Here is a 230686-nt window from a genome sequence, read left to right on the forward strand (position 1 = left end):
GTTTAATGAATGAAGTTTTTCTTGTAGAGAAACATTTACATGGCGACAACAAGCGCTGTGTTCCATAGCAGTGAGGATGTGGCTTACGCTTTAAAAAGAAGTTGTAATCTTTAAAATCTTATAATATGCACACATTATGCAAAAAAATGGATGCTTATTGCAAATCGAAAAGCTTTAATTTTGCCTCCAAAGTTTTGCTTTATTATGCGGCTTCAATCTATTTAATTAAGGGGTAATCCAATCTATCAGAGCAAGTACTGTTTGGTGTGAAAAACTGGATAGGTTAGGTCAGCATAAAACAAACTATGTATTGAATTTTAAACAATTATTTAAATGATATTACCTTTTGAACCCTATGATCCAAAATGGAAAAAACAATTTGAATCCATTAAACTAGAGCTACAATTTCTATTGAAACCGTTAAACCCTCAAATTGATCATATCGGCAGTACTGCGGTGGAAGGTCTTTCAGCGAAACCAATTATTGATATACAGATCGGGGTGGAAAACGAAACTGATTTAGACTGGTTACCGGGTTTATTGAAACTACCGAATATTGTTTACTATGAAAAATATAATCAGGACTGGCCAGAACGCCGATTTTTTATATTACTGAAAGAACCTATATATAAAATTGGCGTTTCGGATGTCGTAAAAATTGGGGATGATATACCGGCGATCTTGCATGATCAAGACCTTCGTATCGCACATTTGCATGCATTTGTAAAGGGTTCGTCCGATTGGAAAAGACACCTCGCATTACGCGACTATCTAATCGCACACCCAACGATCCGGGAAAGCTATCAGGAGCTCAAAGAAAAATTAACTCAACTCGATTGGAAGGATGGAAATGATTATAATATGGGGAAAAATCTATTTTTAAAAGCACAGGAAAAAATCGCTTTGGCCTGGTACAAGGAGAGGATCCAATGATCACGGAAAACATACTGATTAAGGATAAGAACTATACGCTGTACATTGGTTATCAGGACAACGAAACATTACGATTGGAATTTAATCGAATGACACAACATTTTTGGGAGTTTGATTTTGAAAATTATTATCAATCTGGTTTTTGGGATGATAATTGTATCTTGTATTCTCTATTTGATGAGGATAAAATAGTAGCACACGCCACAGTAAGTCTGTTTGAACAAGAAGGGAAAAAATTACTCCAACTAGGAACAGTAATGACTGATGAAAATTACCAGCGTCAAGGCTTGAGCAGTTTTCTGTTACGACGGATTAGTAACGATTTTGTGCATCAAACTAAAGGTATGTTTTTGTTTGCGAATAATAAGGTGCTGGATTTTTATCCAAAATTTGACTTTTTCCCAGTCCCGGAATATACCGTATTTCAAACCGTTAAAAATACGAATATGACCACAGTATTGACCAAACGTAAGCTGAACCTCGACAATGCAGAGGATCTGAAGCTATTTGAAAACTTGGTGGAACAGGCTGTTTCTAATACACAATTTCAAACTAGAAGTAAAGGTCTAGCCCTTTTCTATTGCTATGCTTATCCCACAATGGGATTTAAAGAATCAATTTATTATATTGAAGAGTTAAACTGTGCTGTTGTGGTACAAGTGGAAAATAATATTTTGTATATGATAGAACTGTTTTCCACGAATGAAGTTGATCTGAACGCAGTGATCAGTTCTTTTGCTGATTTTTCGTTTACAGAGGTTGTTTTCGGATTCACACCGAAGCATACAGAAGGTCTCGAATGGCGAATATGGAAAGAAGACGATCTGCAACTATTTGTTACGCAAGAGCTATTGTCGTTTTTTGAAGAAGAGCGCATGAAAGTGGCGACCTTATCGCATACCTAGAATCGGATAGGAGGAAGATATGACAAACAAATTAAAAGAAATAGCAAGCGGGCTTGCCGGTACAAAAAAATTAAATGACTTTGTTGAATATGCTGGTGTGGCAGCTGCAATAGAAACAGTGGCAGGTAATATTTATACTGGAATCAGCATTGATACGGCTTGCTCCATGGGATTTTGCGCTGAGCATAGCGCTGTTGCCGAAATGCTGAAACACCATGAATTTCAAGTCAGGGCATTTGTTGCGGTGGATGCTACCGGAAATGCCGTTCCTCCCTGTGGGCGTTGTAGAGAATTGATAAGCCAGCTTACCAAGACTAATCTTGATGCAATCGTGGAAGTGAAAAATGGAGTATTCAAATCCTTAAAGGAATTATTGCCTTTTGACTGGAAAGATGATCTCGACAGGAATTGGTGATTTTCAGAATGGGACCAATTCGTATAAATTAAATAATTAGTGGAATAAAATGGAAAAAATAGAATCAGCTTATAAGAAAATAAATTTAGCGGACTGGAAACGAAAAGAGCACTTTTCGGTCTATCGTAGCCAGATGAAATGCGGCTTTAGCCTTACAACAAAAATTAATATCACTAACCTGCTTCCTTTTATAAAGGAAAATGGCTATAAATTTTATCCTGTCATGATTTACCTAATTACAAGGGCCGTAAACAATCATGACGCTTTTAAGATGGCAATGAAGGAAGAAGAACTCATCGTTTGGGACCATGTAAATCCGATATATACTGTGCTACATCCAGAAACGGAAACTTTTTCAGCGCTATCGACTGTATACGATAAGGATTTTGCAGCGTTTATGGCCAATTACAATCGTGTAGCCGAAAGACATGCCAATGATTTACGTTTTTTTCCGGAGGCACCTCCAGAGAATCATTTTAATATTTCAGCAATTCCATGGATCAATTTTGATAGCTTTAACCTTCATATTGCCGACTTTACAGATTATTTTGCACCTTCCTTTACAATTGGAAAATATCAGCAACAAGCTGATGAAATCTTAATGCCTATAGCAATTCAGGTGCATCATGCTGTCTGTGATGGAATACATGTCGCTAAATTGATTGCGACATTGGAGGCATATTGTTGGGATATCGGGACAGTTCTTAAATCTCAGGTATAATTCTAAGAAATCGCCTTGTTCAGAACAGTCCTATTGTCTGGATTCTGTCTGTACTCCGAACTGTTTTGTTTTTTGGTAATAAACAAATGATATCTCAATGAAAATACGACAATTAACACAATCAGATATTGCTGAGCTGCTGCAAACTATTAATGAAGCTTTTAAGGATTATATTGTTCCATTTCAGCTAGATATAGAACAATTGCGACAGAAAATCAGAACGGAAGATATTCAGTTAACTTGGTCTGTTGCTGTGTTTGCGGAGAACAAACTTGTCGCATTTATGATACATGGTCTGCGGGAAATAGATCGTCAATTTGTGGTCTACAATGGTGGAACGGGTGTACTGCCTGAATTTCGGGGGCATGGGTTAGTGGGAAAAATGTATCGTTATCTAATCCCGTTTTTTAATGAGAACAAGGTCAAGCGGATTCTTTTGGAAGCAATAGAAAGTAACGGAGCGGCCATCCGTGCCTATGAGAAAAGTGGTTTTTCGATCAACAGACAATTGCTATGTTTCAGTGGTGCCATTCAGCCGGCTACGGTGAGCAATGTGGCGAGAATCCAGCCGCTGTCTGATTTCTCTTGGCAGGAATTTCAATCGTTTTGGGATATTTTACCAAGTTGGCAAAGCGCAGCACAGAGTATGGATAGTTTGCAACCTAGTGCGTTAGGAGCATATATCGACGAAAAACTTGTGGGGTATATTCTTTTTAATCCTGGAAACAAGCGGATATACCAAGTCGCTGTGGCACCCGAATATAGGCGGAAAGGAATTGGAACGCAGCTTTTTCAGGCCCTTAAAAAAGAAATGCCAGCGGAAAAAATAAGTTTCAACAACGTTGATGCGAAAGCAAAAAATGTGAAATTATTTTTGGAAAAACAGGGACTGGTCAATGGCATCAATCAAGTTGAAATGATAAAGTTGCTATAAAACATGGGTTTGCATGACAAAAGTGAATTTTCTTGGCATTTGACCAAACAATAGCATAAAGTTGGGGGGATATAAGAGACAATCGGCATGATATTATACGACAAGTTAGCGAACGAACTGCTTCGATTAGCAGAGGATGATCTCCTATTACGGCATGAACTGGCCGGGAAGGGGGAACTTCAAAAGGGCTATCATCCCGCAATGGAGGCTGTTCACCGTGATAACGCGAAGCGATTACGCGGAATAATTACCGAGATAGGTTATCCAGGTATTTCAAAAGTAGGAACAAAGGCCAGTGAGGCGGCATGGTTAATTGTCCAACATGCTATCTCAGAACCCGATTTCATGCAACACTGCTATCAACTGATGATCAATGAAAAAGAGGACATCAACCCTGCTCATATAGCCTATTTATACGATAGAATACATTATTTTAAGAGCAAACCACAGCGTTTTGGAACACAACTGACCACTGATGGCAGAATCTATCCAGTCGAGGACAAAGAGAACCTCAATAAACAGCGTTTGCAGATGAATCTACCCGAGCTTTCACAGGTAAAACTTGATACAGTGTATGATTTAGATCAGCTGACGACTTTGGATCAGCAGGATATGGATTATACGATCTGGCGAAAGGAAGTAGGCTGGATATAGTTCTTTTTAAGCAAGGCAAATATCTCACCATCTACGAAACGCCCCTTCTCAAAGAAATAGTCATGGAGAATTCCTTCGGAAACAAGATTCATTTTTTCAAGCAACCTACGGGAAGCTAAGTTGTCCGGGTCAATAAAAGCCTCTATACGATTGAGTTTATAACTGTCGAAACCAAAAGAAATAATAGTGGAAATAGCTTCTGTCATAATGCCCTGTTGCCAGAAGTCAGGATGAAGTTCATAGCCGATCTCTGCACGGAAATGCTCGTTGGAAAAATTATGAAAACCACAAGAACCAATGAGCTGATCCGGATTGTCCTTTAAACAAATCGCCCAACGGATGGCCTCTTTTTGTATAAAATTTTTCTGCCAGGTTTTTACAAGCTCATAAGCCTCGTCCATATGCCGGAAGGTTGGTAAATCGAAATATAATGTTACCTCATCTTTTGAAAAATAAGAAAATAGAGCAGGAGCATCCGAATGTTGGATTTGACGTAAATAAAGACGTTCTGTTGTTAAAATTGGGAAAGTATCCAATATCATAACAGTAAAAATAATAAAATATGTTCAAAAGCAGAATGATGATTTGAATTTTCGACATTTTTTGTATGTTTGTCTAGTAATGACAATGCAACAGGAAAATATTAGGGAAGAAATTATTCTTTCGTCGATGAAAGTGTTTGAAAATTATGGTTTTACGCGGGTTTCTATGCAGGATATTTCTAAAGCCTGTGGTAAGGGACGTAGTACACTGTATTACTATTTTACGAGCAAGATGGACGTTTTTGACGCGATAGCCGAATGTTTATGTCAGCAAGTGTTTACAATAGCCAAAGAAAGTTATAGCCGGGAAGCTTCTCTAGAGGAGAATCTGGTTGGTTTTCTAAGGGCTAAATTGCGTGAGATCAATTTGATTACCAAACGTTTTCACTTGGCTTTTGAGGATATGAAATCCGATCCGGCTTTGATGGTCTCCAAGACACGTTATATGTTGGATGATGAAATTGAATTGATTCGTAATATGATCAGGGTCGCTATTGCCAAAGGGGAAATCCAGTTTCTTGAAGAAAAGGATATTCTGTTTCTCTCAGAGATGTTGGTAACGACATCCCGTTGTTTTGAGCAGGAAGTATTGCTTTTTGATCGGTTTCCTGACTTTGAGGCGCGGCTTGCCTGGTTGACTAGTATATGTGTAAAGGGGTTAAAATAAGCTGATTTTAGACGTTTTCACACCCTAGTAAATAGATGAGCATTTGCTCGTTTTTTTAGCGATAGATTTCGACATAAATACAAAATATGTCTATCTGAATAGGTATTTGTTTGATGTGGCAATTGGAATGTCTAACAAAAATAGGAAATAACATGATATTAAATGCAAAAATAGGAAGGGTACGAAGGACGTTAACTGCGCAAAAATATGTGCTCGTATTGGTTGAAACGGATGAGAATATACGTCCGGAGTCTACCGGGTTGTTGAATTCGGAGTTTGATTGTTATCTACTGGTGCATCAAGAAATTGAACGACTGGATGAATTGGCGCTTGCATTAGAAAATACAGATAAAGAAGTTCGATTGGCTCGCAATTTTAATGAATTGAAGGACAAAGGAATTTTGATTGATCAGTTAAATCAAATTACTGTTAAGATATTGAAATAAGTCTATTATGTATAAAGTTGTTTACTCCCTATCGCGCAAATTGAAATGGAAGGCAAGTGAGCTATATCATTTCCTATATCAGAGTTTTCCAGAGATCAAGAATATTGATTTATTGTTGGATGACCGACAGTTTTTACTTGTTGTTAAAATTAATAGCCGTTTAGAATTTTCAATTTTAAATATTTGTCAGCAGCGGGGAATTACCATGCAGTTTGTCCAGGTGGAAGATGTAGACTGAAGATCTGCGGCCATCCTGTTCAACGCATTGTTATAACTCATAAATTCACACGTCCTAGTTTTCGATTCGGTCGATGAAGAAGTATAAATATAAGGTGTTCACTTCCAAAATCGAAGAAAAACATCAAAAACGGAACATTAAAAGCAGCTGACAGGTTACCTTATATTCGGCAGGTAAAACAAGAATATGGTTTAAGTACAAGTTCAGTTCAAAGTGGATACGATGGTTCCTCTTTTTTGAATATTCTGGGTTTAGCATCGCGCAGCAATCTCTTAGGAGACCTTTGGGAAAGAAATCCTATATGATGATATGGAGGCGGAACTGACAAAAAAATCATGATGAACTCAGTTCATCATGATTTTTTGCATATTACCTATAAATAGTTGAATTTTACTTCAGGATATGGAAGAACGTCTCGTGACAAACAAAGGTCGGTGGTATTCAAAGCGGTATTTACAGGAGTTTATACTGTTTACCGCCATGTTTTTGCTGACCATGCTCCATGAATGGATGAAAATTGACACCATTATTGATTTTATCAAAGGCTTAGTATTTTTTAGCCTATTGTATATGCAGGCACAGTTGCACCGTCACTTCTTTTTCTCATTCTTCATTAAGAAAAAGTATTTTATCTATGTGATCGGTGCTGTTTTTTCGACTTTAACTGGAGCAGCCCTCTTGGTTGTTGTTAATTATTTTTGGATAGATACTGCCTATTATGAAAGAGGGGAGATATCCGTATTCCAGGATTTTGCCTACCAAATTATGCTATGTGTGATAAGTACATTTACAATGCTATCTTTTTTCCTCTTACGTCAATACGCCAATGAGGTTGAGAAAAGAAATGAAGCACAACTGATGTTAAGTGAGATCAATGTGAAATATTTACATGCACAGCTAAATCCACATTTTTTCTTTAATATGTTCAACAACCTTTATGGGGTGAGCTTAACTGAGCCGTCCCGTACACCTGAATTGATCTTGAAACTATCGCAATTGATGCGATATCAGTTGGAAAATGCCAATAGAGATACAATTAGTTTAAAGGAGGAAGTTGCTTTTATCGCTAATTACGTTGCTATGGAGAAAGAACGTATTGGCAAACGCTGTGCGATAAGGTATACAGTAGCGGGGGAGGATGATGAATTTCACTATCGGATTGCACCATTACTTTTGATCACATTGATTGAAAATGCCTTTAAACATAGTCTTACAAACGAAAGGAAATGGTACGTAGATATCCTAATTACTTTTATCAACGGTTCATTGACAGTGGATATCAAAAATTCGTTGGCGGACAAACTGCTAAAGAATAATTCCACAGGTCTCGGTTTAGTGAATACGCACCAACGTTTGGCATTGCTTTATCCTGCGCAATACAAATTGCATTGTGTTGAAATAGCGCATGATTACCATACTGTTTTAACATTAAATTTAAAATCTTCAGCATATGAATGAGCGTTTGAGCTGCATTGTGGTTGATGATGAAGAAGGGGCACATCTAGTCCTTCATCATTATATCAAGGATATCAAAAAATTGGATCTAAAAGCTTCATTCTATCATCCAGTTGAAGCAATGGATTATATGTATGATCATGAAGTTGATCTTATTTTTCTGGATATCAATATGCCCGGATTGAATGGCTTGGAGATGTTAAGAGCGCTGTCTAATCCTCCCTTGGTAATTTTAACAACAGCTTATAAAGAATATGCTTTGGAAAGTTACGAATATAGAGTGGTCGATTACCTGGTGAAACCCTTTGATATCAGGCGGTTTATGTCAGCGATTGATAACGTTTTCTCCAGATATCCCTCAGTCAAACCTACGGTATTGGATCATCCTGTAGTGCTTGCCACTACGGCAACTTCCTCTGTTGTAGTCAAAGTGGATGGCGACTTTGTTAGGATTATGTGTAAAGACATCATATATATCCAAAGCTGGGGCAATTATGTTAAGATTTTCACCGCATCAGGATCCTTTGTGAGTTCGCTAACAACAGCTGAAATGGAACAAAAGTTAGACAAAGATCTTTTTATGCGAATACATAAATCATATATTGTCTCACTGGAGCGTGTCAGTAAAATTTCAGGTGGTGCGGCCGAGCTAGATTCTGGGGAGAAATTGCCGATTGGATCGACTTACCGGCGGGAGCTTCTGCTGTATTTTCAAAAGTAGTATTTGGACTCCAATATATTGTGTACTGATACTGAGTCTAATCAGATTATTTTTCAAACATTACTGTTCTAAACTAAACTTTTTTGATCACCAAGGGTTATTTTTAACGAAACAATTCATCATAGATCATTTATTTTAATATGAGTACATTTTCAATAAAAGCTTTCGGAATCGAGGCTCCGACGGCAGACTTAAAACAACTGGAGGTACAACGTCGTGCGGTCACGGCAAAAGATGTAGAAATTGATATTCTATACTGTGGCGTTTGTCACTCTGACTTACATACGGCACGTAATGAATGGGGGGGGACAATTTACCCCAATGTTCCCGGTCATGAGATCGTGGGACGGATTACAAAAGTAGGATCCGATGTATCGAAATTTAAAGTCGGCGATCTTGCCGGTGTTGGCTGCATGGTTGACAGTTGTCGTGAATGTGAGAGTTGTAAAGAGGGATTGGAGCAATATTGCGAGAATGGAAATATCCAAACATACAATGGCCATGATAAGCATTTGGACAAACAGACCTTTGGCGGATATTCGGAGCGTGTCGTGGTGGATCAGGATTTTGTATTACATATTCCCGAAAACTTGGATTTAGCAGCGACTGCGCCTCTACTTTGTGCAGGTATCACAACATATTCGCCATTACGGCATTGGAAGGTTGGTCCCGGACAAAAAGTAGGCATCGTGGGCATTGGTGGTTTGGGACATATGGGCGTGAAAATAGCCAAAGCAATGGGGGCGCATGTCGTCGTGATCACAACTTCTGCAAGTAAAGTAGAAGATGCCAAACGCCTGGGTGCGGATGAAGTCATCTTGTCTACCGATCAGGAACAGATGAAAAAGAATGCTGGTACTTTGCATTTTATTTTGGATTGTGTCTCCGCGCAACACGATATCAACGCCTACTTGAGCCTATTGAAACGCGACGGCTCACTGACACTTGTCGGTGCTCCTGAACATCCACTGCCGGTAGCTCCATTTAGCTTAATCCCTACACGTAAAAGTTTTTCCGGATCGATGATCGGCGGTATTGCCGAAACGCAAGAAATGCTGGATTTCTGCGGAAAGCATAATATCACTTCAGATATAGAATTAATACGTATGCAGGATATCAATCAGGCTTATGAAAGATTGTTAAAGAGCGATGTGAAATATCGTTTTGTTATCGATATGGATAGTTTAAAAAACAATTAAAGTCAGCTGGGACAAAGCTAAACCAAGAAAAAATGTTTCCCAGTCTAGTATAGGCTTAGCTTTGTCCGATCAATCAGCGTTTTTTTTGGATTTATTTTTTTGTTATCAAATTAAACAGATGGGGCTCGCCGGTAGTTGATCGAGTTACCTCTATTTTTATGGAGAAAAGTAAAGTTGTGGTGTTTTGGTTCCGTCGGGACCTTCGTTTGGAAGACAATGTAGGGTTATCTCAGGCATTGGGGAAGGGGTTTCCTGTGTTGCCGATATTTATATTCGATGAAGATATTTTAGGCCGATTGGAAGATAAGTTGGACCGACGTGTGGATTATATCCATCAAGCTCTTGATGGAATAAATAAAAAACTAAGGGAATATGGGGCTACTTTAACGACCTTTCATGGTAGTCCTTTGGCAATTTTTAAAACATTGCATGAGCAATACAATATTCAGGAAGTCTATTGTAATAGCGATTACGAACCTAAAGCGATCCGACGGGATCGAACGATCGTTGAATTTTTCAATGCTGCTGGAATTCCATTTAATGCTGTAAAAGATCAGGTTATTTTTGATAAACATGAGCTATTGAAAAATGATGGTACACCCTACACCGTTTATACACCTTATGCAAAAAGATGGCGGGAGAAATTAACGGTAGAAGATTATCAATCCACAGATCAAAAAGATGGGCATTTTTTTCGGCAGACGTACGCGCCGATAATTCCCTTGGAAAAAATAGGGTTTAAAAAGACGGATTTGACTTTTGAACCGCCACATCTGAATGCAGCTGTTATTGATACCTACGATAGGTATCGTGATTATCCTGCCTTAGAGGGGACGACCAACTTGGGTATTGCGCTTCGTTTCGGAACAATTAGTATTCGTCGCTGTGTGGCTTTTGCAAAACAGCATAATGAGGTCTGGCTGTCTGAATTGATCTGGCGGGAGTTTTTTATGCAGATCTTATTTCATTTTCCGAATGTGGTCAACGAATCCTTTAAAAAGAAATATGACGATATCCAGTGGCGCAACGATGAAACGGATTTTGAACGCTGGTGTCAAGGAAAAACAGGCTACCCTTTGGTCGATGCGGGTATGCGGCAATTGAACAGTACCGGTTGTATGCATAATCGTGTACGTATGGTTGCTGCTAGTTTTCTATGCAAGCATTTATTGATTGATTGGCGATGGGGAGAGGCCTATTTTGCGCAAAAGCTCAATGATTATGATTTATCTGCGAATAACGGGAACTGGCAATGGGCAGCAGGGAGTGGTTGCGATGCCGCTCCATATTTTAGGGTGTTTAACCCAATCATTCAAGCCGAAAAATTTGATAAAAAACAAGAATATAGTAGACAATGGATTCCAGAACTTGGGACAATAGATTATCCCGAACCTATTATAGCACATCCGATCGCTAGAGAACGTGCGCTAAAAACTTATGCAGCAGCATTGAAGTAAACGATGAATTAGGATAGATCAATCCCACCATATCTGATCGGCTTAGATGGGATTGGTCTATCTAATAGTGGATTTTTTATTGATCCAAAAAAGCAGCAACAAAAGCGTCGAATGCTTGTGGGTTTTCAGCTTGTACCCAGTGTCCCGCATTTGGTATTGTTTCAAAGCTGACATCTGGAAATTGCTCCTTGATTTTGACTTTATCTTCAGGAAGAATGTAGCGCGATTTTTCGCCTGCTAGAAAAAGGGTAGGGCCAGCATAAATTCCAGCTTTTACACCTATTGTAATGAAATCTGCATATTTCCGCTGTAGAACATCCAGGTTGAAACGCCAACCCAATTTACGGTCTTCTTTAATAAAGACGTTTTTTAACAAAAATTGAATTACTCCAGGATCATCAAGGTAGCTTTCGAGTTTTGTCTGTACATCTTTTCGGTTGTCCATACTATTGATATCAACCGCACAAAGAGCGTTAAAAATATCTTCATGATGTGGTGGATAAGCCTTGGGAGCTATATCAGCAATAATCAATTTTTCAACCTGTTCCGGATGCTCAATGGCAAATTGCATGGCAACTTTACCGCCGAGAGAATGGCCCAATAATAAGACTTTTTCTGCACCGATCGAAGCGATATAAGCGTCTAGGTCCTCGACCATCTCCTCAACGGACATGCCGTCACTGTGAAAACTTCGACCATGATTGCGCAGGTCAAGTAAATGTATCTGTCTTTTTTCTCCAAAACTACGGCCAAAAGATCCCCAGTTGTCCGCCATACCAAAAAGGCCATGCAGAACAACAAGCGGTGTCCCACCATTTTCTGCGCCGTATATTTTGCTGTGTAGTAATTCTTTCACGATATTTCTCTCCTTTAAACGAATTGAAGTGGCTTTACAAAGGCCATTCTCGATGGCTAAGATAGCTAAAACATCCCTTCTTATCAAAATGGTAGGGTCGATGATTTATTTGGTAGTGGCTTCCGTGGTTGACAAGCTAATTTTGTAGTAACGAAAACATAATAATAGATAACAAATGAATACTACAGCGTTAATTGTCATAGACATTCAAAATGAATATTTTGAAAATGGCGGAATGGAACTTGTAAATCCAATTGCCGCAAGCGTAAATGCCGGAAAAATAATTGGCCATTTTAGAGAAATAAAAGCACCGATTATACATATTCAGCATATTTCTCCCGATCCAACGAAAATGCCATTTTTTATAGCGGGTACGGTTGCTGCTGATATCCATGCAAACGTTAAACCACTATTGGGAGAGAAAGTGATCCAAAAACACTTTCCAAATAGTTTTAGGGAAACCGAACTTTTTGCTTATCTGAAAGCCAATCAAATTACTGAATTTGTTGTTGTTGGCATGATGACGCACATGTGCATAGATGCTACGACGCGGGCTGCGGTTGATTTTGGCTTCCCATGTACAGTAATAGGGGATGCCTGTGCAACACGTGACCTGGAAATTAACGGTGTTATGTTGAAAGCTGACGATGTACATCATGCTTTTCTTGCAGCATTGGAATTCTTCTACGCGCAGATTCAGACGACAGAAACCTACCTCGCACAAAACTAAATGATCTAGGCTGACAGTGTATAACAATGTTGCTATACACTGTCAGCTTTTCTTGTAATTACCGTGGGTAACCGGTTCGAGACACCCCGTAATAGGCCTTTTACCGTAATTCTTGGATAAATGCACTGATGGTCTTACCTGTCTGCGCCTTAAAAAAACGCATCAGGTGGTTAGGTTCGGAAAAATTCAGTTCAAAAGCAATTTCACTGATAGATTTGTCTGAATGTATCAGTAACTCCTGCACTTCAAATAATAATCGCTGTTTGAGCAATTGTGTTGCTGTGGTATTGAACTGTGCTTTAACGGCATGATTCAGTGTGATGCGACTAATGCCCATCAGTACCGTATATTCGTTGATCCGTTGTTTCTGTTGAATATGCTGTTCGAGTAGCATCCTGAACTGATAAGCAAAATTATTCTCAGGTTTTTGCAAAGAAAGTCCATTCAACCGAGCATATTTTCGATTCAAGGTCTGTAGCAAATAATAGAGCAAAGAGCGGATAATATGCGCACTGTCTGCCTCTGTCTGAATAAGTTCTGACTTTATTTCCGCAAGCAGTGTGTAAAATTTAGATAGATGTACATCATCTGCAGCTATTTTTACCGTATGGTGCAACTGATAGAAATACAGCAGTCGATACGTAAAAAGCTTATCTGCGAAAAACTCATTGAGAAAATCTTCCTGAAAAATCAATGTGGTGAATTCAAGATAGGTGGGGTCCAGTTCCCAGGTATGCTTCTGAAAGGCAGAAATAAAGATAATGTTGTTGTCCGTTAATTCGATGACTTCCTGCCCCAATCGCAAAAGCCCTTTAGCCTTTTTGAAAAACAAAATTTCAAAAAAGTCTTTATGATAGGTCTCGCGATGGGTATAGTCCGTTTCTTGTTGATTTAGTACGTTTAATAGAAATTCAACACCGCATTCACCTTTATGGAATTTTATCGTTCTCAATAGCAGTATACTTTATCAGTCAAAAGTACTAATCTTAAAGCTAAATATAGAGCTATATGTACAATCTTGCATCAACATAATGGAGCAATTGGATTCCTTATCATTCATTTAACAGTTCGGATAAAAATATTTTTTAAAATAATTTAGAGTTTTATGTGAAATGTGATTTTCGTCACTTTTTTATTTAAAGAATTGATTTACCTTTATGTCATAATCAAATAGGCAAAACTTAAATATTGATATTCATCCCACTTGAATACTTATTAAAAATTACATTACATTTCTTGTCCTTAAAAAAGGAACTATTTGATTGATATAGGAAAGATTGAATAGCCATATTAAAATATATTATTTGGGGGTTTTCTCGTCAAGAGAGGCCCCTTATATTTTTTATAGTCTTCAATTTAGCATCTGGTATACTTCTGAAAGATGCTGAAAGCAGCGCTTGTTGGGCGCGATGCGATTGAACAAATCTTTTATTTCTTTTTTGTCAAATTCCAAATCAGGACTGTGATATGATTTTTTACACTTGTTAATCGACTATTTTTGATTGCTTCAATAGAAGTTATTTTAAGGTCAACGCAACATAATGAAAAAAAAGGAGTACGTCATTTCTTTAAAAATGGAGGATATGACACGTGAGCTGCTGTTTCCACAGCGTAGCAAGGAATACATGGTGCTAGAGTCTACAAGTGACAATATGCAAATACAGCGCAATTGCCATTATCGTGCTTCTTTTTTTGGAGTGCTGTTGGCTGAGGAGGGTATTTCCTATTATCGGGTGGGGGACTTTGAGTATGAGCTTCAAAAAGGTGACATTCTTTTTTGTGTCCCACAGGAGGTGTTCAAAATCATTTACTTTTCCGCGGATATCAAGCAAAAGCAAATTTTCTTTTCCATAGATATGCTATCAGATGCCGGCTTTAATTATCGCTCAAACGATATGTTAAAGAACTTCTCCAATAACCCTTCTTATATCATTCGTGGTGAGCAACACCTCTACAAACGATTGGCATTTTATATAAAAGAACTTGCTTATCTCAACGATTTTAAGAATCCGGTCTATTATAGTAATGAGATGATCTGGCATTACTTTTCCTTATTGATGTATGATATCGAAAATTATTCCAAAAATTTTCGGCAGCAGGCCAGTTTTTCTTCCCGTGAAGAAGAGATTACAAGCGCTTTTTTTGCGCTTGTACGGGAATATTATGTCGAACATCACGATGTTCAGTTTTACGCCGATCGCCTATTTGTCAGTAGAAAATATCTCACGAAGGTTGTTAAGAAAGCGATGTTGCGTACACCCAAAGAGATTATCAACCAGATCCTACTTATTGAAGCAAAGATTCTCTTAAAGAATTCGGCGAATAACGTTAATCAGGTGGCCTGTTTGCTGAACTTTTCAGATCAAACCGTCTTCAGCAAGTTCTTCAAAAAACATACTGAAAGAAATCCCAGTGACTACAAAATGGATGACCTTTTCTAGGTCATTTTTATCATTTCAATCTTTGCTCAGATGAAGGTGCTTTTCCTGTTATAGATAGGGAAAGCACCTTTATTTTTGGCATTCGGTTTATATGCTTTTGGCGTCTTTTAAACAAATTTTGGCGTCTTTGCACCGAATTCAGACATCGGTTTTTTTGGACTTTTGCTACACATAAAAATAAAAGCAAAATCCATTATGAAGCAAAACGTTGTTAAAAAGCGCGCCACGAACTTGTTTATTGCGCTGGTATTGTTATCCAGTTGTACAGGTAAACAACAGGATGGTGGATATCAGCAAGGGCCTGCAGAGGTCCTTTTCGGCACTGTAACAACAGGCGTTGCAACGATCCGAAATGAGTATGCAAGTGCCATAGAAGGCGTGTCCAATATAGAAATACGACCACAGGTGACCGGTTATCTCCAAAAGATATTTGTGGATGAAGGGGACTACGTCCGTGCCGGACAGGCTCTATTTAAAATTGAAGATCGGATCTTTCAGGAGCAGTTAACCAATGCGCGGGCGGCCTTGTCTGTTGCCGAATCGAATTTATTGACCGCCAAAATTGAGCTGGATCGAAAAACTGAGCTGACCAAAAACCGTATCGTTTCCGATATTCAGATGCAGGAAGCTCAAGCAAGTTATGCAGCCGCAAAAGCATCTGTAGCGCAAGCGAGATCAGCTATTGCCTCAGCACAGATCAATCTGGATTTTTCAGTCATCAAGTCACCAGTGAATGGGTATATCGGACGCTTCAACTACCGCTTGGGAAGTTTGCTGTCTGCCTCAAATCAAGATGCCATTACAGTTGTTTCTGATAACCATCAAGTGTATGTCTATTTTAGCTTGAGTGAGAACGATTTTGTGCGATTTCAGCGCGAACATACAGGAAATACGGTTGCGGAGAAATTGAAAAATGCAGCACCCGTTGCACTGTTACTCTCGGATGGACAGGAGTATCATACCAAAGGGAGAATAGATGCCGTTGAAGGTCAGTTCAATAAAAATACGGGCTCCATTACTTTGCGTGCAAAATTTGATAACCCTCGCGCAGAGCTGCGAAGTGGTAATACAGGCAAAATTGTGATGTATCAACAATTGAAAGAAATGCCCTTATTACCTATTGCATCGACAGTGTCCTACCAAGACAAGGTCTTTGCCTATGCTGTCGATAAGGAAAATAAAGTCGTACAGATACCTGTAGCTATTTCCGGGAAATCTGAAGATAATTTTATCATTCGCGAAGGATTAAAACAGGGTGACCGTTATATCGCTCAAGGATTCGAACGCTTGCAGCCCGGAATGCCGGTTGTTGCGCAAAAGCAAACTCAAAACAAAAAATAAAACAGCAATTCATGTTAAAAAAAATAATTAAACGACCAGTATTGGCCACCGTGATTTCTGTCTTATTGGTCATTCTTGGTGTGGTCGGTATGCTCAGCTTACCCATTACCAAATTTCCGGATATTGCACCACCTACTGTTATGGTGACAGCTGTGTATCCGGGAGCAAATGCCGAAACAATTGCACGGTCAGTCGCACCACCCATTGAAAATGCTATCAATGGTGTCGAGAATATGGATTATATTTCATCGACAGCAAGTAATGATGGTACATTAAATATTACCGTAATCTTCAAATTGGGAACAGATCCGGATCAGGCCGCCATCAATGTCCAGAACCGCGTAGCCCAGGTTACCAACCAGTTGCCTGCAGAAGTTACTCAAAGCGGGATCACGACCTTAAAACGTCAAAATAGTATGATCGCGATGGTCACCTTAACCAGCAAAGATGGTACAATGGATGACCTTTTCCTGGAAAACTACAGTAAGATCAACGTAGTACCCGAACTTAAGCGTATCAAAGGAGTAGGGGACGCGATGGTATATGGCAATAAAGATTACGCGATGCGTGTATGGTTGGACCCCAGCAAACTCAATACATATAACTTGACACCTGGTGATGTATCACGTGCCATACAGTCCCAAAACCTGGAAGCCGCTCCCGGTCGGTTCGGTGAACAGAGTACCGAGGTAAAGGAATATGTGATGCGTTATAAAGGGAAATTCACCGAACCTCAGCAATACGAAAATATTGTTATCAGGGCCCAAAATGATGGTTCGGTATTACGTCTGAAAGATGTTGCCAAGGTTGAATTTGCGGCTTATAGCTATACCGTAGCATCCAACTATAATAAGAAACCTGCCGTTACCATGGCCATTTTTCAGATGAGTGGATCGAATGCCAATGAGGTGCAAATTGCATTACAAAAGCGAATGGAAGAATTGGAAAAGTCTTTCCCGGGAACCATGGAATATAAGATACCTTATGCAACCAAGGAATCGCTGGATCAGTCAATTGACCAGGTCATCAAAACCTTGATTGAAGCTTTTATTTTGGTATTTATCGTCGTCTTTATCTTTTTACAAGATTTCCGTTCTACCTTAATTCCGGCCATTGCTGTACCTGTATCAATTGTAGGGACATTTTTCTTCATGAAAATATTTGGGTTTTCGATCAATATACTGACGCTTTTCGCCCTTGTCCTCGCAATTGGTATAGTCGTGGATGACGCCATTGTTGTTGTAGAGGCCGTACACGCCAAAATGGAACGACGGAAACTAAATGCCAAAGCGGCTACGATGTCAGCTATGGGGGAAATATCGGGTGCTATTGTTTCGATTACCTTGGTGATGTCTGCTGTGTTTGTACCGGTCGCATTTATGGACGGTTCTACAGGTTTATTTTATCAACAATTTGCGCTGACATTGGCTATCGCGATTGTCATCTCAGCGGTGAATGCCTTGACACTTAGCCCAGCTTTATGTGCAATCCTTTTGAAATCTCATGCAGCCCATTCCGACGAAAATCATAAGGCTACATTCAAGCAGCGCTTTTTCACCGGATTTAATGCCGCTTTTGATAAACTTACGTTTCGCTATGGAAAGGCAATTCTAATCATGATCAAACGCAAGTGGATCGCATTTTCGCTTTTGGCAGTGTTTGGCGGATTGTTTGCCTGGTACACGATGAATACACCAAAAGGCTTTATCCCTGATGAGGATCAGTCATTTATCATTGTTACCGCCAATTTGGCCGCTGGAACATCAAAAGACCGGACAACAGTATTGATGTCAGATACTGAAAACAAGTTAATGGCTCATCCTGCTGTTCGCGAAGTAATCTCCGTGAATGGGTTAAGCCTGTTCACTGGAGCAATGTCATCTGCTGCCGGTACGTTCTTTATTCGCCTGAAAGCTGAAAAAGAAAGAGGCAAAGTGAGTAATCTTGGGGCCGTTATGGGAGAGTTACAGGGGATACTAGGACAAGATAAGCGAGCCAACTTTCTAGTTTTAAATACACCTACGGTAGATGGGTTTGGTAATTCGAGTGGAATGGAACTGGTCCTACAGGACCGAACGAATGCGGAATTACAGAAGCTAGGCAATATATCTTATGGCATGATGGGCGCTTTGATGCAGCGGCCGGAGATTGCTATGGCCTTTACCACATTTGATGTTTCCTACCCCCAATATGAGGTAGTGGTAGATGAAGCGAAGGCAGCACAGCTTGGCGTAGCCGTTAGTGATGTACTCGGCGTTATGCAGGGATACTATGGCAGTATACAGGCTTCGGACTTCAATCGTTTTGGCAAATATTATCGCGTACTGGTTCAGGCTACGGCAGAAACCAGAACCAACGAACAGTCCTTACAAGGGGTTTTCGTGAAAAATAGCCGACAAGAAATGATTCCGATCAGTACGTTGGTGCGGGTTCAACCTATTACCGGACCCGAGGTTGTAGAGCGGTTCAACCTATTCAACGCGTCAAACCTTACTGTAATGCCGGCTCCGGGGTATAGTACCGGGCAAGCCATGTCAGCCATACAGGAGGTGGCCAAACAGCTGCTTCCACCAGGATATACCTTCGATTATAAGGGCATGAGTCGTGAAGAAAGCATGGCGACATCGCAAACGACAGTCATTTTTGTGCTCTGTATTGTATTTGTTTACTTCTTGTTATCTGCTCAATATGAAAGCTACATATTACCATTCTCCGTATTGCTGTCCATTCCGGTGGGACTTTCGGGGGTATTTATGGGAATTGGTATGGCTGGGATAGCAAACAATATTTATATACAGATCGCAATGGTGATGCTCATTGGGCTATTGGCAAAAAATGGGATATTGATTGTAGAATTTTCGAGTCAGCGTCGGAAAGCGGGGAAAAGTTTGATTGCTGCCGCGGTAGAAGGTGCAAAAGCACGGCTAAGACCTATTTTAATGACTTCATTGGCTTTTATTACGGGGATCGTGCCACTCGTTTTTGTCGTGGGACCTTCGGCAATGGGGAATCATTCCATTGGTTATGCCGCTATTTTCGGCATGCTGGTGGGTACGGTATTGGGGATATTCCTTACACCTGTACTCTTTGTGGTATTTCAGTACTTCCACGAACGATTGAATGGACGCGAGTTGGATGAAAGCGAGTGGGACTACTAATTAATGATCAGATAAAATGAAACAGATAAAAAGAAATTGCTGGTATAGTGTAGTCTTTCTGACAACGGTAATAGGAGTGAATGCCTGCCGTGTACCACATTATACCGGAACGGAAATTAAACCGATTGATCATTTCCGAAATCAGGACGAGCATGAAGCTGATAGTAGTATCGCGAAGATCTCCTATCGTGATTTTTTTAAAGATGAGATGCTCGTTGCGCTACTGGATAGCGCATTAAAGAAAAATAATGATTTGAAAGTTGCCCTAAAGCAGATTGAATTTGCTTCAGAAGGGTATAAGCAATCCAAGTGGCTGAATGTGCCACTTGTGAATGCGAATCTTGCTAATGTGGGAATTAACCGTCCTTCGGGCAACAGTATGAACGGTATGATGGCCAGTCAATTTATGGGTCAAAAATATACCATGGATTATACCTCCTCAATTCAGATTTCTTGGGAGGCTGATATTTGGGGTAAATTGAATGGACAAAAGCAGGAGAGTTTGGTGGATCTTCTCAAAACTCAGGAAGCTGTCCGCGCGATCAAAACACGTTTGGTCGCTGAGGTTGTTCAAGGCTACTACAACCTGCTGCTGTTGGATCGGCAGCTGGAAATATCGCAGCGCAATTTAGCATTTGCAGATAGCACCTTATTTATCCTTAATAAACAGGTCGAATTGGGGTTGGCAAATATCTTGTCAGTACAACAGCAGGAAGTGACACGGGATCAGATTGCCAAACGGATTCCAGCCTTAGAGGCTGGGATTCAGGTGCAGGAAAATGCTTTAAGTATTTTGGTTGGGGAAGTGCCGGGGCCAGTAAAAAGGATCATGCGATTGGATCAGGTGGAGTCGTCGGCAAATCTCTCACTGGGTGTCCCTGCAAACCTGTTGAGCTATCGGCCGGATCTGCGCAGTAGCGAATTGGATATCCGGCGGAGCCTGGCAACGATACACGTGGCACGAGCAAGTATGTATCCAAATTTAAATATCACTGCACAGGGAGGGTTAAATGCATTTAAAGCAAATAATTGGTTCAATCTACCGGGGTCACTGTTTGCCACTGCAACCGGGACAATTGTACAGCCCATTCTGAACGGCAGACAATTAAAGACACGTTTGGAGCAGTCAAAAATTGCAAAGGACCAAATGGAATTGAATTTCAAACAGACCATGTTAAAAGCCGTTGGTGAAGTGTCTGATGCACTGATTCAGATTGATAAACTGGGGGAACAACTGGAGACATCCAACTTGCAGGTAGAGCGTTCGGACAAGCTGGTTCAAAATGCAATGCTGCTTTATAAATTTAATGAGGCAACTTATCTGGAAGTGATCGTCGCACAGACCAATAGGCTGCAGGCCGAATTGGATCAGGCTACAGTGAAAGCACAAAAAATTAATGCCATAACATCCCTTTACCGTGCCTTGGGAGGCGGATGGCTCTAATCTCACGATCTTAATACTCGAAATGAAAACAACAAACATGCTGATTCTGATCAATCCAAGTCACAGCAGCGAGAAAATAGAAAAGATGGCTGCCGCGCTTAGCGCCGATCGGTTTATACTTATTGATGATGATCTGGATTTTGCAGATCATCTGGCACTAATACTCGAAAAAAGAAAGCAAAAAGTGATCATCATGCAGCACTTGGAGGGATTGAATCAGCTGTTTTGTAATGTACATTCATCTTATCGCATTGCTGTTGAATGCTATGGGGTAAAATTAGGAATAGCTAGGTAATCAAGGTAGGATTTATATTGAATAATTATGATGCGTTATATACAATTATTTGCAGTAGGAAGAGGAGTGCTACTACGCAGGAAAGAACTGGAAACATATATTTTTTTGCTCGTTCCGACAGTGATATCCATCTCCTTTGATCTCGATGATAAGTTATTTACCATGGTGGTCAAATCGACAAAAAAGGTGGATGAATTGATTCTTCGTTTGATGGAGCAAAAACAGTTGAAGATAAGTCTTTTAGATTTTATGGAGAGACCAGTGTAAAAAGAGTTCCCTATAAAGGTAATTTATCCCGAAGAGGTATCGTCTGAGACAGTAAAAGACAATAGCTCTTCGGGTATAATTTCCTAACAGAAAATACCATTTTCTGCCGTTAAAATAATTGGGTCACCATCGGTAATCATGATGGTATGTTCGTGTTGCGCCATGTATCCACCTTTGTCACCGACCATCGTCCAGCCATCATTTAATTCCGTTGCATAGGTAGATGTTGTCGAGATAAATGTTTCGATCGCAACAATTGAATTTTTTCTAAACCGCCTTTGATCAAATTTGTTCCTATAATTGAGCAGCTCATCTGGATCTTCGTGTAAACTGCGTCCGATACCATGACCACCGAGATTCTTGATCACTTTATAGCCTCTCTTTTTTGCTTCCGTTTCCATCAGTTGGCCAATGTCCGCAATTTTAACACCACCACGTATATTTTTTATCGTTTTTTGAAGTATTTCCTTTGAAGCGTCCACCAATTTTTGATGATGATGAATATCCTCACCAACCACAAAAGAAGCCCCATTATCAGCCCAAAAACCATCTAGTTCCGCTGATACATCGATATTGATAAGTTCTCCTTCCTGTAATAAGCGATCCGCAGACGGAACGCCGTGGCAAAACTCGTTGTCTACACTGATACATGTCCAACCCGGAAAGTTATAGGTCAGCGCTGGTGCTGACTTTGCACCAAATTGTTCTAATATCTTCGCCCCGTACTCATCCAATTCTTTGGTTGACATGCCCACCTTAGCATAGTCGCACATCGCTTTAAGCGTCTGGGCAACTGCCGCACTCGCTTTTTGCATTCCGGTCAATTCGTTCTCGTTGGTAATAGACATCCTGCTTTTTGTATTTGCTTGTTCAATTAAAGATATACAAAGGTCTTAAAAAAAATAGATAATCAGATAAAGAAAAGTAGGGGGGCGATCTGGCTCAGACCTTTGGTATAATAAACGCCTGCTTTCGTATAAAATCCCAACCAGTGAAAGCCTGAAATAATAGATTTGTGAAAATCCCGGATAAATATAAACCGAGAAGAAGGTGGATACAATTTTAAATTTACAAAATGAAAGCAAAGCAGATATTAATTTTTAAAAGCTCTGTGCGAACAAAAGAGAAGAAGACGTTCCTGATGCAGTTGTTAAAGCTCCACCTGCCACAGATACAGTCGGCGACCTTGGATCTGGATGACGAAGACGCTATATTTCGGGTAGAAACAGAAGAATGTTCCGTTGATCTACTGACAGCTTTGCTGCATAAGCATGGTATAAAAGTAGATTTTCTAGATCGCTTTGTATTGGCCTAATGCTATTCAAAGCACAGTACAGACGATCTTACAATAGCCCGCCTGTATATTGCTTAAAAAACGGCTCGCGATAAATCTCGCCAATCGGGATCTCGAACTTGTCAATGTATATCGTATGGTTGTCAAAAGAATCAATAAAAGACAAATTGATCAAATAGGATTTGCTAACCCGAACAAATATATGGGCTGGTAGTTTTTGATGCATTGTTTTTAGATTCATTGCCGTAATAAGTTTATTAGTGCGCGTATAAATAACAACATAATCTTTGAGTGCCTCAATAAATCGAATATCGCCAAATAAGATCTTGTAGTATTTTCGATCCGATTTGATAAATACAGCATCTTCATTCGCATCTTCAAAGGTGCTTTGATTTTCCTTTAAATTGAGCAGATTTTTATAGGTCAGCGCTTTATCGATTGCCTTGGCCAAGCGATCTTTTTTGATAGGTTTAAGGAGGTAGTCGAGTGCATCCAGTTCAAAACCCCTCAAGGCATATTGTGTATAGGCTGTCGTCAGTATCACCAGCACATCCTTAGGTAAGGATTGTGCAAAATCCAATCCATTGACAGTAGGCATCTCGATATCGAGAAAAATGAGATCAACAGATGTGGTCGCAAGATATTCCATAGCAGATAGGGCATTGGAAAACTCACCCATAATTTCTATAGCTGAAATTTCTTCGACCAGATTTCTCATTTCTTCCCTTGCTAAGGGTTCATCATCTACAATGATACAATTCATAATGGAATTTTTAATTTTACCTGATACAGCAGGTCATTTTTTGATATTGTAAGTTCGTAATTATCACCATACAGCAAATCCAGCCGTCGTTTGGCATTGACTAATCCCAGTCCACCATACTTAGAACGGGTATTCGAAAGATCTGGATCGATCGAATTTTCACATTCGAAACAAAGTTGTTCATCTGTCTGCGTAAAATGAATGGCAATAAACGTATGCTCGTCACGTAAGTTCACGCTATGTTTGATCGCGTTCTCGATAAAGGCAGTAAAAAGATGTGGCGGCAGAAAAATACTTTGCCTTTCTAATTCCGCCGTGCAGGACAATGACGTTCTCAAGTTATCCCGACGTATTTCCTCAAGTTTTAGAAAATTGAAAATAAAGTTTATTTCGGATTTTAAAAGCGTTTTATCTGTATCGTTTTCATAGAGCTGATAGCGCAAAAAATCGGAAAGTTTGATAATAACCTCGGTGGCCATACTGGGGTCTTTCCGAATTAATGCCTTCACATTGTTGAGCATATTAAACAAAAAATGTGGCTGAATCTGATTCTTTAACGCATTTAACTCCGTTGTCAACGCCAGGTTTTTTAGATCTGAAATACGTTTATTATCCTCGATCCAACGCTTAAAGAGCTTAAAAGTGGTGGTGGTCAAGATAATGGGAATACAGATAAATAAACCGCTGACAAAACCCATTGTATTGGTTCGTTGTCTTTCGATCGTCGGGATATGGATACTAAAAATATATATCGCAATTTGCATGACCACGAGTAGGCTCGCTGTCACCAGCAGAATAAGCAAGATGGTATAGATTTCATATTTTCCCTTGAAAAAATACTGCGGGATCAACACATACATATTGATATAAAACATGGCCACGAAAACCGTCCAGAGTGCCAAAGAGAAGTAGGTTTTATAGTTACCCAGAAATTGGTTATTTGTATTGGCATTGGCAAAAAGAATAAGCAGGCCAACCAAAAACAGGCCATGTCGTAAAAGCCGGAACTTCTTTTCCGTTAAGTAGCGTAAAATAATACGATTGTTGCAGTCTTGCATATTGATCTGGATTACTGACCCTAATTCAGCAAAAGTAATTTTTTTTGTTTCAAAATGGCTTTCTTTTATACGAAGACCGCTTTTTTTTATACTAAAGTAAATTCAGTAATTAGGCTGGGGAGGAACCGTTTTAACAGCGCTTGTTTTTGTATAAAATATTGACCCTTTTGTATAAAAAAATAAATGGGCGTACCCAATTGATCTATTCTTGTAACAAGCTAAAGCTCAGCTCGGATTTCCAAAAGAGCAGTTTTCGCGGAGTATTTAATTGAAAAAGAATAGATAGACAAAAACAAATATCCAAATGAAAAAGAGTTTCGTGTTGTTTGGGAGCTTTGCCCTGATATGCAGTGCTTCCGCACAGACAAAAGACAGTATTCCCCAAAAAGTACAGGCCATTGTTGCTGACAAATTTCCCGCAGCGAGAGTACTGAATCTAAGTTATGAATACAATGGCGGCTACAAATATTCAGCTAACGCTAAGGGGGCTGCCAGCACCCGAGGTAGGGTGGAATCATTCCATCAGGCTGGGGGGAGTTTAAATGTCAATTTTTTAAACCGGCGTAACTGGGCTTTGGGGACTAGCCTTGGATATCAGTATACCACATTGAATCTACAAGAATCGGATTTAAGCGCACAACCTTTAAAAATGCGTTCACAGGATTTCCATTACCATTATGAATCGCTTAATTTCTCTTACTTCTCAAAGTTATTTGGTAAAATGGCTATTTATTCGGCCAGTATCATGACGGATGGAAGTGAAAAGGGGATTGAACGGGTGCGGGGCATGTTGACTGGAACTTTAGTATTAAAGGCGTCGAAGGATGTACAAATGACAATCGGATTGTTGGGTTTTGTGGATCCGGGGGCTATTGTTCCTGTTATTCCCACCTTTACCTATAAGCAACAGTATGCTGATGGTTGGATGGTAGATGTGTTATTACCAAAAGGCGCTTTTGTACGTAAAACGATGTTGCGGAATGGTCGACTTTCACTGGGCACGGACCTCAATACTACGATATTTTATCTCTATGACTTTTTGGGGTCAGATAAGGTTTATACCCTTAATCAGATGGAGATTAATTCAGGATTGACCTACGAACATAATTTGGGAAGATCATTTATTGCAACAGTCAAATCAGGTATGAAGACCATTCCAAGGTCAAGAGTATTTGAAAAAAGTGAACGTCAAAATAATTATGTTTGGGAAGCTTCTGCAGATCCATCTTTTTATGTGAACGTCGGACTTTCTTTTAATCCTTTTGCGAAAAAAAGGCGTTAGTATAATGAGCCACTAATCATCAGAAATGTGTGAAAGATCAACTTTACTAGAATCCAAACACAATTTTGTCATTAAATTCTTTTAAATGTTTGAACATCTAAATATTTACTATATTTATGATATAAATAAAAATTTAAAAATATGGACAATCGTTCGAACACTATTTCCAGATCTAATTTTTTTTATCAAATTTATAATAGATAACAACCTAATATTAGGACGTTGAAAAATAAAATAGACAGTAAATAAACAAAAGAAAATGGCATTATTAGAAACACTTGAATGGCGTTATGCAACCAAAAAATACGATTCAACAAAGAAAGTTGATCAGAATGACGTAGACAAAATTATCGAAGCAGCGCGTATGGCACCGAGTTCCTCTGGTTTGCAACCGTTTCGTGTTGTGCTGATCACGGATCAACAGTTGAAAGAGCAGATTGTACCTGTTGCTTGGGGGCAGCAAATAATTGCAGAAAGCTCACATCTCCTGATTTTTGCGGCATGGGATAAATACACAGACGAACGCATTGATGCGACTTTTGATCATATGAACAACCATAGAGGCCTCCCGTTGGATACAACCGACGAATATAAAAATAGGTTGAAAGAGATGTTCGCTGCACTTACTGAAGAACAGCAGGCTGCACATGCAGCTAAACAAGCTTATATTTCTTTTGGAATGGCTATTGCTCAAGCCGCAGAATTGAAAGTAGACGCTACACCGATGGAAGGATTTTCTAACGTCGAATTGGATAAATTACTGGGCTTGGATAAAAAAGGCTTAAAAAGTGTTGTTTTGCTACCTTTAGGTTATCGCCTGGGTGAGGAGGATTGGTTATTGAAATTGAAAAAATTTAGATTGCCGAAAGACGAGTTTTTGATTCAACTACCATAACAGTCGTGGTTATAAATCATACTGTGTAGAAGTAAGTTGGAATGCAATAAGAGCTAAAGACACAGAAAAGGGACGATATATCGCCCCTTTTCTGTGTCTTTAGCTCTTGTTCCTTTCATTAAAATTGATAGGCTACACTACCTAGAATATTTCTCGGCATTTGAGGATTTACAGTGGTCCAACCTTTGAAATAGGTTTGATTGGTCAGGTTATTCCCCTTTACAGCAAATTCAAATTGCTTATAACCGTAGGAAAGGCTTGCATTGAATAGCATATAGGAGGGTAAAGTAAAAATGCCAGTAGGTACACTGTTTGTAATTAGATTCTCACTTGCGTAATTGAGTCCTGCTCCGATACCGAAACCCTTTAATGTTCCTTTTTGTACAATATAGTTGGCCCATAAATTCGAAAGATGTTTTGGTCCAGCTTCTGTTGGTCGCAAATTATTCACACTTGCAGCCGCTTTTGTTGTTTTGCTGTCGTTAAAGCTATAACTGAATATAACATTCAAACCTTGGATAGGGGCGGCTGTTAAATCAAAATCTATACCGCGGCTCAGACGGGTTCCATCTTGAACAGTAATATTGTAGGTCTGTCCATCAATAACCCTTGATTCAGTACGCAGCATATTATCAACAGTGATGTCATAGTAACTTGCCGTTAGACCAAGTTTATTGTTGAGTAGGTTAAATTTAACCCCGGCTTCCCATTGTGAGGCCTGTTGCGGTTTAAAGTCTCCCGATACACTTGGATGTGGTGGCGGGATTGGGGCTACATTCTTAAATCCATTTTGATAATTGGCAAAAAATGACACTTTATCTTTGACAAATTCATACACTAAACCCGCACGAGGAGAAAAAGCAGTTTGATTATAAGCCCCCATCGTGGTGTCTTTATCAAAATTATAAGTTCCCTTATTGTCAAAGTAATCCACGCGTAAAGCAACATTCAGATGTAACTGCGGTGTAAGATCCAATATATCGGAGACATAGGCGCCCAAAACCTGATTGCGGCTTCTTGTGTTTGTCTTGACCCCAGTTGAAGCTGCTATGGCAGCTTCAATATTTGCGGCATTGAATCTGGTATATCTAGGATCATCAATTGAGGTGTTGAGCTGATCAAATAAAATATAAGGTGAATTATGACTTTCAGCTTGTTGGTAAAGATAGTCAACGCCGACAAGCAATCTGTTTCGAAGTTCACCAATATGAAAGTCTCCCACAAAATTTTGCTGTGCATTGAAGTTATTGGCAGTATAATTCTGATCTGCAACATAGCGGTCGATCAATGTATCATTTTTTTCCTGAAGGTACATGATATATTGAAAATAGCCATCTGACTTGCGTCGATTATAGTTTACTGTGGTATTCGATGTCCACTGTTCGTTGAAGCGGTAGGTCACATTACCTCGTACATTCGTGGTTGGATTTTTAAAGGTCACATCGTCGTTGGTATACGATTTATTGAAATCAAATTGTAGTTCATCAGGTGTTCTGGCAAAAAGCTGGCGAGAACGATTGAGAAATACCATTAAAGGATTGGTTGCCTTACTTTGAAAAAGATCGACATCTAATTGAATGTCCAGTTTTTCATTTGGTCGGTAAAGTAACGACGGTGCGATAAAAAAGGATCTGTTAAAACCAGCATCCTGATAATTACCAACATTTGAGAAAGCTGTATTCACACGACCTAAAAGTTTTTTGTCCGTTGTCAGCGGTCCATATACATCCGCTGTGACACGATGCTGTGCATAGCTGCCGAATAGATAATTGACACGGCCGCCGACAGTATCCAGAGGCTTCTTGGTAATATTATTGATGAGTCCACCAAAGCCAACAGCTGCACCGCCATAAAGCGAACCTGATGGCCCTTTGATAACTTCGATAGACTCGAGATTGGCTGGGTCGGGGCTGGTACTGGCGATGCCAACTACACCATCGACCATTGCGACCTGTGTGCTAAAGCCCCGTAGTGTATAATAGGTGACTCCATCACCGGGTCTGCCTGTTGAAGCCCATAATTTGTCTATACCTGAAACATTTGCCAAAGCATCATCGTAATTGGTATTAAGCTGGCTTTTTAATAATTCTTTAGTAATGACGGTATAGGACTGGGAGTTTTCGAGATTGTTAAGTGGCATTTTCGATACATAGAGGCTCTGTTTTTTTGTGTATTTATTAGCTCCATTCCCATTAATGACAATCTCCTGTAGGGTAGATTGGTTCTCGTTGAGGTAAATATCTGAAATCCTATTTTTGTCGTCTGCAATCTGAATTTCTCGAACTAAAGATTGTAGGCCTACGGCCGATATTTCAAGCCGTGCAGGTCCGGGTTTTAAAGATTTAAATTGATAAGAGCCATTGGTTCGGGAGGATACTGTGATGTCCTGAGGAAGCAATTTCACTGTTATTCCCGGGATGGGTTTGCCATCTGAAGAGAAAATTTTGCCGTAAACTTCGGCTTTGTGCTGTCCTTGGGCTAGGAGGGTGCCCGGAATGAACAACAGGAGGTAGATGATAATTTTATTCATGCTGGTTTGCATTCTTAATTAGATTAATTATAAACAACACAAAGGTATTACTCCTATTATATTTTTCAAAACTTTATTTATTCATTTTTTAAGTTGTATTATCCAGCGAATATGCGGTTTGCGGGGTTATAATAAGAATGGCCAAAAAGATGGTAAGCACTCTTTTTGACCATTACATTACCACACTAGCGATAGATTGCGGTTAGTACCGCAGGTGCCTGTCATCGATCTTTGAACTGATGGGATATACATCTTTGTGGATATCTATACCTACCTGAGACAAAGGGATTCCGGCCATTGTGGTTTCAGTTCCTTGGATATGGATATTTTTTTTATGATCTATGCTAACAGTTGCCCAGATAGGATCTTGATAGACCAATGTCCGTCTTAGAATGTTATGCTTTTTGTAGAACTCCCCATCGAATGCTTTGCTTTCAAATGTATCACCGGCCCAGTAATACGAGGCGCTATTGATTTGTACATAGTGAATTCCATTGATCTCATTATGATAGTTGAGATGGTGGTGGCCAGTCAGGACAAGTAAAATCTTATTGAATCCGGCTTCGATATTCAGCTGCTCTAACAGGTATCTTACGGCCATTCCATTTTCCAATCCACCATCGTCATTGTCCAACCCTTGATGGCAAAAGATGATCACCCGGTTTTTGGTACTTCCGATATCTTTTTTTAACCATTCCAATTGCTGCTGACTGATACTGCGGGGGTAACCTTCAATTTTCTTGGTTTGGCTTTTTTCATTACCATCTAGGATAACAAAATGAAATCCCTGTTTGTCAAACGAATAGTATGGAGCAGGGCTATTCCAGAAATCGGTTACCTGTTTTTTTGTGAATCCGCCATCAGTATCATGATTGCCGATGACAAAGTGCCTTTCTCCTGTAAAACCACTCCAGATATCCATTAATTCTTTATTTTCGGCTTTTGGGAAACAAAAGTCACCTAAGGAAATAATAAAGTCGGGATTTTCACGCTTCATCGCGTCAATAAAGAGTTTGGCCCGACGCGCACCATCGTGCATGAGATCATGATGGAGATCTGCGATAACGCCAAATTTAACTTTGTCAGTTTTGAGTACAGTGCTTTTTGTCGAGGTTATAGGCGCACTGGCAAGGCTCTTGTTGACCAAGAGACCGCCTATGCCTAGACCTCCTAACTGGATGAATTTTTTTCGGTTGATCATAACGAATTGATAATACGGATTTTATTAGATGCTACTTAGATGAACTGTTTGACCTTTTTTCAGTTTAATATATTGCAAATTCTTATCTTTTGAAAGCCGCTTTTTAGTTGAGATATCCTGAAGGTCTGTATTTTCAAAAATGCGGAAGATACCATCTTGGCTAGCGGTTACTTTTAATAACGTGATCTTGTTGTTGTTCTTGTTAGCGCTGACAATAAATCCGCCCGTTGTTCTCAGGTTTTTAAAAGATATATCTTTCCATTCCTCAGGAGTGGCCGGAAAAACTTCGATATAATCATTTTTGCTCTGAATTAACAATTCATGAACCCCCTGTGCAAAGGCAAAATTTCCCTCCAATGTAAAAGGGCGATAAGTAAAATCAGAATATTGACCACCGTTTTGGTCGCCGTTGAGGTGAAATGAATTGATGGAACAAAAGTTATGGGCAAACTTCTGTAGGTTGCTGACAGCTTGTTTGCTTTGTTTCGCCCGCGCATGGAGACAGGCCATCCATGAGAACGAATATCCTACCCAGGCTCTGGTGCCCAATTGCTCTAAATGTGACAGCGATTTTTCAATCAACGATTTGTCTTGCGTATTATTGATGTCAAGTATTCCTAAGGGATAAATAGCCATATAGGGTGACATATGCCGATGTGAATGCTTCATGCTCAGATCCTCTGCAACGCGGAGACCAGTTTCATCTGTGGCAAAATTGGGCAATTCGGCGCCATATCGTGTCCATTCTTTTGCTGCTTCAGTTTTGCCGTTAGCTGTACTGACCTCGGCTGCTATAGCGAATAAATAATGTGCCAGGCTGAGATCAAAATTGGTCCAACTATTAAACCAGGCGGCAGTGCTGTTATCATTATATTCTGGACTGCTGCTCAGGGGTAGATAGCGTTTCCCATCTTTGAGATAGGTAATATTTTTTAGATAGGTCGCTGCTTCTATAATATAAGGATAGGCCTGTTTTTTTAAGAAATTGGGATCCATACTGTATTTCCATTGCCAATAAAAATGTTGGGCGGTCCAGGCACTGACCGTAGGCGAAAGGGAATATTGGATCCAACCTCCCATAGGGTAGCCGTTCAAGGTCAGCACACCCGGGATATTCAATCCGTCAACACCAAAATACTGTTGAGTGTAAGCAAGGTTTTTCGGTCTGATTTTCCATAACCAATCCGTATAACTTTGTGCTTCATTCATTCGGTTGGCGGTATAAGCCGGCCAATAACTCAGTTGGGTATTGAGATCATTGTGGAAGTCGCCTTTCCAAGGCGGTAGTCCACCATTATCTGCTGTCCAAACAGCCTGCAAGGTTATTGCCGGAGCTCCTTGGCGTGCTGTGGCCCCTAATTTATAAAGCTCCAGATAGTATTGTTTTTCGAGATCTTTTTCAGGGATGGAAATGTTAGATTTAGACCAATAGCTTGTCCACCATGCGAGATGGCTTCGCTTTGCTTTTTCAAATTGTTCGAGTGATAGCGGTTGTTTCTTGACCTTTTCATCATTACTGATTGTCCAATAGCCGATCAATTTGGTCGATGAGACTTTTTCCCAACATAACATGACCTCAAAAAAGTGATGATCATAAGTTTCCTGATGTAATAGCTGCGCATTCCCCATTTTAACAATATTTCCCTGTTTATAGCCCAACCTGGCTAAACTTTGACCATCGACAACACTTTTTTGCTCATCCGTATTGGTCTTGGTTTCATATTCATGTGGAATAAGCTCTGGACCAAGGTCGCTAATGTTCTTCGCTGTGATTTCAAAATAGCCCATTGGACTGGTCGCATGGACAAAAGAGGTAAGTATTTTTCCGTCGTCGAATTTCAGTGTATGTACAGCAGTTTGTATATCTAGTACATTGGATACGACCTTTCCGAATTTAGCTAAGTTTAAGGTCATCGCCGCCGCAGGAAGTTTGGTAGGATAGGGAGAACGGTCATAGGGTGAATCGCCCCATTGTTGGGCCGCCTGATAGCTGTTGTTTTTCAATTGCTGCTGTACCCATTTAAAATCATGTTTTTCTATCTCAAAAGCTTTTCGTTCATCCCAAAGATCAGCACGGTCCAAGGATAGCCGGATGGCATTTTCCTTTTTCCAGATCAATGCACCCAGCTGACCATTACCCAAAGGGATGGCTTCATCCCATCGTGTTGCAAGATCTTTGAAATGGAGATTATAAGCAGGGGACGGTTGGGCGATAACCAGACGCGCTGCGAAAAATAGTAATATAAGAAAGACGTATTTCATAATTTATGTGGATATGGTTTTACAAATTTAGTGGTCACTACAATCAAAGGCTGACACTATTTAGGCTTTTTTATAGCTTATTTTACCTTTGTTGCATCTCATTTTCCACTTGCTGTATCCAATAGCAAATTGCATGCTTCCAAGCTGTGACTCGTCAACAGTAGCCAGCCTTATCAACTATCGCTTAGAAAGACAGAATAAATAGATCATAAGATAGAAAGAATATCAGTTTAGCACCAGATTAAAAATATAAAAAGCAATGCTGACTACGATATCGTAACCAAATTGTTATAGGATGCTGATGGGAACCGCATCGCACGAATGGGGGTAAAAACGAAGATTAGCCTATGTGAGGGTAATATAGATTATATTTCTGTTAATCTAGTTCTAGTATATCCCATTGTTCTTCTTTATTTTTATAACCATAAATAAATATCCATTCTGATGTTGATTTACTTGTAGCTATCCCATTAACTGATACTGGAATAGTGAAATAAAAATTATAAATAAACCTAATAACTGACTAATATAGAATAGACCTTATTGCTATGAATAGAAAATTAATGGTGTTAGCATCATTGGCCGTAGTTGTCGCCTGCATTGCAATATTTACATTTCGCAAAGAAGAAACAATAGATTTTAGTGCAGATGTCAAACCGATATTAAATAAACACTGTATTACCTGTCATGGTGGCGTGAAGAAAAATGGAGGGCTTAGTTTTCTTTTCGAAAATGAAGCTTTTGCCAAAGCTGAGTCTGGCAAATCGGCGATTATTCCGGGGGATGCGGAACATAGCGAGTTTATGAAAAGATTGCTGTCGGATGATCCCGAACTACGTATGCCTTACAATGCACCCAAACTGAATGATGATGAGATCGCCATCTTAAAAAAATGGATTGATCAAGGTGCGAAGTGGGGTGAACATTGGGCCTACACATTACCTAAAGACGTTGAAGTACCCAAAACCTTTTCGTTTGCGGGACTATTTGGAATAAAACCCAAAGGGGTGAATAATGACATTGACTATTTTGTTCAGGATAAGTTGAAGTCCAAAGATCTGACATTTGCCGATGAAGCCGACCGAGCTACTTTATTAAGGAGACTTTATCTGGATCTCATCGGTATACCACCCACATTAGCCGAAACCCGTGCTTTTATCGAAGATGAGAGCGACGATGCATATTCCCGTAGAGTTGATAGCTTATTAGCCTCCTCCAAATATGGTGAAAAATGGGCCAGTTGGTGGTTGGATATGGCACGGTATGCAGATACCAAAGGTTATGAAAAAGACGGATCCCGTAGTATTTGGCCTTATCGGGACTGGGTGATCAAAGCCTTAAATAACGATATGCCTTACGACGAATTTACAGTTGAGCAGCTCGCAGGAGATCTTCTGCCACAACCAACCAAAGATCAGCTTATCGCAACTGCTTTTCACCGCAATACGATGAATAACGATGAGGGGGGAACCGATAGTGAGGAGTTTCGGATGGCGGCCGTGCTGGACCGTTTAAATACCAGTTATCAGGTATGGTTGAGTACAACATTTGAATGCGTACAATGCCATAGCCATACCTATGACCCGTTTAAATTTGAAGAATACTATAAATCGCTGGCATTTTTCAATAATACAAGGGATGAAGATACACAGGGAGATCATCCGAAGTTACGTTTTTACGCTGCACAGGACGAAAAACGTATCGATAGCATTAAGCATTGGCTGGCAGCAAATGGAAATGTAAACGAGGTGAAATCAGCAGACCTGTTTCTGCATACGCTAGAACCCAAGATTCATGCGCATTATAGTGATCAGATTGTGGATGGTGCATTGTACGATACAAAATGGCTTGGTGTGCGCAATAGCGGATCGGCTCGTTTGAAAGCAATTACATTGGATGGCAAAAAACAACTCTTCATGAATTTCTGGACCGATGCGGTCGGAGGGAAAATGGAGGTGCACCTCAATAACCCTCATGGTCCCCTGTTAACCAATGTGGATTTACCGAAAACTTCGGGAAGACAGGTTATTCAAGCACCGATCGTACCAACTACAGGTGTACATGATCTCTACCTGGTCTTTAAAAATGCAGCAGTTGCAGCTGGTCAGCCAATATGTATGATTGAATGGTTTGCTTTTCGCGAAGATTTTCCTCTCGGGAAACCAATGGAAAATCAGCATCTGCAACGTACCTTTTTGCAGCTCGTCAATCTACAGCCCGAAGGAGTGCCTGTTATGATCGAAAACCCGAAGGATATGCAGCGGAAAACCAATGTATTTATCCGCGGAAATCGTTTGTCTTTGGGTGCGGAAGTACAGCCTATGGTTCCGGAGTCACTGAATGATTTTCCAAAGGGAGCCCCTCGAAATCGTATGGGCTTCGCACAGTGGATTGTTAGTAAAGAAAATCCATTGACTGCCCGCACTTTGGTTAACCGTGTCTGGGCGCAGCTCTTCGGCCGGGGACTGGTTGAACCATTAGGTGATATGGGTACACAGAGTACACCACCGATTCATCGTGAATTATTGGATTATCTGGCCCTAGATCTTATGAATGGAAAAAAATGGAGCATGAAAAAATTGGTTCGTGAGATCGTCCTATCGGGCACCTATAGGCAGTCGTCAACATTAAATAGTGACAATGTACAAAAAGATCCCCAAAATTATTATCTCGCAAGGGGACCACGATTCCGACTTTCCGCAGAGCAGATCCGCGATCAGGCTTTGGCCGTCAGTGGGTTGTTAAGCAATAAAATGTATGGGCCGAGTGTCATGCCTTATCAACCGGATGGTGTCTGGATGACAGTGTATAGTGGTGAGTCCTGGGTGAAAAGTGAGGGTGAAGATCAGTTTAGACGCGGTGTCTATACCTTCCTAAAACGTACCAGTCCTTATCCATCCTTTGTTTCCTTTGATGCATCCAGTAGGGAGGTCTGTCTGGTTGATCGTATACGGACTAATACACCATTGCAGGCTTTGGCGACGCTCAATGATCCAGTATATCTCGAAGCTGCAAAACATTTGGGCGAAATCATGGAGCGGGAAGGCAAAGGAAATACAAAAAATAGTATCGGTGCAGGCTATCGAAGGGCAATGCTTCGGGAGGCTGATCCCAAGAAGATTGCTGATCTCGAATTGCTCTACCAAAAAGCGCTTGCCGAATTTAACAAAACACCAGCTTCAGCCGCGAAATACCTGGGCGGTGATTTGGCAAAGGACAATAGCAAAAAACTGTCCTCCAAAGCCGCTTACATGTTGGTGGCAAATGCCTTATTGAATTTAGATGAGTTTTTGACAAAATCATAAAGAATAGACGCAAAGATAATTGATGTGAGTGAGTGAGTGAGTGAGTGAGTGAGTGAGTGAGTGAGTGAGTGAGTGAGTACGATTGACGGAAGCTTAAAATAATAGATAAACTAAGATAATAGCAGGTTCTTGATAGAATGATGCTGTTACAAAAGATTTACTTGAATGAAAGATCTGAATAAACTAATTGAAGAGGCACAGCAATCTGAATTGAAGGCTGTGACAAGAAGACATTTCCTGAAAGATTGCGTTGCTGGTATCGGTGGAATTGCACTTGGAGGCCTATTGGCTGGTTGCGGCGGATGGGATTCATCTAAATCTAAAGGGAGTCTGGATCTCAATGCCCTAAATCCATTGATCCCTAAATCGCCACATTTCCCTGGCAAGGCCAAAAGTGTCATCTATCTACATATGGCGGGAGCCCCTTCACAGCTTGAACTATTTGATTATAAGCCTGCATTGCAGAAACTGCATAATCAACCCTGTCCACAATCGCTTTTGGCAGGTAAGAAGTTCGCCTTTATTCGAGGGGTACCTAAAATGCTGGGACCACAGGCTACCTTCAAGCAATATGGTCAAAGTGGCGCTTGGGTATCCGATCATTTACCACATTTCAGTAAGGTAGTTGATGATGTTAGTTTTTTGAAAGCTGTTCATACCGATCAGTTTAATCATGGACCGGCACAGCTGTTTATGCATACCGGGAGTGCCCGTCTGGGACGTCCGAGTATCGGTTCATGGGTGACCTATGGTCTAGGTTCTGAAAACAGCAATTTACCAGGGTTTGTGGTGTTAACTTCTGGTGGTAAAACACCGGATGCGGGAAAGAGCGTCTGGGGAAGTGGCTTTCTACCGTCGGTTTATCAAGGAGTTCAATGTCGTTCAAAGGGAGATCCCGTTCTGTATATTGCTGACCCCGAGGGCATGGATCGGGACATGAAGCGAAATCTTATTGATGCGATCAATAATGTGAATAAAACAGAGTATGACACATTTAAAGATCCAGAGACACTGTCCCGGATTGCGCAATATGAAATGGCCTATAAAATGCAGGTTGCAGTACCTGAGGTGATGAATATCAATAATGAACCAGCTTATATCCATGAGTTATATGGTACCGAACCCGGAAAGGAGTCTTTTGCAAATAATTGTCTATTGGCCCGCAAGCTCGTTGAGCAGGGGGTACGTTTTGTACAGTTATTTGATTGGGGCTGGGATAGCCATGGTACCAATGCATCGGACTCGATAGATCTTGGGTTTAGAAATAAATGTCGGGAGATTGATCGTCCGATGACGGCATTGATTTTGGATCTGAAGCAACGTGGTCTACTCGAAGATACATTGGTGGTCTGGGGAGGCGAGTTTGGACGCACGCCGATGCAGGAGAACCGGGATAATAGTGATATGCCATTTCTGGGTAGAGACCATCATACCGATGCCTATACCATTTGGATGGCGGGCGGCGGAGTGCGCAATGGCATCAGTTATGGACAAACTGACGATATCGGTTTTGCGGGTGTTGAAGGAAGGGCTTCCGTACACGATGTCCACGCAACCATGCTCCATCTCCTTGGCTTTGACCACGAAAAATTTACTTATGAATTTCAGGGCCGACCATTCCGTTTGACGGATGTGGAAGGCGAACTTATACAAGCGATTATTTAAATAATGAAACGATTCCTATTACTAATACTTCTGATGGCCAATTTTTTTACACTTTTAGCTCAGAAGCAAGAGAAACTACATATCAAATATTATTGTACCAATTGGGGAAATACCGATTCCTGGGATCGATTCTGTGAACGTGTTAAGAAAGCAGGTTATCAAGGTGTCGAAGCCTGGCTACCCGGAGATCTGAAAGAACGGAAGGAAATGATCGATGCCCTACAAAAATACGGTCTGAGCTTAGGTTTGCTTTCCGGTGGTTCTGGAGCTTCCTTCGAACAGTATCGTGAAAGCTTTAAACGTAATCTGGAAGAAGCTGCAGGTATGAAACCTGATTATATCAACTGCCATACAGGTAAGGAGTATTATTCCTTTGAACAAAATAAACAATTGATTGATATTGGCCAGGTCGTCGTGGAAAAACAGCATGTTCCGGTATACCATGAAACGCATCGTGGTAGATTTAGCTTTGCGGCGCACCTGACCAAAGATTACTTAGCAAAGATTCCTTCCTTAAGGCTTGCTTTGGATATTTCACATTGGTGCAATGTACATGAGTCCCTGCTCGGTGACCAGCAAGAAGCGGTAGCTTTGGCGCTTGCCCGGACAGAACATATCCATGCTCGGATCGGACACCCTGAAGGACCACAGGTCAATGATCCTGCGGCACCAGAATGGAAAAATACTGTAGATCAACATTTGGCCTGGTGGGATGAGATCGTTAAGAAGCATAAGCAAAATGGAGCTAAGGTGTTGACCATCACCACAGAGTTTGGTCCGGCGGGCTATCTGCCAACACTACCTTTTACGCAGCAACCCGTAGCTGACCAATGGTCGGTAAATGTATATATGTTGAACTTACTCAAAGACAGGTATAAAGAATGATGGTTTTCCTTGAAGAATTGATGGCCTTTTTGGGACGGTTTCATCCCATCTTAGTGCATTTACCCATCGGAATTTTATTGATCGCATTTGTGATGGCATTTTTGGAGCTATTCAAGAAGGAAAATCCATACCGGCCTGCGATTAGGTTATCCTTGTTATTAGGTAGTATAGCAGCTGTATTTGCGGCGTTCTCAGGATTTCTGCTATCACGCAATGGTGGTTATGAAATACAGGTGCTCAATTACCACCAATGGTTGGGCATTGTGGTGGCGGGGTGCAGCATATTACTCTATGTGCTCTATCGTGAAAAAAGTGAAACGTTGCAATGGTCAAAAAAGATCATTAGGTTCCGCTTTTGGTTATTTTTGATCCTGGTCGTATTGCTGGGAATTACAGGACACTACGGTGGCACCCTGACACATGGCAAGGGTTACTTTATTGAAGCGATGCCGCAAGCAATGAAAAAGACTTTTGGAGTGAAGGAGAGCAGCGAAGAGGTATTAATCGTTGAGAATGTACAAGAGGCTGCCGTGTATGATGGTATTATTCAGCCCATACTCAAGCAGCGTTGTCAAAGCTGTCATGGTGATCGTAAACAGGAGGGAGGATTGGCCTTACATACTAAGGAAAGCCTGCTAAAAGGAGGAGAGAATGGTAAAGTACTGGTCGATAACAAGTCCAAAGAAAGTGAGCTGTATGCACGATTGATCTTACCGGAAGGGCACAAAAAAAGAATGCCACCAAAAGGGCGCACACCAATCAGTCCTGATCAGATCAAATTGATCGCCTGGTGGATTGAACAAGGAGCGAACTTCGATAAAAAAGTGAACCAACTCACACAGACCAAAGAAATAGCAGCAATATTGAAAAAGTTAGAAACAGGGGAGCAGGAAGCTTCCCCGGTATTGTATGCAGATTTTCCCAAAGCACCCGATTTACCAAAGGATAAAGTCGATGCCTGGCAGGCAAAAGGTATTAAAATTATTCCTGTGGCTAAAGAAAATAATCTCGTGCTGGTCAATGCCATCAACTATCCACAGTTTAATGATAAGGATCTACAAGATCTATTGGCCATTAAAGAGAATATCGTTCAGCTGAAACTAGGGCATACCGCAATTACCGATCAGGCTTTTTCTACAATAAAATCCATGCCTGTCATCTCGCGTTTGCATCTCGAGAATACAAAAGTGTCCGATGGAGGTTTGTCACAATTGAAAGGACTGCAAAAGTTGATCTATCTCAATCTGGTGGGAACAAAAGTAACCGCAAAGGGTTTGTCAAATTTGAAGGATATTCCTAATCTGAAAAATGTATATATCTACCAAACGGGAAGCCAGGACAGTACGGCCTTAAAAGCATTACATGGTAAGGTTCGTATCGACACAGGTAATTACCGATTGCCATTTATCGCTACGGATACAGTCAGGTTCTAGCAATGATAAAGTACAGCGCAAGTAGTTTTATCCATTGACGATAATACAACTGAATAGATACTCAGGCTATACTGAAGCAATACTCAGTCAATACTTATAGGATATTGGAAACCTGACTTTTGGATATTGGAAAGATGCGATTGGAGGATGATTGCGCTTATAGAATATTTGGAAAGAAGCTGTAGGGAATGTGAACAAAAATTGAATAAAGAAAAAGGGTGTCCGATCTTTTCGGACACCCTTTTTTATTTGTCGTGTATAAATACTGTGGGTTATTTCCCGGCATTTTCCAATAGGCTGATCGCATCGTAAAGTACACCAGCCTCGCCTCTGAAAGTTCCTGAGCCTTCAGGTTTATTGTCTTTGGTATACCATTCGTAGAAACCTTTATTTTTAATAACACGAGCCAACATGGGCTTGATCTGCTCGTAGGCTTCCTGTTGGAAACCATTTTTAACTAATTGTTGGATCATTCTTCCCCCAAACCAGGTCCAGTCTCCACCATTTTGGTAACCATAGGGATACATGCCTTTGTTTTTGAAGAAACCTGCCGGATAGGTCGGGTATACCGTTAGACCAATGGTGGCAGCACCTGCATCCTTTACATTTTTGATCATCTTGTCCAAAGACGTTTTGATCTGCTCTTTGCTGAGCAGGTTTGCTTCAATAGCAATCGCAGTTCCACCATGGTAATAGATCTGGTTTTCATCAAAATCCTTCGGAAATGGCGAACCTTTAATATAAATATGCGGAATGAATTTTTCATTTTTATCATCCCAAAGATGTTTCATCGTATTGTTTGCGATCATCTCCCGAACCTTACCCCATTTTTCCTTTTTTTCAGGAAAAAGGTCAATGTAATTGTCCAGTGCAATTAAAAACATAGCGTTATCGTATATGTCCAGTGCAATATGTGAACTTTCATCTAAATGTACTCCCCAATCATGTTCGGGTTGAACATCACCCCAATCAACCGTTGTGGCCCCCCATAATAATCCGTAGGTGCTATTGTAGCGTTTATCCATTAGGAATTGCAAAGCCTGTTCCATACGATCTTTTACACTCGTTTCGCCGATTTTCTGTGCCAGAAAGGAACTGTCCTTAGTTGCTATGATATATTTGTGTACCGCCTGGATCAGGGATGTTTCCTGATCGGTTTCAACCGTGTTTTTATGCCCAGCATATTCCGGTGCCAAGGGATTGGTGATTGTATAATAGTCGGAAACGCCATTCTTTAGGCTGGATTTTTTGACAAAACCATCAGCGATATTGCCATCGGCACCCTGTAATTTGAAAAATATACCCAACTGATCTTTGATCTGGGCATGGGGATGTACTTTGGTCGCCAACGTAATAAAGGTATTATAATCTCTGATCCACACCTCACTATAGCCGTCCCCGGCATTGAAGCCAGCTTTGATAACATTGGTCGCCATATCTTTAACGAGCTGGAAACTACTATCCTGTGGAGTGCTCTGCTGTGTGTTGCTACCTGTAGATTTATTTCCTCCGCCATTGCAGGATAAGATTAACAATGAAGTAGATAGCGCGAAATATAAATTTCTCATGATGCTGTTTTTTATCGTTAGTATACTTAAATTAACATTTAGAGTCTTTGACAAAAGACTGTATGACCTTCGCTTGGCTAGCTCCCAGATTACGGAGTGAATAAGATTTCGCAGCGGCGGGAACAGCAAATGTCTCCGCATAATGGAAGATTTTTTTCATCCCATTGGCAGTCGTCAGTTCTACGGCTTCCCCCTCAACGAGCATCATAATATGGCATTGCCCCTTTGTTTCAATGTGCACTTCATCTTCAAATTCGTAGCTGAAAACATCATAGAAATGATCTTCATGTGTCGGTAAATGTACTTTTATCGACTGTGTATCGAGCACATCAATCTGAGGCTGTGACAAGAGCGTGTTTTTTACAACATCACCTTTCCGGTTAAAGTTGAGATTGGAGAAAGCTCTGTCAATATTCAATGGACGTGGTTTACCATCTAAGTCTGGACGTACCCAGTCGTACATCTTAAAGGTGTAGTTATAAGGGGTGGCACTGATTTCTAGCACGAGGTTATTTGTACCTGAAGAATGTACAGTACCATGTGGAATCAGATACAACTGATGCTTTTGTGAGTCAAATTTTTGGACGTACTTGTCAATCGCAATGGGCTCACCCGTATGGAAGCTCTGTTCAAGCACAGTACGGAATTGGTCGGCATCAATATCTTCTTGGAATCCCAGATAAACCTGAGCATCTCCTTTTCTGTCAACGATGTAATAGGATTCGTCCTGTGTGAAATTTTCTCCAAACTCAGTTTTGGCATAACTTGGACTGGGGTGGCACTGAATCGAAAGATTGCCGCCATCAAAAGTGTCAAGAAAGTTGAACCGGATTGGGAACTCAACATCAAAACGTGGCTGTGCAGTGCCCAATATATTTGAACTCTCCTGAAACATCAGTTGGTCAAATGAAATTTCGAGCACCTGTCCATTGCTTTCAAGTAATATACCATTTTCGGGGACGATCATCTCAAAAGACCAAGCATAGTTTTTTGCCTGTTGATCGATACCCGTTAAATGTTCCTTCATCCATTGTCCGCCCCAGACTCCGGGCTCAAATGTTGGTCTTACCCGAAAATAGTTTTCGGACATGGCATGTAAGGTTTCTTTTAAATCGTTTCCTGAAATCCAGGGTAGATTTCCCAGGGATAGCTGATCGGCCAGGATCTCCACCCGGGATAATATCGTTCGTTTGTGTCGGTTGAGGAGCTCCCAGTCGACAAAATAGTAACGTTTGTAAAGTTCTTTTTGATTCGTTTGCTTAGCACAAGCCAAATTCCAGGCCTGTCCGGCACGCATCCGTTGGATAAGTACATTTTTGGGCAGATCGATGTACATTACTTTACCGGAGTTATCCAAAAGTGCTGCTCCCGGACCGTAAAAAAAGATGTATTCATTGGCAGCTGCATTATTCAGGATTTCCTCAAAAGCGGCCAACTTTACGCCATCAAAGTATGCTGCCAGTTGAAGGGACGCTTTTTTTCCGAATAATGGATCATCGCCACCCAGATAGGGGGCAACCTTCTCCTGAATGCTTGATTCGGGCAGGAATGCTGTTTCCATAGAAACAAACCTTACCTTTAATCCCCGTTTAACAAATTCCTGCTCAATCTGTGCCACTGGTATTTCCCAATTTACGCCGACAAATCCATCTATGCAGTGTATATTATGTTCGATCAGGTGATCGACCAACTCATAATATGAGTTTGACAATTTGCCCTGAACTGGAAATGTCGGTAAGATGTCGTATTGAAAAGATGTCGTTTGAGTATTGGAATACATAAGATGTTATTTATTGCGTATGTAAAAATTGACTTAATTGATATGATGTTTTTAAGATGATATTATGCGTTTTGATTGCTGGAATTTTTCTTAGATTTTTCAATCCAATATTTTTCAATATCTTCCAAAGGTTTTCCTTTTGTTTCAGGTAGATAGCCCAATACAACGATAAAAGCTATTGCGCAGAAGAAAGCGAATAACCAAAAGGTATAATGAGCACCCCAGGATGCCAGCAAAATCGGAGTCAGCTGTCCAACGATAGCATCGGAAATCCACATGACCATAATGCTTATCCCCATTGCTCGGGCCCGTATGGCATTGGGAAAAATTTCAGCTGCCACCACAAATTTCAATGGACCGATAGAAAAAGCAAAGAAAAACAAGAATGAGAGGATGGAAACAATCAATGCGACATTATTTGTCTGTTCCAGACTGAAAAGATAGCCTGTCGCGATCAAACTGATGGTTGCACCCAATGTACCTAAAATATATAAAGGTCTTCTTCCCCAATTATCTACCTTCCAAATAGCAAAGCAGGTAAATAAGACATTTGCAGCGCCGAAAAACAATTGCGCGTGATAGGAATTAGCTAAAGAAATACCCGATTCAAGGAGGATGCTAGGTCCGTAATAGACGATCGCGTTGATCCCACTGAGTTGAGAAAACAAGGGTAAGAACAAGCCCAAGAGAAAAGCCCTGCGGTAAATAGGTGAAAACAAATCTCTTATATTTCCTTTGGCTGGACTTGGCGAATCATGTAAGTCTGTCAGACCAAGTTTGGCACTGATGACAGCAACCTCTTCGCTGCGCCCATTTTTTGCAAGCCAACGGGGACTTTCTGGAATAAAATAAACGCCCAAGCAGAGTAGGATAGCAGGGATTGCACCAACTAAAAACATACCCCGCCAAAGTTCTGTCTGCGGCAATGAATGCAATTGAAGAATAAAGTAATTGCTAATATAAGCGATGAGGATACCAAAGGTGATTGCCAGCTGATAACAGGTAACCGATCTACCTCTGAATTTACTGGGTGATATTTCGGCAAGATAAAGTGGCACAACGATAGAAGCGATGCCCACGCCTAGTCCACCAATACCTCTGCTGAGAATCAATAAAGTATAGTTGGGACTGAATCCACAGCCGATCGCAGATAATAAGAAAAGTAAGGACGCAACAATGAAGGCTTGTTTACGACCATATTTGTCTGTAAAAGATCCTGTAAAAAATACACCTATAATGCATCCGATCAGTGCTGAACTAACAAAAACACCTTCCTGTGCTGGTGACAGTCCGAAAAACTGCTTGACCAACGGTAAAGCTCCGGCTATAACAGCCATATCGAACCCGAAAAGCAGTCCCCCCAGTGAAACGATGCATAAAATAATGATAAAATTCTTAGACATACCTGGTTTATAAGTTTTATATGTATATACATACAAACATATATCTATTTTTTTAATTATGCAAAAAATCTTATTTTAGCTAAGTAATATTATGTAATGAATTTAAAAATAGATCACAAAAGTCCAGTTCCGCTGCATATACAAGCAGAAAATCTATTGCGGGAGTTGATAAAACAGCCGGAATATATTGAGGGGAAGATGTTGCCTAATGAAATAGAGCTAGCCAAACGCTTGGCTATTTCCCGCTCCACTTTGCGTCTGGCGATTAATAAGCTGGTATATGAAGAGCTACTGATCAGAAAGAAAGGGATCGGCACCAAAGTTGCCAGTTCGAAATTCAGTTCGAAATCCAAAAATTGGTTGAGCTTCTCGCAGGAGATGAAGAATCGCGGGATCGAGGTGAAGAATTTCGAATTACACGTGAGCTGGGTGGTACCAGATAAAGCTGTTACACAATTTTTTGCTGTCGATGAGGATCAAAAGCTGTTGAAACTGGAGCGGCTGCGGGGCAAGAAAGATGATCCATTCGTCTATTTCATATCTTATTTCCATCCACGTATCGGCTTGACAGGTGACGAAGATTTTAAACGTCCTTTATATGAAATATTGGAAGCTGACTATCATGTGGTGGCTGATCTTTCGCAAGAGGAAATTGATGCCATTGCAGCAAATAAATTTATCGCAGATAAACTCGAAATTAATATTGGGGATCCTATTTTGTCACGGAAGCGATTTGTTTTTGATCAATCTGGAAAGCCAATTGAATATAATCTGGGTTTCTATCGTGCAGAAAGCTTTACCTACACGGTTGAAAGCCGAAGAGATTATTAAAACATAAAATGATCCAGTAGCGGCAAGCTATTGGATCATTTCATGTATAGTATTATTGCTGTTGAGTAGCCGTTTCCGATGCCCATTGATTGATCATCGCGATGGCTTTACTCAATACACCAGCCGAACCTTTGAATTTTCCGGATCCACTTGGGACGTCATTTTTTCCATACCATTCATAAAAACCTTTATTCTTGACCACACGATCAATCATTGGCTGTAGTTCATCGTAGGCTTCCTGATAGAATCCGTGTTGGATAAGCTGCTGAATCATTCTTCCACCAAACCAGGTCCAGTCACCACCATTTTGATAGTGATAAGGCTCAGCCATCCAGCCTTTAAAAAATCCAACGGGATAGGTCGGGTAAAGCGTAAGACCAATACTTGGCATCCCTGAGAGACGTACATTTTCGAGCATCTGCTTATTGACAGTTGCTATTTCGCTCCGTTTGAGTAAGCCAGCTTCAATCGCAATTGCTGTTCCGCCATGGTAATGAATCTTATTTTCATCGAAACCTTTAGGGAGGGGAGATGACTTTGGATAGATATGGGGGATAAATTTCTGCCTTTTTTGATCCCAAAGATAGCGTCTGCTGTTTGTTTCAAGCTCTTTTTTAAAGTCCTTCCAGTCAGCGGTCTTCGCAGCATTGGGTTGTATTTCAATCAATAGCTGTAGGGCAATGATGAGCATAGCATTGTCGTATACGTCAATGGCCTCATTTGAAAGTTCGTTCCAATCGCAGCCAAAATCGTCATGTGGCTGTACGTCACCCCAATCTGCTGTCATTGCACCCCATAGTAGATTATATTTTGTATTGTACCGCTCTCGTTTAAGGTAGTCCAGCATGAGTTGTATACGTTCTTTGACGGAAAGTCCACCGATGGATTCGTCAAGGATACTGTAATCATTGGTTTTTTGTACGTATTTGCCCAGTAACTGAATTAAAGAACTCTCCTGGTCAGTCTCGACTGTATTTTTAAATCCAACATGATCGGGTGCATTATTAGAATAATAAGGCGTATCGTCATGCCAGGTAAAATCTTTCTTGAGCACATAACCATCTACCATCTCGCCGTTAGGCTGTTGCATTTGGAAAAATAAGAGAATCGCACCCCGGACATCGGCAGGCGACCTTTCCTCCAATGCAGTTTCAATAAATGTATTGAGATCCCGTGCCCAGATCTGTGAATAACCACTTCCAGCATTAAAACCTTCTTTGATGACCTGTCGGGCCAAACTGTCAACATATTTTAACTTTTGATCTGCTAAAATGGTTTGTGCGAGCTTAAGTTCTGTCCCTTTTGATGCTGCTTTTTGTTGAGCGGACAGGCTGCTTCCGAATAAAATAAATGTAAGACTAAAAAATGTCAGTTTTCTTTTCATGAGAACTATTGTTATTGGTTGAATTGTTGAGGCATTTCAGAGCCTTTACGTATTATATTGTTAAATAAGAGTGATGATCACTGATTTTAGATCGAACTTTCTGAATTAAAAGTTCTTGGTTATTTATTATTATGTATGTACAAGCAAAAATATAAAAATAACCATTGTTTTAAGCTTTTTATAGGATATAATTGGTGCGGTATTTAAATTTTTACAATCTGATGGTGTTTTTTAGTGCTAGCCGTTATCTGCTTTTTTTAATAAACTTTACCTTCATGTTTATACATAGTTTATTTTTCGTAGATTTGTTTTTGAACCTAATTGATAACAATGGTAAAGCAGCTCATATTTTATTTTTTTTGCATACTCTTCAGTGTGAACTGTGCGCAAGGACAACAGCAGATTGATTTAACTACATTGGTAAAGCCGAATATTGGATCTGTCCATAGTAGATATTTTTTTTACACGCCAGCAGCAGTCCCCTTTGGGATGGCAAAATTGGCACCAAGTACTGATGGAAGTTATGGTAATAAGTCCGGTTGGGAGGCGGTGGGCTATGATGATAGACACAACTCGATCGAAGGTTTCGCAAATTTTCACGAGTTTCAAGTCGGCGGGATTACCTTTGCACCTTCGGTAGGACAGCTTAAAACAGTTCCAGGTAAACTGGACCAGCCACAAAGCGGTTACCGATCATCATTTGACAAGAGAGACGAATTTGCTACCTCAGGCTATTATCGGGTGAAATTGAAAGATTATGCAGTCCTGGCGGAGCTGACTGCTACAAAAAGGGTCGGCTTCCATCGTTATACCTTCCCAAAAACAGATGCTGCTAATATTATATTTGATATTGGACATGTCATGGGAGAAAGCGGTCCTGTGGTGGATGCTGAGGTCAATTATGATCATCAGTCTGTATGGGGGTATGTGGTCACTAATCCGGTCTATGTGCAGAAATACCAACAGGGAGCCACTGTAAAGATGTATTTCTTTGCCGAGCTCAACAAGTTGCCCAAATCCTATGGTACATTTAAAGATTCGGTGATTTTTAAAGAAAAGAAAACGATACAAGGGAAGGGTGCCGGGATATTTCTTCAGTTTGATACGGAATCCGATGAATCCATTACAATCAAGACGGGCTTGTCCTATACCTCTGTAGATAATGCACGACTAAACTTGCAGCAAGAGGCCAAGGAGCTGACATTTGATCAGGCGAAGATGGAAGCGCTCAAGACCTGGAACAACGAACTGGGAAGGATATTGGTGGAAGGTGGTAAAGAAGCAGACCGCGTAAAATTTTATACAGGACTATACCATGCCCTGCTTGGACGGGGACTTGCCAGTGATATCAATGGGGCTTATCCCAAAAATGATGGTTCAGTTGGCCAGATCGCTTTAAATGCGCAAGGAAAACCTATACATCAACACTATAATACAGATGCGATCTGGGGGGCATTTTGGAATCTGACACAACTCTGGTCGATTGCTTATCCTGATTATTACAACGATTGGGTACAGAGCCAACTCTTGGTTTACCGCGATGCGGGCTGGCTTGGTGATGGTATTGCCAATAGTAAATATGTCTCCGGTGTGGGGACTAACTTTACAGGATTGGCGATTGCTGCGGCCTATAACGTTGGGATCCGGGATTACGACACGAATTTCGCCTATGAAGCTGTACGAAAAAATGAACTTGAATCGCGCGGGCGAATTCCGGGAGCTGGTAAGCTCGATGTGGGGGTATTTGTCGATAAAGGTTATTCTCCCTATATTCAGGACAATACCGGGAGTCCCGAATTATTGACCACTGGATCACCTTTTGGCGCTTCTCATACGTTAGAATATGCATTTTCGGCAGCCGCAGCAGCGCAATATGCAAAATCACTCGGCCGTGATGCAGACTACAGAAAACTTCATGAACTTTCAACTGCTTGGAAAGGATTATACGATCCATCGACTAAATTCATGCGACCAAAAGACAGTTTAGGGAAATTTATTCCAAATTTTAATCCTTATCAACCTTGGCGTGGTTTTCAGGAAGGAAATGCCTGGCAGTATACGTTTTATGTGCCACACGTTCCGCAGGAATTGGTTAAGCTCGTGGGAAAGGATCTATTCAATCAACGCTTGGACAGTATATTTACAGTATCACAAAAGAACGTTTTTGGAGGAGGAACCCACATTGATGCCTTCGCAGGAATTGAAAGCTTGTATAACCATGGAAATCAGCCCAACTTACATATCTCCTGGTTGTTTTATTTCTCAGGAAGACCTGACCTCAGTCAAAAATGGGTACGGGCTATTTCAAACGAATTTTATGGTAACGATCCTATACACGGTTATGGCTATGGACAGGATGAAGATCAAGGCCAATTGGGCGCTTGGTACGTACTGTCAGGTATCGGTTTATTCGATGTGAGAAGCTTAACATCTGAAAATCCTGCCTTTCAGATAGGAGCTCCTCTGTTTGATAAAGTTACGATACAACTACCCAAAACTTTACGAAAAAACAAATTTACAATTCAGGTTAAAAAGACGGATCCGGATAGTTTTTATGTTGGTCAGATTCGATTGAATAATAAACCTTGGAAAGGTTGGCAGCTTCCTTTTGAACAATTAGTGAAAGGCGGGGTAATGACCGTGCATTTAAAAAGCAACACTAGTACAAACTAAGGTTTGTTCATAGATGTAGTTGCTAATTAATAGCAGTAGGTACCCAAAAAGTAAAAGCTAACTTGCCCGGGATCGAATAATTAAAAAAGAGACTGCCGGGAATGTGTTCCAAAAAAATAGGGGTGTCCAAATTCTTTGGAACACCCCTTAATGGTAGGTTGGTTTGTTGATTGCCTACGCGATCTCAGCAATGAAATTGCCCTCTTGGTCCAAATCCGCCTTGTGAGCTGCAATTTGTTGAAGATTAATATAGCCAATAACATATTTGAAATCTGCTGCGTAATATCTTTCTGTGATCTCACTGAAATTTAATTTTTCAATCAGTTGATCGTCAGTGTATCTTAAATAGACCTTGAGCAGATAATCTTGGCTATAGTTTAAGGCACTGGATTCTAAATGCTTTTTATATTCATAACGGTAACCGTAGCGTAATGCGGCAATATCCGACAATACTGCCGAGCCAGTAGGGTGACCGCCCGCACCTTTGCCATAGAAGAATTGCTCATCCGCAAAGGCAGCTTTGACCAATACACCGTTATTTTCATTTTCTACATTGTATAACATGCTTTCTTTACCTACCAAACGAGGAAGTACATAAAGCACGACCTTATTACCGTCGATCTCTTTGGCTGTAGGGATCAACTTGATTTTTAAGTTCTTTTCCTTTGCAAAGCGAATATCCTGTTGACCCAATTTGTCAATACCGATGTTGAAGACATCATTTGGTTTGACATAGATACCATAAGCATGTGAAGCGACGATACAGACTTTAAATTTAGGGTCATATCCGCCAACATCAAGAGTAGGATCTGTTTCAGCAAAACCCAGTTCCTGCGCTTTTTTTAGCGCATCTGCATACTGTTGGTTTTCATTAAAGACTTTCGAAAGAATGTAGTTGGAAGATCCGTTGAATATACCGCTGACCGAATGCAAAAGCTCGTTATCATAGTATTCTTCCAAGTTACGGATAATAGGAATACTTCCACAGACAGCGCCTTCATAAAGTAGGCTGGTACCATATTCATGTTGAATATCTACCAACTCTTCGAGGTGACTGGCAATCATCTTTTTATTTGCAGATACCACATTTTTGCCTGATTTCAATGCGCGTACAGTCAGTTTGTATGCAGCTTCGGCATCATCGATCAGTTCGACAACAGTGTTGATTTCTGGATCCGCCAGGATTGCCTCAGCATCTGTTGAAAACAGATCCGCTGGTAACGTACGTTTTTTGTCCGCATTTTTGATGACAAATTTCTTGATTTCCAGATTCAGATTTTTGGTTTTGATAATGTCGTAGAGACCTTGGCCTACCACGCCAAACCCAAACATCCCTATCGTTAATTTATTACTCATATCTCTTCTTAAATTCTCTTATATAATTGTTTACTTCTCTTAGACTAATTCGTTGATATACGCTTTCTTATTCTTTAAAAAATTATGGATAATAGCAGTCAGTTTTTTTGTCTCTATCAAAAATCCATCATGGCCATAGCTTGATTCGATCTCCTGATAAGTTGCATTTGGAATATGCTGCGCTATAAATCGCTGTTCGGCTGGCGGGAACAATACATCGGTATTGACAGCTAATACCAATGTCGGACAGCTGATCCCGGACAATGCTGCCTCCAAAGAAGTCCTTCCTCGGGCTAAATTGTGACTGTCCATGGCCTTTGTCAGGTAGAAATAACTATATGCATTATAGCGTTTGACAAGTTTTTCGCCTTGATAATTTTGATAAGAGGCAGCTTTATACTCATTCACTATACTGTCATCCTCATCCCGTTGTGTATGGTCATAGGTGATATAATTGCGATAGGATAACAGCGCAATCGAGCGAGCAACTTTAAGCCCTTTTTTACCACCATCGGGATGGTTGGCATAGAAGGTCCGGTCTGCTGTAATTGCTAAACGTTGGCTTTCATTAAAAGCGATTCCCCAGGGGGAATGTACCGCATTGGTGCCGACAACAATGAGTTGATTGATTGCGATCCTGTTGGAAGCGGCCCATTCTAGGGCCTGTTGGCCACCTAGCGAGCCGCCAATTAGAACCTCAAGTTTATTGATATCCAAATGAGCTGCGAGCAATTGATGTGCATTGACCAGATCTTTTACCGTAAACTCCGGAAAGGATAGGTAATAAGGCTGACCTGTTGCCGGGTTGATGGATAGGGGATTGCTACTACCGTAGGCGGATCCTATTACATTGGCACATACGATGTAGTAATCATTCGGATTAAATAGATCGTTAGCACCAAATAGGCCCGGCCACCAGTCCAATACATTCGCATTTGCCGTCAGGGCATGACAGACCCAGATTACGTTGCTGCGATCAGCATTGAGTTCACCAAATACCTCGTAGCTAATCTGTAAATCGACAAGTTCCTTCCCGTTTTCAAATACAAAGGGCTCGGGATGTTGATAAATATGCCTGCTCATTACGTTTAAATTAATGGATGTACCTGATTATTTGATCTTATCGAATGCTTGTTGTAGATCGGCTTTGATATCATCAATATGTTCGATCCCTACAGAAAGGCGCAATAACCCCGGAAATACACCCGCATTTGCCTGATCTTCATCACTTAACTGTTGGTGTGTTGTTGCAGCAGGATGGATGATCAATGATTTTGTGTCGCCTACATTGGCCAAATGGCTGATGAGCTCTAGGCTGTCGATAAAAGCATTAGCTTTTTGAGCAGCATCACCCTTCAACTGGAAGGAAAGGACAGCACCATAACCGTTTTTAAGATATTTTTGCGCATTGGCAAAACTCGGTGAACTTTTTAATCCTGGATAATTTACCTTCTCTACCTGTGGATGGGCTTCAAGCCATTTGGCAACCTCTAAGGTGTTGTCCACATGGCGTTGGACGCGCAATGACAGTGTTTCAAGTCCTTGTAACAATAAGAATGAATTGAATGGAGAAAGTGCCGGACCAAAATCACGTAGACCTTCAACACGGGCGCGGATAGCAAATTGAATATTGCCAAAAGGCCCTTTTTCACCGAATACTTCAGAGAATACCAAGCCGTGATAGCCCTCGGATGGTTCGGAAAATTGTGGGTATTTTCCATTGCCCCAATTGTAATTCCCGCCATCAACGATGACACCACCGATACTTGTGCCATGACCGCCGATCCATTTTGTTGCAGATTCAACGACGACATGTGCACCATATTCCAATGGTTTGAACAGATAACCTCCGGCACCAAACGTATTATCAACAATTAAAGGTAAATCATATTTTTTAGCAACAGCAGCAATTTTTTCAAAGTCAGGAATGTTGAAACTAGGATTTCCGATGGTCTCCACATAGATAGCTTTTGTTTTATCGTCAATAAGAGCTTCAATTTTGTCTGCTTCGGCATCGGTCGCAAAACGAGCTTCGATACCCAAGCGTTTGAAAGCAACTTTAAACTGGTTAAATGTACCACCGTATAAATTAGAACCTGCCACAAAGTTATCTCCCTTTTCAAGAATATTGTTTAAGGCGATAAATTGTGCCGCTTGACCCGAAGCAACAGCTAAAGCCGCAACCCCACCTTCCAACGCTGCAATACGTTGTTCAAAAACATCCGTCGTAGGATTCATTATCCGTGTATAGATATTGCCAAATTGTTTCAGCGCAAATAGATTGGCTCCATGTTCAGCATTCTCAAATACAAATGAAGATGTTTGGTATATAGGTACCGCTCTGGATCCAGTGGTTGGATCTGCCACTTGGCCAGCGTGAACTTGTAGCGTTTCGAATTTTAGATTTTTGTTGGAAGACATAATATATCAGATTTTAAGGGTTCAAAAAAATGTTAACAAGGAAAAAAAGGAAGCATACACACCTGCTGAAAAGGTCTATTAATATCGTTATCCGGGAAAAAGGAGAATGATGCTTAACAAGTTGGGAGGTGCATATGCATGCGCATTCGCATAGACATGGCAATGCTATGTGTTGCTCCTTTACCTATTAGTTGGTTCGTCTGAAATGAACCTAAATTGTTGATGGTTTTGTGTAATGTAATAATCATTGTCTTATTTCATTTATATGCTCCAAAACGATATTGCTTTGGACAGGATTTGGCACCTTTTCAACCAAATTGAAGGTTGCCAGTGGGTCATAGAGCCAGTCTCTCGCCACTTCTTTATAAATCAAGACCTGCTGATTAAGGAAGGTGTTGATTAGAAATCTTCATCTGAAGACACTGCAAATATAAACTTCTTTTCTATTAATGCAAAAGAAAAACAATTTTTTAATTAAAACTATTTTGTAAATACATGTTCCCAATAACCTACAGAAATATAGGCTGAGTTGAAAATCACGTGGTTATTTACTTTTTAAGGACGGAATTTCACCTTATTTTTTACTAGGTGAGATATGTTCCGCTATTTGATCCAAATCTGTCAATAACGATTTTAACTCATCTATTCTGACATAGATGTCTTTGTGCAGGACTTCCGGATTCTTTTTACTGATGGAAATGGAAAGTCCGACTAGATGCGAATTGACGCGATAGGAGAGTGCTTGAAAATGGTGGATATGGGACCAATCTATCCATTTGTGCTCAGGTTCTTTCTTCATTTGGTTGATGGAGTCTGAAAATAGTGCCATCGCTGTTTGCGCCTTTTTACGTGCTAACCGGATGTCAAAGGAGCTCTGTAGATTGTCTGATAGCCGTTGGTTGATAATCTGGAAGTAATGTTGGTTGTAGCTTGCAACCTCCTTTGCTAAATGGACCAAGCTTGAGCTTTGGCGTACTGGAATCAAGAAGTATCCTGCGATGGTCAGAAATGCACCTATCAATGTAAAAGCCATACGACTGCCCAAAATAAGATCGATATTGCCTTCAAATAGGTTTAGCGCAATGACAACGCCCAATGTAATAAAAATAACACTGACCATATAATTGGATCGGTTGAATAGAAAGAAGCCAAAAAGACCGATTGCCGATAGGCTCAGTAATAAGGGGAGACTTTGGAAGAATGCTAGACAGAAGATGCCGATCAAAATACCTGAAAATGTACCTACAATCCGTTCGATGTTGCGTGTTTTGGTCATCGAAAATGCCGGTCTCGCTACGATAGCGATGGTCAGCAAAATCCAATACGTATATTTGAAGTCTAGGAACAGAATGCCGATCAATGCGCCAACACCAAAAAGTAGGGCCATACGTAGCGCAAAACGAAATAACGGATTTTTAAGGTGAAGTTTATTTTTGATTTCACTCAGACTGCCTAGGGGGCGATTGATAAATTGTTGATATTCCGCTGTATCTATTTTGTCCTGAATTTCCTGATTCTGATAAAAAGCAACCTGAATCCGACGGAGTACCTCAAGAATAGACTCCATATTGGTGATAATCGACCTTAGGATAGGGCCGGCTGGACCAGCTTGTTGTTGCTGAATGTTTTTAAGCTCGGTCAAGAGCTCATTCAGTTTAATTGTATTGTAATACAATTGCTGTGCATATCGGAATCTTATATGTGGCTGTGAGAAGCTATCAATTTCTAAGGCCAACAATTTTATTGCACGACGGATCACAGGAAGGCTACCCGTATCTGCAAGATTCTTGCGGATTGCATCATAGTCATGATCGAGGGCGATGATGAGTTCATGTAGATCAATCAGGCCATAAACCTGACTAAGCCAATAATTACTTTTGGGCCATTGATGACCAATAATTTTTTTCTCGCGGAACAACAATGAACGGATCTGTTCCTGCTGCTCACTGATCTGACCGTGAATTTTGCCCACGCGACTGTAGGTAATGTCCAGTGGAATGCTGGGGTCATAGGACTGGGCACGGATCAGCAAGAATTTAGATAAACCCTGAAAACCATTTGCCATCGCATGCTTCAATGAACGATAGGGTCTTATATAAGCCTGTAGCAAGCTGAATAAATAATAAATAGCTGCTCCTGTTGTGATTTGCAGGCCGATCGCCAAGGGATGTTTTGGTGCCAGGCCAATGACAAAACTCATTAAGATCAAAGTCATATTGCCGATAGCAGCATAACGCGGACCGAACAGGCCATACAAGGTAAAGGTAAATCCGGCTAAACCAAGGAGAATAACCAAGGGCCAGTGAAAAGGAAATAAGTAAGCTGTAAGAAACGAGGCAACAAAGAATGTCGGAATGCACACCAATGCAGAGGATAGTTTATCCTTGCGGTTACCGGGAGGGTCAGTCAAGGTCGTCAACAAAGAGCCTACACCAATTCCTATGGCGGTACTCGCCGGAGTTCCTAATAAATAGATTGCTAAACTCGGTAAAATACTGATGGATACATTTCGCAAAGCGTCACCACTGTGCTCGCCTTGGATAAATCGAATAACTCGGCTATAAATACGGTTGAATCTTTTCTTTAATGACACGATGCCCATCAATCAGTTTACTAATTTTCGTTGCAAAAATACGAATATTATGCTTAATATTTTATATATACATTTTATTTATTTTGAATATAGTTGTTTTTTTGAATTTTTATTTTGGAGCAAGTGATCTGTGTCGTTCTATTTCTTTCTTGTACTGATTGAGGGTGCTGGTTGGTCATATTTATAGGTAGAGCAGCCTATTTTTGAATTATTACAGTAAGGGCATCTCATTGTATGGATGAAATGCGGTTTACCGAAGTTATTTGGCTTTCTACCGACTGTTTTTGGTTGTCTATCTATTTCTGCTGGTTAGCGTGTAATGAAAATCCGAGGTTTGTTGTCATCAATATATAAAAATGAGCATTGCTGCCCTAATTGATGATATAAAGATTTACATGATGAAACCACAGAAAAATAAATCGTTGCTATTTTCCATTATTATAATTCTCGTCTTTGCTTGGGGAACTGTTTCTGCACAATCTGGAGAGGGAAAGCTACACGCCGTTGTTGTTGGTCCGGATGATGGGCCGCTTGGTGCGGCCAGTATCTCACTGTTGCGGAGTCCGGGGGATATTCCGTTGAAAGGGACATTGTCGAAAGAGAATGGAGGAATTGAGTTCGTGGAGGTACCTAGTGGTAAATATATGATACAAGTTTCAGCAGTAGGTTATACAACCTATCGCTCTACCGAAATCGCATTGAAGTCGGGGGCCATTATGTCTTTGGATACCATTCGCCTACAGGCGGAAACACGAGTTTTGGGCGAGGCTCAGGTCGTTGGTCGGAAGCCGTTAATTGAAAGTCAAATTGACAAGATTGTACTCAATGTAGAGAATAGTGTACTGGCAACCGGAAACAACGCATTGGAACTCCTGCAAAAAGTTCCCGGTGTGACTTTGGATAATAAAAAAATTAACCTGCGCGGTAAAAGTAATGTAATTATTATGATCGACGGAAAGCCTACTTACCTCTCTGCGGATGAAGTTTCCAGACTGTTGGAGAATACGGCGTCAAATTCAATCGCTTCGATTGAAGTCCTTACCAATCCGCCGGCGAAATATGACGCCGCCGGAAACGCTGGTATTATCAATATCAAAACCAAAAAAAATACACAATTCGGCAGTAACGTTAGCTTGAACCTCAATCTGGGACAGGGAAAATACACGAAAGGTGATGGCGGTTTTCTGCTCAACCATCGCAACAGTTGGGTAAATCTGTTTGCTTCATATAATTACCAGAATAGTTTAGGTTTTAATGATTTAACGATCGATCGTTCTGTCAGGGATTCAATCGGGACAACCTATTTCAATTCGGATTCCTATTCGAAATTTCGTTATCGCGGACATAACTTTAAATTCGCAGCGGATTTTAACCTTGGTAAACAAGAAGTGCTTGGCTTTGTCGTCAACGGTAATGTGAGCAATGGTAATTCTACACGACAGGGAGATAATTTAATCGCTTCGGAAAAAGGTAAATTGGATTCAGTCGTACAGGGAAGCAACTTTTCGGATTTCACCTATCACTACTTGGCTTACAACCTCAATTACAAAAAGACATTCGATACATTGGGAACTGAACTGACAGCGAATGCAGATTATTCTTATTCCAAAAATAACGATAACAGCACAGTGAAAAACCGTTTCTTAGATCCAAATTGGACGGAATTTAAAATGCCAAAGATTTTTCGAAATGACATGTTGTCCAATACCAAAATTTTAGTTTTCAAAACAGATTTTGTTCATCCCTTTGACAAAACAACAAAACTCGAAGCGGGTCTGAAATATAGTCGTGTGAAAACAGATAATATTTTGATCTATGAGGATCAAAATACTGCAGGGGAATTTGTGCGAAACGAAAAGCAGAGCAATCAGTTTTTGTATAACGAAGATATCGCAGCAGCATATTTTACGCTGAATAAATCCTTTGGAAAGTTTTCTGTGCAAGCCGGACTCCGTGTTGAAAATACCAGCTCATTGGGCAATTCAGTAACCTTAGGACAGCAGACAGAACGTAATTATACTGATTTCTTTCCAACGGTATTTATACAACAACAGATCAATGATAATCACAAACTTGGTCTAAGCTATAGCCGAAGAATAGACCGTCCGGATTATGGTGCGTTGAATCCTTTTATCTACTACCTAGATCAATATACCTATCAATATGGTAATCCCTATTTAAATCCACAATATACCAACTCCTATGAGCTGAATTACACCTTTAAGGAACGTTATTTGTTGAGTCTTGGCTATAAGAGAACCAATGATGCGATCACGCAGGTAATAGAGAGCAATTCTGAAACCAAGGCCATCGCACAGACAGACCGGAATCTGACCTATTTCGATTATTATAATATGAATATCAATATACCGGTTAAAGTGCTTAAATGGTGGACTACTTCCAACAACTTGACTGCATTTTATAGCAAATATAATTTTGACGAGCGCTCAGGTGCCCAGCGTCAGCTGGAAAAGTTATCTTTTCAGGTGAGCTCCAATCATGATGTCCGTATCGGTGAGACAACCAATGTGGAGCTGACCGCTAATTATTTCTCACCGGCTGTCTATGGTGTCTTTAGTTTTAAATCTTACTATGGAATCGATCTCGGAGCAGGGAAAACTTTTCTTGATAAAAAACTGAATGTGAAGCTAGCGGTGAATGATATATTGAATACAAGAGGACAACGGAGATTAACCAGTTCGCAGGAAAATGGGTATTATCGCATTCGTAATGGACACGATAGTAGAGTGGTGAGGTTGTCTCTTTCTTACCGTTTTGGAAACGTCAATATTAAGTCGGTGAATAAGCAGGCTGGAGATAATGATGAGGATAACCGTTTGAAAAAATAGCAGCTTGGTCGGGTATTTGTTTAGCTCAACTGGCGATATATAAAAACAAGAAGAGCATTCCATCAGGAATGCTCTTCTTGTTTTTATATATTAAGCAATATTAGCTTAAGAATAGGATCTCTCTCAATTTTGGAAGAGGCCATTTTTTATCGTCAACGATTTTTTCCAATTTGTTTACATGGTAACGGATCACATCAAAATATGGTTTTACCGATTCATCATAAGCGATTGATCGCTCACGTATATCTTCGATCTGATTTGCTTTTTTACGCTCTTGACGCATAGCTTCTGCTTGTTCCAAGATTGTGTTTACATGTGTCGAGATACGTTCTACGAAATTCAATTGTGAGCTAAATGCTGCTTGAGCCAGACCTAAGTCTTTCAGGCCTTTTACATTTTCGATCAATTCGTTTTGATAGATGAAACATGCAGGGGCAATTTGGTTATTGACCATCTCTTCGATAACACGAGCCTCGATTTGAAGTTTCTTGTAGAAATTTTCCAACAAGATCTCATGGCGAGCTTCTGATTCACGTCTTGTGTAGATACCCATTGCTTCAAACAAAGCCAATGATTCTTCTTTTACATAGACATCCAATGCCTTAGGAGTAGATTTGATGTTTGAAAGACCGCGTGCTTCCGCTTCTTTTTCCCACTCTTCGCTGTATCCATTTCCTTCAAAACGGATCGCTTTAGAATCTTTAATATATTTGCGGACAACATTTAAGATCGCAAGATCTTTCTTCGTGCCTTTTTTGATCTGTTTGTCTACTTCTATTTTGAACTCATTTAATTGTGCAGCAACGATGGCATTTAATACCGTCATTGGAAGGGCAGAGTTGGCAGAAGAACCTACAGCGCGGAACTCGAACTTATTACCTGTAAATGCGAAAGGTGAAGTACGGTTACGGTCCGTGTTATCCAATTTCAATTCTGGAACTTTAGGGATACCGTGCCACAAGTTCGCTTCAGCTTTTACTTTCTTGGCTACACGAGCTGATTCTACTTCTTCCAATAATTCGTCTAATTGAGAACCTAAGAAGATCGAGATAATTGCTGGTGGCGCTTCGTTAGCACCTAAACGGTGGTCGTTGCTTGCACTTGCAATAGATGCACGCATTAAATCTGCATTCTCAAATACAGCTTTGATGGTATTGACAAAGAATGTCAAGAACATCAGGTTATTTTTAGGTGTTTTGCCTGGAGACAATAGATTAACACCAGTATTGGTAATCAAAGACCAGTTGTTGTGTTTTCCAGAACCGTTTACACCAGAGTATGGTTTTTCATGTAACAATACTTTGAAATTATGTCTCAAAGCAACTTGCTCCATCACATTCATCAACAATTGATTGTGGTCAATTGCCAAGTTGATCTCTTCGTACATTGGCGCGCACTCAAACTGCGATGGTGCCACCTCATTGTGACGCGTTTTTAATGGAATGCCTAATTTTAATGCTTCGTTTTCTAAGTCAACCATATACGCTAATACACGCTCTGGAATCGCACCGAAATAATGGTCTTCTAATTGTTGGCCTTTAGCAGACATGTGACCGAATAAAGTACGTCCAGTCAATTGAAGGTCAGGACGTGCATTGTATAAAGAAAGGTCAACTAAAAAATACTCTTGCTCAATACCAAGAGAAGCGTTTACTTTCGTGATTGATTTATCAAAATATTGTGCAACTTCAGTTGCTGCTTTATCAACAGCATTGATTGCTTTTAATAAAGGTGCTTTATAATCTAATGATTCACCAGTATAGGAAACAAATACAGTAGGGATACAAAGTGTTTTACCTGCACCAGTTTCGTAGATAAATGCTGGCGAAGATGGATCCCATGCCGTATATCCTCTCGCTTCGAATGTATTACGGATACCACCATTAGGGAAAGATGAAGCATCTGGCTCTTGTTGAACTAAAGCATCTGCCGTGAATTTTTCGATTGCTTCGCCATTTTCATCAGGCTCGAAAAATGCATCGTGTTTTTCAGCTGTCGAACCTGTTAAAGGTTGAAACCAGTGTGTGTAGTGGGAAACGCCATGATTAAGGGCCCAAGTTTTCATCGCTTGCGAAATGTGCTCAGCTAAATCTCTTGAAATAATCTGTCCCTCTTCTATGGATGCAACTAACTCCTTGTATGAGTTTTTAGGAAGGTAGTCTTTCATTTTGTTTACGGAAAAAACGTTCTTTCCGTAGATGTCAGTTGCTTTTTTAGTTTCAACTTTTTCAAATTGTGCAATCTGGCGTGAGCCCGCTGCCTCTACTGCTTTGAATCTTAGGTTCGACATTTGTATTTTATAATTAAATTACAGTTTTGTTGATTTTGTTTTTCAAAAATATTGTGTTTTTGCGGAAAACTGAAATTTTTTTTGATTTTTTTTTACAAAATGCATCTTTGAAACTAGTTTTTGGTTAAAAAAATAGGTCGATTTGGGTAAATCGACCTATTTTGAGTGTTTTTAGTTGTAATCAAGTCCCCAGTCTATTCCTTTTAAGGTAGCCGGTACTCCTTTCTTCAACCAATTTGCCGCAGGGGCTCCTTTTAGGTAGTGATCGAAGAACTGCTGTTCACGAATCTGTATATCTTTTCTGTTTTGTCGTTGAATCAAATTATGTTCATCGCCATTATAGTTCAACATCCAGACCGGTTTGTTTAACCGACGCAATGCTGTAAACATTTCGATACCTTGGTACCATGGCACAGCACCATCATTATCGTTGGCCATAATAACAACAGGCGTATTTACCTTGTTCATGTGAAACAGGGGCGAATTCTCCAAATAGAGTTCGGGCGCCTCCCATAAGGTTTTTCCGATTCGGCTTTGCGTATGCTCGTACTGGAATTGACGTGACATACCCGACTGCCAACGTATTCCCCCATAAGCGGAAGTCATATTGACTACTGGTGCTCCGGTCCATGCTGCAGCATACATATTGGTGCGTGTGATCAGGTGGGCTACCTGATAGCCGCCCCAGCTTTGCCCCTGAATGCCCATTTTGGTGCTGTCTACCCAGGAGTTTTGTGCTAAATGACGCATTCCCGAATTGATATATTCCTCTGCTGACTTTCCGGGGTGTCCGGTTTCATAACTGATATTTGGTGCAAATACCAAATACTCGTTGCTTACGAAATAGGGTATATTTAATCGCGAAGGGGTAGGAGCAGGTGGTTGGTAGGTATAAAGACCATCCGACAGTTTCTCGTAGAAATAAGCAATGATCGGATATTTTTTTGCAGGGTCAAAATTTTCAGGTTTGTAAAGAATACCTTCCGCCTGATGACCTGCTGGTGTGGTCCAATGCACAAGTTCGGCGGTGCCCCAGTTATAATTTGCCTGTTGTTTGTTAATATCGGAAAGTTGCAGTTCATCTTTGAACTTGATACTATTGATATAAACGTTAGGCGAATTGCTATAGTCTTCCTTGCTATAAAGGATCGTTTGTTGATCAGCAGAAGCATTTATATTTCTAAATGTTTTTGGTTCAACAAAAAGGCTTTTGGGATCATTATGCTGTCCTTTAAATTGATAAAAACCAGATTCTTTGGTTTTATTGTCAAATGATGTCAGGAAGCCTCCTTTTTTGTAGTCCAGTGTCAATGGCAGATCACGGTCTTCATCACGCCGTAAAGGGAGGTAACGGAATGTCGTTTGGGAGGCAGCACCATAACCGTTAGTGAGAATGGATTTATTGGATCCATCCAGATTAAAATACCAGATGTCATAACGTGAGTTGAGGTATACGCCTTTGTAGTCAGCGCTCCAGGCTGCCATACCATATCCCTGTGCTGCGGTAGGCATATCGTTCTCCTCATCAGCAAAGGATGCCGGAATACCTTCGTTTAATACGACCTTTCTTTTAGAGCTAATCTGATAAGAATTCCAGGTTCCTTTCTCTTCATCGAAATAAACGACATATTTTGCATCCGGACTCAGCGCCACATTTCCCGAGAAGTTGGAAAGAATTAATTCCCGTTGTCCAGTTCTTGTTGAGACCAGGTAGATATCTTCTTTTGTGCCACCTTTCCATTGACTTTCGATCCGTTTACCAAAATCTGTACGCGCCAATACATACTCTGCGTTTCCATCAGCTGTAAGGGTCGTGGAATTGAAGGTCTCATCTGTCAGTGGGATAACCGTACGATTGTTTTTGGGGTAGGTAACCGCTAAGAAATTTTTGGACAGATCTTTTTTTAGGTTGACCAGTTGCATGGGTTGTAAGTAGTCATCCTGCCAGCCCCACACATCGACTTTGGCATGTTCAAAATCAACTAATGCCGTGTCTTTGACACGCGGGATAGGTGCGATACCAAAGAAAAGCTTTTCACCATTTTTACTGAATCGGATATTTCCATCTCCGCTGACTGCCCAGTTTTTGGGAATACCCGAGCTATTTTTGGTAGCTAGGTACTGTGCGGTATCGATGCCATTGGTATAATAATAGAGGTTATAGTTTTTAACCAGTGCTTTTTCTTTGGAGAGATCACCTAAATAAGCCAGTTGATTGCCCGTTTCATCAAAACTGAAATTTTTATATTCACCTTTGCCTGTTGATATTTTTTTTAAGTTTTTGGTTGCTATATCATATAAATAGACTCCAGATTCTCTAGAAAGACTGTCTTTTGCGTCAGTTTTCTTAGAAAAGACAAGTTTTGTTCCATTTTTGTTCCATTCATATTGATCTACTAGCGAGAATTGGACTGAATCTCCAGAATTAAGATCATACAAAGCTAATGTAGTGACAGCTTTCTTCTTTTTGTCGTTGCTATTTTTCTTGTTTTGAGTAGTGTCAGCCGGATTTTTGGATGAGCCTGTTTTTTCGTCCGCTTGTTTATCAAATAGGAAGGAAACAAAATTGTTATTTTGTTCTGCAACTTTATAGGATTTCACCTGTGCAAATTTAACAAGCGAAGAGCTGGTTAAATTATAGATTACCAGGGAGTCTTTAGGTAAATCCTCCGTTTTTTTCTTTTTGATTTTTGCCTCACGTGTTACGGCAAAGGGTGCTTTGATTAAGCTGATCAAATGATTTTCTGTATCGGTCAGTTTTCCAGTATAGCCCCGCGGAATCTGAATCAATTCTTTGTTTTCTTTTGTTTTCAGGAACAGTTGGCTATCTCCTTCTTGTGGAGCAACCTGAAAGAGTACAAATTTACCGGATTTACTGATATAGGGAGATGATATGCTTTGCCAGCTATCATATACCGTATGGTCCACTGGTTTCTTTTGTGCGTGCACAGCTAAGGTCGCGAGAAAACAGAGTGGGATACAGATATTTTTCTTATTCATGTTTAAATTCTTTTGCTGCAATTTATCTATAAAAAATAAAAAATCGTTGATTTTTTGGTATATTCATTGTTACGTAAATATAAAAAACTGATTATGAAATCATCATCTATTATTGTTTCTGTTATCGTGAGCGTCGCCGTGTTGCTTACTGCATGGATCCTGGGCAATGCATATCGGTATAAATATAAATCTACACAGACAATTACCGTCAACGGCAATGCAAAGAAAGATTTTGAATCTGATTTGGTAAAATGGAACGCAACTTTCAGTAGAAAGAACTTCGAATTAAGTGCGGCATCGGCACAATTGGCAACAGATCGTGATCTGGTACGTGACTTTTTAGTTCAACAAGGGATTAAAGTAGATGAAATTCGTTTTGAGGCCGTGAATATCGCTAAAGATTTTGAATACCATACCGATGGAAAGGGGAACGGTTATAATACATTTTCGGGTTATACCCTGTCACAGACAGTAAGTGTGGAATCCAGAGATCTGAATAAGGTGGACAACGCTTCAAGGGAAATATCAACATTGATCTCGAAAGGAATAGAGCTGAGTTCGAGTACTCCAAATTATTATTACTCAAAATTGGAGGATCTGAAATTAGAACTGATCTCCCAAGCTTCAAAAAATGCACACCAACGTGCCGACAATATTGCCAAGGAATCGAATGCAGGATTAGGTAGTCTGGTGAAAGCCGATCTGGGAATTTTTCAGATAACTGGTCAAAATGATAATGAAGAGTACTCTTCGGGAGGGGCTTTTAATACAACTTCACGTAAGAAAACAGCGAATATAACGGTTAGAGCAAGTTTTTTGAGTAATTAACGAAAAATTATTTGACTGTATTTCAGTGTACTATTGAATTTGAGTAGAAATTTGTTCAAAAAGTTTTCTCTTTTTCAATAAAAAACCTACTTTTGCATCATCCCAAACGGATATGCCCGGATGGCGGAATTGGTAGACGCGCTGGTCTCAAACACCAGTGGGAAACCGTGCCGGTTCGACTCCGGCTCCGGGTACAAAATCCCTCTTTACGCAAGTAGAGAGGGATTTTTTTGTACTTTATTGGAACAATAGATCGAGAGAGGTAGATCGGGGATCAGATGCAAAAGCTGTGAACTGAACAAATCTTGTATTCGTTCAGTTCACAGTAGGGTACAATTTTAGAAAGCCCTTACCCTGGTTTTAGGGACAGGTCATATTCATGCGAACCTCTTCTTAAGCGCTAATTTCAAGCTTATAGCCTTTACCACGTATAACAACAATATTGATCTTCGGATCATGCTCCAATTTTTTTCTCAGTTTTGATATAAACATATCCAGACTGCGCCCCACAATAACACCTTCATCTTCCCAGATCTCTTTTTGCAAGCGGCTTCTCATGATCGTTTCGTTTGGTGAGGATGCAAAAATGAGCAGCAGACGGGCTTCGGTTCCGGTCAGGTCTATCGTTCTGTCATGGATAATCAGTTTTCGTTCTTTTGCGTTGTACAACACTGATCCCAGGGTGAACAGGGTGGTCGACTGATCTTTAGCTGTGGTTTTTCGCGACTTTACAGATCTCAAAAAAATAAATCCAACAATAGCTAAGATCGGGAGACTGCCCAGCAGATAGCTGTTTTTTGTTGTATGTATTCCTGTCGGTTTGAATGTAATATTGATCATGTAACAGGCACTAGGTTGTATTCTTCCTATACATGCGATAATATCATCTTTTTTATTTTTAGATATGGAATAGCTGTAGGCCACATTGGAACTTCCGCATTTTAGAACACGAACAATATAATCGACAGCGAAGGGGCCTTTTGCTAATAGACGTCGGGTCGTATTCACCAAAGAATCCGGCTGAAAACTGAAGTCATGCTCAAACCTGATCTGATATTCATTTTCTGCAACCTTTTCTATGGGGAGCACCCTTGACGTACTGTCACCAGTCTGTAAGAGTAATTCGTGTCCGACTCTACGAAGCAAAACTTCCCTTTTTGCGAAATCAAAGTCGTCGGTATTGTTGATGCTAAAAGAACCGAAGACGATACAAATAGACAGGATCAGCAAGGATCCATATACATATCTACTTCTCATTTTGAACAGTTTTTCCCTATATAACATGCTATTTACGATTTATTTACAAAGTTTACATTTTTATTTACAATCCAAATTCCCCGGACTGAAAAATACCAAAGTAATTTCGCTGTATCAACTTTGATACGGGATGAAAACTAAAAAAACTGTGTTATGGCTTGTGCTGATCTGGCTATTGGGAATACTTGATTTTCAACGATTGCCCCGGCCGAAAAACGATACCCGAGCTGTCGTATGTCAGCCCAATATTGAAAAAGACGAATTGTTTTGGAAAGCACCGACTTAGCTCCGCTTTGGTACGATGACTAATATGCCCATTGAAAGAAATAAATTATAAAAATAAAAGAGCAGATTGATCCAAGGTGGTTCTGCTCATTAGATAAAAAAAATTATGCAATACATACTTATACATACGTTACTCTCGCTATTTGTCGCTAGTCATTGTAGCGCACAGCGCAAAAAGACAGCTGAACAACTAGGCAATATGCAGTCTGAAGTAGACCGTATGCCAACTGGAACTAATACTGCTTCTTCGCTGCATGGCCCAAACAGTATCGTACGTACAATCACACAAGATCGAAAAGGGAATATCTGGATGGCCTCATGGGAGGGTGTTTTTCGATATGATGGAAAATCGTTTACCAATGTAACCAATCAAGTGAGTTCAACACGTTTTTTTTCTGTGTTAGAAGATAAAAAGGGAAACTTTTGGTTTGCTTCTATCGGTTCGGGTGTCTATTATTACGATGGAAAATCCTTTCTGAATTTTACAAGTAAGGATGGTCTTTCCAGTGACCGGGTAACGACTATTTATGAAGATAGGTCTGGTCATATATGGTTTGGCTCCGATAATGGGGTAAGCCGCTACGATGGGAAATCTTTTCAAAATTTTAAAATGAATAAAGGGATAGTTCCAGTTACGGCTGATTCTGTTCATATATCGGTTTACCAACAGCAGCTTCCGGAAAATCATCCCATGCACAATGATGTGAATGCTATCGTTGAAGATAATACAGGAAAACTTTGGTTCGGTACCAGGGGATATGCTTGCATTTATGATGGAAAGACATTTACGGTTGTAGTCAATAAAGAAGGAAAACCATTTGCAAATGTCAGGTCAATAATCAAGGATAGAAAAGGTAATATTTGGCTAGGAGGTTATGATGGTCTTTGGCGTTATGATGGCCGCACATTTACCAATTTTACAAAGAATTTTGTTGGATATATCTACGAAGACAAAGGAGGCAATATTTTGACCAGTTCAGAAAGCGCTCATAACAAAAGTTGGATCCTTTCTCGTTATGCAGAGAAATCCTTGTCGAATGGGAATACAATGGTAACTGAAATCGCAAATAAACCAATGATCTTTGGGATTTTAGAAGATGATAAACGCAATATTTGGTTTGGCTCACTAGATGGCGTGTATGTTTATGATGGAAAAATCATCACAAACTTTAAAGGGAAATAGAGTATTTTTTCTTTGCTTATCCTTTGTTATTTTATTGCTATTTCTCTGCTTATTTGTTGCTGTTTCTTTGGTTATTTATTGCCATTTCTTTGGGTATTCATGGGTTGTTCTAGGCCATTTCTAGGCTAGTTCTTCGAGACTTCTTCGTACTTTCTAGGGGCCTTCCTTGGGACTGCTTTGCTATTTCTTTGCTGTTTCTTTGGTATAATGGCAATAAAATAGCCTTCAAACGGCAGAGAAATGGCAAAGCAAGTGGTATGTTGTCCCAAGTAAAGTGATAAGAATGTTCGAATAAATGCTCGTAAAGTTGATGGAAAGATATATACAGCCTTTTTTTGTAGAAACCTTTTTTATTATGAGAATTCTTGTTTAAATTGGAAATACCAAATATAAACTTGGATGAAAGCAGTATTTTTATCTTTTGCATTATTCTGTTCCTTTTTTGCCTTGGGGCAAGATCGCTTTGTTTTGAAAGAAAAAAAGAAGGTTAGATTCCCGTTTCTATTTGTTCATAATCTGGTTATTATCCCCGTTCAGGTAAATGGGTATACGATGAATTTCTTGCTGGATACAGGAGTCAAGGAGACCATGATATTCGGAGAAACCCTGAAATCGATTGATAGTGCAGTCTTCGTTAATAAGTTTCAGGGCTTGGGCAAGGACGAGGGGTTGGATGGTTATCTATCTGTCAATAATAAGGTTAGCGTTGCTAATGTATATGAGGATATGGATCAACCCATCTATATCCTTAAAAATGCACATATTGACATTTCTACCCGTATCGGGGTGGAGGTAAATGGCATTATGGGGAGCCGTTTTTTTAGTGATCACGTTGTTGAGATGGATTTTTTGAAACACCGGATTACCCTTTACCAAAAGGGTGAGTATCCCAAAGGACTCGCAAAGATGCAACGTCTCCCGCTCGATATTTTAAATAGCAGACCGTATATCTCAGTTGCTTTTAATCAGGATTCCGCAGATATTGAAGGCCGTGTATTGATTGACATGGGTAATAGTGATGCGTTGATGCTTATTCCGTCCAAATTGACTGATTTTGCAATCAAACCTCCTTTTATTGACGACTACATCGGCCAGGGATTCAATGGCGAAATCTATGGGAAAAGAAATCGGATCAAATCCTTGGAACTGGGACCATTTAAGATGAATTATCCTTTGGTAGCCTATCCAGAATTGAGCTCTACACAACATGCAACTTTTGTGAATGAACGAATAGGTTCCGTTGGAAACGAACTCCTGCGTAGGTTTAAGGTGATTTTCGATTATCCCAATAATGTAGTTTATCTCCAAAAAAACAGAAACTTTGATAAATTCTATTACTTAAACATGAGCGGCCTCGAAATCATACATGATGGTATTAAATATGAGAAAGAGGAGGTACCTGTCTATTTAAAGAAAGATGGCGGGACAGAGATTCGTATGGACAATAGTGTACAGTATCGCTTTGTACTGAAAAATATGTATAAAATTGCAACTGTTCGGGCAGGTTCACCAGCAGCAATTGCCGGATTAAAACCGGATGATAAGGTGTTGAAAATCAATGGGCGTTCGGCTTCTTCCTATTCTTTGGAAACTATTCATACGCTTTTCAAATCAGAGGAGGGTAAAGAAATTCGATTTAAGATCGAAAGAGATGGACAAATGATGGAATATACTTTCTTTTTAAAGGATCCATTACCTTTTAATGCAAATTAAATTTTGTAAAATTTGGAAAAGTGAACGAAACTTATTTACCTTTGCTGTCGATATTAATTTTTAAACAATTTAAAGACGAAGAACTATGTTGGTCTCCAAGATTAAAACAAAAAGCGCTTTTGCAGCAAATGGATTTGCTGAAAGCATTCTTCGTGCTTTTCTTCACATATAACGTACTCGTTACGACATGAAAAAAAGCCCGAGGATCATTCGGGTTTTTTATTGCCTTCTATTTTCTCTTTAGCCAGCTTATGCGAGACACATTGTGACCGGCCTATGGCATATCGTATGGACCATTATGTGCATCAATGAAGATGGTTCGTAACCTTTTTGTTCATTATACAAAATACAAAGCTCTGGCAGCTGGCAAATAGCTATTCAAGAAAAAGAAAACCCGAATATTTAAATGGTCTATCCCTGAGATGGATAGGACAGTATATTAAGTTTTTTTTAAAAAAGAATATGGGAAGTAAATTATCGGGGAAAGACCTTATTAAAATCGGTTTTCCACAGAATAATATAATGAATGTAGCCTTAGGGCTAATCACACGTTACCGAAGAGGAGAAAAGAAAGAAAACATCCTTTTGGAAGCAAAGAAGGTGCTCGAAGCGCCTGAAAAATTTAGAGAAGATGCTGTTTGGGCCAAGCTTGCTGAAGGTTTGATTCAACCGGTTGAGGCGCGCAAGCAACAGCTCAGTAAGCAAATGGCGCCATTTACCATCTTTGGTGAAAATGAAATTGATGAGCAAGCCAAAAGGCAGTTGTATGAGGCCTTGAAGCTGCCTATAGCGTGTCAAGGAGCATTGATGCCAGACGCACACATGGGGTATGGTTTGCCTATTGGCGGGGTGCTAGCAACTGATAATGCCGTAATACCTTATGGAGTAGGTGTGGATATTGGCTGTCGAATGAGTCTGTCTATCTTTGACCTACCTGCGAGTTATTTCAAAGGGCGAGAATTCCAGTTGCGCAATATACTGAAGGAGAATACCCGATTCGGTATGTACGATACACATCGTGAGAAACAGGACCATGCTATTTTTAGCAGATCGGAATTTAAAGATATTCCTTTGTTGAAATCACTGTTGGATAAGGCTTATAGACAGCTTGGAACTTCGGGTGGTGGAAATCACTTTGTAGAATTCGGTGTGGTTGAATTACATCAGGTTCGTTCCGAGTGGGGGATTAACTCTGGGGCTTATCTGGCGGTCCTGTCACACAGCGGATCCCGTGGTTTGGGAGCCAATATCGCTAAACAATACACAAATTTAGCCGCAAAACAATGCCCTCTACCACGTCATGTACAACATTTAGCCTGGTTGAATCTGGATACCCAGGAAGGTCAGGAGTATTGGCTAGCAATGAACCTAGCCGGTGATTATGCTCAAGCCTGCCATGAGGATATCCATAGGCGCTTGGCAAAAGCTTTGGGTGAACGCCCTGTGTTGACAATTGAAAACGACCATAATTTTGCGTGGCGGGAAATGGTCGATGGAAAGGAATGTATTGTGCATCGCAAAGGAGCAACCCCGGCAGGACAGGGAGAATTGGGAATTATTCCGGGATCTATGACCGCACCGGGTTTTATTGTTGAGGGGCGAGGGAATCCTTTGAGTATCCAATCGGCTTCACATGGTGCTGGACGTATAATGTCCCGCGCTGCCTGTAAAAGTAGCCTCACCAAAAGTGCCATGCTCAAAGAATTGGAAAAGCATGGTGTGGAGTTAATTGGTGGGGCGCTGGATGAAGCTCCACATGCCTATAAAGATATACATCGTGTAATGGGCTTGCAAAATGAGTTGGTTAATGTACTTGGGACATTCAGACCGAAGATTGTTCGTATGGATAAATAAGGCGGGATGGAAAAGTATATTTTAATTAGTTCAGGACGAGGTCCTAGAGAGTGTAATTTAGCCGTTCAACTGGTTTTGGAAAGAATACTGGCAGAAGCGGATCAATATGCCGTACAGATCGAGACAGTGGAAGTGGAGAAAATAGATGGGCTGCCATGCTCGTTTGTATTAAAATTGAGCGGTAGAGAAATCGCCGTGTTCATGGAACGTTGGATAGGTACAATCTGCTGGATTTGCCAAAGTCCTTTTCGACCGAACCATCGGCGTAAAAATTGGTTTGTGGAGTTGAAGGACTGGTATCCGGCAAAAAGTGCCGCGCAAATGAATCTAAAAGATGTGCAATTCAAAACAATGCGGAGCAGTGGTGCTGGCGGGCAGCATGTGAATAAAGTGAGCTCGGCTGTCCGTGCGACCCATCTTCCCACAGGATTGATGGTGCAGGTAATGGATACCCGTTCCCAATTGCAAAATAGAGAAATTGCTGTTTTGCGTTTGGAGGAACAGCTGATGGCGCTTGAACGATTACAAAAGGCCGCATCGGAAAATCAGCGCTGGAAAGAGCAGATTGCTATTGAAAGAGGCAATTCAAAGCGCATTTTCTTTGGGCCTAAATTTAAAGAACAGTAATCATTTCTCCATAGACTAGAGATAGTGGCAATCTGAATTTCTTTGTATCGGTAAATAATCTGTTTAAGCCCTGTTCATTTGTAATCAGGGCTTAATTTTTACCCAGACGTAGTGATTTCAGTCTATTAAGGGGTACAATAAGGGAGCATTTGATGCTTGTTGGATAGCCTATTTTTCAATTAGCCAAGTCTGGCGGAAATAATTTAACATTTGATGTTAAGATGTGGGCAATACTGGGTAATATACTCCTGTGTTCTACTTTGATATTTATATAAATTGGTTGTTGTAAAAACATTTTAAAACTAACTAAACTTATGAACAAAAGAAGTATTGCGATACTAGCATCCAATATACTAGTATGTTCTGCGCTCTACGCTCAAACAGCAGTCAAAGGAAAGATAGTGGATCAGGATGGCAAACCCATTCCGGGCGTATCCGTATCTATTAAGGACGGACCAGGCACACAGACAGGTGCTGATGGCGGTTTTTCGCTGACCTATACAAACGGAACGGTCTTAAATATCAGCGTAATCGGCTATAAGCCCAAACAAGTACAAATCAATAATCAAACTGTTGTCAATGTCACGCTAGAATCCATGATGGAAAATCTGGATGAGGTCGTAGTGACTGCCCTTGGGATTACACGGGAAAAAAAATCCTTGGGTTATGCAATGCAGGAAGTAAAAGCAAAGGAATTGACTGATGCAGGGCAACATAGTCTTACAGGTGCATTGGCGGGTAAAGTGGCCGGTGTTCAGGTGAATCAATTTGGTGGTGCTATAGGATCTTCAGCGAGGATCTCTATCCGCGGTAATACTTCCTTGCAAAAAGATCAACAGCCACTAGTCGTCATTGACGGTATTCCAGTGACAAATAATGCGCAACGTAGCGGTGATAACACTTACTCAGGCGTAGACTACGGTTCTGGACTCAATGATATTAATCCAGATGATATTGAAAGCATCAACGTCTTAAAAGGTGGCGCAGCCGCACTTTACGGTATGCGTGCCGGTACCGGTGTTATTATGATCACGACCAAATCTGGTAAACGGGCCGAAAATGGTGTGCAGATATCGTATGACGGAAATTTTTCTATTGATAGAGCCGCTAATTTGCCAAAATACCAGAATTTATATGGTCAAGGATCTAGAGGTGATGAATATAGCTATAAAACCAATGGTGGTGGTCTTTCGTACCAAGATTATGTTTTAAAAAATTCATTTAGTTATGTTGATGGAACTGGATCTAATGGTGTTAACGATGGAATTGATGAGTCATGGGGGCCTCGAATGGATATGGGATTATTAATTCCGCAATTCAATAGTCCTGTTGTGAATGGTGTGCGTCAAGCTACACCATGGAATTCCCATAAAAATAATGTCAAAGAATTCTTCCAAACTGGTTTCTCTCAAAACCACAACCTGTCACTGCTTTCTAAGAGTGATCGCTCTTCGACACGGGCCTCAATATCATTTAGGGATCAGAGAGGAACGGTCCCTAATACAGATCAGAAGAAATATACCGCGCAACTCAATAATGATTATAAGATCAGCGATAAAGTTTCCTATGATATCATGGCCAACTTTACGCGTACAGAAAGTAATAATTTAGTAACCCAAGGTTATGATTCTGCTAACCCGATGAATGGCTTGATCTGGTTTGGTCGACAAGTGGACATGCAGGATCTGAAAAAGAACTGGGATCAGCGTGACGCACAGGGTAATTATACCTACTACAATTGGAATTCAGCTTATCATATGAATCCGTTTTATACAATGCACGAATCTCGGAATGCGCTTAAAATGAATCGTATTTTTGGAAAGACATCCTTGTTTTATCAACCCTTTGATTTCCTGAAATTTGAAGGCAGAGTCGGGTTGGATTACTATAATACACATATGTTTGAAACGACCTATTATAACTATGATAATAAAGATGGCAAATTCAATGATATAAAAAATAGTAATTCTGATTTTAATGCAGATTTTATTGCAAATTTCAACAAACAATTTGGGGATCTTAGTTTATCGGGGATTGTAGGTGCAAATTACCGGGATTATCAGTTTGAAACAAATACCCTTGGTGCTAAAGGATTAAATGTATTGGGTGTATATACTATTGCTAATAAGATTGGTGACGCCTATACCGTGATGGATCATGCAAAAGGTCGTTCCAATTCGATATACGCCCAAGCTAATCTAGGCTGGAAAGACCAATTGTATTTGGATTTAACGGCGCGTAACGATTGGTCTTCCACCTTGAAGAAATCTTTCTTTTATCCATCGGCAAGTTTAAGTTGGCTTCCAACGACTACTTTTGAGGGGCTAAAAAGCGACTACCTAAATTTTTGGAAACTACGATTTAATGTGGTGGGCGTCGGTAATGCAACAACTCCTTATTCGAATGGAAATTATTATTATGCACAGACAGATGCTTATAATAATTTGTCGCAAATGTATAAAAGTATGACCTACGCCATTGAAGGCCTAGAGCCGGAGGCAATTACATCCTATGAAATCGGAACGGAGCTGGGGATGTTTAAAGATCGTCTTCATTTGGATCTGACCTATTACCAAAAAATAAATAAGAATCAATTGCTTTCCGTACCAACCTCCAACGTTGTAGGATTTAGTAACATCTTCTTGAATGCTGGAGAAATAAGAAGTAAGGGCGTAGAAATCCAATTGAGGGGTGATATCCTCAGAAATGAAAATGGGCTAAATTGGACAACAACGGTCAATTTCTCAAAGGATAAAAATAAGGTGGTTGAACTCTATCCGCAATTGGATTTGAACGATCTTAGATTAGGCTGGACATGGGGTATTTCCAATATGGCCTCAATAGGGCAACCCTGGGGTACACTAGTCGGGCCAGGTTATGATCGAGTAGAAGATGGACCAATGAAAGGGGCGATAAAAGTAGCGGATAACGGGCTGATAGATAAGCCTCTTAGTGCTCAAGTGCTCGGAAATGTTGTTCCTGATTTTCTAGCTTCCATGCGAAATGATTTTACCATAAAAGATTTCAGATTTGGCTTTATGCTTGATTTCAGAAAAGGTGGCGATATTTGGTCGCAAACAATGTCGCATGGATACACAACCGGGATTGCAGAAATTACTGCTGCCGACGGCATTCGTGAACGCGCTATCGTTGCAGGTAAAGATGTGATGAAAAATGAACGATTCGCTATGAAGGTAGGGGATAATTGGGTTGAAAATACACTGGAAACCAGTGCACAGAGTTGGTATGAATTGGGGGGTGTTGCAGAAATGTATGTTTTTGATGGTTCGTTTCTGAAATTGAGAGAGGCTTATATTTCTTATAATTTACCAAAAGCTCTTTATAGTAGAATAAAAGGAATAAAACGTGCGAATGTCTCTATCACTGGAACCAATTTAGCGCTGCTTTGGGTACATAAATCCAATACCATGCGCTTGGATCCAGAGAGTGGAGGGGTGTCAAGTGATTCGCGTGGCGTAGGCTTTGAGCAGGCTTCTGTCCCTAATTCAAGAAGTATAGGTCTTAAACTTGGTTTTACATTTTAATCCATACAAAAGTTTGAAATTTAAAATCCAACAAAAACAAATTTATAGTTATGAACACTTTTATTAAAAAACTAAAATATACGCCCCTTTTAGCAATGCTTTTGGTCTCAGGATGTACCAAAAATTTTGAGGAAATTAATACGGATCCCGATGCGTTGAAAGATGTCCCACCACAAAATATGCTGGTCAATGTACTACGAAATGCAGGTGAGCAATTTGGTGGGGATGTGGATGGCTATGGCACCTTTGCGGGCTATATTGTCAAAATTCAATACCCAGACAACTTAAGCGGATTGATTCCAACAGATAATACTTACGGAAATCGTTGGGCAGCCTGTTATTACAATATTACGCAAATGAACGATTTGTTGAAAAAAACAGACGATAAGGCAGCAGGTTTTAAAAACATTCGGATTGTCGCACGGATATGGAACAATTATATGTGGTCTTATTTGTTGGATGGCTGGGGTGATATTCCCTATTCGGAGGCTTTTAAAGGTAGGCCCGAAGATGGTTCGGTTTTGAAAGCCAAATATGACAAACAGGAAGATGTTTTCCCGGCGGTATTGGCAGATCTTAAAGCATTGGCAGATGAACTTGCTGCCGGGATTGGCACAGACGAACTTGGAGAATATGATATTATATACGGGTCAAAAGAGACTGGAGCTGCAGCTTTAAAGGCTCAGATGTTGAACTGGCAAAAGTTCTGTAATTCACTTCGTTTGCGTATGGCTACACGTATTTCTGCGGTTGCTCCAGCTTTGGCAAAATCTACTATTGAGGAAATCGCTGGAAATAAACTGAAATATCCAGTTATTGAAACAAATGCTGAAAATTGTCGCATGGTGTATCCTGGTACTTTGCCTTATATGGAGCCTTGGTATGAATCTGGAATATATGGCAATCGTCTCAATAACTGGGGGATGTTTGATATTTTCATTGATCATTTGAATACAACGAAAGATCCGAGAATAGCGTCGATAGCACGAAAAAATAATGCAGGTAAGTATGTCGGCTTTATAAATGGTTCCGAAAATAATCCAAATCCGTTTACTTCCATTTCCTGGATTGGTGAGCATTATGTCAATGACCCCGCGGGAGCTACACCATTTTATCGAGCCTGTGAAACTTATTACATGTTGGCAGAAGCAGCTTTATCCGGATATAACGTGGGAATAGCAGCAAAAGATGCCTACGAAAAAGCGGTGACATTATCTATGCAAGACAATAAAATTGAGACGTCAGCCATTACCACCTATCTTGCGGGAGCAGGTAAGTTTAATGGAACCAAAGAACGTGTTTATTGGGATATGTGGGTAGCCCTATTTAAAGAAAACTATGAAGCTTGGAGTTTATATAGACGAACAGGAATTCCAACGACAAACTATCCTTCTAAACTTCAGAAAAAACATACTGACCAACCATGGCGTTTACCTTATCCGAATAATGAATATTTATATAATGCGGATAACGTCAAAGCTGCTGCTACAGGGACAGTGGATTACAACTGGGGAAAACGCTTATGGTGGGCAAAAGATAATGGAAAAGAATAGGTGTTGCCGTAAGGAAACAAAAAATATATTTAAGGCTTATTGAAAAATGTCGTTTTTCTTTTAATCTAAATCGAACTGAAAAGCCCTGATCACACTGATCAGGGCTTTTCTGATTTTTGAAATCCAAAGTCCAATGTAATTTAGCCATAAGCAGCTTGTCGAATGGTCAGTAGACTATTGGTTGATCGTTAGTGTTAGTCTGAATCGCGAATTGCAACCAAATAACTTAGATGCTGTTTGAAAATTATATTGCTTGCTTATCTGCTAGGTTTTGAAACTGTTTATTTCCATATTTTCTTCTGTTAAAAGCTTGAAATGTAGAAAATAATTTGTTGAAATGCCATGATAATTAGTATCTTTAGAATGAACGATTGAATTATATATTGTTCAAACTAAAATAAACTTAGATACTGTTTGTGGGCTCTGGAAGGATTTTTTCTTGCAGAACTTATGGACTGTGGAATTTCAAATTTCAATGATATGATAGATTCTCCAGGCTTCCTTTTTCAGGAAGCAATTAAGCAAGAAAAGCCCTTACAGGTTGTTGGAACCATTAATGCAAACCATGCGCTTTTGGCTGAACAAGCTGGTTTTAAAGCTATCTACCTCTCCGGAGGCGGTGTTGCTGCGGGATCGCTCGGTATACCTGATTTGGGTATCACAACGCTTCAAGATGTATTAATTGACGTGGAGCGCATTACGAATGTCTGTAAGCTCCCTTTAATGGTCGATATTGACACCGGTTTTGGACCTTCGGCCTTTAATGTTGCACGTACCATAAAAAGCTTGATTAAAGCCGGGGCTGCGGCCGTACATATGGAAGATCAGGTGGGAGCCAAGCGCTGTGGTCACCGGCCAGGGAAGGAGCTGGTTTCAAAAGATGAGATGGTCGATCGCCTGAAAGCTGCTGTGGATGCCCGGACGGATCCTCATTTTGTCATTGGCGCACGTACCGATGCGCTTGCTTCAGAAGGACTTGATCGGGCTCTAGAACGTGCTGTCGCCTACAAAGAAGCTGGTGCTGATTTTATTTTTGCAGAAGCCGTACACAATCTGGATCAATATATGCAGTTCAGCAGAATAACCGGGCTTCCGATACTTGCCAACATTACGGAGTTTGGACAGACACCTTTGTTTAATCTTGATGAACTTCGGCATGCAGATGTGTCCATTGTGCTTTACCCCTTATCGGCATTTCGTGCAGCCAATAAGGCCGCAACTGATGTGTATCAGCATATCCGGAAAGATGGTGGTCAGGCCGCTGTCATCGATCGCATGCAGACACGCGATGAGTTGTATCGGAGCATAGATTACTATGCTTACGAAGATCGCCTGGATCAACTGTTCAATACTAAATCATAAGAATTTCAAACCGAATGCAGGCGCGTACTTTACTGTTTAAGATACACGCCAATAAATAATATATTCCGATGAAAGAGACAAACGATACTGGTTTTAAACCCAAAAAAAGCGTAGCACTTTCTGGTGTTCCTGCCGGAAATACAGCCTTGAGTACTGTTGGAAAAAGTGGTAATGACCTCCATTATCGAGGCTATGATATTTTAGATCTGGCACATCAGGCCTCCTTTGAAGAAGTCGCCTATCTGTTGATTTACGGCAGCCTGCCTACACAGGCACAACTAACGACTTATCAAAGCCAGTTACTGAGCCAGCGAGGGTTGCCCATTACGGTACAGCAGGTGCTGAAACAGTTGCCATCTACTGCCCATGCGATGGATGTCTTGCGTACTTATGTGTCCTTTTTTGGGAGTGTGAATCCGGAAAAAGAAAATCATGCTTTGGCTGGTGCCAGAGATATCGCTAATCGCCTGATGGCCTCTATGGCCTCGGCTTTACTGTATTGGTTTCATTTCAGTCAAAATGGACGCGAAATTCAGGTCGAAACGGATGACACTACCCTGGGCGGGCATTTTCTGCATCTGCTACACGGCAAAGCGCCTTCCGAATCCTGGATTCGGGCTATGCAGATTTCGCTTAATTTATATGCTGAACATGAGTTTAATGCTTCCACGTTTACTGCGAGAGTGATTGCAGGGACTGGATCCGATATGTATTCTTGCATTGCTGGTGCAATCGGCGCATTACGTGGTCCCAAACATGGTGGTGCCAATGAAGTTGCTTTCGAGATCCAGAGCCGCTACGCCAATGCTGATGAGGCCGAAGCCGATATTCGGAAGCGGCTGGAAAATAAAGAAGTTATTATCGGTTTCGGACATCCTGTCTATACCATTTCGGATCCAAGGAATCAGGTGATTAAACAGGTCGCCAAGGAATTATCAGAAGAGGCTGGCGATATGACGCTTTACCTGATCGCCGAGCGCCTAGAAAAGGTGATGTGGGAAGAAAAAAGGATGTTCCCCAATTTAGATTGGTACTCAGCAGTATCTTATCACCTGATGGGGATTCCAACCGAAATGTTCACGCCGCTGTTTGTACTTTCGCGTATCACGGGCTGGTCCGCTCACGTCTTTGAACAACGTCAAGATGGAAAAATCATTCGGCCAAGTGCAAATTATATCGGTCCCGATGACAGACCTTTCGTGCCCATCTCTGCGAGATAGTGCAATAGAATGTTTAGTGTGAAAAATAAAACGGAAAGAAATCGTTTGCATCTCGCATTGAAGAAACAGTGCCGTGTTTTTTCTGATCATTGATGCAGATGCTTCCTGGAAAAATAAATTGAAAAGAACAACAGCCTTATAAGAAAAAAAATAATGAGTTCAACGATATCAAATGAAAGACCACAGCCAGATCAGGTTCTGGTGTCTATTGTGGATTATGTGTTAAATTACAAGATAGAAAGTAAAGTTGCATGGAATACAGCTTTTTACTGTTTTATGGATACCATAGGCTGTGGGTTGGAAGCGCTGACCTATCCAGCCTGTACCAAATTATTGGGACCTGTTGTGCCCGGTACGATTGTTCCCAATGGGGCAAAGGTACCGGGAACGAATTATCAACTGGATCCCATACAGGCTGCATTTAATATTGGTACCATCGTTCGTTGGTTGGATTTTAATGATACCTGGTTGGCTGCGGAGTGGGGGCACCCATCGGACAATCTTGGAGGTATTCTGGCTACCGCGGACTGGCTGAGCAGAACACAGATTGCGAAAGGAGAGAAATCCCTAAAGGCAAAACAGGTGCTTGAAGCGATGATTATGGCACATGAGGTTCAAGGCGTATTAGCACTTGAAAATTCCTTTAATAAAGTGGGATTAGATCATGTAATTTTGGTAAAGGTTGCTTCGACAGCCGTTGTTGGTAAACTTTTGGGCCTCAGTCGAGACGAATTGCTGAATGCGGTTTCATTGGCCTTCGTCGACGGACAGGCTTTGCGGACGTATCGCCATGCACCTAATACAGGAAGCCGTAAATCTTGGGCTGCAGGAGATGCAACTTCGCGTGCAGTACGCCTTGCATTAATTGCACAAACGGGTGAAATGGGGTATCCATCTGTGTTAACAGCACCCGTATGGGGTTTCTATGACGTTTCATTTAAAGGCAACCCATTTAAATTTCAGCGCGATTATGGATCTTATGTGATGGAGAATATTCTATTTAAGATTTCTTTCCCGGCTGAATTTCATGCGCAGACCGCTGCCGAAGCAGCAATGCAATTGCACCAGCAGTTAAAAGAGTTTGGGAAAAGCAGTAATGATATTGAGCGTGTTACCATTCGTACACATGAGGCCGCAATTCGAATCATCGACAAGAAGGGACCGTTGCATAATCCGGCCGATCGGGATCACTGTATCCAATATATGGTTGCCGTACCTTTAATCTTTGGACGTTTGACAGCGGAGGATTACGAAAACCATATTGCACTGGACCCACGTATTGATGCACTGCGGGACAAAATTTTCTGTGTTGAAGATCCTCAGTTTACAATTGATTATCATGATCCACAAAAACGGGCGATCTCAAATGCCCTGACGGTGGTATTAAAGGATGGAACAGTATTGCCGGAGCTAGTGGTGGAATATCCGATTGGACATCCGAGACGTCGGCAAGAGGGGATTCCTAAATTGATCGAAAAGTATAAAACGAATCTTGCTCGTGTATTTTCTGAAAAACAGCAAAAACAATTGCTCGAGGCGACTTTGGATTACGATACCTTCATTGATCTGGATGTATCCGAACTGATGGATCTCCTTGCCCGCTAAATAAAAATGTCATTGATCGATAGCAGGCATTACTATCGATCAATGACTTTCTTAGAAATCTTATTTAATGGATGAGTTTTAGCCTAATACAAACAACTTGTTTGCTCTAGATGGTTCGTGCTAAAGTGCTTCCGCTCAATTTAGAAATTGTTTCCTGGTTATTCGAGTACCGTTTCTGATATACACTTGTTTCTTAGCAAACATATAATTGTTTCAATTTAAGATTCCTTTTCCGACCAATTTGAACTAAAACCTGTATAAAATTTAAAATTCCTGTCCGCACGTTCTATTAACGAACGGGGGACTTCCCATTGTTCACCCAAGTGTAGAAACGACTGACATTCCTGTACAAAGACAGGAAGGGTTGTAAGGTCGATATGTCCAAATACACCACCGGTATGTGCTGCGTAGCCTACACCGAGGATGGAGCCGATATCACCATCAATAGGTTTTTCCAATACACCTTCTTCGAGACAACGGTAGCTATCAAGGGCCATGACATGAAGGAGCCTCTTTTGTATTATACCAGAGGAAGGAGATTCGCCTGATGCGGGTAGTGCGGGGTTCTGCCAGACTTTTTTCGTTCTGGAGACAGGATCATAATCGTAGAATCCATGGCCGGATTTTCTGCCTTTTCTACCATTTTTAATCATCTTGTTTAAATGGGCATACGCACGTCGCTGACTGTTATGCAAAGTTGGAAACTGATCGTAGACATGCAGCATCAGTTCTAATGAAATTTCATCGAGTACCGCTAATGGTCCAACAGCAAATCCAGCCTGTATTGCCTCTTCTTCAATCTGACTTGCAGGAATACCTTCCAGCAACATGGTGATCGCCTCCAGTAGGTAGTTGAAGAAAATACGGGATGTAAAGAATCCGGGACCGTCATGTACAACAATGGGAATCTTACCGAGGCGTAAAGCGATTGCGATTGCTTTTTGCATTGTTACCTGATCGGTTTGTGTGCCGCATATAATTTCGACCAATGGCATCCGATCCACTGGGGAGAAGAAATGCATGCCGATAAAACGCGCTGGCCGATCCGTTGCGGCAGCCAATGCTGTAATGGGCAATGACGTTGTATTGGATGCGAAAAAACCATTTTCGGCAAGATAGGGAAGGCTTTCTCGGGTTACTTCAGCTTTTAACTCCAGGTCTTCAAATACCGCTTCAATAATAAGGTCAGCATCGACAAGATCAGCAACTTGGTCGCTGGGTTGAATATTGGTTAAAAGCGTCTGTTGTTGCAAGCTGTTTATTTGGCCCTGTGCAAGTAATTTATCGCAAAGTTTGGTAGAATAAGCTTTTCCTTGCTCTGCCTGAGGTCTGTTTACATCTTTTAAAACAACGGAAATGCCTGCTTTGGCTGCTTCATACGCGATGCCGGATCCCATCATACCTGCACCCAGAATTCCTATTTTTTTGATCGTATAGTTACCGAGTGATTTGATACGGTCAAGATGTTGTGCCTGTAGAATTCCTTCATACAGTGTTCTGACCATGTGGAGCGGCTCAGGGGCACTTAATACCTCATGATATAGCATTGTTTCGGATTCCACAGCTTCAGTAAAAGATAGCAATTGGCTTGTTTTTAATAACTGTACAATAGCATTAGTACCGGGTAACAATCCTCTTGTTTTCTTTAAAGCAGCAGCGCAAGCTTCTTCAAATGCAGCGGAGACTGCTACTGGGCCAGGGATGGAAATGGTGGTTTTTGAATTTTCAAGAATCCAGTTCTTTGCCAGCATTAGGCTCTGCTCGATATCCGTTGTTATCTCATTCACTAAGCCCAGTTCCAGAGCCTCTTTGTTTGAGATGAGTTTCGCTTGGGTCAACAGGTTCAACGCAGCAGTAGAACCTATGAGTTGAGGTAAGTTAATAGTCGTCGCAAAGCCGGTAAATAGGCCAAATTTACTCTCAGGAAAGCCCATTTTGACCTGTGGACCTGCAATACGGTAGTCTGACCAGAGCATCGTTGCTAAACCGATGCCCGTGCAATTGCTATCCAAGATCGATACAATAGGTTTGCCCAAGGCTTTCAATTGCAATGCCTTCCATGTGGTTTTCCGTATGCTCTCGGGATCGAGTTGACCATTGGAAACCTGATCAAATAATCGGACGTAATCGGTCTGCTTGGTATTTATTGGACAGGTATAGATCAATCCGCGGACTTCTTTTTCATTTAGTACACGAGCCACCAGGTCGACAAACTCTTGTATACGATCAAGAATTGTTGACTCCTCGGTTGCTATGTCTGCCAATGGTTTTATGGTGACAATATCTTGATTGTCCTGTTCGATATGAAAAAATGGGTGTACCTGATAACTCATTATGCTGAACTGCTTTTTGTATTGAAAATGTTTATGTTAAGCTGGGTTTGTTTGATTGATAGTTAACCTTGTCAATCGTCATCTTGGCAATGATTTCCAGCATAATCTCGGATGTTCCGCCAATGATCGTCCCGACCCGTACATCCCGATATAGACGGGCGATTTTGTAATCTTCGGTGAATCCATAGCCGCCAAATAACTGGAGGCATTGGCTTACGACCTCTACGGCAAGTTCGCTGGCTTGCAGTTTGGCTATGGAACAATCCTGAACGGCATATTCACCTTGGTTTTGGAGATCGCAGCACTGATAGACAAAAGCCCTTGTAGTTGCGATATCGGCGGCCATCTGGGCAATGCGGTGGCGAATGGCCTGAAACTCTTGGATCTTTTTACCGAATGCCTCCCGTTGACCAATATAATCCAGGGTGTACTGTAATGCGGAATCAGCTGTAGCTAGACTATGTATGGCGGCAGTCAAACGTTCCAATTGCAATCCGGCCATTAAATAAAGAAAACCATCACCTTCTTTTCCAATCAGGTTGGAAGCAGGGACTTTGACCTGATCAAAACCCAATTCGGCTGTATCCGAGGCATGCCAGCCTAATTTGTTGATTTTATTTGCCGAAACACCTTCGGCGTGCCTTTCTATCAGTAACAGGCTGATGCCTTTTGTTCCTTTTTCCGGATCGGTTTTAACCGCAGTAATAAAAAAATCGCCGTAGTAGCCATTGGTGATAAACGTTTTGGAGCCATTAACAATGTAGTGGTCGCCCGATCGGAGGGCAGTCGTTTTGATCTGTTTGACATCAGACCCTGCCCCAGGTTCGGTGATAGCAACAGCACTCACCATATCACCAGCGATCACAGGTCTGAGGTAATGTTGCTTGAGCTCCTCAGATGCATATTTTAATAGATAAGGAGCTGACATGTATTGGGTGACCAGAGCAGATATCGTGAATCCCCCCGAAAAACAATAGGATAGTTCTTCGCACAAAATCATCGAATAGTAAAAATCTAGGCCCAGGCCACCATATTCTTCCGGGAAGTTGAGTCCCATAAAACCCATATCACCCATTTTCTTCCAAATACTTCGATCTATTTCACCCTGCTGTTCCCATTGATCTACATGAGGGATGATTTCTTTGTGAATAAATGCCCGAATGGTCTCGCGAAAAATCTGATGTTCGGCTGTGAGTTTGCTTGCCTGCATAATTGTTTATTTTACTTTTGGTTATTGGTTTCAGTTACATGATTGCGGACTGAAAACGATTTGTCTTTTGCTTTATCTTGGCATAACATCACCCTCGTTATAAAGAGCGGAATGTCTAATCGAATTTAGCGAAAAGCGTTGGCTTTTCTACAAATATTTATTGTTTATTTTTTGTTAAATAGATTATGTAGGGAACTTTTTGCTCTGTTTTTTTTCTATTTATTTTGTTTTGGCCTAAAAAATAAAATAAGAGGGCTCGCTTGTTTGTGTTATATTTTTTATCTTTAGGAAAGGAATGATACCAGTTTTGGCTGATAAATCCTCAGGTGAATCGGGTAGCATGCCTATTGAATTCAAGGAAAAACAATTATAAACAGAATAACATGTCAAAAAGTGTATTTATCGTTGCGGCAAAGCGTACACCAATAGGAAGTTTTGGAGGTGGATTATCATCGGTTGCGGCGACAGCGCTGGGCGCTCATGCTGTCCGTGCTGTATTGGATGAGACTGGGATTGCTGCAGATCAAGTAGATGAAATTCTGATCGGTAGCGTTCTGCAAGCCGATTTGGGCCAAGCTCCCGCCCGTCAGGTTGCACGGCTTGCCGGCTTACCTGATCAAGTAACAGCGACTACAATAAATAAGGTCTGTGCCAGTGGAATGAAAGCTATCGCTTTGGCTGCACAATCTATTTTGTTGGGGGATGCCGATGTGATCATTGCCGGAGGTATGGAAAACATGAGTAGGGTTCCGTATTATGCGAACACAATGCGTTGGGGTGCCAAGTTCGGTGGACAGAGTTTCGTCGATGGCTTGCAACGGGACGGTTTAAGTGATGCCTATTCAAATGAACCAATGGGTAATTTTGCTGAATTATGTGCCGAGAAATATGGTGTTGGTCGGGCCGAACAGGATGATTATGCCATTAATTCCTATAAACGAAGCTTGGAAGCTTGGCAGAAGAATAAATTCATCAAGGAGGTCAGTCCCGTCGCTATCCAAGGACGCAAGGGCGAGCAGATAATCTCCAGGGATGAGGAATTTTCACAGGTCAATTTTGATAAAATCCCCGAATTAAAACCCGCTTTTAAGAAAGATGGAACAGTAACGGCTGCAAATGCATCGACATTAAGCGATGGGGCGGCTGCGCTATTATTAATGAGTGCTGAGAAGGTGAAGGAACTGGGGTTACAACCATTAGCTGAAATCATAGCCTACGCTGATGCAGAACAAGCGCCAGAATGGTTTACGACAAGTCCCGCTATTGTAACGGAAAAGGTCTTGAAAAAGGCTGGACTAACGAAAGATGATATTGACTATTTTGAATTTAACGAAGCTTTCTCTGTTGTAGCACTCGCAAACGCGAAAATTTTAGATATTCCAATGCGTAAGGTGAATATTTATGGGGGAGCAGTTTCGCTCGGTCATCCATTGGGTTGTTCTGGAGCGAGAATAGTTGTCACCTTGACGAGCATTTTACAACAGGAAGGCGGGACAATAGGACTTGCTGCAATTTGCAACGGTGGTGGTGGTGCTTCGGGAATGATTATAAAAAAACTATAATGCTTTGTCCAGATAAGTATTTATCTAAAAGTAAGTACTTATCTGGACGAAGCCTATTGTTTGGTTGATGACAATGTGCCAGAACATTGATTGAGGTTATTCCTCATAAAGGCGACTTGCCTCAACGCCATGAAGTGCAAGTTCAGACTCTATCTCAGTCGGATTGAGTCGGATGCCTTCAATGGTTAACAGGTTGTAAATAGAATCCAGATCTATTTTCCATTCATGGATACCATTTAATTTTTCAACAGCTTGTTTGATCTTGTCTACAAGACTGGGATGTTGTGCATTAGTTTCGAAAATGAGCTTTTCCATCGTGTTTCATATTAGGCCCGATTAGAACAAATCAGGCAGGTTTAACCAAAATAGCGTAGACAATCATTTGATCGGCTAATTACAATACTCTCAATATAAGAAGAATAATCTGAAATTAATAGTTTAAAGTGACTAAATTGTAATGAAACTGTTAATTTTTGTAATCAATACCTGCAAATTTTGTAGTTAATGAATAGCATTTTTTGTTCTGCGTTTTGAGCGGTATTGTCGCGTGAAAGGCGGGTTTAAGCCAGTCTCGAATAAGCGAATCTTCTTAACGGATTTAAGCAGAACTTGCGTGAAAAAAGCCAGCAGTTAATAGAGCGAAGATCACTTAGATCTTGTTTCATTTTTCATTACTAATGAAATTTTAATTAAGTTTGAGCGGAATCATGACTACTGAACTTTCCAATATAATTATCGTATTGCTGCTTGTAGCAGTCGTTGCCTTGTTGATTTCGTATGTATTATTAATACGGAAATACAAAAAGCTCAGGGTGGAAGAACGACGACATCAGGAACTTTTTAAACGGATGGATAACGAGCAGATGGATCATGTGCATCGCAATCGATTAAACCCACATTTGCTGAAAAATTCGCTCAATGGTATCCTTTCTCACGCCTATCAAACCTACTATACGATGGATAAGCTGGCTATGGTATTGGATTACGTATTATATGAAAGTGAGGAGGAGATGGTATCTCCAAAAGCGGAGATCGAGTTTGCCCGTAATTTAATTGAAGTTAATAAGGTTAAGTTGAGTCCCTTGTTTGACATGCGGGTTAAATTTGATATTGATGAATTGAACGAATCATTATTGGAACGCCCTTCACTGGTGCCATTGATGACTGTAGACCTCATCGAAAATGCATTTAAGCATGCGGATTTTCACCATCCTGACTCCTTTATTTCAATTGTACTTACCCTTCGCAATGGTCTGCTGGAATTGACTGTCAGCAATAAAATATCAAAGCGCTCACCCTTGTATAAAACCAAAGGTGGAATAGGAAGTAAGACTTTGGAGGAACGGCTGATGCTATATTATCCAGATAGACATGAATTAAAACGCTTTGTAGAACATGATGTCTATAACGCTTACCTTCAGATCCGATTGTATGAGAATTGAAAAAACGCTGAAATGCATTTTACTGGATGATGAGCTGCCGAGCTTACGGTTTTTGAAGATGCTTTGTGAACAAATTCCGGATCTGGAAGTGGTTAAAGCATTTAATGATCCAGTCGTTTTACTTAAAGAGTATAAAAGTTTAAACTTTGATTTCTGTATTTTGGATATTGAAATGCCTCAGTTTAATGGCTTTGATGTTGCTAAGGAATTGGAAGACTATCCCATCGTTTTCTCCACGGCCTATAAACAATATGCCAGCGATGCTTTTGATATCAATGCGGTGGATTACATGCGTAAGCCAATATCGCTGTCACGTTTACAGCAAGCGGTATTGAAAGTAGCACAGGTCATCAATAGCCGGCCAGCGGAGTCTTCTCCCTTTGCTCAATTCAATACCAATAAGGGTAAGGCAATACTTTACTTCAGTCAGATTGACTACATCCAGATCGCAGAAGTCGATAGCCGTGACAAGACGGTATTCCTCGGGGATGGATCTACCATTTTATTGAAAAATATCAGCTTCGATAGGTTACTCACGCTGTTGCCGGAACAGGATTTTATCCGTATCAACAAAAAGGAAATTATCGCGCTGAAAATTGTGAAATTCTTTTCAGCTGATGTGATCACCAGCAGTCTGGTCGATGAGCAGGATGCAGCTATTCTTTTTAGCTTGGGGGAGTCTTATAAAAAATCATTCCTCGAAAAATTTGCTTGATTACAAAATTAGAGGAGTTCATTACATATTTTCCTGTTCTTCCTGCCTGCTAAGGTTTAAAACTCATGTAGAATTCTATTTTTGTTGTAGTTATCTTCCCAAAAGTGATGCATTGACGACTTTGGGATAGACTTTTACATGCTGTTATCACCTGATGTTATTTAAAGCGAAAAAAGATGAAGAAATACAAGAATACGATTTTTTATGTGACCTTAATTGGTACGCTGCTGGTAGTGATGTACTGGGTTGTCCATTTGGGAGCACAATTGCAAAGCCAGGAGATGCTCCGTGGCGATAAGATAAGTCAGGGTGCTTGGCAGGATTTTAAATCGACCTTATTACATAGTCTTCAACATCCATTGGCTATATTGCTAGCACAGATTTTGACGATCATTATTGCTGCCCGGGTAATGGGGTGGATATGCATCAAGATTAAGCAACCCGTTGTGATAGGTGAAATGCTTGCCGGTATTATATTGGGGCCTTCTTTATTGGGACTTTATTTTCCTGAATTCTCCCATACGCTGTTTCCTGTTGAATCCCTGAGCAACCTACAGTTTCTGAGCCAGATCGGCTTAATCTTATTTATGTTTATCATCGGAATGGAGCTGGACCTTAATGTGCTGCGAAATAAAGCACACGATGCTGTGGTGATTTCACACGCGAGTATCGTTATACCGTTTACATTGGGAATTTCCTTAGCTTACTTCTTATACTCGTACCATCCACCAGCAAATGTGGAGTTTTTGTCCTATAGTTTGTTTATCGGTATTTCGATGAGCATTACTGCTTTTCCGGTCCTGGCAAGGATCGTACAGGAGCGCGGACTGCAGAAAAGTAAACTTGGGTCGATGGTCATTACCTGCGCTGCAGCCGATGATATTACAGCCTGGTGTATTTTGGCTGTGGTGATTGCGATTGTGAAGGCCGGCGATTTTGCGAGTGCTTTGTATACGATCGCGCTTGCTATTGCTTATGTACTGCTGATGATCAAAATTGTACGGCCCTTTCTGATGCGCGTGGGGGAGGTGAAGGGAACACGTGAGGGACTGAACAAACCTGTTGTTGCGATATTTTTTATCGTCCTTTTATTGTCTGCTTACGCAACCGAAGTAATCGGCATACATGCTTTGTTTGGTGCTTTTATGGCCGGAGCGATTATGCCCGAAAGCAGCCGTTTCCGTACAGCATTTATCGAAAAAATCGAAGATGTATCCACCTTATTATTATTACCGTTATTTTTCGTGTACACAGGGTTGCGTACACAGATCGGTCTATTGAATGATCCACAACTATGGATGATCACCATTGCGATTATTTTGGTTGCCGTAATCGGGAAGTTTGTCGGTAGCGCATTGGCCGCCCGCTTTGTTGGACAAAGCTGGAAGGATAGCTTGAGTATAGGTGCATTGATGAATACCAGGGGACTGATGGAACTGATTGTATTGAACATCGGTTACGATCTAGGTGTATTAAGTGCTGAGTTATTCTCTATGATGGTTGTGATGGCATTGATCACCACCTTTATGACCGGTCCTTCGTTGGACTTGATCAATTATCTATACCGTCCCAAGAAACGTTCGTTACAGGAAGAAATCCAGAATAAATCGAAATTTAAAATCCTCCTGTCATTTGCCAAAAGCAATACCGGGATTTCATTACTTCATCTCGCAGATGCGCTTACATTAAAATCAAAAAATACGGCGGAAATTACGGCATTGCATATCGAACCGTCCAATGAGCTTCATCATTATGAAGTAGAAACCCAGGAGCAGGATAGTTTTCGGGAAATAAAGCGGGTTGCACAGGATTTGGAGCAACCTATTCAGACGATTTTCAAAATTTCCAGCGACATTGACAGTGAAATTGTGCAGACCTCAAATGAACAAAGTCAAGATCTGCTGTTGTTAGGTGTCAGTGAATCCATCTATGAAGGTAGTCTTTTGGGACGCTTCCTGGATTTCACCTCACGCATTATCAATCCAGAGAAATTGTTTCATACGGTCACAAATGCCGAATCACCGTTTGCTACCTTTGACAGAAATCAACAGATCAATGCCAAAGTCAACGCGATGGTGGGAATTTTGATTGACAAAAACTTTGTCAAGGCCCGTCGTATTATTGTTCCGATACTATTGAAAAATGATGAATTCCTCTGCGCAGTCATACAGCGATTAATTCATCATTCGGACGCCCAGGTGATGGTATGGGATTTTGATCACATCTTACGTACACATGAAAGCTTTCGGGAGAAATTAAGACACCTGGAGCAACTTGTACCCAATCATTTGACGATAATGGAGGAGAAGAATCTTGATGGTGACTTATGGGCGCAGCAAGATCTGATGCTCATTAGTTTGCCTTGCTGGCATAAAATTGTCAATAAAAAGATGGACTGGCTCCATCTTACACCATCCACTTTGCTGCTTGCAGACCGAAAAAAATAAGGGATTATACAAAACGCGCCGCAACTATTTAGTTGCGGCGCGTTTTGTATATAATAAGGCTGGAAGTTATTTCCCTACCTTATTCACTTTGATTTTTAATCCGATCAATTTTTCAATATCACTTAAATAAGGTCTTTCTTCCACATCACAGAAGGAGATGGCATTACCCTCTAAACCCGCTCTACCTGTCCGACCAATGCGGTGTACGTAAGTTTCTGGTACATTCGGTAAGTCGTAATTGATGACCATAGGTAACTGTTCAATATCTATTCCGCGTGCGGCGATATCGGTAGCGATCAGAATTTTTAGACGGTTTTCTTTAAATTCACCCAATGCCTTTTGTCTTGCATTTTGTGATTTATTACCGTGAATTGCTGCAGCACGAAGGCCATTCTTTGCCAATAATTTAACAATTTTATCCGCCCCATGTTTTGTACGGGAAAATACAATCGTACGGTCTTGCTTAAATTGCTTAAGCAGGTTTGTGAGTAGTTTTATTTTCTCTTTTTTCTCTATAAAATAAACCGATTGATTTACTTTTTCAGCAGTTGAACTCACTGGAGTTACGTCTACTTCAACAGGCTTGTGGAGTATACCATGCGCAAATTTGCGGATATTGGGCGGCATCGTTGCTGAGAAAAACAGGGTCTGTCTTTTCTCTGGTACTTTCGCCAAGATCTTTTTGATATCGTGGATGAAGCCCATGTCGAGCATATTGTCAGCTTCATCAAGGATCAAGACTTCAATTTTATCCAGAAAAACCAATTTCTGATTCATCAGGTCCAATAGACGACCCGGTGTAGCAACTAAAATATCCACACCTTTTTTTATTTCTTTGACTTGTCTGTCTTGATTGACGCCGCCAAAAATGGTGCAATAATTTAGTTTAAGATGTTTGCGATATAAATTTATATTCTCACCGATCTGTATCGCAAGTTCACGTGTTGGTGTGAGGATTAAGGCGCGGATAGGCATCGTTTTACCATGTCCATTGTGCTCAGACAAACGCTGTAGCAAAGGTAAAGCGAAGGCTGCCGTCTTTCCGGTACCCGTTTGTGCGCAACCAATAAGATCCTGACCGCTTAATATAACGGGGATAGCTTTTTGTTGGATTGCAGTGGGTGTTGTATATCCTGTTTCTGAGATTGCTTTGAGAAGAGGAGAAATTAAATTGAGTTGTTTGAATTCCATTAAAATATAACTAGGAAAATAAGCTTAAACTAAAACCCTTTATGTTGTCTCAATCCTATTCAATGATTGATTAGGGGTATCGTTGTGTCGCCTGAATATGAATAAGTGTATTGAAAATAACAAGGGAAGAATACGAAAAAGAAATGGGATAAATCATTATGAATTACCCCATTAACAAGAAAGTGTATTTTTTGGATTACGCCAATTTTACGTTTGTAGCGTTGATTCCTTTTGGAGTTCTTTCTACATCATAAGTTACAACGTCGCCTTCAGATACTTGGTTCTTAAGAGCAGAAACGTGTACGAAAACGTCTGCGCTACCATCCTCTGGTGTAATAAAACCAAAACCTTTAGTTTCATTGAAAAATTTAATTTTACCTGTATTCATTATTTTTAATTAAGTCCTGCAAGGTAGGGATAATAAATGATTAATCTTTTATTTTTCGTTGAAATAACAAAGTTTTTTTTCTTTCTTAACATTTATTTAATGATAATCAACCCTCAAAGCGTATAGGGTCTGTTTTTCTATCATGTTGAAAGCCAGTTAGTGAAGTGTCTTTAATGTGGCTCTGTAACAGATGAATCTGGATGCGTATCAGGAATCAATAGAAATACGAACGAGTAGCAGATCCTCTGCTGTGATGAACATCTTGATTGGTGTTTATGTCGATATATATTTTACAATGATTTTGGTAAGGGCTTAAATTGAATTTTGTATTTTCATCGAAAACTTAAACCAAAAGCATATAAACCAACATATGATGAATAGAAAAGACTTTATCCGGACTTCCAGTATTTTAGCCGCAGCATCATTCATAGGTAAAAGTCAGGCATCCGGTCTGTTTGAGCAGCCAATTCGAGTAGGGGTGATCGGTGTTAATGGTATGGGCTGGTCTGACCTGAATGCTTTGTTAAAGCAACAAGGGGTAATCTGTACTGCACTTTGTGATGTTGATGAAAATATCTTGAACAAAAGGGTGAAAGAACTTCAGGAGAGAAATATCAAAGTGTCCAGCTATGTTGACTATAAAAAGATGTTGAGCAGTTCGGATGTGGATGCGGTGATTATCGGAACCCCTGATCATTGGCATTGCCTACAAATGATAGATGCAGTGAAGGCGAGGAAGCACGTTTATATCGAAAAGCCTATCGGTAATTCTATTCAGGAATGCCAGTTCATGCTAGCGGCTGCAAAGAAAAGTAATGCAATAGTTCAGGTAGGTCAATGGCAGCGGAGCCAACAGCATTTTAAAGATGCGATTGATTTTGTACATTCAGGTAAGCTTGGGAAAATACGTTTGGTAAAGGCCTGGTCCTACCTGGGCTGGAAAAACAGTATTCCTATTCAACCGGATGAACCTATTCCTGCGGGAGTACATTACATGGACTGGTTGGGTCCAGCTACAAAAAGACCTTTTAATAGCAATCATTTTCATTTTAATTTCAGGTGGTTTTGGGATTATGCAGGCGGTCTGATGACAGACTGGGGCGTACATATGCTCGATTATGCTTTGCTGGGTATGAAAGTCTCTGATCCAAAATCCGTTATGGCTTCGGGTGGAAAATTTGCCTTCCCGGATGATGCGGGGGAAACACCGGATACCATGACTGCTGTCTACGAGTTTGACAACTTCAATATCCAGTGGGAACATGCCAAAGGAATAGATTTAGGACCTTACAATCGTAACCATGGTGTTGCCTTTATTGGAAATAATGGAACCTTAGTCTTAAACCGTAATGGTTGGGAAGTCATACCCGAGAAGGGAAGGATGGAGGCCGTTGCATTGCGACCATCCGTCGACAATGGACTGGAGAAACATATGGCAAACTTCGTAGATGCTATTCGACAAAAAAATCCACAGCTGCTGCATGCCCCGCTAGAAGCCGGTGCACATATTGCTATTTTTTCGCAGATGGGGAATATTGCCTATAGAACCGGGCAGAAGCTGTACTGGAATAAGGAAAAACAGCATTTTAATGACGAAAAAGCAAATAAATATCTAGCCTCAGTATATCATAATGGGTATAAATACCCCAAGGTTTGATAGCTGGTGATAAGACCTGCTATCGAGGCCGCAACCAATCGAGATCCGATGGCTTTAAAAAAAATATGCTGACTTTGAGCTGTCAAAATTAACGCAGCTCAAAGTCAGCATATACATCGCTTTTACGTCAAGGGGCTAACTGATAGCCTTACTATTGATTGTGCAGCTTTTGCGGACGCCTAACGAAAGATAAACTGGTTGGCAATCGTAATCTCTTCCTGATTAATGGAATGACCGAAATTTGGATAAACGGCTAGTTTAACATTCGCATTTTGGGCCTCCAAAATTTTCACCGTAGCATTGACGCGTTCCAGCGGAACATGAAAATCTGGATCACTTGTACCGATAAATATCGGTGTTTGCATAAAATCTCCGCTATACTTGCTTAAATCTATCTCTTCGCCAATAAGTCCGCCAATAATAGCGACAGCGCCACCATAACGTTTGGCATGTTGTGCCAGAAATTCAAGTGTAAGGCAAGCTCCTTGAGAGAATCCGAAGAAATAGAGGTTTTCAGCCTTGATCCCCTTATCCAAAGCAAGTTGTATCGTATTTTCAATGACTTGAATTGCCGAACTTAACCAGGGTTCATTACTTTGCTCAGGTGCCATAAATGAATGTGGATACCAGGTGTAATTGTCGGCCTGCGGTGCCAATAGTGCGTAATCCCCCACATTCAGATAAGCAGACATGCTCAGGATATCCGTTGCATTCCCGCCACGGCCATGAATCATGATCAATGCTTTTTCTGTGTTTTCTAAACTGTGTCCAGCTGTTTTAATATTACTTGAGTGACTCATTATAGTTTTTCCTATACTGTTTTCTTAAACCATACATCGTCATAGATGTCGGGATGACGATGGAATTGCGCATTTACATAAGGACATAGTGGGACAATCTTCATGGTATTTTCCCGAGCATAAGAGACCAGTTTTTCCAACAGTATTTTTGCGAATCCTCTGCCTTCAAAGGCTTCGTCAACTTCTGTGTGGTAAACAACCAATTTTCCATCAATGATGGCTATACTCATTAGGCCAGCTTTTGTCTCATCGGAGAACAATTGAAGTTCGCCACGCTGATTCTTATCCAGTACAATTTCTGTTCTTTCCATAGTTTTACTATATTTAATAGTACTTAATTACTTACGTTGATCCTAATCTATTTTTGGTAACGATGCTTCGATCTCTGACCGATGGTTCTCGTATTGTTTTGGCAGCTTGAGTGCTGTCCCTAGACTTTCCAAAGGTTCGTCTATGGTAAATCCGGGATTGTCTGTTGCGATCTCAAACAAGACACCGCCCGGTTCACGGAAGTAAAGTGAGAAAAAGTAGTCCCGATTAATCTTTGGTGTAATATCCAAACCTGCCGACAGTACTTTTTCGCGGTAGTCCATCAGGATACTATCATCTTTTACACGAAACGCGACATGATGATTGGTGCCAGCGGCATTGCGACCAAAGGACAAATTGGGATCTGCAAGAATGTCTACGAATTTAGCGGTCTCGATACTGTCAGTAGACAATCTATAACGTCCGTTTTCTTGTCCCTGTATAGCGTAGCCCAAGATATCTGTCAAAACTCTTAGTGTGGGATCAGCTTCCTTTAGAGAAAGTGTAATATTATGGAAACCCTTTAATGCGTTTTCGTCCTTTATTTCCGCTGTAGTCCATACACTTCTATTATCCTTGGCCGAGGGCTCAATAAATTGTATTTGTAATCCATCAGGATCTGTGAATGAAATCAATTTCTCACCAAAAATTTCGTCTTCCTGAAACGCCACCTGGTGTTCTTTTAACCTGTTTTTCCAGAAGCCCAGACTTCCTTCAGGGACAGCGTAACCAATATGTGTAGCCATACCTGCGCCCTGTGTACCTTTACCAATTCCTTCCCAAGGGAAAAAGGTAAGTATAGTGCCTGGATCTCCCTGCTCATTACCGAAGTAAAAATGATAGGTGCCGGGGTCGTCAAAATTAACGGTTTTCTTTACCAAACGAAGCCCCAGTACCCCGGTGTAAAAATCAAGATTCCGTTTTGCGTTATCAGCTATCGCTGTGATATGATGCAGTCCTAATATGTTATTGTTCATGGTTGTTGTTTTTTATTTTCTTAACTGATGTAAAATTACGGCAGCTAACAAAAAAAATCATTGAACTAGATTAATAAAAACAGGAAATGAACTTTTTGTTTTAGTTTGTTGGTAACTTTTAAAAAGGAGAGGTCTTTAGGCAAAAAAAACACCTGAAGTTGGGGACTTCAGGTGTTTTTAACCTAACCAATTATTAACCTAAATTTATGAAATGTATATTTCTGAATATTATACTATTGAGGTATTTTCAATTATCATGCCATCTTTTTTATTTTTAAGAATTCATGAAGGTTGTAATTAAAACAAAATACTGCGCTAAATGTTGTTTACCTATTAACTCATAAAGGAGGGGAGAGTTGGTCATAAGTTCTTTTTTATACAAAATAGCGGTTTGAAAGCAATGAAAAAAAACATGAATTTTACTATACTGGCGGCACTACTATGTCTCCTATTTACTGGATGCCAACAAAAAAGTCAGCATGATAAATCCGGGGAAAAGGATCAGACCCAGTTAGACATCAATAAAGAGAATAAGCGGATCGTATTGGACTTCTATCAGCAGATGTTCGGTGACAAGGATCTGTCGGCAGTGGACAGATATATTGCGCCGGAATATATTCAACACAACCCTGAAGTAGCCGATGGCGCAGCCGCATTTAAAGCCGCAGCTGCAAAGTGGTTTGAGGGGCTGCCGAAAACCACAATCGATGTGCAGCGTATTGCCTCGGATGGTGATCTGGTATTTATCCATATTAAGAATAAAAAGCCTGATGGGAGTCTCAAGTCTACAATAGATATCTTCCGGTTGGAAAATGGAAAGATTGTTGAACATTGGGATGCACAACAAGATGTACCAAAAGAGTCTGCAAATGAACATCCGATGTTTTAACCAAGACTATTTTTTTATTAATTCTAGTTCCTTTTTAAAAAAGGGCTTATATTTAATACGCTATCAATAAATTGGGTAGTTTTGTAGTGACTATAGAAAATAATTAATCTAAATGAAGCGAATCTTAGGCGCAGGCCTGTTTTATATCCTTATATCAGCTTGTAGTGTTCATCACAATCCAAAGGAAAATCCACAGGTATACCTACAGAATCCAGGACGAGAAACGAAGAAATGGAAACTCGTGTGGGAAGAGAATTTTAATTCACCCAAGTTGGATACGACCAAGTGGACCCGGATTCCTGCTGGCGGGGCAGACTGGAACCGGCACATGAGTTTGGATGATGCCTGTTTTGGTTGGGAGAAAGGGGAATTGATTTTGAAAGGTATCAATAACACTGATCGGCAGAAGAACGATAAACCCTTCCTGACCGGAGGAATATGGAGTAAAGGGAAATTTGCCTTTCAATACGGGCGTATTGAAATAAGGGCGAAGTTGGGGAGTGCTCAAGGATCCTGGCCGGCAATATGGATGCTTGCGGAGTTGGATAAATATGGTCAATACCCTCGAAATGGTGAAATTGATATCATGGAGCACCTCAATTTTGATGATATTATTTATCAGACAACCCATTCGCATTACACCTTGAATTTGGGACAAAAGGATAATCCCAAGCATTCAGGCACGGCAAAAGTCAATGCTGGAGCATATAATGTCTATGGCATTAGCTGGTATCCAGATCGAATTGTATTTCAGCTCAATGGCGAGGATACATTCACTTATCCGCGAATAAGTGGTGTTGATGCATCCCAGTGGCCTTATGATCAACCTTTTTACCTGTTGATAGACCAACAGCTTGGTGGCAGTTGGGTGGGAAAAGTGGATCCAAAACAATTACCTGTCGAAATGCGGGTGGACTGGGTTAAAGTTTATCAATAACCAAACTGTGGTTACCACCTATTAATATAGCGTGTGCGCTATTTACCATTGGATTAGTGATTCAATGGTAACGAATGGATTAATTAAGTGACAAAAACTTAACATACCAACCGGGAAAATAATGTTTATTTTTGACCCCAATTATGGAAGATAATACAATATTTAAGATAAGTTATAAAATAAAAGAAATCCGCAAGGAGAAGGGGATAACGATACAGGAGGTTGCTGATAAAGCTGGTGTAAGTAAAGGGCTGATATCACAGATTGAAAACAATCGAACAATACCTTCGTTACTGGTATTGATTAATATCATTAATGCACTGGATGTCGACCTGAATGAATTCTTCAAAGACTTTAATTCCGACCTCGATGCGGGGCCAGTAGTTGTTCGAAAAAAAGATAGCTATACATCCTTTGAAAAAGAACATGCTGTTGGATTTAACTATAAACGTATTTATACCTCTGCAATGGATAGTTCTACCATGGATATTGTGCTGCTGGAATTGCTTCCTGATGCGCAGCGCCCGATGGTAGAAACAGAAGCCTATGAATATAAATATATCATCAGTGGACAAGTGGAATATGTATTTCAGGATCAAAAGATTAGATTGGAAGAAGGTGATTCCATTTTCTTTAATGGGCGATTGTCGCATACACCACGTAATGTAGGAAAGGAGAAAGCCCTTATGCTAATTGTATATTTTTTTGACAATAAACGCTAACAGCACTCCAACAGAGCATCATAGAAGCATCATTGATATAGTCAATGATGCTTTTTTTTCTACCCCCAAATATCGGTTTGATTATTTATATTTGTTTATAAATACTTAACAAAAGTTTAGTATTGTGTTAATTTCCAGAATTTACTTTTGATTGCGGACAATGAGGTCCGTCAACAACTCTAAATCATGGATTTGAACCAGCGAATAAAAAGACGTATAGCAGGATTAGATGAGCGTTCGGTGGCCATTCTACTGGCTATTACAGCATTTTTATGTTATACAAGTATGTATTCATTCCGGAAATCATTTACCGCTTCGGCTTTTGCGAATGAATCTATTTTAGGTATAGATTATAAAGTCTGTATGGTTATTATTCAGATGTTGGGTTATTTGGTTTCAAAATTCTATGGAATTAAATTTATCTCCGAAAGCAAGCAACGTCATAGAGGGCGTTACCTGATCGCATTGATCTGTATTTCATGGGCCGGTTTGTTGGCTTTTGCGCTTGTGCCTAAACCATGGAATGTGATTTTTCTTTTTATCAATGGTTTTCCGTTGGGAATGGTCTGGGGCTTGGTGTTCAGTTACCTCGAAGGACGTCGGTATACAGAAATCATGGGGGCAGTCATGTCTGTGAGTCTAATTTTTGCCTCCGGTTTTATCAAGACAGTCGGTCGTTGGTTAATGGCTACATTTCAGGTTGATGAGTTTTGGATGCCTTTTTTGACAGGAATGCTTTTTTTCTTACCCTTTATGCTTTGTGTTTGGATTTTAGAAAACGCACCGGGACCAACAGCACAAGATAAGCGTTTGCGGACCGAACGTGTGGCAATGGATGCAACGATGCGCAAACATTTTTTTAAAGTATTTATGCCGGGCATTATTTTAACCATTATTATCTATACGATGTTGACGATCTTACGTGATGTGCGGGATAATTTCGAGATAGAAATCTGGCAAATGCTGCATCTGAAAGGGGCTGGAATTTTTGCTAAAGTTGATGGAACAATAGCATTAATTGTCTTAATTTTAATAGGTTGCCTGATTATGGTAAAAGACAATCTGAAAGCATTTAAACTGATTCATTATATGATTATTTTGGGGTTTCTTACGGCTGGGATTTCCACCTATTTATTTACTATGCACTGGATCGGCGGTCTCAGTTGGATGTTATTGGTAGGTTTGGGACTTTACATGGCCTATATTCCTTATAACGCCATATTTTTTGAACGGATGATCGCAACCTATCGCATGAAAAGCAATATCGGTTTTGTCATGTATATGGCCGACTCAGTTGGCTATTTAGGAAGCTTTTTGATTTTAATGAATAAAGAATTTTTACCAAATTCAGTCACCTGGGGAGCCTATTTTATCCAGCTGGTCTATCTTGCTTCTATTATAGGCGCTATTCTGGCGATCTTTTCGCTCGTTTATTTCGTTCGTAAGAAAGAGCAGATGAAAACGAAAAAAGGTGATGAATTGGTTCAGCCCTGGCAGGCATCCAGTGGCGAAGTACAAATAAGTTAACGCTAATATTTTTAAGAATGAAAACAAATACATACGATTTAATTATTGTTGGAGGGGGTATCCTGGGAACTTTTCATGCGTATCACGCATTGAAAAAAGGATTGCGTGTACTCCAGCTTGAAAAAGATAATTTTCCTGTAGGATCTACTGTACGCAACTTTGGTCAGGTTGTTCCATCAGGAATGGCGGGCGAGTGGTTTGATTATGGTGTAAGGGGATTGGAAATATATCAATCCATTCAGCAGGAAATGAATATTTCCATTCGGAAGAATGGCAGTATTTATATCGCTTCGGATGCAGACGAGGTACAGGTTATTCACGAACTGTCAGCACATTATCAGACGAAAGGTTATGATCATGCGCTCTGGTCCCAAGAACAAGTTCTGGCAAAATATCCTGCCTTGAATGCTGATTACGTCAAAGAGGCTATTGTTTTTGAGCAGGAACTGAGTGCTGAGCCCGAAACAATGATTCGTCAGCTGCATATTTTTATGCAAGCAAAATTTGAAAAGTATACGCTGAAATATGACACAACAGTTATCGCTTGTGAAGATGACAATGCACTGGCACGTTTAACGACAAGCAGTCTGGATGTATTCGAGGGAGCGAAAATCATTATTTGTAATGGTTACGAATTTAAGATACTGTATCGCTCTTTGTTTGATGATAGTGGTTTAGAAATCAGTAAACTGCAAATGATGCGTACCAAGCCTTTGCATCAGATCCAGTTGCCAGGAAATATCCTGACGGGATTAACGATTCGCCGTTATGAAAGTTTTGAAGAATACTGTCCATCATTCGGCGCTATTCCTGTACCCGAGCATTATGATGAATTGCGGAAATATGGAATACATATTTTATTTAAACAGGCTACTGATGGTAGTATTATTGTCGGAGATTCCCATGAATATGCTGCTGGCAATCGATTAGATGAATTGGGCTTTGCGGTTGATACCTATATCAATGAACTCATGATTGCCGAAGCAAACCGTATTATTCCGATGCAAAAAGATTGGATTGCCTCTTCCTGGTCGGGCTTCTATTCACAACATAAAGATCATATCCTTGAAGTTGATATCAGTCCACGTATCCATGTGCGCACTGGTATAGGCGGTAAAGGAATGACTGCGAGTGCTGGATATGCTGAGCAAAGTATTGAGAAGCTGTTTTAAGAATATCATTTTTTGAATAAAAGAGGTCTGCTAGAAATAGTAGACCTCTTGTCTTTATACAGGTCTTGTGTTTCTATCTGAAGTTCATATAGGACGAAAAAATAGTTAGACAGAAGCATGGATTGATATTTTTAGAAAATTAATTATTAAGAATTTTTAATAGCAGTTTACAGTTGTTTTTAGCAGATTTTCTATAATCTAAGCCAACAACTTGGGGATATTATTGTTGTTTAAGATAGCGTAATTCAATGATATTTCTTTATTGGTTATGTGTTCAACAATGTTTTTATTAACTTCACAGGCATAATAAACCAGAAATAACGAACAGCAGTATATGGCAAACCAAAATTTCCCTGAAAATGAATGGCGAAGGATTGAGAAATTAAAATCCTATGAGTTAATGGGGTTAGGGAAAGACCCTGAACTGGATGTATTTGCGCAGGCAGCTTGTCTGATTACCGATTGTCCCGCTGCTTTGATTGCTATGATGGAAGAGAAAACACAACGTATACAAAGTTGTGTAGGCATGGAACTGGATACCGTCGAAAGAAAAAATACGGTTTGCCAATATACGATCTCGAGTAAGGAGCTGCTTGTCATTGAGGATACCTTTGAAGATCCGCGTTCATCCTCTAATCCGTTGATTCGGGAGGGTAATATTCGTTTTTATGCGGGAGTACCATTGATGGATGACGATGGAGATGTATTGGGAACCATTTGTGTGATAGATTTTCAACCCAAGTCACTTTCTGAAAAGCAGCGACATTTATTGGAAGAGCTGGGAAGGGGCGTGACCAAAATTCTCCTTGGAAAGAAAAGAAAGCGACAGGCTGGATATTTCTCTGAAATCTTCCAATTGACAAATAACGTCATTTGTGTATTGGATGAAAGTTGTCAAATCAAAGATGTCAACCCTGCTTTTACCAGCGTATTGGAGGTCTCAAGGTTAGATAGTATTGGAAAATCCCTTTTTAAATTATTGCGGGATGACACAAAGACCTTAGCTTCTGATTTAAAACAGCTAGTGGGTGCGGACTATGGGATTCAATCCACATCATCGACACCTATCGCAGATGGAAGTGAGGTGATTATAGAATGGCATTTTAAATATGATGCTATCAATCATGAAATTCTAGCCTTTGGTCGAAATGTCACAAAAGAAAGGCAGGAAAAATTAAAGCTAGAAAATTCAGAGCGTCGTTTCCGTAGCTTTTTTGAAAATGCAATTGGCTTGATGAGCATGCATGATATGGATGGTAATATTCTCGCTGTCAATGAAAAAGGTAGGTCCGTGTTGAAGTATGAACAACGGGAGGTCAAATCACTCAATCTAAAGAGATTGGTCCCACCACATCATGTGGGATTGGTGGAGGACTACCTAAAACGTATCGCTCAAAATAAAGAGGATTCCGCCATGATGGTGCTGCAAACAAAAGATGGTGAAAATATTTCCTGGCTTTATCATAATATGGTCGAATTGGATGAAGAGGGCAAACCCTATGTGGTCAGTACAGCATTGAATATGACCGATCGCATGCGTCTGGAGAACGATCTACTGCATACCAAACAGATCCTCGAACAGACCAATGCTGTTGCTCAAGTCGGCGGGTGGGAAGTAAACCTCGCGGAAAATAAGGTATATTGGTCCGATTCAACGAAATTAATCCATGGTGTTGATCCACATTTTACACCGGATTTTGAACATGCCATTGGTTTTTATGAGCCCGAAAGCCAAATAGCGCTGCGACATATATTCGAAGAATCGATCCGTAGCAGAAAACCTTATGATACCGAACTGCGCCTGTTAAAACAGAATGGAGAAACAATCTGGGTCAGGGTAAAAGGAATTCCGGAATTTGAGAATGATGTCTGTAAACGGGTATTTGGCATTATCCAGGATATTGATAAGAGTAAATCGCTGTATCTGGAATTGGAACGTAAAGAATCTATGTTGCGTGCCTTTGTAAATTATGTGCCTGCTTCGGTGGCAATGTTTGATCTAGATTTCAATTATGTATCGTTGAGCAACCAATGGATTGAAGACTTTCATAAAGATGAAAGTCAACTGCTCCATAAGAACCTGTTTGAACTTTTTCCGGATATTCCGGACCAACGGAAAAAAATCTATCAGGATGCATTGCAAGGAATCCCTTATAAGAATATAGACGAAGTCATCCAGGTTGGCGGAATAGCCGAACCACAGCACTTCAACTGGGAAGTACGGCCTTGGCATCTAACAGATGGTAGCATTGGCGGGATTATTATTTTCACGCAAAATATCACAGAATCTGTCCAAATAAATGAGGAATTAAAACATGCAAAAAAAATGGCGGATTTGGCAAGTAAAGCCAAGTCGGAGTTCTTAGCCAATATGAGTCACGAAATCCGGACACCATTAAATGGTGTGATCGGGTTCTCAGATTTATTATTGAAAACTCCGCTGAATGATACGCAAATGCAATATTTGGGCTATATCAATGAATCTGGTAACAGTCTATTAAATATCATCAACGACATTCTGGATTTTTCGAAGATAGAGTCTGGAAAACTGGAGCTGTTTGTCGATAAATATAATGTATATGATATTGCGAATCAGGTGATCAATGTCGTATTATACCAAGCTCAGCGAAAAGAAGTTGAATTGCTTTTGAATATCGAGCAAGGATTGCCGGCTTTTATATGGGTTGACGAAGCGCGTATTAAACAAGTTCTTATTAATTTATTGGGCAACGCCGTTAAGTTTACCGAAAAAGGGGAGATCGAGTTTAAAATAAGCCAGCTTCATCATCATAGCGATAAGTTAAACCTACGTTTTGAAGTTCGCGATACCGGAATTGGAATTCCTTTGGAAAAACAGCAACGTATTTTCGATGCTTTTACGCAGGAGGACAGTTCTGTCAGCAAGCGATATGGCGGCACTGGGCTTGGACTGACCATCTCCAATAATTTATTAAAGTATATGGGAAGCAAACTGAATTTGACCAGCCAACTGGGAGAAGGATCTACGTTCTACTTTGATATTGAAGTCTCCTGTGAAGCGATGGAGCAGGAAGATGGTGATCTACCCTTAAATCGAGTGCTTGTGGTGGATGATAATGCCAACAACCGTGTCATCCTGCAACACATGCTGGCTTATAAACAGGTTGAGTCTGTGTTGGCGGAAAATGGTATGGAGGCATTGCAGTTACTGATGAAAGGGGAGCGCTTCGATGTGATCTTGATGGATTATCATATGCCTATTTTATCCGGGCTTGAAACCATTGAAAAGATTAAAGAACTGTTTCGGCAACAGGGAGAGGGGATCCCGTTGATTGTCTTACATACATCCTCTGAAGAGCACGAAGTAATTTCCGCGTTTAGACAGGAAGAACGTTCTTTTTGCCTACTAAAGCCGATTAAATCGGATGAGCTGTATCAAACCTTGCGCAGAGCAATCCAACAAAATAAAGAAGAAACAGGACAAGCAAAGTCAAATCTATCCCTGCCCACAGATGTCTATGGTAAAGGAATTCAGGTTTTGTTGGCCGATGACAATGCGGTCAACATGGCATTGAATGTAAGAATGATGGCCAGTATTATGCCGGACGCAATTTTAACAGAAGTGTCAAATGGTGCCGAGGCAATTCAGGCATGTGAGAAAGTAAATTTTGATCTTATTCTGCTGGATGTGCAGATGCCAGAGGTTGACGGTATCGAAGCGACGAAACAGATCCGTCAGATGAAACACTATCAAAATACGCCAATTATCGGTATCACTGCTGGTAATGTTTCGGGTGAAAAAGAACGCTGTTTAGGTGCTGGAATGTCTGACTTTTTAGCTAAACCTATCCGCCAACAGGATTTGTTTAATGCCTTGCATCAGGCTATGTTATCTATGGATTCTTCTGAACAATCGGAGACCGAGGCGACAGATTTGGTGACACACTTAGATGTACAGCGTCTGCATGAACAGGCGGGTGATGATCCCGCATTTTTATCCTTTTTCCTCGACTTGGTCATCAAAGAAATTTCAGCATCGAGGGCGCAGATTGCAGATGCAAAAAAAGAAAACGATCTGAAGCTTATCAAGGAGCTATTGCATAAATTGAAAGGAACTTCATCGACTGCTGGACTTATTAAGCTGGCTCAACTAACAAAAGAGCTGGAGGCCAGCATTTCCGTTGATACCGATCTGTCAAAAGCCTTTACTACTATCGAAGCAGAAATGGAGATCGGCTTGGATTTGATTACAAAAATTTTAAATAAATAAGAGTATGTTGATTTTAATTGCCGAAGACGACGAGTTAATTTTGCGCACCGTAGAACACAAATTAGTAAAGGAAGGACACGAAGTTGTTTTGACCAGAAATGGTCAGGAAGCTATTGAAAAGATCGAAGAATCGGAATTTGATCTGGTCGTGACCGATATTATGATGCCATTTGCTTCAGGGATCGAAATTCTTTCTGCGATAAAACGTATTGGAAAGAAAGTTCCAGTCATTGTGCTGTCAAGCATGGGGCAGGAGGAAGTTGTTGTAGAGGCCTTCGACCTTGGTGCTTCAGATTTTATGGTTAAACCATTTAGTCCAAACGAGCTTATCCTGAGAATAAAACGCTTAACAAATAAATAGACTTAGATCATGTCCCAGCATATCGTCCTACATGAGCTTATCCTAGCAATAATCGCCATCCTAGTTCTAGTGCTATTGCTGATTATTGCTGTTTTGGGCTACAGTTTTTACAGTTATAGGATCTTACATAATCGACATTCCTGGAGACAGATTATCGAGTATAAAATTATAGAGACGATTGTGGGAAATGATAAGAATACAGAACACGATCAGGAATTTGGCAAACATCTCAAGGAACCGTCATTTCGTGCGCTTTTCTTGGATGTATTGGTTGCTTCGGACCGAAAATTTTCCGGCGCGGCAAAAAAATCCATCAATGGCCTGTTTTATGAATTTAAATTGGAAGATGAGGCCTGGCGAAAGCTACGCCAAAGAAAAGCCTATCTCGTTGCAGGTGGTATACAGGAGCTGGCTGCGATGAATGTTGAAGCGGCAATTCCGGAGATAAAGGCTAAGCTGAATGATGATCGTACGGCGGTTTATCAGGAAGCACAGTATGCTATGGTAAGTTTTCAGGGCTATGAAGGTCTGGGATTTTTGGAGCATTTTGATAAACCGCTATCAGACTGGCAGCAATTGCGACTTCTGTACTCTATTCATCATATACCTGAACTTTCTGATGTGCAGGTTTACAGTTGGTTAAAGAGTACAAATGATTCTGTCGTTATATTTACCTTGCGCCTGATCCGAAAATTTAGATTGATGCCAATGTACGCTGCAGTCCATGACTTGCTTGATCATCCAGCCATACCTGTTCGTGTGCAAGCTATACGGACGATGCAAGCCATAGAAAACAACACGACGATTAGACAGTTTATTACCTGCTTCGATCAACAGCCAATTGAAGTGCAGCTTGAAATTCTTAAATCCATGAAAGTAGCCCGGAGCAGGGAAAGTGAAGACTTTTTGAAGGAACAATTGTGGAATCATGCTGAGGTATCGATTAAAATCTCGACGGCAGAAGTACTTGTTGTTCTAGGTGAAGCAGATTATTTGCACGAAATTTCGCGAACAACGGATACTTACGACCAACTCATACAGATTATTAAACACGCTTTGCAAGAGAAAAAATGTTAGAATTTTCCCATATTGTATATGAAATTGTAGTTTGGCTATTTTTACTGTATTCTGCTACCGTATTTATTATCTATACGTGGATTGGACTATATGCTTATGGAGCAGTCTTTCGTTACAAACATAAAAACGCATTTACCGATTATAGTATTATTGCTACAAATTCAAATGCTCCCACCTTCAGCCTGATTGCTCCAGCTTACAACGAGGGAATGACCATTATCGAGAATGTACGCTCTTTATTATCTCTTTATTACCATAATTTGGAAATTATTATTGTGAATGATGGCAGTAAGGATGATTCTATGGAAAAGTTGATCGTGGCTTATGAACTCGAACTTACTTCTTTTTTTGTCCAGGGGAATATTGAAACCAAGGAAATTCGGGGAATCTATAAAAGTAAAAAACCAGCCTTTAAAAAACTCATTGTTGTCGATAAAGAGAATGGTGGTAAAGCAGATGCACTTAATGTTGGGGTTAACATTTCTGCTGGTGACTATATCGTTTGTATCGATGTGGATTGTATTCTGGAACAGGATGCAATCTTAAAATTGGCAAAGCCTTTTTTGGAACAAACAGAGAAACGTGTTATTGCTTGTGGAGGTGTCATACGTTTGGCCAATAACTGCAATGTGGTTAACGGATCTGTGACAGATGTAAATCTTCCGAAGTCCTGGTTAGGCCGCACGCAGGCGCTGGAATATATTCGTGCCTTTATTTTGGGGCGAATGGCTTGGTCCAGGGCTTCTGGATTGATTTTGATTTCTGGTGCGTTTGGTGCTTTTGATCGTCAGATCGTTCTGGCCTGTGGTGGTTATGACAGAAATACGGTGGGTGAGGATATGGAGCTCGTAGTGCGTATGCGGCGTTATATGGAAGAGCAAAAGCAAGCCTATGAAGTCGTTAATATTCCGGATCCCCTGTGTTGGACGGAAGTGCCGGAGTCAAAAGAGGTACTGCGCAAACAGCGCAATCGTTGGATGAGAGGCACCATGGAGACCTTATGGAAGCATCGAAAACTGATGTTTAATCCCAAATACGGTCGTTTTGGTATGATCAGTATGCCTTACTGGTTTTTCTTTGAGTTTTTAGGACCTATCGTCGAATTTACAGGATACATTGTCTTTGTGATCTTTTTTATTTTAGGAATTATTAACTGGCCCTTCTTCTTTGCCTTATTTGCGCTGGTCATGGCTTCTGGAATTTTATATTCAATCTATGCCATCTTGGTTGATCTTGTCAGCCATCAGGTCTATACAAAAAAACGGGATCTCTCGACCTTGCTCACAACGGCCATTCTTGAACCTTTATATTTTCATCCCATTGTTGTCAAAGCTGGTGTACAGGGGGTAGTTGATTACTTTCGTAAACAGCATGGCTGGGGTGAAATGACAAGACAAGGTTTTCAGCAAAAAGAGGCGAATGAGTCCGTTTGGAAATACCTGGGTAAGCGATTAAACTTAGCATTGCAAGGCATAGGTCCGGTCATGGCTGTTTTCTTTGTGTTGTACATATTGTCCATCGGGGTAGAATGGTGGTGGTATGACCGACGTTTTGCTCAGCTTGCAGATGTGGGTGCAGTGAAATACTTTCTTGGAGACAACCTGCTCTTTGCCTTTCAGGTGCTAGGTGGTGTGGGTGTAGTTTATTTATTGCTTCAGTTCCTCAGTAGCTTTTGGTCGAAGTTTCTGCTGGTCGTATCATTAGTAGCAATCGTTGTCATTCAGTTTATCCTGTTTTTGTATTTTGCGGAATCGCGAAATCTGCTTGGCGCGGACCTATTTTATTATAGTTCCGAAGAGATGAAACAGATTTTGGAAGCCAGCGGTATGCTGAGTTTTACGAATATCGCTTTGCTTTTATTACTGATTGTGATCGCTTGGGTTCCGCTCTGGATAGCCAATAAACAGACTTTTAAAAAGGCTTATGTGGGGATTGCGTTCTTGTCAATAGGTCTTGTGTCTTGTTTTATTTCTTCAGCTTCGATCTTGGGAAGCGCTTCGGCAAAGGATGAATTTGTGGCCAATGCAAGTCGAAGTAAATGGCGTTATTTTTTTGAATCCAATTTATCCAATTATGTGGCGGAGCACCCCGGAATGTTGGCGGTACTCGATCAAGATGATACGGATCCGAAGGAACTGGATAGTAAATTTCCTTTTCTGAAAACTGAAGATACCAAGGATTTTCTGGGTGCCTATTTAAACAAAACAACGAAGACACCGAATTTGGTCATTCTTGTTATTGAAGGTTTGGGACACGCCTATAGTTCGGAAAATGGTTATATCGGCAACTTTACACCATTTATAGGTAAGTTAAAAAAACAATCCTTGTATTGGGATAATAATATGAGCTCCTCGGGAAGGACATTTTCAGTATTGCCTACATTAACTGGCTCATTGCCTTTCGCTATGCATGGTTTCCTTGAGCAGGATACCTTGCCGGATAACTTTAATCTGTTCAACATTCTAAAGCATAACGGGTTCAATACAGGATTTTTCTATGGTGGGCATTCTAATTTCGATTTCATGAAAAAATTCATGGACTATAACAAAATTGATAGGCTCATTGACCAGGAGGCTTTTGATCCACCATATAAGAAGTTACCGGAAAAAGGAGGTGAAAGTTGGGGATATGAAGACCAAGCCGTATTTAGCAAATTACTTGAAGTACAGAAAGTGCAGGAGAATCCCTATTTCCATGTCCTGCTGACGCTATCGACACACAATCCTTTTTTAATTAATAATGTAGCCCATTATGAGCAGTTATTTGATCAACGAATCGCATCTATGGAGCTGTCGCCGACACAAAAAAAGTTGGCCATGGAGAACCGGACACAGCTTGTTTCAATTTTAAATTTGGACGATGCGATGGCACAGTTTTTTAAGGAATATGAAAAAAGGCCGGATTTTGCGAATACCATTTTTATTATCACTGGGGATCACGCCATGCCAGAGATACCTTTACAAAGCAAAATCGACCGTTATCATGTGCCACTATTGATTTATTCGCCACTGCTAAAAGAAACAAAGACCTTTCACAATTTTGTGAGCCATTTTGACATTGCCCCTTCATTACTGGCCTATTATAGAGAAAATTTTGCATTAAAAACTCCAGCTCAAGTAACTTGGATCGGTCAGGGACTTGATAAAGGTGCATCAGCAAAAGGAGCGGGGATTGCCATGATGCAGAGCAAGAATCAACTGATTGACTTTGTGCGTGGTAATTATCATCTTTCTGAGGGCCAATTATATCAACTGGATGGCACACTCAATGAAGATATCGCCCCGGATAATGCAAAAGAAGAATTGTCCAAGCGCTTTGAATTGTTTAAGCGCAAGAACAAATTGTTTTATACCCAAAAGAGTTTGCTTCCCGACAGTGTTTATGCCAATTATTTCGGTTCTTTGAGGAAAGACTAAAATTTGCGGATATAACCTAGGATGATATCCAGTTGATTTCCTTTTTCTTTTGGTCGGAATTCTTGGTTATAATAGGTGCCTGAGATCGAAAATAGATTACTTTGTTTGACAGAAAAATTGTACTCAGCACCTACTTTGAATGTCTTTAATTTGTATGGTGCATTATCCAATAGATTATTTCGGTTTTCCTCGGGGCTCAAACCTGTTCCCGCGCTAAACCCGAAATAGTCGTTCGCACCCTTTGTATAGTAACGCACAGTTCCGGTATAAGATTGGGAAATGTTCTCTTCACCGGGTGTGAGGTATGTCCTGAGATTGAACCAGAAGTTTTGGTAATACTTTCCGACAGAAGCCGTATACATCCAGATATTGTCACTGAAATAAAGCTGTCGGTATCCGATTTCCCCTTCAAAACTATGTGGTAAGTTGGCGTATAAGGAGACACCTGTACGATATTTGGCAAATATGCCTACATTATTGGAGTAACCTGCTCCAACATAGAGGTAAAATATTTTGGATAGACGTGGATAAGCTTCCATTTCAAACTGTACACCGTTCTCCGCAAACTTATTTGCATAATTTGTCCGAAAGATCACAGATCCGATGGGAGTAGCACGTTTATAGCTTAAGCCAACGATATGCCAGTTATTGTCAAACTGTTTGTCAAAATAGACGAAATTATAGGTTAAACCGATGGCATTTTTAGCGGTATATTCCTCAATGTTTTTGGCCAAAGATCGCGCTTCCGCATTTTTTTGGTCGATCTTGAGGAGTTGATGCACCGCATTTTCGGCGATCTCGTAGTGATTGGCGCTGTAGTTGATCTTGGCTTTCAACAACAGGAGATCTTGCGATTGGGGGTGAAAACCCAATCCCTTGTCGGTTAGCTGGCTTGCTTTTTCGGCCTGGTCATTCCAGTATTCCAGCGCTGCATAGGCGAGAAAAAAGTCTTCATCTTTTGTGTTCTTCTTATCTAGCTCATTAAAGAGCGTCCGGGCTGAATCAATCTTATCTGACCAGGTATAGAGGCGTCCCAGAAAGATGCTGATGTCGGTATATTCTGGTGCCTGTAGAAGCGCCTGTTTCGATAATTGAATGGCCTGCGGGTAGTCTTTTGAATCAAAAGCGACCTTACGTGCTTTGGCAAAGAGATCATCAGCGGTGATTTTTGTCTCTTGGGCAATTGAAAATAAAGGTAATAAAGCGAGTGATAGTAATGGATAAATTACTTTTTTCATTCCAGATTGTATAGTTGACATTTAGCTTGCTAATATAAACTAAAATTAGAAAATATTGTTTGCAGATACCTGTTTTAAATGAATTTTAATTTTAAGGAGAAGCTCCCCGCAGGTGGGAGAGCCCGTGAAGCAATGTTTTAAAAAGAAAGCTTTGTAAAGCGCCAATGCAATGTATCTACAATAGTTAATTGATTACAGTCTACCGGTAACCCGGCAGCCATTTTGAGCACCTGCATAGCCATCATGCTCCCTATTATACCTGGTAGTGGCCCCAATACGCCATTCTTATCACAGTTGGGTACTTGTTCGGGAGGAGGAACTGTCGGAAAGAGGTCTAGGAGATGTTTACTGCCCTTATAATTAAATACAGCCAATTGCCCCTCGAATCCATATATACTTCCATATACCAATGGCTTGTTCAGCCTGATGCAGGTTTCATTGAGCAGATAACGCGTCTTAAAGTTGTCGCAGCAATCCACAACGATGTCATAGGGTGCTAAGACTTCTGTTGCATTGCCAGCCTCGAGCTTCAGCTGCATCGGTTGAAAGTCAATGGTACTATTATGTTGCTCGATGTAATCGGCTGCACTTTTTGTTTTACTGACATGTAACTGCTTTTCGCTATGGATCACCTGCCTATTGAGGTTATGTAGTTCTACCTTGTCGAAGTCAACTAAGGCAAGCCTACCGATGCCAGCAGCAGCTAAATATTGTAAAACGGGGCTTCCCAATCCACCAGCACCTACAATAAGCACCTTGGAATTCATGATTTTTCGTTGCCCCTCGACACCGATTTCCTCTATAAAAATCTGTCGGCTATACCGTTCAAAAATAAGATCCTCTTTCATCGATCTAACGTACTAACCCTGAGTAATTGCTTTCCCAGTCTTTCATCACGGGATCATATCCCATTTTTCGGATTTGATTTTTTATGGTTTCCATATCCCGTTCGTCGCTGACCTCAAATTGCTCTAAGGCCTGTGGATCTACAACATAGCCCCCGGGGTTTGTTTTGGAAGCTGCACTCATTGTTGTAACCCCGATAGGAATGATATGATCCCTGAAGCTTTCATTTTCCCGGGTGGAAATGGAAATCTCCAAATTTTCGTTCCATAAGCGGTAAGCACAGATCAATTGCAGCAGGTGCCTGTCCGAGAGGTGGAAATTAGGGGCTACAGAGCCTTCGGCCGGTCGCAGCCTTGGAAAGGAAATAGAATACCGGGTTTGCCAATACTGTTTTTGCAAATAAGCGATATGGGTAGCTGTAAAGAAGCTGTCTACGCGCCAGTCCTCCAACCCAAGCAATACCCCCAATCCAATTTTATGAATGCCTGCCTGCCCGATGCGGTCGGGAGTGTCAAGACGATAATCGAAATTGGATTTCTTCCCTTTCGGGTGGTATTTCTTATACACGTCCCGATGATAAGTTTCTTGATAGACTAAAATAGCATATACCCCTGCGGTCTGTAATAATTGATACTCTTCCTGTTCTAGGGGCTGGACTTCGATCGATATTTGGGAGAAATGAGGTTTCAGCAGTTCAATTGCATTTAAGAAATAATTGATTTCCACAGTTTTGTTTGCTTCCCCACTGACCAGCAATACATGGTTGACACCCATGGATTTGAGAGCCATCGCTTCCAGTAGTAATTCTGTGTTGTTCAGTGTTTTCCGTCTAATCTTATTGTCCATGCTAAACCCACAGTAGGTGCAGATATTCTGACATTCATTACTGAGATACAGTGGCGCATAAAGCTGGATGGTCTTGCCAAATCGCCGTTGCGTGATCTGTTGCGCTTTGAGTGCCATTTGCTCCAGATAAGGTATTGCAGCAGGAGAAATAAGTGCCATGAAATCGTTGAGTGTCAAATTCACCCGGTTTAATGCACGACGTACATCTTGATCGGAGGCTCCATAGATCTTTGTTTGGACTTCTTCCCAGCTATATTGGTCAAGTATCTCTTTAAAATCGTTCATAGCTCTATATCAATCGAATAAAAATGAGGTTAACGGACTCGAACTGACCGCCCGGGAACTGATAGGACCCAAACCAGCTTCATAAGCCTTACGTCCTGCAATGACGGCCTCTTTAAAAGCTTCTGCCATGTATAGCGGATTATTGGAAACGGCAATTGCGGTATTGACCAATACGGCATCAGCACCGATTTCCATAGCCTTAGCTGCGTCGGAAGGAGCGCCAATTCCAGCGTCGACAACTACAGGTACATTGCTTTCTTCGATAATGATCTCCAAGAAGTCCAATGTACGGAGCCCTTTGTTACTACCAATGGGAGCACCCAAGGGCATGACAACAGCAGTGCCCGCATTTTCCAGTCGTTTGCAGAGCACAGGATCTGCATGGATATAAGGCATGACAACAAAACCCAATTTTGCCAGCGCTTCTGTTGCCCGTAATGTTTCAATCGGATCAGGTAATAGGTAGCGTGGATCAGGATGGATTTCCAATTTGATCCAGTTTGTTTCAAGGGCCTCTCGGGCCAGTTGGGCTGCCAAAACGGCTTCCTCCGCCGTTCTGGCCCCCGAAGTATTGGGAAGCAAATCTATTTTTGTTAGATCAATTGCAGCGATTAATTCGTCATGCACAGCAAGTTGGTCAATCCGTTTGAGTGCAACGGTAAAAAGCTGCGACCCGGAAGCCTGAATGGCCGCACTCATTTCGTTTAGATTGCCAAATTTGCCCGTCCCCATAAATAATCTGGATGCAAAGCTGCGATCGGCTATTTGTAATGTGCTCATGGTAAGAGATTTTTAATAGATGAAATAATGTTTGGTGTTTGGGTCACCAGTCCAGATACAGCTATGCCATAAACTCCTGTCTGTAACAGATTTTGGATGTCTTCAAGACTGCTGATCCCGCCGATGGCGAAAATCGGAACAGCCGGGAGTTCCTGCTGCCTGATTTGGTTGATGATATTTTCATACCCCGCTTGGCCTAATAATGGACTGAGCTTTTGTTTTGTATCGGTATGTTTAAATGGCCCCAGTCCGATGTAGTCACATTTTTCCGCTATTCGGCTTTGCACATCTTCCAGGCTATTTGCGGTACCGCCAATGATTTTTTTTGACCCCAATAGCCGACGTGCATCTGAGATACGGCAATCCGTTAGTCCAAGATGTACACCATCGACATCCAGTTCCTTGGCGAGCTTCACATGGTCATTGATGATACATTTGGCTCCGAATTGTTCGCAGACCTGTTTTATCTCCTGTGCAAGCCGAAAGAAATCCTGTTCGTCAGCCTGTTTCCATCGGATTTGGATCCAGGTGGCGCCTGCATCCAATGCCTTTAGGATGTTGTTCTTCTGTTCTGCCTGGGTTAGTCCCTGCGAGATATACTGTAGTCTTTCGAGCATAGTTGTTGTTTACATGTAATAAAATGTTGAATAGGGTCGGGGGCTTGCCATAAAGCGCCAAGTAAAGCTATTCCATCTGCTCCAGCCTTTATTGAAAGCAGACAGTTTTCAGCTTTTATCCCACCCAGACCGATTAAATGAACATCAAAATTGGTGCGTGACTGTAATTGATCCAGGACAGCATCGTGATGCCCATAACCTGCTTTGGAAATGCTCGGAAATAACGGGCTTAAAAAGGCATAATTCCAGCATTTGTCCAGCGTATTGAACTGATTGATATGATGGACCGAAGTCGAGCAGATAGAGTTGGTCAGCTGCGGATCAAAAAAGCCGCTTCGCCGATGATGTTCATTAAAATGAATTCTGTTAATATGAAGTGCATTTGACAGCTGCGGATGAGAATGGAGGACCAGTCTATCGTGATATGTTGCATCTATTGATGCTACATATCGCTGCATTTGTTCATCTGTAAAATGATATTTTCGCAAGTGCAAAAGATCAAGTCCCTGTTCAAACAGTGCATGTATGGTCTGAAATTCTGAAGCGAATTCCTCCTCAGCTGTCAACGCAATGATCATAAATAGATTTCCTTTCCTTGGGCGATGAATTCCTGCGATTTTTCAAGCATACCCTGTGCTGCGCTATCCCTGATTTCCTGCGTAATTTTCATGGAGCAGAATTTTGGGCCACACATCGAACAGAAATGCGCTACTTTGGCGGCGTCTGCAGGTAAAGTTTCGTCATGATATTCCCGCGCAGTGTCGGGATCCAATGATAAGTTGAACTGATCCTCCCATCGGAATTCAAATCTCGCCTTACTCAAGGCGTTGTCGCGGTACTGTGCCCCAGGATGTCCCTTGGCTAGGTCTGCAGCATGCGCAGCTAATTTGTAGGTGATGACACCATCTTTCACATCTTTTTTATTGGGCAGTCCGAGGTGTTCTTTTGGTGTCACATAACAGAGCATAGCACAGCCATACCAACCAATCATTGCGGCACCAATAGCGGAAGTAATGTGATCATAACCTGGTGCGATATCGGTTGTCAGAGGACCAAGGGTATAAAATGGCGCTTCATCGCAACATTCCAGTTGTTTTTCCATGTTTTCTTTGATAAGCTGCATCGGAACGTGGCCAGGTCCCTCGATCATCACCTGTACATCATGCTGCCAGGCAATCTTTGTTAACTCACCTAAAGTTTCCAGCTCAGCAAATTGTGCCGCGTCATTGGCATCTGCAATTGCACCGGGGCGTAGACCATCACCCAGAGAAAAAGCAACATCATACTGTTTCATGATTTGACAGATTTCTTCAAAATGGGTATAAAGGAAGTTTTCCTGATGATGGAAAAGACACCATTTAGCCATAATGGATCCACCTCTTGACACGATCCCCGTCACCCGCTGTGCTGTTAAATGGATATAACGCAAGAGAACCCCTGCATGTATTGTGAAGTATGACACACCCTGTTCGGCCTGCTCGATCAGTGTATCCCGAAATATTTCCCAGGTGAGATCTTCGGCAACACCTTTGACCTTTTCCAGCGCTTGATAGATCGGAACTGTACCTATTGGAACAGGTGAGTTGCGGATAATCCATTCGCGGGTTTCGTGGATATTTTTGCCTGTAGAAAGGTCCATGATCGTGTCAGCACCCCAGCGGCAGGCCCAAACAGCCTTTTCAACCTCTTCTTCGATACTTGAACTAACTGCACTATTACCAATATTGGCATTGATCTTTACCAAAAAATTGCGACCGATAATCATCGGTTCACTTTCCGGATGATTAATATTATTGGGGATAATTGCTCTACCAGCAGCGATCTCCTCACGCACAAACTCTGGCGTAATATATTTTCCGGCAGTTCTGGCACCGAAATTTTCGCCCGGATGCTGATGATCCATGCCTGGTGTGCTATCAGCAAGCTGCTCTATCCGTTGGTTTTCACGAATGGCAACATACTCCATCTCTGGTGTAATGATACCCTTTCTGGCATAATGTAATTGCGTCACATTTTTACCTGGCGCAGCAACTTTAGGTTTATGGCTGTAAGCAAACCGAAATTCGTCCAATGTGGTATCTGCCAGACGTTTTTGACCATATTGTGAACTGATGCCTTCAAGTTGTATGACATCCTCGCGGTCAAGGATCCACTGGTCACGAAGACGGGGAAGTCCTTTGCGGATGTCAATCTCTTGTGTCCCATCTGTATAGGGGCCGGAAGTGTCATAAATGCTGATTGGCGGGTTGATTTCGACCTGTCCGTTGCTCAATTTGGTCGGACTCAATGAAATCTGACGCATGGCCACCTGGATAGGGAAGAGTGTACCGGGAACAAAGACTTTGGTTGAATTTGGAAAAGGGGTTTGTGTGATTTTTTCTGGTGTCATGTTAATGGGGAATTAGGTATATTGAATTAAATCTGCTCCATACGATATTATCCGCCTTGTGTAGCAGTTATGAGTAGGATATGATCATTGGGTTGTAAAACTGTTGTGGTCCAGTTGTCTTTGGGAACAACGCAGTTGTTGAGAGCCACGGCAATACCTTGGGTTCTACCGGATAGCTCCGTCTGTAAAAGTTCGGCTAAAGAGCCCGGCGCAGGGGCGAAAAATCGGATTTGATGATTGATTGTTAGTTCCATTCCTTTTATTTTTTTGGTAAAACTTTAGGAATGGCCACAACAAGATACAGTAATGTATTTGGAAGATAGCTTACTTTTCCCTACGCCAGTATGATCTGGATCAGGTTATAAGGGTAAAATCTCAGCCCGCATATGCAGACACCCCTAAAGTCGATACTAATATAGGATTATTTTGATGAATAATCCAAAATATTGCTGTTAATTTTCAGTAACTAGATAGCAGGACAGTACAGTTTAATTATCTTGATAATAATTGATATATTCGTTTTTGAATCAACTAAAACAATTTAATACTTTTTGTATTCCTGTTGAATGTGTGCATTGTCACCCAGGATATAACCTAAATGCTATGCTGGGAAATGCAAAAAGCTGAACGAAGTATAAACTAAACATGCGAAAAATTTTACTGATGACGATGCTGTGTGTAAGCACAATACTGTATGCACAAAAACAAAAAGAATGTCTGCCAATTGAACTACGCTGTGAGTATCTTGTGAATCCATTGGGTGTGGATAAATCAAATCCCCGTTTAAGTTGGAGACTGGCCGATAAACGACAGGGGGCGAAGCAATCTGCTTATCAAATCGTGGTAAGTAGTGATTCACTTGCATTGGTGAAAAATAAAGCTAATATCTGGAATAGCGGAAAGCAAAAGAGTTCTGCTATGTTGATTCACTATAGTGGCACTAGCTTGAAACAGCAGACAAAGTACTATTGGAAAGTGCTTGTCTGGGACAAAAATAGTAATGAAAGTACATCTTCCATCGCTTCATTTGAGACCGGTATGATGGGGATGGAGAACTGGAAAGGGAAATGGATCAGTGATAATCAGGATATTCACGAGCAGGAAGCACCGTATTTCAGAAGAGCATTTAAAACGACCAAACCGATTAAGTCTGCCCGCGCCTATATTGCTGTGGCGGGACTTTACGAACTTTCTATAAACGGCAAAAAAATAGGTGACCATCGTCTGGATCCGATGTATACCCGATTTGATAGACGTACACTATATGTGGTGGAAGATGTGACCCGTCAGATCCAGCAGGGAAACAATGCAGTTGCTGTAGTTTTGGGGAATGGCTGGTATAATCACCAACCATTGGCGGTATGGAATTTTGACAAAGCCCCTTGGCGTAATCGTCCCACATTTTGTTTGAACCTGCGTATTGTCTATCAGGATGGTAGTGAAGAAACGCTAATTACAGATCAACAATGGAAGACGGCGGGGGGACCTATCCGTTATAATAATATCTACACTGGAGAGCATTATGATGCCCGTCTGGAGATGCCGGGATGGGATACTCCACAGTTTGACGATTCACAGTGGCATGCCATTCAGTATCGGAACCCACCCTCTACACATATTGTCTCGCAGCAAATGGTACCCATACGCCTGGTTCGATCCTATTCGCCGAAATCGATGAAAAAGATGGATGAGAAAATCTACGTCTTTGACATGGGACAGAATATGGCCGGGGTGACAAAGATAAAGGTTAGTGGTAAGGCGGGGACGGTGATCAAAATCAAGCATGGTGAACGATTACAGGAAAATGGACGCTTAGATTTGTCCAATATTGATGTATATTATCGTGGGAATAAAGACCTGGAGCCCTTTCAGACCGATATCTTGACGCTGAGTGGCAGAAGAGAGGACGAATTTATGGCGAAATTTGGTTATAAAGGCTTTCGCTATGTCGAAGTAAGCAGCAGTGAGTCGATTGTATTGGATGAATCCGCTATTACGGCTTATTTCATGCATAGTGATGTAGGTCCAATTGGCCAGCTGAAAACTTCATCCCCCTTAATAAACGGTTTATGGCCGGCAACCAATAATGCCTACCTGTCCAACTTGATGGGTTATCCCACGGATTGTCCGCAACGGGAGAAAAATGGCTGGACTGGCGATGGTCATCTCGCAATCGAAACAGCCTATTATAATTTTGACGGCATCACTGTCTATGAGAAGTGGATGGCAGACCATCGGGACGAACAGCAGGAAAACGGTGTACTGCCTGATATCATACCAACAGGAGGTTGGGGGTATGGTACAGCAAATGGTTTAGACTGGACAAGTACCATTGCCATTATTCCTTGGCAAACTTATTTGTTTTACGGCGATGCCAGCTTGCTAGCTGAATGTTATGACAATATTAAACGCTATGTGGATTACGTGGATGGAATCAGTCCCAATGGGTTAACAACTTTCGGTCGGGGGGATTGGGTACCCGTCAAATCGCAATCTAATCTCGAACTCACCTCGTCTGTTTATTTTTATGTTGATGCGGCAATTTTGGCGTCCGCAGCAAAAATGTTTGGAAAAACAGCCGATCAGCAGAAATACGAAATGCTGAGCAAGAAGATCAAAGATGCCATCAATGCGAAGTTTCTGGATCTTTCAAAAGGGATCTATAGTACTGGGACGCAGACAGAATTGAGTGTACCTTTGTATTGGGGCGTGGTCCCGGAAGCGATGAAAGCCAAAGTTGCAGCCAACTTAAATAGCAGGGTAGAAGAGATCAATTTTCATCTGGATGTTGGTGTGTTGGGGGCGAAAGCACTCCTGAATGCACTGAAGGATAATGGCTATGACGAAACAGCCTATAAAGTTGCGGTACAGGATACCTATCCCTCCTGGGGATGGTGGATTGTCAATGGTGCGACCACCTTACTCGAAAACTGGGATCTGAAGGCAACAAGAGATATCTCTGATAATCACATGATGTTTGGTGAGATAGGTGGCTGGTTTTTTAAATCCATTGGTGGTATCCTGCCCGATCCGTCGCAGGCTGGTTTTAAGCACGTGCTATTAAAACCCATTTTCCCGAAGGAGCTCAAGGAGTCTTCTATTACTTATCAATCTCCCTATGGCAATATCGTGTCCAGCTGGAAAGTAAAGGAAAACAAGGTCGAATATACCGTGGAGATACCGGCAAATGCCACGGCAACGTTTTATCCACCAGCGAATATCCGCAATAACAAAACAGTCCAGTTGGAAGCAGGGAAATATAGAATGGATTTGGAGTTGAAATAAAATAACTCGCATTATAGGCTTTGGACGAGCTAAAGACTTTGGACCAGCTTCTGCTTTTCATCGGGAGTTGCTCGGGATTTCATTGGATTCTCTGGCTATTTTCCCAATGAAATCCCGAAGACCACCTGAAGCGAATTGCTGAAACGGTAGAAGTTGACACGAAGGAAAGAGCAGGGTTTAGGGAAGTAAGATATATAAACTTACGATTGTACTTATGGGAATGGTTAAATTATCATAGCCGTCTTTGCTAAATGCTTCGGCGAGTGTAGCCATGAGCGCAATCGCTGTTATTATAATAAGTTCCTGGAAGCCGAAACTCGAATCATGAGCATATTTCCAGATAAAAAAAGTCAGAACAATTGCACTGAGAAAGAAAACAATAGATCCTAACACAGTCTTTTTTGCGCCAAGGATCATATACGGCCCTAAGGGCCATGTTTTGCCAGATAATGCGGCCATAGGATCACTGATAGCTAAGGTGCTCAAAGGTAGATAATAGAAAATGTAGCCATCATCCAGATAGGCCTGAGTTACAAAACAAAGATAGACAGCGGCAGGATAGGCAAGGCCACCCGCGGATTTCCTGTCAATTGCATGAATAGATCGCAATAAATTAAATTTTAGGGATAAGACCAAAATCACTGCAAATAATCCACAAAGCAACAATACGGACCAATGACTTGTCAAATTACCTTGAGAATTCCTTTAAGTCTTTAACAGAATTTAAACCCAACCTAGAGACGTTCCTGTATTATTCGGCTAAGGATATACCGCTCTTCTACACGATAAATACAGGATTATTATCTCGTTTTAAACGCTATGTCTGGCTTAATTTATTGAGCCCGGATGAGTTGGAGGTGTCTTTTGAGTCGTTTTTGTTAAAAACACCGATGGATAATCGGGGACAAAAGCTGAATGATTATTATTCGTCCATCAGGGTAAAAGAGATCTGGAATGATACGACAATCAATAGTACGCTACAGCAGATTATGTATTTTTCCCAAGCGGGTCTATTGACGGCTGACAATGGGAAGATCCTTTGTGACCAGATAAAGGAACTGGTGTTTTCACTGGAAAAAAAATGCGTTCCGAATAATGAGCAGTATCAACTATATTATCATGAACTATTGATCTTAAACAATAATGTTTTGGTTGGGAACAAGGACAGAAAGGCGTTATTTGTGCCCCATACGATGCTGGGCTACTTTATTACAAATGATACAGATAGCTGTCAGCATGCGTCAAACTTTTGTCAGCATCAGCTTAAAAATTCTAGGTTGTTAAATACAGCAGGCACGCGGGATAAGAAAATGTTTTTTAACAAGATTTATCAAAAGATTGAGCTTTATAGGGCACGGGTAAGTTCAGATAATGAAATTTAAAGCATATAAAACAAGAAAAGCCCATCGACTGATGAGCTTTCTTGTACCTAGGGCGGGAATCGAACCCGCACTCCCTTAACGGGAACAGGATTTTAAGTCCTGCGTGTCTACCAGTTCCACCACCTAGGCAGGTGAGCGAAAAACGAGATTCGAACTCGCGACCCCAACCTTGGCAAGGTTGTGCTCTACCAGCTGAGCTATTTTCGCATTGGAATTATTTTTCAAAGTATTCCAGAACATTGCGTTCTGCTTCTTTCGGTGGTGCCAGCTGGATTCGAACCAGCGACACAAGGATTTTCAGTCCTTTGCTCTACCAACTGAGCTATGGCACCTTTTCAATATTGGCTGTTTGCCTTATTGATGCTGCAAATATAGAGGGATTATTTGAAATACAAAAGGCAAAAGTGCTTTTTTTGCGTTTAAACGCCAACCCGCTGATTCCTAAGTGGAAAAAATAAAGGGCTATTCGATATGAATAGCCCTTTGATATTGTCTAGGTGGGTCTTATTAAGATAATTTACCAACTTCTAATACTAAATCAACGATTTTGTTAGAATAACCCCACTCGTTGTCATACCAAGATACAACTTTAACAAAGTTATCATTCAAAGAAATTCCTGCTTTTGCATCAAAGATTGATGTACGAGCATCACCCAAGAAGTCTGAAGAAACAACCTCATCCTCTGTGTAACCCAAGATACCTTTCAATTCGCCTTCAGAAGCTTCTTTCATGGCAGTTTTGATCTCTTCGTAAGAAGCACCTTTATTTAAACGCACTGTTAAGTCAACAACTGAAACGTCAGCAGTAGGAACACGTAAAGACATTCCTGTCAATTTACCTTTCAATTCAGGAAGAACCAAACCTACAGCTTTAGCCGCACCTGTAGAAGAAGGGATGATGTTTTGGTAAGCACCACGGCCACCTCTCCAGTCTTTCACTGAAGGACCGTCCACAGTTTTTTGAGTAGCTGTTACAGCGTGTACTGTAGTCATCAAACCTTCAACGATACCGAATTTATCATTCAATACTTTAGCGATAGGAGCTAAACAGTTTGTTGTACAAGATGCATTTGAAACGATATGTTGATCTGCTTTTAATTCTTTGTGGTTTACACCCATTACGAATGTAGGTGTGTCATCTTTTGCTGGCGCTGACATAACAACTTTTTTCGCACCTGCATCAATGTGTTTTTGAGCCAACTCTTGAGTCAAGAAGAAACCTGTAGATTCGATGATTACTTCAGCACCTACTTCATTCCATTTCAAGTTTGCTGGATCTTTTTCAGCAGTTACACGGATTGTTTTGCCATTCACGATCAAGTTGCCGTCTTTAACTTCAACAGTACCGTCAAATTTACCATGCGTTGAATCGTATTTCAACATATAAGCCATATAATCCGGCTCAACTAAGTCATTGATACCAACAATTTCAATTTCTGGACGATTGATAGCAGCTCTGAATGCTAAACGACCAATACGGCCAAATCCGTTAATTCCAATTTTCATATTCTTAATTTTTATTGATATAATATTTAATTAAATTATGTATCGGCTCCTTGACCACGGTGCCAATACTGATATTAAATTCTTCTGTTGCTACCTCTCGCAGGATGTTTTCATAATTGAAAGCTACCGAACCGGTAAAATTCACGTCACTGTCTGGATACTCTTTCATTAATGGCTTAATATAAGTTTTAATAAAAGTACGTAGCCCATTTTTGATCAATTGGTTGATAAATAAATGCTCCTTATTTTCAAGTACAAAATCGGTAAATGAATTTAAAAAGTTGGTGGGTTGAGGTGCAATATATACCTTCTCCAAAATACTTTTCTTGTCCAAAGTGAATTCTTTTTCCAATTTATCCTTCAAATCGACGGGAAGGGTGTCTGTCATATAATGTTTCAGCAATTGCTGACTATTCCAGTTGGTAGCCCCTTCGTCTGCGAGGATGTAGCCCAGACCATAATTGTTCTCAATGATTTTCTTTCCGGTATAGTAAGCGGCATTCGACCCACTTCCGATAATACCTACGATCCCTTTTTCATCTCCAAAAGTTGAAATAGCAGAAGCAATAACATCATGGTCTACTTTGACACGGGCATTGACGAAAAAACGCTCGAAAACATTTTTGATCTTATCTTTACGTTCTTTTGATGAAGAACCGGCACCGAAAAAATAAATACGTTTAATTTTTTCAGCATTATTGATCAAATTGGTATTTCTATTTAAATGCTGTAGTATGGATCGTTCATCCTGGAGATAGGGGTTGATACCATTCATGCGAAACCCGGTAGTTATCCGGCCTTTGTCAGCCAACCGCCAGTCTGAGAATCGAGATCCACTGTATACTACTGCTATCATAGTCTGCTTTATTTTATATTATAAAATCTCAGCCATTTCCAATAGATCAGGGCTAAGTTTAATTTCCTTATTGCTGATAGCTTCCTCGATCGGAGTAGTTTTGATTTCATTACCACGGAGACCAACGGTGATCCGCGTATTGCCTGCTAAAATTTCATTAACGGCAGCAAAACCCAATCGACTAGCCAGTACGCGGTCAAAACTCGTTGGAGATCCACCACGTTGTAAATGCCCTAATATACTAACTTTCGTGTCGTAATGATCAAATTTTTCCTTTACTTTTTTTGCTACATAATAAGCACCACCGTTTTGATCGCCCTCTGCAACAATAACAATGGATGAAGATTTCTTTTTGATGGCCCCATCTTCCAGATGGTTGATTAAATCATCAATAGCCGTCTCTTTTTCTGGAAGCAAGATGGCTTCAGCACCACCTGCAATTCCTGCGTTTAATGCGATACATCCGGAATCTCTACCCATTACCTCAACAAAGAAGAGGCGCTCATGCGATGCCGCTGTATCTCTGATTTTGTCAATGGCTTCGATAACGGTATTGTTTGCCGTATCATAACCAATGGTATAGTCTGATCCATAAAGGTCATTGTCAATCGTTCCGGGGATCCCCACAATAGGAATCTCGAATTCTTTGGAGAAAAAATTTGCACCAGTAAAAGTCCCGTCACCACCAATCACCACCAACGCATCTATTTCTGCTGCTTTTAAATTGTCGTATGCGATTTTTCGTCCTTCAGTTGTTTTAAACTCCAGACAACGTGCTGTTTTTAGTATTGTACCACCACGCTGTATGATATTGCTCACAGAGCGGGTATCCATTTCTTTGAAATTTGCGTCAATCAAACCCTGATACCCCTGGTAAATCCCAGTGACCTGAAGGCCTTTGTGAAGCGCTGTACGGACAACTGCACGAATGCAAGCATTCATGCCGGGGGCGTCACCGCCAGATGTTAATACGCCTATTTTTTTTATTTCTTTTATCACACTCTATATTTTAGGTTCTACGAATATAAGATTTTTATAGTGTATATTCTACACTTTGAATAAATTTTTCATTATTTTTTTGCGCATGACGTTTAGGAAGCGTATAATTGTTACAGGTAACCCGATGATTAGTAGCCAATAAATTTAGCTCAGTATATCGCACATAAATAAATTTAGAAGTTTTGTATAGTAATTTTACCGTAGACTGTGTCATATTAGGCTTTCATGAAGGAGAATTAAAGGTTCTTTTGGCTGAAAGAAATGAATATCCTTTTAAGGATTGGTGGGCATTGCCAGGCTTTTTCGTGGATAATGACGAAGAGATGGAAGATGCCGTAAAGAGAATTTTGTATGAAAATACAGGTTTGAAGGATGTATTTATGGACCAATTACATTCTTTTGCGGGCTTGAAACGGCATCCAAAAGGGCGTATTCTGACAGTAGCTTACTATGCCCTAGTCCAGCTTGATAGCACAAAACTGAAAACAAAGCCTGTTACAAACTACATGAAGCAGGCGAAATGGTTTCCTGTTAGAAATGTTCCGGAATTGGCATTTGACCATAAGCAGATTTTGGATTTATGCTTGGAAAGATTGCAGCGTCGTTTGGCCTACAAACCGATCGCTTTTGAATTGTTACCTGAAAAATTTACCCTGACCCAATTGCAATTGGTGTATGAAGGCATATTGAATAAAACATTGGATAAACGCAATTTTCGAAAGAAAATGCAGAATTATGGCTTCCTAAAGGAGTTGGATGAAGTACAGACCGGTGTCGCTTATCGGGCCGCAAGGTTGTATAAACTGGACAAAAGAAAATTCCTCAAACATTTCCAGAATACTGTAGCGTTTTAATAAAATCTGAGTTATTAGAGAAAAGGCAAACTTCCAAAGTTTGCCTTTTTTTGTTGTCAACTAAATATCAAAATAATAGCGATTTCAAAATATATTTTGTACGAGAAGTTACTTTTTATATTTTTGAACAATTTCTGATAAAAGTCAGAAAGTAGAAAAGAGTTTTTTGAAGAATGGAAGATAGAAAAGACCAGATCATTGATGCTGCTATAAGACGCTTTATGCATTATGGTTTTAGTAAGACAACAATGAATGAGATTGCGGAGGATATAAAAATCACCAAAGCGAATTTATATTATTATTACTCAGAGAAGAATGCACTTATACGGGATGTTATTATACGTTTGACGGATGAGTACAGAGAAGAGGAGGAGAAGTTGGTAGCTGTGCATAAAGGTATAACCTACGATCTGATCATGAAGATTTTGGAATTACGGGATGCTTTTGTACGTAAGTATTATATTTTGCATATGAACGAAAACCTGGAGTGGATTAAAGGGCTTTCGATGCAAGAGTTTTTCCAGTGTCTTCACAATCGCGACGTACAGGCGCTTTATGAGATACTTAAGGTTGGCGCGGAGAAAGGAGAACTCAATGAAGAGCATCTCTACGAGACAGTTGAAATCTATGTGGAACTGATGAAAAGTTTATCCCTGATGTGCAATATTTCCGATATCATTTCTGGAATACCAAATCAGGATCGTTTTGATGAAGTTTTACAGAAACAAAAAATGGCTACTAAGCTGTTTTTTAATGGTATAAATAAAAAGTAGATATAAAATTAGGACAAATAAATTAGGAATGAAAACAATCAGAATACTAGCCAGCCTTTTATTAGGTACGATGGTTTTCCAAAGTCATGCACAGCAGCAATTAAGCCTAAGTGATGCGATCAAATTTGCTTTGCAGAATAAAAAGGAAGCTAAAAAAGCTAAATTGGATCTCGAAAACTCACAATACCAGATTGATGAGGTGAGAGGTAGTGCATTGCCTCAGATTACCGCAAACGGTTCCCTGAAACACAATGTGTTAATTCCGGAAATGGCAATAGAATTTGGAGATCAGATTATTACTGCTAAAATGGGCCAAGCCTGGAATTCGACGGCGATGGTCTCACTGAATCAACAACTGTTTAATCAATCGCTATTTACCGGTTTAAAAGCAGCAAAGACAACGAAAGAGTTTTACCAAATCAATGCACAGCTGACGGATGAGCAGGTCATCGAAAAAGTGGCAAATGCGTATTATGAAATTTATCAGGAGCATCTGAAACTACAGACAATCGAGAATAATCTTGAAAGTACAACAAAAACAAAGAATGTAACTGAGGGAATGGTCAATGCAGGATTGGCCAAGCGAATTGATCTGGATCGGCTGGTTGTTAATGTCAATAATCTGGAAGCACAACGGCAACAATCATTAAATTCAGTTCAGATTAAAGAGAATGCCTTGAAATTCGCAATCGGTAAGCCAATTGAAGAGGATATTGAGCTGTCGAAAGAAACATTCGAACTGAATCCAGCACTAACTGCGGAAACTGCCAATGTTGAAAATCGCACAGAGGTGCAGCTGGCTAAAAAGCAAATTGAATTGTATCAACTCAATAAAAAATCTAAAGTTGCAGATCTTTACCCGAAGCTATCTTTAGGTGCTGATTTTGGATTCAATGGTTTTGGTAAAGGGTTTCCGATCGGTGGCAATTTTAACTGGCCAAAAACCTCGAGCATTGGTTTAAACCTTTCTGTTCCAATTTTCACAGGTGGAACTACTAAAGCGAAAATCAATCAGGCAGATATTCAGATCAGACAGGCCGAGGTAGATTTGGAAGATACAAAGCTTGGCCTGAATTTGGCAAAAGAGAATGCAAGATCGCAGGTTAAGATCAGCTTATTGAATATTGATAATAACCGTCGCAATGTAGTATTAGCGAAGGATGTCTTGAGTGATACGCAAAATAATTTTAACAACGGACTCGCAACATTGACGGAGCTATTGGATGCTGAGAAAGCCTTGGCAGATGCTGAAAACAATTTAAATACCAGCTTATTGAATTATAAGGTTGCCGAAGTACAGATTATAAAGGCAAATGGTGAACTGAAATCATTAATTAAAGAATAATTGACTACAACTATATGAAACGCGGAATTATTACCTTATTGATTATTGCTGCCGGGTTGGCAGGTATATTTTTTGTGCTGAACAAAAATAAAAAGAAAAATGAAGCCGAAACAGCAGAAGTTGCTAAGACAAATGCGGCTATCGCGGTCCGTATTGACACTGCGAAAGTAAGCTCAATGGACTTACGTTACACCGCTAACGGAACGTTCGAACCTAAACAGGAAGTGACGGTCGGTGCAGAAACTGCAGGACGTGTTGTCCGTGTATTAGTAGACGAGGGTGCACATGTGAGTGTTGGTCAGACATTGGCTATTATAGAAGGTGATAAGCTAAATGTGAATGTCGCAAACGCGCAGGCATCTTATGATAATGCTTTGGCCGATATGAAACGTCATGAGAATGCTTTTTTAACAGGCGGAGTCACACAACAAAAAGTAGATGAAGTAAAGTTGAAATTGGAAAGTGCCAAAAATAGCCTACGTTCAGCTAAACTGAATGCTGGGGATGTGACAATCAAAACATCTGTGGCTGGAGTAGTCAATTCACGTAAAATTGAACCAGGCGCTTATGTAAGTCCTGGAACAGCGGCTTTTGATATCGTAAATGTTGGTACCTTAAAATTACGTGTGAATGTCGATGAGAAAAATGTTGCTACGTTACGAGTTGGTCAGTCTGTTGATGTATCAGCAAGTGTGTATGCAGACCAAAGATTCACAGGTAAGGTGACATTTATTGCTCCTAAATCTGATGGAAGTTTGAATTTCCCGGTAGAAATCGAAGTGAACAACTCATCAAACCAATTGCGTGCCGGTATGTATGGTACAGCAATGTTTGGGGAAGGGGTTGCCGGTAATACGTTGATCGTACCTCGTAATGCATTTGTGGGTAGTGTGAGTGATAATAAAATATTCGTGCTTAAAAATGGTAAAGCAATCGAAACCAATGTGAAATCCGGAAGAAATTTTGGCGATCACATTGAAATCTTGAGTGGCCTACAAAATGGCGATCAAGTGATTGTGTCGGGTCAGATCAATTTATTTGATCAGAGCCCTGTTGAAATTATTAAATAATGTATACTGAAAAACAGTAGCAAATGAAGTCGTGGTTTCATGACCATTAAAAACAAATAATTCTAATGAAAATTACCGAAATATCGATAAAACGTCCCAGTATAATTATCGTATTATTTATAATACTGACAGTAGGTGGGTTGTTTTCCTATACTCAGTTGGGGTACGAGTTAGTCCCTAAATTTGAGATGAATGTAATCACGGTGCAGACTGTCTATCCGGGGGCATCGCCCGCGGAGGTGGAAAGCTCGGTGACCAAAAAAATCGAGGATGCCATTTCCTCTTTGGAGAGTATCAAAAAGGTAGAGTCGACGTCCCTCGAAGGTGTATCCATTGTGATGATTACCTTAAATAACGGTGCGGATGTCAACTTTTTGCTGACCGATGCACAACGGAAGATCAATGCCGTTGTCAACGATCTGCCGGATGATGTAAAAACACCATCCTTATCCAAATTTTCGTTAGATGATGCTGCTATCATGAGTCTGGCGGTAACATCAAACCTATCCGAAAAAGAATTGTATGACTTATTGGACAATAAGATTCAGCCAGTTTTCGCGCGGATCAATGGGGTAGCCAAAGTGGATATGATCGGGGGTGAGGAGCGTGAAATTCAGATTTCTGTAGACCCTAAGAAAATCGAGGGCTATGGCTTAACAATCGCTCAGGTACAACAGACTGTTGCCTCTTCAAACCTTGATTTTCCTACAGGTAACGTAAGTACACGTGACAACAGAACAACAATTCGTTTGGCAGGTAAAGTAACTTCGATTGAAGAATTGCGTAATCTACCGATTACAACACCAGCAGGTGTACAGATCTATTTACGCGATGTTGCCGATGTGCAGGATGGAATTAAGGAAATTGAGAAGGTGGCCCGTTTGGATCGTCAGAACACTATCTTGTTACAGGTCTTTAAGCAATCGGATGCCAATGCAGTAGCCGTATCGGAAGGTGTTAAAAAGACAATTGGACAGGTGGAAAAAGATTATGCGAGCAACAAGATCAAGATTCTTGTCGCAAATGACTCTTCTGATTTTACATTGAATGCTGCCAACAACGTAATCCATGACTTGATGATTGCGATTGCCCTGGTTGGTTTTATCATGTTGTTCTTCTTGCAGAGTTTGCGTAATGCTGCGATTACTATGGTTGCGATTCCGTTATCACTGATCGCGACATTTATTGGTTTGTTGCTGATGGGCTATACCCTAAACCTGATGTCTTTATTGGGACTATCACTGGTTGTAGGTATTCTGGTGGATGATGCGATCGTTGTTATCGAGAATATTCACCGTCACATGGAGATGGGGAAAAATAAAGTACGTGCAGCATTTGATGGAGCGTCCGAGATCGGTTTCACTGTAACAGCGATTACCTTGGTTATCGTAGTCGTGTTCCTGCCGATCGCAATGTCTACCGGTTTGGTGGCAAACGTCCTGGCACAATTCTGTGTGACTGTAATTATCTCTACTTTGTTGTCCCTGTTGGTTTCGTTTACCGTTGTTCCCTGGTTATATTCCCGTTTCGGAAAACTAGAACATTTGAGCAAAACTTCCTTCTTTGGACGTATCATTCATGGATTTGAAAGTGGTCTGAATGCATTTACACATTGGGTATCCGGATTGTTGGTCTGGGCACTAAAAAGCCGGATGAATAAATTGGCAACACTCGGACTAGCAGTAGGCTTATTGGTCGCTTCTTTTATGCTTGTGGTCAAAGGTTATATCGGTTCGGACTTCTTCCCAGGAATAGACCGGAAGGAATTTTTTATCCAATTGGAATTGGACAAAGATGCTTCTTTGGAGAAAACCAACTTATTGACGCAAAAGGCCGAAGCTTATATCAAATCTAAGCCAGATGTGAAAGAAATCATCACCACTGTAGGACAGTCTTCGGATGGTATGGCTTCCACAACAGGTTCACGTTATAAATCTGAAATCCACGTTATTCTGGATAAGGAGAATTTTGAAGGTAATTCTCAGGTGTATTCTGCGACTTTAAAACGTGAATTGGAAAACAAGCTGATCGGTGCCAAGATTAAAACCGTGAATGTTGGTATCATGGGGGCAGAACAGGCACCGTTGAAATTGACCATCATTGGTTCTTCGGTGGAAGATGCACAAGAATTTGCGGAGAAAGCGGCAGATCAATTGCGTAAGATCCCAGGAGCAGCAGGAGTGAAGTTAACTTCCGAAGCTGGTAACCCGGAGATCAATGTGAAAATTGACCGCGATAAGATGACATCTTTGGGGTTGAACGTATCCACAGTCGGTATGACGATGCAGACCGCATTTTCTGGAAATACGGACAATAAATATAGAGCGGGTGATAATGAATATGATATCAATATTCGCTATACAGAAAGTGGTCGTGCCAGTATAGATAACGTGCGTGACCTGAAATTTATCAATAGCAAGGGAGCTTCGATTTCATTGGAACAATTTGCAACAGTTTCTTATGGTTCAGGACCTACCTTATTGGAGCGTCGTGATAAATCGCCAGCGGTATCTATCCAAGGTCAGGCAATCGGTAGACCAATGGGTACTGTAGCACAGGAATGGCAGGCTCAATTTGAGAAGCTTCCACGCAAACCTGGAATCGTCTTCATTTGGGGTGGTAACATGGAAAATCAGTCAGAAGGTTTCGGTACATTGGGAATTGCATTATTGGCCTCAATTATCTTGGTATACCTTGTGATGGTGGCGCTATATGATAGCTTTATCACACCTTTTGTGGTATTGTTCTCCATTCCATTATCCTTTATCGGTGCCTTATTGTTCCTAGCATTGGGTAATCAGACGTTGAACATCTTTACCATCTTGGGTATTATCATGCTGATTGGTTTGGTGGCCAAGAACGCGATCATGCTAGTCGATTTTGCGAACCATCGAAAAGAAGCTGGCGATAGTACACACGATGCACTGGTTGCTGCTAACCATGCCCGTCTTCGTCCGATCTTGATGACGACAATTGCCATGGTATTCGGTATGATTCCAATTGCCATTGCTACAGGTGATGGTGCCGATATGAACAGAGGTCTGGCAATCGTTATCATTGGTGGTCTATTGTCGTCCCTATTCTTGACCCTAGTTGTCGTGCCGGTCGTATATTCGATCTTTGACCGCTTTGGTAAAAAGAAGAAAACTGACTATGAGGCATTGATTGTAGAGGATTATGATCATGTTGATGTAGCAGAACATTAAACATAAATCAATTTTACAAAGGAAAGGAGGCTAAGTCATTGGCCTCCTTTTTTTTGTGTTAATTTTAGGTTAATCAATCGATTGCGTAAATATTTTTTATTACATTGCGGCCGCATTAACAAAATATATATACTTAAAATTGAGACAAGCATGTGTGGAATTGTAGGATACACAGGTTACCGTCAGGCGTATGGTATCGTCATTGATGGATTGAAAAAATTAGAATACCGTGGATATGACAGTGCGGGAGTGGCACTGCACAAAGGTGGACAGGTTGATGTTTACAAAAAGACCGGCAAAGTAGTGAATCTAGAAGAATTCGTTTACGGTCAGGATCTCCAATCAACAACAGGAATAGGGCATACGCGTTGGGCCACCCATGGTGAACCTTCTGACCGCAATGCCCATCCGCATTATTCAAATAGTGGACGCATTGCAATGATCCATAATGGTATCATCGAAAACTATGCTTCCCTAAAAGCAGAATTAATTAGCAAAGGCTACCAATTCAAAAGTGATACGGATACTGAAGTGCTCGTTAACTTTATCGAAGAAATCCAGTTACAAAATGAATGCTCCCTGGAGGAGGCGATCCGTATTGCCTTAAAAAGGGTTGTCGGTGCGTATGTGATCCTTGTATTGGAGGCTGGTCATCCAGATCGGATTATTGCGGCAAGAAAGGGAAGTCCTCTGGTAATTGGAATAGGTAAAAATGAACATTTCTTGGGTTCAGATGCTTCGCCGATGTTAGCTTATACCAAAGAAGTTGTTTACATCAATGATTATGAACTTGCGATTATCACGCCCGATGAACTAATCCTCAAGAATTTGGGAAATGAACGGATTACACCGTACATCCAAAAATTGGATCTGGAGTTATCGGCTATTGAAAAAGGTGGTTACGATCACTTTATGCTAAAGGAGATCTTCGAACAGCCCCATACCATCTACGATTCGATGCGTGGGCGTCTGGATCTGCAAGCGAAGCAAATTATTCTGAGTGGAATTGAGAAGTATGCGAATGAAATCAGCAGCACCAATCGTATTGTCATTGTTGCCTGTGGTACGAGTTGGCATGCTGGCTTGATTGCCGAATATGTCATTGAGGAATTATGCCGCATTAATGTTGAGGTGGAGTATGCTTCGGAGTTCCGTTACCGGAATCCTGTGATCCATCCTGGAGATGTAATTTTGGCTATTTCACAAAGCGGTGAGACTGCGGACACGTTGGTGGCGCTGGAAAATGCGAAAAAGCAGGGGGCCATCATTCTTGGTGTCGTCAATGTCGTTGGATCTTCAATCGCCCGTCTTTCTGATGCAGGAGCTTATACACATGCTGGACCTGAAATCGGTGTGGCAAGTACCAAAGCTTTTACCGCACAGCTAACTGTCCTAAATCTGATCGCATTAAAAATTGCAGCCTTAAAAGGAACGATTTCGGAAGAACGTTTTCTGAAACTATCGGAGGAATTGCATGCAGTTCCTGAAAAGGTTGAGTGGATACTGGATACGCAGATCGAAAAGATCCAACAAATTGCAAAAAAATATAAAGACGCAAGGGATTTCTTATTTCTTGGTAGAGGGTATAACTTCCCGGTTGCCCTGGAAGGTGCGCTAAAGCTCAAAGAGATCTCTTATATTCATGCCGAAGGTTATCCTGCAGCAGAGATGAAACATGGCCCTATTGCTTTGGTCGATGAGAATCTACCTGTTGTATTCGTCGCAACGAAGGATGCCTATCATGAAAAGATTGTCTCCAACATCCAGGAGATAAAAGCAAGGAAAGGGAAAATTATTTCTGTAGTCACAAGAGGTGACGCCGTTTCCGAAGAGCTGTCGGATGACTTTATGGAAATTCCAGAGGCAGATGAGATTATTGCTCCTTTAATCTCTGTTGTTCCTTTGCAGTTATTGTCTTATTATATTGGTGTGGAGTTAGGATTAGATGTTGACAAACCTCGTAATCTCGCCAAATCTGTCACAGTAGAATAGGGAGGCGTATGAGTGTGTTAAAGAAAAGACCTTTGGAGCATTTGGGATATGATTTTATCCCAAATGAATTTCTCCGGGAAGGGCAGGATGAGTACACCCTGCGTTTTCAGCAGAATCCACGCAATGATTACCGTGACCTTACAGCAAATGAGGTTCAGGAGCTGATCGCCAATGGCAATTGGTCGAGCGACTGGTCCAGGGTAAAGGTGTCAGCAGTTTTCGATCCCAAGCAAATCCAAGGTTGTAAATTCTATGGTTTGGTGCGCATCGGAAATCTCAACCCCAGCTATTTGGAATACCGTAACCTGCAACTTCCCATCGGTTTATATCATTCGACCATTATCAGTTCTGATTTTGGCGATGATGTGGCTGTACATCATATCGGTTATTTATCCTATTTTATTGTGGGTAATGAAGTGCTGTTGAGTCAAATCAAGGAGATGGAGACCGGTAGCACCGCTAAATTTGGAAATGGAATTCTACGTGATGGTGAAGAATCGGGTAAACGTATTCAATTGGAGCTCTGCAACGAAAACGGTGCACGCTCGGTGTATCCTTTTGATGGGATGCAGGCGGCAGATGTCTATCTGTGGACACGAAATCGCCATGATCGGGAGCTACAACATCGTTTTGAAGAGCTGACCGACCAAAAAATCGGTACACAACGGGGATATTATAGTCAGATCGGTGATCGCTGCGTTATCAAAAATACGTTCACGATCAAAAATGTGAAGATTGGTACCGATGCCTACATCAAAGGGGTGAATAAGCTGAAGAATGTAACTGTTAACTCATCACAGGAATCCTATACCCAAATTGGTGAGGGCTGTGAGCTGGTTAATGGTATTATTGGCTACGGTTGCCGTATATTCTATGGAGTCAAAGCGGTACGTTTTATTTTGGCCTCTTATTCGCAACTGAAATATGGCGCACGGTTGATCAATTCTTATCTGGGTGATAATTCGACGATATCCTGTTGTGAAGTGCTCAATTCCCTAATTTTTCCGGCACATGAACAACACCATAATAATTCATTCCTATGTGCCGCATTGGTGATGGGACAAAGTAATATGGCGGCTGGGGCTACTGTCGGGTCAAACCACAATTCTAGGGCAGCTGATGGTGAGATTATCGCAGGACGTGGTTTCTGGCCGGGCTTATGTGTAAGCCTCAAACACAACTCGAGATTTGCCTCTTACTGTTTGATTGTAAAGGGTGACTTTTTACACGAGCTGGATATCCAACTGCCTTTTACGTTGGTAAGCAACGATGTACAGCACGATCGGCTTGTACTTATCCCAGGGTATTGGTTTATGTATAATATGTACGCCTTAGTGCGTAATGCCAATAAGTATGAAGCTCGGGACAATAGACATTTTAAAAATCAATATTTTGAGTACGCTATGTTGGCTCCTGATACCGTCAATGAGATGTTTGCCGGAATGGAAACACTTGCCTTTGCAGTATCGGAAAGCCTTCAACAGGAAGAGGATAAGACAAGGGAGGAACGCATTGTGGCAGGGCGAGCCTTGCTTGCCAACAATATTGATCTAAAAGATAAGACGATTGTTTTATCCGGAGCGGAGAATTCACGCCGACCTACAGTGATTCAAAAAGTTGGTGAGGCCTATCATCTTTATCGTTCATTTATCAAGTATTATGGTGTTTTGCACTTGATGGATGCGTTGGAGGAAGGACGATCACTAGATGATATCATTGCGAGCCTTGCCGGTGAACAACGGACAAACTGGGAAAATATCGGTGGACAGCTTATCGAAAGTACTGCATTGCAGATTTTTCTGGATGATATCAAGTCCAAAAAGATAGACTCCTGGGACGATATTCATGAGTTTTATCACGAGCGTAGCAAGGACTATCCATTGGATAAACGAAAGCATGCCTTATTGTCACTGATTGAAATTCTGACTTTGGAAGGTATGGAAATATCCAGAGATAAAATTGTATCTTTGTTGGATCAGGCTTTGGGACACCGAATCTGGATAGGCGAGCAGATCTATAAATCCCGCGCTAAAGATTACAAAAATCCGTTCAAGAATATGGTGTATGCCAATGATGAAGAACGCGATATAGTGGTTGGGAAATTGACAGAAAACTCCTTTATCAATCAACAGCAAAAAGAACTAGAGATATTTAAAATAAGGGTTGCTAATTTGAAAGGGCAATTTTAAAAGAAAGGCTTCCGCTCGGAAGCCTTTTCTTTTTTATCTTTAGGTGCCAAATCATGATCTGATCAATTCAGCGCATGCATGCAGGATAGTTATCCAGCATCTTGAATCTTATCCAACGGTTTCCTTTTATTCTCCTTGATATGCTTAAAATGACTTGGAGTCAGCCCAGTTACTTTTTTGAATTGATTGCTCAAATAGGCGACACTGGAGTAATTCAGTTGATAGGCGATCTCGCTTAAAGTCAATTCGTCGTAGACCAATAATTCCTTGACATATTCGATTTTTTGGCTGATGAAATATTTCTCAATTGTCATGCCTTCCACATCCGAAAATAGATTCGAAATATAGTTGTAATCGTGATAAATTTGATTACTTATTATTTCTGATAAATTGAGATTGGTGTTATTATTTTGGTTGCGGATTAGATCCAGCACCAAATGCTTGACCTGTTCAATAAGTACTGTTCTCTTGTCGTCGATCAATTCAAAGCCAAGGGCAGAGAAGCTCTCGGCCAATTGTGCAGATTGTTCTCTGTTCAACGTTTCTTCTATTTCGACCTGTCCTAAAGAAATATGTTTAATGTGAAGATTAAGCTTGGCCAATTCGTTTTCGACAACCATGATGCATCTATTGCATACCATATTCTTTATTGCGAGTTTCATTCGATTTTTTTTAATACAAGTTACAAATCTAAACCCAAAAATCGCAAATTAATCGGACATTCTGTTGTAAGATTTGGGACTTATGTTGTAGAGTTTTGGTGCGGTAAAACGGAATGATTGAGATGCCGTATGTCTTGATCACTAAGGTGTATAGCAGTGACACTATGGATTAATCTCAATAGGGGTGCCTATGGGAACAGCGCGGTAGAGTTCATCAATTTCCGTGTTGGTCAATGCCATACAACCGAAGGTCCAGTCTACACAACGTTGTAGTTTACCAATGAAGCCCATTCCGTTTCGCAGTCCATGAATTTTGATATCACCACCAGCAGTTTTACCTAGAGTTTTAGCATGGGCGATATCCTTCTCATTGGGATAGGAGACCCCTAAGTTTTTATGGTACCCACTGTGTTGATTCTTATCGTTGATATAATATAATCCCTCTGGAGTTTTTAGGTCACCTTCAATTTCTTTTGCACCTACGGGCTTTCCACCGAGTGAAATACGGTAGGATTTGAGTAATTTTCCGTGTGCATAAGCCAATAAGGTCCTTTTGGATTTATACACCACAAGCGTGTCAATGACAACATTTTTTGATAAACGGGATTCTGGATAGCGGTTGTAGACCGTCAACGCCAAAATGGATAGGAGGAATACGGCAATACCAACTTTTAGCCAGCTGCTACGACTTTTACTTCGCTTCATAAGGTCTATATTTAATATCGTTGTTTTGTGTATTTGGCAAGTGCCTAATTCATATTAATTAAGATACAAAGTCCCTGTATAAGGGACTTTGTATTGCTATTTGAAATGGTCAGTTGTTAAAATTCACGATCCACATCCTTGTCGCCACGTCCGGATAAATTGACGATAGCAAGTTTATTTTTATCTTTTAGCAGCTTAACTGCTAATGCAACAGCATGTGATGATTCGATTGCCGGAATAATTCCCTCTAATTTTGAAAGCAGTTTATAAGCTGCGATGGCTTCATCATCTGTTACTGGGTAATAGTTTGCTCTATTGCTGTCCTTTAAAGCTGCATGTTGGGGTGATATACCCGGATAGTCCAGTCCTGCAGACACCGAGGTCGAAGGAATTGGATTGCCTTCATCGTCGACCAGGCAGTAGGAATAAGTGCCTTGAAAGACGGTTGGTTTACCGAATGACAGGGTCGCAGCCGTTTTCGGATATGTTCCCGAACCACCACCTTCGCCACCGTTGATTTCAACTTCCTGGTCTTCTAGGAAGCCTGAAAATAATCCAATGGCATTTGATCCACCGCCTACACATGCAAAGATACTATCTGGAAGACGTCCTTCTTGTTCAAGGATCTGTTGTCTGGCTTCTTTCCCGATAACGCTCTGAAAATAGCCAACCATTTTTGGATAAGGATGGGGGCCGACGTGCGAACCCAAAAGGTAATAAGAAGTTGGGTTTTCGACATAGTACATCAAGGCTGCATCAACAGCATCCTTCAATGTGCGGCTTCCAAGATTTGTCGTGACGACTTCAGCGCCCAGAAGCTCCATACGTTTTACATTTAATGCCTGGCGGGCAGCATCAATTTCACCCATAAATACCTTACACGGGATATTGAGCAATGCGGCCGCCGTGGCTGTTGCAACACCATGTTGCCCTGCACCAGTTTCCGCAATGATCTCAGTAGCACCCATCTGCTTGGCCAATAAAATCTGACCAATACAATTATTGATTTTATGTGAACCTGTGTGGTTCAGGTCTTCTCGTTTTAAGTAGATTTTTGAACCTACATAGTCACTTAAATTTTTTGCGAAATACAATGGAGACGGACGTCCAACATAATATTTAAGGATGGAAATAAATTCTTTTTGGAATTCTTCTTTCTGTACATGGCTATCGAAAAATTCAGCTAACTTGTTTAACTGACTTTCCAAAACAGGTGGAATAAAAGACCCACCATATTCACCATATTTACCATTGTATTGAAGCATGTTTTCGTTCGCTTCGACAGATGCACACTTTTCTAGACTCATTTTAGGCTTAAGTTTTCTTGTTGTAAAAATGTTTGATAATAAAAGAAGCCTAAATATAGTAATCTTTGTAGGCTTTAGCTATACAACGCGCTAATTTTGCTAATTAATATGGATGCAGTAATTATTATTGAGCTAGGTGATTCATAACAGCTATATAAAGCATTGAACAGATCTAATAGAAAATTGAAAGTAGGTGTTTTAAATTCAATAATTTATTTATGGTATATATTCATATGTTTTATATAAATAGAGTCCGTGTTTAATGCCGGATATAACAACTGTTCTGTTCTTATTCGAGCCTGATTCATGGCTGATTCGTATCTGAGAGCAGGTGCGAGTAGTTTGTCAGTAAGGTGACAGCAGCCTGAATCCGTGTTAAACTCGGACTCACCACGGACTCATGTCGGATTCATTATGGATTTATAGTGAGGACGCCTCGACTGAGGGTCGGAGGAGCCTGCCATCATTGTCGAAGGAATATCGCGGCCCGAAAGTGTAAGGGAACCTGAACTGCTAGGGCATGATGAAAAAAAGGCATCTTTCGCAGAAAAGATGCCTTGTTAAATTTGTATTTTGTGAACAATACTTGATCGCTGTTTGTTTTACGCTTTTGGTTTGCGAAAGATAAAATAGAGACCAACCAAAATAAAAGGTATACTCAAGAGTTGGCCCATATTAAGCAACATGCTTTGTTCAAAATCTTCCTGATCAATTTTAAAATGTTCCAATACCATCCGTGCACCAAATAGCAAGACCATAAAAATGCCGAATAATTTTCCTTTTTGACGATTCGGGTTTGACTTGAATAAGGAGCCGATAATAATAAAGATGATAATATAGGCGATGGCTTCATAGAGCTGACCCGGATGGCGAGGGATATTGTCATGACGGTCAAAAATTATTGCCCAAGGTAAATCCGTAGGGGTACCGACCATCTCGGAATTGAAAAAATTTCCGATACGGATCAGCGCACCAGCAATAGGAACAACCACAACCAATCGGTCTGCCAACCATAAAAAGTCTGTTTTTGTTTTGCGGCAGAAGAGGTAAAGTGCTGTGAGGATACCGATAGCCCCCCCATGAGAAGCCAATCCGGCGAAACCTGTGACTTGGAAACCGTTTTTATCCCATTTGAAAGGTAGGAAAATTTCCAGAATATGGTCTTTATAATAATCAAAATCGTAGAACAGACAATGACCAAGTCGTGCGCCAATCAGCGTGCCGAGGAAGATATAGATGGAAAGTTGATCCAGTTGTTCTTGCGTGCGGCCCTCTTTTTTAAAAATACGCAACATAATAACATAGGAAACAAAAAAAGCGAGGAGCCAGCATAAGGCGTAGTAACGTAGGGCAAATGCGCCAAGGTTGAACATCTCGGGATCTATATTCCAATGTATAGCACTTAGTATTGAATTCATATATTTTATGTCTATTTAAATTACCATGGTAAAGATAAGGTTTAATCTTATTTTTCAATAAAATCAAAGTTAAATGTAAAAGGAATATTCCAAAAAACATTTTTACTTTTGCATTTCATTGAAATTTTCATATTTTGACGAAAGTAAATAGAAAAGGAAAAGATGGCTGAAAAGAATAAGAAAAAAGAACAGAAAACGACTGGGGTCGTGACAAAAGATTCGCTTTCATTTTTTGAAAAATATATAAACAACGCTTCTCCCACAGGTTTTGAATGGGAAGGTCAACGTTTATGGCTGGATTATCTGAAGCCTTATGTGGACGAAACATTCGTGGATAACTATGGTACAGCAGTTGGTGTTATCAACCCAAAAGCGAGCTATAAAGTAGTGATCGAAGCGCACGCAGATGAAATCTCCTGGTTTGTTAATTACATTACAAAAGATGGATTGATCTACGTGGTACGTAATGGTGGTTCTGATCATCAGATTGCGCCTTCCAAGCGGGTGAACATTCATACAGAAAAAGGAATCGTTAAAGCGGTATTTGGCTGGCCTGCCATTCATACACGTTCGGGTGAGAAAGAAGAAAATCCTTCCCTAAAAAATATCTTTTTGGATTGTGGATGCAGTTCCAAAGAAGAGGTGGAAGCCTTAGGTGTACATGTGGGTTGTGTGATTACCTATGAAGACACTTTTTCAATCTTAAATGATCGTTACTATATTGGACGGGCCTTAGACAATCGTGCTGGTGGCTTTATGATTGCCGAGGTTGTGCGCCTGCTAAAAGAGAATAAAAAGAAATTGCCATTTGGATTATATATCGTAAATTCGGTGCAGGAAGAGATTGGATTGCGTGGTGCTGAAATGATTGCAGACCGCATAAAGCCGAATGTTGCCATTGTTACAGACGTGACACATGATACCCAAACGCCGATGATCAACAAGATCACACAGGGAGATTTATTCTCTGGAAAAGGTCCGGTATTGTCTTATGCTCCAGCGGTTCAGGTGAATTTGAATAAACTGTTGGTTAAAGTTGCTGAGGAAAACAATATCCCATTCCAACGTCAGGCATGTTCACGTTATACGGGGACAGATACCGATGCTTTTGCTTACAGCAATGGTGGGGTGCCTTCAGCGTTGATTTCTTTGCCTTTGCGTTATATGCATACAACGGTTGAGATGGTACATAAAGAAGACGTAGACAATGTGATCCGTTTGATCTATCAAACATTGTTGAATATCGAGGATGGACAGGACTTTAGAACATTTACAAAATAAAATTTAGGATTATATTAACTTACATTTAGAATTATTATGGAAAATAACCAAAATCAAAACGAATTGAGCATCGAGTTGACAGAAGAAGTAGCAGAAGGAATCTACTCAAATCTTGCGATTATCACTCACTCTAATACAGAATTTGTGGTTGACTTTATCCGTGTGATGCCAGGAGTGCCAAAAGCAAAAGTGAAATCAAGAATCGTTTTGACTCCAGAGCACGCAAAACGCTTGTTAGGTGCATTGGTTGATAACGTAAATCGTTTCGAAGCATTGAACGGTCCAATTAAAATGGATATGGGTGTTGCTGAACAACCGCAACAAGGTGGTGATCCAACAGTAGCATTTCCTTTCGGAACTCCTCAAGGTCAAGCATAGTCAATAGCATAATCTATCGATAATTAAGGCGCCAATAAAACAATTGGCGCCTTTTTTTGTCTCCATTTGTGGATACCGGACTACCCGGAGGTTTGGGCTTGGGCCCGACTTTTGCTATTTTTAGAAAAACTTATTTCAAAAGGAGATTTATATGGATATTCAAGTGCGTAACTTGACAAAGAAGGATTATGTTGGTTTGAAGGAATCAATGGAGCAAGCTTATGATGGTGTGGGGGAGACCTGGTCAAAGGAAAATATTCTGGATCTGATCGAAATATTTCCCGAGGGACAATTGTGTGTGGAGATCGATGGGCATGTGGTTGCCTGTGCGCTGTCCATTATCCTCAATTCTAAAAAGAATAACATCTACGATAGTTATTATGATATTATTGATGACGGTAAATTCAGCAAACATAGCAACGACGGAGATACGTTGTATGGTATTGAGGTATTTGTCCACCCGGAACATCGTGCATTGCGACTGGGGCGGCGCCTATATGATGCACGTAAGGAACTGTGCGAGCAGATGAACTTAAAATGTATTGTCGCTGGTGGCCGGATTCCAAACTACCATAATTATGCGGAAAAAATGAGTCCAAGGGTTTATATTGAGAAGGTAAAACGCAAGGAAATATATGATCCGACTTTGACATTTCAACTTTCCAACGATTTTCATGTTAAAAAGATCCTAAAACATTATTTGCCAGAGGATGCTGAGTCGATGGAATTTGCGACCTTGCTGGAATGGAATAATATTTATTATGAATCGGAGACTCGTTCGATCTCGACAACAAAACAGACCATCCGTCTGGGACTGGTGCAGTGGCAGATGCGCTTATTTGATAATATTGAAGCTTTCTACGACCAGATCGAATTCTTTGTGGATACCGTTAGTGATTATGGAACGGATTTTATCATGTTTCCAGAGTTTTTTAACACACCACTAATGAGCCCTTACAATGACCTTCCCGAACGCTTGGCGATGGAACGATTGGCGCAGCATACTTCCGATATTATTGATCGTATCCAGCAGTTTGCGGTTTCCTATAACGTGAATATTATTGCTGGATCTATGCCACTGATGGAAAATAAGAAACTCTATAATGTTTCTTACCTCTGTCATCGAAATGGTAAGCTGGATGAATTTAAGAAAATTCATATCACACCAAATGAATTTAAATACTATGGCATGGTTGGGGGGAGTGAGGTAAAGGTATTCGATACAGACTGTGGGAAAGTCGGCCTGTTAATCTGTTATGACGTAGAATTTCCGGAATTGAGCCGCATTTTGGCCGATCAGGGGATGCAGATTCTATTTGTACCTTTTATGACCGATACACAGAATGGCTATATTCGGGTCAGAACTTGTGCACAGGCCCGGGCCATCGAAAACGAATGTTATGTGGCCATTGCAGGGTCTGTGGGTAACCTGCCACGCGTCAATAATATGGATATTCAATATTCACAATCTGCCGTCTTTACACCATCAGATTTTGCATTTCCAAACAATGCAATCAAAGCCGAAGCAACACCTAATGCGGAAATGGTGCTGATCGCAGATGTGGATCTTTATGCATTGCGTGATTTACATGAATATGGTACCGTAAAAGTCAAAAAAGATCGACGCAAAGACCTGTATGAAGTAAAACTTTTGAAATAATTACGCTGTATTTTTGAAGCGCTTCAAAATATGCTTAGCTTTAATTATATTCTTTAATCTAATAAAGTATGATACAAAAAGTCAAATGGGGGACGCTCTCGATCGTCTTAATGATGCTGTCATGTCAATCCAATAAGAGCAAAGAGGGTGCACAAGAAGTCAGAACCAATTTTTTTGATGTTTCTGGCATGGACACAACAGTCAATCCTGGTGATAACTTCTTCCAATATGCGAATGGTGCATGGATGAAAAATACCCAGATACCGGCTTCCGAAACGGGCTGGGGTTCATTTTATATTCTAGCGGATGAAAATTTGCAGAAATTAAAAACAGTATTGGAAAATGCTGCTCAGTCCAACAGTAAGAAGGGATCAGATCAGCAGAAAGCCGGTGATTTCTATGCGAGCGGTATGGATACCGTCACCATTGATAAACTTGGAGCCAAGCCGATAGAAGGAACGATTCAGAAAATCAATGCATTGAAAACTGTCGATGAACTAATCGCCTATGCTGCAGATGGATTCAAAGATGGCGATGGTGATCTTTTCAGTTTTTATGTGGCTGCTGATGATCGGATCAGCAATAAAAATGCACTTCAGTTTTTTCAAGGTGGTTTGAATCTGCCAGAGGCAAGCTACTATCTGGATCAGGATGATAAAGCCAAAAAGATTAGGGATGCTTATGTGGCCTATTTGGTTAAATTGTTTGGATTGATCGGTGAGGGAGCAAATGCCCAGAAATCTGCTGAAGAGGTACTAAAACTGGAAACGGAAATCGCAAAATCCCATTTAACGCCTGTTGAATTGCGGGATCCGATTAAAAACTACAATAAGTTTGCCGTTCAGGATTTCCAGAAACAAACCCCAAATTTGAATTGGAAAGATATTCTTGGGCGATTGGAGGTGAAGACTGATACGATTTTGGTACAGCAACCTAAGTTCTATCTAGCATTAAATAATTTGTTGAAATCACAGCCTGTAGATATTTGGAAAACAAAACTAAAAGCTGATTTGGCAAATGCTTCTGCGACTGCGCTGAGCAAGGAGTTTCGCGATGCAAAATTTGAACTATTTGGCAAGACGCTCAATGGACAAAAGCAACAAAAAGAACGTTGGAAGCTGATGGTTAGTTCTGCTGACGAAAACCTGGGTGAGATTGTTGGTAAGCTCTATGTGGATGACTATTTCAAACCTGAAGCAAAACAACGCATGATGGAATTGGTCGATAATTTGCAAAAGGTCTACAAGACAAGAATCGAGAAATTAGACTGGATGACACCAGAAACCAAGAAAAAGGCAATCGAGAAATTGGAAGCTTTTGTCAAGAAAATCGGTTATCCTGAAAAATGGAAGGATTATAGTGATGTAGAAGTTGCAAAAGATACGTATTATGCGAATCTGCAGTCTTCAGCTAAGCATGCTTATAAAGAGATGGTCAGTAAAATAAGTAAGCCTGTTGATAAGAAGGAGTGGCTCATGACAACACCGACCGTGAACGCTTATTATAATCCACCCTACAATGAGATTGTATTCCCAGCGGGAATCCTACAATTTCCATTCTTTGACGCCAATGCGGATGATGCGATCAACTATGGTGCTATTGGTGCTGTCATAGGTCATGAGATGACACATGGTTTTGATGATCAGGGCAGACAGTATGATAAGGCTGGTAATTTGAATGATTGGTGGACAGCAGTAGATGCCAAACAGTTTACCGAACGTGCAAATCAAGTAACGAAATTGTACGGCAGCTTCACCTTATTGGATAATCAACATGTCAATGGAGAATTAACCCTTGGGGAGAATCTAGCTGACATTGGTGGATTGAACATTGCTTATGATGCATTTAAACTGACTAAACAAGGGCAGGGGAATGAGAAGATTGACGGTTTTACAGGTGATCAGCGTTTCTTTTTGAGTTTTGCACAGGTATGGCGGGTGAAAAGCAGCGATGAGCGCATGCGTTTGCGTTTGAAAGTTGATCCACATAGCCCGGAACAGTTCCGTGTAAATGGCCCTGTCTATAATATGGAAGCATTTTATAAGGCATTTAATGTGCAGCCTACAGCTAAAATGTACGTTGCACCGGAAAAAAGAATTTTAGTTTGGTAAGAGGTTAATACTTGCTAGTCTGTTATTTCCGATGGAGAGACACACTGGTTGATGAAGAATGAAGGGAAAAAGATAGATTTATCTTTGAATTGTGATAAAAACTAATTACTTTTGCCCTTCATTTAATAACACATTTAATTAATTAACAATGTACGCAATAGTAAATATAGCAGGACAGCAATTTAAGGTTGCAAAAGACCAGTTCCTTTTTGTACACCGTTTACAAGGAGATGAAGGCGCTAGTATTGAATTTGACAATGTATTGTTAGCAGAAGACGGTGGTAAATTTACCATTGGTACACCTAGCGTTGCTGGTGCAAAAGTTTCGGCTAAAATTTTGTCTCATTTAAAAGGCGATAAAGTTATCGTTTTCAAGAAAAAACGTCGTAAAGGCTACAAAAAGAAAAACGGTCACCGTCAACAATTTTCTAAAATCCAGATCACTGGTATTACGTTATAATTGAATTTTTAATCAGACATTAGTCTTAAATTAAGATAAAGAAATGGCACACAAAAAAGGTGCGGGTAGTTCTAAGAACGGCCGTGAGTCACATAGCAAGCGTTTAGGTATCAAAATCTTCGGTGGTCAACAAGCAATCGCTGGTAACATCATCGTACGCCAACGCGGTACACAACACAATCCTGACACAAATGTTGGTATTGGTAAAGACCACACATTGTTCGCTCTGGTAGACGGTAAAGTAGTTTTCCGTAAAAAAGCTAACAATAAATCTTATGTATCTGTAGTTCCTACAGAACAAGCATAAGGTTTGCAACAATATTTGAAGAAGGCATCAAGCAATTGATGCCTTTTTTTGTGTATATCACTTTTTGTTGCCAAATTTTATTTTTAACAGATTCAATGATTCGGCCGAAATCAAGGAATGTTCCATCTGATTGGATCAGAGTTGTTTGCTGGTTAGAAAAACTCGTGGATGCTCTCATAAGGGAAAAAAACGGGTCTTTATTTATGAGGTAAATTGTTATTTTCTGTTAAATGTAACCGCTTTGGTACAATTTTTATAAAGGATATGTGTTTTTAAGATAAATACCGATTTATGAAATACAACAAGTTTGGATATGGTCTGTGTGCTGGATTGTTTGCCTGCTCTCTATATTCCTGTAGTTCGATCTATATGCCCAATGTTCCTTCGGCACCTATGTTTACAGAAGCTGGTGAGGTTTATGTCTCCGGAAATATAAATACAAAGGCAAATGTATCAGCAAATTTGGGTGTGGCAGTGACGGATCACGTTGCTGTGATTGCTAATGGATCCTATGTAGACAATGGATCCAATACCAAGGACTACGCGCAGAAAATGGGGGAAGCGGGCATAGGTTACTATACGCGTTTTGGTAAGAAAAATAATCGGGTATTTGAAGTATATGGTGGGTATGGACTTGGGACCACAAGTGTAATTGATAAAAGATCGTCAACGATGGGGCAAGCAATTGTGGAGACACAAGACATGGACTTTGACAAGATTTTCGTGCAGGTGAATTTTTCATCGGAAAAGAAGGATGCTCTGAAATTGTTTGGTAATAGACATGATATTGACTACGGTACAATCATTAGATTGAGCAATATGCGTATGAAGAACTTTGCGATAGATGGCCTTCCAGTCGAGAACGAAGATAATATGCTTATTGAGCCTGTGTTTTATACCAGGATGGGGCTTGGAAAAGGGTGGAAGTTGCAATACACAAATGGTATGGTTTTCGGTTTTAAAAGCAATACATATTTAAAAGCTGGTTACCCATTGTTTACACTGGGAGTTTTGTATAAATTTGGAGGAAAATAGCGGCTATGAGCAAGAAAATTTTATTTGGATGTTTGGTCTTTTTGGGCTTATTCATTTCCGGATGCGGAGTAAATAGACAAAAAGCACAGATCGAGAACTTGGCGAAATGTAAGTTTGACGTAGAATCAGTGGACAGTATTCGATTGGCAGGGACGTCGCTGCAGCGTCTGATTAAAAATAATCAGATTGACCTCGGGGCGGCACCGAGTCTGGCTTTGGCCTACTTACGAAAGGATATTCCTTTGGATGCCGTAATTCGTCTTAAAATAGATAATCCAACACTAAAGAAAGCATCCATCAATAAGTTTCAATATATCATTCTATATGGTGGCCAGCAGCTTGTCGAAGGAATTGTCAATCAATCCTTGCAAATTGAACCTGGTGAATCTACTGTGGCCAATGTACGTATTGCAACCAATATTTATGATCTTTTGGTGAATTCGGATCTGCAAAATTTTTTAATGTCCAGCGACGAGAATAAAAAGGGAATATTTACGTTAAAAATTAAACCTTCGATCAATATTGCTGGCCAATCGGTATTCTATCCTGGATATATTACCATAGATAAGGCGGTGAGCCGAAAAATCCTGCTATAAGGGGTACGGATCAGTAAAAAGATAAAAAGGTTTCCCATGCGAATGGAAAACCTTTTTTATTGAAGGAACTTTTTTTGACTAACCTTAACCTCCCTGTGGAGTGGGCAAGTCTGCTTGCTAAACCGTTATTACAAAAGGTTCCTTTGTGTAAGAATTAAACTGTAATAAAAAAGTTATAATGTCAAAGTGTAAAGTATACACCTTATTTTATATTTTAGTCTTTAAATAGAAACCTAAATATGTTAAAAAGATTCTTAATTCCTGTTTTGCTGTTTGCCGGGGTACATGCTATTGCTCAAAAGAAGTTTGATCCTTATGAGCAGACCATTGAAGGGACCAATCTTTCGTTTAAAATGGTAGCAATCCCGGGCGGAAGCTTCAAAATGGGATCTGTCACTGGCGGGAAGGATGATGAAAAGCCGGTACATGAGGTTAAACTTGATCCGTTCTGGATGGGGCAGTATGAAGTGACCTGGGATTTGTTTGAGCCTTTTCTGTACAAAGATTACGAAATCGCAAAAAGCAAAGATGGTAAGGTTGCGCCGGAAATAGACGCCGTCACCAGACCCACGAAACCCTACCTTGATATGACATTTGGTTTTGGTAAAGAAGAGCATCCTGCACTTGCCATGACGCACTATAATGCGATTCAATTTTGTAAATGGTTATATGTACGTACAGGTGTATTCTATCGTCTGCCAACGGAGGCGGAATGGGAATATGCTGCACGTGCCGGGGCTAAGACCGCTTATTTTTTTGGAGATAAAGAGGCTCAATTAGGTGATTATGCCTGGTTTAAAGATAATTCGGAGCAAAAAACGCATGCTGTAGGAGAGAAGAAACCTAATCCTTGGGGCCTTTATGATATTTATGGTAATGTGGGGGAATGGACCTATGACCAATACAAAGCCGATAGCTATACTGAAGGTAAAGATAAGGTGTTAACGAATCCAGTTGTCGTTCCAACGACTTTGTATCCGCATGTTGTCCGTGGTGGAGCGTTCGATCATGCTGCAGCAGATCTTCGTTCGGCTGCCCGTGGAGCCTCAGACCCAATTTGGAAACAATTGGACCCTCAGGTTCCAAAAAGTAATTGGTGGTTTCCCGAAGCACCATTTGTCGGTATGCGTTTAGTACGACCGTTGAATCCACCTAGTCATGAAGAAATTATGGCTTATTATGATAAAAAACCAATTAAAGATTTTTAAAAAATAAAATAATCAATATAAAACTGTTATGGAAAATCTAGAAAGAAGAGATTTTATTAAAACTTCTGCCATGGTTGCAGGCGGTGCCATGTTAAGCTCACTGCCTTTATCCGGAGCCTATGCTGCTGGTTCTGATGTCATCAAAGTGGCTTTAGTTGGCTGTGGAGGTAGAGGTACCGGTGCTACATTTGACGCCCTAAGCTCAGGAGCGAATATCAAAGTTGTTGCTTTGGCTGATGCATTTAAAGATAATTTAGATAGTACATATAATACGCTTAAAGAGAAATGGCAAGATAAAATCGATGTCAGCGATAACCATAAATTTGTAGGATTTGATGCTTATAAAGAGGCTATTAAATTAGCTGATGTTGTTATTTTAGCGACGCCTCCAGGGTTTAGACCAACACATTTTGAAGAAGCAATCCGTCAGGGAAAACATGTTTTTATGGAGAAACCTGTTGCTGTTGATATTCCAGGTGTGCAACAAGTTATACGTGCGGCTGCTGAGGCTAAACGCAAAAAATTGAATGTTGTCGTCGGTTTGCAACGTCGCTATCAGACCAACTATCGTGAAGCGATCAAGCGTATCCATGACGGCGCAATCGGTGATATTACTTCAGGACAGGTGTATTGGAATTCGGGCGGGGTATGGGTACGCCCACGTAAACCAGAACAATCTGAAATGGAATATCAGATGCGTAACTGGTATTATTTCAACTGGTTGTGTGGTGACCACATCGTTGAGCAACATGTACACAACATTGACATTGCCAACTGGGTGAAAGGTTCTTATCCGGTATCGATCCAAGGTACAGGAAGTAGAGCACACCGTACTGGTAAAGAATACGGCGAAATCTATGATAATTTTGCACTCGAACTGACCTATGCAGACAACAGTGTGGTGTATAGCCAATGTCGACATTTTGAAGGAATACAAAATCGCGTTGATGAGCAGTTTCAGGCGACAAAAGGTCGTGTATATCTTTCGGCTGGTGGACAGGCTGTATTGTATGATTGGAAAGGTAAGGAGATCTATCGCCATGACGCGAAAGGTAATCCAAATCCTTACCAACAAGAGCACAAAGAACTTTTTGAAGCAATCACTAAAGGTGAGTATAAGTTTGACAATGCAGAATATGGTGCTTATAGCACGTTAACGGGGATCATCGGACGTATTGCTTGTTATACAGGTAAGGTTATCAAATGGGATGAGGCATTGAAATCAACGATCAAATTGGGACCAGATGTACTGGCGTGGGATGCTAAACCGAAATTACTTCCTGATACAGAGGGTTTTTACGCTGTAGCAAACCCCGGTCAAAATACAAACCTTTATATATAATAGCAGTGCAGTGATGGGGCTAAATAGGGAAATCTGCTGTATATTCTTTTTTATTATTGGGGCGCTTGGTTTACAGGCACAAACTGGTCAAAAAAAGTTAAGCAAGATTCGCCTGGAAGGCCCCGCACAAGGCACGCAGTTTCACGTTACTTATTTCGCTTCGGATAGTCTTGTCAGGCGGTCGGAGATTGATAGCATCTTAAAAGTTATCGATCTATCGATGTCGATCTATCGCAAGGATTCGAAAATATCCTTGTTCAACCAGGACAGCGTTATGCAGATTGAAATGGATAAGCATATGGCCTATGTCATTGCGGCTTCATTCCGATACAACAAACTATCTAAAGGCCAATTCGATATTACTATTGCCCCACTGGTCAACCTTTGGGGCTTTGGTGTTAAAAAAAGTCAGGTTGCTCCGGATTCGGCAACAGTTTATGCCGCGAAACAATTTGTAGGCATGCATCATCTTAAAGTCAATCGCAAGCAGCTAATCAAGAAAAAGCAGGGGGTTAAGATTGATGTCAATGGTATCGCACAAGGGTATACTGTCGATATGCTGGCTGATTACCTCGAACATAAAGGAATTTCCAATTATATGGTGGAAGTAGGCGGTGAAATTAGAGCTTCGGGAACTCCACCAGGACAAAAGGGCTTTTCCATTGGGATTGTCCAGCCCGACGAAAACAAGCAGGAGGATATCATGACAGCGGTTGTCCAACTCAACTCCGGTGCGCTAACCACAGCTGGTAGTTTTGAGAAATTTATTAAATATAAGGATAAAAAACTAGGGCATCATATCAATCCGGGTACAGGATTCCCTTATACAACCAGTGTATTAAGTGTTACTGTATATACCAGAACCGCCATGGATGCTGATGCTTTGGACAACTACTTTATGGGAATGGAACCGACAGAGATTATCGCGAAGGCCAGGAAATTGAAAGACGTGGAAGTTTTTGTCATTTATAAGAATAAAAACCAAGCCATTCAGACGATTTATTCAGATGGATTTGGTAAATTATTTAAAAATTAATCAACTATAAACAAAATGAAAAGATCTGATTTTATAAAAAGTGGCCTTTTGGCCGCTGGAGCCGGATTATCTGGGCATACATTTGCCTCAACAAACCAAAATGCGACCAATATGATGGATAAAGGAAAGACATTCAATCTAAATTATGCACCACATCAAGGGATGTTCAAGAATCACGCAGGGGACAACTTTCTGGACGAAATCCGCTATATGCATGATTTGGGTTTCAGGGGAATTGAAGATAACGGTTACCTCGGTCGTACATTGGACGAGCAAAAGAAAGTAGGAGACCTATTGGCTAAATTGGGAATGACGATGGGTGTATTTGTCGTTGATGGCGGTCAAAATTGGATGCCTTCCTTAGCGACAGGTAAAAAAGAGTTCTTAGACAAATTTGTCGAAACCTGTCATAAGTCTGTAGAAGCGGCCAAGCGCTGTAATGCAAAATGGCTTACGGTAGTCCCTGGATTTTATGAACGGAGATTACCTTGGGGAAATCAATTCAGCAATATCCTTGAGGCGATGCGTAGAGGGGCAGAGATCTTCGAACCACATGGTCTGGTGATGGTGCTAGAGACTCTAAGTGATACGCCGGAATTATTTTTACAACAGACGCATGAAACCTATGCGATGTGTAAGGCTGTCAATAGTCCTTCTTGTAAAATATTGTACGATATCTACCATATGCAACGTACAGAAGGGGATTTGATTGCTAACATGAACCGTTGCTGGGATGAAATTGCCTATATTCAAATTGGTGATAATCCGGGCCGTAAAGAACCCACTACAGGAGAGATCAATTATAAAAATGTCTTCAAACATATTCATACTAAAGGATATAGGGGTATAATGGGTATGGAACATGGTAATTCTAAGCCCGGTAAAGAGGGAGAAGACAGATTGGTAACTGCCTACCGTGAGGTCGATAGCTTTTTGTAATATTTTAATAGTGTACTATTGACAATTAGATTTAATTTCTTAAATTGAGCAGGTAAAACCAATTAGTAGTATTGTAAAACACCATTTATTTATGATTTCATCAACAATAAAATTTAAACTATCCTTCATGATGTTCCTTGAATTTTTTATTTGGGGGGGATGGTTTGTCACATTAGGCACTTTTTTGAGTAAGAATCTGCATGCAACAGATTTCGAAATGGCCAATGTATTCTCGACACAGTCATTGGGTGCGATTATCGCTCCCTTTATTGTAGGAATGATTGCCGATCGTTATTTTAATGCCGAGCGTATTTTGGGTGTTTTGCACTTGGTCGGTGCCGTATTAATGTATCAGATGTATGGTGCGGCCGATATGTCTACTTTTTATCCTTATGTATTGGCTTATATGGTTTTGTATATGCCAACATTAGCTTTAGCAAGTTCGGTTTCATTTCGTCAATTGACCAATCCGGAGAAGCAGTTTTCGGCTATACGTATCTGGGGGACAATTGGTTGGATTGTGGCAGGTTTAGCAATTAGCTATATCTTCAAATGGGATGCGGCGGCTTCTGATGGCGCACTGAAGAATACATTCCTGATGTCAGGTGTAGCTTCTTTGGTATTGGGCGTATTTTCCTTTGCTTTACCAAAAACACCTCCGGTTAAACTGGATGAAGGTGAGAAACCATCATTTGCATCAATTATTGGTCTGGATGCCATCAAATTGTTGAAAGACAAAAACTTTTTGATCTTTTTTGTATCCTCCGTATTAATCTGTATTCCTTTAGCATTCTATTATTCAAATGCGAACCTATTTCTGACAGAAATCGGTTTGGAAAACCCAACAGGTAAGATGACGATTGGTCAAGCTTCAGAGGTCTTGTTCTTGTTGGCGCTTCCGGTTTTCTTTACAAAATTTGGATTCAAGAAGACGATTTTGGTAGGGATGTTGGCATGGGTGATTCGTTATCTATTGTTTGCTTATGGCAATGCTGGTGAACTTTCGTTCATGCTGCTTATCGGTATCGCGTTACACGGAATCTGTTATGACTTTTTCTTTGTTTCGGGACAGATTTATACAGATAGCAAAGCTGGTATTAAATACAAATCTGCAGCACAAGGATTGATAACATTGGCAACTTACGGTGTAGGTCAGTTGATCGGGTTCTGGGTTGCAAGTTATGTAGGTGATAAATACAAAGATTTGAAAGCAACAGATTTAGCTGCATTTTGGAATCATACTTGGGTCGTTCCCGCAATTATTGCCGCAGTGGTGTTTTTTATCTTTCTAGCTCTCTTTAAAGATGAGAAAGTAGATAATGCCAAGGCTGCACACTAAACAGAAAAAATAACTATTTAAAAACAAATAATTAGAAGAGAGATGGCAACAAATACTTATGACGCGATTGTAATCGGTTCTGGGATAAGTGGTGGATGGGCTGCGAAAGAATTGACAGAAAAAGGACTGAAAACAATTATGCTAGAGCGTGGTCGTAACATCGAACACATTAAGGATTATACTGCGCCAAACAAAATGCCATGGGAATGGCCTCATGCTGGTGGTCGTACCCAGCAAATGATTGAGGATTATCCAGTATTGCGCAGAGATTATCCATTGAACGAAAAGAACCTTGACCTTTGGGCGAATGAGAAAGATAGCCCTTATACAGAGGTGAAGCGTTTTGATTGGTATCGTGGGTATCATGTAGGTGGTAGATCATTAATGTGGGGTAGACAATCTTATCGCCTTGGTGACCTAGATTTCGAGGCTAACTTGAAAGATGGGCATGGGGTAGATTGGCCGATCCGTTATAAAGATATTGCACCTTGGTATAGCTATGCGGAAAAATTTGCTGGTATCTCTGGGAATAGAGACGGGGTTGCTTCGCTTCCTGACGGTGATTATATGCCGCCAATGCCGATGAATATTGTTGAAAAGGATTTGGCTGAACGATTGAAAAAACAATACGGTGGCAAGCGTCATTTCATTATGGGACGGACAGCGAATATCACTGTGCCACATGAGGGCCGTGTCAACTGTCAATATCAAAATCAATGTTGGTTAGGTTGTAACTTTGGTGCTTATTTTAGTACACAATCGGCAACTTTACCGGCAGCGAAAAAAACGAACAACCTAACATTACGTCCGTTTTCTATTGTTACAAAGATTATCTACGATAAAAATACGAAAAAAGCGAAGGGTGTTGAAATTGTTGATGCTGAAACAAACAAAACCTATGAGTTCTTTGCTAAGGTTATTTTTGTGTGCGCATCGGCACTAAATTCGACTTGGGTATTGATGAACTCAGCTACCGACGTATGGGAAGGTGGTCTTGGAAGTAGCAGTGGAGAGCTTGGTCACAATTTAATGGATCACCACTTCCGTTGTGGTGCCGGTGGTAATGTGGAAGGATATTTGGATAGCTATGTTTTTGGACGTCGTCCAACAGGCTTATATGTGCCACGTTTTGTCAACGTTGATGGCGATACGAAGAAACGTGATTACGTTCGTGGATTTGGCTATCAAGGTGCTGCAGGTAGAGGCCGTTGGTCTGGTGCTGTTGCAGAGATGGAAGTTGGTGGTGCATGGAAAGATGCTATCTGTGAACCAGGTAACTGGAACGTGGGCTTTACGGCTTTCGGAGAAACCTTACCGTACCATGAAAATAAAATTACGCTTGATAAAAGCAAAAAAGATAAATGGGGTTTGCCTGTATTATCATTTGATGCCGAAATCAAAGATAATGAATTGAAGATGCGTGCTGACATGCAAAATGAAATGAAGGAAATGCTGGAAAGCATTGGCGTAAAAGATACCTATACATATGACAACGTATATGGACTTGGCCAAGGTATCCATGAGATGGGAACAGCGCGTATGGGTCTCGATCCTAAAACATCTGTATTGAACGGTAATAACCAGGTTTGGGATGCATTGAATGTATTTGTTACAGACGGTGCATGTATGACTTCTGCTGGTTGTGTGAACCCTTCACTTACTTATATGGCACTTACTGCGCGTGCGGTCGATTATGCAGTTAGTGAATTGAAAAAAGGTAATATCTAATAGCTAAAGATTGATAACAATGGAAAATAACTCAAATAAGTCGAGTAGAAGAGATTTCTTAAAGACTGCGGCAACCGCTGCGGCAGCCTTTATGATCGTTCCTCGTCATGTATTAGGAGGAAATGGTTTCATCGCTCCTAGTGATAAGTTACAAATAGCTGGTATTGGTGTAGGTGGTAAAGGGTTCAGCGACATTAACTCATTTCATGATTCAGGTAAAGCGGATCTCGCTTTCTTATGTGACGTGGATGATCGTCGTGCTGCGGGTGCGTTGAAACGTTACCCAAAAGCAAAATATTATAAAGATTATCGTGAGATGTTGGATAAAGAGCATAAACGCATTGAAGCTGTTTCTGTTTCTACTCCAGATCATCAACATGCGATTCAGGCCTTGGCAGCGATGCAATTGGGCAAGCACGTCTATGTTCAGAAACCATTGACTCATGATGTCTGGGAAGCAAGAGCACTGACGCATGCCGCGAAGAAATATAAAGTTGTAACCCAGATGGGAAACCAAGGGGCATCCAACGATGGGCCACGTTTTGTCCGTGAATGGTACGAAGCTGGTTTAATCGGTGATGTACATACAGTATATTGCTGGACTGACCGTCCAGTATGGCCTTCCGGTATTGCATGGCCTACAGGTAAGGCTGAAATTCCGAAAGAATTGGATTGGGATCTTTGGTTGGGAACTGCTCCTCACAAGGAGTATGTAGATAAATTGGTGCCGTTCAACTGGCGTGGCTGGTGGGATTACGGTACTGGTGCATTGGGTGATATGGGTTGTCACTTGTTGGAAGTTCCTTTCAGTACTTTAGGTCTGACTTATGTGCAAGATGTACAGGCAACTGTAGGTTCTGTTTATGTGGATGAGTTCAAACGTGGTTATTTCCCTGAGAGCTGCCCGCCATCAAGTCATGCAACATTGACATTCCCTAAAACACCGCGTACAAATGGTCCTGTAACATTACATTGGATGGACGGTGGTATTCAACCTGCACGTCCGGATGAACTGGGGCCAAATGAAATCTTCGGTGATGGTGGTAACGGTATCTTGTTAGTTGGTACCAAAGGTAAGATCCTTGCGGATACTTACGGTCAAAATGCACGTTTGTTACCAACATCAAGAAAAGATCAAGTTGCTCAGAAATATGCACGCGTACCGGGACAAGAGTCAGGTCACTATGCACAATGGGTGGAAGCTTGTCAAGCTGGTTATGGTAAAAAAGAAGTAAGTTCACCATTTGAAATTGCTGGCCCATTAACTGAAGCTTTGTTGATGGCTAACCTAGCAATTAGAGGCGCTGATTTACGTTTAGATGGAAAATATCCAGGACGTAATCTAAAATTGTTATGGGATAATGACAATATGCGTGTGACAAACTTTGATCATGTGAATCAGTATGTCAAACGTAATTACAGACAAGGTTGGGAAATGAAATATAATTTCTAAAATTAAGATATTTAGTAGTATGAATAGAAGAGAAGCATTACAACGGGTTGCCTTGATTTTAGGAGGTACCGTTATCGGCGCCAATTTATTTTTGGAAGGCTGTACGCGTTCGGCTACAAAGGATGTGGAAGGCTTATTTGAAGCAAAAACGACAGATTTGTTGGGCGATTTAGCTGAGGCTATTTTACCTGCAACAGCTACTCCTGGAGCGAAAGAAGCTGGTGTAGGAAGCTTTATTCCTGTGATGGTCCGTGACTGTTACACTGAAAAGCAACAGAAAGCATTTATAACTGGTCTTGCAAGCTTGGATAATAAAGCAAAAGAAGTCAAAGGAAAACCTTTCCTTGAGCTTTCGGCTGCAGATCGCACAGCGGTAGCAGCAGCTTTGGATAAAGAAGCAAATGAGTTTAATAAGAAACAAGCTGAAGAGCAAAAGGACATCCTGGAGAAAAACAAAGAAAAACAAAATCAATTGTATAATTACGTAGAAAATGATCCACCACACTGGTTCACAATGTTTAAGCAATTGACGTTGACAGGTTTCTTTAACTCAGAATTGGGTTGTACAAAAGCATTACGTTTTGTCAAAATTCCTGGAAAATATGACGGGAACTTTCCTTACAAAAAAGGAGACAAGGCATTTGCATAGTACATATGCTTTACGCAAAATAAAAAAGGAGGTCCAAGCCTCCTTTTTTATTTTATTGTTATTTGGTTTCTACTTCCAGTGCAAAATGAATACGTTGTTGTTTTGTCACGGTCATAAAATAGCCTTTATCCGTTGAATCACCGTTAATGTCCACTGTGTCATTGTAACGAAGTTCTCTGAGGTAATTCATCTCCAACGATTTGATCTGATTGGTCAGCACGAGTTCGATTGGGAGTCTATCCATACACCAATCCAGGTATTTGACATTATTGGCATGATTGACAATATCAAGGTCGGATAACTTGACAATATATTGATCTATATTTTTGACAAGCTGAGAAATATCCAACTTTGAGAATGGTCGTTGTGTTGCAGGGCGATCGGGGTAAGTTGTAAAGCCCGCAGCCGAAATAGCCAGATCTTCGGAACTTCTTTTTACGGTATTGATTACCGCCCAATAGCTTGTCGCCGTGACATACACCTGCCCATTCACTAAAATTTCGAAATTACGTGTAGAGCGCGCACCTTCCAGTTCTTGTATCCATGTTTTTACCTGGACAATGTCCATCCATTTGGGTAATCTGTTGATTTCAATACGCATTCGACTGAGCACCCAAGTTTGATTGTGTTTGGCCATTTCTTTAAAACCGAAACCAACATTGGTCGCATGTTCGCCAGCAGTAAGTTGAAGAATATTTGACAAGTCGGAGAAACGGATACGACCATTGGAGTAACATTGTGTGAAATAAATTTCCCAGTTTTTCTCAAAGACTGATTTTTCCATCTGTTGTTTAGTTTTTTGCAAAATTAGGCAATATGACTGATTTGTGGCTTAAATTCAAAATGAAATGACAAAATTTTAAGATATTCCGATAATATGAACTGTTGGGCAGTTTTTGGGCATAAATAGACAAAAAAGCGGAAAGCTGTCAATCGTTTTTTTATTGTAAAATAAATGATAGTTTTCAAATATTTAATTGATTATTATCATCGGATTAGGTACATTTAAATAAGCCAATGGCATAAAATAATAAAATAAGATTGGCTTTATCACGTTATATCTAGTGTAACGCGAAACATTAAATTTACACATTAAATGCTAATATTATGGTTGGAGAACTAATAGCTAAAGAGGAAATTCCTCAATTTAAATTTATCCCTGCGAGTGAAGATAAGTCATCGAGTTTTATGGATAAATTGAAAGGGGCCCTTCGGTTGGGAAACGAATTTAAATCCAAGACTGAAATAGCCTTTCAAACAGATTCCGGACCAAAGCGTATCGAAACCACAGTGTGGTCATTAACCGATAGATATATCCAGATCAAAAGTGGCGTATTGATCCCACTTCGGTCTATTATTGCAATTGACTATTAAAAAAGCTCCTGAAATTTTTCAGGAGCTTTTTTAATAGTCAATTTCCAATGTGAACAGATTGGTTCTGCTGCTCACTTGCAGCAAAATAATTCATGAAAACTAATATGTTTCGCCTGTTAATTCTTTCAGGCGTATTTCCGAAACCTTTGCATCGTATTGTGCAGTATAGCTTCGTGTCATGGCATTGATATAATTTAGTTGCGCCGTTCTAACCTCAAGAGTCGTGATTGTTCCTATACGGAATTTATCCATGGTGATATTTAGATTTTCTTTGGCGAGCTCCTCATTCTTTTTTTCTACGTCCGCTAATTCGATGTTAGTGATATAGGTTTGAAATAGTGTCCTAACTTGTGCCTGTATACTCTGCTTTTGTTGTTGGATCTGTATTTCGGTGCTTTGTACCTGAAATTTGGCAATCCTTTCATTTCTGTTTTGAATAAATCCATTAAAGATATTCAGGGAAGCAGTAACGCCATAGTTGAGACCTTTATTTTTGTTCTCAGTGGAGAAACCCAATGAGGAGTGAGATTCATTCCAGTTATAGCCTGTATTCAGGCCTATTTTGGGATAACGTTCTGATTTTACTGCCTTTAGGTTTAGTTCGGCAACTCGTCTGTTGATAAGCGCGAGCTGTACCTGCGGATTCTGTTGATCCGCGATCTGGATCAGATCGCCCAGTTTAAGGTCGGTATCCAATTTCATTTCGTCTTCAACTTGAAAATCTATGCCTAGATCACGGGTCATGAGCTGGTTCAGGTAGGTCTTGGTGTTTTGGAAACTCTCCCGTTGACGTAGCAAATTGGTCTGATCAGTATTTAGATCTACTTTTGCATTCAGTAAATCTAATTTAGATCCCTTTCCGATCTCCAAACGGTTCTCGGCTAGGGTAACGCGATATTGAGACAGGGTAATGGTCGTATCTAAAGCATTCAATAAACGCTTTTGTTGCACTAAACCGTAATAGGTAGCGATAACTTCACTCAATTGACTGATTACCTCAAATTTGATTTCGGCCTCACCTTGACGCTGTATTTCTTTGAACCTATCGCGACGGGCAAACATACCGAATCCGTCAAATACTGTCCAGTTGAGATTGACTCCATAGGACATGTTGTCGTTTTTCGCGTTGGAAATCTGCTGCACCTGCCCGTCATTTCTTACTTGCCGGGAATTTTGGATAGAATTGCTCCGGCTAAAAGTTCCGGTGACTGCAGGCAGCATTCCAGCACTACCGAGGCTTGTGTTTTCAATGTCTATTTTGTTGTCATTTTTGGCCAAAAGGATATTAAAGTTGTTGCTCAAAGTGGTTGTCAATGCTTCTTCTAGCGTCAACATTTGTTGTGCATGGGCTTGAATTAGGATGAAACTAAGCAGCAGTGTTATGATTACATTTCTCTTCATGTCTGATCTATTCGTAGCTTTTTATGTTATCAAATTCAGGTCTGTGTTTCTTTGGTCTTGACCACATGTAATAAATTGCAGGGATAATAAACAAGGTCAGTATCAACGAGAATATGGTACCACCGACGATGACAACCCCCATACCTATACGGCTCGTAGAGGCCGCACCCAGGGACATCGCAATGGGTAATGCACCGAGTGCAATGGCCAGACTGGTCATTAAGATCGGTCGCAAGCGTGATTCGGCCGAGTGCATGATCGCTTCAAATTTTTCCATACCTTCTTCCCGCATCTGGTTGGCAAATTCAACAATCAAGATCCCGTTTTTCGTCACCAGACCTATCAACATAATGGTTCCGATCTGGCTGAATATATTCCAGGTCTGATCAAATAACCATAGACTGATCAGTGCACCGGCGACAGCCATTGGGACTGTAAGGATGATGATAAAAGGATCTAGGAAGCTTTCAAACTGAGCTGCTAATATCAAATAGATCAACAGTAGGGCCAATCCAAAAGCAAATAGAGTATTGGAACTACTTTCGACGAAATCACGGGATTCGCCACTGAGGTCAGTGGTAAAACTTTGATCCAATACTTTCTCCTTGATACGATCCATTGCAGCGATACCGTCACTCATACTCATGCCCGGAGCCAAGCCTGCAGACACTGTCGCAGACATATACCTATTATTGTGGTATAGTTGAGGCGGACTACTTTCTTCTTTGACATTGACAACATTATCGAGTTGGATGAGCTGTCCGATATTATTGCGTACATAAATTGAGGTCAGATCTGTTGGTGTTGCCCGTCTATTGTTATCAACCTGCCCAATCACCTGATATTGCTTGCCATCACGCATAAAATAAGCAAAACGCTGACCGCTTAACAATAATTGAAGGGATTGGGATACATCGAGTACAGATACGCCCATACTTAGGGCTTTTAAGCGATCGATCTCGACATGAAGTTCGGGTTTGTTAAACTTCAGATTGATATCTGTTGTTGAGAATGTCGGATCATTATTCACCTCATTCATAAATTCCGGTATTTTTTCCTGAAGCTTTTCAAAGTTTTGTGCCTGAATAATATATTGCACTGGTAAACCGCCTCGACGGTTCATTGAAATGGTTGGCGTCTGCGATACATTGACACGTACCCCATCGTATTTTTTTGTCCATTTGGTCAGCTCTTTTGCAACATCATCCTGCGACCTTGTACGTTCTTCCGGATCGACCAGGGTCATCCGAATACGCCCAGAGTTGACAGAACTTGCCCCGAAACCCGGAGAGGTGATATTCAAACTGATCTTATTTTCGGGAATCGAATCGTAAACCAGTTTATCCAGTTCCTGCATATAACGATCCATGTATTCATAGGTTGCTCCCTCGGGTCCAGTAACATTGACCATTATGGCACTCCGGTCGTCATAAGGAGCTGTTTCTTTTTTTATCGAGGAGAAAATCACCGCAATGATGACAAAACAGATCAATAAGATGGGGAAGCTTATCCATTTGAATTTCATGAATTTATCCAGGGAATTGGCGTAACCTTTGTTCATTTTTACAAACATCGGTTCAGTCCATTCATAAAAGCGGGTCTTTTTGTGACCGCCGCCCTTAATTAGGTAAGCATTAAGCATAGGAGTTAACGTCAGTGAAACAAAGGCTGATACCAATACAGCCGACGCGATGACCACACCGAATTCCCGAAACAGTCGGCCGACGAATCCCTCCAGAAATATGACAGGTAAGAAAACAGAAGCAAGTGTAATGGAAATGGAAATAACAGCAAAGAAAATCTCCTTTGAGCCCTTTAACGCAGCTTCAATAGGGGACATGCCTTCTTCAACTTTCTTAAAAATATTTTCGGTAACGACAATCCCATCATCGACTACGAGCCCTGTCGCCAATACAATTGCAAGCAGGGTAAGTACATTGATCGAAAAGCCAAAAATGTACATGATAAAAAAAGTCGCGATCAATGAAACTGGGATATCCAATAGCGGTCGCAAGGCTATTCCCCAGTCACGAAAGAAGAAATAGATGATCAGCGTAACCAAGATGATGGAAATCAGTAAGGTCTCAGCAACCTCTACAACGGATTTTTTGATGAATTTGGTGTTGTCGGATGCGATATTGATACTGATATCCTGTGGGATATCTTCTTTCATCTGATCGAGCATCTTGTAAAAATTGTCGGCTATATCAAGGTAATTTGTACCTGGCTGTGGAATAATGGCAACGCCGACCAGTTGTTTGCCATTACTGACCATTTTGGTCTCTAAATTTTCTGCGTCAATTTCGGCACGGCCAATGTCTATAAACTTAACCAAGCGCGTACTATCTGCTTTTAGGACAATATTGTTAAATTGCTCCGGTGTTGAAAGGTTTCCTACTGTTTTTACAGTTAATTCGGTGGTATTACCAACAATTTTACCAGAAGGTAATTCAACATTTTGGTTATTTAGTGCGGTACGGATATCGGAGGCGGTAATGCCGTAGGCTGCCATCCGGTCGGGGTTGAGCCATAGCCGCATGGCATATCGTTTTTGACCATAGATTTGCGTGCTACTGACGCCGGGGATGGTCTGTAATCTTTCGGAGATAACATTTTCGGCATAGTCGCTCAATGATAGTTTATCCCTCGTTTCGCTTTGCAAGGTGAGCGTAATGATGGGGTCGGAGTCCGCATCGGCTTTTGACACAACGGGAGGGGCATCGATATCCTGAGGCAAACTTCTCACCGCTTGGGACACCTTGTCACGGACGTCATTGGCGGCCTCTTCCAGATTTTTCTTTAAATCAAATTCGATGGTGATATTGCTGGATCCCTGATTGCTGGAGGAGGATATGTTGCGGATACCATCGATGGAGTTAATCGCTTTCTCTAAAGGCTCGGTGATCTGGGATTCGATAATATCGGGATTGGCACCAGCATAGTTGGTGCGCACCGATACGATCGCCGGATCAATGGAAGGGTATTCACGCACACCCAGAAAGCTAAAGCCAATGTAGCCAAATAGAATAATCGTAATATTGACGACAATGGTTAGCACAGGGCGCTTAATAAAAACGGCAGATAAATTCATGTACAGTTAGTTAGCTAATGATACTTTAACCTTCACTCCATCTTTTAATGCGAGAACACCTGTTGTCAATACGGTATCTCCAGCACTTATACCCGATAGGATAACAATCTCCTTATCGGTGCGGGCGCCAGTTTCAACTTTGGTTTCTTTGGCCAGTCCATTCTGTAATATAAAGACTTTTTTTCCATCTTGGACCGGAACGATCGCTTCTGTTGGGATAGCGATAGCGTCGTTTTCCACTTCTATCGGAAGGATGACATTGACAAAAGACCCTACCCGAAGTCGACCTTGTTCATTTGCTGCCCGCGCACGGACGGTCAGGGTGCGGGTATTCAGGGATACTTCAGGCTCTATGGCATAGATATTTGCTTTGATGACTGTAGGGTCATTGGCAACACTAAATTCGATGGGAGTGTTTAGTTTGACGACGTTGCTGTATTTCTCTGGAATAGCGAAGGTAATCTTAACTGAATTGTCCTTGACCAAATTTGCGATCAGCGTATTGGATGAGACGATAGCACCAACGGAAATATTCCTTAAGCCGATCATCCCGCTAAATGGTGCACGTATGGTTGTTTTGGAAATCTGTGCCTGAATCAGCTGGATCTGGGCCTGCGAAGTTTTAAGTGCTGCACTGGCGATATCAAATTCTTCCTGGCTGATCGCGCCCTTTTGGAGCAAAAGTTTTGCGCGACGCTCATTTTCGGCATTTAACTGATTTGTTGTTTGCGCCTGTTTAAGCTGCGCCTGTAGCTCGATATCATCAATCTTGATCAAGGGCTGTCCTTGTTGGATTCGCTGCCCCTCAGAAAAGTAGATTTTTGTAATTCGACCACTGACTTCGCTTCTGATCTCCACCTTTTCTTCGGCATCAATACTTCCAGACAAATTGATGGAACGATCCGCTACAGATGACTTTGCAATAATCGCCTGTGCAGGGATAGGGGCATCCTTTCTGATAGCAGATTTATCGCTTTCTTTCTTGTCTTTTTTTGGATTTAAGAGGAAATATCCCCCTCCAATGACAGCACAGGCTAAAATGATGTAGAGGGTCGTTTTTTTATTCATGCGGTATAGTCCTTATGTGGTTTTTTGATTTGACGGATAAAGATAGGTTTATTCTAATGATGATACCGGTTGTCAAAAGGATTTTACAATACAGACTACAAGATAACAATGAATTTGCCCGTATATCCACTAATGGGACTACATGCTATAAAAAAAGCTAGAAACCTGTTCTAGCTTTATGTGTACTATTTTTTCGTTTTAGCTGCTTTCTGTTCAACTTCTTTTGGTGCTGCATCACCTACTTTCGGCTTGATGGAAGCTTTCGATAAATGTGGCCTTCTTTTTCCAAAAGAACCATTTGATATTTTTCCTCTTCTGGTTTTGATATCACCTTTTCCCATAGTATAAAATATTTTGGTTTTAACAATGTATTATTGATTAACCTAAATGTACCATTTTTCTTTTGTATTTGCAATTTACTAAGTGTTAAATGATTGGGAAAATTCTTTTCTGTGTTTCAATTTTAAAGTTTTGGGTAAGCGTATCAAAAAACAGATTGTTGGTCGGTTTATTTTCAGCCAGTAAATAGGGGATTTCTAAGAGCTGATCTTTTAGTTTTATCCGATAATAGCCATAGAGTAAACCTCTTGTTGTTTGGACAGATTCAATCTTTTGTACAGCTCGTACATCTTGGAAAATGTTAAAAGCATAGTTTTCTGCCTTAAGCTGCTCAACAAAAACTTCATTTGTTTTGGCGTTAAACCAGATCTGTTGGCTTTTGATCTTGCTGAAGTGATTGTTGAAAAGAAAGAGGTATCCAATTAAAAAGAAGGCTATGGGGAGGAGAAGCAACACGATTTTAATTTTGACAAAGAGTAACACCGTGATGAGGATCAGCACCAGGCCCATGATGACATTGGAGATTGTTTTCTTTAAGGTGGATTGAATAAGAGCAGCTGGTGCTTCTATCAATTGGAATCCCGATTTTAAGTTTTTGGAACTCGTGTCTGATGCTTCGAAAAAATTAAACTTTTTTCGAAGCATCAGATAGGCCACAAGGAGAATTAGTCCTATAATCAACAATCTCATAGCGCTTTACTTAGTATTGTTCTTCAGTGTTTGGATATTGGACTGCTTTGACTTCAGCTACATAATTACTTACTGCTGTAGTGATCTGCTCATGTAGATTGGCGAAATGCCGCATAAACTTAGGTTTAAAGTCAGCATTCATGCCCAACATGTCATTGATCACGAGCACTTGTCCATCACAATCTGCGCCAGCACCGATTCCAATTGTTGGAATAGCCAATTTTTCGGTTACTGTCTTTGCTAGAGCTGCTGGAATTTTCTCCAATACGATGGCAAAACAACCTGCTTCTTGTAGGGCTAAGGCATCTTCCATAAGCTTGGCTGCTTCTTGTTCCTCTTTGGCACGTACACCAAAATTTCCAAACTTATTAATGGATTGCGGTGTTAAGCCCAAATGTCCACAAACGGGGATTCCACCGGAAATAATTTTTCTGATATTTTCGATGATCTCTAGGCCACCTTCTAATTTCAGGGCGTGGGCACCAGATTCCTTCATCATGCGAACAGCAGCATTATAAGCCTCATTGGCCGAGCCTTGATAGCTACCAAAAGGTAAGTCTGCTAAGACCATGGCGCGTTCGGTACCCCGGGCAACTGCTGCTGCGTGATAGATCATATTGTCGAGGGTAATGGGCAGGGTAGTTTCATAGCCGGCGAATACATTGGCTGCAGAATCTCCGATTAGAATGACATCCACACCAGCGCTGTCCACCATTTTGGCCATGGAGTAATCGTAGCTCGTCAGCATAGAAATCTTCTCTTTGCGGTCTTTCATTGCTTGTAGCATCGCTGTGCTTACTCGTTTTATTTCTTTGTTTACAGACATCTTAACTTATATTATATGCCCAAAAGTAAGGTTTTTATCATACATTGGCCAATATTCTGCCTTGTGTTTTGTATTTTTGTAAAATGATACAGAATGAAACCCGTCTATTTAAATTTCCCAAATTTTCAGAATTAATAATCCATGAGGATGAAAATTTGATTGTTATAAATAAACCACCTTTTGTTGCTTCTTTGGACGAAAGGGAGGGGGGAGAGATTAACATTCTCCGTTTGGCAAAGAAATATCATGCTGACGCTCAAGTCTGCCATCGTTTGGATAAGGAGACTTCAGGTATTTTATTGATTGCGAAAAATCCGGAAACTTACCGCTCGATTTCCATTGCATTCGAAAAAAGGAGAGTTAACAAGATCTACCATGCAATCATTGGTGGTACACACACTTTTCAGGATCTCGTGGTTGATTTGCCTATTTTGAATCAGGGCAACAAAAGTGTCTCTATTGACCGTGCCAATGGTAAACCAGCCGAAACTATCTTTAATTCGCTTAAATACTATAAGAATTACACCTTGGTGGAGTGTAAACCGATTACCGGACGTATGCACCAAATCCGTATCCACTTGGCAACGCAGCACGCTGCAATCGTAGGAGATAGCATGTACCGCGGTAAACCCGTTTATTTGTCACAAATAAAGAAAAGGGGCTATACCTTATCCAAGGATGAGGAGGAGCAACCGATCATGAAACGTTTTGCCCTACATGCCAAACATGTTGAGTTTGAATTGAATGGTGTGAAGATGGTGTTTGAGGCGCCTTATCCAAAAGACTTTGCGACTTTGCTAAAATTGTTGGACAAATTTGACGCTTAATCTGCCGTAATTATTCTTTATGAATCCAAAAACAAAAAAGATAATCGGGAATGTTGTATTTGTACTACTTATTGGTTTATTAATATGGCCGACGAGTAGGAGCTATTTTCAACAGATGCTGATGAAAATCGGTTTATTTAAACCGACATTGGAAGCACCAAAAGAGGTTGCCGAGCCAATTGATGCTGTAGCGAAACCTGTCAGCAACACCGTTTCTTTTGTTAATCCGATGGGCGAAACCATTCAAGTAGCGGACTTAAAGGGTAAGGTCGTTTTTATCAACTTTTGGGCGACTTGGTGTGGGCCATGCCGAGCCGAGATGCCTTCTATTAATGTGCTTTACGATAAATTTAAGGACAATCCGAATATTGTATTTCTGATTGTGGAGATAGAGGGTGATAAAGAGAAGGCTGCTGCTTTTGTCAAGAATGAGAAGTTAACCTTGCCGATTAGTTATCCAAACAGCGATATTCCCAAAGAATGGCTTTCAGAGTCTATTCCAAGTACCGTGATTTTGGGCAAGGATGGCAAGTTAGCGACACGGCATGAGGGTATGGCCGATTACTCTACACCCGATGTGGCAACCTTTATTCAAGATTTAATCAATAAATAATTACGATCTATACATTAGCATGACCAGAGCAGAACTTATCCATCAAATTAAAGAGAAACGTTCGTTTTTATGTGTCGGATTGGACACAGACCTTACTAAGATTCCTGAGCACCTTTTGGATGATGAGGATCCGATCTATAGTTTCAATAAAGCTATTATTGATGCTACAGCTGATTTATGTGTCGCTTATAAGCCCAATATTGCCTTTTATGAATGTTACGGATTAAAAGGGTGGCAGTCGCTTCAAAAAACTTGGGCAGCATTACCGAAAGATTGTTTTAGTATTGCTGATGCCAAACGGGGTGATATTGGAAATACTTCAGGTCGTTATGCTATGGCTTTTTTTGATGAGTCAAACTCCGGTTTAGGATTTGATAGCATAACCATTGCTCCTTACATGGGAAAAGATTCGGTTACACCTTTTTTGGAGTTCAAAGATAAATGGGCTATTGTATTAGCCTTGACCTCTAATGAGGGAAGTTTAGATTTTCAGAATTTTGAAAACAAGGAAGGGCTTCAGTTATTTGAACAAGTCATCGATAAAGTAAATACCTGGGGCAGTACCGACAATTTAATGTATGTGGTCGGTGCAACGAGAGGGGAAGGCTTTATTAAAATTCGTGAGCATGCTCCAGAACATTTCCTATTGGTACCGGGGGTCGGTGCACAGGGTGGTTCATTGGAAGATGTTTGCAAATATGGTATGAATAAAGACTGTGGACTCTTGGTCAATAGCACAAGAGGAATTATATATGCTTCAAAAGGACGTGATTTTGCAGAACGCGCACGTGAAGAGGCCCTAAAACTACAAAAAGAAATGGAAATTGAACTGTTAAAAGCAGGTATTATTTCCTGATTTGACATTTAATAATTCATTCGTAATACTTACCTTTGCAGCATGCCAGAAAAAATTATCATTCTAGACTTCGGGTCTCAGTACACGCAATTAATTGCAAGACGTGTCAGAGAACTAAATGTGTATTGTGAGATACACCCGTTTAATAAATTGCCAGATTTTGACGAATCTGTGAAAGGTGTTATATTCTCAGGAAGTCCCTTTTCCGTTCGACAAGAGGATGCACCTCAAATTGATTTTGTCGCTATTCAGGAGCGTTTTCCACTTTTAGGAGTGTGTTATGGTGCACAATACATTGCTCAACAATCGGGCGGAGATGTATTGCCATCTGAAATCCGTGAGTATGGTCGCGCAAATCTGCAATTTGTCAATAATGAAAATGAATTATTGGCAGGTGTACCTGTGCAGTCTCAGGTATGGATGTCGCATGGCGATACGATCAAAGAGGTACCAGCAAATTTTGATATTATTGCCAGCACAGACAAAGTGCGTGTTGCAGCATATCAGGTTAAGGGTACACGTACTTTTGGTATACAGTTTCACCCAGAGGTAACACATAGTACAGATGGTGCTATTTTGTTGAAAAACTTCGTTGTTGGTATCTGTGGTTGTGCGCAGGACTGGACTCCAGATGCATTTGTGGAGACTACTGTAGCATCACTGAAAGAGCAGTTGGGTAATGACCATGTGATCATGGCTTTATCTGGAGGTGTAGATTCTACTGTTGCCGCAGTATTGTTACACCATGCAATCGGACAGAAATTACATTGTATTTTTGTAGATCATGGCTTACTTCGTAAAGATGAATATGAGCAGGTATTGGATTCTTACAAAAATATGGGTTTAAATATTAAGGGAATTAATGCGAAAGATCTGTTTTATGGTCGCTTGGCAGGAGTTTCTGAACCTGAGGAAAAACGTAAGATCATTGGTAATTCCTTTATTGATGTGTTTGATGAAGCTGCGAAGGAAATTCAAAAAGAATTACCAGAAGGAATCGAAGCGAAATGGTTGGGACAAGGTACAATCTATCCCGATATCATTGAGTCAGTTTCGGTTAAAGGACCTTCAGCAACAATAAAATCACACCATAATGTCGGCGGTTTGCCTGATTTTATGAAACTGAAAGTTGTTGAACCATTAAAGACTTTATTTAAAGACGAAGTCAGAAGAGTTGGGAAGGCATTAGAGGTAGATCAGGCGATTTTAGGTAGACATCCATTTCCAGGTCCTGGTTTAGCCATTCGTATTTTAGGTGATATTACAGCCGAAAGAGTACGGATTGTTCAGGAAGCAGATGCAATCTTTATCAGTAACTTGAAGGAATCAGGATGGTATGATAAAGTATGGCAAGCTGGTACAATCTTTTTACCTGTGCGTTCGGTAGGGGTAATGGGTGACGAACGTACTTACGAGCATGTTGTGAGCTTAAGAGCTGTAGGGTCTCTTGATGGAATGACTGCAGATTGGATACATCTACCATATGACCTGTTGGCAAAAATTTCAAATGAAATTATCAACCATGTGAAAGGAATAAACAGAGTTGTATATGATATCAGTTCAAAACCACCCGCTACGATTGAGTGGGAATAAAATATGGGTTGCAGCACTCGTGGCATTATGCCTCGCCAGCTGTACAACCAAAAAAAGCACAGTATTGCGTTCGCCCTCTTCTAGTCGGGGCGAACAGCAAACTGCTGTCACCAAACCAAACAGTGAGAAAGATAAGCCTGCTGTAAAAGTTGGCGATGTGCAAAATGTAAATGGCCATTCGGTTAAAAACAATAAAATTGCACTTCTTTTACCGTTTGAACTAAATAGCATTGCTAAAACGGTGACTACTGAAGATGTCGAGCGATCTGCTTTGGCATTGGACTTTTACCAGGGTTTTCAAGCAGGCCTAGACAAGATCGCTAAGGATGGAATGCTGTTTGATTTGCAGGTCATCGACTCGCGCGATAATGTAGCTTACAATGCGTCTTTGGGAACTGCGGCTACGGTAAAGGATGCTGCACTTGTTGTCGGTCCAGTTTACCCACGGGAAATCAGAAGTTTTGCACAGACCTTTGCGAATAAAAATGTCCTCCAGGTGTCTCCATTGGCGGCTACGATGGCTTCGGAATTTAGTGTCCCTAACTTGGTGTCCATGACGCCATCGATACGGACCCATTCCGAAACAATGGCAAAATATGTCGCTGATCAGTATTATAATGGAGATCAGATTTTGATCTATGATGCCGGAGATGATGAAAGCAAACAATTCCTGGTCAATTTTGCCAGCGAGGTCACAAAGGCGAATGCACAGGCAAAAGTAAAAACGGTTATGAGCCTAAATGAGCTCAATAATAGCCTGGTGCTGACAGGAACAAATCATGTTGTATCCGGAACTGCCAATAAGAACTTGGTCAAAGGATTGTTGGATGCTATGGATGAGCGTTTCTTGAATCCTGGTAACCAGTTCAAGCTATATGGCCATCCAAATCTTTCAAAACTTTCCTTTGAAAATTTTGAAAACATGGATTTTTATAGTTTGACGATCACTTCTTCGAGCTTAGCCAATGATTCTGACGGTGATACGAAAAAGTTTATATCAAATTACAAATCACTGTATAAAGTAGATCCTTCTGAGTTTTCTTATAAGGGTTATGATGCCGCCGTTTATTTTGGGCGTCTACTTCATAAATACGGTGTTGATTATGTAAGCCATATGACTCAGGAGAAATTCTCTGGACTCAATAGCGATTATAGATTTGAATTCTATCCGAAGTGGGGGTATGCCAATAGAGCTTTGGGGATCATGGTTTATCACAACAAGAAATTTGAAAGAAAATAATCCTTGAATGGCTGAATTCAGTGAAAAACGTGTTTACCAACAAATACGTAATTTTGAGCGAGCGATGGATGGTTTCGAAGGAGATCAACCGTTTTCGCGGTATTTAACGACTTTTTTTAAGGAGAATAAACAGATGGGGTCTTCGGATCGTCGGTCCACTTCCCGTCTGTGTTACAACTATTTCCGTTTGGGGTTAGCAGCTTCACAGTTGTCACAGCAGCGACGATTGGTTCTTGCGGAGTTTTTATGCGAAAACGATAGCCCTTTGGTCAATCTACTTGAACCTGCTTATAGTGATAAGTTGGGTTTATCTTTAGATCAGAAGATTTCTTTTCTTGAATCTGAAGGACTACTAAAAAGTGAAGATCTATTTCCTTTCACAGGCTATTTTTCGTCTCAGATTGATACCAGACTATTTTTGAAGAGCCAATTGGTTCAGCCTCATCTGTATATCCGGGTAAAGCGAGGTAAAAATAAGGTCGTTCGTGCGATTTTAAACGAAAATCAGATTCCCTATAGTGAATTGAGTGATCAGACCATCTCTTTGGCCAATGGTACCTCTTTACAACGCTTTTCAAACTTGGAAGGACTGGTTGAAGTACAGGATTTATCCTCACAGCGTACGCTTGAATTCATGAAACCCGAGGACAGAGAATCCTGGTGGGATGCTTGTGCTGCATCGGGTGGTAAATCTCTTTTATTAATGGATGCATGCCCTTCTGTTAATTTATTGGTAACTGATCTTCGGATGAGTATCCTTCGTAACCTGGATGAGCGATTTGATCATGCTGGTATTAAACATTACCGTAAGAAAATATTGGATCTGACAAAAGATCCTTATCCGATATTGGGAAACGAGAAATTTGATGGGGTATTATTAGATGCACCTTGTACAGGCTCGGGTACCTGGGGACGTACACCGGAAATGATCCGGGAATTTAAAACGGCTAAGATTGAGGAATTTAGTGCATTGCAGAAAACTATCGCTAGTCATGTTGCGGGATATGTGAAAGTAGGTAAGCCGCTGGTTTATATAACCTGCTCCGTATTTAAAGCAGAGAATGAGGAAGTTGTTGACTATATCTTAAACAATTTGGGATTTGAACTGGAAAGTATGCGTTGTCTGGATGGTTATACTGAAAGAGCAGATAGCATGTTTGTTGCCAGGTTGATCAAAAAATAACCAGATTGGCCTAAAATATAGAAGCGCCTATTCTTAGAAAAAAGAATAGGCGCTTCTATATTTTAGCTTCGACTATTTCATCATCGCATATCTACTAATCACATTTGCTTGGTATGACCAATACAGGACAGGTTGCCTTGCGAATCACGGATTCAGATACAGAACCTGAAATAAAATGATCAAATCCGCTTCTCCCATTAGATCCCATAATAATTAGATCTGCCGACCACTCATGTGAAGCCGCAAGAATTTCTTCTTTGATTGATCCAATTCGATTGAAAAGATATATTTCTCCTGAACCGATAAATTCCTCGCTTAATTTTTCAAGATATTTTTGCGCATTTTCCTGTTCCATTTCGGATACTTCCGGTACGATAATAGGCTGCTGACCCAATAGTGGATCCGCTCCGAAATTTGTTGGTGAAGTCGGGGGGATAACAGTGACAAGGGCGACAGCTGCACTGAATACCTGAGCCATTTCTCTGGCATATAGAATGGCTTTCTCTGAACATGGAGCATCATCGACTGCAACGAGTATTCTTTTGAATTTTAAATTTGTATTCTCCATATCTACTATAATTAATTTATCTTCGTTTTATAATATATAATCATAGATTTGACAATTTTGTTTTATTTGGCCAATGAAATATGGTATTTGTACACTTGCTTTGGTTCCTTTGCGTTCGGAGCAGGCACATCGAAGTGAGATGGTTTCCCAAGTGTTATTTGGGGAATTATTTGAAATTCTGAACGTTGAGACTGACTGGACAGCGATACGGATGTTGGAAACCAATTATCTGGGCTGGATCCAGAATGGTCAATTTATAGTAGTTGATTCAGTAGAAATTGAGCACTATTTCGCTGGGACGTCAAGTTTGGTCGGAAGGGAAGGCGGATTACTTTTTAATGATGGGAATAGACTTCATGTATGCCACGGTACAAAACTTTATTTAAACGAGGCCAATAGGTTTATTTTAGGTGAGCTAGACCTGGCTTACCAAGGCAGTGTCAATCCCTTTTCCAAATCTGATTTTGAGACTGAGGTTGCTGAACTCGCCACGAGTTATAAAGATACACCCTACTTGTGGGGTGGGCGCTCCCAATGGGGAATAGACTGCTCAGGTTTTTCTCAACTGATTTATAGTTGCTTTGGGATTAACCTGCCAAGAGATGCATATCAGCAGGCGGAAATCGGGGAGACTGTTGATTTTATTTCAGAAATTAAGACAGGAGATTTGGCTTATTTTGACAACGCGGACGGACGCATTACACATGTAGGTATTATGTTGGATCGGGATACCATTATTCATGCATCAGCTAAAGTACGTATTGATCGAATGGATAACGAAGGGATCTTTAATCGGGAATTGAATAAATATTCACATAAACTACGTATTGTAAAGCGCTATATTTAGTCGATATTTAAACAAAAGAAAAGGCGATAAGATATCTTATCGCCTTTTCTATTATTGAATTCCTAGCTTTGCAGACTAGAATTTGAATGTCAAACCAAATTTAGCTGTATCAAAGAAGTTATTGAAGCTATTGATGTTTGCGTTAAATTCGTTAGATGATTTTGCTCCGTCAACGTCAAGTTTTGAAGTTTTGAATGACAATAAATCAGTCAAACCAAAGTTGATTGCAATTTTAGGCGTTACAAAGTAGTTGATACCCAAACCAGCGTTTGCACCAAATCCTTTTGTTTTAGGAACATCAATTGTATTTTTACCATCATTGATTTTTCCATCAGCTTGCGCATAACCAGCACCTAATTGAGCGTAAGTTTTGAAACGTGAACCTAATTCAAGGAAATAGTAACGTCCATAAGCACCTACTCCAAAACTATTGCCTTTTACATATGATTCGTTTGCTTGATCAACATTCGTTGTTTTTTTATTGTTGCCAACGTTGAAATCTAAACCTACAGCGATCTTATCAGTAACAAAGTAACCAACAGAAGGGTTGAAGTTAAATGAGTTTGTTTTTATGTGATCCGTTTTGTCATTTGACGTATTTGCAGAAAGATTACCTTCAACAATGAAGTCAGTTTTTTTGAAACCAAATTCTTGTGCTTGTGAAGCGACTGTCAAACCAGCTACGGCTGCTAATGTAAGTAAAACTTTTTTCATGTGTTTTTATTTTAATAGTTTGCTTTAATAAGTCAGTAATTACTTCCTGACTTTTTTAATTTGTTAGTCAAATGTCGTAAAGTTATTTTATTTTATTGTCACTAGATTGTCTAGATATTTTGTCAAACTCGTAAATGATAGTGGTTCAATTATTTAAATTTTGCTATTTTTTGATTGATAATCCGTTTATTTTTTGAATATCTATATTGGATTGACTTTTTGTTATTATTTGTCAGTTTTATGTAAGAAAGCAAAAAAAGAGCCATTGATCAATTGGATCAATGGCTCTTTTGACATCGGGTTAATCCGACTTTTATTCGAAATATTCTTTTATACGTTCAAAAAATGATTTTTCACTTTTACCAGGTTGTGGTTTAAAGTTTGGTGATTCTTTGAGTTTATTCAATAATTCTTTTTCTTCGTTGGATACAGCTTTTGGTGTCCAAATATTAACGTAAACAAGCTGATCACCTTTATGGTAAGAATTGACTTCAGGAATACCTTTTCCTTTCAGACGTAATATTTTACCACCCTGTGTTCCAGGTTCGATTTTTATTTTAGCTTTTCCATCAATTGTCGGAACTTCTACGCTGGTACCTAAAGTAGCATCGACAAAATTAATGTACAGATCATAGATGACATTAAGACCGTCACGTTTTAAGCTTTCGTGTGGAACCTCCTCGATTAATATAATAAGGTCCCCTGGTATACCACCACGTGGGGCTGCATTTCCTTTGCCACTCATAGAGAGTTGCATTCCTTCGCTTACTCCGGCAGGGATATTGATTGCGATTGTTTCTTCACCACGCTCTAATCCTTCACCTCTACAGGTTGTACATTTTGCGGTAATTTCAACACCTTCACCATTACAGGTAGGGCAGGTGCTAGTGGTTTGCATTTGACCCAGAATAGTATTTGTTACTCGGCGTACAGATCCAGAGCCACCACAGGTCTTACAGGTATGGAAAGAAGATTTGTCTTTAGCTCCAGAGCCATCACAGCTATGACAGGAAACTTGCTTGTTGACCTTTACTTTTTTCTCAACACCTTTAGCGATTTCTTCAAGAGTCAATTTAACTTTAATACGCAAGTTGCTTCCACGTGCTACGCGGCGGCCACCACGCTGACCTCCGCCTCCGCCACCGCCACCGAAGAAACTTTCGAAGGGATGTCCGCCACCAAAGATATCACCAAACTGGCTAAATATGTCATCCATATTCATACCACCACCACCGCCGTAGCCACCACTTGCTGAATTACCAGCATGGCCAAATTGGTCGTAGCGTTGACGTTTTTGTGGATTGCTCAAGATATCGTATGCCTCAGCAGCCTCCTTAAATTTTTCCTCCGCTTCATGATCACCGGGGTTTTTGTCCGGGTGATATTTAATCGCTAATTTGCGATAGGATGATTTAATCTCCTTCTCGTCCGCTGAACGCGCGACACCAAGTATATCGTAATAATCTCTTTTTGACATCGTCTTAATATTATTGACCTATAACTACTTTAGCGTGACGAATCACTTTGTCACCCAAATAGTATCCCTTTTCGATTACGTCCACTACTTTATTTTTTAAATCTGCTGTAGGTGCTGGAATGGATGTAATAGCTTCCTGTAATTCAGGGTCAAATGCCTGGCCAGCAGTTTCCATTTCTTTTAATCCCAATTGAGACAGGGTTTGTCTTAATTTGTTGTTGACAATATCCATCCCTGTTTTAACGGATTCTACGTCTGTAGCAGTTTCCATAGCACTTAATGCTCGGTCAAAATCATCTAACGTAGGTAATAATTTACTGATCACATCTTTTCCTGCTGATTGAATCAATTCAACACGTTCTTTGCTTGTACGTTTTCTATAATTGTCAAATTCAGCAGAAAGACGAATGTATTTATCCTTTGCCTCTGCCAATTCTGCGGCCAACTTCTCTTCGGTAGACAATTCTACCTGATTATCCGAAGGCTGCTCTTGTTGATCAGAAGAATTAGTTTCTACTTGATCTTGACTCTCATCATAATAATTATCTTGCTCATTCATATCTTCAATGCTAAAATAGATTCAAAAATTTACTATATCTTCTTTTCTCAAAGTTTTTGCCAAACAATAAAATTCCGACAGCTTGTCAGATTTTATTAAAAAAGCCTAACAATTTGTCGGAATTTGCAAAAATGTCTTTTTACTTGTCAGTTTTTCGTTTAGATGCTGACATCATCCTGTAGAATACCGTCTCCAGTTTTGATAATCCGGGAAGGCATATTGCGAATAATTGTATAATCGTGGGTAGCCATTAAAATTGCTGTTCCGGAATTGGCGATATCGCGCAACAATAGGACAATTTCCTCAGAGGTGGCAGGATCCAAGTTTCCGGTAGGCTCATCCGCAAGGATAATCTCTGGGTTATTCAGTAGGGCACGGGCAATGACAATCCGCTGTTGCTCACCACCGGAAAGCTCATGAGGCATTTTCTTTAATTTGGAACGAAGTCCAACTTTTTCCAATACGTCCAAGATACGTCCATCAATCATTTTTTTATCTTTCCAGCCCGTAGCCTTTAAGGCAAACTCGAGGTTCTTCTCGATCGTTCTGTCGGATAACAAATGAAAGTCCTGAAAAACAATCCCTAATTTCCGGCGTAAGTAAGGAACATCATTTTCGTGAAGTTTCTTGAGGTCAAACCCAGCGATCATTCCCTCTCCATTACCGATATATAGATCGCCATAGATGATTTTTAATAAACTACTTTTTCCGCTGCCAGACTGTCCGATAAGGTAGAGAAATTCTCCTTTCCCGATGTTTAAATTGACATTGGATAATACTAAATGTTTCTGTTGAAAGATATCAACGTTCTTTAATGTAATTACTTTATTTTCAATCATGGGCGTTAAAACTCTAATTTTTTAATTTGACCAAAAGGTATTTCTCTTACCAATTGCATGATATATTCAGCCTTTTCTCCCAATCCGATCTTGTCAAGGGATTTGTCAGGTCGATCTACTCTAAAATATGCCAACAAGGTGAAGGCATCATCTCGCAGCTGAACATAGTCGGGAATTTTGGCGACACCTTTTACTTTAATGATATACATGATTTCAAAGTTAGTATTTTTAATGCAATTTCTTTACTATGAATTTAACGGAAGCTTACTGGTTTGCAAATAAAAAGTCCAGCGTATTTATACCATCTGCATAATCATCCAGGGCCGGACATTGACTTTCTCCAAAATGAAAGACTGGTGACTGTATGTTCAATTGGACTTCGGTGACAACACACTGAATATTTTCAGCTTGTTGATTCAGCTCGTTTTCGACATCTTCAAGACGATTGTATTCCTCGTAATAAACCACGGATAATGGAGAAGCAGTACGCTGATCCTGTTTGAGCAACAGAAACCCATTATCAAAATGCTTGTCTCTGTTGATCAGATAGATGGATTTATTATAGTCGTAATTATTATTGTATTTATAGTGTTCGGATACATCTTTAAAATCCGCTATTCCTTCAAAAAAATGTGCTACTGCATAATCTTTTGGAATAAAAAGTTTGGAAACCGAGCGGCAGCCAAGGCCGAAGTAATCAAAGATATCATGACCTAAGGCCTCCATTTCTGCTGGGGATTCCTGTCCTGTAATGACCGCAACACTATTTCTATTCCGTCGGATAATGTGGGGTTTTGTGCCAAAATAATAGTCAAAATAACGGGCTGTATTGTTTGAGCCAGTGGCAATGACCAAGTCGAAGTCTTTGAGTTTATCAACAATTTCAAAAGCTGCTTCAAAAGCGGGTTCGATTTGTTTTAAACTGTTGAGTACATAAGTTGTTAAACCTGCGTCATCCGAGGATACCTTAATTTTTGCTTTAAATCCACTGATTAATACACAAAGGATGTCATGAAAACCAACCAGCGGAATATTTCCAGCGAGAATCAAACCTACGGTTTTAATAGATTCGAGATCTGGGTAGTTGCGTAGCCAATGATTGAGCTTCTCTTCTGTTAAGTTGGATGAAATCGCATGTATGGCCCTTTCAACATTTTTTAGGGTATACCAAGGATTTTTATGTTGCGCCAGTTGAATGATCTGAGTAAGATCTTCAGGCTGCTTTTTCAACAGTTCACCCAGTTTTACAAACGCATTTATTCGTTGTTGCTTTGTCAAAATATTAAATTTTTAAAAGATGAATACACAAATTTGTGTTATATTTGTGCTGTTAACATTAATCAACGTGAATCAACTAGCCTTATTGTACAATCAGACTTTGTTTTCATATTGATAATGCAAAAATAGTTTATTTATCATAATTGTGAGGTTATAAATGGCGATTAAAATTACAGACGAATGCATTAACTGTGGTGCTTGCGAACCGGAATGCCCAAATAATGCAATATACGATGCTGGTGTAACTTGGAAATTCTCAGATGGGACTGCTTTGGATGGTGTTATAGATTTTGGTGATGGCGTTACGCTTGACGCGAATGAATCACAGGAAGCTATCTCAAATGAAGTTTATTATATTGTTTCGGATAAATGTACAGAATGTGTAGGTTTTCATGATGAACCACAATGTGCTGCTGTTTGTCCAGTAGATTGTTGTGTGGATGACGAAGATGTACGTGAGTCCAACGATGAGCTATTAGCGAAAAAAGCTTGGTTACACGCGGAATAATTTTTTTATTCCGTTAAAATATAGAGCAGGGTAAGAAATTATCCTGCTTTTTTTTTGCACAATAGCTTTCTGTGAAATCGGTATTTTGTTGCGAAAGTGGGGCTATTTAAATAATAATATTTGCAAAAGCATAGTATTTTTTTATTTTTGTTCTTTTGACCATTAAAATCTTTTAAATGTTAAAAACCAAAATAGGGTTAATCACCCTCATCACAGTTACATTAGCTTGTATCATTGCAGTATTGTACGAATTTAAAGTTGTGGGCTTCTCGCATGAATTTCTAATGGCTGTCCGTTGGATAGTTGCCACCGTTTTGGTTGTAAATGCGCTTTATAAGAAAAATTTAACCACATGGATTTTAACCTGTATGATCCTGGGCATTTTTGTTGGACTGGATTTTCCCAATCTGGCAATTTCGTTGCAACCGCTGAGCAAAGGTTTCATCAAATTGGTAAAGACCATTGTTGGACCTATTCTTTTTGCAACGCTTGTCTATGGTATCGCCGGGCACTCTGACTTGAAGCAAGTAGGACGTATGGCCTGGAAGTCCATGTTGTATTTCTTCTGTGCAACTACCTGTGCTATTTTTATTGGTTTAGGTGCAATCAATCTTACTAAGGCAGGAGTAGGTGTAGACGTTGCTCATATGCCACATGAAGAGCTGCCAGTGCCTAAAGAAAGTATGGACGCACATGTATTGAAATCCCTTCCGGATAATGTACATCCAGTTTATAAATTCACTGCATTCATCCGTGATCTTTTTCCTGAGAATATCGTAAAGTCAGTTGCTGACAATCAGGTATTACAAATTGTTGTGTTTTCGGTGTTATTCGGAATCGGCCTAGCGATGGTCGATGAGAAGAAGCGGAAGCCACTGGTGGATTTTACAGAAAGTATGTCTGAGACGATGTTTAAATTTACGAACATCATCATGTATTTTGCTCCGGTTGGGGTTGGGGCAGCGATGGCGTACACGGTGGGACATCTCGGTGTTGATATTTTGAAAAACTTATTTATGCTGTTGGCAACGTTGTATTTTGCATTGTTTTGCTTTTTGACCTTGGTGTTGCTTCCTGTTGCACTTTATTTAAAGATTCCTGTCAAACGTTTTATCAACGCTATCAAAGAGCCAGTATCTATTGCTTTTGCAACGACAAGTTCCGATGCTGCTTTACCCAAAGCCATGAGTGCAATGGAGAAATTTGGCGTGCCGCGTAAGATCGTTTCATTTGTTATCCCAACTGGTTATAGCTTCAATCTAGATGGAACATCCCTTTATTTATCGTTGGCCGCAATTTTTGTTGCGCAGGCAGCAGGTATTCACTTGACGTTTGGACAACAGCTCATGATTGCTTTCACATTAATGATTACCTCTAAGGGGGTGGCAGCAGTGCCACGTGCTTCATTAATTATCCTAATAGCAACAGCTGATCAGTTCGGTCTGCCAACCTTTGTTATTGCCGCTATTTTGGGTATTGATGAGTTGATGGACATGGCGCGTACCTCTGTTAACGTTGTTGGTAACTGTCTTGCAACGGTCGTTGTCGCCAAATGGGAGGGTGAGTTTGATGAAGAAGCACCTTATCGAGAAGATACGGAAGAATTGGTTTAATACAGCCAATCACCTTATAAAAAAAGCTGCTCCAATACATAATGTATCGGAGCAGCTTTTTTTTGGGGTTGAAGCCAGAAGTTTATCGGCCATCTACATAATACCAAAGGTTACCTTGCTGTTTAAATGTAGATTTTTCGTGATGGATCTGTACTTCCATTGTAGCATCCAGATAATGGGCTTCAAATTCGACTGTTGAAAAGGTAGCTTTCAGGATACTTAACTGCATCCATTTATTTTCCTTAGCCCATTGCTCAATAGCATTCTTATTTTGGAATCTTCTGGTTGTAGGGTGGAATGTGTTGTACAAAAAGTCAATGTTTCCCACGACAAAAGCGCTGTAACGAGCTCGCATAAGCGCTTCGGCTGTTGTTGCCTTAGCATGGGTGCTATGAATTTGTATACAGCATTCGCCAAAAGTTGAACCCGAGCCACATGGACATGAATGAGCTGCTGTTATCATGCGTTTGTGAGGTTACCAGCCTTTTATGGCTCCGTTTTTAAATACTTTCTTTGCTGTTGCTTCTACCTCAGGTGATTGATAGGATTGTATAAACTGCTGTACTTTTTCATCATTTTTATTATCTGCCCGTGCAACAATTAAATTAACATAAGGAGATTCTTTATCCTCGGTAAATAAACCTTGTTTTTCAGGATCCAATCCAGCCTGTGAAGCAAAGCTGTTATTGATGATCGCAACAACAACCTGAGGATCGTCAAGTACGCGAGGTAGCTGAGGGGCTTCCATTTCGATTATTTTAACCTGTTTCGGGTTGCTCACAATGTCTGTTACTTTTGGTTGTATGCCAACATTTTCTTTTAAACCAATGATTCCCTCACGCTGAAGAAGTAATAGCGAACGCCCACCATTTGTTGGGTCATTTGGGATAGCGATAGTCGCACCGGGCTGAAGTTCGGTGATGGTTTTGATCTTTTTAGAATAGGCGACAATCGGAAATACAAATGTATTTCCCACAATGGTCAGTTTGGTGAAACCACGTTGTTTGGATTGCTCCTGAAGATAGGGTTGGTGCTGGAATACATTGACATCGATATCACCTTGGTTCAGAGCTTCATTAGGAACGACGTAATCATTGAAGGAAACGAGTTCCACATCCAGATTGAACTTTTCTTTTGCAACTTTCTTAGCCGTCTCCGCAAGTTCCTTTTCAGGACCCGTCACCACACCAACTTTAAGGGTGTTTTCTTTCTTTTCCCTGTTGTTACAAGCTACAATAGTCGTCAGACTAAAAGCTAGAATTGCAAATGCATAGTTCATTTTTTTCATCTGTATAAATTTGTTTATTCATTATTTCATTTTCCCTTTAAGGCATTCATGCTGCCTTCGGCGGTTTCAGTTGTGATGAAGCTATCAGATTTATCCATCGAGTGTATGTTTTAAGCGGCATTCATGAACTCGCTTTGCTCTGTTATTCACTCCACTGTATGATCGGATAAATCATGATGGTTTCATATGATACAATTAATGTTAACGATGGTTTACTTTTTTAGAGATGTAATCGCCTGTATATTGCAACAGGAATACAATTAAAATTAATAAAATAAGGACAGCATTCATGATGAAGGTGTCATAACCAACATAGCCATATTGGTAGCCAATCTGTCCCAGTCCGCCGGCCCCAACAGCGCCACCCATAGCCGAATAGCCTACAAGTGTAATTAACGTTATTGTCGCATTGTTCACCAGTGAGGGTAATGCCTCCGGAAGCAACACTTTAAAGACCACCTGCTGTGTACTCGCGCCCATGGCTCTGGCAGCTTCAATTAATCCATGAGGGATCTCCAATAAGCTGTTTTCTACCAATCGCGCAATAAAAGGAGCTGCGCCAATGCTTAAAGGGACCAATGCTGCTGACATACCTATGGATGTTCCTACAAGCTGACGTGTAAATGGAATCATCCATACAATGAGAATAATGAATGGAATAGATCTGAACACGTTCACTAGCAAGGAAACAATCTGGTGCATGGTTTTGTTTTCCAGCAGCTGATGTTTTCTGGTCAAGAATAGGTAGATTCCAAGTGGAAGTCCGATTACAAAACCAAAGAAACCTGACAGGAAAGTCATCATCAATGTCTCGAGTGTTCCTGATAATAGTAATTCTAGTACTTGATCAGACATAACCTAATATTTTAGTTTGCGGATGCTGTTCTTTTAAATAGGAGAGACTCGCCGTTATGTTGTCGATATCACCTGATAATTCGGCTAATATAACGCCAAACTTCATTTCGCCAATGTAATCGATTTGTGCGGTAATAATATTTGTTTTGACCTGATATTGGCGTTCCAATTGTTGTATAAATGGGATGGAATCTTCACTGGAGGTCATGTAAATCTCGACAAGTGGATTGCCACTGTCTTTTAACCGTTCCTGAAAACCTAAGGGGATATCGACCTGTAAAGAAGATTGAATAAAGTTCTTGGTGGTTTCCTGCTGTGGGTTTGCGAAAATGGTTTCAACAGAACCACTCTCAATTAAAGTTCCCTGATCCAGTACTGCTACTTGATCACATATCCTTTTGATCACATCCATTTCATGGGTAATCAATAAGATTGTAAGTCCCAGTTGCTTATTGATTTTTTTTAATAAGGTGAGGATAGATTTTGTCGTTGCTGGATCCAGGGCACTGGTGGCCTCATCACAGAGTAGGATATGGGGGTCATTTGCCAGTGCGCGAGCTATAGCGACCCGTTGCTTCTGTCCTCCAGATAGATTTGCTGGATAAATCTCCGCTTTATCTTCCAGTCCAACGAGGCTTAGCAATTCCGAAACCTTTTGTCGGATAAATGCCTTTGATTTACCTTCCAGTTGCAATGGAAAAGATATGTTCTCAGAGACTGTTAGGGATGACAATAGATTGAAATGTTGGAAGATCATTCCGATATTTCTTCGTTTCATCATTAAATCTTTGGAAGACATCGACATCAGATCCTCATTCTCAATAATGACTTGACCTGTGTCCGGTCTTTCTAACAGATTTACACAACGAATCAGTGTGCTTTTGCCGGCACCTGAAGCTCCTATGACGCCAAATATTTCTCCCTTGGCAATGGATAGGGAGAGACTCTTCAATGCATCTATTCGTTTGGATTTAACCTCGAATGATTTAGATATGTTGTTTAGTTGAATCATTGACCCTATAGGGATTTATGCATTTATGTTAACAAAGTGGATGTCGATATAAATGTACACAAATGCGGTTGATAAATTACAATGAAATGACGAAAAAATAGCCGTTGAGCCGATCTTTCCAGATAAAAAATAAAGACAGGAAAGATCGGTCTATATCGGCAGGAAGTTAAGATAGGGAGTGAGCAGATATTACTTGTTTCCCAGATCCAAGACCTTCGATGCCGTATTCAATAATATCGCCATCGCGAAGAAAGCGTTGTGGGGATTTTCCCATACCTGAACCGGCTGGTGAGCCTGTTGAGATGATATCACCCGGAAGTAGGGACATGAACTGGCTTAAGTACGATATAAGCTTTGGAACACGATAGATAAAGTCGCTTGTGTTGCCATCTTGCATAAGATCGCCATTTAATTTAAGCCAAATTCTCATATTATCGACATCTTGAATTTCATCTTTTGTAGCAATGAATGGACCAATGGGAGCGAATGTATCGCAACCTTTACCTTTGTCCCAGGTACCACCTCTTTCGATCTGAAACTCCCGTTCAGTCACGTCGTTATGTAGCACGTAGCCAAAAACATAATCCAGGGCCTCTTCTTCACTAACATAGGAAGCTTTCTTACCTATAACGATAGCAAGCTCGGTTTCCCAATCGGATTTCACGGAGTTTTTAGGTAGTGTAATACCATCGAAAGGACCATTAAATGCCGAAACAGATTTCATGAAAACAATAGGTTCTGCTGCTTGCTGCAATTTGGTTTCCTTAACGTGATCGTCGAAGTTGAGTCCAACACAAAGAATTTTGGAGGGAGCTTCCAAAGGAGTGCCAATACGTTCATCCGCAGCGATCTCTTTTAGGTTTTCGCGATTCTGTTCTACATATGCTTGAAGTTTCTCCAAATTTGCCGTATTTGCAAAGAAATCACGGTTATATTGAAAATTTCCTTCTGAAACATCATATTTCTTTTCATTTAAAATGACTCCCGCCTTTTCGGAGCCCTTTGCGCCATATCTAAAAATCTTCATAAGCCGCAAATATACGGATTTTGTCCCGAAAAGGGCTGAAATTAACGCGAATTAACAATTAACCGATGTGTAAATTATCTATACAATTATTGTCCAAAGTTGGGTACTTAAAGGGAAATTTTTCCTGAAGTATCTTTTTATTACTGACCCATGTGCCATTAAGTACCATTTCCTGTCCTTTTTTTCCAAGAAACAGCTTAATCAAGAAAGCGGGGACAGGAAAACGCATGTAGAATATTCCGTACCGCCGCCTTGCAATGCGCTTAGTAAAGTGACCAAGAGGCATTGGATCGGAGGAACAGGCATTGTATACACCAGCGAGGGCATCGTTTTGTATAGCAAATAGCAGCATTCGGGCGAGGTCTTCCATGTGGATCCAGCTCAACATCTGTTTGCCTGAGCCCAGAATAGGGTTGAACCGAAAACGTAGCAGTCGATTGACTTCTTTCAATAAGCCTTGTTCTTTACTGATCACAACACCGAATCGGAAGATAACGAGCCTTTTTCCTAAGGTTTCAATTGGTTTTACACTGTCTTCCCAAAGATTGCAGACCCAGGATAAAAAATCACCCCCTTGGGGATCTCCCTCTTCGAAGGGTTTTTTCTGATAACTATCGTCAGCACCATACCAGCCAGTTGCGGATGCTGATATGACAGCTTTTACTTGGTTTGGAATCTGTTTTAAGGTTTGATAAAGTAGTTGTCCACTTTCCACCCGGCTTGATATAATTTCTTGCTGATAAGCCTTGCTCCATCGCGATCCATTGAGGTTGGCACCCGCTAAATTGATAATATAATCCGCTTCTTGGATCGATTTCGTATCGATGACCTGCTTTTTGGGGTTCCAATGGATATATCGAACATTAGGTTGTACTGGATAAGCCTTTGGATCCCTTGTGAAGATGATTACTTCATAGAAGTTGGCGACCAGTAATTTAGTCAAATGAAGGCCAATAGCACCTGTTCCTCCTGTAATGATTACTTTTTCCATGGATTAAATCTCATCTTATTTGATCACGATATCTTTGTTATTCTCCCTAATTATCTTTTGTATGGTTAGCTTGATGCTCTTTCTAATATACTATTTTGAATCAATAAAAAAAGCTTTAATTTAAGGTTTATCCTTCGAAATAATCAATTTTTAATGATTTCGCTGGGTAATTTATATTTCCCTGTCGAGATGGAGTAGCCAATTTAGGGGGCATAAAAAAGGTTCGTCTGCGTTATGGACGAACCTTTTGGCATGGAAACAGATCTCTTTGAGATGTTGGTCTCTATTATTGTATCGTTTGGATTGTACTTCCGCAAGTTAGCATCTGGGCGCCATAGTATGGATTTTTGACGTCTTTATTGAGACTTAACCATGTGGCACCCTTGCCTCCGTTAAACATAGGGCATTTTTGTTGATAGACCGGAAGTGCAGGTTTGGAACTTTTGGCCAGTTTATAGACTTCTTCGGAGAGCGACACAAATGCCATACGTTGTTTTGCAAGATCTTTTGCCTCATGCAGCGTCTTGGTGTGCTGTGTTATCGCATTTGCCTGTACTTTCCAAACTTGTTGCTCGGCAGCAGTTAAGTCAGTCGATTTTAACGTCGTCAACAGGCTTGAAAGTTTTGCAGCACCTGTCGCGACAGTCTTGTGGTCTGAGGCAACAAGCGCATCTTTCAATTGGAAATACTGATCATAAATCGGTTGGAAGTTACCTGACTCAGCGACAGATGACGATCCTGTGCTTTCTTCTTTGCTTTCAGGAGTATTTTCGGGGTTGGCTGGTGGGGCACTTAAGGTTCTGTCATATTGACAACAGCCATGCAAGTCGGCATAAGTCGTTGCCGGAGCCAGGTATTTTTCATTGTCATAACCGGCCAACGCGACCTTTTTCAAAACAGCATCCAGGGAGGTTTTTTCGGCATTAAAGGAGATATTTGCTGTCTGGTTATCCTCGTTCCAATCTACTTTGGAGTCCGCGGAGTTTCCGGCTTTTTCTATTGTTTTTTTACACATCCCACAATTGCCGCTAATTTTGACTGTTTGGGTTGTCATGGTATTATCCTGTGCATAGCTGTATATGCTGCTAGCTAAAAGGCAGGCTGTTATGATATTATTGAGAAGTCTCATGTGTTCCAAATGTTCTAATACGTGTATGAATCCCTGCGGAATGCGATCTGCTTTCGTTGATCGGGATAGGGCAGGTTCTTTAAATTAATAAGGAGATTTACTTTTTCAAAAAAGCTTTCTCTGTGGTATCTAGGCTATTTTAGGGGGAACCCAAGGGTAAAAATAACCATCTGAAAGATAGGCGGACAATAAGCCACTATATAATTTTTTAAAGATTGAGAAGGAAATTTTTGGCAGTTGAACCGGAAAGTTGGGGACAGCCAATATACTTGTTGCCGAGGCGCAATGACAACTACAATCCCGACATTGCTTGCGGTGCTGACATAGCGGTTTCTTCTCCGTGTGTAATTTTTGGCAGCAATCATATTTTTTGCTTGCATGATCCGGACTGCTTATAGGACAGGTTTTTGCCTTACTTTGATGGCAGGGAAATACCGCAGTCGGCTTGGCCCATAAGCCAAGAAAAAGAATTAGTCCGATTAGATATTTTAGTGCCAGCACAGTTCAAATATAGCTTTTTTTGAATAAGTATTAAATCCACCATCGAGATGGCTGTTTTTTATTCCAGGTGCGGACTTTGCAGCGCTCGTGGCAATAGTATGGAAAACGCGTATTATTGGAGAAGAACCTTGGGTATTGATGGGAAGCTATATTCCATAGAAGCGTAATAAACAGATCAAACTGTTTACTACGCTTCTTTTATTATTTAAGTTGGGCGAGGAGCTCGCTAGAACTTAAAGTTTGATAAGAAACCTGGTTTCTTCCAGGTTCTTTTGTATTCGTCTGCCAGTGTGCTATGGTCTGAATAAGCCAGTACTTCATTGAGTAAACTATGGGCTTTTTTTAGGTTTCCCGTTTTGTAATTAACAAGTGCTTCCGCCAACTTTACAGATTCACAGTCGTCATCATAGCCCCATTCACTTTGTGCATAGATGCCGTTAAAGACCATTACATTGCGGTTGACTTCCGCTAGATTTTCCTGTTCAGCAAGCAACATGATTCCGAATTTTACCCAAAGTACATAATCTTCTGGATCCATGACTGTGGCAACCCAAGCATCATGACGTTGAAATACCTCTGCCCCCGATCTAAATTCGGAGAGGAAATAATGACCTTTGATAATCAGATATAAAGTCTTTGCTTTATCAAAGTCATCGATGATAAATTCCTTTTTATTTTTGAGGTAAGTTTGTGCTGCAGCAACAATGGCGCTATAGTCGGATATTTCATTGTATAACTGCATGAGGATATACTGCGGTTGTGCTTCATGCGGGTATTGCTGTGCCATATCTTCATAATAGTGGATACGGTAATCACGATCGTTAGGCTCAAGAATATCATAAATAATACCTTCCACGCCATTTTTAGCAGCCTCAAAATCCCTATAATGATAGTCGTTTAGCGTAGGGTGATTGATGTAGAACTGATATATATGCTCCAGAAGATATTGTGCTTCTGCCTGTATATCGGGAGAAAGTCCCAGATGATAATTTACTTCAAGCTGATACACAAACATTTGATAGCAACTTGGGAACACTAAATCTGAGTCATCTTCAGCGAATTGTTCTTCCATTTCCTCATCGCGCATTTCATCGAGGTCGCTCAAAGTGACTTGATATGTGTCGAAATATAGTATGAGGGCGTCTTTTAAACGTTCATAATCCTCCAATTTCGACAATGCATCTGTTCGCGTCTGATGTAGTTCTTCAAAATCTGAGTAGTTTAGCCCTTCAGTTGCGATTTGATAGCTATCTTCGAGGAGATCTACATTCTTTAATGCAATCGCCAGGTTATTGCAATTCATTGCACGATTGTGGCTTCCACCGAAATAATCACTTTCATATTTTCCTTGTTCGAAATAAGCCGCAAAGGCATCATAAGCCTGGCGATAAACGGCAAGGTAAAGCTGTCTCAGGGCCAGTGTGTCTTCAGCTGACAGGGTATCCAATGCATCTACAAAGTCAGATAGGTTAATTGCTTCATTATAGAGATCGCGTGGTAAGTCATCGAACGACGGAACTTGCGCAATTACTTCGCCTGTTGTTAAGTAGGTGCATTCGACAAGACGGCGCCAAGATGTTGCATTCCACTGTCTTTCGCCCAATTGTTGGAGGTAAGGTAATGCAGCTTGATGTTGTCCATCGTCATAAAGGTATGCGGCTGCAAAATGATAGCCTGCGTATAAGTCTGGATATTCGTCAATCAGTTTTAGTGCGTGTAGATAATAATAGTCTAGCGGTATCCCAATATCTTCGGAATAATTGCGTTCAATGATAAGCTGGTAATAGAACACCTCAGGGTTTTCATAACCGTCAGCGATAAGCTCTTCAAAGCGACCATGCCATTTAACCAGTTCCGCATGGATATGGGCAGCTGAATTTTCGCCTTTAATAAGTTTTAATAATACTTTTAAGGCCAGATCTATCTCTTTGTTTTCATAAGCGATCTCTGCAAGGTCCACATATTGCATTTCACTGCCGCTGACAAAGCGATCAAATTGCTCTCCTATTAAAGCGGTTAGCGCTGTACCCGAAATCTGTTTGGTACGGTCCAAAAGATATATTTTTTTCATCCAGAATATGGAGAAATTTTGATCAGCAGCTTCGCGATTGTCTTTAAAAGTTTCATTGAAATAACCGATCCCCTCATCCAATAACGCTAATAGGGCCGTATCATCCTGGAGACTCTCATAAATATCTGCAAGGAAACCGTAGCCATAGGGCGCCATTTTAGGTATTGCGATCAATTTTTTTGCATAACCGATAAACTGGTCTTTGTTGTTCTCGTTGATGTGTTTTCTCGGACGATTGATCTGCTCTAAGCTAGCCTGGTTGCCTAAGACGTAATTGAGCATGTGATAGAGCGTTGTTTCGTTTTCTGGCTCTACTAGTAGTGCTTTTTGGAGATAGGGGATCATCTTCTCCTGTATGATATCAAAAATAGCTTCGTGTCCATCATAAAATACTTGATCGTGATAGGCAACAGCAAGATGTGTCCATAGTGGCACATCCTGGTCGTTCTGCTTTAATTGATTTTCGCCCTCTATAATAAACAGATCAAGTTCACCTCTATAGAACAAATCGTAAATATTTTTCTCTTCCATTCTTTGCTTCTTTCTTTTATTATTTTTACTAATATGTTGAATTTTATTGAAAAGTTATTTCGGTAGCGTAAGTTTTACGAACTTATCACCATCCCATTGAAAATGTTCTTCTCTTTTCGAAATATGATAGTCGGGGTCTAGGGTATCATCATCTTTCGCTTCTCCTTCTTCGATGTATTTATAGATCAACTGGTTGTTTCTTTTGTGCTCTGAGGGGAATAGGATTTTTTCGTCGTAATAAAAGACACCGGCATCACTAACAGAGTACCTACTGGGGAGATTGATCAATTTCTGGCCAGTCCAGGCAATGTAATTATACTCCGTGGGGACCCCGCAGGCACCTGATAAAAATTCCATGCGTAAGATTTGCTTTACATTATTTAGTCCCATAGCTGGCAGCAGTTTACTTTGCGAGCTCAGCTGCCCAGAGAATACAAATGGGTAAGATTGACTAGTGATTAATGAATCTTGTGCATCCAACAATTTTACTATGGTTAAATAGTGATCCTGTTGTTCCTCATTTTGTTGTTTGATGAAACGTTCAAAGCCGAATAAATACTGAAGGCCGTCCTTGTCGGTCTGTTTACCGAGTGCCAATAACCCGAGCCAGATAAACCCCTGTTTAAGCTGACCATCGCTATGGTAGCTGATCTGATACCAAGGAGCATAAAAATTTTTGATGGTATTACCCTTAAACGGAGCGCTCGCAATGGTGACATTTTTGCCAAGTGTCAGTGAGTCCACCACTTTCATGTTGAGGCCTGGCCCAGAGCGTATATAGGCTTTTTCAACAAAAACAGAGGCTGTTTGTCCTTTTTCGATGTTCCATAAGTTAAAATCATCGTCAAATGTGATGCCGTCCTGTGCTTTTAGAAGCATGGGGAATAGACCTAAGCATACTATCGCAAAATTTGTTGTCTTCATTTTTATCCTGTTCGCTATTGCAAAAATAGAAGAATTTTTACGGAGGCTTATCACTGGTTTCAGGTATTTTCCTGCTTGAGATTTCGGTGATAATGGTAGTGGGATATGTGTTCCTTAGACTCTTTGCTTTATAGAAAATAAGAGGGAATAGATTTCATAATTTAAAACAATTTAGTCCTAAATATGGTATCTTAAGACATTAAAGTTTATACGGGCTATTTAAGTAGCCATCGAAAAGCGGATAATAAGAGTTTATGAAGAAAAAAATGGATCAGAAACAGCAAATAGTTGAGCTGTTTGATCGCTATAAGAATCATTTGGATAATCCAGCGTTTGCAGAAATTGAGCTTTTGGTTTTAACTGTAGCTATTATTCGTCCAAAAAGAGTGCAATTATTTTACCAGGTCGATATCCAGTTTTTTCTTGATTTTCTGAAAGAGTTACCCGATACAAGGCGTCAATTTGTCCAATATCTCAAACGTGTTCTCTGGCGAAGAGATTTTGATCAATTGGTATCCGATACGGGTATTATCAGTTATGCCGACTTTATTTATGAACTCAGGAAGCGAATAACGGAGCGCTATCTGCCTTATCAACCGGCAAAGTCAACGTTACAGTATTTACTGAACCAAGTGTTTTACACAGTTAAAGACGCAGATTGGGTGTCAACGATTCCCGCCGAACAACTGCATGAGCTTTTTCGATTATGTGAATTCGATTCGATATATGATAATGAAACGGGTTTTGAAATGATCGAAATCTTATATGGCATAGAACTGTTGGTGCAACGTATCACAGGTCGTGCCATGGAAACTGATGTCAATAAAATGGTGCCTGAGTTTCAGAATTTTGATAGTCCATTTATCGCAATCATGCGGGAGTTTACCGAGTTAAATGATCGTATTTTACAATCGGAGACAAAATATATTACGACTGAGGATCTTTCATACAAACAACTATTGGTACTTCACAAACAATGCGAAACTTATATAGAAACGGCTTTTAGTAATTCACATCGTTTCGGTATTTCCATTAAAGTGAACCAGTCCTTGTTGCGGATTCGGCAACAACTGGAGCGCATCAAGGAGATGCTTTCTTTTTTGGTGATTGATACAGAATCCCAAAAAGTAGAGAAAAGTATTCAATTGGCGAAGACGCTGATTGGATATAATTCGAGAAAAAGCAATATCCGAAAATTAATAGGGCAGAGCACACAATTGCTGGCTTACGAAATTACACACCATACAGCCCAGACCGGTGAGCACTATATTACGGCAACCCATCAGGAGTATTGGAAGATGTTTCGTTCTGCTTGCGGCGGTGGTGTAATTGTGGGGGCGATGTGTATTGTAAAACTATTGTTGGGAAAAGTGGATACAAGCGAATTCGGACATGCATTTTTGTATAGCTTGAATTATGCAATCGGTTTTACGGTCATTTATCTTTTTGGCGCTACCTTGGCAACAAAGCAGCCGGCGATGACAGCATCATCCCTTGTGAGTGCGATTGAACAGGGAGCTTCGGACCAAGGTGCCGACAGACACCGTTATTGGGTCTTTGCGCAATTTTTCGCACGTTTATTTCGTTCGCAGTTTATCGCTTTCGTTGGTAATGTAATTATGGCATTCCCCATTAGTCTTTTGTTAGTTTGGGGAATAGAGCAGCTGTCGGGTGTAAATATAGCAAGTACGAAATGGCTACATCTGGTCGATGATTTAAACCCGACGAAGACCCCCGTTATCTTGCACGCTTCCATTGCAGGTGTGTTTTTATTTCTGTCGGGGATTATCGCTGGAAGTATTTCAAATCGAGATAAACATAATTCCGTTTACTACAGAATTCAGGAGCATCCCTTGCTGAAAAAGATATGTGGGAAAACGAAGACGGACAAGATTGCCTCTTTTTATGAAAAGAAATGGGCTGGTATTGTTTCCAATCTCTGGTTTGGTGTTTTTATGGGATCAACTGCTTCCATCGGGATGTTTCTGGGGCTGGATTTGGATATTCGACACATCACTTTTGCGAGCGGGAATCTGGCGCTCGGTCTATTTGGGCATCGTATGGAGCTGTCCACAGATATTTGGGTATGGGGAATTTTGGGTATCGGGATAATTGGACTCTTTAATTTTCTGGTAAGCTTTGGTTTGTCATTGGTTCTGGCGTTCCGTTCGAGAAACCTGTCCTCTAAGGAGTTGGCGAAAATGGCAAAGGCAGTATGGATTTATTTTAAGATGAATCCCAAATCGTTCTTTTTCCCACCTAAAAATTGAGTATGTTATGAATAATATTATTTTAGTTCTCGGTGCGCCAAACGATGCGCAAGGTAATTTATCTAAATTGGCGCAAGACAGGTTGAATTGCACTTTCAATATACACTTGGCAAATCCTAGTTTTAAAATCCTCTGCACTGGTGGTTTCGGAGCGCATTTCAATACAACAGAAAAGCCACATTACTTTTACGCGTATCAATTCTTGATGGAGCGGGGAATACCCGAACAGGCTCTGGAAGAGGGGGTACTTTCAACCAATACAATAACAGATTTTCAACTGGCTAAAGAACGGGTATTGTTGAAGATACCCGATATGTTAATCGTGATTACATCTGATTTTCATATGGAAAGGGCTCAGATTCTCTATAAGCGATATATTAATTACCCGAAGGTGATATTTATTCCTGCCATCTCATCGTTTTCTAAAGAGGAGATAACGCGGCTCATTGAACATGAATCGCATGCCATAAAAATATTAAAGGAAGCAGAGATTAATGCTCGTTGATTTTTTAATGTAAGTTCTCTATCGCTTTTGGTAACTTTACAAACGAAAATGCATTGAATGGCATATTAAAATGCTGTTTTCGATAAAAATTAGCATTTCTAGATAAATAAATGGAAAATCTATTACTTTTCATACGTACATTAACTGATTTTTCTGATGAAGCCTGGATATGTTTGCAACCTGCCCTTCGTTTGCAAGAATACCGGAAAAATGAGGTTTTGCTAAAAGAAGGCGACATATGTGATCAGCTCTTTTATATTGAAAAGGGCTATTGCAAAAGCTACTGCATGATAGATGCTGAGAAAAAGAACATCGGATTTTTCTTTGAAGATGAAATCGCAACTGACATCCAGAGTTTTGGAAGTGGTCATCCGTCCGCCCTTAATATTGTGGCCTGTGAACCTTTGGCAGTAGTCATCTTTGATAAGAAAAAGTTGTTTGAAGTTTCAAGCCAGCACATTGAGATTGAAAGATTGGGGAGAAACTGCATCCGCCAGTTTGCGTCAAAACAGGCGGAATTCGCAAATATGGCCAAACTCTATAAACCTCAAGAAAGATTGGACTTTCTAGAACGTCAGTTTCCGGAAATGGTGCAACGTGTTCCGCTCACGCAGCTAGCCTCTTTTCTCGGAGTGGCGCGGGAAACATTGAGCCGAATTAGAAGAAGAAGGACATATTATTAATTATGTGACGATCGTCACAGGCTAAAATCTTATTTTTTCCTGAGTTTTGAAAAAAATAAGAAATCATGGAAAAATTAAAGAAAATCGATGCGCATACCAATGTGCTAACTTGGTTCGAAATCCCTGTCCTCAATACGCTAAGGGCAAAAAGCTTTTATGAAGAAATTCTAGACCTAAAGATGACGATAAGGTCTTTTCCAGATTCCGAAGAAGAACTTACATTTTTTCCTTATGATCCTAATGTTATACAGGCAACGTCTGGCCGAATTACGGGAGTTTTGACCCAATCCCCTAATAAAGAACCTTCACGATCTGGAGTCCTTATTTATATAAATGCTTATCCCGAAATCCAGCTTGTTCTTGATAGAGTGGTAGCAGCAGGTGGTAAAATAATCGCTACTAAAACTTTGATTCCAGCGGGTTATATCGCTGTTATCGAGGATACAGAAGGAAATCATATCGGGCTTAGTTCCGAAAAATAACCTTTATATTTATCTGTTCCTATAGAACCCATGCAATTGGCTTACTCAGAACAATAAAAATGATAGAAGAAGTAGCTTACCAGCCAAAATATCCGCTCAGCGGATTTATAGATTATATCTGGGTAGGAAAGTCGCCTGATCTTACCATGGATTTTGTTCATCATGCGGCTTTGTTTACCGAACTTATTTTCAGTTATGGCGATGAGTACGACATCAGAGGCATCAATACCGAAAAGATAGACGGTCGTACAGGACTTCAGGTGCTATCGGGTTTAAAAAATCGACCTTTTCTGACCAGAACAAATGGAGCTTACGCGTGCATAGGTTTAATTTTAAAGCCGTTTTGCTACGGAATACTGCTCCAAAAATTAGGGAGCTCATCTTTGGAAGAAGTAGCTGCGATTTTATTTGACTGTCTTTTTGCTGCCGAGAATCCTGATTTTGCCCAAGCCGAAAAATGTTTGTTGAGGGTATTCGAAACTGTCAATACCGACCCTCACTTGATGAGGTTCGAAGCACATCTGGCCGCTGAAATGGCAGGAAAGGGGATGCTGAGGGATTTCAGTAAACTGCTGCCGATTTCGCAGAAAAGTTTCATTCAAAAATTCAGAAAGTATTATTTTTTGACTCCCAGTGAATATCTGAACCTTTACAAAGTGAATAAAGCGGTCATATTGCTTCAGAACAATTCGTCGGAACGATTGACTGACATTGGGCTGAACGCTGGATTCTATGACCAGTCTCATTTTATTAGGGTATTTAAAAAACTCAGTGGTTATACTCCAAAAGAATTTTCAAAATTTGGAGTAGGATAAATTCTGTACAATTTTAAATGTGTCGAACGATTTAATTTTGTGGTATAACTTTAAATACATAAAAATGAATCAGAAAAACAAAGTCTTCATTGCCACCAGTCTGGACGGATACATTGCCGATAGGAACGGAGAAATCGATTGGCTGCTTTCCATACCGAATCCCGAAAAGGATGATATGGGCTATAAGGAATTTATTGCACAGATTGATGCGTTGGTCATGGGCCGCAACACCTTTGAAGTGGTTTGTGGTTTTGACGAATGGTATTATGATAAGCATGTTTTTGTGTTAAGCGACAGGATGACGGAGATCCCCGCAAAATTCAGGGATAAAGCTTCTCTTGTCAAAGGTTGCCTAAACGATGTGCTGGCTGAAATTCATGGAAAAGGATATCATAACCTGTATATCGATGGAGGAAGAACCATTCAGAGCTTTTTGCAAGAAGACCGGATTGATGAGATCATTATTACCCTGATTCCTTATCTGCTGGGGGAAGGAATTCCTTTGTTCGGAGATCTTTCCGAAATGTTGAAGTTTGAAGCTGTGGATACAAAAATCTTTCTAAATTCAATCGTTCAAAATCATTTTGTAAGAAAAAGATAAAAAGAGCCAGCATTTGAAAGGATTAACTGTTGCGGTAGGCAAACGATGTAGAATCCTCGAAACGGATACGCTCAAATATTATTACTACTATTACTATATCCTTTCAGTTTGTCCGCAGATCATTTAATGCTTGCTCAGCACTTGCTCATACCATATTCGCAATCACTGCTGTATTCCGCTACTTATCCTCCACTAATTCCCTACTAAAAGAGTAGGAAAAGAGTAGGTAATAAGTAGAGAAACAGTGGATAAATGCCGAATCAGATACGGATAGGGTACGAAATGGTATTGAAGCAACATCCCGGCAATACCGAATTGGTCAGAGTGCAGGCGTGAAGATTCCCCTGAGGATCTATTTCATCGAGCGTTAAGGAGCAGCTATTTTGCTCACTTGGGATCCGATAGCGGAAAATGCAAGACGCAATGAATGGGATGATGGTATCATCCTATTTGCTATCTATAGTCACTAGCTTGGACGGATCAATGATGTAGGGATTGTTCGGAAAATTGAAAGTAATTGGATACTGGAAGGAAATGTTGATAATCGGGGGCTGGCTAAGCGTCGATCTGTGGCTCTGATTCATGCGTTTTCAAATTGGGTGGATTGGGGAGGAATAGGCATGTGAAGGTTGGGTCCTGTTTTTTCACCATAAACAAAAAAAGCTCAACTAATGTTGAGCTTTTTGTAGTCTTGGCGGAAGAGGCGGGATTCGAACCCGCGGTACCGTTTCCAGTACGACAGTTTAGCAAACTGTTCCTTTCGGCCACTCAGGCACCCTTCCGTGTTTTGACATTGCAAACATAAGGCAATTATTTGAATCTGCAAAGCCTAAATATCAAAAAAAATGCAAAAAAAATGTAACGTTGCAATAAGCGTTTGAATTTCAATTTGTTGTTTAGCAATTAAAATTACATTGTTTTTTTGCTTAAATCATAATCCACGCGAACATGGTAGATGCTTTTGAGCATAGCCTTGAAAATAACGGCCGATTCGGTGATATCTTTCAATGTAATGTTACTATTGTTGAACTGTCCGCGCATCAATTTGTGTTCAATTATTTTATCAACCAGATTATTGATGGACTCCTCCGAGGGTTCTTTTAACGCTCTGGATGCAGCTTCAACAGAGTCGGCCATCATCAGTACCGCTGTTTCTTTAGAGAAAGGGATTGGGCCGGGGTAGGTGAACAGAGATTCGTCCACGAGTTTGTCTGGATTGTTTTTAACAAATAAATTGTAAAAGTAGTCCACACGGGTGGTACCGTGATGTGTTCGGATAAAGTCAAGGATAACCTCGGGAAGCTGATGTTTCTTGGCGACATCAACACCTTTGATGACATGGGAGATGATGATCTGCGCACTTTGCTCCGGAGAGAGTTCGTCATGCGGATTTTTCTCTGTTTTTTGGTTCTCAATAAAAAATTGCGGATTGGTCAATTTACCAATGTCATGGTACAAGGCACCGGCACGGACCAACAGGGGATTACCCCCAATTTTATAAATTGCGGCCTCCGCCAGATTGGCTACCTGTAGGGAGTGCTGAAAAGTGCCCGGAGCTTTAAAGGAAAGTTCCCGCAATAATTTGGAATTACTATTGGTGAGTTCCATCAAGGTTAAATCGGAAACAATTCCAAAAAGTTTCTCGAAGGCATAGATCATCGGATAGGCAAGCAGCGTGATCATTACACTAACCAGGAAGGGAAGGAGGTCTGTCCAGTAAATGGTGTCAATAGAGCCATTTCTTGTGATCACTAATCCGATGTAAGCGACCCAATATGTACCTAAGATGATAGCCGAAGAAACAAACAATTGTTCACGTTTTACCAATGTCTTGATACTGTATATCGCGACGATGCCCGCCATAAATTGTAAAAAGACAAACTCGAAACTATTCGGTACAAATAGTCCCGCCAAAAGGACCATTAATAGGTGGATGTTCAGTGCGACCCTTGTGTCGAATAAGATGCGGATGATAATGGGTACCGCACAAAATGGAATATAGTACAGATTTGGTATTTTTATCTTGATAGCCCATGAAAGCACAGCAAGCATGCCGATGATGACGATCATGATAATCATCAATAACCTGTTGTTGAAATAGATGTCTTTACGGAAAAGAAACAGAAATACCATGAGTATGGAAAGCGCGAGGGATATAATGAGAAATTGCCCTAGGGTTACATAGTTTTGATTTCCACTTATTTTTCCTTCGTCTTCATATACCTTACGTAATGATTCTAGTTTTTGGTAGGTCTCATTGGATATAATCTTTTCTTTTTCAGCGATCAGTTCACCTTTTTGTACAACACCTCGGGTAGCGGATATATTGGCGATGGCATTTTGTTCCAGTGCTTCGGTCTGCTGGTCGTTATAAATATAGTTAATCGTGATATAGTTTTTTAACGTTTCCACTAGCCAGCCTTTTTGCTTGATTTTAGTCAGCTTGGGCATTAATTCATCCATATAGCCATAGGAGCTTTCGATCGTATAGCAATCAGCTGTGTTTTTTTGTGAGGCAACTTTATCTTGTATTAACGTAAAATTGTAATGTTTTGAAGCCGGTGATTTTTCGTTGTTGCGGTTTTGAAACCGATTATTCAACGAGAGTATCCCTTTTCCATAAAGGTGGTTTAATATCGCATTTCCGGCACTGCGGTAATCGTTTATATTTTCGTGTGTCGTGTCAAGTTTGCTGCTTTGCCATTTTTCCGACAAATCGGTATTGAACTGATCTATTTGCTCTTTGCTTGTTGTTGTATTTGCGTTATAAATTGGCTGGATTGTATTCAATATACCTTTTTTGTCTGCATTAAGCTCCTCCTGCGTCTTGAGGATCGCAAAATTGTAAGGTGATATTAAATTTTCATGATTCCAGACTTTTCCTTTTTGGAACTCATAACGGAATCGTGGTTGTTTGGGAAGAAAAATACAGATCAGAACGATCGTGATCAATATTAGTCCAATTTTTCGGATGAGATTTTCTGACGTGTTTAATTCTCTTTTATATTTTATTTTTAATCTTCCCACAGTGAACGATGTTTTTTATATAAAGTTAATATACAAATGTAGTTATAATTTATTTTTTGTGGATTCTGCTGAATGCTATTTGAATCATGTTAAATGTTAGGAATGCTGTGTTGAACGGAAAATACTTGTTATCTTTGCAAAAAAAACACAATATGTCAACAAAATCACATCTAATTGCACCATCCGTTCTTGCTGCAGACTTCGCAAAATTATACGATGATATCATCATGGTAAACAATAGTGAGGCTGATTGGTTTCATATCGATATTATGGACGGCGTATTTGTACCCAATATTTCATTTGGATTTCCCGTTATGCAAGCTATTGCGAAACACGCCACTAAACCATTGGATGTACATTTGATGATTGTTGATCCTGATCGTTATTTACAAGTCTGTAAGGATTCTGGAGCAGAAATAATTACCGTACATTACGAGGCTTGTACGCATCTGCACAGTACATTGGCAGCTATTAAAGAATTGGGGTGTAAAGCAGGGGTTGCATTGAACCCACATACTCCTGTAGCACTTTTGAAAGATGTTTTGGCTGATCTGGATCTTGTGTGCCTGATGTCTGTCAATCCTGGGTTTGGCGGACAGAAGTTTATTGCAAATACATATGCCAAAGTAAAGGAGCTTCGTGCAATGGCTAAGGGTGTCAACGATGGATTACTGATCGAAATTGATGGGGGAGTTACTACCGCCAATGCTGCTCAACTGTTAAAAGCTGGCGCAGATGTATTGGTCGCAGGTTCTTTTGTGTTCAATGCCGCAGCGCCTATGGATACCATTAAATCGCTGAAAGATATAGATATAAATATAGAAAATATATAAAGATAGGAAGAGGTGATTTAGTAAAATAAATCACCTCTTTTTTTTAGATGGATAGGACGAAAAAAATAGTTTCAAAAAAAAATGGCTGGATTGCATAAGTTCTGTTTAGAACAATTCCAAATTGATTTAAATAAATGGAATGCATGCGTTTAAAGTTGGATTTTCACTATTTTTGTATTTAGTCATAATAGTTGATTTACGGTAAATGAATCAACTTGAAAATGCGAACTGAACGGGCATTTATAATTTAATGTAGGAAGGCTACACAGGTTATATATTCGCTTAATTATATTACAGACACGGTAGTGTAGGAAGATAAGAGTATATCTGCTGAACTACCCTTAAAATAGAAAGATTGATATCTATGAGTATTTACAACGATTACGTACAAGAGGTTGTAGAACGAGAAGGCCAAGGATTACATCCTAAGCCTATTGACGGAGCAGAATTACTAAGTGAAGTAATTGCTCAGATTAAAGATTTAAACAATGAAAATAGAGCAGAATCTTTAAGATTGTTTATCTATAATACCTTGCCGGGGACAACGCCTGCAGCTGGTGTTAAAGCGCAGTTCTTAAAAGAAATTATTCTGGGTGAATCAGTTGTTGCTGAGATCACACCTGATTTTGCTTTTGAGCTATTGTCTCATATGAAGGGTGGACCTTCTATCAACGTATTATTGGATCTTGCTTTAGGTGCTGATGCTGCGATCGCAAGTCAAGCTGCGGAAGTACTTAAAACACAGGTTTTCTTATATGATGCCGATACTGCTCGTTTGAAGGACGCTTATGAACAAGGCAATGCTATCGCAAAAGATATCTTGGAAAGCTACGCAAAGGCTGAATTTTTTACGAAACTTCCGGAAGTAACGGAGGAAATTCAGGTAGTTACTTTTATCGCAGGTGAAGGTGATATCTCTACAGATTTACTATCTCCTGGTAACCAGGCACACTCGCGTTCTGATCGTGAATTGCACGGTAAATGTATGATCACGCCAGAAGCACAACAACAAATCCAAGATCTACAGGCACAGCATCCAGGTAAAAGTGTGATGTTGATCGCCGAAAGAGGTACAATGGGTGTGGGATCCTCACGGATGTCAGGTGTAAATAATGTGGCCTTATGGACCGGTAAACAAGCTAGTCCTTATGTTCCTTTTGTAAACATCGCGCCCATTGTAGGTGGTACGAAAGGCATTTCTCCAATTTTCTTGACGACAGTAGATGTTACAGGTGGTATCGGTATCGATCTTAAAAACTGGGTGAAGAAAGTCGATGAAAACGGAAACGTTGTTCGCAATGATAAAAATGAGCCTATTTTAGAGGAGGTTTATTCTGTTGCTACAGGTACTGTATTAACCATCAATACCAAGACAAAAAAATTATATAATGGTGAGCAGGAGCTAATTGATATTTCAAAGGCATTGACACCACAAAAAATGGAGTTTATCAAAGCGGGTGGTTCTTATGCTATCGTATTTGGTAAAAAAATCCAAACTTTCGCAGCACAAACTTTAGGTATCCAAGCACCTACAGTATTTGCTCCTTCAAAAGAAATTACCATTGAAGGTCAAGGCTTAACTGCTGTAGAGAAAATCTTCAACAAAAATGCGGTAGGTGTAACACCAGGCAAAGTATTGCATGCTGGTTCTGACGTGCGCGTGAAAGTGAATATTGTTGGATCTCAAGATACGACAGGTTTAATGACTGCTCAGGAGTTGGAGGCAATGGCTGCTACAGTAATTGCTCCTACGGTTGATGGTGCTTATCAATCAGGTTGTCATACAGCATCTGTTTGGGATAAGAAAGCGCAAGCGAACATTCCAAAATTGATGAAATTTATGAACGATTTTGGTTTGATCACAGCACGCGATCCAAAAGGCGTTTATCACTCCATGACAGACGTGATCCACAAAGTATTAAATGATATTACGATTGACGAATGGGCGATCATCATTGGTGGTGACTCCCATACACGTATGTCTAAAGGTGTTGCTTTTGGAGCTGACTCGGGTACTGTTGCATTGGCATTGGCTACGGGTGAAGCTTCGATGCCGATTCCGGAATCTGTAAAAGTTACTTTCAAGGGCAGCATGAAAGAACACATGGATTTCCGTGATGTTGTACATGCCACTCAGGCGCAGATGTTACAGCAATTCGCTGGGGAAAACGTTTTCCAAGGTAGAATTATTGAGGTTCATATCGGTACATTACTTGCCGATCAGGCCTTTACTTTTACGGACTGGACGGCGGAGATGAAAGCGAAAGCATCCATCTGTATTTCGCAGGATGATACATTAATTGAATCTTTAGAAATCGCTAAAAATCGTATCCAAATCATGATTGATAAGGGTATGGAAAATAAAAACAACGTTTTGCAAGGTTTGATCGATAAAGCGAACAAACGTATCGAAGAAATCAGATCTGGCGCGAAACCTGCGTTGACGCCAGATAACAATGCGAAATACTATGCTGAGGTTGTCGTTGATTTGGATCTTATTGAAGAGCCAATGATTGCGGATCCAGATGTAAATAACGCAGACGTTTCTAAGCGTTATACACATGACACTATTCGTGATCTTTCTTACTATGGTGGAAACAAAAAGGTGGATTTAGGTTTCGTAGGTTCATGTATGGTGCATAAGGACGATTTGAAAATCGTTTCGAAAATGTTGCGGAATATTGAACAGCAAAAAGGTGTTGTTACTTTTGAGGCACCATTGGTTGTTGCAGCTCCGACTTATAATATCATTGATGAGTTGAAAGCAGAAGGCGATTGGGAATTCTTGCAAAAATACTCTGGATTTGAGTTCAGTGATGCATTGCCAAAAAGCACTGCCCGTACAGAATACGAAAATATCATGTACCTAGAGCGTCCTGGTTGTAACCTTTGCATGGGTAACCAAGAGAAAGCTGCCAAAGGTGATACGGTGATGGCTACTTCAACACGGTTGTTTCAAGGCCGTGTAGTAGAAGACAGAGATGGTAAAAAAGGAGAATCCCTATTGGCATCTACACCTGTTGTTGTACTTTCAGCTATTTTAGGCCGTATTCCTAATATTGAAGAATACAAAGCTGCTGTCGAAGGCATTAACTTAACTAAATTTGCGCCTATTCCGACAAAGTAAAAAGCTATCAGGGTTTCAGTAACTTAATTAAATAACATAAATAAGAGAGATATGGCTTTTGATGTAGATATGATTAAAAAGGTGTATAGCCGTTATGATGAGCGCATTGCTGCGGCTCGTCAGGTGGTGAACAAACCTTTGACTTTATCTGAGAAAATTTTATATGCCCACCTTTGGGATAGTAATGCGACAGAAGATTATAAGCGGGGCGTTTCTTACGTTGATTTTGCCCCTGATCGTGTAGCGATGCAAGATGCAACTGCACAAATGGCTTTGTTGCAATTTATGCAGGCTGGACGTCCAAAGGTCGCGGTTCCTTCTACCGTTCACTGTGATCACTTGATCCAGGCGAAAGAAGGCGCAGATAAAGATTTAGCTCGTGCTAAAAACGAAAGTTCGGAAGTATTTAACTTCTTGAGCTCTGTTTCAAATAAATATGGTATAGGTTTCTGGAAACCAGGGGCGGGTATTATCCACCAAGTTGTACTAGAAAACTATGCATTCCCAGGTGGTATGATGATCGGTACGGATTCACATACTGTAAATGCCGGGGGTCTAGGTATGGTTGCAATTGGTGTAGGTGGTGCTGATGCCTGTGACGTGATGGCAGGTTTACCTTGGGAGCTAAAATTTCCAAAATTGATCGGTGTTAAATTAACCGGTAAATTGAGTGGTTGGGCTGCAGCAAAAGACGTTATCCTAAAAGTTGCGGGAATCTTGACTGTAAAAGGAGGAACTGGCGCAATCGTTGAATATTTTGGCGAAGGTGCAGAGTCTCTATCTTGTACAGGTAAAGGTACAATCTGTAATATGGGCGCTGAAATTGGTGCCACGACCTCAACATTTGGTTACGATGAGTCCATGGAGCGTTACCTTCGTGCGACAGGCCGTGCTGAAGTTGCGGATGCCGCCAATGCCATCAAACAACACTTGACAGCTGATGCTGAAGTCTATGCTAATCCTGAACAATATTTTGATCAATTGATCGAAATTAATCTTTCGGAACTCGAACCTTCATTAAATGGTCCATTCACGCCAGATTTATATACGCCAGTTTCGCGCATGCGTGAAGAGGCTGATAAGAATGGCTGGCCTTTGAAAGTGGAGTGGGGATTGATCGGATCTTGTACAAACTCTTCGTATGAGGATTTGTCGCGTGCCGCTTCTATTGCCAAACAAGCTGTTGACAAAGGATTGATCACTAAAGCTGAATTTGGTATCAACCCGGGCTCTGAGCAGGTTCGTTTTACAGCGGATCGTGATGGTTTATTAAAAACATTCGAAGATCTTAACGCAACTATATTCACCAACGCTTGTGGTCCATGTATCGGTATGTGGGATCGTGTGGGTGCGGACAAGCAAGAGAAAAACACGATTGTTCACTCGTTCAACCGTAACTTTGCAAAACGTGCGGATGGTAATCCAAATACCTATGCATTTGTTGCTTCGCCAGAACTGGTTGCTGCAATTGCAATTTCCGGTGATTTGGGCTTTAATCCTGTTACGGATACATTAACGAACAATAAAGGTGAGCAAGTGAAGTTGGATCCTCCTGTGGGAGATGAATTACCAACAAAAGGATTTGCTGTCGATGATCCGGGATATCAGGCTCCTGCAGCAGATGGTAGTGCTATCGTTGTTGACGTAGCACCGACATCAGACCGTCTCCAATTGTTGGAACCTTTTGCAGCCTGGGAAGGTACAGACTTAAAAGGGTTGAAACTATTGATCAAAGCAAAAGGTAAATGTACGACGGATCATATTTCTATGGCTGGTCCTTGGTTGAAATACCGTGGTCACCTAGATAATATCTCAAATAATATGCTGATCGGTGCGGTTAACTTTTTCAATGAGAAAACCGATAACGTGAAGAATCAATTGACAGGTGAATATGGTCCTGTTCCGGCAACGCAACGTGACTATAAAGCACATAACATCGGATCAATTGTGGTAGGGGATGAGAACTATGGTGAAGGGTCTTCCCGTGAGCATGCCGCGATGGAACCTCGTCATTTGGGTGTCCGCGCAGTATTGGTTAAATCTTTTGCTCGTATTCACGAGACGAACCTGAAAAAACAAGGTATGTTGGGTTTAACTTTCGCTAACAAAGACGACTATAACAAAATCCAAGAAAATGATACGATTGATATCCTTGGTTTGACGGAGTTCGCTCCTGGAAAACCATTGACTCTTGTGTTGCACCATGCGGATGGAACTCAAGAGGAGATCTTGGCAAACCACACCTACAATGCACAACAGATTGAATGGTTTAAAGCCGGTGGTGCTTTGAATATCATCCGTAAGAATCAAGTGAAATAAATTGATTCCATAAAAATTTAGTTAAAAGCTGCTTTCATCCGAAAGCAGCTTTTTTTATGCAAGTTCAAATGGTAAAACATTTCTGTGATCTTCGTCATATTTTACTAATTTCCACGCAATTTATTTGGTTATAAAATAGAATGAGGGTACTTTTGCCCAACGTTTTTAGCGCCGATATGAGAAAAATATTTTTGACAATTGGAGCACTTGCATTAAGTGTTTCGAGTTTATTTGCACAGGAAAATCCAGAAATAGGAAAAAGCATTTTTAAACCAAGGAATTTAAGGACAGAAAGTAATAAAGGGAAGTTTTTCTTTTTTTGGGGGTATAACTTTTCTTCTTACGCAAAATCCGATATACATTTTACAGGTCCAAATTATGATTTCATCCTCCACGATGTAAAAGCGGGTGACCGCCCGACGAAATTTGGGTCGACTTATTTTGACCCCGGTCGTTTGACTATTCCACAATTTAATCTGCACTTCGGTTATTATATCAAGGACAATTACTCCATTTCCTTAGGTTGGGATCATATGAAATATGTTGTGGATATTCCACAACAGGTCAAGATCACAGGTTATATTGGTGATGAAATCTCAAACCCTGGCATACCAACCGGAAATCGTGCAGGACAATATAATGGCGAAAAGATTACGGTGGATTCTGCGATGTTGACTTTTGAACATACGGATGGATACAATTTCGCCTCTGTAGGGTTGGAGCGATACGATGATATCATCAACAATCGTAAAGGTCAACAGGTACTCACGATGGAATCTGGTGTAGATGTAGGACTTTTGATACCACGATCTGATGTCCGCCTTTTTGGTGAGGGGGCTAATCACTTTTGGAATATTGCTGGATACGGTGCATCTGCAAAAGTTGGTTTACACTACCGTTTTTATAAAGGACTTTATTTGCAAGGAAACTTTAAAACAGGTTGGACTGATTTGTACAATATCCGCACAACGGGTAGAAGAGGCGTCGACAAAGCCACACAACAGATCTGGTTTTTTGAAAACTATTGGGCTTTGGGCTTTAGATTCTAACGATTTCAATCTATACTACCATAAGAAAGGGGATGTCAAAACATCCCCTTTCTTATGGTAGCTTCATCAGGAAACAGAATCATTTCATAAGCTAACTGATGTTTTCCTAAATATCACTTAATTTAAAGATGTCTTTTACCCGGATTCCTTTTTCCGTGTGTTGTAGGGTACAGCATTCATTAACCGGATCATGTTCAAAGAAGAGAATGTATTCATTTTCGACGATTTCATTCCAATAGCTGTTGCGCTCTTCCATGGTGACTAATGGTCTCACGTCATAGCCCATGACATATGGGATCGGAATATGACCGACAGAGGGCAACAGATCTGCCATATAGAGTACTGTCTTTCCCTTATATTGAATCTGTGGCAACATCATCGCTTCGGTATGGCCGTTGGCATAGCGAATGCTGATGTCCTTGCCAAATGGATCCTTGCTATCTTCAACGAATTTCAATCGGCCACTTTCTTGAATAGGAAGGATATTCTCTTTTAGAAACGATGCTTTCTCTCTCGGATTGGGGTCTGTAGCCCAGGCCCAATGGTCACTATTGCTCCAAAAGTCTGCATTTTTGAAAGCAGGAGATAATTTTTCCCCTTCACGGATAATGGCACCACCACAATGATCAAAATGCAAATGTGTCAGGATGACATCTGTAATATCGTTTCTGTCAAAGCCAATATTTTTAAGCGATTTATCTAATGTGGCATCACCGTGTAAATAGTAATAACTGAAGAATTTTTCGTTTTGTTTATCGCCAAGGCCTGTGTCCACCAGCATTAATTTATTACCTTCCTCTATGAGGAGTAAACGATTGCCCCATGTGCACATATTGTTGGAATCAGCCGGGTTTGTTTTGTTCCAGATACTTTTGGGAACCACTCCAAACATGGCACCGCCGTCCAATTTAAAGAAGCCCGTTTCTATCGCATGTAATTTCATCTTATTAATATTTGTAAAGCTTGGAACAATTTACGAAAAATATAAAATATATGGACGGTAGATGAACGGATTGTGCTAAAAAAATATGCTAAAAAGTTTAATTTATTTTACCTTCATAACTAATTGATAGTTAGATTGTTGTTTTTGTGTTTTTTATACAATAAGCCTGATTTTTAGATAATTAAGTTTTGTTTTTAGCGAAATTTGCCTTTAACTTTGGGCACATTTTAAAACAAACAAAAAATATGAAAAAGGGTAACATTGGAAACGCGCCTGATTTGAAATATTTGAAAATTGATTATACAGGAAATGTATTTTATCAATTACCTGTTTCAGAGTTGGTCGAACATGCTTTAGCGAATCAAGAGGGAAGACTGTCTGACACTGGAGCATTAGCCGCTGATACAGGAAAATTTACTGGAAGATCCCCCAAAGACCGTTTTTTGGTCGAGGACTCCTTGACTAAGGATGCAGTATGGTGGGGTGAAATCAACCAGCCGATGACCCCGGCCAATTTTGATGCATTATTTTCAAAGGTTGCTGCACATTTGAGTAACAGAACAATTTACGTCCGGGATTGTGCGGCAGGAGCGGACCCAGCATATCAATTATCTATTCGTGTTATCACAGAAACAGCTTATCAAAGTATTTTTGCTAACAATCTGTTTTTGAGATCTGTGGGTGATATTGATAGTCAACCGCAATGGTCAATATTAGCTGCGCCGACATTACTTATCGAGGATCCGCAACACTATGGCATTCGAAACGAGAATTTTGTAGCCATTGATTTTACGAAAAAAATGGTGCTGATTGCGGGGACTGGATATACTGGTGAAATCAAGAAAAGTATCTTTTCCATCTTGAATTTTATTTTGCCGCATGAACATAATGTATTATCGATGCACTGCTCGGCGAATACCTCCAAAGATGGTAAAACGGCCTTATTCTTCGGACTTTCCGGAACGGGTAAGACCACATTATCGGCTGATAAAAACAGGAAATTGATCGGTGATGACGAGCATGGTTGGAGCGAGAAGGGGATTTTCAACTTTGAAGGTGGTTGTTATGCAAAATGTGTAGGACTTACAGAGGAAAAAGAACCTGAGATTTACCATGCCATCCGTTTTGGCTCGTTGCTTGAGAATGTTGTCCTGGATGAGTTTGATCGACCAGACTATGACAATATCAGTAAAACCGAAAATACGCGGGTTTCCTATCCGATCGATTTCATGGAAAATGCTGAGATGACGGGAATAGGTAATGCTCCTGAAAATATTTTCTTTCTGACTGCCGATGCCTTTGGTGTATTGCCTCCGATTTCATTGTTAACGGTAGATCAGGCAGTCTATCATTTTGTGAGTGGGTATACCGCAAAAGTAGCCGGTACCGAAGTAGGGGTGAAGGAACCTACTGCAGCCTTCTCAACATGTTTTGGTCAAGCATTCTTACCTTTACACCCAGCGAAGTATGCTGCGTTACTACGGGCCAAACTGGAGCAAAATCCCAATATCAAAGTATGGTTGGTTAATACAGGTTGGATTGCAGGGCCTTATGGTATCGGACGTCGTATTAAACTGAACTATACACGGGCACTAATTCGTGCTGCAATGGATGGATCACTATTGGAGGCTCAATTTAATAAGCATGAGATTTTTGGATTGGATTATCCGACCAGCTGTGGCGAATATGTTCCCGAACAGATTCTAGACGCTAGGGGATTATGGAACAATAATGAAGCCTATGACGTGCAAGCCAAACGATTGGCAAAATTGTTTATTGGAAATTTTGAAAAATTTGATCATTCAATGCCAGCTTCGGTACAAATGGCTGGCCCTCGGATCGCTACGACAATACTCGTTTAAAAGTATAGCATTACTTAGCGAGTTATGAATTAACGAGTTATGCCTCCAAAAAGATACGGTCTTTTGGAGGCATTTTTTAAAGACGTATTTTAATTGTGTTTGTTCACAAAATCATCCAATTTCTCCTGTTCATTTCCGGCAATTGCATTGATAATTATCCGAAAAGCTGCTAAGCGGGCTTTCTTTTTATTGTCTTTGTCGATTTCAAACCAAGGCGACTTTTTGGTGGCAGTCGTTTTAAAGAGTTTTTCAATATAACCCGTATAAACATCCCATTTTTCCTGTGCCTGTTGATCCAAAACCCCAACCTTCCAGTGCTTTAGAATATCTTCTTGCCGCTCTTTCAATCGCTCCGCCTGCTCTTCTTTACTAATGCTCAGAAACAGCTTGATTAGGATGATACCATCATCAATCAATTGCTTTTCAAATTCCGGTACCTGTTGCATGAATAATTCATGCTGCTCCTTCGTACAAAAATCAAATACAGGCTCTACCACAGCACGGTTATAATAACTACGGTCGAAAATGACCATTTCACCGGCATTGGGTAGATGCTTGATATACCGTTGAAAGTACCACTGACCATTCTCCTCAACAGTTGGCTTGGGTAATGCCACAACACGTACCTTTTTGGGATTTAAATGCTCGGTCACCCGACCAATTGTACCTCCCTTTCCAGCGGCATCTCTTCCCTCGAATATAATGACAACACGTTTTCCTTTTTCAATAATATCATATTGTAATTTGAGCAAGGTAACCTGTAGATCATAGAGCTCTTTTTCATAGTCATAGACATCGTTAAATTTTTTGATTTCCAAAACCCCATGTTGCTCCAAATAGTCAAGGACATCTTTGTTTTGACGGATTTTTTCAAGCTCTTTTAAATCGTATTCTGCCATAATAGTTGGTTTTTCAAGTTCGTTCACCTAAAGTTACTTATTGAATTGTTAAAAAATGTCAAAATTGAAATAAATCAGACCAGCACATGTAATATTGATTGGGAAGCTAACGTTATAAAGAAAAGCAATGCAAAAGGATGCTTTGATTAAGAATTAGACTTTTCATAAATTTAGGTTAATAATTGGTTAGGTTAGCCCGGAGTTCTCAACTTCGGGCTTTTTGTTTTTATGCAGTAAAGTTTTTCGGGTATCCAATTGGCTCTCCAGTGAAAGACTTTAACTTGCATCTGACTACGAATATACCATAGGGTAGGGGCGTATATTGTTGAATCGTTTTCAGGTACCCAATTTGCTCTTCAGCAAACGTCTTCGACTCGCAGCTACTTATAATTATACAAGGGTGAAGATCATATATTGTTTTCGAATATCCGGCTTGACCTTCCAGCGAACAACTTTGGTTCGTGCGCTCTCCTAAAAGTATGAAGATAGGAGAGTTATTATTTAAATGTTAAAAAATGTTAAAGGAATGGTAATCATATAATTAATTGAAACAAGTGGCGTTTTAATTTCAAATACTTTTCATAAAATAGGTTAATATATGGCTAACGAAAGCTCAGAGTTCCCCACTCTGGGCTTTTTATCTTTTGATTATTCAGAAACGTCTAGTGGTGAAGGATAAATGACCCCTAAAAATTAAAAATATGAATTCACGCCTATTATACATTACCTGTTTATAGGTTATCCGTATACTGGATAATTTTCGAAGAGTGATTATAGACTTTCAGCTTTACGCCAACTTCCTACCCGGAGGGGTTTTTGATGGACACACTTCCTTTCTGACCTATGTTCAGGGAGTATTCTTTGCCTTTTTTCATGATGATTTCAATGGTATCAGTCGCTAACCCTATCGTATTGCTCGATTTATTGACGGCATCGATAGAAAACGTGCTCGCGTTCTCTGTTGAAATCTTTAAGAATTTATGTGCTGGAATCACTGCATTTACATACAATGTGTGTTTATCTTTTTTACCTAGGTTGTTTACCTGGCAAGACTGTAAGATTGCGCAGGTTAATAGCCCAGCTAATAATTTCACAATTTAATCGTTGATAATTGTCAGAAATTAGAAAATAAAGTTCATTTATCCTAATAATTTACTTATTCAGGTTACTTAAAAACCTCATTTGAAGGCAGGAACATTATCAGGCATAAAAAAGCCCTACAATTTTGCTTGTAGGGCTTTACTATTCTTTTACGTAAAATATAACGCTAAGCTACTTCTCTTAAATCTACCGCTACTACACGTGAGACGCCCTGTTCGACCATAGTCACACCATAGATAATATCTGTGCTTGCGATTGTTTTCTTATTGTGGGATACAACGATAAACTGTGAATTTTTGGAGAAATCACGAATGATATTGTTGAATTTATCAATATTGGTATCATCCAGTGGAGCATCTACCTCATCAAAAATACAGAAAGGTGCCGGCTTTGACAGATACAATGAAAATAACAATGCCGTTGAGGTCAAGGTTTTCTCACCACCCGATAGCTGGTTGATTGACAATGGGCGTTTTCCTTTTGGTTGAGCAATGATATCAATATCCGAATCCAATGGATTACTCGGATCAGTCAAAACCAGGTCACAGCTGTCTTCTTCATTGAATAATGAACGGAATACCTTAACAAAATTGTCCCGTACAGCATTAAAGGTAAACATAAACTGTACCTTAGCAGTATCATCTATTTCTTTGATTGTTGCCATTAATGAGCCTTTTGCTTCGATCAGATCTGCTTTTTCCTTATTGATAAAGTCATAACGCTCATTCATCTCATCAAAGGCCTCTTTAGCCATTAAATTGATCGTCCCAAACTCATCGAGCTGCTTTTTGAGCTTGCTGCATTTTGTCGCTAAACTGGATTGATCTTCTGCTATTTCCGGTACATCCTCACGTTCAATTAGATCTTTCAATTCGATATTAAATTCTACCGACAGACGTTCTTTGAGCGCATTGAGATCAATTTGTAAGGCAGTTTTCTTATCTTTAATCTCACCGACAAGAAAGTCACTCTGTTCTTTTGAGCGGCGTTGCTGAGTCAGTGAATCTTCCAGATTATTGATCTGTTGCTTGTCGGCATAATACGTTTCCTCTAACTCTTTTAGGCCGTCTTCCAATGAAATCTTCTGCTCATACATAGCAATAAGATCTGCATCTTCTTCGTCCTCAAATGGGATCGTAGTTCGCAATGCTTCCTGTACTTCAACGAGTTCAATACTATTTCGCTGGATACGGATTTCATGATCATCTTTTTGAGTCTCTCTGAATTCGAGATCCTTGCTAATATTAGCGACTTTATTCAGTTGTTGATGATAACTGATATTTTCCTGGTTATAGGCGATGGATTTTTCGTTTAATATCTCTGAAATTTCATGAAATTGATCTTGCAATTCGGAAAGTTCGGTTACACTTTGATCTTTTTCTATACGTAATTCCTGAAGCTGAGGTTCGGCAACCGTAAGATCGGACTCGATAGTCGCAATTTTTTCCTGGATATCTTTTTTCCGTATTTGCGAATTGTTGATGAAAGCTTGATATTGCTCCTGTTTGGTTTTTACCGTAATCAACTCATTGTTGAGTCTATTCAGTTGAAAACGTAGTTCATCAATAAGTTCTTTTTGTGAGTTGCTACGTAAGGCTTCTACACGTGCTGTTTCAGCCGTTATTTTGTCTTCAAGTTTAGCAATCTCCAGATTAAGCGCTTTAATTTCCTGAGAGAGAACCTCCAGGTTTTTCGCTCTACCGATACGTTTCCCTTCGAATAATCCAACAGATCCACCAGAAAGGCCCAAATGATGTTTGGCGTAGCGACCATTCTTCTGTAAGATAACCTGGCCTACTTCTGGAAGCTTCTGCTCCATTTCCTTTTCGCCTTCCTGCTTTAAAATATACACATGCTGAAGGAGTAAGGTACAAAGCGCTTTATATTTTTCATCCACAGTGATCACTTCCAACGCGGACATGAGATTATCGTGTGGAGGAACGGGCTTCTTGACAGCTGTATCTATAGCATCCAAAACAAAGAAATTGGCACGACCTTTTGCGGCGTCGCTCAATAACTGGATGGCCTGAACGGCATCTTGTTGTGTCTCGACAACATAATGATTCATGATCGGTTCCAGGTAGTTTTCAATCGCAACACGATAGTCTTCCTGGCAAAATAGCACATCGGAGAAGAGAGGTGGCTGTTTTTTCCAACCCGCATTTTTCTTCAAGAATCGAATGGAATCTGGGAACCCCTCTAAATTGTCAATAAGGGATTTTGTCAAATTATATTCGTTCTGTTTGGCATCGACCAATCTAAGGTCTTTCGCAAGTTGTGCTTTAAACTCCTCTAAATTTGTCTGGCATTGAAGGATCTGTGTTTGCAGTTCCTCCTCGAGTTGATTGGCCGAATCATACTGCAATTGCTGCGCTTCAACACGACCTTCCAATTCCGCTACAGCACTGTTAAATTGCAGTAATTCTGCTTCTTTTGATTCTGTATCTACACTGTTTCGGACAGCTTCCTGAAGAAGGGCTTCTTTTTGGATATTAAAAACGGCGAGATCCTTCTCAAGTTTATAGATTTTAGCCTGTAGTTCAGCATTGCTTTTGTTGAAGATGTCCAATTTCCCCTTGGCAGATTGTTGTTGACCCCTCAGAGCATCGACCTCAGATTTATTGGATTCCAGGTTGTCTTTGAGTGAGTCAAGTTTATTCTGCTCATCAAATAGCTCCTCATTCAGTCTTTTAATGGTATAAAGGACGTGATTCAGTTGTTGCTTGTCGCTATTGACATCAAGGTTTAATCGATTTTCTTTATCCTGAAGATTTTTTACTTTCTCATTTTTGATCTTCTTTTCCGACTCATAGCCACGGATTTTGTTGACAAATTCCTGTGTAGCCTTTTGTTGTACAGAAAGGTTCTTCTCCTGCTCCAAATTTACCTGACGCAATGATTGAAGTTCAGTCTCCGCATTGAGAATCAATTGCTGGGAATTTGCGGCATCCTTTTGAACTTTAGACTCCTGCGTTTGAAGTCGATCAAGTTCAGTCGAGAAATCAGCAATTCTATAGTAAGCGAGGTCAATGCTACTTTGGCGATATTCCTGCTTGAGTAGGGTATATTTCTCTGCTTTTTTTGCTTGGTTTTCTAGCGATTTAAGATTTTTTGTGATCTCATACAATAAATCGTCCACACGGCTGAGGTCAGCTTCAGTATCTTTTAATTTTGTTAGCGTCTGTTTTTTGCGCACCTTGTATTTTGAAATACCGGATGCTTCCTCAAAAAGATTTCTACGCGAATTGTCTTTATTGTTGATGATCTCATCGATCATTTTCAACTCGATGATGGAATAACTATCGGCACCGACCCCGGTATCCAAAAATAAATCTGTGATATCTTTTAAACGACATTTTACATCATTCAAACGATACTCACTATCCCCATTTCGGAATAGTTTACGTGTCACCGTAACAGTAGAGAATTCTGTTGGGAGGATATTATTGTTATTATTGAAGGTCAAGGAAACTTCCGCAAGATTAGCTGGTTTTCTGTTCTTTGTTCCGTTAAAAATAATATTTTCCATTTTATCAGAACGTAGCATCTTTGTACTTTGTTCACCAAGTACCCAGCGTATTGCGTCCACCACATTGGATTTCCCACATCCATTTGGCCCGACAATCGCGGTAACACCGTCATTGAAGTTGATCGTGATCTTGTCTCCGAAACTCTTAAATCCCTTTATTTCTAGTTTGGTTAACTGCATTTATACCAAAATTGTTTGTCGTTATAAGCTTGCGAAAATAGTAAATTAAAATAAAACTTTTTTCTTTCTTTACTCACATTTTCCTGTTTCAGGATCGCAAGAAGGCCCTTCTTCACCTCTTTGTTGTAATGGGGCGGATTGTCCTGCCAAACATTCTTTGATCGTATTGTGAAAAACTTCCATGGGTTGTGCGCCGGGAATCGCGTACTTCCGGTCAAAGACAAAGAATGGTACACCGCGAAGACCGAGGTTGACACCTTCCTGAATGTCCCGACTGACATCGTAAGCATATTTATCGGAGTCTAAAAGTTCCTGTGCCGCTTGAACAGGGAGGCCTACTTGATTTGCTAGTTTAACAAGGGTTGCATTATCGTTGACATCTAAACCGTCTGTAAAATGAGCTTTGAACAATGATTTTTTCAAAGCAGTTCCTTTTTGATGGGCCTGCGCAAAATGAAGGAGACGATGTGCTTTTTTGGTATTTACAACAATTGCTTTATCAAAGTTCAATGTGATACCAAGTTCTTTGCCTTGTGCACTGAGCTGTGCCGTCATTGCCACGACATCATCCATGCTCATCCCTTTTGTACGGACAAGGTAATCGTAAGTTGGCATTCCCGGAGCGTCTTCGGGAAATTCTGGATTGAGCTGATAGGATTTCCAGGTAATCTCGGCTTGTACTTCCTGCTCAACTTCCTGTAGGGCCAACTCAAGCTTTGTCAAACCAATATAACAAAACGGACAAATGATGTCCGACCAAATTTCTATTTTCATATTTCTTATTTTACTCCGTATATTGTAATCAAAAATACATATAATAACGGTGATTATCGGATTACATTGTTGGGTCAATGTCAACATCATTATATTGCAGGTCTAAGTATATGTCAGAGAAAGATTTTTTGAATCGTAAAGTAACACTCGTCCTCGGGGGCGGGGGAGCGAGAGGATTGGTACATATCGGTATTATCCGTAAACTAGAGGAAATGGGGTTTGAGATCGATGAAATTGTGGGTTGTTCCATTGGCGCATTGGTCGGTGGAATTTATGCCCAGGGAAAGATGGATGTGCTGGAGGACTGGATGCATAATCTAACAAAGAAATCAGTTTTCAATATGATGGATTTCAGCTGGAAGGGTCTAGGAATGATGAAGGGGATTAAAGTCTTCAATGCCTTGAAATCGGTTATTCCCGATGCGAATATCGAAACGTTTCCTATTTTATTCAAGGCTGTTGCTACCGATCTGAATTATGAAGAAGAAGTCGTACTCGATTTTGGAAGTATGTATGATGCAATTCGGGCTTCTATCGCGATACCAGCTGTTTTTACAGCAATAGAGGAAGATACTCATGTTTATGTAGATGGGGGTGTGCTCAATCCATTACCCATCAACCATGTCACACGAAAAGAAAATTTAATTATAGCGGTCAATCTGGAGTCAAAACCAGATAAACAGTATTCTGTTATCAAAAAATTGGATACAAGAACCTCAAATTCTCTGGATATTCTACAAGCTTCCTATTATGTGATGCGTAGAAAAATGAGCCGTATGATTATTGATCTCTATCGGCCGGATGTCGTTGTAAATATCCCCTACAACATCTGTAATTTGTGGGACTACCACCGTGCAGAGTTTTTAGTTCAAAAAGGTAGGGAGTATATTGATAAAGCCCTTAAAAGTAAGACCAAAATAGAGTAGTGGACAGCGCAAGCTACTTTATTTTGGTCTTTCAGGTTTAGATCACCTTTAGTTGAACAAAGTGACCTTTGATCGTTGTCAAGAAATCAAGGATTAAAACAGATTGGGATAGTCACTGATAATTCCATCTACTTTCAGCGCTTTCAATTGCTCAATCTCTGTTTTACTATTTACCGTCCATGGAATTACCTTAACATTCGCTTTGTGGTATTGTTTGACAAATTCGCTGGTCACCAGCTTATAGTGCGGGCTAATGATGAAAGGTGTAAAACCTAATGCTGCGATTGTCTCCTGTGCATTTTTTGTATAGTTGGCATCAATAAGGTAAGAAACTTTTAATTGTGGGTAGGCTTTGTTTAGATACTTGACTGCTCGAATATCAAAGGATTGAATGATGGTGCGTGCTGCAATTTTTTTCTCTGTGATAACCTGTACCATTAAATCAACGAATTCTTCCACTCTGGGATGATAGATACCGTCTTTATCCTCTTTACTTTTCACCTCAATATTATAAAACATAGGCGCAGTTCTCTTTTGGAGGGCATAGGCCTCTGTACTATCGATGAGGTCGGCGAGTTTTGCAATACGTGTAATTTGTTTTTTCTGTTCGGGAAACTCCTTATAAAATTTGGAACCAATATCGTACTTGAACAGTTCTTTATAGTTCATAGCATATATTTTCAACGATTTATCTTTTTCGGGAATCTCAGTGCCATCTGGTTTTAACACAAATTTGGGATTGAGATAATCGTCGTGAAAAACAACGACCTTTCGGTCTTTTGTAATGTGACAATCCATTTCCAGAGTTGTTACTTGGGGCAGGTCAATTGCATTTTTCATTGCTGCAATGGATTCTTCGGGGTACAGGCCACGTCCGCCACGATGCGCTTCTAAACTTAGTTTAGGGAAGCTGTTGGTTGTTTTTGCGGAATCTTTCATAACTGAACAAGATACAGATGATAATATCAGACCAAAAAAGGCTATTCTAAGAAGACTTCTTTTCATTATTATTATATTTAAACAAAATAAGGGTGAATGACCCCGCTATGAATAGGCGAATATACAGTGTTTTCGAAACAGAACAAACTGAAATGAACTATCGGAATTATTGAAGTGAAGAAAAATGAAGTTTTACAGGTTTGTTAAATATCATTCTTTACAAGAAGAAAGCCTTTCTGGGACGATTACAACAGGATTGAAAATAGGACAATACACTTATATGTTAAGGCGAAATCTATTTTTTTTGTCTTTTTTGCAAGAAATTATTGTCATTCCTTTTAGAATTCCCTTTATTTGCACAAATCTCAAATTAGATGGCGAAAAATTTATTGATAGTTGAGTCTCCAGCGAAAGCAAAAACGATAGAAGGATATTTAGGAAGTGATTTTTTGGTAAAGTCAAGTTATGGACATATCCGTGACCTGGTAAAAACCGATGATGCAATTAATACAGAGAATAATTTCGAACAGAAGTACGAAGTTCCCTCTGATAAAAAGGCAGTCGTAAGCGAGCTGAAAAAATTAGCTAAGGCAGCAGAAACTGTATGGCTCGCATCCGATGAGGACCGTGAGGGGGAAGCTATCTCTTGGCATTTATTTGAGACATTGGGACTGAAAGATGAAAGTACTAAACGTATTGTGTTTCATGAGATCACGAAACCGGCAATACTAAAAGCCATTGACAATCCCCGTAAAATAGATTATAATCTCGTTAACGCACAACAGGCGAGACGCGTATTAGATCGATTGGTGGGCTTTGAGTTGTCACCCGTTTTATGGAAAAAGGTGAAACCATCTTTATCCGCGGGTCGTGTACAATCTGTTGCCGTGAGATTGATCGTCGACAGGGAGCGTGAGATTAACAAGTTTGAACCTGAGGCGGCATTTAAGATAGTTGCATTCTTTCATACAGGCAAAGTAAAAGATAGTTTTAAAGCTGAGCTTCCACAACGATTTGCGACAGAAGCTGAGGCTACTCAATTTTTGGAAGACTGTAAGGCGGCTTTGTTCTCCGTTAAAAATTTAGAGACAAAACCATCGAAACGTTCACCAGCAGCTCCATTTACAACTTCTACCTTGCAACAGGAGGCGAGTAGAAAGCTAGGATTCTCTGTGGCACGTACAATGCAAGTTGCCCAACGTTTATACGAGTCCGGACGTATCACCTATATGCGTACCGACTCTGTCAATTTGAGTGATACTGCAATAGACGCAGCTGAAAAAGAAATTAAATCGGCATATGGTAACCAATACCATAAAGTAAGAAGATATAAAACAAAAACTTCGGGCGCACAAGAAGCGCACGAGGCTATACGTCCTACTTATTTTTCTGAACATACCATTGAAGGCGATTCTGCTGAAAAGCGATTGTATGAACTGATCTGGAAGAGAGCAATTGCTTCCCAGATGAGTGAAGCGGAATTTGAGCGGACCCTAGCGAAAATTTCGATTTCCACGCGTTCAGAAGATCTAAACGCTTCCGGAGAGGTGATGAAATTTGATGGTTTTCTGAAAGTTTATATGGAATCTGTTGATGATGATCAGGAGACAACCCTTGATGAAGACAGTGATAATGCGATCCTTCCGCCGTTGACAGTTGGATTACAACTGACCTTAAAAAGTATGTCTGCAACGGAACGTTTTACAAGACCTCCGGCACGTTATACTGAGGCCGCATTGGTGAAGAAATTAGAGGAACTGGGTATCGGTAGACCTTCGACTTATGCACCAACAATTTCTACCATCCAAAATCGTGGCTATGTTGTGAAAGAAGAAAGAGAGGGAAGATCACGTGATTATCGTGTATTGACGCTTGAGAACACTGAATTGAAAGCTGTCACTAAGACTGAAATAACAGGAGCAGAAAAAGGGAAAATGTTCCCAACTGATATCGGTATTGTTGTGAATGATTTCCTTGTAGAGCATTTCAACGGTATTGTAGACTTCCACTTTACAGCGAATGTCGAGAAAGAGTTTGACGATATTGCACATGGATTGACCGAATGGACAAAGATGTTGCACGATTTCTATGGGCCGTTTCACTCTGAAGTAGAAGATACATTGGAGAATGCTGATCGCGCCAACAATGAGCGTGAGCTAGGTGTAGATCCAGTTTCAGGCAAGCCTGTCTCTGTACGTATTGGAAAATTTGGTCCCTTGGTTCAGATCGGTTCGCCTGATGACGAAGAAAAACCTCGATTTGCATCCCTACGCAAAGGGCAGATGATTGAAACAATCACCTTTGAAGATGCGATGGAGTTATTCAAATTGCCCAAAAAAGTTGGTGTATTTGAAGATAAGGAAATGACAGTTGCTATCGGTCGATTTGGGCCTTATATCCGTCATAACTCGGCTTTCTATTCCTTGCCAAAAGGAGTAGATCCTTTGGATGTAACCGAAGAGGAATGCATTCAGATCATTCAAGAAAAACGTCAGAAAGATATTGAAAAAGTGATCCGCGTATTCGATGAAAATCCGGATGCGCAAATTGAACAAGGCCGTTGGGGACCATTTATTCGTTTTGGCAAGCAGAATTTGAAAATTCCGAAAGGAACAGAAATTGAAAAGATCAGTTACGAAGATGTGTTGAAGTGGGCAGCAGCAGATGCTCCTAAGGGTAAAGCCGTTAAAACAAAAACTGCCGAAAAGAAAACAGTTGCTAAAAAAGCAACAGTAAAGAAAGCTCCAGCTAAGAAAACGACAAAGTCTAAATAGGGATGAAAGCAGATTTGCCAGAAAATATAGTAAAAGATATCATGATTGCTGTGGTTTTGGAGGGCGAGACCGTGGAGACTAAAAACTGGACCGTGTACGTTATTAACGATAAGAATATTGCGATACAGAATGTGCTTATCAGTTCAAAAGGGTATGGTGAAAAGGAAGGAAGACAGGTTACCACCACAACATTACGGCATTTCATCGGAAATATAGAGCCCAAATCCTTTGATCGGGTTGAAGCGATCGATGAGCAGGTGTTTGGTCTGACCAATGAATATTGGTTGAGCTTTTATATTGACAATATTATTTACGATAAAAAATATATCTTTTTACCAGAAAGCATCGTGGATGGTAACCTAACTAAGGTTCCCTTGGTCAATAAACCCGGTGTCATCATAGGAGGAAACGAATAATGAGTGGAAGACACAATTTTATTATCGCCATAGATGGCTTTTCCTCTTGTGGAAAAAGTACGCTTGCCAAAGCTTTAGCTAAAAAGCTGAAATTTGCCTTTATTGACAGCGGCGCGATGTATAGAGCAGTAACACTCTACTTTATTCGTCATAATATTGCTCTGGATGATCAAGAAGCGATTGATAATGCATTAAATGATATCCATATTGATTTTATCCCAAATGCTGTCAAAACGGAGATTCACCTCAACGATGAAGATATTTCTGAAGAAATCCGTCAGATGTATATTTCTGATAAGGTCAGTGATGTAAGTGCAATTAAAGCGGTGCGAACCGCTATGGTGACACAGCAGCAAAAATTGGGTAGCCGGAGAAATATTATTATGGACGGCCGTGACATTGGTACTACCGTTTTCCCTGATGCGGATTTGAAGATCTTTATGACCGCAGATCCGAAAGTTAGGGCGGCCAGAAGATACCTGGAATTGACGGAGAAAGGGGAGGATGTCACACTCGAAGAGGTTGTTGAAAATCTTGCCAATCGGGATCGTATTGATAGTACCCGCGCTGAGAGTCCATTGCGACAAGCCGAAGATGCTATCGTATTGGATAACTCAAATTTGACTCCAGAGCAGCAGCTACATTTTGTTGAAGAGGAATATTTAAAAGTCAAAGCATCAAGAATCCAAGCATAAACGCGATATAACAAAAAATGCCGATTGAAAAATCGGCATTTTTTGTATTTTGAAGACAACTATTTTATACTATTGATTTGTTGTTGCTCCAATAACTTTTCTACATTGTTTTTCTCACCAAACTCTGCTGTCTGTTCTTGAAAAGATTCCAGAAGCGCTTTAATAGCGTCTGAATTATCCGCTGTACGTTGATAGATTTCGGGAATTGTCTTTTCAATATTCTTATCACCGAGTTCGATGTTATCAACTTCAATTTTGCCTATCTTTTCTAAAACAGCCTGTTGGCTATTTCTGACATCTTCTAATTCTCTCGCTATTTTTTCCATCAATTGGAATTTCTTCAATTTATCCATATGCAATATCTTTAGTTATACTGTAATAAGAACAATGTCGCTCGAAAGTTTGTTTTATTTTTTTTAAAATTGGTAAGAAAACTGGCCTGGAGATATCATTGGGGCACAAAAAAAGCCAAACCCTTTTTGGGGCCGGCTTTGGTAACGTATAATCGTTGTTTTTTAATTCGTTCTTCCTGGATATACTTCTAGTGCTTTCTCCAAACAGGTCAATGCACTTTTAAGATCATTTTGATTCAGCACATAAGCAAGGCGAACCTCATTTGTTCCAGCACCTTCTGTGCTATAGAAGCCAGTTGCCGGAGCCATCATGACCGTTTCGTTATTGTAGGAAAACTCCTCCAATATCCATTGGCAGAATTTATCCGCGTTATCGATTGGTAACTTCGCAACCACATAAAAAGCACCTCCTGGATTAGGGGAATATACGCCGTCAATAGCATTTAACCCATTGACCAATGTATCTCTTCTGGCTGTATATTCTTTAGATACTGCTTCAAAGTAGCTATCCGGTGTATCAACAGCAGCTTCGCCGGCAATTTGTCCCTCCAAAGATGGACTTAAGCGCGCCTGCGCAAATTTCAATGCCGTCTGATATAATTCTTTGTTTTTGGTAATAATACACCCGATACGGGCACCACATGCTGAATAACGTTTTGAAACTGTATCAAAGATAACAACATTATTCTCGAGGCCTTCTAGGTGCATTGGAGATATAAACTCTCTACCATCATAGCAAAATTCGCGATAAGCCTCATCAGAGAACAGATAGAGATCATATTTCAGACAAAGCTCCCTTAATGCTTCCAGTTCTCCTCTCGAATAAAGATAGCCTGTCGGATTGTTGGGATTACAGATGCAGATTGCTTTGGTTTTCTCGGTAATTACTTTCTCAAATTCAGCAATAGAAGGTAGTGCAAATCCACTTTCAATGTAAGACATGATCGGTTTGATCACAATGTCCGATGAACAGGCAAAACCATTGTAGTTTGCATAAAACGGTTCCGGGATAATCACTTCCTCACCTTCATTTAAGCAGGCTTGCATGGTGATTGTGATTGCCTCTGAGCCACCATTGGTTACCAGGATGTCAGTAGGTTCAATATTGTAGTTTAGCTTGTTATAATACTCGGCTAATTTTTTTCGGTAGGAGGCGGTACCTTCAGAAGGTGTATAAGCCCATACTTTGAAATCAATATTTTTCAAAGCATTAAGCATAATTTCAGGTGTTTGGATATCTGGTTGCCCGATATTTAAGTGGTATATTTTTTTACCTTCTTTTTTTGCTTGATCAGCATAAGGCGTCAGTTTTCTGATGGGTGACGCAGGCATATTTAGCCCTTTTTCTGATATTACTGGCATTATAGTTTTTTTAAAATTAGTTGTGCAAAGCTAACCAAAATAAAACGAAAAAAGCCACATCAGGATGTGGCTTTTTTCGTTTTATCTGTCGGATTTTTATTCCACAATCCCTTTAATATAAAGTGTCTTTACAGGTGTTTTCGTATTCGATTGTACCGTAAAACTTTTGGTAAATGGTGCCTTAGCCGCAGCGTTATACGTTACCTTGATTGTTCCTGTTTCTCCCGGTTTTATGGGGGTTTTAGTGAACTCGGCCACCGAACAGCCACAAGTAGGGACTACGTTCGAAATGATAATAGGCTCACTGCCTGTGTTTGAAAATTTAAAATTATACGATACAGGTGTTCCAGCCGGAATCTTGCCGAAATCATGTGTTTCTTTTTCAAATTTAAATTCCCCTTGTCCAGCTTGCATAGACGAAAAACCGATAAAGGAAATGATCACTGCTAAAATTGTTATATACTTTTTCATGCTTCTAAGATATTACTTTGTGATTAAACTAGTACAACTGATATGCCAAATGTAATATTTATTGTCAATTTATTACACATCTAACAACTTTATTACAGTTAGATTATACCCTCTTTAAGCAGATCCTGTATATGGATAACCCCATCGTAGTTCCCTTGATCTGATACCAATAACTGCGTGATGTTGTTTGCCCGCATGATATGGAGAGCATTCGCTGCAAGTTCATTTTTATCAATCACCTTTGGTGATTTGCCCATAATTTCTGCGGCATTGATCGCAGCAAGGTCAGTGTGTCTTTCGAGCATGCGACGGATATCCCCATCGGTGATAATACCCTGGATTTGTGTGCCGTTTAAGACTGCTACTGCTCCCAGTCTGAAATGTGTGATGGTGATGATGATATCTCTGACGTTGGCATCCAATTGTACGCTAGGTTTACCATTTTGATCGGATAAGTCAGCCACTTTTAAGTAGAGCTTTTTGCCCAGGGCACCACCAGGGTGGTACTTGGCAAAATCCTGGTCCGTAAAATCACGACATTCCTGTAGCGCGACAGCTAGTGCGTCGCCCATGGCTAGTTGCGCTGTCGTGCTTGAGGTTGGTGCCAAATTATTTGGACAAGCTTCTTTCTCAACAGTGGTGTTCAGTATGTAGTCTGCATTTTTTGCCAAGTAGGACGCTGTGTTGCCAACCAAAGCCACCAAAGTATTTTTGGTTTGTTTTAGAAATGGGACCAAAACTTTAATTTCAGGTGTATTGCCGCTTTTGGATATGGCAATAATTAAATCATGCTGTTGGATAATACCCAGATCCCCATGGATGGCATCAGCTGCATGCATAAATATTGACGGTGTCCCTGTCGAATTTAATGTTGCAACAATCTTTTGCGCAATAATGGCACTTTTTCCGATACCTGTGACGATTACCCGTCCCTGAAGATGCAGGATTTTATTTATTACGGTAACAAAATCATCATCAATATATTGAGCCAGAGCAGCTACTGCTTTGGCTTCTTCTTGAATAGCTTGAATAGCTATATTTTTTATTTCGTAGTTGTTTTTCACAAAAAATACTCTTACTTTTATGTATTAGAATAGATTGCAAAAATAGATTATTTTTCAGGATTATTTCTTCATTTATCTATCTTATTTTTGCCCAAGGCGCAATGGAAATAGAAAAATCACTTTTCGACAATTTACAGGATTTTTTTGGTTTTGATACTTTTAAAGGAGATCAAGAGGCTATTATAACCAGCATTCTTCAAAAGAAGGATACGTTTGTTATTATGCCAACCGGGGGAGGGAAATCAATTTGTTATCAACTGCCAGCACTCATGAGTGAGGGAACCGCAATTGTAATTTCCCCGTTGATTGCTTTAATGAAAAATCAAGTAGATCAACTTCGCGCGTTCGGCGGCGAAGATAGTATCGCTCATTTTTTAAACTCCTCACTGAACAAGAGTGAAATCACCCGTGTAAAGGAAGATGTGCTTGCAGGAAAGACCAAGTTACTCTATGTAGCTCCAGAATCACTTGCTAAGCAAGATAATGTGGAGTTCCTGCATCAGATTACAGTGTCTTTTGTTGCCATAGATGAAGCACATTGTATTTCAGAATGGGGACATGATTTTAGACCGGAATACCGTAAAATACGTCAAGTTATCAATGAGATAGGCGCTAATATTCCAATTATTGCGTTGACAGCAACAGCGACGCCAAAAGTGCAATCTGATATCCGTAAAAACTTACAGATGAATGATGCTGTGCTATTCAAATCATCATTCAATCGGAGCAATTTATACTATGAGGTACGTCCCAAAAAAGACGTGGTCAAAGAAATTGTGCGCTTTATCAAGACAAAACCAGGTAAAACTGGTATTGTCTATTGCTTGAGCAGAAAGAAAGTTGAAGAAATAAGCGAGGTGTTGAACCTGAACGGTATTCAAGCGCTGCCCTACCATGCAGGCCTTGATGCTAAAACAAGGGCTGATACGCAAGATAAATTTTTGATGGAGGATGTAGAAGTGATTGTCGCGACAATCGCGTTTGGTATGGGGATTGACAAACCGGATGTCCGTTATGTTATCCACCATGATATTCCGAAATCCATGGAAGGCTACTACCAGGAAACTGGGCGTGCTGGCCGTGATGGGGGCGATGGTTATTGTTTGGCTTTCTATTCGGAGAAAGATGTTGAAAAGCTGACAAAATTCATGAAAGACAAACCTGTGGCCGAACGCGAGATCGGTACACAGATACTGAAAGAAGTCATCGATTATTCCGAATCTGCAGTCTGTCGTCGTAAGCAGATTCTTCATTATTTTGGGGAAAACTTTGACGAACAGGGCTGTAGTAATATGTGCGATAATTGCCGTTCGGAAAAAGAATATTTTGAAGCCGAGGAATCCCTAAAAGATGTACTGGGCTTTATTAAAGAACAGGGTGAAAAATTTGACGATCACCATGTGATTAACGTGATGATCGGGCAGAACAATCAACCTGTATCTTCCTATAAACATGACGAGCACCGTCTATTTGGTTCAGGGAAGGAAAAAGGTACCATCTATTGGAAATCGCTGTTACGCCAAGCCGTATTGGACAACTTTGTTGAGAAAGATATTGATCACTATGGTTTGCTGAAATTAACGGATATTGGTCGGAATTATATAGACAATCCTTACCAGTTAAAATTTGTTTTAAACCGTCCTATCGAAAACGCAGAAAGTACTGCTGGAGACGAGGCTGGTCATGGAACTGGAGCACTCGACACGACCTTGCTGGGTATGCTTAAAGATTTGCGTAAAAAGATCGCTAAGAGTAAATCATTGCCACCATTTGTGATCTTCCAAGATCCTTCCTTAGAGGAAATGTGTACACATTATCCAGTTAATATCGACGAATTAAAACAGATTCAAGGGGTAGGGAATGGTAAGGCGATTAAATTTGGTGCTTCCTTTATTGCGCTGATCAAGGACTATGTGGAGGAAAATGAAATCGACAGGCCTGTAGATCTGGTCATCAAAAGTACAGCAAATAAATCTGCGCTGAAGGTGGCTATCATCCAAAATATTGACCGCAAGATTGCGCTGGATGATATTGCAGCAGCGAAGGGGATTACCTACGAGGAAATATTAAAGGAAATTGAAACGATCGTTAATGCCGGTACCAAGATAAATATCAATTATTTTATTGACGAAATTATTGATGAAGATCGTCAGGACGAAGTGTACGATTACTTTAAAACAGCTGAAACTGACTCGATCAACGACGCGCTTAAGGAATTAGGAGGTGACGATTATAGTTTTGAAGACCTTCAATTGATGCGTATCAAATTTTTATCGGAATTGGGTAATTAAAATTTTTATATAATTCATATGATCAACAAATACATTCCTGAAATAAAGAATGGAACTTCGCAGAATTTCTTTTTAATGGCAGGGCCATGTGCAATTGAGGGAGAAGAAATCGCTTTGCGGATTGCTGAAAAGATTGTTACTATTACAGATAAACTCAATATCCCTTATATTTTTAAAGGTTCATACCGTAAGGCCAACCGATCTCGTTTGGATTCTTTTATGGGTATAGGGGATGAAAAAGCGCTGAAAATTTTGGAGAAAATAGGGAATACCTTTGGCGTTCCTACGGTAACAGATATACATGAAAGCCATGAAGCGGAAATGGCCGCAGCTTATGTAGATGTTCTTCAAATTCCAGCATTTTTATGTAGACAGACGGATTTATTGGTCGCTGCAGCAAAAACCAATAAAGTCGTTAACGTAAAAAAAGGACAGTTTTTAAGTGCAGGATCCATGAAGTTTGCAGTAGATAAGATTGTCGAGTCTGGTAATGAAAAGGTATTTTTGACCGATCGTGGTAATACATTTGGTTACCAGGATCTGATCGTTGACTATCGAGGGATTCCCGAAATGCGTTCCTTTAATGTACCGACTGTGATGGATTGTACACATTCACTTCAGCAACCCAATCAGACTTCAGGAGTAACAGGTGGAAAGCCTGCACTGATCGAAACAATAGCCAAAGCGGCGATTGCTGTTGGGGCCGATGGTCTATTTATCGAAACCCATCCTGATCCTGCAAATGCAAAATCTGATGGCGCAAATATGTTGCACCTTGATCTGCTTGAAGGATTGATGGAAAAACTAGTACGTGTAAGACAAGCTATTTTATAGTATAATAAATAAATCGTAATAGAAAGGAGCCAATTAGGCTCCTTTTTTTAATCAATTCAAATTCAAACCTAAAGTATCGTATGTTTTCAAAAGTTTCTCTCATGGCACTGATGCTGTTCTCACTTTCGATTGTCAAAGGACAGCAAAATTATACCTGGTTTTCGCCCCTTGACGATAAACATGTAGAAGGCCGGCTCGACAATCAGAAGCTTACAGCCTTTGGTCGACTACCGGATGAGCTGGAAAAGCAGGTGCGCAAACCGGTTTGGGAACTGGGACAAAATTCTGCTGGACTCTATATCGATTTTCAGACATCAGCTTCGGAAATTACAGTTCAATATCAAGTTGCAGGTGGATTGAATATGCCCCATATGCCTACTACAGGTGTCAGTGGACTGGATCTTTATGGCTATGATACAACACATAAAGTTTGGAAATGGGCTTACGGTAGTTATGATTTTTCAGACACGATTTCTTATACCTGGAAGAATATAGGTAAGAATAATAACTTTAACTATCGTTTGTATCTCCCTTTGTATAACACGGTTAAATGGTTGAATATTGGTGTGCCTAATGATGCGAAGTTAACATATACACATACCGCTACCCTGAAACCTATTGTGGTCTATGGTACTTCTATAGGACAAGGGGCATGTACCAGCCGGCCAGGTCTTGCTTGGACAAGCCAGGTAGGTAGAGCTGTT

Annotated in this window: 186 protein-coding genes, 5 tRNA genes and 2 riboswitches (1 of these 193 cut by a window edge); of the genes, 109 read left to right on the forward strand and 82 right to left on the reverse strand. The window is 40.4% G+C overall.

What is annotated here, in order from left to right; all coding sequences use genetic code 11:
• Positions 1 to 333: 333 nt before the first annotated feature.
• The 6 genes from AC07UV_RS06470 to AC07UV_RS06495 all read left to right on the forward strand — a co-directional run bounded on the left by AC07UV_RS06470 (position 334) and on the right by AC07UV_RS06495 (position 4562).
• On the forward strand, positions 334 to 933 hold the full coding sequence (locus tag AC07UV_RS06470) for a GrpB family protein (protein ID WP_495183093.1): 600 nt from the start codon (positions 334 to 336) through the stop codon (positions 931 to 933).
• Positions 930 to 1838, forward strand: a complete 909-nt coding sequence (locus AC07UV_RS06475) for a GNAT family N-acetyltransferase (RefSeq protein WP_495183094.1) — start codon at positions 930 to 932, stop codon at positions 1836 to 1838. Before AC07UV_RS06470 ends, AC07UV_RS06475 begins: the two co-directional genes overlap by 4 nt.
• A 19-nt stretch (positions 1839 to 1857) precedes the next feature.
• Positions 1858 to 2253: a cytidine deaminase family protein gene (locus tag AC07UV_RS06480; protein ID WP_282255220.1), complete on the forward strand. Its 396-nt coding sequence runs from the start codon at positions 1858 to 1860 to the stop codon at positions 2251 to 2253.
• A gap of 49 nt (positions 2254 to 2302) precedes the next feature.
• Positions 2303 to 2974 (forward strand): type A chloramphenicol O-acetyltransferase, encoded by a 672-nt coding sequence (gene catA / locus AC07UV_RS06485; RefSeq protein ID WP_495183095.1) that lies wholly within the window; start codon positions 2303 to 2305, stop codon positions 2972 to 2974.
• A gap of 97 nt (positions 2975 to 3071) precedes the next feature.
• Positions 3072 to 3908, forward strand: coding sequence for a GNAT family N-acetyltransferase (locus AC07UV_RS06490; protein WP_495183096.1), 837 nt, complete (start codon positions 3072 to 3074; stop codon positions 3906 to 3908).
• A gap of 87 nt (positions 3909 to 3995) precedes the next feature.
• A complete protein-coding gene (locus AC07UV_RS06495) occupies positions 3996 to 4562 on the forward strand; it encodes a DUF6624 domain-containing protein (protein ID WP_495183097.1) in 567 nt (188 codons plus the stop codon).
• On the opposite strand, the gene AC07UV_RS06500 is transcribed toward AC07UV_RS06495, so the two are convergent.
• Positions 4526 to 5104, reverse strand: coding sequence for a GNAT family N-acetyltransferase (locus AC07UV_RS06500; protein ID WP_282255215.1), 579 nt, complete (start codon positions 5102 to 5104; stop codon positions 4526 to 4528). The two genes, AC07UV_RS06495 and AC07UV_RS06500, sit on opposite strands and share 37 nt — an antisense overlap.
• Before the next feature lie 85 nt (positions 5105 to 5189).
• Here AC07UV_RS06500 and AC07UV_RS06505 point away from each other — a divergent pair, with 85 nt between their 5' ends.
• From AC07UV_RS06505 to AC07UV_RS06535, 7 genes are all read left to right on the forward strand, one after another.
• Positions 5190 to 5771, forward strand: coding sequence for a TetR/AcrR family transcriptional regulator (locus AC07UV_RS06505; RefSeq protein ID WP_495183098.1), 582 nt, complete (start codon positions 5190 to 5192; stop codon positions 5769 to 5771).
• A 152-nt stretch (positions 5772 to 5923) separates the two neighbouring features.
• Entirely contained in the window at positions 5924 to 6217 is a 294-nt protein-coding gene (locus AC07UV_RS06510; protein WP_282255213.1) for a hypothetical protein, read from the forward strand.
• Between the two features lie 7 nt (positions 6218 to 6224).
• On the forward strand, positions 6225 to 6455 hold the full coding sequence (locus AC07UV_RS06515) for a hypothetical protein (protein WP_120258183.1): 231 nt from the start codon (positions 6225 to 6227) through the stop codon (positions 6453 to 6455).
• 402 nt (positions 6456 to 6857) lie between these two features.
• Entirely contained in the window at positions 6858 to 7913 is a 1056-nt protein-coding gene (locus tag AC07UV_RS06520; RefSeq protein WP_495183099.1) for a sensor histidine kinase, read from the forward strand.
• Positions 7906 to 8631, forward strand: coding sequence for a LytR/AlgR family response regulator transcription factor (locus AC07UV_RS06525; RefSeq protein ID WP_495183100.1), 726 nt, complete (start codon positions 7906 to 7908; stop codon positions 8629 to 8631). The genes AC07UV_RS06520 and AC07UV_RS06525 overlap by 8 nt, the downstream gene beginning before the upstream one ends.
• Positions 8632 to 8771: 140 nt before the next feature.
• Positions 8772 to 9830 carry an NAD(P)-dependent alcohol dehydrogenase gene (locus tag AC07UV_RS06530; protein WP_495183101.1) on the forward strand — a complete coding sequence of 353 codons (1059 nt, stop codon included), beginning with the start codon at positions 8772 to 8774 and terminating at the stop codon, positions 9828 to 9830.
• A gap of 158 nt (positions 9831 to 9988) precedes the next feature.
• On the forward strand, positions 9989 to 11287 hold the full coding sequence (locus AC07UV_RS06535; protein ID WP_495183102.1) for a cryptochrome/photolyase family protein: 1299 nt from the start codon (positions 9989 to 9991) through the stop codon (positions 11285 to 11287).
• A 76-nt stretch (positions 11288 to 11363) separates the two neighbouring features.
• Here AC07UV_RS06535 and AC07UV_RS06540 read toward each other — a convergent pair whose 3' ends face one another.
• Complete coding sequence (locus AC07UV_RS06540) at positions 11364 to 12143, reverse strand: alpha/beta fold hydrolase (protein ID WP_495183103.1); 780 nt, start codon at positions 12141 to 12143, stop codon at positions 11364 to 11366.
• 175 nt (positions 12144 to 12318) lie between these two features.
• On the opposite strand from AC07UV_RS06540, the gene AC07UV_RS06545 reads away from it, so the two are divergent.
• Positions 12319 to 12873 carry a cysteine hydrolase family protein gene (locus AC07UV_RS06545; RefSeq protein WP_495183104.1) on the forward strand — a complete coding sequence of 185 codons (555 nt, stop codon included), beginning with the start codon at positions 12319 to 12321 and terminating at the stop codon, positions 12871 to 12873.
• Positions 12874 to 12973: 100 nt separating this feature from the next.
• Here AC07UV_RS06545 and AC07UV_RS06550 read toward each other — a convergent pair whose 3' ends face one another.
• Entirely contained in the window at positions 12974 to 13825 is an 852-nt protein-coding gene (locus tag AC07UV_RS06550) for a helix-turn-helix domain-containing protein (RefSeq protein ID WP_495183105.1), read from the reverse strand.
• Positions 13826 to 14414: 589 nt separating this feature from the next.
• On the opposite strand from AC07UV_RS06550, the gene AC07UV_RS06555 reads away from it, so the two are divergent.
• The 6 genes from AC07UV_RS06555 to AC07UV_RS06580 all read left to right on the forward strand — a co-directional run bounded on the left by AC07UV_RS06555 (position 14415) and on the right by AC07UV_RS06580 (position 21819).
• On the forward strand, positions 14415 to 15314 hold the full coding sequence (locus tag AC07UV_RS06555) for a helix-turn-helix transcriptional regulator (protein WP_282255205.1): 900 nt from the start codon (positions 14415 to 14417) through the stop codon (positions 15312 to 15314).
• A 195-nt stretch (positions 15315 to 15509) separates the two neighbouring features.
• A complete protein-coding gene (locus tag AC07UV_RS06560) occupies positions 15510 to 16655 on the forward strand; it encodes an efflux RND transporter periplasmic adaptor subunit (protein WP_495183106.1) in 1146 nt (381 codons plus the stop codon).
• Between the two features lie 11 nt (positions 16656 to 16666).
• Positions 16667 to 19813, forward strand: coding sequence for an efflux RND transporter permease subunit (locus AC07UV_RS06565; protein ID WP_495183107.1), 3147 nt, complete (start codon positions 16667 to 16669; stop codon positions 19811 to 19813).
• Positions 19814 to 19829: 16 nt separating this feature from the next.
• Positions 19830 to 21257, forward strand: a complete 1428-nt coding sequence (locus tag AC07UV_RS06570) for a TolC family protein (RefSeq protein WP_495183108.1) — start codon at positions 19830 to 19832, stop codon at positions 21255 to 21257.
• A gap of 22 nt (positions 21258 to 21279) precedes the next feature.
• Entirely contained in the window at positions 21280 to 21552 is a 273-nt protein-coding gene (locus AC07UV_RS06575) for a hypothetical protein (protein ID WP_282255199.1), read from the forward strand.
• Between the two features lie 27 nt (positions 21553 to 21579).
• Entirely contained in the window at positions 21580 to 21819 is a 240-nt protein-coding gene (locus tag AC07UV_RS06580; protein WP_259178429.1) for a hypothetical protein, read from the forward strand.
• Between the two features lie 83 nt (positions 21820 to 21902).
• On the opposite strand, the gene map is transcribed toward AC07UV_RS06580, so the two are convergent.
• Entirely contained in the window at positions 21903 to 22667 is a 765-nt protein-coding gene (gene map / locus AC07UV_RS06585; RefSeq protein WP_282255196.1) for a type I methionyl aminopeptidase, read from the reverse strand.
• A 227-nt stretch (positions 22668 to 22894) separates the two neighbouring features.
• On the opposite strand from map, the gene AC07UV_RS06590 reads away from it, so the two are divergent.
• Positions 22895 to 23134: a hypothetical protein gene (locus tag AC07UV_RS06590; protein WP_282255195.1), complete on the forward strand. Its 240-nt coding sequence runs from the start codon at positions 22895 to 22897 to the stop codon at positions 23132 to 23134.
• 28 nt (positions 23135 to 23162) lie between these two features.
• Here AC07UV_RS06590 and AC07UV_RS06595 read toward each other — a convergent pair whose 3' ends face one another.
• A complete protein-coding gene (locus AC07UV_RS06595) occupies positions 23163 to 23876 on the reverse strand; it encodes a LytR/AlgR family response regulator transcription factor (protein WP_282255194.1) in 714 nt (237 codons plus the stop codon).
• On the reverse strand, positions 23873 to 24934 hold the full coding sequence (locus AC07UV_RS06600; RefSeq protein ID WP_495183109.1) for a sensor histidine kinase: 1062 nt from the start codon (positions 24932 to 24934) through the stop codon (positions 23873 to 23875). Before AC07UV_RS06600 ends, AC07UV_RS06595 begins: the two co-directional genes overlap by 4 nt.
• Before the next feature lie 304 nt (positions 24935 to 25238).
• On the opposite strand from AC07UV_RS06600, the gene AC07UV_RS06605 reads away from it, so the two are divergent.
• Both AC07UV_RS06605 and AC07UV_RS06610 read left to right on the forward strand, forming a co-directional pair.
• The gene (locus AC07UV_RS06605) at positions 25239 to 26216 is read left to right on the forward strand and encodes a hypothetical protein (RefSeq protein ID WP_495183110.1); all 978 of its coding nucleotides are present in this window, start codon (positions 25239 to 25241) and stop codon (positions 26214 to 26216) included.
• A gap of 259 nt (positions 26217 to 26475) precedes the next feature.
• Positions 26476 to 27111: a nitroreductase family protein gene (locus AC07UV_RS06610; protein ID WP_282255191.1), complete on the forward strand. Its 636-nt coding sequence runs from the start codon at positions 26476 to 26478 to the stop codon at positions 27109 to 27111.
• A gap of 118 nt (positions 27112 to 27229) precedes the next feature.
• Here AC07UV_RS06610 and AC07UV_RS06615 read toward each other — a convergent pair whose 3' ends face one another.
• From AC07UV_RS06615 to AC07UV_RS06625, 3 genes are all read right to left on the reverse strand, one after another.
• Entirely contained in the window at positions 27230 to 29641 is a 2412-nt protein-coding gene (locus tag AC07UV_RS06615; protein ID WP_495183111.1) for a TonB-dependent siderophore receptor, read from the reverse strand.
• Positions 29642 to 29843: 202 nt separating this feature from the next.
• The gene (locus tag AC07UV_RS06620; RefSeq protein ID WP_495183112.1) at positions 29844 to 30842 is read right to left on the reverse strand and encodes a metallophosphoesterase family protein; all 999 of its coding nucleotides are present in this window, start codon (positions 30840 to 30842) and stop codon (positions 29844 to 29846) included.
• A gap of 24 nt (positions 30843 to 30866) precedes the next feature.
• A complete protein-coding gene (locus AC07UV_RS06625; RefSeq protein ID WP_495183113.1) occupies positions 30867 to 33104 on the reverse strand; it encodes a glycosyl hydrolase family 95 catalytic domain-containing protein in 2238 nt (745 codons plus the stop codon).
• Positions 33105 to 33652: 548 nt separating this feature from the next.
• Between AC07UV_RS06625 and AC07UV_RS06630 the strand changes: the two genes are divergently transcribed.
• From AC07UV_RS06630 to AC07UV_RS06645, 4 genes are all read left to right on the forward strand, one after another.
• On the forward strand, positions 33653 to 36409 hold the full coding sequence (locus AC07UV_RS06630) for a DUF1553 domain-containing protein (RefSeq protein ID WP_495183114.1): 2757 nt from the start codon (positions 33653 to 33655) through the stop codon (positions 36407 to 36409).
• Positions 36410 to 36574: 165 nt separating this feature from the next.
• Positions 36575 to 38074, forward strand: a complete 1500-nt coding sequence (locus AC07UV_RS06635; RefSeq protein ID WP_282255186.1) for a DUF1501 domain-containing protein — start codon at positions 36575 to 36577, stop codon at positions 38072 to 38074.
• 3 nt (positions 38075 to 38077) lie between these two features.
• Positions 38078 to 38959: a sugar phosphate isomerase/epimerase family protein gene (locus tag AC07UV_RS06640; protein ID WP_495183115.1), complete on the forward strand. Its 882-nt coding sequence runs from the start codon at positions 38078 to 38080 to the stop codon at positions 38957 to 38959.
• Positions 38956 to 40392, forward strand: a complete 1437-nt coding sequence (locus tag AC07UV_RS06645) for a c-type cytochrome domain-containing protein (protein ID WP_495183116.1) — start codon at positions 38956 to 38958, stop codon at positions 40390 to 40392. The genes AC07UV_RS06640 and AC07UV_RS06645 overlap by 4 nt, the downstream gene beginning before the upstream one ends.
• A 272-nt stretch (positions 40393 to 40664) precedes the next feature.
• Here AC07UV_RS06645 and AC07UV_RS06650 read toward each other — a convergent pair whose 3' ends face one another.
• From AC07UV_RS06650 to AC07UV_RS06660, 3 genes are all read right to left on the reverse strand, one after another.
• Positions 40665 to 41960, reverse strand: coding sequence for an amylo-alpha-1,6-glucosidase (locus AC07UV_RS06650; RefSeq protein WP_495183117.1), 1296 nt, complete (start codon positions 41958 to 41960; stop codon positions 40665 to 40667).
• Between the two features lie 31 nt (positions 41961 to 41991).
• Positions 41992 to 43740 (reverse strand): class I mannose-6-phosphate isomerase, encoded by a 1749-nt coding sequence (locus AC07UV_RS06655; protein ID WP_495183118.1) that lies wholly within the window; start codon positions 43738 to 43740, stop codon positions 41992 to 41994.
• A gap of 62 nt (positions 43741 to 43802) precedes the next feature.
• Complete coding sequence (locus AC07UV_RS06660; protein WP_282255181.1) at positions 43803 to 45143, reverse strand: sugar porter family MFS transporter; 1341 nt, start codon at positions 45141 to 45143, stop codon at positions 43803 to 43805.
• 96 nt (positions 45144 to 45239) lie between these two features.
• On the opposite strand from AC07UV_RS06660, the gene AC07UV_RS06665 reads away from it, so the two are divergent.
• Complete coding sequence (locus tag AC07UV_RS06665; protein WP_223579421.1) at positions 45240 to 45974, forward strand: GntR family transcriptional regulator; 735 nt, start codon at positions 45240 to 45242, stop codon at positions 45972 to 45974.
• 52 nt (positions 45975 to 46026) lie between these two features.
• On the opposite strand, the gene AC07UV_RS06670 is transcribed toward AC07UV_RS06665, so the two are convergent.
• Positions 46027 to 47358, reverse strand: coding sequence for a glucosidase family protein (locus AC07UV_RS06670; protein WP_495183119.1), 1332 nt, complete (start codon positions 47356 to 47358; stop codon positions 46027 to 46029).
• 375 nt (positions 47359 to 47733) lie between these two features.
• Between AC07UV_RS06670 and AC07UV_RS06675 the strand changes: the two genes are divergently transcribed.
• Entirely contained in the window at positions 47734 to 50031 is a 2298-nt protein-coding gene (locus AC07UV_RS06675; RefSeq protein WP_495183120.1) for a GH92 family glycosyl hydrolase, read from the forward strand.
• A gap of 174 nt (positions 50032 to 50205) precedes the next feature.
• On the opposite strand, the gene AC07UV_RS06680 is transcribed toward AC07UV_RS06675, so the two are convergent.
• The 4 genes from AC07UV_RS06680 to AC07UV_RS06695 all read right to left on the reverse strand — a co-directional run bounded on the left by AC07UV_RS06680 (position 50206) and on the right by AC07UV_RS06695 (position 56401).
• The gene (locus AC07UV_RS06680; RefSeq protein WP_282255176.1) at positions 50206 to 51387 is read right to left on the reverse strand and encodes a homoserine dehydrogenase; all 1182 of its coding nucleotides are present in this window, start codon (positions 51385 to 51387) and stop codon (positions 50206 to 50208) included.
• A gap of 39 nt (positions 51388 to 51426) precedes the next feature.
• Positions 51427 to 52470 (reverse strand): homoserine O-acetyltransferase family protein, encoded by a 1044-nt coding sequence (locus tag AC07UV_RS06685; protein WP_495183121.1) that lies wholly within the window; start codon positions 52468 to 52470, stop codon positions 51427 to 51429.
• Between the two features lie 27 nt (positions 52471 to 52497).
• A complete protein-coding gene (locus tag AC07UV_RS06690) occupies positions 52498 to 53808 on the reverse strand; it encodes an O-acetylhomoserine aminocarboxypropyltransferase/cysteine synthase family protein (RefSeq protein ID WP_495183122.1) in 1311 nt (436 codons plus the stop codon).
• A gap of 258 nt (positions 53809 to 54066) precedes the next feature.
• Positions 54067 to 54179, reverse strand: a riboswitch (SAM riboswitch).
• A 203-nt stretch (positions 54180 to 54382) separates the two neighbouring features.
• On the reverse strand, positions 54383 to 56401 hold the full coding sequence (locus AC07UV_RS06695; protein ID WP_495183123.1) for an FUSC family protein: 2019 nt from the start codon (positions 56399 to 56401) through the stop codon (positions 54383 to 54385).
• A gap of 356 nt (positions 56402 to 56757) precedes the next feature.
• On the opposite strand from AC07UV_RS06695, the gene AC07UV_RS06700 reads away from it, so the two are divergent.
• Positions 56758 to 59250 carry a TonB-dependent receptor domain-containing protein gene (locus AC07UV_RS06700; protein ID WP_495183124.1) on the forward strand — a complete coding sequence of 831 codons (2493 nt, stop codon included), beginning with the start codon at positions 56758 to 56760 and terminating at the stop codon, positions 59248 to 59250.
• Positions 59251 to 59350: 100 nt separating this feature from the next.
• Here the strand turns inward: AC07UV_RS06700 and AC07UV_RS06705 are convergent, their stop codons facing one another.
• Positions 59351 to 61540: a glutamine synthetase III family protein gene (locus tag AC07UV_RS06705; RefSeq protein ID WP_120258147.1), complete on the reverse strand. Its 2190-nt coding sequence runs from the start codon at positions 61538 to 61540 to the stop codon at positions 59351 to 59353.
• A gap of 171 nt (positions 61541 to 61711) precedes the next feature.
• Positions 61712 to 64540, reverse strand: a complete 2829-nt coding sequence (locus AC07UV_RS06710; RefSeq protein WP_495183125.1) for a S9 family peptidase — start codon at positions 64538 to 64540, stop codon at positions 61712 to 61714.
• Between the two features lie 93 nt (positions 64541 to 64633).
• Between AC07UV_RS06710 and AC07UV_RS06715 the strand changes: the two genes are divergently transcribed.
• Together AC07UV_RS06715 and AC07UV_RS06720 are read left to right on the forward strand one after the other, a co-directional pair.
• Positions 64634 to 65368 (forward strand): SIMPL domain-containing protein, encoded by a 735-nt coding sequence (locus AC07UV_RS06715; RefSeq protein ID WP_120258145.1) that lies wholly within the window; start codon positions 64634 to 64636, stop codon positions 65366 to 65368.
• Positions 65369 to 65482: 114 nt separating this feature from the next.
• A tRNA-Leu gene (locus AC07UV_RS06720) sits at positions 65483 to 65562 on the forward strand.
• A gap of 199 nt (positions 65563 to 65761) precedes the next feature.
• Here the strand turns inward: AC07UV_RS06720 and AC07UV_RS06725 are convergent.
• The gene (locus tag AC07UV_RS06725; RefSeq protein WP_495183126.1) at positions 65762 to 66625 is read right to left on the reverse strand and encodes a winged helix-turn-helix domain-containing protein; all 864 of its coding nucleotides are present in this window, start codon (positions 66623 to 66625) and stop codon (positions 65762 to 65764) included.
• Positions 66626 to 66755: 130 nt separating this feature from the next.
• Here AC07UV_RS06725 and AC07UV_RS06730 point away from each other — a divergent pair, with 130 nt between their 5' ends.
• The 10 genes from AC07UV_RS06730 (at position 66756) to AC07UV_RS06775 (ending at position 81572) form a co-directional block, all read left to right on the forward strand.
• Entirely contained in the window at positions 66756 to 66911 is a 156-nt protein-coding gene (locus AC07UV_RS06730; protein WP_495183127.1) for a hypothetical protein, read from the forward strand.
• A 105-nt stretch (positions 66912 to 67016) separates the two neighbouring features.
• Entirely contained in the window at positions 67017 to 68093 is a 1077-nt protein-coding gene (locus AC07UV_RS06735; RefSeq protein WP_495183128.1) for a ligand-binding sensor domain-containing protein, read from the forward strand.
• 399 nt (positions 68094 to 68492) lie between these two features.
• Positions 68493 to 69806, forward strand: coding sequence for a PDZ domain-containing protein (locus AC07UV_RS06740; RefSeq protein WP_495183129.1), 1314 nt, complete (start codon positions 68493 to 68495; stop codon positions 69804 to 69806).
• Positions 69807 to 70268: 462 nt separating this feature from the next.
• Positions 70269 to 71660 (forward strand): RtcB family protein, encoded by a 1392-nt coding sequence (locus AC07UV_RS06745; RefSeq protein ID WP_495183130.1) that lies wholly within the window; start codon positions 70269 to 70271, stop codon positions 71658 to 71660.
• A 6-nt stretch (positions 71661 to 71666) separates the two neighbouring features.
• A complete protein-coding gene (prfH, locus tag AC07UV_RS06750; RefSeq protein ID WP_495183131.1) occupies positions 71667 to 72287 on the forward strand; it encodes a peptide chain release factor H in 621 nt (206 codons plus the stop codon).
• A 314-nt stretch (positions 72288 to 72601) separates the two neighbouring features.
• Positions 72602 to 75832 carry a SusC/RagA family TonB-linked outer membrane protein gene (locus tag AC07UV_RS06755; RefSeq protein WP_495183132.1) on the forward strand — a complete coding sequence of 1077 codons (3231 nt, stop codon included), beginning with the start codon at positions 72602 to 72604 and terminating at the stop codon, positions 75830 to 75832.
• 50 nt (positions 75833 to 75882) lie between these two features.
• Positions 75883 to 77385 (forward strand): SusD/RagB family nutrient-binding outer membrane lipoprotein, encoded by a 1503-nt coding sequence (locus AC07UV_RS06760; protein WP_495183133.1) that lies wholly within the window; start codon positions 75883 to 75885, stop codon positions 77383 to 77385.
• Positions 77386 to 77865: 480 nt separating this feature from the next.
• Entirely contained in the window at positions 77866 to 78747 is an 882-nt protein-coding gene (prpB, locus tag AC07UV_RS06765; RefSeq protein WP_282255161.1) for a methylisocitrate lyase, read from the forward strand.
• Between the two features lie 68 nt (positions 78748 to 78815).
• Positions 78816 to 79967: a bifunctional 2-methylcitrate synthase/citrate synthase gene (prpC, locus tag AC07UV_RS06770; protein ID WP_495183134.1), complete on the forward strand. Its 1152-nt coding sequence runs from the start codon at positions 78816 to 78818 to the stop codon at positions 79965 to 79967.
• Between the two features lie 153 nt (positions 79968 to 80120).
• The gene (locus AC07UV_RS06775) at positions 80121 to 81572 is read left to right on the forward strand and encodes a bifunctional 2-methylcitrate dehydratase/aconitate hydratase (protein ID WP_495183135.1); all 1452 of its coding nucleotides are present in this window, start codon (positions 80121 to 80123) and stop codon (positions 81570 to 81572) included.
• A 218-nt stretch (positions 81573 to 81790) separates the two neighbouring features.
• Here the strand turns inward: AC07UV_RS06775 and AC07UV_RS06780 are convergent, their stop codons facing one another.
• Positions 81791 to 83905: a 3-hydroxyacyl-CoA dehydrogenase NAD-binding domain-containing protein gene (locus tag AC07UV_RS06780; protein ID WP_495183136.1), complete on the reverse strand. Its 2115-nt coding sequence runs from the start codon at positions 83903 to 83905 to the stop codon at positions 81791 to 81793.
• 31 nt (positions 83906 to 83936) lie between these two features.
• On the reverse strand, positions 83937 to 85115 hold the full coding sequence (locus AC07UV_RS06785) for an acyl-CoA dehydrogenase family protein (protein WP_495183137.1): 1179 nt from the start codon (positions 85113 to 85115) through the stop codon (positions 83937 to 83939).
• Positions 85116 to 85498: 383 nt separating this feature from the next.
• Here AC07UV_RS06785 and AC07UV_RS06790 point away from each other — a divergent pair, with 383 nt between their 5' ends.
• The gene (locus AC07UV_RS06790; RefSeq protein ID WP_495183138.1) at positions 85499 to 86677 is read left to right on the forward strand and encodes a thiolase family protein; all 1179 of its coding nucleotides are present in this window, start codon (positions 85499 to 85501) and stop codon (positions 86675 to 86677) included.
• Between the two features lie 96 nt (positions 86678 to 86773).
• Here the strand turns inward: AC07UV_RS06790 and AC07UV_RS06795 are convergent, their stop codons facing one another.
• A complete protein-coding gene (locus AC07UV_RS06795) occupies positions 86774 to 86992 on the reverse strand; it encodes a hypothetical protein (protein ID WP_046672939.1) in 219 nt (72 codons plus the stop codon).
• 392 nt (positions 86993 to 87384) lie between these two features.
• On the opposite strand from AC07UV_RS06795, the gene AC07UV_RS06800 reads away from it, so the two are divergent.
• From AC07UV_RS06800 to AC07UV_RS06810, 3 genes are all read left to right on the forward strand, one after another.
• Entirely contained in the window at positions 87385 to 88119 is a 735-nt protein-coding gene (locus AC07UV_RS06800) for a histidine kinase (RefSeq protein ID WP_495183139.1), read from the forward strand.
• On the forward strand, positions 88109 to 88834 hold the full coding sequence (locus AC07UV_RS06805) for a LytR/AlgR family response regulator transcription factor (protein WP_282255149.1): 726 nt from the start codon (positions 88109 to 88111) through the stop codon (positions 88832 to 88834). The genes AC07UV_RS06800 and AC07UV_RS06805 overlap by 11 nt, the downstream gene beginning before the upstream one ends.
• A gap of 176 nt (positions 88835 to 89010) precedes the next feature.
• Complete coding sequence (locus AC07UV_RS06810) at positions 89011 to 91281, forward strand: cation:proton antiporter (protein ID WP_495183140.1); 2271 nt, start codon at positions 89011 to 89013, stop codon at positions 91279 to 91281.
• Positions 91282 to 91347: 66 nt separating this feature from the next.
• Here the strand turns inward: AC07UV_RS06810 and AC07UV_RS06815 are convergent, their stop codons facing one another.
• Both AC07UV_RS06815 and AC07UV_RS06820 read right to left on the reverse strand, forming a co-directional pair.
• Complete coding sequence (locus tag AC07UV_RS06815) at positions 91348 to 92472, reverse strand: DEAD/DEAH box helicase (protein WP_282255147.1); 1125 nt, start codon at positions 92470 to 92472, stop codon at positions 91348 to 91350.
• 196 nt (positions 92473 to 92668) lie between these two features.
• Positions 92669 to 92860 carry a cold-shock protein gene (locus tag AC07UV_RS06820; RefSeq protein WP_077434921.1) on the reverse strand — a complete coding sequence of 64 codons (192 nt, stop codon included), beginning with the start codon at positions 92858 to 92860 and terminating at the stop codon, positions 92669 to 92671.
• 370 nt (positions 92861 to 93230) lie between these two features.
• Between AC07UV_RS06820 and AC07UV_RS06825 the strand changes: the two genes are divergently transcribed.
• Positions 93231 to 94517 carry a Gfo/Idh/MocA family protein gene (locus AC07UV_RS06825; RefSeq protein WP_495183141.1) on the forward strand — a complete coding sequence of 429 codons (1287 nt, stop codon included), beginning with the start codon at positions 93231 to 93233 and terminating at the stop codon, positions 94515 to 94517.
• Positions 94518 to 94696: 179 nt separating this feature from the next.
• On the opposite strand, the gene AC07UV_RS06830 is transcribed toward AC07UV_RS06825, so the two are convergent.
• Genes AC07UV_RS06830 through AC07UV_RS06840 form a run of 3 tightly spaced genes read right to left on the reverse strand, consistent with a single transcriptional unit; the run spans position 94697 to position 96603 of the window.
• A complete protein-coding gene (locus AC07UV_RS06830; protein ID WP_495183142.1) occupies positions 94697 to 95317 on the reverse strand; it encodes an alpha/beta hydrolase in 621 nt (206 codons plus the stop codon).
• Positions 95318 to 95328: 11 nt separating this feature from the next.
• Positions 95329 to 95628, reverse strand: coding sequence for a GNAT family N-acetyltransferase (locus AC07UV_RS06835; RefSeq protein ID WP_120258127.1), 300 nt, complete (start codon positions 95626 to 95628; stop codon positions 95329 to 95331).
• 42 nt (positions 95629 to 95670) lie between these two features.
• Positions 95671 to 96603, reverse strand: coding sequence for a ring-cleaving dioxygenase (locus AC07UV_RS06840; RefSeq protein WP_495183143.1), 933 nt, complete (start codon positions 96601 to 96603; stop codon positions 95671 to 95673).
• A 412-nt stretch (positions 96604 to 97015) separates the two neighbouring features.
• On the opposite strand from AC07UV_RS06840, the gene AC07UV_RS06845 reads away from it, so the two are divergent.
• The 9 genes from AC07UV_RS06845 to AC07UV_RS06885 all read left to right on the forward strand — a co-directional run bounded on the left by AC07UV_RS06845 (position 97016) and on the right by AC07UV_RS06885 (position 110953).
• On the forward strand, positions 97016 to 97492 hold the full coding sequence (locus AC07UV_RS06845; protein ID WP_495183144.1) for a nuclear transport factor 2 family protein: 477 nt from the start codon (positions 97016 to 97018) through the stop codon (positions 97490 to 97492).
• 112 nt (positions 97493 to 97604) lie between these two features.
• A complete protein-coding gene (locus AC07UV_RS06850; RefSeq protein WP_495183145.1) occupies positions 97605 to 98429 on the forward strand; it encodes a glycoside hydrolase family 16 protein in 825 nt (274 codons plus the stop codon).
• A 143-nt stretch (positions 98430 to 98572) separates the two neighbouring features.
• Positions 98573 to 99151: a helix-turn-helix domain-containing protein gene (locus AC07UV_RS06855; protein ID WP_282255141.1), complete on the forward strand. Its 579-nt coding sequence runs from the start codon at positions 98573 to 98575 to the stop codon at positions 99149 to 99151.
• A 186-nt stretch (positions 99152 to 99337) separates the two neighbouring features.
• Positions 99338 to 100678, forward strand: a complete 1341-nt coding sequence (locus tag AC07UV_RS06860) for a DUF5690 family protein (RefSeq protein WP_282255140.1) — start codon at positions 99338 to 99340, stop codon at positions 100676 to 100678.
• Positions 100679 to 100695: 17 nt separating this feature from the next.
• Complete coding sequence (locus tag AC07UV_RS06865; RefSeq protein ID WP_495183146.1) at positions 100696 to 101850, forward strand: TIGR03364 family FAD-dependent oxidoreductase; 1155 nt, start codon at positions 100696 to 100698, stop codon at positions 101848 to 101850.
• 334 nt (positions 101851 to 102184) lie between these two features.
• Entirely contained in the window at positions 102185 to 106099 is a 3915-nt protein-coding gene (locus AC07UV_RS06870) for a response regulator (RefSeq protein WP_495183147.1), read from the forward strand.
• Between the two features lie 4 nt (positions 106100 to 106103).
• Positions 106104 to 106460: a response regulator transcription factor gene (locus AC07UV_RS06875; protein WP_495183148.1), complete on the forward strand. Its 357-nt coding sequence runs from the start codon at positions 106104 to 106106 to the stop codon at positions 106458 to 106460.
• A 9-nt stretch (positions 106461 to 106469) separates the two neighbouring features.
• Positions 106470 to 107537, forward strand: coding sequence for a hypothetical protein (locus tag AC07UV_RS06880; RefSeq protein ID WP_495183149.1), 1068 nt, complete (start codon positions 106470 to 106472; stop codon positions 107535 to 107537).
• Positions 107531 to 110953 carry a sulfatase-like hydrolase/transferase gene (locus tag AC07UV_RS06885; RefSeq protein ID WP_495183150.1) on the forward strand — a complete coding sequence of 1141 codons (3423 nt, stop codon included), beginning with the start codon at positions 107531 to 107533 and terminating at the stop codon, positions 110951 to 110953. Before AC07UV_RS06880 ends, AC07UV_RS06885 begins: the two co-directional genes overlap by 7 nt.
• On the opposite strand, the gene AC07UV_RS06890 is transcribed toward AC07UV_RS06885, so the two are convergent.
• The 8 genes from AC07UV_RS06890 to thiS form a co-directional block, all read right to left on the reverse strand.
• Entirely contained in the window at positions 110950 to 112191 is a 1242-nt protein-coding gene (locus AC07UV_RS06890) for a YaiO family outer membrane beta-barrel protein (protein WP_495183151.1), read from the reverse strand. The genes AC07UV_RS06885 and AC07UV_RS06890 overlap by 4 nt on opposite strands.
• A gap of 137 nt (positions 112192 to 112328) precedes the next feature.
• Positions 112329 to 113039, reverse strand: a complete 711-nt coding sequence (locus AC07UV_RS06895; protein ID WP_282255131.1) for a HesA/MoeB/ThiF family protein — start codon at positions 113037 to 113039, stop codon at positions 112329 to 112331.
• A 4-nt stretch (positions 113040 to 113043) separates the two neighbouring features.
• A complete protein-coding gene (gene thiH / locus AC07UV_RS06900) occupies positions 113044 to 114168 on the reverse strand; it encodes a 2-iminoacetate synthase ThiH (protein WP_495183152.1) in 1125 nt (374 codons plus the stop codon).
• 9 nt (positions 114169 to 114177) lie between these two features.
• Complete coding sequence (locus AC07UV_RS06905) at positions 114178 to 114948, reverse strand: thiazole synthase (protein ID WP_495183153.1); 771 nt, start codon at positions 114946 to 114948, stop codon at positions 114178 to 114180.
• A complete protein-coding gene (gene thiE, locus AC07UV_RS06910) occupies positions 114945 to 115565 on the reverse strand; it encodes a thiamine phosphate synthase (protein ID WP_495183154.1) in 621 nt (206 codons plus the stop codon). The genes AC07UV_RS06905 and thiE overlap by 4 nt, the downstream gene beginning before the upstream one ends.
• Positions 115529 to 116143 carry a thiamine phosphate synthase gene (locus AC07UV_RS06915; protein ID WP_495183155.1) on the reverse strand — a complete coding sequence of 205 codons (615 nt, stop codon included), beginning with the start codon at positions 116141 to 116143 and terminating at the stop codon, positions 115529 to 115531. Before AC07UV_RS06915 ends, thiE begins: the two co-directional genes overlap by 37 nt.
• Positions 116140 to 117954 carry a phosphomethylpyrimidine synthase ThiC gene (thiC, locus tag AC07UV_RS06920; protein WP_495183156.1) on the reverse strand — a complete coding sequence of 605 codons (1815 nt, stop codon included), beginning with the start codon at positions 117952 to 117954 and terminating at the stop codon, positions 116140 to 116142. Before thiC ends, AC07UV_RS06915 begins: the two co-directional genes overlap by 4 nt.
• 47 nt (positions 117955 to 118001) lie before the next feature.
• Complete coding sequence (gene thiS, locus AC07UV_RS06925) at positions 118002 to 118208, reverse strand: sulfur carrier protein ThiS (protein ID WP_495183157.1); 207 nt, start codon at positions 118206 to 118208, stop codon at positions 118002 to 118004.
• Positions 118209 to 118268: 60 nt separating this feature from the next.
• Positions 118269 to 118364: riboswitch (TPP riboswitch) on the reverse strand.
• 235 nt (positions 118365 to 118599) lie between these two features.
• Between thiS and AC07UV_RS06930 the strand changes: the two genes are divergently transcribed.
• Positions 118600 to 121239, forward strand: coding sequence for an alpha-L-rhamnosidase (locus AC07UV_RS06930; protein ID WP_495183158.1), 2640 nt, complete (start codon positions 118600 to 118602; stop codon positions 121237 to 121239).
• A gap of 177 nt (positions 121240 to 121416) precedes the next feature.
• Here AC07UV_RS06930 and AC07UV_RS06935 read toward each other — a convergent pair whose 3' ends face one another.
• Positions 121417 to 121848 (reverse strand): hypothetical protein, encoded by a 432-nt coding sequence (locus AC07UV_RS06935; protein ID WP_495183159.1) that lies wholly within the window; start codon positions 121846 to 121848, stop codon positions 121417 to 121419.
• Between the two features lie 71 nt (positions 121849 to 121919).
• Between AC07UV_RS06935 and AC07UV_RS06940 the strand changes: the two genes are divergently transcribed.
• On the forward strand, positions 121920 to 122621 hold the full coding sequence (locus tag AC07UV_RS06940; protein WP_495183160.1) for a hypothetical protein: 702 nt from the start codon (positions 121920 to 121922) through the stop codon (positions 122619 to 122621).
• Positions 122622 to 122665: 44 nt separating this feature from the next.
• Here AC07UV_RS06940 and AC07UV_RS06945 read toward each other — a convergent pair.
• From AC07UV_RS06945 to pfkA, 6 genes are all read right to left on the reverse strand, one after another.
• A tRNA-Leu gene (locus AC07UV_RS06945) sits at positions 122666 to 122750 on the reverse strand.
• A gap of 5 nt (positions 122751 to 122755) precedes the next feature.
• Positions 122756 to 122828, reverse strand: a tRNA-Gly gene (locus AC07UV_RS06950).
• Between the two features lie 52 nt (positions 122829 to 122880).
• Positions 122881 to 122953, reverse strand: a tRNA-Phe gene (locus AC07UV_RS06955).
• Positions 122954 to 123128: 175 nt separating this feature from the next.
• A complete protein-coding gene (gene gap, locus AC07UV_RS06960) occupies positions 123129 to 124127 on the reverse strand; it encodes a type I glyceraldehyde-3-phosphate dehydrogenase (RefSeq protein ID WP_223579598.1) in 999 nt (332 codons plus the stop codon).
• A gap of 4 nt (positions 124128 to 124131) precedes the next feature.
• Complete coding sequence (locus tag AC07UV_RS06965; RefSeq protein WP_282255113.1) at positions 124132 to 124983, reverse strand: hypothetical protein; 852 nt, start codon at positions 124981 to 124983, stop codon at positions 124132 to 124134.
• Between the two features lie 18 nt (positions 124984 to 125001).
• Positions 125002 to 125979, reverse strand: a complete 978-nt coding sequence (pfkA, locus tag AC07UV_RS06970; RefSeq protein ID WP_404479129.1) for a 6-phosphofructokinase — start codon at positions 125977 to 125979, stop codon at positions 125002 to 125004.
• A gap of 185 nt (positions 125980 to 126164) precedes the next feature.
• Here pfkA and AC07UV_RS06975 point away from each other — a divergent pair, with 185 nt between their 5' ends.
• The 7 genes from AC07UV_RS06975 to AC07UV_RS07005 all read left to right on the forward strand — a co-directional run bounded on the left by AC07UV_RS06975 (position 126165) and on the right by AC07UV_RS07005 (position 137411).
• Positions 126165 to 126836, forward strand: coding sequence for an NUDIX hydrolase (locus AC07UV_RS06975; RefSeq protein WP_120258099.1), 672 nt, complete (start codon positions 126165 to 126167; stop codon positions 126834 to 126836).
• A 173-nt stretch (positions 126837 to 127009) separates the two neighbouring features.
• A complete protein-coding gene (locus AC07UV_RS06980) occupies positions 127010 to 127609 on the forward strand; it encodes a TetR/AcrR family transcriptional regulator (protein WP_495183161.1) in 600 nt (199 codons plus the stop codon).
• Between the two features lie 28 nt (positions 127610 to 127637).
• Entirely contained in the window at positions 127638 to 128954 is a 1317-nt protein-coding gene (locus AC07UV_RS06985) for a TolC family protein (protein ID WP_495183162.1), read from the forward strand.
• Between the two features lie 14 nt (positions 128955 to 128968).
• Positions 128969 to 130024 (forward strand): efflux RND transporter periplasmic adaptor subunit, encoded by a 1056-nt coding sequence (locus AC07UV_RS06990; RefSeq protein ID WP_495183163.1) that lies wholly within the window; start codon positions 128969 to 128971, stop codon positions 130022 to 130024.
• 65 nt (positions 130025 to 130089) lie between these two features.
• Complete coding sequence (locus tag AC07UV_RS06995) at positions 130090 to 133230, forward strand: efflux RND transporter permease subunit (RefSeq protein WP_495183164.1); 3141 nt, start codon at positions 130090 to 130092, stop codon at positions 133228 to 133230.
• Between the two features lie 150 nt (positions 133231 to 133380).
• Positions 133381 to 135222 carry a glutamine--fructose-6-phosphate transaminase (isomerizing) gene (gene glmS / locus AC07UV_RS07000; RefSeq protein ID WP_495183165.1) on the forward strand — a complete coding sequence of 614 codons (1842 nt, stop codon included), beginning with the start codon at positions 133381 to 133383 and terminating at the stop codon, positions 135220 to 135222.
• Between the two features lie 8 nt (positions 135223 to 135230).
• On the forward strand, positions 135231 to 137411 hold the full coding sequence (locus tag AC07UV_RS07005) for a DUF4954 family protein (RefSeq protein ID WP_495183166.1): 2181 nt from the start codon (positions 135231 to 135233) through the stop codon (positions 137409 to 137411).
• A gap of 89 nt (positions 137412 to 137500) precedes the next feature.
• On the opposite strand, the gene AC07UV_RS07010 is transcribed toward AC07UV_RS07005, so the two are convergent.
• The 4 genes from AC07UV_RS07010 to lgt all read right to left on the reverse strand — a co-directional run bounded on the left by AC07UV_RS07010 (position 137501) and on the right by lgt (position 141503).
• Complete coding sequence (locus tag AC07UV_RS07010; RefSeq protein ID WP_120258092.1) at positions 137501 to 138073, reverse strand: helix-turn-helix domain-containing protein; 573 nt, start codon at positions 138071 to 138073, stop codon at positions 137501 to 137503.
• Between the two features lie 162 nt (positions 138074 to 138235).
• The gene (locus AC07UV_RS07015) at positions 138236 to 138778 is read right to left on the reverse strand and encodes a L,D-transpeptidase family protein (RefSeq protein ID WP_495183167.1); all 543 of its coding nucleotides are present in this window, start codon (positions 138776 to 138778) and stop codon (positions 138236 to 138238) included.
• Between the two features lie 116 nt (positions 138779 to 138894).
• Entirely contained in the window at positions 138895 to 140085 is a 1191-nt protein-coding gene (gene trpB / locus AC07UV_RS07020; RefSeq protein WP_282255105.1) for a tryptophan synthase subunit beta, read from the reverse strand.
• 602 nt (positions 140086 to 140687) lie between these two features.
• Positions 140688 to 141503, reverse strand: a complete 816-nt coding sequence (gene lgt / locus AC07UV_RS07025) for a prolipoprotein diacylglyceryl transferase (RefSeq protein WP_120258091.1) — start codon at positions 141501 to 141503, stop codon at positions 140688 to 140690.
• A 162-nt stretch (positions 141504 to 141665) separates the two neighbouring features.
• On the opposite strand from lgt, the gene AC07UV_RS07030 reads away from it, so the two are divergent.
• The 16 genes from AC07UV_RS07030 to AC07UV_RS07105 all read left to right on the forward strand — a co-directional run bounded on the left by AC07UV_RS07030 (position 141666) and on the right by AC07UV_RS07105 (position 159025).
• The gene (locus tag AC07UV_RS07030; protein ID WP_495183168.1) at positions 141666 to 142784 is read left to right on the forward strand and encodes a M42 family metallopeptidase; all 1119 of its coding nucleotides are present in this window, start codon (positions 141666 to 141668) and stop codon (positions 142782 to 142784) included.
• A 36-nt stretch (positions 142785 to 142820) separates the two neighbouring features.
• Positions 142821 to 143162: a DUF3467 domain-containing protein gene (locus AC07UV_RS07035; RefSeq protein ID WP_120258089.1), complete on the forward strand. Its 342-nt coding sequence runs from the start codon at positions 142821 to 142823 to the stop codon at positions 143160 to 143162.
• 151 nt (positions 143163 to 143313) lie between these two features.
• Positions 143314 to 144822 carry a carbon-nitrogen hydrolase family protein gene (locus tag AC07UV_RS07040; RefSeq protein WP_495183169.1) on the forward strand — a complete coding sequence of 503 codons (1509 nt, stop codon included), beginning with the start codon at positions 143314 to 143316 and terminating at the stop codon, positions 144820 to 144822.
• A gap of 68 nt (positions 144823 to 144890) precedes the next feature.
• Positions 144891 to 146933, forward strand: coding sequence for a M13 family metallopeptidase (locus AC07UV_RS07045; protein WP_495183170.1), 2043 nt, complete (start codon positions 144891 to 144893; stop codon positions 146931 to 146933).
• 148 nt (positions 146934 to 147081) lie between these two features.
• Positions 147082 to 147393 (forward strand): 50S ribosomal protein L21, encoded by a 312-nt coding sequence (gene rplU, locus AC07UV_RS07050; RefSeq protein WP_028068281.1) that lies wholly within the window; start codon positions 147082 to 147084, stop codon positions 147391 to 147393.
• Between the two features lie 43 nt (positions 147394 to 147436).
• A complete protein-coding gene (rpmA, locus tag AC07UV_RS07055; RefSeq protein ID WP_046672918.1) occupies positions 147437 to 147700 on the forward strand; it encodes a 50S ribosomal protein L27 in 264 nt (87 codons plus the stop codon).
• 291 nt (positions 147701 to 147991) lie between these two features.
• Positions 147992 to 148735 carry a hypothetical protein gene (locus AC07UV_RS07060; RefSeq protein ID WP_282255100.1) on the forward strand — a complete coding sequence of 248 codons (744 nt, stop codon included), beginning with the start codon at positions 147992 to 147994 and terminating at the stop codon, positions 148733 to 148735.
• 5 nt (positions 148736 to 148740) lie between these two features.
• The gene (locus tag AC07UV_RS07065; RefSeq protein ID WP_120258085.1) at positions 148741 to 149331 is read left to right on the forward strand and encodes a hypothetical protein; all 591 of its coding nucleotides are present in this window, start codon (positions 148741 to 148743) and stop codon (positions 149329 to 149331) included.
• A gap of 239 nt (positions 149332 to 149570) precedes the next feature.
• Positions 149571 to 150539 carry a formylglycine-generating enzyme family protein gene (locus AC07UV_RS07070; protein WP_495183171.1) on the forward strand — a complete coding sequence of 323 codons (969 nt, stop codon included), beginning with the start codon at positions 149571 to 149573 and terminating at the stop codon, positions 150537 to 150539.
• A gap of 28 nt (positions 150540 to 150567) precedes the next feature.
• A complete protein-coding gene (locus tag AC07UV_RS07075) occupies positions 150568 to 151881 on the forward strand; it encodes a Gfo/Idh/MocA family oxidoreductase (RefSeq protein ID WP_282255094.1) in 1314 nt (437 codons plus the stop codon).
• 13 nt (positions 151882 to 151894) lie between these two features.
• Positions 151895 to 152917, forward strand: coding sequence for an FAD:protein FMN transferase (locus tag AC07UV_RS07080; RefSeq protein ID WP_495183172.1), 1023 nt, complete (start codon positions 151895 to 151897; stop codon positions 152915 to 152917).
• Positions 152918 to 152932: 15 nt separating this feature from the next.
• Positions 152933 to 153856 carry a hydroxypyruvate isomerase family protein gene (locus AC07UV_RS07085; protein ID WP_223579685.1) on the forward strand — a complete coding sequence of 308 codons (924 nt, stop codon included), beginning with the start codon at positions 152933 to 152935 and terminating at the stop codon, positions 153854 to 153856.
• Between the two features lie 94 nt (positions 153857 to 153950).
• A complete protein-coding gene (locus AC07UV_RS07090; RefSeq protein WP_120259249.1) occupies positions 153951 to 155195 on the forward strand; it encodes an MFS transporter in 1245 nt (414 codons plus the stop codon).
• Between the two features lie 42 nt (positions 155196 to 155237).
• Positions 155238 to 156923, forward strand: a complete 1686-nt coding sequence (locus AC07UV_RS07095; RefSeq protein ID WP_223579688.1) for a GMC oxidoreductase — start codon at positions 155238 to 155240, stop codon at positions 156921 to 156923.
• 19 nt (positions 156924 to 156942) lie between these two features.
• Complete coding sequence (locus AC07UV_RS07100) at positions 156943 to 158376, forward strand: Gfo/Idh/MocA family protein (RefSeq protein ID WP_120258079.1); 1434 nt, start codon at positions 156943 to 156945, stop codon at positions 158374 to 158376.
• Positions 158377 to 158395: 19 nt separating this feature from the next.
• Entirely contained in the window at positions 158396 to 159025 is a 630-nt protein-coding gene (locus AC07UV_RS07105) for a gluconate 2-dehydrogenase subunit 3 family protein (RefSeq protein ID WP_282255090.1), read from the forward strand.
• 58 nt (positions 159026 to 159083) lie between these two features.
• Here AC07UV_RS07105 and AC07UV_RS07110 read toward each other — a convergent pair whose 3' ends face one another.
• Entirely contained in the window at positions 159084 to 159809 is a 726-nt protein-coding gene (locus AC07UV_RS07110) for an acyl-[acyl-carrier-protein] thioesterase (protein WP_223579696.1), read from the reverse strand.
• Between the two features lie 323 nt (positions 159810 to 160132).
• Here AC07UV_RS07110 and AC07UV_RS07115 point away from each other — a divergent pair, with 323 nt between their 5' ends.
• The gene (locus AC07UV_RS07115) at positions 160133 to 160399 is read left to right on the forward strand and encodes a hypothetical protein (RefSeq protein ID WP_223579705.1); all 267 of its coding nucleotides are present in this window, start codon (positions 160133 to 160135) and stop codon (positions 160397 to 160399) included.
• A 99-nt stretch (positions 160400 to 160498) separates the two neighbouring features.
• On the opposite strand, the gene AC07UV_RS07120 is transcribed toward AC07UV_RS07115, so the two are convergent.
• From AC07UV_RS07120 to panB, 6 genes are all read right to left on the reverse strand, one after another.
• Positions 160499 to 161800, reverse strand: a complete 1302-nt coding sequence (locus AC07UV_RS07120; RefSeq protein ID WP_495183173.1) for a TolC family protein — start codon at positions 161798 to 161800, stop codon at positions 160499 to 160501.
• A 7-nt stretch (positions 161801 to 161807) separates the two neighbouring features.
• Positions 161808 to 164891 (reverse strand): efflux RND transporter permease subunit, encoded by a 3084-nt coding sequence (locus tag AC07UV_RS07125; RefSeq protein WP_259178633.1) that lies wholly within the window; start codon positions 164889 to 164891, stop codon positions 161808 to 161810.
• A 6-nt stretch (positions 164892 to 164897) separates the two neighbouring features.
• Positions 164898 to 165959, reverse strand: a complete 1062-nt coding sequence (locus AC07UV_RS07130; protein WP_495183174.1) for an efflux RND transporter periplasmic adaptor subunit — start codon at positions 165957 to 165959, stop codon at positions 164898 to 164900.
• 185 nt (positions 165960 to 166144) lie between these two features.
• On the reverse strand, positions 166145 to 166300 hold the full coding sequence (locus tag AC07UV_RS07135; protein WP_282255085.1) for a 30S ribosomal protein THX: 156 nt from the start codon (positions 166298 to 166300) through the stop codon (positions 166145 to 166147).
• 85 nt (positions 166301 to 166385) lie between these two features.
• The gene (locus AC07UV_RS07140; RefSeq protein WP_282255084.1) at positions 166386 to 166988 is read right to left on the reverse strand and encodes a hypothetical protein; all 603 of its coding nucleotides are present in this window, start codon (positions 166986 to 166988) and stop codon (positions 166386 to 166388) included.
• A 10-nt stretch (positions 166989 to 166998) separates the two neighbouring features.
• The gene (panB, locus tag AC07UV_RS07145; RefSeq protein ID WP_282255083.1) at positions 166999 to 167814 is read right to left on the reverse strand and encodes a 3-methyl-2-oxobutanoate hydroxymethyltransferase; all 816 of its coding nucleotides are present in this window, start codon (positions 167812 to 167814) and stop codon (positions 166999 to 167001) included.
• Between the two features lie 83 nt (positions 167815 to 167897).
• Between panB and AC07UV_RS07150 the strand changes: the two genes are divergently transcribed.
• Genes AC07UV_RS07150 through AC07UV_RS07175 form a run of 6 tightly spaced genes read left to right on the forward strand, consistent with a single transcriptional unit; the run spans position 167898 to position 174126 of the window.
• Positions 167898 to 168641: an RluA family pseudouridine synthase gene (locus AC07UV_RS07150; RefSeq protein WP_165306596.1), complete on the forward strand. Its 744-nt coding sequence runs from the start codon at positions 167898 to 167900 to the stop codon at positions 168639 to 168641.
• A 19-nt stretch (positions 168642 to 168660) separates the two neighbouring features.
• Positions 168661 to 169254 carry a TlpA family protein disulfide reductase gene (locus AC07UV_RS07155; protein ID WP_282255080.1) on the forward strand — a complete coding sequence of 198 codons (594 nt, stop codon included), beginning with the start codon at positions 168661 to 168663 and terminating at the stop codon, positions 169252 to 169254.
• A gap of 19 nt (positions 169255 to 169273) precedes the next feature.
• Entirely contained in the window at positions 169274 to 170110 is an 837-nt protein-coding gene (gene pyrF, locus AC07UV_RS07160) for an orotidine-5'-phosphate decarboxylase (RefSeq protein WP_282255079.1), read from the forward strand.
• 42 nt (positions 170111 to 170152) lie between these two features.
• Positions 170153 to 171703, forward strand: a complete 1551-nt coding sequence (guaA, locus tag AC07UV_RS07165) for a glutamine-hydrolyzing GMP synthase (RefSeq protein ID WP_282255078.1) — start codon at positions 170153 to 170155, stop codon at positions 171701 to 171703.
• The gene (locus AC07UV_RS07170) at positions 171660 to 172943 is read left to right on the forward strand and encodes an ABC transporter substrate-binding protein (protein ID WP_282255076.1); all 1284 of its coding nucleotides are present in this window, start codon (positions 171660 to 171662) and stop codon (positions 172941 to 172943) included. The genes guaA and AC07UV_RS07170 overlap by 44 nt, the downstream gene beginning before the upstream one ends.
• A gap of 7 nt (positions 172944 to 172950) precedes the next feature.
• Complete coding sequence (locus tag AC07UV_RS07175) at positions 172951 to 174126, forward strand: RsmB/NOP family class I SAM-dependent RNA methyltransferase (RefSeq protein ID WP_495183175.1); 1176 nt, start codon at positions 172951 to 172953, stop codon at positions 174124 to 174126.
• 94 nt (positions 174127 to 174220) lie between these two features.
• Here the strand turns inward: AC07UV_RS07175 and AC07UV_RS07180 are convergent, their stop codons facing one another.
• On the reverse strand, positions 174221 to 174694 hold the full coding sequence (locus AC07UV_RS07180; protein WP_495183176.1) for a universal stress protein: 474 nt from the start codon (positions 174692 to 174694) through the stop codon (positions 174221 to 174223).
• Between the two features lie 73 nt (positions 174695 to 174767).
• Between AC07UV_RS07180 and AC07UV_RS07185 the strand changes: the two genes are divergently transcribed.
• Positions 174768 to 175541, forward strand: a complete 774-nt coding sequence (locus tag AC07UV_RS07185; RefSeq protein WP_282255072.1) for a C40 family peptidase — start codon at positions 174768 to 174770, stop codon at positions 175539 to 175541.
• A gap of 75 nt (positions 175542 to 175616) precedes the next feature.
• On the opposite strand, the gene AC07UV_RS07190 is transcribed toward AC07UV_RS07185, so the two are convergent.
• From AC07UV_RS07190 to AC07UV_RS07215, 6 genes are all read right to left on the reverse strand, one after another.
• The gene (locus tag AC07UV_RS07190; RefSeq protein ID WP_495183177.1) at positions 175617 to 176255 is read right to left on the reverse strand and encodes an outer membrane beta-barrel protein; all 639 of its coding nucleotides are present in this window, start codon (positions 176253 to 176255) and stop codon (positions 175617 to 175619) included.
• 313 nt (positions 176256 to 176568) lie between these two features.
• Entirely contained in the window at positions 176569 to 177732 is a 1164-nt protein-coding gene (gene dnaJ, locus AC07UV_RS07195) for a molecular chaperone DnaJ (RefSeq protein ID WP_495183178.1), read from the reverse strand.
• A 10-nt stretch (positions 177733 to 177742) separates the two neighbouring features.
• Positions 177743 to 178291 (reverse strand): nucleotide exchange factor GrpE, encoded by a 549-nt coding sequence (locus AC07UV_RS07200; protein ID WP_282255070.1) that lies wholly within the window; start codon positions 178289 to 178291, stop codon positions 177743 to 177745.
• A 158-nt stretch (positions 178292 to 178449) separates the two neighbouring features.
• Positions 178450 to 179130: a cell division ATP-binding protein FtsE gene (locus tag AC07UV_RS07205; RefSeq protein ID WP_120258059.1), complete on the reverse strand. Its 681-nt coding sequence runs from the start codon at positions 179128 to 179130 to the stop codon at positions 178450 to 178452.
• Positions 179131 to 179135: 5 nt separating this feature from the next.
• Positions 179136 to 179339 (reverse strand): fructose-6-phosphate aldolase, encoded by a 204-nt coding sequence (locus tag AC07UV_RS07210; RefSeq protein WP_495183179.1) that lies wholly within the window; start codon positions 179337 to 179339, stop codon positions 179136 to 179138.
• A gap of 55 nt (positions 179340 to 179394) precedes the next feature.
• A complete protein-coding gene (locus AC07UV_RS07215; protein ID WP_495183180.1) occupies positions 179395 to 180408 on the reverse strand; it encodes an acyl-CoA reductase in 1014 nt (337 codons plus the stop codon).
• A gap of 157 nt (positions 180409 to 180565) precedes the next feature.
• Here AC07UV_RS07215 and AC07UV_RS07220 point away from each other — a divergent pair, with 157 nt between their 5' ends.
• Both AC07UV_RS07220 and AC07UV_RS07225 read left to right on the forward strand, forming a co-directional pair.
• Positions 180566 to 180916: a 4Fe-4S dicluster domain-containing protein gene (locus AC07UV_RS07220; RefSeq protein WP_046672889.1), complete on the forward strand. Its 351-nt coding sequence runs from the start codon at positions 180566 to 180568 to the stop codon at positions 180914 to 180916.
• Between the two features lie 176 nt (positions 180917 to 181092).
• Positions 181093 to 182529 (forward strand): dicarboxylate/amino acid:cation symporter, encoded by a 1437-nt coding sequence (locus tag AC07UV_RS07225; RefSeq protein WP_282255064.1) that lies wholly within the window; start codon positions 181093 to 181095, stop codon positions 182527 to 182529.
• A gap of 82 nt (positions 182530 to 182611) precedes the next feature.
• On the opposite strand, the gene AC07UV_RS07230 is transcribed toward AC07UV_RS07225, so the two are convergent.
• The 9 genes from AC07UV_RS07230 to AC07UV_RS07270 all read right to left on the reverse strand — a co-directional run bounded on the left by AC07UV_RS07230 (position 182612) and on the right by AC07UV_RS07270 (position 192858).
• A complete protein-coding gene (locus AC07UV_RS07230) occupies positions 182612 to 182992 on the reverse strand; it encodes a YchJ family protein (protein WP_495183181.1) in 381 nt (126 codons plus the stop codon).
• Between the two features lie 12 nt (positions 182993 to 183004).
• Complete coding sequence (metQ, locus tag AC07UV_RS07235; protein WP_282255061.1) at positions 183005 to 183817, reverse strand: methionine ABC transporter substrate-binding lipoprotein MetQ; 813 nt, start codon at positions 183815 to 183817, stop codon at positions 183005 to 183007.
• Between the two features lie 201 nt (positions 183818 to 184018).
• Positions 184019 to 184672 (reverse strand): methionine ABC transporter permease MetI, encoded by a 654-nt coding sequence (gene metI / locus AC07UV_RS07240; RefSeq protein ID WP_282255060.1) that lies wholly within the window; start codon positions 184670 to 184672, stop codon positions 184019 to 184021.
• Complete coding sequence (locus tag AC07UV_RS07245; protein WP_495183182.1) at positions 184665 to 185684, reverse strand: methionine ABC transporter ATP-binding protein; 1020 nt, start codon at positions 185682 to 185684, stop codon at positions 184665 to 184667. The genes metI and AC07UV_RS07245 overlap by 8 nt, the downstream gene beginning before the upstream one ends.
• Positions 185685 to 185850: 166 nt before the next feature.
• Positions 185851 to 186711: a fumarylacetoacetate hydrolase family protein gene (locus AC07UV_RS07250; RefSeq protein ID WP_495183183.1), complete on the reverse strand. Its 861-nt coding sequence runs from the start codon at positions 186709 to 186711 to the stop codon at positions 185851 to 185853.
• Positions 186712 to 186769: 58 nt separating this feature from the next.
• Positions 186770 to 187702 (reverse strand): TIGR01777 family oxidoreductase, encoded by a 933-nt coding sequence (locus AC07UV_RS07255; RefSeq protein ID WP_495183184.1) that lies wholly within the window; start codon positions 187700 to 187702, stop codon positions 186770 to 186772.
• 286 nt (positions 187703 to 187988) lie between these two features.
• The gene (locus AC07UV_RS07260) at positions 187989 to 188831 is read right to left on the reverse strand and encodes a DUF3347 domain-containing protein (protein WP_495183185.1); all 843 of its coding nucleotides are present in this window, start codon (positions 188829 to 188831) and stop codon (positions 187989 to 187991) included.
• Between the two features lie 727 nt (positions 188832 to 189558).
• A complete protein-coding gene (locus AC07UV_RS07265; RefSeq protein WP_495183186.1) occupies positions 189559 to 191934 on the reverse strand; it encodes a hypothetical protein in 2376 nt (791 codons plus the stop codon).
• 54 nt (positions 191935 to 191988) lie between these two features.
• Complete coding sequence (locus tag AC07UV_RS07270; RefSeq protein ID WP_495183187.1) at positions 191989 to 192858, reverse strand: SH3 domain-containing protein; 870 nt, start codon at positions 192856 to 192858, stop codon at positions 191989 to 191991.
• A 254-nt stretch (positions 192859 to 193112) separates the two neighbouring features.
• Between AC07UV_RS07270 and AC07UV_RS07275 the strand changes: the two genes are divergently transcribed.
• The 6 genes from AC07UV_RS07275 (at position 193113) to AC07UV_RS07300 (ending at position 198214) form a co-directional block, all read left to right on the forward strand.
• Positions 193113 to 195128, forward strand: coding sequence for a transporter-like protein (locus AC07UV_RS07275; protein ID WP_495183188.1), 2016 nt, complete (start codon positions 193113 to 193115; stop codon positions 195126 to 195128).
• A gap of 7 nt (positions 195129 to 195135) precedes the next feature.
• Positions 195136 to 195633, forward strand: a complete 498-nt coding sequence (locus tag AC07UV_RS07280; RefSeq protein WP_495183189.1) for a YdcF family protein — start codon at positions 195136 to 195138, stop codon at positions 195631 to 195633.
• Between the two features lie 110 nt (positions 195634 to 195743).
• Positions 195744 to 196316: a Crp/Fnr family transcriptional regulator gene (locus AC07UV_RS07285; RefSeq protein WP_495183190.1), complete on the forward strand. Its 573-nt coding sequence runs from the start codon at positions 195744 to 195746 to the stop codon at positions 196314 to 196316.
• A gap of 65 nt (positions 196317 to 196381) precedes the next feature.
• Positions 196382 to 196798, forward strand: coding sequence for a VOC family protein (locus AC07UV_RS07290; RefSeq protein ID WP_495183191.1), 417 nt, complete (start codon positions 196382 to 196384; stop codon positions 196796 to 196798).
• Positions 196799 to 196857: 59 nt separating this feature from the next.
• Positions 196858 to 197613, forward strand: a complete 756-nt coding sequence (locus AC07UV_RS07295; RefSeq protein WP_495183192.1) for a helix-turn-helix domain-containing protein — start codon at positions 196858 to 196860, stop codon at positions 197611 to 197613.
• A 64-nt stretch (positions 197614 to 197677) separates the two neighbouring features.
• Complete coding sequence (locus AC07UV_RS07300; RefSeq protein ID WP_495183193.1) at positions 197678 to 198214, forward strand: dihydrofolate reductase family protein; 537 nt, start codon at positions 197678 to 197680, stop codon at positions 198212 to 198214.
• A 692-nt stretch (positions 198215 to 198906) separates the two neighbouring features.
• Here the strand turns inward: AC07UV_RS07300 and AC07UV_RS07305 are convergent.
• Together AC07UV_RS07305 and AC07UV_RS07310 are read right to left on the reverse strand one after the other, a co-directional pair.
• Positions 198907 to 198996: transfer RNA gene (locus AC07UV_RS07305), tRNA-Ser, on the reverse strand.
• A 127-nt stretch (positions 198997 to 199123) separates the two neighbouring features.
• Entirely contained in the window at positions 199124 to 201241 is a 2118-nt protein-coding gene (locus AC07UV_RS07310; protein ID WP_495183194.1) for an HD family phosphohydrolase, read from the reverse strand.
• A 152-nt stretch (positions 201242 to 201393) separates the two neighbouring features.
• Between AC07UV_RS07310 and rpe the strand changes: the two genes are divergently transcribed.
• From rpe to AC07UV_RS07330, 4 genes are all read left to right on the forward strand, one after another.
• A complete protein-coding gene (gene rpe, locus AC07UV_RS07315; RefSeq protein ID WP_495183195.1) occupies positions 201394 to 202074 on the forward strand; it encodes a ribulose-phosphate 3-epimerase in 681 nt (226 codons plus the stop codon).
• Positions 202075 to 202438: 364 nt separating this feature from the next.
• Positions 202439 to 205201, forward strand: coding sequence for a bifunctional aconitate hydratase 2/2-methylisocitrate dehydratase (locus AC07UV_RS07320; RefSeq protein ID WP_495183196.1), 2763 nt, complete (start codon positions 202439 to 202441; stop codon positions 205199 to 205201).
• Positions 205202 to 205252: 51 nt separating this feature from the next.
• A complete protein-coding gene (locus AC07UV_RS07325) occupies positions 205253 to 207520 on the forward strand; it encodes an aconitate hydratase (protein WP_282254964.1) in 2268 nt (755 codons plus the stop codon).
• A gap of 176 nt (positions 207521 to 207696) precedes the next feature.
• Positions 207697 to 208569: a hypothetical protein gene (locus AC07UV_RS07330; protein ID WP_282254963.1), complete on the forward strand. Its 873-nt coding sequence runs from the start codon at positions 207697 to 207699 to the stop codon at positions 208567 to 208569.
• A 106-nt stretch (positions 208570 to 208675) separates the two neighbouring features.
• Here the strand turns inward: AC07UV_RS07330 and AC07UV_RS07335 are convergent, their stop codons facing one another.
• Entirely contained in the window at positions 208676 to 209512 is an 837-nt protein-coding gene (locus tag AC07UV_RS07335; protein WP_495183197.1) for an MBL fold metallo-hydrolase, read from the reverse strand.
• 245 nt (positions 209513 to 209757) lie between these two features.
• Between AC07UV_RS07335 and pckA the strand changes: the two genes are divergently transcribed.
• Positions 209758 to 211374, forward strand: coding sequence for a phosphoenolpyruvate carboxykinase (ATP) (gene pckA, locus AC07UV_RS07340; RefSeq protein WP_282254961.1), 1617 nt, complete (start codon positions 209758 to 209760; stop codon positions 211372 to 211374).
• An 89-nt stretch (positions 211375 to 211463) separates the two neighbouring features.
• Here pckA and ppk2 read toward each other — a convergent pair whose 3' ends face one another.
• The 4 genes from ppk2 to AC07UV_RS07360 all read right to left on the reverse strand — a co-directional run bounded on the left by ppk2 (position 211464) and on the right by AC07UV_RS07360 (position 217857).
• On the reverse strand, positions 211464 to 212273 hold the full coding sequence (gene ppk2 / locus AC07UV_RS07345; RefSeq protein WP_282254960.1) for a polyphosphate kinase 2: 810 nt from the start codon (positions 212271 to 212273) through the stop codon (positions 211464 to 211466).
• An 800-nt stretch (positions 212274 to 213073) separates the two neighbouring features.
• Entirely contained in the window at positions 213074 to 213367 is a 294-nt protein-coding gene (locus AC07UV_RS07350) for a hypothetical protein (RefSeq protein WP_495183198.1), read from the reverse strand.
• Positions 213368 to 213540: 173 nt separating this feature from the next.
• Positions 213541 to 217083: a chromosome segregation protein SMC gene (gene smc, locus AC07UV_RS07355; RefSeq protein ID WP_495183199.1), complete on the reverse strand. Its 3543-nt coding sequence runs from the start codon at positions 217081 to 217083 to the stop codon at positions 213541 to 213543.
• Positions 217084 to 217152: 69 nt separating this feature from the next.
• Positions 217153 to 217857, reverse strand: a complete 705-nt coding sequence (locus AC07UV_RS07360) for a DsbA family oxidoreductase (RefSeq protein WP_495183200.1) — start codon at positions 217855 to 217857, stop codon at positions 217153 to 217155.
• 110 nt (positions 217858 to 217967) lie between these two features.
• On the opposite strand from AC07UV_RS07360, the gene AC07UV_RS07365 reads away from it, so the two are divergent.
• A complete protein-coding gene (locus AC07UV_RS07365) occupies positions 217968 to 218783 on the forward strand; it encodes a patatin-like phospholipase family protein (protein WP_282254956.1) in 816 nt (271 codons plus the stop codon).
• 93 nt (positions 218784 to 218876) lie between these two features.
• Here AC07UV_RS07365 and AC07UV_RS07370 read toward each other — a convergent pair whose 3' ends face one another.
• Positions 218877 to 219722, reverse strand: coding sequence for a glycerophosphodiester phosphodiesterase family protein (locus AC07UV_RS07370; RefSeq protein WP_495183201.1), 846 nt, complete (start codon positions 219720 to 219722; stop codon positions 218877 to 218879).
• A gap of 374 nt (positions 219723 to 220096) precedes the next feature.
• Here AC07UV_RS07370 and topA point away from each other — a divergent pair, with 374 nt between their 5' ends.
• The 3 genes from topA to cmk are packed head-to-tail and all read left to right on the forward strand — an operon-like array spanning position 220097 to position 223607.
• Positions 220097 to 222496, forward strand: a complete 2400-nt coding sequence (gene topA / locus AC07UV_RS07375) for a type I DNA topoisomerase (protein ID WP_282254954.1) — start codon at positions 220097 to 220099, stop codon at positions 222494 to 222496.
• Positions 222497 to 222498: 2 nt separating this feature from the next.
• On the forward strand, positions 222499 to 222912 hold the full coding sequence (locus tag AC07UV_RS07380) for a hypothetical protein (RefSeq protein ID WP_282254953.1): 414 nt from the start codon (positions 222499 to 222501) through the stop codon (positions 222910 to 222912).
• A complete protein-coding gene (gene cmk, locus AC07UV_RS07385) occupies positions 222912 to 223607 on the forward strand; it encodes a (d)CMP kinase (RefSeq protein ID WP_495183202.1) in 696 nt (231 codons plus the stop codon). The genes AC07UV_RS07380 and cmk overlap by 1 nt, the downstream gene beginning before the upstream one ends.
• Positions 223608 to 223666: 59 nt before the next feature.
• Here the strand turns inward: cmk and AC07UV_RS07390 are convergent, their stop codons facing one another.
• From AC07UV_RS07390 to AC07UV_RS07405, 4 genes are all read right to left on the reverse strand, one after another.
• Positions 223667 to 223960, reverse strand: a complete 294-nt coding sequence (locus tag AC07UV_RS07390; RefSeq protein WP_282254951.1) for a hypothetical protein — start codon at positions 223958 to 223960, stop codon at positions 223667 to 223669.
• A gap of 162 nt (positions 223961 to 224122) precedes the next feature.
• A complete protein-coding gene (locus AC07UV_RS07395) occupies positions 224123 to 225322 on the reverse strand; it encodes a pyridoxal phosphate-dependent aminotransferase (protein ID WP_282254949.1) in 1200 nt (399 codons plus the stop codon).
• A gap of 96 nt (positions 225323 to 225418) precedes the next feature.
• The gene (locus tag AC07UV_RS07400; protein ID WP_077434338.1) at positions 225419 to 225793 is read right to left on the reverse strand and encodes a DUF1573 domain-containing protein; all 375 of its coding nucleotides are present in this window, start codon (positions 225791 to 225793) and stop codon (positions 225419 to 225421) included.
• Positions 225794 to 225891: 98 nt separating this feature from the next.
• Positions 225892 to 226857 (reverse strand): KpsF/GutQ family sugar-phosphate isomerase, encoded by a 966-nt coding sequence (locus AC07UV_RS07405; RefSeq protein ID WP_495183203.1) that lies wholly within the window; start codon positions 226855 to 226857, stop codon positions 225892 to 225894.
• A gap of 101 nt (positions 226858 to 226958) precedes the next feature.
• Here AC07UV_RS07405 and recQ point away from each other — a divergent pair, with 101 nt between their 5' ends.
• From recQ to AC07UV_RS07420, 3 genes are all read left to right on the forward strand, one after another.
• Positions 226959 to 229148, forward strand: a complete 2190-nt coding sequence (gene recQ / locus AC07UV_RS07410; protein WP_495183204.1) for a DNA helicase RecQ — start codon at positions 226959 to 226961, stop codon at positions 229146 to 229148.
• Between the two features lie 18 nt (positions 229149 to 229166).
• On the forward strand, positions 229167 to 229982 hold the full coding sequence (gene kdsA, locus AC07UV_RS07415; RefSeq protein ID WP_495183205.1) for a 3-deoxy-8-phosphooctulonate synthase: 816 nt from the start codon (positions 229167 to 229169) through the stop codon (positions 229980 to 229982).
• Between the two features lie 80 nt (positions 229983 to 230062).
• Positions 230063 to 230686, forward strand: partial view of an SGNH/GDSL hydrolase family protein gene (locus AC07UV_RS07420; RefSeq protein WP_495183206.1) — the 5' portion only. 471 nt of this gene lie beyond the right edge of the window; 624 of the gene's 1095 nt are visible here — the first part of the coding sequence; its start codon is at positions 230063 to 230065; the stop codon falls past the right edge of the window.

The sequence above is a fragment of the Sphingobacterium sp. GW821-FHT03E03 genome, assembly GCF_059420745.1.

What these genes read in the sequence shown, in the direction of transcription:
- AC07UV_RS06555 (WP_282255205.1), top strand. Translation starts at nt 14,415, where the DNA reads ATGAAAAAAAAGGAGTACGTCATTTCTTTAAAAATGGAGGATATGACA.
- dnaJ (WP_495183178.1), bottom strand. Translation starts at nt 177,732, where the DNA reads ATGTCAAAAAGAGATTATTACGATATACTTGGTGTCGCGCGTTCAGCG.
- AC07UV_RS06605 (WP_495183110.1), top strand. Translation starts at nt 25,239, where the DNA reads ATGAAAAAGAGTTTCGTGTTGTTTGGGAGCTTTGCCCTGATATGCAGT.
- AC07UV_RS06715 (WP_120258145.1), top strand. Translation starts at nt 64,634, where the DNA reads ATGAAATCATCATCTATTATTGTTTCTGTTATCGTGAGCGTCGCCGTG.
- AC07UV_RS06595 (WP_282255194.1), bottom strand. Translation starts at nt 23,876, where the DNA reads ATGAATTGTATCATTGTAGATGATGAACCCTTAGCAAGGGAAGAAATG.
- AC07UV_RS06600 (WP_495183109.1), bottom strand. Translation starts at nt 24,934, where the DNA reads ATGCAAGACTGCAACAATCGTATTATTTTACGCTACTTAACGGAAAAG.
- AC07UV_RS07150 (WP_165306596.1), top strand. Translation starts at nt 167,898, where the DNA reads ATGATACAGAATGAAACCCGTCTATTTAAATTTCCCAAATTTTCAGAA.
- AC07UV_RS07220 (WP_046672889.1), top strand. Translation starts at nt 180,566, where the DNA reads ATGGCGATTAAAATTACAGACGAATGCATTAACTGTGGTGCTTGCGAA.
- AC07UV_RS07330 (WP_282254963.1), top strand. Translation starts at nt 207,697, where the DNA reads ATGAGAAAAATATTTTTGACAATTGGAGCACTTGCATTAAGTGTTTCG.
- AC07UV_RS06905 (WP_495183153.1), bottom strand. Translation starts at nt 114,948, where the DNA reads ATGAGCACATTACAAATAGCCGATCGCAGCTTTGCATCCAGATTATTT.
- pyrF (WP_282255079.1), top strand. Translation starts at nt 169,274, where the DNA reads ATGACCAGAGCAGAACTTATCCATCAAATTAAAGAGAAACGTTCGTTT.
- AC07UV_RS07200 (WP_282255070.1), bottom strand. Translation starts at nt 178,291, where the DNA reads ATGAATGAGCAAGATAATTATTATGATGAGAGTCAAGATCAAGTAGAA.
- AC07UV_RS06615 (WP_495183111.1), bottom strand. Translation starts at nt 29,641, where the DNA reads ATGAATAAAATTATCATCTACCTCCTGTTGTTCATTCCGGGCACCCTC.
- rplU (WP_028068281.1), top strand. Translation starts at nt 147,082, where the DNA reads ATGTACGCAATAGTAAATATAGCAGGACAGCAATTTAAGGTTGCAAAA.
- AC07UV_RS06635 (WP_282255186.1), top strand. Translation starts at nt 36,575, where the DNA reads ATGAAAGATCTGAATAAACTAATTGAAGAGGCACAGCAATCTGAATTG.
- metI (WP_282255060.1), bottom strand. Translation starts at nt 184,672, where the DNA reads ATGTCTGATCAAGTACTAGAATTACTATTATCAGGAACACTCGAGACA.
- AC07UV_RS06625 (WP_495183113.1), bottom strand. Translation starts at nt 33,104, where the DNA reads ATGAAATACGTCTTTCTTATATTACTATTTTTCGCAGCGCGTCTGGTT.
- AC07UV_RS07135 (WP_282255085.1), bottom strand. Translation starts at nt 166,300, where the DNA reads ATGGGAAAAGGTGATATCAAAACCAGAAGAGGAAAAATATCAAATGGT.
- AC07UV_RS06610 (WP_282255191.1), top strand. Translation starts at nt 26,476, where the DNA reads ATGGCATTATTAGAAACACTTGAATGGCGTTATGCAACCAAAAAATAC.
- AC07UV_RS06700 (WP_495183124.1), top strand. Translation starts at nt 56,758, where the DNA reads ATGAGCATTGCTGCCCTAATTGATGATATAAAGATTTACATGATGAAA.
- rpmA (WP_046672918.1), top strand. Translation starts at nt 147,437, where the DNA reads ATGGCACACAAAAAAGGTGCGGGTAGTTCTAAGAACGGCCGTGAGTCA.
- AC07UV_RS07035 (WP_120258089.1), top strand. Translation starts at nt 142,821, where the DNA reads ATGGAAAATAACCAAAATCAAAACGAATTGAGCATCGAGTTGACAGAA.
- AC07UV_RS07110 (WP_223579696.1), bottom strand. Translation starts at nt 159,809, where the DNA reads ATGGAAAAATCAGTCTTTGAGAAAAACTGGGAAATTTATTTCACACAA.
- AC07UV_RS07210 (WP_495183179.1), bottom strand. Translation starts at nt 179,339, where the DNA reads ATGTATATCATTAAAGTAAAAGGTGTCGCCAAAATTCCCGACTATGTT.
- AC07UV_RS06655 (WP_495183118.1), bottom strand. Translation starts at nt 43,740, where the DNA reads ATGTATTCCAATACTCAAACGACATCTTTTCAATACGACATCTTACCG.
- AC07UV_RS06795 (WP_046672939.1), bottom strand. Translation starts at nt 86,992, where the DNA reads ATGGAAAAGCTCATTTTCGAAACTAATGCACAACATCCCAGTCTTGTA.
- AC07UV_RS07180 (WP_495183176.1), bottom strand. Translation starts at nt 174,694, where the DNA reads ATGGAGAATACAAATTTAAAATTCAAAAGAATACTCGTTGCAGTCGAT.
- AC07UV_RS07225 (WP_282255064.1), top strand. Translation starts at nt 181,093, where the DNA reads ATGTTAAAAACCAAAATAGGGTTAATCACCCTCATCACAGTTACATTA.
- AC07UV_RS07085 (WP_223579685.1), top strand. Translation starts at nt 152,933, where the DNA reads ATGAAAAGATCTGATTTTATAAAAAGTGGCCTTTTGGCCGCTGGAGCC.
- AC07UV_RS07325 (WP_282254964.1), top strand. Translation starts at nt 205,253, where the DNA reads ATGGCTTTTGATGTAGATATGATTAAAAAGGTGTATAGCCGTTATGAT.
- AC07UV_RS07245 (WP_495183182.1), bottom strand. Translation starts at nt 185,684, where the DNA reads ATGATTCAACTAAACAACATATCTAAATCATTCGAGGTTAAATCCAAA.
- AC07UV_RS07300 (WP_495183193.1), top strand. Translation starts at nt 197,678, where the DNA reads ATGAATCAGAAAAACAAAGTCTTCATTGCCACCAGTCTGGACGGATAC.
- AC07UV_RS06820 (WP_077434921.1), bottom strand. Translation starts at nt 92,860, where the DNA reads ATGAATACAGGTAAAATTAAATTTTTCAATGAAACTAAAGGTTTTGGT.
- cmk (WP_495183202.1), top strand. Translation starts at nt 222,912, where the DNA reads ATGAGTGGAAGACACAATTTTATTATCGCCATAGATGGCTTTTCCTCT.
- AC07UV_RS06860 (WP_282255140.1), top strand. Translation starts at nt 99,338, where the DNA reads ATGGATTTGAACCAGCGAATAAAAAGACGTATAGCAGGATTAGATGAG.
- AC07UV_RS07205 (WP_120258059.1), bottom strand. Translation starts at nt 179,130, where the DNA reads ATGATTGAAAATAAAGTAATTACATTAAAGAACGTTGATATCTTTCAA.
- AC07UV_RS06985 (WP_495183162.1), top strand. Translation starts at nt 127,638, where the DNA reads ATGAAAACAATCAGAATACTAGCCAGCCTTTTATTAGGTACGATGGTT.
- AC07UV_RS06500 (WP_282255215.1), bottom strand. Translation starts at nt 5,104, where the DNA reads ATGATATTGGATACTTTCCCAATTTTAACAACAGAACGTCTTTATTTA.
- AC07UV_RS06725 (WP_495183126.1), bottom strand. Translation starts at nt 66,625, where the DNA reads ATGAGAAGTAGATATGTATATGGATCCTTGCTGATCCTGTCTATTTGT.
- AC07UV_RS06880 (WP_495183149.1), top strand. Translation starts at nt 106,470, where the DNA reads ATGTCCCAGCATATCGTCCTACATGAGCTTATCCTAGCAATAATCGCC.
- AC07UV_RS06535 (WP_495183102.1), top strand. Translation starts at nt 9,989, where the DNA reads ATGGAGAAAAGTAAAGTTGTGGTGTTTTGGTTCCGTCGGGACCTTCGT.
- AC07UV_RS07120 (WP_495183173.1), bottom strand. Translation starts at nt 161,800, where the DNA reads ATGAAGAGAAATGTAATCATAACACTGCTGCTTAGTTTCATCCTAATT.
- AC07UV_RS07070 (WP_495183171.1), top strand. Translation starts at nt 149,571, where the DNA reads ATGTTAAAAAGATTCTTAATTCCTGTTTTGCTGTTTGCCGGGGTACAT.
- kdsA (WP_495183205.1), top strand. Translation starts at nt 229,167, where the DNA reads ATGATCAACAAATACATTCCTGAAATAAAGAATGGAACTTCGCAGAAT.
- AC07UV_RS06780 (WP_495183136.1), bottom strand. Translation starts at nt 83,905, where the DNA reads ATGAGTTATCAGGTACACCCATTTTTTCATATCGAACAGGACAATCAA.
- AC07UV_RS06680 (WP_282255176.1), bottom strand. Translation starts at nt 51,387, where the DNA reads ATGAGTAATAAATTAACGATAGGGATGTTTGGGTTTGGCGTGGTAGGC.
- AC07UV_RS06865 (WP_495183146.1), top strand. Translation starts at nt 100,696, where the DNA reads ATGAAAACAAATACATACGATTTAATTATTGTTGGAGGGGGTATCCTG.
- AC07UV_RS07335 (WP_495183197.1), bottom strand. Translation starts at nt 209,512, where the DNA reads ATGAAATTACATGCGATAGAAACGGGCTTCTTTAAATTGGACGGCGGT.
- AC07UV_RS07170 (WP_282255076.1), top strand. Translation starts at nt 171,660, where the DNA reads ATGATATCAGTTCAAAACCACCCGCTACGATTGAGTGGGAATAAAATA.
- AC07UV_RS07230 (WP_495183181.1), bottom strand. Translation starts at nt 182,992, where the DNA reads ATGATAACAGCAGCTCATTCATGTCCATGTGGCTCGGGTTCAACTTTT.
- AC07UV_RS07290 (WP_495183191.1), top strand. Translation starts at nt 196,382, where the DNA reads ATGGAAAAATTAAAGAAAATCGATGCGCATACCAATGTGCTAACTTGG.
- AC07UV_RS07260 (WP_495183185.1), bottom strand. Translation starts at nt 188,831, where the DNA reads ATGAGACTTCTCAATAATATCATAACAGCCTGCCTTTTAGCTAGCAGC.
- AC07UV_RS07370 (WP_495183201.1), bottom strand. Translation starts at nt 219,722, where the DNA reads ATGAAAGATTCCGCAAAAACAACCAACAGCTTCCCTAAACTAAGTTTA.
- map (WP_282255196.1), bottom strand. Translation starts at nt 22,667, where the DNA reads ATGTCTATTACCAACGAGAACGAATTGACCGGAATGCAAAAAGCGAGT.
- trpB (WP_282255105.1), bottom strand. Translation starts at nt 140,085, where the DNA reads ATGAGTCTAGAAAAGTGTGCATCTGTCGAAGCGAACGAAAACATGCTT.
- AC07UV_RS06760 (WP_495183133.1), top strand. Translation starts at nt 75,883, where the DNA reads ATGAACACTTTTATTAAAAAACTAAAATATACGCCCCTTTTAGCAATG.
- catA (WP_495183095.1), top strand. Translation starts at nt 2,303, where the DNA reads ATGGAAAAAATAGAATCAGCTTATAAGAAAATAAATTTAGCGGACTGG.
- ppk2 (WP_282254960.1), bottom strand. Translation starts at nt 212,273, where the DNA reads ATGGCAGAATACGATTTAAAAGAGCTTGAAAAAATCCGTCAAAACAAA.
- AC07UV_RS06710 (WP_495183125.1), bottom strand. Translation starts at nt 64,540, where the DNA reads ATGAATAAGAAAAATATCTGTATCCCACTCTGTTTTCTCGCGACCTTA.
- AC07UV_RS07285 (WP_495183190.1), top strand. Translation starts at nt 195,744, where the DNA reads ATGGAAAATCTATTACTTTTCATACGTACATTAACTGATTTTTCTGAT.
- thiS (WP_495183157.1), bottom strand. Translation starts at nt 118,208, where the DNA reads ATGGAACTAACAATCAATCATCAAATCCGATTTTTCGCCCCTGCGCCG.
- AC07UV_RS06705 (WP_120258147.1), bottom strand. Translation starts at nt 61,540, where the DNA reads ATGTCGAACCTAAGATTCAAAGCAGTAGAGGCAGCGGGCTCACGCCAG.
- AC07UV_RS07250 (WP_495183183.1), bottom strand. Translation starts at nt 186,711, where the DNA reads ATGAAGATTTTTAGATATGGCGCAAAGGGCTCCGAAAAGGCGGGAGTC.
- AC07UV_RS07100 (WP_120258079.1), top strand. Translation starts at nt 156,943, where the DNA reads ATGGAAAATAACTCAAATAAGTCGAGTAGAAGAGATTTCTTAAAGACT.
- AC07UV_RS07125 (WP_259178633.1), bottom strand. Translation starts at nt 164,891, where the DNA reads ATGAATTTATCTGCCGTTTTTATTAAGCGCCCTGTGCTAACCATTGTC.
- AC07UV_RS06990 (WP_495183163.1), top strand. Translation starts at nt 128,969, where the DNA reads ATGAAACGCGGAATTATTACCTTATTGATTATTGCTGCCGGGTTGGCA.
- AC07UV_RS06475 (WP_495183094.1), top strand. Translation starts at nt 930, where the DNA reads ATGATCACGGAAAACATACTGATTAAGGATAAGAACTATACGCTGTAC.
- AC07UV_RS07365 (WP_282254956.1), top strand. Translation starts at nt 217,968, where the DNA reads ATGTCAGAGAAAGATTTTTTGAATCGTAAAGTAACACTCGTCCTCGGG.
- AC07UV_RS06560 (WP_495183106.1), top strand. Translation starts at nt 15,510, where the DNA reads ATGAAGCAAAACGTTGTTAAAAAGCGCGCCACGAACTTGTTTATTGCG.
- AC07UV_RS06995 (WP_495183164.1), top strand. Translation starts at nt 130,090, where the DNA reads ATGAAAATTACCGAAATATCGATAAAACGTCCCAGTATAATTATCGTA.
- AC07UV_RS06620 (WP_495183112.1), bottom strand. Translation starts at nt 30,842, where the DNA reads ATGATCAACCGAAAAAAATTCATCCAGTTAGGAGGTCTAGGCATAGGC.
- AC07UV_RS06565 (WP_495183107.1), top strand. Translation starts at nt 16,667, where the DNA reads ATGTTAAAAAAAATAATTAAACGACCAGTATTGGCCACCGTGATTTCT.
- prpB (WP_282255161.1), top strand. Translation starts at nt 77,866, where the DNA reads ATGATAGATTCTCCAGGCTTCCTTTTTCAGGAAGCAATTAAGCAAGAA.
- guaA (WP_282255078.1), top strand. Translation starts at nt 170,153, where the DNA reads ATGCCAGAAAAAATTATCATTCTAGACTTCGGGTCTCAGTACACGCAA.
- AC07UV_RS07015 (WP_495183167.1), bottom strand. Translation starts at nt 138,778, where the DNA reads ATGAAGCGAAGTAAAAGTCGTAGCAGCTGGCTAAAAGTTGGTATTGCC.
- AC07UV_RS07080 (WP_495183172.1), top strand. Translation starts at nt 151,895, where the DNA reads ATGGGGCTAAATAGGGAAATCTGCTGTATATTCTTTTTTATTATTGGG.
- AC07UV_RS06490 (WP_495183096.1), top strand. Translation starts at nt 3,072, where the DNA reads ATGAAAATACGACAATTAACACAATCAGATATTGCTGAGCTGCTGCAA.
- AC07UV_RS06640 (WP_495183115.1), top strand. Translation starts at nt 38,078, where the DNA reads ATGAAACGATTCCTATTACTAATACTTCTGATGGCCAATTTTTTTACA.
- AC07UV_RS07005 (WP_495183166.1), top strand. Translation starts at nt 135,231, where the DNA reads ATGAGTGTGTTAAAGAAAAGACCTTTGGAGCATTTGGGATATGATTTT.
- AC07UV_RS06845 (WP_495183144.1), top strand. Translation starts at nt 97,016, where the DNA reads ATGAATTTTACTATACTGGCGGCACTACTATGTCTCCTATTTACTGGA.
- AC07UV_RS07115 (WP_223579705.1), top strand. Translation starts at nt 160,133, where the DNA reads ATGGTTGGAGAACTAATAGCTAAAGAGGAAATTCCTCAATTTAAATTT.
- AC07UV_RS06755 (WP_495183132.1), top strand. Translation starts at nt 72,602, where the DNA reads ATGAACAAAAGAAGTATTGCGATACTAGCATCCAATATACTAGTATGT.
- AC07UV_RS07380 (WP_282254953.1), top strand. Translation starts at nt 222,499, where the DNA reads ATGAAAGCAGATTTGCCAGAAAATATAGTAAAAGATATCATGATTGCT.
- AC07UV_RS06735 (WP_495183128.1), top strand. Translation starts at nt 67,017, where the DNA reads ATGCAATACATACTTATACATACGTTACTCTCGCTATTTGTCGCTAGT.
- rpe (WP_495183195.1), top strand. Translation starts at nt 201,394, where the DNA reads ATGTCAACAAAATCACATCTAATTGCACCATCCGTTCTTGCTGCAGAC.
- AC07UV_RS06670 (WP_495183119.1), bottom strand. Translation starts at nt 47,358, where the DNA reads ATGAAAAGAAAACTGACATTTTTTAGTCTTACATTTATTTTATTCGGA.
- AC07UV_RS06800 (WP_495183139.1), top strand. Translation starts at nt 87,385, where the DNA reads ATGACTACTGAACTTTCCAATATAATTATCGTATTGCTGCTTGTAGCA.
- AC07UV_RS06545 (WP_495183104.1), top strand. Translation starts at nt 12,319, where the DNA reads ATGAATACTACAGCGTTAATTGTCATAGACATTCAAAATGAATATTTT.
- AC07UV_RS06875 (WP_495183148.1), top strand. Translation starts at nt 106,104, where the DNA reads ATGTTGATTTTAATTGCCGAAGACGACGAGTTAATTTTGCGCACCGTA.
- AC07UV_RS07360 (WP_495183200.1), bottom strand. Translation starts at nt 217,857, where the DNA reads ATGAAAATAGAAATTTGGTCGGACATCATTTGTCCGTTTTGTTATATT.
- AC07UV_RS06825 (WP_495183141.1), top strand. Translation starts at nt 93,231, where the DNA reads ATGATGAATAGAAAAGACTTTATCCGGACTTCCAGTATTTTAGCCGCA.
- AC07UV_RS06930 (WP_495183158.1), top strand. Translation starts at nt 118,600, where the DNA reads ATGCGAAAAATTTTACTGATGACGATGCTGTGTGTAAGCACAATACTG.
- AC07UV_RS07155 (WP_282255080.1), top strand. Translation starts at nt 168,661, where the DNA reads ATGAATCCAAAAACAAAAAAGATAATCGGGAATGTTGTATTTGTACTA.
- AC07UV_RS06580 (WP_259178429.1), top strand. Translation starts at nt 21,580, where the DNA reads ATGATGCGTTATATACAATTATTTGCAGTAGGAAGAGGAGTGCTACTA.
- AC07UV_RS06525 (WP_495183100.1), top strand. Translation starts at nt 7,906, where the DNA reads ATGAATGAGCGTTTGAGCTGCATTGTGGTTGATGATGAAGAAGGGGCA.
- AC07UV_RS06805 (WP_282255149.1), top strand. Translation starts at nt 88,109, where the DNA reads ATGAGAATTGAAAAAACGCTGAAATGCATTTTACTGGATGATGAGCTG.
- AC07UV_RS07010 (WP_120258092.1), bottom strand. Translation starts at nt 138,073, where the DNA reads ATGAAACTCGCAATAAAGAATATGGTATGCAATAGATGCATCATGGTT.
- AC07UV_RS06530 (WP_495183101.1), top strand. Translation starts at nt 8,772, where the DNA reads ATGAGTACATTTTCAATAAAAGCTTTCGGAATCGAGGCTCCGACGGCA.
- AC07UV_RS06685 (WP_495183121.1), bottom strand. Translation starts at nt 52,470, where the DNA reads ATGAGCAGGCATATTTATCAACATCCCGAGCCCTTTGTATTTGAAAAC.
- metQ (WP_282255061.1), bottom strand. Translation starts at nt 183,817, where the DNA reads ATGAAAAAAATGAACTATGCATTTGCAATTCTAGCTTTTAGTCTGACG.
- AC07UV_RS06745 (WP_495183130.1), top strand. Translation starts at nt 70,269, where the DNA reads ATGGGAAGTAAATTATCGGGGAAAGACCTTATTAAAATCGGTTTTCCA.
- lgt (WP_120258091.1), bottom strand. Translation starts at nt 141,503, where the DNA reads ATGAATTCAATACTAAGTGCTATACATTGGAATATAGATCCCGAGATG.
- AC07UV_RS06980 (WP_495183161.1), top strand. Translation starts at nt 127,010, where the DNA reads ATGGAAGATAGAAAAGACCAGATCATTGATGCTGCTATAAGACGCTTT.
- AC07UV_RS06815 (WP_282255147.1), bottom strand. Translation starts at nt 92,472, where the DNA reads ATGGAATTCAAACAACTCAATTTAATTTCTCCTCTTCTCAAAGCAATC.
- AC07UV_RS07265 (WP_495183186.1), bottom strand. Translation starts at nt 191,934, where the DNA reads ATGGAAGAGAAAAATATTTACGATTTGTTCTATAGAGGTGAACTTGAT.
- AC07UV_RS06570 (WP_495183108.1), top strand. Translation starts at nt 19,830, where the DNA reads ATGAAACAGATAAAAAGAAATTGCTGGTATAGTGTAGTCTTTCTGACA.
- prpC (WP_495183134.1), top strand. Translation starts at nt 78,816, where the DNA reads ATGAAAGAGACAAACGATACTGGTTTTAAACCCAAAAAAAGCGTAGCA.
- AC07UV_RS06850 (WP_495183145.1), top strand. Translation starts at nt 97,605, where the DNA reads ATGAAGCGAATCTTAGGCGCAGGCCTGTTTTATATCCTTATATCAGCT.
- AC07UV_RS07190 (WP_495183177.1), bottom strand. Translation starts at nt 176,255, where the DNA reads ATGAAAAAAGTTTTACTTACATTAGCAGCCGTAGCTGGTTTGACAGTC.
- AC07UV_RS07320 (WP_495183196.1), top strand. Translation starts at nt 202,439, where the DNA reads ATGAGTATTTACAACGATTACGTACAAGAGGTTGTAGAACGAGAAGGC.
- topA (WP_282254954.1), top strand. Translation starts at nt 220,097, where the DNA reads ATGGCGAAAAATTTATTGATAGTTGAGTCTCCAGCGAAAGCAAAAACG.
- AC07UV_RS06840 (WP_495183143.1), bottom strand. Translation starts at nt 96,603, where the DNA reads ATGAACAATAACATATTAGGACTGCATCATATCACAGCGATAGCTGAT.
- AC07UV_RS07130 (WP_495183174.1), bottom strand. Translation starts at nt 165,959, where the DNA reads ATGAATAAAAAAACGACCCTCTACATCATTTTAGCCTGTGCTGTCATT.
- AC07UV_RS06740 (WP_495183129.1), top strand. Translation starts at nt 68,493, where the DNA reads ATGAAAGCAGTATTTTTATCTTTTGCATTATTCTGTTCCTTTTTTGCC.
- AC07UV_RS06790 (WP_495183138.1), top strand. Translation starts at nt 85,499, where the DNA reads ATGTCAAAAAGTGTATTTATCGTTGCGGCAAAGCGTACACCAATAGGA.
- gap (WP_223579598.1), bottom strand. Translation starts at nt 124,127, where the DNA reads ATGAAAATTGGAATTAACGGATTTGGCCGTATTGGTCGTTTAGCATTC.
- prfH (WP_495183131.1), top strand. Translation starts at nt 71,667, where the DNA reads ATGGAAAAGTATATTTTAATTAGTTCAGGACGAGGTCCTAGAGAGTGT.
- AC07UV_RS06480 (WP_282255220.1), top strand. Translation starts at nt 1,858, where the DNA reads ATGACAAACAAATTAAAAGAAATAGCAAGCGGGCTTGCCGGTACAAAA.
- AC07UV_RS06810 (WP_495183140.1), top strand. Translation starts at nt 89,011, where the DNA reads ATGAAGAAATACAAGAATACGATTTTTTATGTGACCTTAATTGGTACG.
- AC07UV_RS07095 (WP_223579688.1), top strand. Translation starts at nt 155,238, where the DNA reads ATGGCAACAAATACTTATGACGCGATTGTAATCGGTTCTGGGATAAGT.
- AC07UV_RS06495 (WP_495183097.1), top strand. Translation starts at nt 3,996, where the DNA reads ATGATATTATACGACAAGTTAGCGAACGAACTGCTTCGATTAGCAGAG.
- thiE (WP_495183154.1), bottom strand. Translation starts at nt 115,565, where the DNA reads ATGCTCGAAAGACTACAGTATATCTCGCAGGGACTAACCCAGGCAGAA.
- AC07UV_RS06665 (WP_223579421.1), top strand. Translation starts at nt 45,240, where the DNA reads ATGAATTTAAAAATAGATCACAAAAGTCCAGTTCCGCTGCATATACAA.
- AC07UV_RS06520 (WP_495183099.1), top strand. Translation starts at nt 6,858, where the DNA reads ATGGAAGAACGTCTCGTGACAAACAAAGGTCGGTGGTATTCAAAGCGG.
- AC07UV_RS06785 (WP_495183137.1), bottom strand. Translation starts at nt 85,115, where the DNA reads ATGCAGGCAAGCAAACTCACAGCCGAACATCAGATTTTTCGCGAGACC.
- AC07UV_RS07045 (WP_495183170.1), top strand. Translation starts at nt 144,891, where the DNA reads ATGATACAAAAAGTCAAATGGGGGACGCTCTCGATCGTCTTAATGATG.
- AC07UV_RS07030 (WP_495183168.1), top strand. Translation starts at nt 141,666, where the DNA reads ATGGCTGAAAAGAATAAGAAAAAAGAACAGAAAACGACTGGGGTCGTG.
- AC07UV_RS06885 (WP_495183150.1), top strand. Translation starts at nt 107,531, where the DNA reads ATGTTAGAATTTTCCCATATTGTATATGAAATTGTAGTTTGGCTATTT.
- AC07UV_RS06690 (WP_495183122.1), bottom strand. Translation starts at nt 53,808, where the DNA reads ATGTCTTCCAACAAAAATCTAAAATTCGAAACGCTACAAGTTCACGCT.
- AC07UV_RS06890 (WP_495183151.1), bottom strand. Translation starts at nt 112,191, where the DNA reads ATGAAAAAAGTAATTTATCCATTACTATCACTCGCTTTATTACCTTTA.
- thiC (WP_495183156.1), bottom strand. Translation starts at nt 117,954, where the DNA reads ATGACACCAGAAAAAATCACACAAACCCCTTTTCCAAATTCAACCAAA.
- AC07UV_RS06660 (WP_282255181.1), bottom strand. Translation starts at nt 45,143, where the DNA reads ATGTCTAAGAATTTTATCATTATTTTATGCATCGTTTCACTGGGGGGA.
- AC07UV_RS07175 (WP_495183175.1), top strand. Translation starts at nt 172,951, where the DNA reads ATGGCTGAATTCAGTGAAAAACGTGTTTACCAACAAATACGTAATTTT.
- AC07UV_RS07275 (WP_495183188.1), top strand. Translation starts at nt 193,113, where the DNA reads ATGAAGAAAAAAATGGATCAGAAACAGCAAATAGTTGAGCTGTTTGAT.
- AC07UV_RS06870 (WP_495183147.1), top strand. Translation starts at nt 102,185, where the DNA reads ATGGCAAACCAAAATTTCCCTGAAAATGAATGGCGAAGGATTGAGAAA.
- AC07UV_RS06775 (WP_495183135.1), top strand. Translation starts at nt 80,121, where the DNA reads ATGAGTTCAACGATATCAAATGAAAGACCACAGCCAGATCAGGTTCTG.
- panB (WP_282255083.1), bottom strand. Translation starts at nt 167,814, where the DNA reads ATGTCTGTAAACAAAGAAATAAAACGAGTAAGCACAGCGATGCTACAA.
- AC07UV_RS07105 (WP_282255090.1), top strand. Translation starts at nt 158,396, where the DNA reads ATGAATAGAAGAGAAGCATTACAACGGGTTGCCTTGATTTTAGGAGGT.
- thiH (WP_495183152.1), bottom strand. Translation starts at nt 114,168, where the DNA reads ATGAACGATTTTAAAGAGATACTTGACCAATATAGCTGGGAAGAAGTC.
- AC07UV_RS07140 (WP_282255084.1), bottom strand. Translation starts at nt 166,988, where the DNA reads ATGAGATTGTTGATTATAGGACTAATTCTCCTTGTGGCCTATCTGATG.
- AC07UV_RS06575 (WP_282255199.1), top strand. Translation starts at nt 21,280, where the DNA reads ATGAAAACAACAAACATGCTGATTCTGATCAATCCAAGTCACAGCAGC.
- AC07UV_RS07400 (WP_077434338.1), bottom strand. Translation starts at nt 225,793, where the DNA reads ATGAAAAAGTATATAACAATTTTAGCAGTGATCATTTCCTTTATCGGT.
- AC07UV_RS07065 (WP_120258085.1), top strand. Translation starts at nt 148,741, where the DNA reads ATGAGCAAGAAAATTTTATTTGGATGTTTGGTCTTTTTGGGCTTATTC.
- AC07UV_RS06645 (WP_495183116.1), top strand. Translation starts at nt 38,956, where the DNA reads ATGATGGTTTTCCTTGAAGAATTGATGGCCTTTTTGGGACGGTTTCAT.
- smc (WP_495183199.1), bottom strand. Translation starts at nt 217,083, where the DNA reads ATGCAGTTAACCAAACTAGAAATAAAGGGATTTAAGAGTTTCGGAGAC.
- AC07UV_RS06855 (WP_282255141.1), top strand. Translation starts at nt 98,573, where the DNA reads ATGGAAGATAATACAATATTTAAGATAAGTTATAAAATAAAAGAAATC.
- AC07UV_RS06470 (WP_495183093.1), top strand. Translation starts at nt 334, where the DNA reads ATGATATTACCTTTTGAACCCTATGATCCAAAATGGAAAAAACAATTT.
- AC07UV_RS06835 (WP_120258127.1), bottom strand. Translation starts at nt 95,628, where the DNA reads ATGGAAAGAACAGAAATTGTACTGGATAAGAATCAGCGTGGCGAACTT.
- AC07UV_RS07280 (WP_495183189.1), top strand. Translation starts at nt 195,136, where the DNA reads ATGAATAATATTATTTTAGTTCTCGGTGCGCCAAACGATGCGCAAGGT.
- AC07UV_RS06830 (WP_495183142.1), bottom strand. Translation starts at nt 95,317, where the DNA reads ATGAGTCACTCAAGTAATATTAAAACAGCTGGACACAGTTTAGAAAAC.
- AC07UV_RS06590 (WP_282255195.1), top strand. Translation starts at nt 22,895, where the DNA reads ATGAAAGCAAAGCAGATATTAATTTTTAAAAGCTCTGTGCGAACAAAA.
- AC07UV_RS07060 (WP_282255100.1), top strand. Translation starts at nt 147,992, where the DNA reads ATGAAATACAACAAGTTTGGATATGGTCTGTGTGCTGGATTGTTTGCC.
- AC07UV_RS06505 (WP_495183098.1), top strand. Translation starts at nt 5,190, where the DNA reads ATGCAACAGGAAAATATTAGGGAAGAAATTATTCTTTCGTCGATGAAA.
- AC07UV_RS07390 (WP_282254951.1), bottom strand. Translation starts at nt 223,960, where the DNA reads ATGGATAAATTGAAGAAATTCCAATTGATGGAAAAAATAGCGAGAGAA.
- AC07UV_RS06965 (WP_282255113.1), bottom strand. Translation starts at nt 124,983, where the DNA reads ATGATAGCAGTAGTATACAGTGGATCTCGATTCTCAGACTGGCGGTTG.
- AC07UV_RS06650 (WP_495183117.1), bottom strand. Translation starts at nt 41,960, where the DNA reads ATGAGAAATTTATATTTCGCGCTATCTACTTCATTGTTAATCTTATCC.
- glmS (WP_495183165.1), top strand. Translation starts at nt 133,381, where the DNA reads ATGTGTGGAATTGTAGGATACACAGGTTACCGTCAGGCGTATGGTATC.
- AC07UV_RS07185 (WP_282255072.1), top strand. Translation starts at nt 174,768, where the DNA reads ATGAAATATGGTATTTGTACACTTGCTTTGGTTCCTTTGCGTTCGGAG.
- recQ (WP_495183204.1), top strand. Translation starts at nt 226,959, where the DNA reads ATGGAAATAGAAAAATCACTTTTCGACAATTTACAGGATTTTTTTGGT.
- AC07UV_RS07255 (WP_495183184.1), bottom strand. Translation starts at nt 187,702, where the DNA reads ATGGAAAAAGTAATCATTACAGGAGGAACAGGTGCTATTGGCCTTCAT.
- AC07UV_RS07040 (WP_495183169.1), top strand. Translation starts at nt 143,314, where the DNA reads ATGGATATTCAAGTGCGTAACTTGACAAAGAAGGATTATGTTGGTTTG.
- AC07UV_RS06630 (WP_495183114.1), top strand. Translation starts at nt 33,653, where the DNA reads ATGAATAGAAAATTAATGGTGTTAGCATCATTGGCCGTAGTTGTCGCC.
- AC07UV_RS07295 (WP_495183192.1), top strand. Translation starts at nt 196,858, where the DNA reads ATGATAGAAGAAGTAGCTTACCAGCCAAAATATCCGCTCAGCGGATTT.
- AC07UV_RS06895 (WP_282255131.1), bottom strand. Translation starts at nt 113,039, where the DNA reads ATGAAAGAGGATCTTATTTTTGAACGGTATAGCCGACAGATTTTTATA.
- AC07UV_RS06915 (WP_495183155.1), bottom strand. Translation starts at nt 116,143, where the DNA reads ATGATCATTGCGTTGACAGCTGAGGAGGAATTCGCTTCAGAATTTCAG.
- AC07UV_RS07395 (WP_282254949.1), bottom strand. Translation starts at nt 225,322, where the DNA reads ATGCCAGTAATATCAGAAAAAGGGCTAAATATGCCTGCGTCACCCATC.
- AC07UV_RS07270 (WP_495183187.1), bottom strand. Translation starts at nt 192,858, where the DNA reads ATGAAGACAACAAATTTTGCGATAGTATGCTTAGGTCTATTCCCCATG.
- AC07UV_RS06730 (WP_495183127.1), top strand. Translation starts at nt 66,756, where the DNA reads ATGAAAACTAAAAAAACTGTGTTATGGCTTGTGCTGATCTGGCTATTG.
- AC07UV_RS07075 (WP_282255094.1), top strand. Translation starts at nt 150,568, where the DNA reads ATGGAAAATCTAGAAAGAAGAGATTTTATTAAAACTTCTGCCATGGTT.
- pckA (WP_282254961.1), top strand. Translation starts at nt 209,758, where the DNA reads ATGAAAAAGGGTAACATTGGAAACGCGCCTGATTTGAAATATTTGAAA.
- AC07UV_RS06510 (WP_282255213.1), top strand. Translation starts at nt 5,924, where the DNA reads ATGATATTAAATGCAAAAATAGGAAGGGTACGAAGGACGTTAACTGCG.
- AC07UV_RS06515 (WP_120258183.1), top strand. Translation starts at nt 6,225, where the DNA reads ATGTATAAAGTTGTTTACTCCCTATCGCGCAAATTGAAATGGAAGGCA.